The following is a 217,996-nucleotide window of genomic DNA, read 5'->3' as shown; positions in this document are numbered from 1 at the left end:
GACCCCGGCCGGCTGTTCCTGCCCACCATCATGGACCCCGTCTACGGCTACCAGGTCACCAACGTCGAAGCCTCCATGGCCTCGCCGTCCTCGCTCCTGCACTGGACCCGCCGCATGATCGAGATCCGCAAACAGAACCACGCCTTCGGCCTCGGCTCCTACACCGAACTCTCCTCCTCCAACCCCGCCGTCCTCGCCTTCCTCCGCGAATACGAAGACGACCTGGTGCTGTGCGTGCACAACTTCTCCCGCTTCGCCCAGCCCACCGAACTGGACCTCAGCCGCTTCAAGGGCCGCCACCCGGTCGAACTGTTCGGCGGCGTCCGCTTCCCCGCCATCGGCGAGCTGCCCTACCTGCTCACCCTCGCGGGCCACGGCTTCTACTGGTTCCGGCTCGCCCGAGCCGCATCCCGCGTCGGCCGGCGCCTGTGAGCGTGCGCCGAGGAAAGGACGCGTCACCATGCCGAAGACCGCATCTCTGAGCTCGGGCAGTGCCGCCGGCGTCCGCTCCGTGGGGACGCTCGGCGGACTGCTGCGCGAGTGGCTGCCGTCGCAGCGCTGGTTCGCGGGCAAGGACCGGCCGCTCAACGATCTGCGACTGCTGTCCATGACGGAGCTGTATCCGGGCTGTCTGCATCTGCTGGTGCAGACCGGCCAGTCGGGCGTGCCCTCGCCCGGCGGCACTCCCCCGCCCGGTGACTGCTACCAACTGCTCCTCGGCATCCAGCGGCACCAGTCCCCGCGGCTGGGCCGGGCCCTGATCGGCAGGGTGGAGGAAGGCGCGCTGGCCGGTCTGACGGTCCATGACGCCTTGCAGGACCCCCGGTCGGCGCAGCTGCTGCTGGAGCGGATGCGGCATCCGGGCTCGCTCGGGCCGCTGTGCTTCGAGTCCGATCCGTCGGCGGCGGTACCGGCGGGGCTGGCGCCGCGGCTGCTGGCGGCGGAGCAGTCGAACACGTCCGTGGTGTACGGGGACGCCTTCATCCTGAAGGTGTTCCGGCGGGTCCAGCCCGGGGTCAATCCCGATCTGGAGGTGCCGGTGGCGCTGGCCGGGCAGGGGTGCGGGCGGGTGCCGGCGCCGGTGGCCTGGTTCCGGACGACGCATCCCCTGGAGGCGACGCTCGGTGTGCTCCAGCCGTTCCTGCCCGAAGCCTCGGACGGCTGGACGCTGGCGTTGGACGCCCTCGCCCACGGCGACGACTTCACGGTCGAGGCCGAGGCGCTGGGCCGGGCCACGGCGGAGGTGCACCTGTCCCTCGCCGCGGCCTTCCCGGCCGGTCCGCACGGCGACAACGCGCGGACGGCGGCGGCGATGACGGAGCGGCTGGAGGCCGCCGCGCACCATGTGGCGGCGCTGCGGCCGTTCGTCCCGGGACTCACCACCGCGTTCGGGGCGCTCGCGGCGTGCGACGCGGGCCCGCCCGCCCAGCGCATCCACGGCGACCTGCATCTCGGTCAGGTGCTGCGCGCGGGGCGGGAGTGGTTCGTCATCGACTTCGAGGGCGAGCCGTCCCGCCCGCTGGCCGAGCGGTGCAGCCCGCACTCGCCGGTCCGGGACATCGCCGGCATGCTGCGGTCCTTCGACTACGCCGCCCGTCAGCGCCGGCCCTGGCGTCCGGAGTGGGCGCGCCGCTGCCGGGAGGCGTTCTGCGCCGGCTACGCGGCGCGGGCCGGCTGGGACCCCCGCAAGAAGCACGCGCTGCTGCGTGCGTACGAAACCGACCGGGCCGTCTACGAGGTGCTGTACGAGGCGCGGCACCGTCCGGACTGGCTACCCGTACCCATGGCGGCGATCGAACGACTCGCCGTCCGAGGAGGCTGACCCATGGCTCTGCGCGACACCTCTCTGCCGGAGTCGGGCGGCCCCCGCCCGGGTGCGGCGCCCCCGCTCGACGCGGCCGACCGCGGACGTCTGTTGGCGGGCGAGCACCACGACCCGCACTCCCTGCTCGGCGCGCATCCGGCGCCGGCCGGGATCGTCTTCCGCGCGCTGCGGCCGTTCGCCCGGTCGGTGGCCGTGGTGGTGGACGGGGAGCGCGTGCCGCTCGTGTCGGAGGGCGACGGCCTGTTCTCGGCGCTGCTGCCGCTCGACGCGATCCCCGCGTACACGCTGTGCGTCGCCTACGAGCAGGACGGGACGGACGCGGCGACCTCGGACCGGGCGGGCTCGGCGGACGGGTCGGGCTCGGCGGGTGCGGGTGCGAGTGGGGGTGCGGGTGCGGGTGCGGGTGAGGTGCACGATCCGTACCGTTTCCTGCCCGCGCTGGGCGAACTCGATCTCCACCTCATCCGGGAGGGCCGGCACGAGGAGCTGTGGAAGGCGCTGGGCGCGGAGCCGATGATCCACGAGGGCGTGGCGGGCACCCGCTTCACCGTGTGGGCGCCGAACGCCCGGGGCGTGCGCGTCGCCGCCGACTTCACGTACTGGGACGGGACGGCGTTCCCGATGCGCTCGCTCGGCGCGTCCGGGGTGTGGGAGCTGTTCATTCCCGGGGTCGGCGAGGGCACCCGGTACAAGTTCGAGATCACCTCCCGCTACGGTCACCGCTTCCTGAAGGCCGACCCGATGGCCCGCCGCGCCGAGGTCCCGCCCGACACGGCGTCGATCGTGCACGCCTCGCACTACACGTGGGAGGACGAGGAGTGGATGGCGCACCGGGGCGATCTGCCCGTGCACGAAGCGCCGTTCTCCGTGTACGAGGTGCATCTGCCGTCCTGGCGGCCTGGCTTGACGTACCGTCAGATCGCGGACGAGCTGCCCGCCTATGTGAAGGACCTGGGCTTCACGCACGTGGAGTTCATGCCGGTGGCCCAGCACCCGTTCTCGGGCTCCTGGGGCTACCAGATCACCGGCTTCTACGCGCCGACCTCGCGGCTCGGCGGCCCGGACGACTTCAAGTTCCTCGTCGACACGCTGCACCGGGCGGGCATCGGCGTGATCGTGGACTGGGTGCCGGCGCACTTCCCCAAGGACGACTGGGCGTTGGCCCGCTTCGACGGGGACGCGCTGTACGAGCCCGGGGACTCGCGGCGGGCCGAGCATCCCGACTGGGGCACCTTCGAGTTCGACTTCGGGCGTACCGAGGTGCGCAACTTCCTGGTGGCCAACGCGGTGTACTGGTGCGAGGAGTTCCATGTCGACGGGCTGCGGGTGGACGCCGTCGCCTCGATGCTCTACCTCGACTACTCGCGGGACTCCGGGCAGTGGACGCCGAACGTGCACGGCGGCCGGGAGGACCTGGACGCGATGGCGTTCCTCCAGGAGATGAACGCGACCGTCTACCGCCGCGCCCCCGGCGTGGTGACGATCGCGGAGGAGTCCACGGCCTGGGGCGGGGTGACCCGGCCGACCGAGAGCGGCGGTCTGGGCTTCGGGCTGAAGTGGAACATGGGCTGGATGCACGACTCGCTGGAGTACATGAGCAAGGAGCCGGTGCACCGCAAGTACCACCACCACGAGATGACGTTCTCGATGATCTACGCCTACAGCGAGAACTACGTCCTGCCGATCTCCCATGACGAAGTGGTGCACGGCAAGCAGGCGTTGGTGTCGAAGATGCCGGGCGACTGGTGGCAGCGGCGGGCGAACCACCGTGCCTACCTGGGCTTCATGTGGGCCCACCCGGGCAAGCAACTCCTGTTCATGGGGCAGGAGTTCGCGCAGGGCGCGGAGTGGTCCGAGGCGCACGGCCCCGACTGGCACCTCCTCGACCCCGGTTACGGGGCCGAGCCCGACCACCGGGGTGTGCGCGATCTCGTCCGCGACCTCAACACCCTCTACCGCGCGACGCCCGCGCTGTGGCAGCGGGACACCGACCCGGCCGGCTTCCGCTGGCTGCTGTGCGACGCGGCCGACGACAACGTCTTCGCGTTCCTGCGCCACGACGCCGACGGCGCGCCCCTGCTCGCCGTCAGCAACTTCTCGCCGGTGGTCCGGCACGACTACCGGATCGGCGTCCCCGACGAGGTCCCGCTCTGGTACGAGGCCCTCAACACCGACGACGCGCGCTACGGCGGGAGCGATGTCCGCCTCGTCGGTCCGGTGAAGCCGGAGAACGGGGAGATCCGGCTGACGCTGCCGCCGCTCGCCACGGTCTGGCTCACGCCGACCGCCGTGTGAAGGAGGCCGTAGAGGGCATTCGGGTGCGTACGACCGGCAGAGAGGCTGAATCACGTGCGCACCGTCGGAGTGGAGGAGGAACTCCTCCTGGTCGACCCGGAGACCGGAGAACCACAGGCGCTGTCCGCCGCTGTTCTCGCCCGCGCCACCCGGGACGAGGGCGAGCACGAGGTCTTCGAGAAGGAACTGCACAACCAGATGCTGGAGTTCGCCACCCATCCGCAGTCGGGCATGGACGAGCTCGCCGAGGAGATCGTCCGCATCCGCGCGGAGGCCGCCCGGCACGCGGGGGAGATCGGCTGCACGGTGGCGGCGCTGGCGACGTCGCCGCTGCCGGTGCAGCCCTCCGTCGGGATGAACCGCCGCTATCAGTGGATGGCGGAGCAGTACGGCATCGCGACGCGTGAGCAGTTGGTGTGCGGATGCCACGTCCATGTGTCGGTGGAGTCCGACGACGAGGGTGTCGCGGTGCTCGACCGGATCCGGCCGTGGCTGTCGGTGCTGCTGGCGCTGAGCGCCAACTCGCCTTTCTGGCAGGGGAAGGAGTCCGGATACAGCAGCTACCGCAGCCGGGTGTGGGGCCGCTGGCCCTCGGCCGGTCCGACCGAGCCGTTCGGTTCGGCGGAGCGCTATCACCGGCAGGTGGCGGACATGGTGGCCACGGGCACGATCCTCGACGACGGGATGATCTACTTCGACGCCCGGCTGTCCGCGCGCTATCCGACGGTGGAGATCCGGGTCGCGGACGTCTGTCTGCACGCGGAGACCGCCGTCCTCGTCGCCACCCTCGCGCGGGGACTGGTCGAGACGGCCGCCCGTGCGTGGAAGGCCGGCGAGGAGCCGGTCGACCCGGGTGTGAGCCTGTTGCGGCTGGCCTCCTGGCAGGCTTCCCACTCCGGGCTGAGCGGGGAGCTGCTGCATCCGGCGACCATGCGGCGGGCGCCCGCCGGGACGGTGGTGGAGGCACTGCTGAACCATGTCTCGGACGCGCTCGCGGACACCGGGGACCTGGAGCGGGCCCGCGAGGGCTGCGCCGCGCTGCTGCGCGACGGCAACGGCGCGCGGATCCAGCGCGAGGTGTGGGAGCGCACGGGCAGTCTGCGCGAGGTGGTCACCGCCTGCGTCCGGCACACCCAGGCCGAGAAAGCGATGTAGGGGTTGTGGCTGGGTCCTCCCGCTCAGAGCAGGAGGACCAGGGCGTATGCCAGGAAGAAGGCCGCGACGAGGACGGTCAGGACGATGATCAGGGTGAGCGGGGCCTTGGCCCAGCCCTTGGAAGCGTGCTGCGGCTGACGCGGCCCGGCCTCGGGCAGGCTGCTCTCCGCGGGCGGCGTCTCGCCGGGCGGAACACCGCCTCCCGGTTCCAGGCCGGTGCTGCGTTCGGGTTCGGGATCGGGGCTGATGTGGGTCATGTCCCCCGAGTCCCCCTCCCACCGAGATCATCAACGCGGATTACTTATACGTTCCCGGCCACAACCGGTCCCGCCTGGGCTACATTCGACCACCGTCGATAACAGTCCTCGTCGGCGGAGTCACACCCCGTACATGTCAGGAGCAGCGCATGCGCCCCGTCGCCCTCGCTCCCCCAGCCGCCCCGCCCCTGACCGGAGGGCTCGCCGACAGCGTCTTCGAGACGGCGGCCCGTACCCCCGCGCTCCCCGTGCTCGCCCGCCGTCCCCGCTCCGGCGGCTCCGAGTGGGAGGAGGTGACGGCGCTCGAACTCCGCGAGGAGGTGGTCGATCTGGCCAAGGGACTCGTCGCGTCCGGGATCTCTCCGGGCCACCGCGTGGCGATCATGGCGCGCACCCGCTACGAGTGGTCGGTGCTCTGCCACGCCCTGTGGGCGCTGGGCGCCGAGGTCGTCCCCATCTACCCCACGTCCTCCCGCGACCAGGTCGAGTGGATCCTGCGGGACGCCGGCTGCGTCGGCGTGGTCGTCGAGGACGAGCAGAGCGTGATGACGGTGGGCTCGGTGTGCGCGACGCTGCCGACCCTGCGCCATGTGTGGCAGCTGGACGCGGGCGCGTTGGACGAGCTGACGCGCCTCGGCGCGACGACGGCGCTCACCACGGTCGACTCGCTGCGCCGTATCGTGCTGCCCGACTCCACGGCGGTGATCGCCTACACCTCCGGCACCTCCGGCCGCCCCCTGGGCTGCGCCCTCAGCCATCGAAGCCTGGCCTCGCCCTGCGACACGCTGCTGGCCGGCTGGGCGCGCACGGCGGCCCCCGCGGGAGAGCAGCCTTCCGTGCTCGCCTTCCTGCCGTTCTCCCACGTCTACGGTCTGATGATCCAGGGGCTGTGTCTGCGCGGCGGCATCCTCATGGGCCATGAGCCCGACCTGAGCGCCACCGCGCTCGCCGAGGCCCTGCGCACCTTCCGGCCGACGTATCTGTACGCCGTCCCCTCGGTGTTCGAGAAGATCTACAAGAACTTCCTGCGTACCGCCCAACAGGCGGGCCGTGGCGCGCTGTTCGAGCGGGCGGCGGAGACCGCCCGGGACTTCGCGGCCGCCGTCGAGCGGCACCGGCTCGGCCGGGGTTCGGGTCCCGGCTTCGATCTGCGGCTCCAGCACGCCCTGTTCGAGCGCACGGTGTACCGCAGACTCCGCGCCTCCCTGGGCGGGCGCGTGCACCGTGCCACGTCGGGCGGCTCGCCCCTGCACCGCGATCTGTCCCTCTTCTACGAGGGCATCGGCATCTACGTGCACGACGGGTACGGGCTCACCGAGACCAGCGGCGGGGTCACCATGCAGCCGCTGGGCCGGGAGAAGTCGGGCACCGTCGGACAGGCCCTGCCGGGCACGGAGATCCAGGTGGCGGACGACGGGGAGATCCTTGTGCGCGGCCCCTCGGTGTTCCAGGGCTACGTCAACGACGACGCCGCGACCCGGGCGGCGATGCGGGGCGGCTGGCTGGCCACGGGCGACCTCGGGGCGCTGGACTCCGACGGCTATCTCACCATCACGGGCCGCAAGAAGGACGTCATCATCACCAGCAGCGGCAAGAGCGTGGCGCCGGCCGCGCTGGAGCAGCGGCTGCGGATGCATCCGCTCGTGCACCAGGCGGTCGTCGTGGGCGACAACCGGCCCTGTGTGGGCGCGTTGATCACGCTGGACCCCGACTTCCTGGCGCACTGGCGCGGCACGCTGTCGCTGCACGGCGACACGCCCAGCCGGGAGGACCGGGAGGAGAACGCCCTGCGGGACGAGATCGGCCGGGCGGTGGCCGCCGCCAACAGCTCGGTGTCCCGCTCGGAGTCCATCCGCTGCTTCCGCATCCTCACGCAGCCGTTCGACCAGTCCAACGGTCTGCTGACGCCGTCGATGAAGCTGCGCCGGGACTCGATAGTGCGGCACTACGCGGCCGAGATCGAGGCGATGTACCAGGCCCGCGCCCGGCCGCCGCGGCGGAGCGCGCCGGAGGAGGTGCTCGGCTGGGACGACGCCGACGACGTGTTCCGCTGACCGGGCACGCCGCGTGGCCGCTCGATCGCCCCGCGTGTCCCCCTGTTCGCCGTCGTGCGCCGGACGCGTAGCCTGCGCCGCCTCGGGAACCCTGATAGGTGCGACGAGCAAGCTGCGGAAGAAAGGACGACGGCCCCGGGTACAGCGGGCCGCACCGACGACATGGCAACCGAGCCCCGTGGAAACGAATCACTGGCCTCCTGGACGCTCCAGAGCCGCACCGCCCGCTTCGCGGGCGAGCCGCGGGACGTGACAGGCGCCCGGCTGGCGGCGGAGGAGTTCCTCCGCGATCTGTCCCGGGCGTCACCGCCCACGGCGCCCGAGTTCTGGCACGACATCGTGCTGATCGTCACGGAGTTGTCCTCGAACGCGGTGCAGTACGCGCCGGGTCCGTTCGAACTCCGGATGCGTCCGACCTTCGACGGGGTGCACGTCACGCTGCACGACACCAATCCCACCCCGCCCGCGCCCCGGCCGTTCCACCCCGACAGCGGGGGCGGCGGCATCGGCTGGCATCTGATCCACACACTGTGCAGCCAGGTGAGCGTGGTGACGGACGGCACGGGGAAGGACGTGCACGTCTTCCTGCCCTGGTGATCCGCTGATCCTCATCCGGCGCGGACCCGGATGATCGACTGCCGGCCGTAGCCGTTCCCGTGAGGCCCCACCGGGAAGGCTCCCGATCCTTACACCGCCGGCGGGACGACGTCGCTGCGGTCGTGCACGGCCGGCCGGACGCCGTCGGGCTCGGGCGTCGCCTCGTACCCGGCGAGGCCGCCGCCGTGGCGGACGGCGTTGGTGGACCAACTCCGAGACCACCGAGACCACCAGCAGCAGATCGATGACGTCCTCTTCACGCGGCGCGGGCCGTGCGGAACCGTTCCAGCGGGCGTCCACGACGGCGCGCGCGTAGGCGATGAGTACGTGAGCATACGAGGGCCGCCCGCGAGAGCGCGGGCGGCCCGCCAAGCCCGCCAGGCCGCCAGGCCGTTCAGGCCGTGGTCGTCCCGGGCGCGGTCAGCCGGTGGTAGTAGTCGGCGACGGCGGTCAGGTATCCGGGGTCCATCGTCTCGCTGTCGGTCCGGAAGCGGGGGGCCTCCTTGACCTGGTCCCCCGTGCACGCCAGTGTGATCGAGCGGCCCTCCGGGTCGACGGACTTGACGACGCCCACCGGCACGACGGCACTGCGGCCGAACAGCCAGACGCCCGTGTCGACGACCAGATGCCACATCCCGTGATGGCCGTCCTCCCGCTCGACGTGACCCACGGTCCCGTCGCTCGCCACCACGCCGTACCCCGTCAGGTCCTCCCCCTCCAGATGCCCGCTTCCCACCGGGTAGGACCAGATTCCGTCCATGGTCACGCTGCTCCCTTCTCGCGTTCCACACCCCGCCTACCCTTCGCCCGCTGGGCCATTCGAAGGACCCCCGTGACCTGTGCGTCCGGGGCGGTGTGGGGTGGGTGCGCCCGGGCACACGGAGTCCGTCATCGACCCGAACGAACGGAGTGAGCGGCATGGATGCCGTGACGGCACAGGCACGAACAGCCACGGCAGGGCAGGACGTCACCGACGACCTGTGGGGAGGGGTCCCGGTCATCGACTCGCCGACCCAGGTGAGCCCCAGAGACGCGCGGCAGCTCTCGCGCCGGTTCTTCGACCGGCTGGCCGTGCTGGAGGAGGGCACGCGCGAGTACCAGTACGTGCGCAACACCTTGATCGAGATGAATCTGTCGCTGGTGCGGTACGCGGCCTCCCGGTTCCGCGGCCGGGGCGACTCGATGGAGGACATCGTCCAGGTCGGCACGATCGGTCTGATCAAGGCGATCGACCGGTTCGAGCTGTCCCGCGAGGTCGAGTTCACGTCGTTCGCCGTGCCCTACATCGTCGGCGAGATCAAGCGCTTCTTCCGCGACACGAGCTGGGCGGTGCACGTGCCGCGCCGGCTCCAGGAGGCGCGGGTCGAACTGGCCAGGGCGACGGACGAGTTGCAGACCCGGCTGGGCCGGATGCCCACCACGCGTGAGCTGTCCGAGCTGATGTCGCTGTCCGAGGAGGAGGTCATCGAGGCGCGCAAGGCCTCCAACTGCTACACCTCCGCCTCGCTCGACGCCGCGCTCACCGCGGACGGCGGCGGGGAGGGCGAGTCGGTGCTGGCCGACTTCATCGGCGTGGAGGAGCCGGCGCTGGGACTCGTGGAGGACTTCCACTCCCTGGCGCCCCTGATCGCCGAACTCGCTCCCCGGGAGCGGCGGATCCTGCATCTGCGCTTCGTCGAGGAGCGCACGCAGGCCGAGATCGGCCAGGAACTGGGCATATCCCAGATGCACGTCTCCCGGCTGATCAGCCGGGTGGTGCGCCGGCTGCGCGCGGGGCTGCTCGGGCCCGATCTGGCCTGACCGGCCGCCTGACCGACCGCCTGACCCACTGCCTGACCGGCCGCCTGAGCAGCCGCGAACCCCACCGGGTACCCCGAACCTCACGGTGCACGCCCGGTGGGGCCCCAGTGGAAATCCTGTGAGCGCAAATCACGCGACGCTTTGTTCCGCCCCGGGCTGGTGGGTTAGCCTGCGGCGTATTTCTCTCATCAGCGCACATCCGTGAACTGCGGAAATGCACGCACGACATGCGGTGCCGTCCACCCGGGCGGCCCGCGTTCCGAGTCCCCGCCCGGGGGCTCCTGGGGAGCGGAACGAGGGTACGCATGACCAGCAACGCGACCGAGGTCGTCGACACGGTCCCGGGTGAGGAGCTCAGGCGGCTCCTCGCCGGGCTGACCGCCGTACGCGACGGCGACTTCGGCACCCGGCTGCCCGCCGACGGCGACGGCCTCATGGGCGACATCGCGACCGTGTTCAACGGCATGGTCGACCAGCTGTCCGTGTTCACCTCCGAGGTCACGCGCGTGGCCCGCGAGGTGGGCACGGAGGGCACCCTGGGCGGTCAGGCCGAGGTGCCGGGGGTCTCGGGAACCTGGGCCGACCTGACGGACTCCGTCAACGCGATGGCGGGCAACCTGACCACGCAGGTGCGTGACATCGCGCAGGTGGCGACGGCGGTGGCCAAGGGCGACCTGTCGCAGAAGATCGACGTGCCCGCGCGCGGCGAGATCCTTCAGCTGAAGGAGACCGTCAACACGATGGTCGACCAGCTCTCCGCGTTCGCGGGCGAGGTGACCCGAGTGGCCCGCGAGGTCGGCACCGAGGGCCGCCTCGGCGGCCAGGCACAGGTGCCGGGCGTGGCCGGCGTGTGGCGGGACCTCACGGATTCGGTCAACTTCATGGCCGGAAACCTCACCGCCCAGGTCCGCAACGTCGCCCAGGTGACGACGGCGGTGGCCAAGGGCGACCTCTCCCAGAAGATCACCGTGGACGCCCGCGGCGAGATCCTCGAACTGAAGAACACCATCAACACGATGGTCGACCAGCTCTCCGCCTTCGCCGACGAGGTCACCCGCGTCGCCCGCGAGGTCGGCACCGAGGGCCGCCTCGGCGGCCAGGCCGACGTCAAGGGCGTCAAGGGCACCTGGCGGGACCTCACCGACTCGGTGAACTTCATGGCGGGCAACCTGACCGCGCAGGTCCGCAACGTCGCCCAGGTGGCCACGGCGGTCGCCCAGGGCGATCTCTCCCAGAAGATCACCGTGGACGCCCGCGGCGAGATCCTGGAGCTCAAGAACACGCTGAACACGATGGTGGACCAGCTCTCCGCGTTCGCCGACGAGGTGACCCGCGTCGCCCGCGAGGTCGGCACCGCCGGCAACCTGGGCGGTCAGGCCACGGTGCGCGGGGTGTCGGGCACCTGGAAGGACCTCACCGACAACGTCAACGTGATGGCGTCGAACCTGACGGGCCAGGTGCGGTCGATCGCCCAGGTCGCCACCGCCGTGGCCCGCGGCGACCTGTCGCAGAAGATCACCGTCGAGGCCAAGGGCGAGGTCGCCGCGCTCGCGGACGTCATCAACACGATGGTGGACACGCTGTCGGCGTTCGCCGACGAGGTGACCCGCGTCGCCCGCGAGGTGGGCACCGAGGGCCGCCTCGGCGGCCAGGCGCACGTGCCGAACGTGGCCGGCACCTGGAAGGACCTCACCGACAACGTCAACTCGATGGCCAACAACCTCACCGGCCAGGTCCGCAACATCGCGCTGGTGACGACGGCGGTGGCCCGCGGCGACCTGTCGAAGAAGATCGACGTCGACGCCCGCGGCGAGATCCTCGAACTGAAGACGACCATCAACACGATGGTCGACCAGCTCTCCGCCTTCGCCGACGAGGTCACCCGCGTCGCCCGCGAGGTCGGCACCGAGGGCCGCCTCGGCGGCCAGGCCGAGGTCGAGGGCGTCTCCGGCACCTGGAAGCGGCTCACCGAGAACGTCAACGAGCTGGCCGGCAACCTGACCCGGCAGGTCCGCGCGATCGCCGAGGTGACCAGCGCCGTCGCCGAGGGCGACCTGACGCGCTCGATCACCGTGGAGGCGTCCGGCGAGGTCGCCGAGCTGAAGGACAACATCAACTCGATGGTGGGGTCCCTGCGCGAGACCACGCTGGCCAACCAGGAGCAGGACTGGCTCAAGACCAACCTGGCGCGGATCTCCGGCCTGATGCAGGGCCACCGGGACCTGCCCGTGGTGGCCGAGCTGATCATGGACGAGCTGGTGCCGCTGGTCTCCGCCCAGTACGGCGCGTTCTATCTCGCCGAGGACGGCAGGAAGGGCCCGGAGCTGCGGCTCGTGGGCGCCTACGGTTACCCCGACGACGACGCCCGTCCGACCCGTATCCCGTTCGGGCGTTCCCTGGTCGGCCAGGCCGCGCGCAGCCGCCGTACGATCACGGTGGACGAGCTGCCCGCCGGGTACGTGGCCATCTCCTCCGGGCTCGGGCAGGTGGAGCCCAGCGCGCTGGTGCTGCTGCCGATCCTGTTCGAGGGCCAGGTGCTCGGTGTGATCGAGCTGGCGTCGGTCACCGCGTTCAAGGAGATCCACCGGGACTTCCTGGAGCAGCTCAGGGAGACCATCGGCGTCAACGTCAACACCATCGTGGCGAACGCCCGCACCGATGAGCTGCTCGACGAGTCGCAGCGGCTGACCGCCGAACTCCAGGCCCGCTCGGCCGAGTTGCAGTCGCAACAGGAGGAGCTTCAGCGTTCCAACGCCGAACTGGAGGAGAAGGCCTCGCTGTTGGTGGCGCAGAACCGCGACATCGAGGCGAAGAACCTCCAGATCGAGCAGGCGCGGCAGGAACTGGAGGCGCGGGCGCAGCAGTTGTCGCTGGCGTCGAAGTACAAGTCGGAGTTCCTGGCGAACATGAGCCATGAGCTGCGCACCCCGCTCAACAGCCTGCTGATCCTGGCCCAGTTGCTGGCCCAGAACCCCTCGCGCAACCTCACCCCGAAGCAGGTGGAGTACGCGGGGATCATCCACTCCGCCGGCTCGGACCTGCTCCAGCTGATCAACGACATCCTGGACCTGTCGAAGGTCGAGGCGGGCAAGATGGACGTCTCGCCGGAGCGGGTGCCGCTGCGGCAGCTCCTGGAGTACGTCGAGGCTACGTTCCGCCCCATGACGACGCAGAAGAGCCTGGACTTCACCATCAGCACGGCGGCCGGGGCTCCGGCGGACCTGCTGACGGACGACTCCCGGCTGCGTCAGGTGCTGCGCAACCTGCTGTCCAACGCGGTCAAGTTCACCGAGCAGGGCAGCGTGGAGCTGCGCATCGAGCCGGTGGCCCCGGAGGAGGTGCCCAAGGGCGTCATCCGGGGCGGCACGGTGGTGGCGTTCCGGGTGAAGGACACCGGTATCGGCATCCCGGAGCAGCAGCTGGAGACCATCTTCGGCGCCTTCCAGCAGGCGGACGGCACCACCAGCCGCAAGTACGGCGGCACGGGCCTCGGGCTGTCCATCACGCGGGAGATCGCCCATCTGCTGGGCGGCGCGGTGACGGTGGACAGCACGCCCGGCAAGGGCAGCACGTTCACGCTGTACCTGCCGGTGGCGCGGGTGGACTTCGAGGAACTCCTCGCCGGCGGACGGCCGGTGGAGCGCAGCTCCGAAGACCGTCCGGTGCCCCTCATGGCGCCCGCCCCCGGGCTGCCCCTGTCGCCGGGCGGGGCCGGCCGGCGTCCGCGCCGGCTGCTGGTGGTGGAGGAGCGGCCGCGCGGTCTGCTGACCCTGGTCGCGGAGAGCGTCGTGGCGGACATGGCGCGCAGCCGGGAGGAGGCCGCCCCGCCGCCGCCGGTGGACGTGGTGACCGCCGTCGGCGCGCAGGAGGCGGCGGGGGCGCTGGCCGCCGAGCCGTGCCACTGCGTGGTGCTGGAGCTGGGCATGCCGGACGCCGAGGCCTCCCGCTTCCTGGAGGCGCTCCAGGCCGACTCGGCGCTGACGGGCGTCCCGGTGCTGGTGCACAACGGGCACCGGGCGGACCTGGCCCAGGAGGAGACGCTCCAGTCCCGTTCGGCGGGCCGTCCGCTGGAGTTCCTGTCCAGCCTGGACGAGTTGCGCGAGCGCATCACCCTGCATCTGTCGGCGGAGCAGCCCGGGGACGTGCTCGCCCTGGTCCGGCCGGACGAGCCGCAGCCGGTGGGGCCGCCGCCCGTGGACGACGCCGTCGTGGGCCGTACGGTGCTCGTCGTGGACGACGACGCGCGCAACCTGTTCGCGCTGAGCGGGATCCTGGAGCTGCACGGCATCCGGGTGCTGCACGCGGAGAACGGCCGCGAGGGCATCGACACGCTGCGCAACAACCCGGACGTGGCGCTCGTGCTGATGGACGTGATGATGCCGGAGATGGACGGGTACACGGCCACCGCGGAGATCCGCACGATGCCGCAGTACGCCGAGCTGCCGATCGTCGCGGTGACCGCGAAGGCGATGCCCGGGGACCGGGAGAAGAGCCTCGCCTCGGGTGCCAGCGACTATGTCACCAAGCCCGTCGACACCCACGACCTGATGTCCTGCGTCCGCCGCTGGCTGACCGTCTGAGGGCGCCCGCCCGCCCCTGCCCCCAGGCGTCCCAGCCGAGGAGTCTTCGCACGTGAGCATTCCCGAACAGCCGCACGAGACGAACGACGGCGAGGCCGGCCGTGAGACGGCCGCTGTCCCGGCCGGCCCGCCGCACTCCGCGGAGGGCGCCGTCGCGGTGCCGTCCGCGGCGCAGGACGCCGCCGTCGCGCCCGACGCGGCCCGCCCGACCGCCGTCCGGGCCGCCCCGGAGGACGACGACGAGGCTCCCTCTCCCGTGGGCCGCCTCGCGGCCACCGTGGAGCGGCTGCGGCAGGAGGTGCGGGCGGCGCAGGCCGAGGCCGAGGGCCGGGCCCTCGTCGAGCTCGCCAAGGGCATCCTGGTGGAGCGGCTGGGGTGCGGGCCGGCCGAGGCGGCCCGGCAGCTCACCGAGCTGGCCCGGCAGGCCGCGGTGACGCCGCTGGAGTTCGCGGTGGACGTCATCAACCAGTCCGCCAGGGACAAGGTGTCGGAGGTGACCGACGCCTTCCTGGCCATCGTCACCGGCTCCGACGACGACCCCGGCGAGGACTCCGCGGCGGTGCGGCTGCGGGCCGCCGAGAGCGGGGCGCTCGCCGCGCACGACACGCAGGCCGTCGCCGACTCGCTGCTCCAGCACGCCCTGGGTCCCCTGGGCGCGGTGGCGGTGGCGATCTGGGCGGCCGGCCCGGACGGCTCCCTCACGCTGGCCGGCAGCGCCGGCTTCGCCGCGCTGGAGGCCGCGCGCTGGCGTTACGTCCCGCCGGACGTGGCCACGGTGGCCCGCCGGGGCCTGACCGAGCGCTCGGGCCAGTGGATCGAGTCGCTCGCGCAGACGGGGCTGCCCACCATCGGCCGTCAGCTGCATCCGGACGGCGGCCGGGTCGCCCTGCCCGCCGGGACCGGGGGCCGGGTGCACGGCGTCCTGGAGATCGCCTGGCCGGGCCGGCTGGAGCGGCAGCCGCCGCAGGTCGTGCGTCAGGTGGAGGCCCTGGCGGAGCTGTGCGCGCACACGTTGCAGACGTACACGCACACGCCGGGCGCCGACCTGGAGCCGCGGGTGCTGCCCGACGCCGCGGAGCTGATGGACCTGGCGGACGGGCTGCACGACCCGGCGCTGGTCCTGGTGCCGCACATCGACCCGACGGGGCAGCTGGTCGACTTCCGCATCCAGCACGTCAACGACCGCTTCCTGGACCCGGCGGGCCGCCCCCGCGCGGTGGTCAACGGCGCGCTGATGCTGGAGGCCTATCCGATGGCCGCCGGCGGCAGCGACCTGTTCCAGCGCATCGAGCGCGTCTACGCCACCGGTGAGCCGTTCCGGGCCCGCCGGATGAGTCTGACCGCGCTCGTCGACGAGGTGCCGCTGTCGGCGGTCGCCGACATGAGCATCAGCCGGCACGGCACCTGTGTGCTGCTGATCTGGCGCATCGAGGACGAGACGGCGCGGCTGGCGAGCCTGTTGCAGCACGCGCAGCGCCTCGGCCGCATCGGCGGCTTCGAGGAGAACGTGCTGACCGGCGAGACCACCTGGAACGGCCAGATGTTCGCCCTGTACGGGCGGGATCCGTCGGTTCCGCCGGTGCCGCTGGAGGAGTTGGGTGCGCACGCGCATCCCGACGACGCGGTCCCCGTCGGACGCTTCCTGCGCACGCTGCTGCACCAGCGGCGGCCGTCCTCCGCCGCGTTCCGGCTCCAGCGGCCGGACGGGGTGACCCGGCACATGCGGATCGTGGCCGAGCCGGTCCTCGACACCGACGCCCAGCTGGTCGCCGTACGCGGCGCCTACCAGGACATCTCGGCACAGCACTGGACGGAGGTGGCGCTCGCCGCGACCCGTGACCAGCTGGCGCAGACCGAGCAGCAGGCGAGCGAGCGCAACCGGCTGACGCTCCAGCTCCAGCACGCGATCATGCCGCCGACGCACGCGCCGCTGGAGGTGCCCGGCCTCCAGGTGGCGGTGCGCTACCGGCCGGCCGAGGAGGAGCAGCTGGTCGGCGGCGACTGGTACGACGCGGTGATGCTGCCGTCGCGGATGGTGATGCTGTGCGTGGGCGACGTCGCCGGGCACGGCATCGAGGCGGCGACCAGCATGGTGGTGCTGCGCAACGCGCTGCGCGGGCTGGCGGTGACCGGGGCGGGTCCGGGTCAGCTGCTGTCGTGGCTGAACATCGTCGCGCACCATCTGACGGGCGCGGTCACGGCGACGGCGGCGTGCGGGCTGTACGACCCGGTGCGGCGCACGCTGCGGTGGGCGCGGGCGGGGCATCTGCCGCCGGTGCTGGTGCGCGACTCGGGCGCGGTGCCGCTGCCCCTGCTGAAGGGGATGCTGCTGGGCGCGGTGCCGGAGGCGACGTACGAGGAGGAAGAGATCCAGCTCGCGGCGGGCGACACGCTGCTGATGTACACGGACGGGCTGATCGAGCGGCGGGACCGGTCGGTGGAGGAGTCGCTGACGCATCTGCTGGTGCAGGCCCGCACGGTGCCGCCGACGCTGGACCAGCAGCTGGACCGGCTGCTGACCTACAGCAGGTCCGACACGGACGACGACACCTGCATCGTGGGCATCAGGCTGGGCTGACGTGTCCGCACGGGATTCTCGCAGGATCTTCGCGGGATCTCCGGTGCATGGGTGGTGGGTTCGCGGGTATCCGCTCGTGCGCGGTGCGAGGCCGGGAGCGGAGGCGAGGGGGGAGACGAGGCAGGGCCGGGGGCCGGCCCGCGGATCCGTCCCGTCCGCGCTCGCTTCGTACCGCAGTCACCCCCGGGCAAGCGCCCGGCCCGTCAGTTTTCGGAGGTACTCGTGTCCATCGCCCAGAACCCGTTGTCCGTCGAGGTCACCCTGCCCCGCGAGGACGTGGCCCTGGTCACGGTCGAGGGCCATCTCGACCTCGACACGGCGACCGAGTTCCAGGCCCATCTGGCGAACCAGCTCCATCACGGCAGGCGGCACTTCCTGCTGGATCTCTCGGCGGTCCCGTTCATGGACTCGTCCGGGATGAACATCATCCTGCGGGTGTACCAGGAGGCCCGGAAGCTGCCCGGCAGCGTGCACGTGATCGATCCCACGCCCGCGGTGCGCCGGGTCCTGGATTTGACCGGGGTCAGCCTCACGGTGCCGGTGTCCGACAAGGTGGAGGACGCGCTGGCCCTGATCGACGGTCCGCAGAGCGATGGTCCCGAGACTCCGTGACGGGGCGTCAGTTGTCGTTTGACAACAATACGGGCAGGCCAAGAGAGTGACCAGGTTGGTGACCTGGTTAGGGTTGTCGTCCGGCAAGGTCACCACGCGTCACCGTCGCCCGCGGCGGGGCCGCGGCAGCAGGACGCAGATGAGGAGTGAAGAGTGCCGGAGCACGAAGCGGCCGCACAGCACGGAACGCCGACCGAGGAGGTCGCGGCCTTCCTGAGCCGCCGCCGGGAGCAGATCGCCCAGCGGTGGGCCGACGAATCCCTCTTCCGCACCGTGTTCACGGTGTCGCGGGACGAGGCGGTGGAGGCCGGCCGCAGCGTGGTCGACGCCCTGGCGCAGGTCGCCGGGTCCGGCCGGGTGGAGGACTCCGACAGCGCCGGGTTCACCGTGGTCCGCGAGCAGCTGGCCCGGATGACCGCCGCCCGCTCCCGCTCCGGGATGAGCACCGCCCAGGTGTCCAACGAGGTGGACGCCCTGCGCAACCCCGTCGTCAACCTCCTGGTCGCCGACCTTCCGGATGTGCCGCAGGACCACCTCCGGGAGTGCACCACGACCCTGACCGTCCTGATGGGGACGCTGCGGCTGGTGGTCATGGAGACCGCGCTGACCGAGGTGCAGTCGCTCATCGACCGGCAGCAGATGCAGCTTCTGGAGGTGGCCACGCCCGTCATCCGGCTCTGGGACGGCATCGTCGCCGTGCCGCTCATCGGCACCCTCGACAGCGCCCGCAGCCAGGTCGTCATGGAGACGCTTCTGAACGCGGTCGTCGACCAGCAGGCGCAGTACGCGATCCTGGACATCACCGGTGTGCCGACGGTGGACTCGCTCGTCGCGCAGCACCTGATGAAGACGGTGGCCGCGGTGCGGCTGATGGGCGCGGAGTGCGTCGTCTCCGGCATCCGGCCCGCGATCGCGCAGACCATCGTCCATCTCGGTCTGGACCTGGGCACCGTGATCACGCGTGCCGGGCTCGCCGACGCGCTCTCCTACGCCCTGCACGGGCTGGGCGCGGACATCGTGCAGTCGGCTCCCGGCGGTGCGGGTCAGCGGTGAACGGCCACTTCTCCCCCACCGGCGGGGCACCGGTGCCGGTGCTCAGGCTGGGCGACGTCCTACTGATCACCCTCCAGGGCGACCTGCACGACGGCACGGCGGAACAGCTCCAGCACGACATCGTGGAGGCGATCGCCCACAGTCAGGTGACCGGCGTGGTCATCGACATCTCCGGTGTGGAGATCGTCGACTCGTTCCTCGGCCGTGTCCTGGCCGAGATCGCGGCGAGCGCCCGGCTGCTGGCCGCGCAGACCGTCGTGGCCGGCATGCGGCCCGCGGTGGCGATCACGCTGGTCGAGCTGGGGCTGACGCTGCCGGGGCTGCGGACCGCGCTGAGCACCGAGTCGGCGCTGGCGCTCCTCGCCTCGTCGGGCTCCCCGGCCGCGCGCGGCCCGCGCCGGGAGCCGCGGTGAGCGGGACGGCCGCGGGCATCGAGGCCCGCCTGCCGATCCGCTCCGACATGGACCTGGTGTGGGTACGGCAGCATGTGCGGCAGGCCGCCGCCGCGCTCGGCTTCAGTCTGGTCGAGCAGACCAAGCTGGTCACGGCGGCCAGCGAACTCGCCCGCAACACGCTGGTGTACGGCGGGGGCGGCGAGGTGGAGACGGTGCGCGTCACGGAAGGGCGCACGCAGGGCCTGCGGCTGGTCTTCTCCGACGACGGGCCCGGCATCCCCGACGTGGAGCAGGCGCTGAGCGACGGCTACACCTCCGGCGGGGGCCTCGGCATGGGGCTCGGCGGGGCGAAGCGACTGGTGCACGACTTCGTCATCGACAGCACGCCCGGCGCGGGCACCAGGATCACGGTGACCTCGTGGGCGGCCCGGCCGCCGCGCCAGCGCGAGGAGTTCTGATGCCGCGGGTGTGGGACATCCCCGTGCACGACTCGACGCGGGTGCGCGACGCGCGGGTGGCCGCCGAGGAGGCGGCCGCCCTCGCGGAGCTCGACGAGTCGCGTACGGCGGTCACGGCGCTGGTGGCGACGGAACTGGCCACCAACCTGCTCAAGCACGGAGGCGGCGGCAGGCTCCTCGTCGATGTCGTCGCGCCGCCGAGCGGCCGGGCCGGCGTCGTCGTGCAGATAGCGGCCGTGGACCACGGGCCGGGCATCGACGACGTCCGCGCCGCCCTCGGCGACGGCTTCTCCACGACCGGCTCCCTGGGCGCGGGCCTGGGCACCTGCCGTCGGGTGGCCGACGACTTCGACCTGCACAGCGTGCCGGGCCGCGGCACGGTCGCGCTGGCCCGCGTCGGCGCGATCCTCCCCAGGAGCTACACGCGTGATCCGCTGCCCGCGCGGGCCGGCGGGGTGAACGTGCCGTTCGGCGGGGACGCGTTCTCCGGCGACGCCTGGACGTTCGTACGCGCCGAGGACCGGCTGACGCTGATGCTGGCCGACGGTCTCGGCCACGGACCGGAGGCGGCCCGCGCCTCGACCGCGGCGGTCGAGGAGGTGCACCGCTCGGCCGGTCTGCGGCCGGCCGAGGTGCTGCGCCGGCTGGACGGCGCGCTGCGCGGCACCCGCGGCGCGGCGGTCGCGCTGGCCCAGCTCGACGTACGGACCGGGCGGCTGCGGTTCGCCGGCATCGGCAACGTGGGGGCGCGGCTGCGCGAGGGCGACACCTGGCGGCATCTGCTGTCCCGGCCGGGCATAGTCGGCGTGCACCGCCCCTCGTCGTTGCCCGAGACCGAGGCGGCCTGGGGCCCGGACCGGCTGCTGGTGCTGCACAGCGACGGCCTGCCCAGCCGCTGGGCCCCGCCGTCCGATCCGCGGCTCCCGGCCGCCGATCCGGCGGTCACCGCCGCGGTGACCGTGCGCGACGCGAGCAGCTCCGCGCGCCCGGTGCGTGACGACACCGCCGTGGCCGTCCTGTCCCCGACCCCGCCGGACCGCCCATGATGCGCACCTGGCAGATCACCACCGTCACCGACGCGGCCCGCGCGCGGATCGCCACCGCGCGTCTGGCCGCGGCGTTCGGCGTCGCCCCGCTGGAGCGCACCCGGCTGGCGACCGCGCTCAGCGGGCGGCTGCGGCAGTGTCTGACGAAGGGCGGCGCCTGGCGGCTCACCCTGGAGACGTCCGGGGGGTCGCTGCGCGCCGAGATCGTCTCCTCCCCCGCCGCGGCGGAGCCGCCGTGGCATGTCGCCGTGCCCTGCCCGGAGCCGACCGACGCCTCGCTCTTCCACGGCGTGGCCGACGATCCGGCCGTGCTCGCGGAGGCGCTGCTCGGCGCCGACGAGGACGCCGCCGTCGTGCTGGACAGACTCTCCGAGCAGGAGGAGCTGGTGCTCTTCCACCGGGAGGAGCTGCACCAGACCAACCAGGGCGTCCTGGCGCTGCACGCCGAGCTGGACGCGGCGGGGCGGGCGCAGCGGGAGGCCTTCGCGGCGGAGCGCGCGGCGCGCCAGGAGGCGGAGAACGCCCGGCGCCGGCTGACGTTCCTCGCGGACGCGAGCGCGGCGCTGACCGCGTCCCTGAACCATGAGGAGATCGTGCGCCGGCTGCCCGAGCTGCTGGTGCCCGAGTACGCGGGCACGGTCGACGTGTGGCTGTTCGACACCGAGGACGACCGGCATCCGCCCGTCCCGCAGCCGGCCTCCGCGGCGACGAGCGCGGCGACGAGCGCGGCGGCGGCCGTGGTCGCGGCCCGCACCGGGCGGCCCCAGTACGCGGCCGACCACCCCGGCGGGCTGCCCGGCGTGGACGATCTGCCGCCGTCGGCGACGCATCCCGGCCGGCCCGTGCTGTGCATCCCGCTGCCCACCCGGCGCACTCCCCTGGGCGTGCTCACGCTGACCCCGCCGGGCGAGCGCTGGGACCCGGACGACGCCGTGATGCTGATCGAGCTGACCCGGCGGGCCAGCACCGCCCTGGACAACGCGCGGCGCTTCGAGCACAACCGCGACATCGCCGAGACGCTCCAGCACGCGCTGCTGACCCAGCTGCCGGTGATCGAGGGCCTGAACATGTCCGCGCACTACCTGCCGGCGACGTACGGGCTGAACATCGGCGGCGACTGGTACGACGCGTTCCGGCAGCCCGACGGCAGTCTGATCACCGTCATCGGCGACGTGACCGGGCACGGGCTGCACGCGGCGGTGATGATGAGCCAGCTGCGCACCGCGCTGCGCGCCTACGCCGTCGACGGCGGCAGCCCCGGCGTGCTGCTGACCCGGCTGCACACCTTCCTGCACCACCTCCAGCCCGATCTGTACGCGACGGCCGTGATCGCCCGTTTCCAGCCCGGCGAGCCGGTGTTGACGTGGGCGGCCGCCGGGCATCCGCCGCCGGTACTGCGGGAGCCGGACGGCCGGGTGCGCACCCTGGACGCCAAGCCGGGGGCGATGCTGGGCATCCCGCTGAAGCAGGAGATCGCCGACCACACCGAGCCCCTCGCGCCGGGCACGACGCTGGCGCTGTACACGGACGGCCTGGTCGAGCGGCGCGCCCAGGGGATAGACCCGGGCATCGAGCGGCTCGCGGCGGCGCTCGGCTCGTTCCGCACGGAGGAGCTGGACGCCGATCTGGGCGGCTCGGCGGAACGCATCCTGGAGCCGCTGCTGAGCGACTCCGAGCGCGACGACGACGTGTGTCTGCTGCTGTCCCACATCGACAGCCGGACGGGGAGGGTGTCGGTGGGCGACCGGGCCTGAAAGGGGGATGCTGGGATCGATGAGGTGCGAAGCGCCGCCGGGTGGGCACGCGCATCACGTCGAGGCAGACCGCCTGGAGCCGCAGAAAGGGATGGACATCGTGACACGACCCAGGATCCTGGTGGTGGGCGCGGGCTTCGCGGGAGTGGGGTGCGTTCGGCGTCTGGAACGCAAGCTCTCCCCCGGCGAGGCCGAGATCACCCTGGTGACGCCGTTCAGCTACCAGCTCTATCTGCCGCTGCTGCCGCAGGTCGCCTCCGGGGTGCTGACGCCCCAGTCGATCGCCGTTTCGCTGCGCCGCAGCAAGAAGTACCGCACCCGGATCATCCCGGGCGGGGCCATCGGCGTGGACCTGAAGTCGAAGGTCTGCGTCATCCGCACCATCACCGACGAGATCGTCAACGAGCCGTACGACTACATCGTGCTCGCTCCCGGCAGCGTCACCCGCACGTTCGACATCCCGGGCCTGACCGATCACGCCTTCGGGATGAAGACCCTCGCGGAGGCCGCCTACATCCGCGACCACGTCATCTCACAGCTGGACCTGGCCGACGCCAGCCACGACCCCGCCGAGCGGGCCTCCCGGCTCCAGTTCGTGGTCGTGGGCGGCGGCTACGCCGGCACCGAGACCGCCGCCTGCCTCCAACTGCTGACCCACAACGCGGTGAAGCGCTATCCGAGGCTGGACCCGAGCCTGATCAAGTGGCACCTCATCGACATCGCGCCGAAGCTGATGCCGGAGCTGGGCGACAAGCTCGGCCGCAGCGCGCAGGAGGTGCTGCGCAGGCGCGGCATCGAGGTCTCGCTGGGCGTGTCCATCGCGAAGGCGGGCCCGGAGGAGGTCACCTTCACCGACGGGCGGGTGGTGCCGACCCGGACGCTGATCTGGACGGCCGGAGTCGTGGCGAGCCCGCTCATCGCCACCCTCGGCGCGGAGACCGTCCGCGGGCGGCTCGCGGTCACCTCGCAGATGTGCCTGCCGGGCCACGACGGGGTGTTCGCGCTCGGCGACGCCGCCGCGGTGCCCGATGAGGCCAAGGGCGAGGAGGGCGCGGTGTGCCCGCCGACGGCGCAGCACGCGATGCGGCAGGCCACCGTCGTCGCCGACAACGTCATGGCGACGCTGCGGGGCGGGGCGATGAAGCCGTACGCGCACAAGGACCTCGGTCTCGTCGTCGACCTCGGCGGCACCGACGCCGTGTCCAAGCCGCTCGGCATCGAGCTGCGGGGGCTGCCCGCGCAGGCCGTGGCCCGCGGGTACCACTGGGGCGCACTGCGCACGGGCGTGGCCAAGGCGCGGGTGCTGACGAACTGGACGCTCAACGCGATCGCGGGCGACGATTTCGTCCGTACGGGGTTCCAGGCCCGTCGCGCGGCCAAGCTGAAGGACTTCGAGTACACGGACAGCTATCTGACGCCGGAGCAGGTGCGGACGCACGTGGAAGGCGCCGCGGGGCCGGGTGCCGTGGGTCCGGGGCCGGGCGCCGTAGGTCCCGGAACGGGTGCCGAGGCCGGGTGAGACGCGGCGAGCACCTCTGAACGGCGGGCACGGCGAGCGGGGCGGGAGAGAGTACGGCGGCGTGAGGGCAGCGGCAGCACGATCGTTCGGAGCACGATGGCGGGACCGGGTCGTGGCGTCCGACCCGGGACTGCTGCGGCTGGCCGCGGGGCTGCGCACGGTCGGTGCGATCGCCCTCACGCTGGCCGTGCTCTCCCTGTTCGGCGCGAGCGTCTCGCACCTGGTCGCCGGGGCCATCTCGGCGATGGTCGCGACCTTCGCGATCCGCGAGAAGCAGCGCGGCCCGCAGGCCGTCACCCTGGCGCTGGGGCTGCCCGTCGCGCTGGTCTCCGTGACGCTGGCGGCGCTGCTCAGCACCCGCACCATCGCCGGCGACCTCTTCTTCGTCGCGCTGATCTTCAGCGCGGTCTACGGCCGGCGGTTCGGCGACCGGGGCACGGCGCTCGGGCTGGTCGGCTTCCAGGTCTACTTCATGTCGCTGTTCGTGGGCGTGACGCGGGAGAGCCTGCCCGGGTACTGGGGGGCGATCGCCGTCGCGTTCGCGTGCAGCGCGACGGCACGGTTCGCGCTGGTGCCGCAGACCCCTGCGGGCATCCTCGCGCGGCTGCGGCACGCCTTCCGGGCGCGGCTCGCACAGCTGATCGACGCTCAGGTGGAGCTGCTGGACGCCGGTCCGGACGAGGTGGAGAAGGCGCTCGCGCAGGTGCGCGACGGCACCGCGCGGCTGCACGAGACGGCGATGATGATCCAGGGCCAGCTGGAGGAGGGCACCCGCGACGAGGCGACGGCGCGGCTGGTGCAGCGCCGTATCGCCGACGCCGAGATCGCCGCCGAGCGGCTGGGTCTGCTGCTGCTGACGGCGCGCAGCGCCGAACGGGCGGACACCCTGACCCTGCATCTGCCGGGCGCGCCGGTGCCCGAGGGCGGGCATCTGCCGGTGCGGGAGGAGGCGACGGACGTCCTGCGCCGTGACCTGCGGGCGCTCGGTCTGCTCGTACGGCAGCCCGTCGCGGACGGGACGGGGCTGGCGCAGGTGCGCAACCGGCTGCTCGGGTATCGCGACGAGGAGAACCTGCCGAGCGCGTCGCCGCCCGTGCAGGACGTGTTCCGGGGCGTCGGTGAGGCGGCCCGCGCGGTGCTGGGGCTGCGGATCGCGCTGGACGGGCCGCAGGACGAGTCGGACGACAGTCCGGAGACGGCGCGTTCGCGGGAGGAGCTCGACGCGGAGGACGCGGCGATCGGCGGGGCCGAGGAGGAGGGGGAGGCCGCGGAGGAGCCCAAGGGGCTGCGCCGGCCGACGACGCGGGCCGCGGTGCAGGTGGCCCTCGGGTCGTCGCTGGCCATCCTCGCCGGGGAGCTGCTGTCCACGCAGCGGTGGTACTGGGCGGTGCTGACCTGCTGGATCGTGTTCATCAACACGGCGTCCACCGGGGAGATCCTGGTCAAGGGGTACCGGCGGCTGCTGGGGACGGTGTTCGGGGTGGTCGCGGGGATCGGGCTCGCGGCGCTCGTCGGGCACCACACGTGGACGGCGTTCGCGGTGGTGCTGCTGTGCGTGTTCGCCATGTTCTACACGGCGCCGCTGTCGTACACGCTGATGTCGTTCTTCGTGACGGCCGCGCTGGGCGTGCTGTACACGCTGCTGCACACCTACAGCCTGTCGGTGCTGCTGCTGCGGGTGGAGGAGACGGCTCTGGGGGTGGTCTGCGGGGTGGTGGCGGCGGCGCTGGTGCTGCCGGTGCGGACGGACCGCCGTACGAACGAGCTGCTGACGACGGTGCTGGACCGGCTCACCGACGTCACCTCGGCCGCCGTCGAGCAGCTCAGCGGCGGCGCGCCGGCGGATCTGCTGGACCGGGCGCGGGACCTGGACCAGGCGCTGGCGGACCTGCGGGCGGCCACGCAGCCGCTCACTCACCCGGTCACCCCGCTGCGGGCCCGGCGCGACACCGCCCAGTACGTGGTCGCGCTCCTGGAGACCTGCGCCTACCACGCCCGCTCGCTGGCCGCCACGGCCGAACTGCTCCCCTCCCATCCGTCCATCGCGGCGGATCCGCGGCTGCGGGGGGCCGGGCAGCGCATCCTGCACAACGTCGGCGCGATCGCGGACCGGGTGGAGGACGAACACAGCACCGCCGAGGTCCAGACGGGCCCGAGCATCGCGTCCCTCCTGAAGCCGACCACCCGCACACCCCCCGGCTACGCCCGCGTGACGGACCGGGTCCTACGCCACCTCCAACGCCTGGACGAAGCGGTAACGGGCCTGGCCCGCCCCTTGAGCGTCCCCGTCGCCCAGGACCCCGGGTAGACCCAGCCGAACCAATCCCACCCGACCTGGCCCGGCACCCCGGCTCCGGGCTACCACCCGGCCGGGTAAGCCCAACCGGGCGATCCGGTGAGCCGAGCCGCCGTTCATCGCCTTAGCAGCGTCGACGGGCCGTCGTTGCCGGCGGACCGGTGTCGACGGGGCCGTATCAGCGAGCCGATGCTGCCGGACCGGTTCGGCAGGCCGGAGTCACCGGGGCTGCGGCGCCCGGTCGGCGGGCCGAGATCGCCCGGCGGCCGGGCCGACGTCGGAGGGCCGATCGCACCGTGCGGCGCCGGCGGCCGGCGTTGCCGGCAGACCGGTCCTCGGCAGGGCCGTATCAGCGAGCCGATGCTGCCGGACCGGTTCGGCAGGCCGGAGTCACCGAGGTTGCGTCACCCGGTCGGCGGGCCGAGGCCACCCGGCGGCCGGGCCGACGTCGGAGGGCCGATCGCACCGTGCGGCACCGGCGGCCGGCGTTGCCCAGCGGACCGGTTCTCCGGCAGGACCGTATCGGCGAGCCGTCGGCGGCCGGCGTTGCCGGCGGACCGGTCCTCGGCAGGGCCGTATCAGCGAGCCGGTAATTGCCGGCATGGCATGGCAGGGCTGCGTCGCCCGGCCTGCGGCGGCGAGCCGATGTCGCCGGGCCAACATGGCGGGCCTGCGTCACCCAGCCTGCGGCGGGCCCGATCTCGCCGGGCCGGCATGGCAGGCCTGCGTCGCTCAGCCGCCGGCGGCGGGCTGTGTTGCCGGGGGCGGCCTAGCGCCCGTCGCCCAGGTGGGGGGCGGCGGGCGGGGGGGTCAGAAGTCTGTCGGGAGGCCGCTTGCTGCGGCTATGCCCCGGAGTTCTTCTGTGTCGCTCTGGCGGCGGCGGATGCAGCCGGCGATCTCGGCCAGGCGGGCCGGGTCGGAGGCCGTGGCCGCGTCGGTGACCACCCGGACCGGGCCCGTCCCGTCGACCTGGATCTCCACCAGCTGGTTGTCGAGACGGCCCGTGACGGCCGTGGCGATGACCAGGGCCGCCTCGTCACGGATCTCCTGGGGCAGATCCTCCGTGTCCTGCGGATCCAGCGCGAAATCCAGGGTCTCGGGGGACTGCTCGTCAAGGGCGCGCAGGGCGGGCGCGACGACCTTGAGCAGCATCTCGTAGTCCTCGTCGTCCATGCGGACGCGCAGGAGGTCGAGGTACATGTCCACGGGCCGTCCGTCCGGCGGGAACTCGGATTCGTTCATTCCCCCCGGGTTCCCCGACACCCCCACCTTCAGACCTTTTCAGACCTTGCGCCAGCGAGCCATCGCGAACGAGAACAGTCCGAAGAGCACCAGACCGGCCGCGACGCAGGCCAGGAGCCCCGGCCCGACCGGGGTCTCGGCGAAGGAGCGCAGCGTGTCGTCGAGGCCCTTGGCCTGGTCGGGCTGGTAGTCGACGGCGGCTCGTACGGCGAAGGATCCCACCGCGGCGAAGACCAGTCCGCGGGCCGCGCCCCCGCCGACGCCGGTGATGTCCACCGCGCGCCGCACGGTCGGCGACATCTCGCCCATCCGCATCTTGTCGTGGTACTTGCGCATCACGGCCCGCCCGCCGATCCACAGGCCCGCCACGACGATCCCGGCGCCGCCCGCGCCGACGATCCACTGCCCGCCGGGCAGCTCCAGCATCCGGGCCGTGACGTCCCGTGACTGCTGGTCGCTGGACCCTCCCCCGCTGCCCGATCCCGCGGCGAAGGCGAGGACGGAGTACGCGACGAAGGAGTAGAAGACGCACCGGGCCGCCGCCAGCAGCCGCTTCTTGGTCTTGCGGCCGTCCGGGCCGGCCGACCCGAAGACCACCTCGGACAGCCGCCACAGCGCCATGCCGACCAGGCCTATGCCGAGGGCCCACAGCACCACGGAGCCGAAGGGCCGCTCGGAGATCTCCGCGAGCGCGCCCTGCCGGTCGGCCTCCTGGCTCTTGTCCTCGCCGAAGGCGATCTGCAACGCCAGCAGCCCGACCAGCAGATAGATCACACCGCGCGCCGTCAGTCCGGCCCTGGCGGCCCCCTTGGTGACCGACCCCCGCGCCGCGCGCTCGGCCCCCGTACGGCCGTTCCGCGCCAAGGCACCCGCGTTCATCCATACCTCCCCTGAAGACTCCGCATCCGGATGCCCCGCCGACGGCTCCACACACCCGGACGCCCCGCCGCGAGCAACCGCTGCGGCGGGGCGTACGTAAAGCCGTGCATGTGTCCTGAGGCCCTCTCACGCGTACGCGTGGGGCCCTTCCTCCGCGGTCCGGCGGGGCAGCGCGTCGGCCTCCGCCGCCGCCGCGAGCCAGCCGCGAGCCGCCTCCAGGGCGAGGGTTATGTCACGTGTCCCGGTGGAGACGCACAGCGTGTACGCGAGGTCCTGGGCCCGTGTGTTCCCCTCGGCCGGCCCGGTCGCCGTCACCGCCTCGTACTCGTCGACGAGCTTGCGCAGCACGGCGGGATGGGGCATCAACATGCGGGGACTCCTTGTCCGGGACATCCGTACGGTCCGTAAGTGGATGGGTGAGGAAGGCGTGTTCGCGGCGCGGTGCGCCGACGCGGGGTCAGCCACGCTCGCTCCGGTCGCTCCTGTCGTTGCGCCGGCCGAGTGCCTCCGCGCGCACCTGCGCGCAACTGCGGCTGATGAGGCGGGAGACGTGCATCTGGGAGATGCCCAGGCGGTCGGCGATGCGGCTCTGGGTCATGTCCTCGAAGAAGCGCATGTAGAGGATGGCCCGCTCGCGCTCCGGCAGCCGCCGCAGGCTCTCCTTGGCGGACTCGCGGTCCACGACGACGTCGTAGGAGGCGTCGGGGCCGCCGAGGGTGTCGACGAGGCTGTACCCGTCGTCGCCGGCGGGGAGTTCGGCGTCCAGCGAGAGGGTGCTGAAGCTCTCCAGCGCCTCCAGTCCGGCCCCGACCTCCTCCTCGGTGAGTCCGGTGTGGGCGGCGATGTCGGCGACCGAGGGCTCGGGGGCGCCCGGGTTCTGGTTGAGCTCCCGGCGGGCCATGCGCACCTTGTTGCGCAGCTCCTGCACCCGGCGGGGCACGCGCAGCGCCCACATCCGGTCCCGGAAGTGCCGCTTGATCTCGCCGGTGATGGTGGGAACGGCGTAGCTCTCGAAGGCTCCGCGTTCCGGGTCGAAGCGGTCGACGGCCTTCACCAGGCCGAGCGCCGCGACCTGCCGAAGGTCCTCGATCGCCTCGCCCCGGTCGCGGAAGCGCCCCGCGATCCGGTGGGCCATGGGCAGCCAGGCCTCGACGATCTCGTCGCGGACGGCGTCCCGCTCGGGCCCTTCCTCCAGGGCGACCAGTCGGGAGAAGCGGGTTGCGGTGTCGGGAGCGTCGTCATGGTTCCGGCGCGACGGTGCGGTGGTCGGGGCGGATGTGACGGGACGGCTTGTCGACATGTCGATGAGCATGCGGAATCGCTCCTGAACGAGGATTTCAGGGAATGACCACGGGAGGGCCGCTGTCGACCGGGGCGTCTGGAGCGCCCTGGAGCAGTCGTACCACTCCCGTCGGCGCGCCTCCGGTCCGAAGCACGAACCTCCGTCTGCCCGACCCCCGGAGGTGCAAACTCCTCATGTCTGAAAGGTGTTCAGACGGCCGGGGGAAGGCGGTCGGGGCCGCGCGGGGCGGGGCGAGCCGAGGGGCTTTCAGAACACGGGGACGACAGCGGTGATGCGCTTGCCCCCGGAGGGCGTTTCGGACACCCGGACGTCCCGGGCCAGTCGGCAGACGATGGGCCAGCCGCGTCCGCCGGCCCGCCGTCGTCCGCGCTCGTCGAGCGGGTCGACGGCCACCGGGAGCCGGTCGCTGCGGTCGCTCACGGAGACCCGCACGGCCGGCCCGTCGACGTCGACGTCGTAGTCCGTGACGCCGCCGCCGTGGAGTATGGCGTTGGTGGTGAGCTCCGAGGCGACGAGCAGCGCGTCGGAGAGGGCTTCCTCGTCGTACGGACGGCCGGTGGTCCCGCGCTGCCCGGTGACCGCTCGTCGTACGGCGCCGCGGACGTCGGACGGCCGGTACGGGCCGGGTCCGTCGTGCCGGGCGAGGCCGTCCGGCGTGTCCGTGCGGTCGGTCGAGTGGTTCGCAGACATCCTTTCGCTCCCTGGGTCTTTCCGACTGGTGAGTCCTGGTCAAGTGAGGGGCCCGGAGCCGGTCACCGTCCGCGCGGCGCTCCGCCGGTCGCGGTGTGCGCCACGGTCGGTGGCGGACCCGGTCCTTCCCACGGCCGCGCCCCGGCCTCTCCCCGCCGGACCGCACGACCCTCATCAGTTCGGCTGGCCGCCCACGGGCCTGCCCAAACCTGCTGTTTCCGACGACATCACGAGGTCATCGACGCGCCGCGGCTGGGTAGGCGGAGGGCATGACGGATGTCGTGGACTCGGGTGAACTGTTGCGTCGCATTCAGCGGGCGAGGGCCTGCGCTCGGGAGGAGTTGAAGGGCTTGCGGACCCGGAGCGAGGATCTCGGACGGACCGACCCGGACGCGGCGCGGGACGCGTACGTACGCGGTCTGGCCTACGAGGCGGTGGTGGACGTGCTGGACGAGATACTGACCCCGGGCCACCACCCCGGCACCCTCTGACCTGGCCGTATCGGGTCGGGACGGGTGCGACGGCCGGACCCGCCCCGACCCGCCCGGACCGCCGGACCCGCCCGGACCGCTGACCCCGCCCGGACCGCCCGCCGGCGCGGACGCGCCGATTGGCGGACGACCTCGCGGGAACACGGCCGGCATGGCAGCCGATCACACCAGCGCACCCGTCCTGGAAGCCCTCGCCGACTACCACCGCCAGGGGCGGTTGTCGTTCTCGCCGCCCGGTCACAAGCAGGCGCGCGGCGCCGATCCGCAGGTGCGGGCGCTGCTGGGGGACGCGGCTTTCCTGGGCGACGTGCTGGCGTCGGGCGGGCTCGACGACCGGCTCACCCGGGGCCGGGTCCTGGAGCGCGCCGAGGAGTTGATGGCGGACGCGGTCCACGCGGACCACACGTTCTTCTCGACCTGCGGCAGCTCCCTGTCGGTCAAGGCGGCGATGCTGTCGGTCGCCGGTCCGCACGAGAAGCTGCTGATCGGGCGGGACGCGCACAAGTCGGTGGTGTCGGGGCTGATCCTGTCGGGGATCGAGCCCGTCTGGGTCGAGCCGCGCTGGGATCCCGAACGGCATCTGGCGCATCCGCCGTCCGCGGAGATGTTCGAGAAGGCCTTCGAGATCCATCCCGACGCCAAGGGCGCCCTGGTCACCAGCCCGACGCCGTACGGGGCCTGCGCCGATCTGCGGGCGATCGCCGACGTGTGCCACCGCCGCTCGCGTCCGCTCGTCGTGGACGAGGCGTGGGGCGCGCATCTGCCCTTCCATCCGGACCTGCCGTCCTGGGCGATGGACGCGGGCGCAGACATCTGCGTCACCAGCATCCACAAGATGGGCAGCGGTCTGGAGCAGGGCTCCGTCTTCCATGTGCGGGGCGATCTGGTGCCGGCGGAGCTGCTGAAGATGCGCGCGGACCTGCTGGGCACCACCAGCCCGTCGGTGCTGCTGTACGCCGGGCTGGACGGCTGGCGGCGGCAGATGGCCCTGCGCGGCGAGGAGCTGATGGGCGGGGCGCTGGAGCTGGCGGCGGAGGTGCGGGCCGCGGTCGATCAGATCGACGGGATGCACGTCAACGACCGTGAGGACTTCTGCGGGCCCGGGCGGGCCGACGACTTCGACCCGCTGCCGGGCGTGATCGACGTCAGCGGGCTGGGGATCTCGGGTTTCCAGGCGGCCGACTGGCTGCACGAGAACCGCGCCGTCGACATGCATCTCACCGACCACCGGCGCATCGGCGCCCAGATCACCCACGGGGACGACCGCGCGACGACCGGCGAGCTGCTCGCCGCGCTCAAGGACCTCGCGCGCGCCGCGTCGGGGATGCGGCCCGCGCCGCCGATGGAGGTGCCGCAACCGGCGGAGCTGCGCCTGGCGCAGGCGCTGCTGCCCCGGGACGCGTTCTTCGGCCCGGCGGAGCACGTCCCGTTGAAGGCGGCGGCCGGACGGGTCGCCGCCGAGATGGTCACGCCGTATCCGCCCGGCAACCCCGCCGTCCTGCCCGGCGAACGGCTGACCGAGCCCGTGCTGCGATATCTGAGCAGCGGGCGGGAGGCGGGCATGAACCTGCCCGACCCGACCGACCCCGACTTCAAGACCATCCGGGTCGTGAGGCGCGAGGCGGAGTGAGCGACGCCGTCGGCGGGTAGGAGTGAAAAGCCTCCGGGAAGTGAAACGGGTCACGCGACCGGGTTAGGGTTGCGCGGTACGCCCCCCGATGGTTTACGGTTCATACATACGTGGTTACGGAGTCGAGACCACTCCCCCGTACACCACCCCCAGAACGGCCCTGGCTGGCTTCCCCCGTCCAGCCAGGGCTTTTCCTTGCCCGGAACCGGAAAATCCCGCTCCCCGAGGTGCCCGCACCCCTGACAGGCGCTGAAATGGGCATTAGGGAAAATCCGAGACCAGAAACCCGGAAGGCCCGGAGGAGCCGGGCCCATCGCCGGCGAGGAGCCCTGCGCCATGACCAGAGCGACGAAACTGCTGACCGCCCTCCCCCCGCCCCAGCGCCGGCGTCTGACGTCCCTCGCCCGGGAGGTGTCCTTCGCGGAGGACGCCCGGATCTTCGAGGCGGGGGGCACCGCCGACCGCTTCTGGGTCATCCGCTCCGGCGCGGTCTCGCTGGACCAGCAGGTGACGACCGCGCAGCGGGTCGTCGTCGCCAGCCTCGGCGCGGGCGACCTGCTCGGCTGGTCCTGGCTCTTCCCGCCGTACCACTGGGACTTCGGCGCGGAGGCCTTCAGCCCCGTGCGCGCCTACGAGTTCGAGGCGCAGCCGGTGCTGAAGCTGTGCGAGGAGGACCCGGCGCTCGGCATGTCGCTGGTGCGCATCGTGGCCGAGATCCTCGCCCACCGCCTGGAGATGACCCGGGGCAAGCTGATGGAGCAGTACGGGATGCAGCGCCGCCGGGCCATCTGATCCGCCGGGCCCGACGGCCGCTCGCCGCCGCCGGCGGCGCGGGGCTCAGACGCGGTAGCGGCGCAGGGCCGGCGTCGTCGCCGCCAGGACCAGCATCGTGACGACGACCAGGAGGCCGCCGCCGGCGACGGCCGCCCGCGGGCCGAAGGCGGCGCCGGCGGTGCCGTGCAGGACGTCGGCGAGGCGCGGGCCGCCCGCGACGACCACGGTGAAGACGCCCTGCATCCGGCCGCGCATCTCGTCGGTGGCCGCGGAGAGCAGGATCGCGCCGCGGAACACCATCGAGACCATGTCGGCGATCCCGGCGGCGGCCAGGAACACCACCGCGAGCCACAGGCTGCCGCTCAGCCCGAACCCGGCGATCGCCGCGCCCCAGGCGACGACCGCGCCGATGACCATCCAGCCGTGCCGCCGGGCCCGGGAGAACGTGCCGGAGAACAGCCCGCCGAGCACCGCGCCGATGGGGATCGCCGCGAACAGCAGCCCCAGCGCGAGGCCTTCGCCGTAGGGCGCGTAGGTCTCGGCGGCGAGCTGCGGGAAGAGCGCGCGGGGCATGCCGAAGACCATGGCGATGACGTCGGCGAGGAAGGAAAGGAGCAGCACCTTGTGCCGGGCGATGTAGCGGAAGCCCGCCGCGATCTCGCGCAGCCCGGCGCGCCGGGCGGTGGATCCCGCGAGGGGCGGCAGGGCGGGCAGCCGGACGACGGCCCACAGCGTCACGCACAGGGCCACGGCGTCCAGGAGGTACAGCTCGGGCAGGCCGATGACGGGGATGAGCGCGCCCGCGAGGAGGGGTCCCGCGACGAGGCCGGTCTGCATGACGGTGGAGCCGAGCGCGTTGGCGGCGGCCAGCTCCTCGGCGGGGACCAGCCGGGCTATGGAGGCGTTGCGGGCGGGCGCGTTGAGGCCGAAGAAGGCCTGCTGCGCGGCGAGCAGCACCATCAGGACGGCGACGGAGTCCAGTCCGGCGAGTGCCTGGAGCCAGAACAGCACGGAGGTGACGGCGATGCCGGTGTTGGTGATCAGCAGCAGCCTGCGGCGGTCCATGGTGTCGGCGACCGCGCCGCCCCACAGCGCGAACACGACCATGGGCAGCAGACCGGCGAGGCCGGCGTAGCCGACCCAGGCCGAGGAGCCGGTGATGTCGTAGATCTGCTTGGGCACGGCGACGGCGGTGAGCTGGCTGCCGACGGCCGTGACGATGGTCGAGGACCACAGCCTGCGGTAGGCGGGGCGGCGGAGGGGGCGGGTGTCCATCGCCCAGCGCCGCCAGCCGCGCCGGGGGTGTTCACGGGCGCCTGGAGGACCCTCGGTCTCGGGTGGGGTGCTGCTCTCGCTCGTGTCCACGGGGTCCCTGGGTGCTCGATACATCTTTCGCGTCGGGGGTCACTATCGCAGCACCGGCTGTGGTTTCGCGCCGTCCATGAACAAGCGGTCTCACTCCTTGGAACACTCCTTGCTCCTTGGAACACTCCTCGGAACGCTCCTTGGACCGGCCGCTGACTCAGGCGCCCGCGATGAGCATCCCGCCGAGGCCGAGCATCGTGGCGGCGACCAGTCCGTCCAGGACGCGCCAGGCGGCGGGCCGGGCCAGGAAGCGGCCGAGGAGCCGGGCGCCGAACCCCAGCGCGGCGAACCAGCACAGACTGGCCAGCGCGGCCCCGAGGCCGAACGTCCAGCGCAGCTCGCCGCGGTCGGCGGCGACGGTGCCGAGCAGGAAGACCGTGTCGAGGTAGACGTGCGGGTTGAGCCAGGTCATCGCCAGGCAGGTGAGCACCGCCTTGCGCCGTGAGCCGGCGGTGTCCCCTTCCGTGCGCAGCGCTTCGCCGCCCGGCTTCAGCACCCGGCGGGCGGCGAGGACCCCGTAGCCGAGCAGGAACGCGCCGCCCGCCCAGGCGACGACCGTCAGAGCGCTCGGCCAGGCCACCACCAGCGCGCCCACCCCCGCCACCCCAAGGACGATGAGCAGGGCGTCGGACAGGGCGCAGATGCCGACGACGGCCAGGACGGCGTCACGGCGGACGCCCTGGCGCAGGACGAAGGCGTTCTGGGCGCCGATCGCGACGATGAGGGACAGTCCGGTGCCGAAACCGGCGGCCGCGGCGGTGAGAGCGGGGGTCATGGCGTCCACGCTAGGCAGCCGTCGCACTGTAGGTACAGCTAAAGATCCTTACGTATCATTAGCGCTCGTGATGACCGACCTGCCCCTGGACCAGGTGCGGACGCTGCTCGCGGTGGTCGACGAGGGCACGTTCGACGCCGCCGCCGCCGCGCTGCACGTGACGCCGTCGGCGGTCAGTCAGCGGGTGAAGGCGCTGGAGCAGCGCACGGGCCGGGTCCTGCTGCTGCGCAGCAAGCCGGTGCGGGCGACGGAGTCGGGCGAGATCGTGGTGCGGTTCGCCCGCCAACTGGCCCGGCTGGAGCGCGACACGCGGTCCGAGCTGGGCCTGAGCGGGGACGGCGAGCCGATGCGGGTGACGGTCGCGGTCAACGCGGACTCCCTCGCCACCTGGTTCCTGCCGGCGCTGGCCCGTGTCCCGCAGGAGCCGCCGCTCGCCTTCGAACTCCACCGCGAGGACGAGACGCGGACGGCGGAGCTGCTGCGCGAGGGGCTGGTGATGGCGGCGGTGACCTCCTCCCCCGAGCCGGTGGCCGGGTGTTCGGCGCACGCGCTGGGCAGGATGCGGTACGTCCCCGCGGCGCACCCCGATTTCGTCGCCCGTCACCTGGACGGCGTACCGCTGGCGGAGGGACTCTCCCGGGCGCCCGTGGTCACCTTCGACCGCAGCGACGACCTCCAGGACGCGTTCGTACGACGCCTGCGGCGCGGGCGGGGCGGCGCGGGCCCCGTACGGCACGCCGTGCCGACCTCGGAGGGCTTCGTGGACGCCGTCGCGGCGGGGCTCGGCTGGGGCATGGTCCCGGAGACGCAGGCGGGGAGCCTCCTGAAGTCGGGCGCGCTGACTCCCCTCGCACCGGGACGCTTCCTGGACGTCCCGCTGTACTGGCAACAGTGGAAGCTGGACTCCCCGGCCCTGGCAGCGGTCGCGTCCACCGTGACCGCGGCGGCGGCGGAGACCCTGCGGGGCTGAGCGGCCCTGCGGGGCTGAGCGGCCCGACGGGGCTGACGGGCCCGGTGGGGCTGATGGGTGTGTGGGGAAGTTCGGTGTGTGGGCCGCGTCAGGTGGTGGGGGGTGGGGGGAGGAGGGTTGCGGCGCTGTCCAGGAGCATGTCCAGGGCCGTCGGGTAGGCGCTGGTCGGCATGCGGGTGGACAGGAGCGGGGCCGCCTCGGCGATGCGGGGGTGGGTGGCGGCGGGCAGCCGGGCGTACGTGGAGTGCCAGACGGCGTCGTCGGCGCGCTGCGCGGCGCGTGGGAGAGCCAGGGAGGCCGCGTCGAGGGCGGCGAAGGCCAGCGTCTGGTCGATGAACGCGTGGTAGACGCGCACCGTCTCGGGCAGCGGGAAGCCGGCCCGGCGCAGCACGTCCAGGACGGCCTCGTCGGCGGCCAGCTCGTTGGCCCGGCCGGTGACCCGGCTCGCGGTGAGCTGCGCCGCCTGCGGGTGGGCGACATAGGCCGCGTGGATGCGCAGCCCGATCGCGCGCAGGTCCGCCCGCCACTCCCCCGTCGGCCCCCAGCCGCGCAGCGCCTGCCCGATGAGCGCGTCGCCGATGGCGAGCGTCAGGTCGTCCATGCCCCGGAAGTACCGGTACAGGGTGCTCGGGTCGCAGTCGAGGGCCAGACCGAGCCGGCGGGCGGTGAGCCCGGTGCTGCCGTGCTCGCGCAGCAGCCGCAGCGCGGCCTCGACGATCAGCCGCTCGGACAGGACGGTGCCGCTCCTCGTCGGCCGGCGCCGACGGCGCTTCTCCTCCGGTACGACCTGTTTCGCCACGGTGTCTCCCGCCCTTATGCCAACGCCATTGACCTTACGCGGGCCGGGAGCGTTGGATCCAGAGCACGGCGCGCCCCACCCGAACGGCAGATCGGCTCCTCGACTACCCGAGTTGTGGATCTGTCGACTTGTCGATAGGAGTGCTTGTCATGCGTGTACTGCTCGTGGGTGCCGGCGGCGTGGGCACGGCGATCACCCGGATCGCGGCCCGACGCCCGTTCTTCGAGGCGATGGTGGTCGCCGACTACGACCGCGACCGCGCCACCGCCGCGGTGGCCGCGCTCGCCGGCGACGCCCGCTTCCGGGCGGAACGCGTCGACGCCGGCGACGAGGCCGCGGTGACCGCGCTGCTCGCCGAGCACCGCTGCGACGTGCTGCTCAACGCCACCGACCCGCGGTTCGTGATGCCCCTGTTCCAGGCGGCGCGCACGGCGGGCGCCACCTATGTCGACATGGCCATGTCCCTGTCGCATCCGCACCCCGAGCGCCCGTACGAGGAGTGCGGGGTCAAGCTCGGCGACGACCAGTTCGAGCAGGCCGCCGACTGGGAGCGGGCCGGCGCGCTGGCCCTGGTGGGCATGGGCGTGGAGCCCGGCCTGTCGGACGTGTTCGCCCGGTACGCCGCCGACGAGCTCTTCGACGAGATCGAGGAGATCGGCATCCGCGACGGTGCGAACCTCACCGTCGAGGGCCTCGACTTCGCGCCCTCCTTCAGCATCTGGACGACGATCGAGGAGTGCCTGAACCCCCCGGTGGTCTACGAGGCCGACCGCGGCTGGTTCACCACCGAACCGTTCAGCGAGCCCGAGGTGTTCGACTTCCCGGAGGGCATCGGCCCCGTCGAGTGCGTGAACGTGGAGCACGAGGAGGTCCTGCTCGTGCCGCGCTGGGTCGACGCACGCCGGGTCACCTTCAAGTACGGCCTGGGGCAGGAGTTCATCGACACGCTGAAGACGCTGCACCGGCTGGAGCTGGACCGCACCGCCCCGGTGACCGTGCCGAGCGTGCTCGGTCCGGTGCCGGTCTCGCCCCGGGACGTCGTCGCCGCCTGTCTGCCGGACCCGGCGACGCTGGGCGAGCGGATGCGCGGCAAGACCTGCGCGGGCACCTGGGTGCGGGGCGTGAAGGACGGCTCGCCGCGCGAGGTGTACCTGTACCACGTGGTCGACAACCAGTGGTCGATGGCCGAGTACGGCAGCCAGGCCGTGGTGTGGCAGACCGCCGTGAACCCGGTCGTCGCCCTCGAACTGCTCGCCATGGGCGCGTGGTCCGGCGCGGGCGTCCTGGGCCCCGAGGCGTTCCCGGCCCGCCCCTTCCTCGACCTGCTGACGGCGTACGGCTCGCCGTGGGGCATGCGGGAGCACTGACGTTCTTCCGGGCCGATGTTGTTTCACCGTCGTCGCTGCGGTGACCCGAACGGGAGCAACTCATCCGGAAACGCACTCGACTTCGATCGCAGGTGACTTTCGATGGACGACTGGCGACAGCATGCGGTGTGCCGCCACGAGGACCCCGACCTCTTCTTCCCGATCGGCACCACCGGCCCGGCACTGCTCCAGACGGAACAGGCGAAGGCCGTCTGCCGACGGTGCCCGGTGCGGGAGCCGTGCCTGGAGTGGGCGATGGAGACGGACCAGACGCTGGGCGTCTGGGGCGGCACGAGCGAGACCGAACGACGGTCCCTGAAGCGCCGCCTCCGCGCCCGCCAACGCAGCGGCTCCTGAACCGCGTTCACCCGTCCGGCGGGGCCGCGGCCGCCGGCAGCCGCAGGGTGAACACGCTGCCGGCGCCCGGTGTGCTCGCGGCCTCGACCGCACCTCCGTGCGCGACGGTCAGCTGACGCACGATGGGCAGTCCGAGCCCGCTCCCGCCGGTGCGCCGGCTGCGTGACTTCTCGGCCCGCCAGAACCGCTCGAAGACGTGCGGCAGATCCTCGGGAGCGATGCCGCTGCCGGTGTCGGCGACGGCCAGGAGGACCTGTTCGCCGTCGCGCCGGCCGGTGAGGGTGACCGTGCCGTCGGGCGGCGTGTGGCGTACGGCGTTGGTGACGAGGTTGCCGAGCGCCTGCCGCAGCCGCACCGGATCGGCGTCCAGCCACACGGCCCCGCCGGCCGCGTCGGCCTCAACTCCCGCCCCTGCCCCCGCTCCCGTGCCCGGCTCCGCCCGTGTCTCCGTCCGCAGCGTCACGCCCGCCGCCTCCGCGGCGACCCGGTGCGCGGCGGCCACCTGGGCGAGCAGTTCGTCGACGGCGACGGGCTCGCGGTGCACGCGCAGCGTGCCGGCGTCGGCGGCGGCGAGGTCGCGCAGGTCGTCGATGACGCGCTGGAGGACGAGGGCCTCGTCGTGCAGCGCGGCGAGCAACTCGGCGTCGGGCTCGACCAGTCCGTCGCGGGTGACCTCCAGCCAGCCCCGGATGTTGGTGAGCGGGCTGCGCAGTTCGTGCGCGACATCGCTGACCAGGGCCTTGCGCTGGGCCTCCAGGCGTTCGCGGCGCTCGGCGAGGTCGTTGAAGGCCTCGGCCAGGATGCCGGTCTCGTCCCGTGTGGTGACCGGCACCCGCGCGTGCCGGTCGGGCGGCTGCTGGGCGGCCTCGGTGAGGGCGCGCAGGGGCCGTACCAGCCGGGTGGCGACGACGGCGGTGACGGCGACGGTGACGGCGAGCACCAGCCCGGCCGCGCCGACGACCTTCGCCTTGTTGGCCGGGGACAGGTTCCAGCGGGGCGGCGTCCCGTTGTCGCCGCCGCCCAGGAAGAGTTCGGCGACCGGGGCGACGTACGGGTCGAGCTGGGCGCGGCGGCCTGCGTCAGACAGCTCTGCGCGGCGCGCATCGCCCCGGTCTCGCCCTTCATGACGAGACCGGGCACCGGGGCGGCGGCCCGGGGTTCCCCGCCGACGAGGGCGGGGGCGAGGAACAGGTCCCGGGCTCGGTCCGGCCCGTACTCCCGGCCCAGACAGTCGTCCACCAGCTCCTGAAGCGCGGTCAGCGCCTTCTCCTCCGTCCGCGTCAGCGCGTCGGGCAGCTCCTCGGCGCACCCGTCGCGCAGATAGCCGGAGTCGGCCGCGCCGTCGGTGACGGTGAGGCCCGTGCGGCCGGACGGGGCGCGGGTGAGGGAGGTCTCGATGCCGTACTCGGCGAGGCACTCCTGCCGTTTGCGGGCCAGGGCGTCCAGCCGGTCGCTCTCCCCGGCGGTGAGCCGGTAGGGGCCCACCACGCGCGGGTCGGTGCCGCTGAGCTGCGCGCCGGGCTCGCTGAAGGTGTCGGTGCGCAGCGGGTCCACGGTGGCGGCGGCGCGCGGCGGCAGGGAGGCGCCGCGGGGCGCGGAGTCGGCGATCGGGGTGCGGTCGGCGGTGGTCAGGGCGATCCGGCGGCCGGTGCGCGCGGAGAGGTCGCGCACGGTGGCCTGGACGCCCTTCCAGTCGGGGTGGGCCGCCGCGTAGCCGCTGAGCCGGGCGAGGATGTCCATGTCGTCGGCGATGGCCTGGCCCTGCTCCTCGCGCAGCGCGCGGGTGGTGGTGGTGACCGCCAGCCAGGCCGTCGCCGCGACCGAGCAGACGGCGATGAGGACGGAGGCGATCAGCAGCCGGACCGACAGCCGCTTGCGCAGCGGTATGCGGGCGCTCCGGGTGCCGCGCGCGCCGCGCGCACGTCTCACGCCCGGCCGCCGCTGAGTTTGTAGCCGACGCCGAAGACGGTGAGCAGCCGGACGGGTCTGCGCGGGTCGGCTTCTATCTTGCGGCGCAGGTTCATGATGTGGACATCGACGGCCCGTTCGGTGGAGGCGCGGTCGTAGCCGCGGGTGCACTGGAGCAACTGCCGCCGGGAGAAGACCCGTTCGGGTTCGCCGGCGAGGGCGAGGAGGATCTGGAACTCGGCGGGCGTGCACTCCACGGGTTCGCCGTCGCAGCGCACCTCGTGCCGCTCGGGGTCGACGGAGAGGCCGGCCGCCCGGACGACGGGGTCCTCCCGCCGGCTGTCGGCGGCGGACCGTCCGCTGCGGCGCAGGACCGTGCGGATGCGGGCCATCAGCTCACGCGGGCTGTAAGGCTTGGTCATGTAGTCGTCGGCGCCGAGTTCGAGGCCGAGCAGGACGTCCTCCTCGGCGGCGCGGGCGGTCAGCATCAGCACGGGGATGTCGTCGCCCTGGCGCAGCACCCGGCACACCCCGAAGCCGTCGATGACCGGCAGCATCAGGTCCAGCACGACGAGGTCCGGGCGGTCCCGCCGGACCGCGTCCAGCGCGGCGGAGCCGTCGTGCACGACGGTGGCGGTGTGGCCCTCGGCGAGCAGCGAGCGGCGGATGAGCTCGGCCTGCATGGCGTCGTCCTCGGCGACCAGTACATGTGCGCACACGCGGCGGATCCCCCCTCGGGTCGGCGGTCTCGGTTCAGCGGGCCAGCCAGTCCCGGTCGCCCATGACGACGACCGGGCGCAGGGCGGGGTCGAGGGTGCGGAGCAGGTCCCTCATGTGCGGTTCGGCGATGCTCACGCAGCCGTGGGTGGGGCCGCCGTGGTCGACGTGGATCCAGATGCCGCCGCCGCGCTCCGCGCCGAGCGGCCGGGTCCAGTCCAGCGGTGAAGTCCCCGGCTCGCGGTTGTAGTTGATGGCGACGACGTAGTCGAAGGCCCCGGCGAGGGGCTCGCCCTCGAAGCCGGTGCCGGGGGCGACGAACCCGCGGGCGGACCGGTCGTAGGGCAGCTTCGCGCCGGGGTCGGGCAGCCGGCCGCCGGCGTCGGTGAGGCCGTACACGCCGGTCGGTGAGCGCAGGTCGCCGACCAGGTGGCGGTCGGTCCAGCCGCGCAGCGCGTTGTGGGCGGGCCAGGCGGTGCCGGCCTGCCAGCCGTCGGCGGTGCGGTGGTAGAGGACGACCGTGGAGAGCGGGGAGTCGCGGCCCCGGCCGGCGGCGACGACGACCTGGCGGGCCGTGGCCGGCACGGCGGCGCGGGTCTTCGGGCCGAGGCCCGGGATCTCCCGTGTCCCCGCCCCCGCGGTGCCCCCGGGCGCGGGGGCTCCCGGCGTGGCCGTCGGCGCGCCGTCGGACGCCGTCCCGCCGGGCCGGGAGTCGGGCGAGGCCGCCAGACCGCCGCCGCATCCCGTCAGCAGGAGGGACGCGGCGAGCAGCGCGACGCGGGTTCGGTACGTTCTCATGAGGTGAGGTTCGCCGACGGGTGTGAGGAACTGGTCAGGAACTAACGGGTTTTCTGCGAGACGTTCGGCTTCCCCCGAGCGTACAGCCAGGTGCGGAACAGCCCGCCGAGCTCCTTGCCGGACAGCCGCTCCGCCAGGCGTTCGAGCTGGGCGGTGGTGCCGTTGCCGTGACGGTGTTCGGCCGCCCAGGCGCGCAGGACGCGGAAGAACGCGCGGTCGCCGACGGCGGTGCGCAGGGCGTGCAGGGCCATCGCGCCGCGGGCGTAGACGGGGGTGCCGAAGATGTTCTCGCCGCCGGGGTTCCCGGGCGGGAACGCCCACAGCTCGTCGCCCGCCGGGGTGGCGTACAGGGCGTCGAAGGTCTTCTGGGCGCTGTCGCCGCCGTGCTGTTCGGCGTAGAGCCACTCGGTGTAGGTGGCGAAGCCCTCGTTGAGCCAGATGTCCTTCCAGGAGGTGAGGGAGACGGAGTCGCCGAACCACTGGTGGGCGCTCTCGTGGACGAGGGTGCCGAGGTCGGGCGCCCGGTCGTACACGGGCCGGGTCTGGGTCTCCAGCGCGTATCCGGCCTGGGGGGCGCGGTCGACGACGGCTCCGGCGGCGCGGAACGGGTAGCGGCCGAACAGCCGGCTCTCCCACTCCAGGACGGACGGCAGCTTCTTGAGGACGGGTGCGGCGGCGCCGGCCTCGCGCGGGTCGACGGCGTTGTAGACCTTGACGCCGTCGCGGGTGGTGAACCGCTCGACCCGGAACTTCCCGATGGTGGCGGTGGCGAGGTAGGCGGCCATGGGTTCCGTCTGCCGCCAGCGGAAGGTGGTCTTCCCGTGCGCGGTGCGCTGGCCGAGGAGGACGCCGTTGGCGACCGCGGTGCGGCCCTCGGGGACGGTGAGGGTGATGTCGTAGGAGGACTTGTCCGTGGGGTGGTTGTTCGCCGGGAACCAGGTCATCGCGCCCTGCGGTTCGGAGGCGACGAACGCGCCGTCGTCGGTGGGGATCCAGCCGTCGAGGGAGCCGTCGGGGTCGGTGACCGGGCCGGGGACGCCGGAGTAGGCGACGGTGACGCGGAAACGTTCGCCCTTGCGGAGGGCGCGGCGCGGGGTGACGACGAGTTCCTGGCCGTGGCGCCGGTGCCGGGCCTCGGCGCGGTCGACGGTCAGGCCGGTGACCTTCAGTCCGTGCAGGTCGAGGTCGAAGCGGGTGAGCCGCTGGGTGGCGCGGGCGGTGAGGACGGCCTTGCCTTCCAGGCGTCGGCTGACCGGGTCGTAACGGACGGTCAGGTCGTAGTGGTCGACGTGGTAGCCGCCGTTGCCGGCCAGCGGGAAACAGGGGTCGCCGACGCCGGGGGCGCCCACGCCGCCTGCCGCGAGCGCGGGGTCGGCCGCGGCGAGCAGCGCCGTCACGGCGAGGGGCACGGCCGCCAGGAGGGCGGGACGTCTGCGGAGGTGGGTCACGTGCGCTCCTTGGGGGGTGGCGTGTGAGCAACCTGGCCAGACTAGGCAGCCGTCCGATCCGATTCCCCGTCGAACAGGTCAAGTTCCGTCGCGTCGCCCACCGGACGCAGTCGTCCCCGGCAGTACGCTCACGGCGCCGGCCGCCGGTCCGAGGAAAGGCCCCGCCCATGAGTGTCCGCGTGCGTCGCGTCTACGACCCGCCCGAGCCGGACGACGGTGTCCGCGTCCTGGTCGACCGGCTGTGGCCGCGCGGCCTGTCCAAGGAGGCGGCGCTGGTCGACGAGTGGCCCAAGGGCCTGACCCCGTCGACGGAGCTGCGGCGCTGGTATCACGCGGGCGAGGGCTCCTACGAGGAGTTCGCCCGCCGGTACGAGGCGGAGCTGACCGCCTCGGAGGCGGCCGAACTCCTCTCCCACGTACGTGACTTGGCGAGCGCGGGGCCGGTGACCCTGCTGACGGCGGCGAAGGAGCCGGAGCACAGCCACACCGCCGTCCTGACCCGCCTCCTGAGCCGCCGGGACTGAGGTCCCGGCCCGGGAGGCTGGGCCGTGCCCCCGGCCCGGGAGGCGGGTCGTGTTGCCGTCAGCCCGTCTGGTCCGCCGCCGCCCGTCCCGCCGCGCGGCCGGAGAAGAGGCAGCCGCCGAGGAAGGTGCCCTCCAGGGCGTTGTAGCCGTGGACGCCGCCGCCGCCGAAGCCGGCGACCTCGCCCGCCGCGTAGAGCCCCTCGATCGGCTGTCCGTCGGCGTCCAGGGCGCGCGAGTCCAGGTCGGTCTGGATGCCGCCGAGCGTCTTGCGGGTGAGGACGTGCAGCTTGACGCCGATGAGCGGCCCGGCCTCGGGGTCGAGGAGGCGGTGCGGGGTGGCGACGCGGCCGAGGCGGTCGCCGATGTAGCGGCGGGCGTTGCGGATGCCCTGCACCTGGGCGTCCTTGGTGTAGGGGTTGGCGATCTGGAGGTCGCGGGCGCGGATCTGCCGGCGCAGGTGGTCGGCGTCCAGCAGCGCCTTCTCGGTGAGCCCGTTCATCTTCTCGACGAGCCGTTCGAGGGTGTCGGCGACGACGAAGTCCGCGCCGTGGTCGACGAAGGCCTGCACGGGCCCCGGAGCGCCCTTGCCGAGGATGCGGTCGCGCAGGAACGCCTTGCGGTCCTTGGCGGTGATGTCGGGGTTCTGCTCGGAGCCGGAGAGCGCGAACTCCTTCTCGACGATCCGGCGGGTCAGCACGAACCAGGAGTGGTCGTGTCCGGCGAGGTCCTCGGCGGTGCGCAGATGGCGGAGCGTGCCGAGGGTGTCGTAGCCGGGCAGGCAGGGGTCGGGCAGGCGGCGGCCGAGGGCGTCGAACCACATGGAGGACGGGCCGGGCAGGATGCGGATGCCGTGGCCGGCCCAGATGGGGTTCCAGTTCTGGACGCCCTCGGTGTAGTGCCACATGCGGTCGCGGTTGACCAGGCGGACGCCGGCCTCGGCGCTGATGTCGAGCATGCGGCCGTCGACGTAGGCGGGGACGCCGGTGACCATCTCGGCGGGCGGGGCGCCCAGGCGCTCGGGCCAGTGGCGGCGGACCATCTCGTGGTTGGCGCCGATGCCGCCGCTGGTGACGACGACGGCCTGGGCGGTCAGTTCGAAGTCGCCGACGCGCTCACGGCTGGAGGCGGCGCCGCGCGGGGCGTCGTCGGGCGCGAGGACGGTGCCGCGCACCCCGCGGGCGGCCCCGTTCTCCAGGACCAGTTCGTCGACGCGGTGACGGTGGTGGAAGGTCAGCAGCCCGTCCTTGGCGGCCTGCTTGGCGTGGCGGACGAACGGTTCGACGACGCCGGTGCCGGTGCCCCAGGCGATGTGGAAGCGGGGCACGGAGTTGCCGTGGCCGTCGGCGCGCAGATCGCCGCGCTCGGCCCAGCCGACGGTGGGCAGGAAGCTGATGCCGTGCCCGGCGAGCCAGGACCGCTTCTCCCCGGCCGCGAACTCGACGTAGGCGCGCGCCCAGCGCACCGCCCAGGAGTCCTCGTCCTCGGTGCGGTCGAACTGCGCGCTGCCCTGCCAGTCGTTCCAGGCCAGGTCGAGGGAGTCCTTGATGCCGAGCCGCCGCTGTTCGGGCGAGTCGACGAGGAACAGGCCGCCGAAGGACCAGAAGGCCTGGCCGCCGAGGTTGGCGGCGTTCTCCTGGTCGACCAGGGCGACCCGTCGGCCCTTGCTGGTGAGTTCGTGCGCCGCGACGAGGCCTGCGAGGCCCGCTCCGACGACGATGACGTCCGCGTCCATGGCGACCGTTGCCCTTCCTGTTCTGTTCGAAGCTGTCCGTCCCCGTTCGTCACGGGGTGGTGCTGCCGTCGGTCAGCAGCGCGGTGAGCAGTTGCTTGAGCCAGGCGCGGGCGCCGTCCACGTCCTTGTCCAGCAACAGTTGGGTGGTGACCCCGTCGTAGGCGGCGACCACCGCGTGGGCGGCGGCGTCGGCGTCGCCGAGCACGGCGGGCAGCTCGGTGTGGCCGCGGGCCCGGGCGAGCCGGTCGGCGATGGCGCCGCGCAGCCGGGCCCGGTGTTCCAGCAGGGTCTTCGCCACGGCGGGGTCCCGGGCGGCGTGGACCAGGAAGTCGGTCTTCACCAGGAGCCAGTCGAGGTCGAGGAGGAGGACCTCGGTGACGCGGTCCACGGACGCGGGCACGTCGAGGTCGGGTCCGTCGCCGGCGAGGGCGTCGGCGACCTGCCGGGCGATCAGGTCGGCGCGCTGCCGGTACAGCGCGAAGAACAGCTCGTCCAGGTTGGCGAAGTTGGAGTAGAAGGCGCCCCGGCTGTAGCCGGCGGCCTCGCAGACCTCCTCGATGGAGACCCGCCCGAAGCCCTTGGCGGCGAACACCCGGAAGGCGGCGTCGAGCAGGTTGGCCCGCGTGCGCACACGGCGCTTGGTGACGCGCCCGGCCGTCCGCTCCGTCGCCATGGTGTCGCACCTCCGTTCGATGCGTGAATGTATCGGATACACCGGTGTATCGAAAGAGTTACTCCATATGGAACACATTTTCGATTCAGGAGTACGCTGGACCCATGACCAGGCACCTCCAGGGCTCCCTCTTCGACCAGACCGACGAGCTGCGCCTCGGCCCCCTGGACGGGATCCGCCGCACGGCGCTGGACGCGGGCGCGTGGATCGACGTGCTGCCGGGCTGGCTCGGCGGCTCGGACGCCCTGTTCGAGCGGCTGGCCGCCGACGTGCCGTGGCGGGCCGAGCGCCGGCAGATGTACGACCACCTGGTGGCCGTCCCCCGGCTGCTCGCCTACTACGGACCGGACGACCCGCTCCCCCACCCGGTCCTCGACGAGGCCCGCGACGCCCTCACCGCCCACTACGCCGAGGAGCTCGGCGAGCCCTTCGTCACCGCGGGCCTGTGCCACTACCGCGACGGCCGCGACAGCGTCGCCTGGCACGGCGACCGGACCGGCCGGGGCGCGCGTGAGGACACGATGGTCGCGATCCTCTCGGTCGGCTCGCCCCGCGATCTGCTGCTGCGTCCCCTGCGCGGCGGCGAGACGGTTCGCCGTCCGCTCGGGCACGGCGATCTGATCGTGATGGGCGGCTCCTGCCAGCGGACCTGGGAGCACTGCGTCCCCAAGTCGACGCGCGCCGCGGGCCCGCGCATCAGCGTCCAGTTCCGTCCGCACGGCGTGCGCTAGGTGTTCTGTCTCGGGAGGTTGTGGACGGGTCCCGGGCGCCTGACGGGTCCCGGGGCGGCACCGGCGCGGAATGCGCGCCTCCGCCCCGCCGTTCCGGCTTCCGGCGGGGTCTGCTTTGCTGTCCCCCGTCGAGCACGGACCTCACCCCACGGGACGATCATGCGGGCAGACGTACGGCAAGTCGCGGACGGCACCTACCTGGTGCACGGCAGCAACACCAACTGGGTGATCCTCACCGAGGGGGACGCCGTCACCCTCATCGACACCGGCTACCCGGCCGACCGCCCGCAGCTCCTCGACTCCCTCGCGCAGGTGGGCAGTTCACCGGGGGCGGTCGCGGCCGTGCTGATCACCCACGCCCACAACGACCACCTGGGCTCCGCCGAGCACCTGCGCACCGAGCACGGCGTCCCCGTCTATCTCCACCCGGCCGAAGTCCCGCACGCGCGGCGGGAGTTCCTCCAGCAGGTCAGCGTCGGCAAGGTGCTCGCCAACGCCTGGCGCCCCGGTGTGCTGCCGTGGATGGTGCACGCGCTGCGCTCCGGCGGCACCGAGCAGCACCCGGTCTCCGCGCCCGAGCCCTTCCCGGCGGCGTCCGGGCCGCTGGACCTGCCCGGACGGCCGGTGCCCGTGCACACCCCCGGCCACACCGACGGCCACGCCGTGTTCCACCTCCCCGAGGCCGGCGCGGTCGTCTCGGGCGACGCCCTCGTCAGCGGGCACGCGACCTCCCGCCTGAAGGGGCCGCAGCTGCTGCCCGCGATGTTCCACCACGAACGGGCCCGCGCCGTCGCCTCCCTGGACGTGATCGAGGAACTGGCGGCCGACTCGCTGCTGCCCGGCCACGGTCCGCTGCACCAGGGCTCCGTACGGGAGGCGGCCCGCCGCGCCCGGGAACTCGCACTCGCACTCTAAGGTCAGGCCATGGCTTTGCAGATCAGTGCCACCAATCCGGAGCATCCGGCCCTCCTGCTGGAGCTGCCCTGGCAGCTGCCGCTGGAGGAGTGGCCCGAAGAGGTCCTCGTGCCGCTGCCGCGCGGCATCTCCCGGCACGTGGTGCGCTACGCCCGCGCCGGCGACGAGGTGATCGCCGTCAAGGAGCTGGCGGAGCGCCCGGCGCTGCGCGAGTACGAGCTGCTGCGCGACCTCGACCGGATCGGCATCCCGGCCGTCGACCCGCTCGCCGTGGTCACCGGCCGCACCGACGGCTCCGGCGAGGCGCTGGAGTCGGTGCTCGTGACCCGGCATCTGGGCGGCTCGATGCCGTACCGGTCGATGTTCGAGACGACCATGCGGCCGGCGACCATGCACCGGCTGATGGACGCGCTCGCCGTGCTGCTGGTGCGGCTGCACCTCGCGGGCTTCGCGTGGGGCGACTGCTCGCTGTCCAACACCCTGTTCCGGCGGGACGCGGGCGCCTACGCCGCCTACCTCGTCGACGCCGAGACCGGCGATCTGCACCCGCAGCTGAGCACCGGGCAGCGCGACTACGACCTCGACCTGGCGCGGGTGAACATCAGCGGCGAGCTGCTCGACCTGGAGGCGTCGGGCGCGCTGCACCCGTCGGTGGACCCGATCGAGTTCGGCATGGAGATCTGCGCCCGCTACCACGGCCTGTGGGAGGAGCTGACCCGCACCTCCGTCTATCCGGCCGGGAAGTACCACTACATCGAGCGCCGCATCCGCCGGCTCAACGAGCTCGGCTTCGACGTCGCCGAGATGCAGATCGAGCACTCCTCCAACGGCGACACGGTCACCTTCGTGCCGAAGGTCGTCGACGCCGGGCACCACCAGCGGCAGCTGCTGCGGCTGACCGGCCTGGACACCGAGGAGAACCAGGCCCGGCGTCTGCTGAACGACCTGGAGAGCTGGATGGCGACCCAGGACGACTACGCGCCCGGCGACCCGCTCGCCGCCCGACCCGAGGTGCTGGCGCACCGCTGGGTGCGGGACGTGTTCCGGCCGACCGTGCGGGCCGTGCCGGTCAAGCTGCGCGGCTCCATGGACCCGGCGGAGATCTACCACGAACTCCTGGAGCACCGCTGGTACTTGTCGGAGCGCGCGCAGCACGACATCGGGCTCGACACGGTCGTCGAGGACTACATCGTCAGGATTCTGCCCCGGGCACGCGAGACGCTGGAGCCGACCGTGCCGGAGTGAGGGGTCACCGGTGCGGGACGACGGCGACCGGGCAGTCGGCGTGGTGCAGGACGCCGTGCGCGACCGAGCCGATGCGGGCGCCGACGGCGGTGCGGCGGGCGCGGCGGCCGACGACCATCAGCTGGGCCCGCCCGGACACCGACAGCAGCACCTGTCCCGCGCTGCCGATCTCCACGTGCTCCACCACGGGCACGTCGGGGAACCGCTCCCGCCACGGGGCGAGGGCGTCGGTGAGCGCCTTGCGCTCGTAGGGCTCCAGACCGCCGGCGTCGTCGAGGAGCTTGAGCGAGGCGGGGCTGTAGGAGAACACCGGCGGCAGCGTCCAGGCGCGGACCGCGCGCACCGAGGCGCCGCGGGCGGCGGCCGTCTCGAACGCGAACCGCAGCGCGGGCGCGCTGTCCTCGGGGGCGCCCTGCTGGCCGACGACGATCTCGTGCCCGGCCACCTCGTCGCTGGGCTTGTCCCCGGCGCGGACCAGGACGACCGGCCGCGCGGCCTCGGCGATCACCTGCTGGCCGACCGAGCCGAGCAGGAACCCGACGACCGGGCCGTGCCCGCGCGAGCCCAGCACCAGCAGCTCCGCCTCCGTCACGGCGTCGGCGAGCGCGTCGACCGGGTCGCCCTCCAGCACGTCGGTGGTCACCGGCAGGTGCGGGTGCCGTGCGGCGACCTCCTCGACGGCCTGCTCGACGGAGGCCCGCACCCACTGCTCCTGCGCGTCCCGGTCCGCGACCTCGGCCGCCGCGTCCGGCTGGAACCGCCAGGCGTGCACGACCCGCAGCGCCAGATCGCGCCGGACGGCCTCCCGCGCCGCCCAGGCGAGCGCCGCCAGACTCTCGTCGGTCCCGTCGACCCCTGCCGTGATCGGGCGCGTCATCCCGGTGCCTCCCTGGTTCGTGTGTGATCGGTTCTTGTGCGATCGGTTCATAGGTGATCGGTTCGTGTGATCCGTCAGGTCCAGTCTTCACCACCGCGTTTCACGTCATGACGGCGGAGCGGGCGCCTTGCTCACGCGTGCCCCGTCCTGAACCGGGGACGCACGGTCCCCCCCGCCCCGCAGCGGTCGCGGCCGATCGAACATACGATGGCGGGAGCCGGCGCGGGGCCCGCCGTGCCGCTGGGGCCTGGGGCCCTGATCCTGACCGCTCTCGGGGTGGAGACGTATGGCACAGGCCGCCGAAACAGCGCGGACCGTCATCCTGACCGTGGACGACGACCCGGGGGTATCCCGTGCCGTCGCCCGTGACCTGCGGCGTCGCTACGGCGCCGCGTACCGGATCGTGCGCGCGGAGTCCGGCGAGTCCGCGCTGGAGGCGCTGCGCGAGCTGAAGCTGCGCGGGGACCCGGTCGCCGTGATCCTCGCCGACTACCGGATGCCGCAGATGAACGGCATCGAGTTCCTCGAACAGGCGCTGGACGTGTACCCGGGCGCGCGGCGCGTGCTGCTGACCGCGTACGCCGACACCAACGCGGCGATCGACGCGATCAACGTCGTCGACCTCGACCACTACCTGCTCAAGCCGTGGGACCCGCCGGAGGAGAAGCTCTACCCGGTCCTGGACGACCTGCTGGCGGCGTGGCGGACGAGCGACCACCGGCCGGTGCCCAGCACGAAGGTGGTCGGGCACCGCTGGTCGGCGCGCTCCTCCGAGGTGCGGGAGTTCCTGGCCCGCAACCAGGTGCCCTACCGCTGGTACTCCTCCGACGAGCCGGAGGGGCGGCGGCTGCTGGCCGCGGCCGGGCAGGACGGGCAGCGGTTGCCGCTGGTGGTCACCCCGGAGGGCGCGCCGCTGGTGGAGCCGGACGCGCCGGAACTGGCCGCGCGGGTCGGCCTGGCGACGACGCCGACGGCCGAGTTCTACGACCTGGTGGTGATCGGCGGCGGACCGGCCGGGCTCGGCGCGGCGGTGTACGGGGCCTCGGAGGGGCTGCGGACGGTGCTGGTGGAGCGGTCGGCTACCGGCGGGCAGGCCGGGCAGAGCTCGCGGATCGAGAACTACCTCGGCTTCCCCGACGGCGTGTCCGGCGCCCAGCTCACCGACCGGGCCCGCCGTCAGGCCGGCAAGTTCGGCGCCGAGATCCTCACCGCGCGCGAGGTCACGGGTCTGGAGGTGAACGGGGCCGCGCGGGTGGTGCGGTTCTCCGACGGCTCGGCGATCGCCGCGCACAGCGTGATCCTGGCGACCGGCGTGTCCTACCGGCAGCTGCGGGCGCCCGGCACGGACGGCCTGACGGGCTGCGGGGTGTTCTACGGTTCGGCGCTCACCGAGGCGGCGTCCTGCCAGGGGCACGACGTGTACATCGTGGGCGGCGCCAACTCGGCGGGCCAGGCGGCGATGTACCTCTCGCGGGGCGCCAAGTCGGTGACGCTGCTGGTGCGCGGGCCGGACCTGTCGGCGTCGATGTCGCACTACCTGATCCAGCAGATCGGCGAGGCGCCGAACATCTCGGTGCGCTGCGGCACGGTGGTGGACGCCGCGCACGGCGACGGTCATCTGGAGCAGCTGACGCTGCGGGACGTGGAGAGCGGGGCGACCGAACTCGTCGACGCGCAGTGGGTGTTCGTGTTCATCGGCGCGGCCCCGCTGACGGACTGGCTGGACGGCACGGTGCTGCGCGACCGGCGCGGGTTCATCCTGGCCGGGCCGGACCTCACGCCGGACGGGCGGCCGCCGGCGGGCTGGGAGCTGGACCGGCCGCCGTACCACCTGGAGACCAGCGTTCCGGGCGTGTTCGTGGCGGGCGACGCGCGTGCGGAGTCCGCGAAGCGGGTCGCGTCCGCCGTCGGAGAGGGAGCCATGGCCGTGATGCTCGTCCACCGGTATCTGGAGCAGTCGTGAGCGGGCGGCTGATGCCCTGCAGCCCCGGGGAGATCAGCTCGCTGTTCCTGTTCGAGAAGCTCTCCGCCGAGCAGCTCGGGCGGCTGTGCGGCGAGGGCCGCGTGGAGCGGTTCGAGGCCGGGCCGGTGTACGCCGAGGGCGATCCGGCGACCTGCTTCTACGTGATGATCGAGGGCACGGTGGTGTTGTCCCGCCGGGTCGGCGGGGACGACGTCGAGGTCATCCGCTCCTCGCAGCGCGGGGTGTACTCCGGGGCCATGCAGGCCTACCTCGGGGACCGGGTGCCGCAGGTCTACAACAACTCGATGCGGGTGACCGAGCCGACGCGGTTCTTCGTGCTGCCCGCGCAGTCGTTCTCGGACGTCATGCGGGAGTGGTTCCCGATGGCCGCGCACCTGCTGGAGGGGCTCTTCTTCGGCACGAAGAACACGCAGCGGGCCGTCGGGCAGCGTGAACGGCTGCTCGCCCTGGGCTCGTTGTCGGCGGGGCTGACGCACGAGCTGAACAATCCGGCCGCGGCGGCGGTCCGGGCCACGGCGACGCTGCGGGAGCGGGTGGCGAAGATGCGGCACAAGCTCGCCGTGATCGCCCAGGGCGCCTACTCCCGCGAGACGATCGCCGAGCTGATCGAGATCCAGGAGCGCACCGCCGAACGCGTCGCGAAGTCGACGGCGTTGAGCCCGCTGGAGGCGTCCGACCGGGAGGACGAGCTCACCGACTGGCTCGACGACCACGGCATCCCGGAGGGCTGGCGGATCGCGCCGACGTTCGTGCAGGCGGGGCTCGACGTGGACTGGCTGGAGCAGGTCGCGGGGGCGGTGGACGCCGAGATCCTGCCGGGCGCGATCGGATGGCTCAACTACACCGTCGAGACCGAGCTGTTGATGGACGAGATCGACGACTCCACCACCCGTATCTCCCATCTGGTGGACGCCGCCAAGCAGTACTCGCAGCTCGACCGGGCCCCGTACCGGGTCGTCGACGTCCATGAACTCCTCGACAGCACGCTGCTGATGCTGTCCGGGAAGATCGGCCGGCGCATCGAGGTCGTCAAGGACTACGACCGTACGGCGCCGAAGGTGCCGGCGTATCCGGCGGAGCTCAACCAGGTGTGGACGAACCTCGTCGACAACGCCGTCTTCGCCATCAACAGCACGGGCGGGGAAGGCACGTTGACCGTGCGGACGGCGCGGGACGGGGAACGGCTGCTGGTGGAGTTCCGCGACACGGGGCCCGGCATCCCCGCGGACGTCCGGGACCGTATCTTCGACCCCTTCTTCACCACCAAGCCGGTGGGCGAGGGCACGGGGCTCGGGCTGGACATCTCCTGGCGGATCGTCGTCAACAAGCACCACGGCGGCATCCATGTCGAGTCGGCGCCGGGCGACACCCGCTTCCAGGTCCTGCTGCCGCTGACGGCGCCGGACCCCGAGGAGGCCGGGACCACTGAGGAGAGCGCACCCGCGGAGGAACCCGTATGAGCGACACCAACGCCATCGACCCGAACGTCCCGCCGAGCGGCGCCGGCTGCGTCGAGTGCGACGCGGCGGGCGGCTGGTGGTTCCATCTGCGGCGGTGCGCGCAGTGCGGCCACGTCGGCTGCTGCGACTCCTCCCCCGCCCAGCACGCCACCGCCCACTGGAAGGCCACCGGGCACCCCCTGGTGCGCAGCTTCGAGCCGGGCGAGAAGTGGTTCTGGGACTACTCCGCCGACGAGCTGTTCGACTCCGGCCCCGAGCTGACCCCGCCGGTCAGCCGCCCGGAGGACCAGCCGGCGCCGGGCCCGGCGGACCGGGTGCCGTCGGACTGGGCGCGGTCGCTGCACCGCTGACCTGGCGGTCGCCGCACCGCTGAATCCACGGTCGCCGCGTCGCCGACCCCCGCACGGGGCCGGCGGTGCGGCGACTTTCGCGTCTCCGGGTACCGGGCGCGTACATGGTGCGCGCCCAAATGATCGCTTTCGGCCTTCCCCGCGCACATACTGAGCCGACCACGCGCGGTGACGTCACCGTCACCAACTGCGCTTCGACTGCGGAGATGTGACGGGACGGAAGCATGACGCTCGGGGTGTTCGGAAAGTGGAGAAGGACGGCGCTGGGCGCGACACTGGGGGCCACCCTGGTCCCCCTCCTGGCGTTCCCCGCACAGGCCGCGCCGCCGAGGCCCGACCTCACCGGGCTGCGGGGCGTCCTGCGCACGGCGGTGAGCCAGGGCGCGCCCGGGGCGACGGCGCTGCTCGACGACCACGGGACGGTGCACCGGCTCGCCGTGGGCGTCTCCGACCGGAAGACGGGCCGCGCTCTCGCCCCCGGCGACCGGTTCCGCATCGGCAGTGTCACCAAGGTGTTCTCGGCCGTGGTGCTGTTGCAACTCGTCGACGAGCGCAAGCTCGTCCTCGACGCGCCGGTCAACCGCTATCTGCCGAAGCTCCTTCCCGACGACCGGATCACGGTCCGGCACGTGCTGAGCCACCGCAGCGGTCTGTACGACTACTCCACCGACCTGTTCGCCCGCAGCGTGGCCGGCTTCGAGGCCGTCCGCACCAAGGTGTTCACCTACCGTCAGCTCCTGGACCGCTCGCTGCGCCGCCCCCGCACGACCGCGCCCGGCGGCCCCTACTCCTACTCGAACACCAACTTCGTGGTCGCCGGGCTGCTCATCGAGAAGCTCACCGGGCGTCCCGTGGGCACGGCGTACCAGAACCGGATCATCAAGCCGCTGAAGCTGCGCGACACCTTCTACGTGCACCCCGGCACCGGCATCCCGGGCGTGCACACGCGCGGGTATCTCACCCCCGACGCGCCCGCCACCGCCCTGGTCGACGCGACCCGGCAGACGGCGTCCTGGGCGCAGAGCGCGGGCGCGCTCATCTCCAGCAGCCGGGACCTGACGACGTTCCTGTCGGCGCTGCAACGCGGCCGGCTGACCTCGGCGGCGGCGCTGACGCAGATGCGGCGGTGGTCGCCGGCGGGCGCGAAGCAGGCCTACGGCCTGGGGCTGCGGCGGCGCGACCTGTCGTGCGGGGTGTCGGTGTACGGGCACACGGGCGCCGTGCAGGGCTACTACACGTACGCGTTCACCACCCTGGACGGCCGCCGCAGCCTGGCCGCGCTGGCCAACGCCTCCAACAGCTCGCGCGTCCACAACACGATGCTGCGCACGCTGGAGTCCGCGTTCTGCGGCAAGTCCGCGGGGACGAGCGCGGGCAAGAGCGGCGTCCGCAGGGGCTCCGCGGTGCCCAACGAGCGGGCCGAGGACAGGCCGGAGCCGCACGGCGTCTGACGGCCCGTCGACTCCGGTGGGTGATCTACGCCTCGCAGGCAACCCTGTTCCCCGGGCGTGCGTCTTGACCGACGACAGCGGATCACCACGCCCCCCGCCCCCTCCGCTCGCGGACCGGGGCCGGGGTCCGGCGTGCTATACACACCATGTATACACAGAGCGTATACATGGTGTCCGAAAGGACCTGATGTACGGCAAAGCCTTCGCCCCGGAGTACCAGGGCGCGCTGACCACTCTGTCCGTGAACTCCTCCCTGGTGGACGTACTGGCCGCCGGCGCCGAGCAGTTGGAGGCGGCCCGGCGGGCCGGGAAGCACGCCGAGGCGGCCCGCTCCGGGCTCGCGGTGGCCGAGGCGCACCGCAGGCTCGGCCAGGTGGGAGAGGCGGACCGGGCCTGGAAGGCGAGCTACCGCGCCGCCCGGTACGCCGAGGACGTCGCGGCGATGGCCTGGGCGCTGTGGAGCGGCGGCACCCTGGCCCGCCAGCGCGGCTCGTTCGCACTGGCCCGGCGGCTGCTGGCGCTCGCGGCGGAACTCGGCGAGCGCGGCGGGGACGTCGTCGTACGGGGCTACTCGCTGGCCGGGCTCGCGGAGACCGGCCGGATCCAGGGCGACTACGAGGCGGTCGGCAGGCTGCACGAGCAGTTGCTCGCCGAGGCCCGCAGGCGGGGCGAGGCACGGCACACGGTGTGGGCGCTGGAGGGCATCGCGCAGATGCACCGCAACTCCGGCGCGTACGACACCGCGTACGCCCTGTTCGAGGAGGCCGCCGAGATCGCGGGGCGCGCGGACGACCGGCGCGGGCACGCGTGGGCGCTGCGCGGGCTGGCCGACATCGTCTCCGAGCGCGACGGCGACGTCGAGCGGGCCCTCGCCCTGCTGTCGGAGGCGGAGACGACGTGCCGGGCGATGAACCTGTCCAGCGCGCTGGCCTACAACCACAAGATGCGGGGCAACGTCCTGTACCGGGCGGGCCGTTACGCGCAGGCGCGGAACCTGTACGAGCTGGCGCTCGAGGAGTTCGGCGCGATGAGCGAGCCGCGCGGGGAGGCGCTCGCCCGCCTCGGCCTCGCCAAGTCCCTGGCTCGCCTGGGCCGCGACCGGACCGAGACGGCGACGGAACTGGCCGACCTGGCGGACAGGCTGGAGCGGATAGGCCTGCGGCACGCCCGCCGGATGGTGGCCCAGGCACACGAGGAACTGGGCCTCGGGACGGACACCGGCTCGCCGACCGCCGGCAGCTCCCCTGCCGGTGCCGCCGCTCTGGAGGGGGCGCGGTGACGGCGTCGTCCTCCGCCGTCATCGACCCGGGCGCGTCCGCCGCGTGCGCTTCGCCGCCGCTGGTGCTCGACCGGTGCCGGGTGCTGGTGCGTCCCGCGCTGGCCGAGGCCGTCGGGCGGCTGCATCCGTGGGTGGGCGAGATGGCGGCGTACTCCCTGGGCTGGTGCGAGGTCGGCGGGGCGCCCGCCGCCGGGTCCGGCGGGAAGGGGCTGCGGCAGGCGCTGGCGGTGCTCGGCGCGGAGGCGGCGGGCGCGCCCGCGCGGGCCGGGGTCGCGGCGGCGGTCGCGGTGGAGCTCGTGCACACCTTCTCGCTGCTCCACGACGACATCATGGACGGCGACCCGACCCGGCGCCGCCGCCCCACCGTCTGGAAGGCCTACGGCACGGGCCCGGCGGTGCTCGCGGGCGACGGCCTGTTCGCCCTGGCCGTCGAGACGCTGGCCGAGGCTCCGGGCGGCGCGCCCGGCGTGCGGCTGCTGTCGGGGGCGCTCACCGAGCTGGTGCGCGGGCAGGCCGACGACCTGCTGTTCGCCGCGCGCCCCTGGTCGGGTCCGGAGCGGGTGCGGCCGGCCGCGTACCGGGCGATGGCGGAGGGCAAGACGGGCGCGCTGCTGGGCTGCGCGGCGGCGCTGGGCGCGGTGCTCGGCGGCGCGCCGCAGTCTGCGGTGACGGCGCTGGAGAGGGCCGGACGGCATCTCGGCGTCGCCTTCCAGGTCGTCGACGACATGCTCGGCATCTGGGGCGACCCGGCCGTCACCGGCAAGCCCGTCCACGGCGATCTGCGGGAGGGCAAGAAGACGTTCCCGGTGCTGGCCGCGCTGGCGTCGCCGGGGCCCGCGGCGCGCCGGCTGGCCGTGCTGCTGGAGTCGGACGGCGATCCCGCCGAGGCGGCGGCGCTGGTGGAGGAGGCGGGCGGCCGTGCGGCGGCGCTCGCCGAGGCGCGACGGCAGACGGCCGCCGTGCGGGCCGCGCTCGCCGGCGCGCCGCTGCGGGCACCGGCGGTGGACGAACTGCGGTCGCTGCTGGACTTCCTGGTGCGGCGGGACCTGTGACCGCCCCCGGGGCCGGATCCCGCGGTGCCCCGGCGCGCGCCCGGCGGCCCCGACCCCGTCCCCGGCCCCGGTCCCGGCTCGCTGCCGACCGCTGTTGACCTGGTCCGTCACCGCGCGAAAGGCTGCGTGGCGGGCGCACGGAACCGTGCGCATCAGGAAGGTGATCGTCTTGATCGGCATCCTCGGTGTCTCGGACATCGAAGCCACGGCGGAGCGCATCGCGGGGCACGTGGTGCGCACCCCGACCCTTGCGAGCCCCGGGCTGACCGCGCTGCTCGGCGTCCCCGTGACCGTGAAACTGGAGTCGTTGCAGCGCACCGGGTCCTTCAAGGCGCGCGGGGCGACGGCGAAGCTGCTGTCGCTGGGCCGGGCCGAGCGGGCGGCCGGGGTGGTGGCCGTCAGCGGCGGCAACCACGGGATCGCGGTGGCGGTCATGTCCGCCGCGCTGGATGTGAAGGCCACGGTGGTGATGCCGCGCTCGGCGCCGGCGCGTTCCGTCGCGATCGTCGAGGAGGCGGGCGCGTCGGTGCGGCTGACGGACGGGATGGCGGAGGCGTTCGCGCTGGTGGACCGGCTGCGGGAGGACGGTCTCACGCTCGTCCACCCGTTCGACGATCCGGCGGTCGTCGCCGGTCAGGGCACGGTCGGGCTGGAGCTCGACGAGGACGCGGACGAGCTGACCGACGTCGTGGTGAGCGTCGGGGGCGGCGGGCTGATCTCCGGGGTCGCGGCGGCTCTGCGGGCCCGTCGGCCGGGGGTGCGGGTCTGGGGCGTGGAGACCGAGGGCGCGGAGGCGATGTCCCGGGCGCTGGCGGCGGGCGGTCCGGTGCCGGTGGAGCTGTCGTCCGTGGTGTCCACGCTGAGCGCGCCGGCCGTCTCGCAGCTGACGTACGACCATGTCGCGGCGCTGGTGGACGAGGTGCTGGTGGTGCCGGACCGGGAGGCGGTGCGGGGCTCGGTGGAGTTCGCCGAGCACGCCAAGGCGTGGACCGAGCCGGCCGCCGGGTGCCTGCTGCCGGCGGCCCGGCGGGTGGTGGAGCGGGTGGGGGACGGCGCGCGGATCGGATTGGTGGTGTGCGGGGGCAATGCGTCGACCGGGGACATCTCGTCCTGGGTCGAGCGGTTCGGGCTGCGCTGAGAAAGAAAAGCCTTCGAGGGGCCTCCGTCGTGCAATGCGCCGGGCACGGCGGAGGACGTTTCCGGAGACGCCGGACGAGACGCGCACGAGACGCCCCCTGAGACGCCGCACAACTGTTTACCGCTGGTTACACCCCTGGACGGCCCGAAGTAATTTCATTTCGTCGCACATATGCTCGGCGTTTTTGAATGAAAGACAGGAATCGCACCGGAGTTGCGGCCGTCTTGAACACATCACCTCTCGGCCGCCGTACCACTGGGAAAGGGAACTCCGGCGGCTCAGCGAAGGATGACCATGGTCAAGGCGCACGTCTCCAGGAACGAGTTGATCGCCGGGCGGTACCGGCTCCTCGACGTCGTCCACCGCGAGACGAACCGCGTCGGCTGGTACGGGGAGTTCGTCGAGGACCCGGCAGGCCCCCGGCCGTGCCTGGTCACGCGCATCGGACTGCCCGAGGGCCTCGGCCCGGAGGACTCGCTCCAGATCGCCGACCGCGTGCTGCGCATGTCGGAGACGATGGCCGGGCTGTGTCCCGGCCGGGTCGCCACGGTCCTCGACGCCGTCGTGGAGGACGGCGCCCTGTGGACCGTCACCGAGTGGATCGACGGACTGCCGCTCGGCCAGCTCCTCGAACAGAAGGGCGCCTTCCGCACGACCAGGGCCGCCGCGATCGGGCTGGAGCTGCTCGACGTGCTGGAGGCCGCGCACGGCGAGGGCATCACCCACGGCGAGCTCAGCCCCGGCCAGATCTACGTGCGGGCGCGCGGACCGGTCGTCGTCACCGGGTTCGGCCTCGCCGGCGCCACGCTCGTCCCCCGGGTGGCCGCGCCTGCGTACGCCTCCCCGGAGCAGGCGCGGGACGAGCGCATCGGCCCGGCGGCCGACCTGTGGGCGCTGGGCGCGATCCTCTACACGATGGTCGAGGGACGGCCGCCGTACCGGGACCGGGACCGGCCGGAGACCACGCTGAAGGGCGTGGACCGGCTGCCGCTGCGCACCCCGCTGCGGGCCGGGCCGCTGGGGCCGACCGTGCAGGGGCTGCTGCGCAAGGACTCCCGGGAACGCCTGACCCGGCCGGTGGTGCGCCAGACCCTGGCCCGCGTCCTCGACGAGGACCCGCACGCGCCGATGCTCGAGGAGCCCACGCCGCGCGCACCCGGGTTCGCCCGGCTCGCCGGCCCGCGCTGGAGCGGGCGCACGGTGGCGGCGGGGACGGCGCTGGCCGTCGTCGCCGTGGCGGTGGCCGCGCTCGCCGCGACCGGACGGCTGCCCGGCACCGACGACACGGCGGCCACCGGCGCGCAGACCCAGCCCAGCGCGTCCCCGCCGCCGCCCGGCGACGACCTGGGCGGCAGAGGCTCCGGCGCCCCGTCGGCGCCGCCGGCCGAGACCGTCGCCCCGACGACGTCCGCCCCCGCGTCGCCGCCGGCGACCTCGCCGAAGCCGTCGCCGTCGCCGAGCGCCTCCGCCGGCGCCCTGCCGGCCGGGTTCGCCGTCTACCGCGCCCCCGAGGGCTTCTCGGTCGCGCTCCCGAAGAACTTCAAGCGGGTGGACACCTCGCGCTCCTCCGACCTCGCCTACCGCGTCACCTTCGGCGCGGCGGGCGATCCGCGCACCCTCGCGGTGACCTACAGCGAGGTGCTGGGCCCGGACCCGGTGGCCGTGTGGCGCGAAACCGTCGAGCCCGACCTGCGCAAGAAGGCCGGCTTCCGGCGCCTCGGCGCCATCGAGGCGACGACGTACCAGGGCTACAAGGCGGCCGACATGGAGTGGGTCGTGGACGTCGACGGCGAGCAGGTGCGCACGTTCGGGCGAGGCTTCCTCATCGGCGACCACAGCGGCTTCTCGCTGCGCTGGACGACGCCCGCCGCGGACTGGCGGAAGAGCGGGAACCAGCAGGCCCTCGCCGCGTTCCTGAAGACCTTCCGGGGCACGCCGGCCTGAGCCCGCCCGCGTCCGCGGCGTGATCCGAACGGCCCGTTTCCTCCCCCGTCCCCCGGGGACTCGGGGCGCATGGTGCGAATCGGATACACGATGATGACCGAACAGGCCGGCCCGCGTGAGCTGGTCGACCACGTGGTGCGCGCCGAGGAGGTCGGGTTCGACTTCTCGGTGACGTCGGACCACTACTTCCCGTGGCTGCGGTCCCAGGGCCACGCGCCGTACGCGTGGAGCGTGCTGGGCGCCGCCGCGCAGGCGACGTCGCGCATTCCGCTGATGACGTACGTGACGTGTCCCACCGTCCGCTACCACCCGGCGGTCGTGGCGCAGAAGGCGGCGACCCTCCAACTGCTGGCCGAGGGCCGCTTCCGGCTGGGCCTGGGCTCCGGGGAGAACCTCAACGAGCATGTGGTGGGCGGCGGTTGGCCCTCCGTGGACGTGCGGCACGAGATGCTCGAGGAGGCCGTGGACATCATCCGCGCGCTGTTCGAGGGCGGGCACGTCACCCGGCACGGCACGCATTTCGACGTGGAGTCGGCGCGGCTGTGGGACCTCCCCGAGAAGCCGCCGGAGATCGGCATCGCGGTCTCCGGTGAGCAGTCGTGCCGGCTCGCCGGCCGGCTCGGCGACCTGGTGATCGCGACGGAGCCCAAGGCCGGTCTGCTGGAGGCGTTCGACCGGCACGGCGGCACGGGCAAGGCGCGCGTGGGCCAGCTGCCGGTCTGCTACGACCCCGACCGGGACACGGCGGTGAAGCGGGCGCACTCGCAGTTCCGCTGGTTCGGCAGCGGCTGGAAGGTCAACTCCGAGCTGCCGCACCCGGATTCCTTCGAGTCGGCGACCCAGTTCGTACGGCCCGACGACGTCGCCGCCGCGATCCCCTGCGGCGACGACCCGGAGGCCTTCGTCGAGGCCGTACGCCCGTACGCGGAGGCCGGGTTCACCGAGGTCGCCCTGGTGCAGATCGGCGGTGACTCACAGCCGGCGTACCTGGACTGGTCGGAGAAGACGCTGCTGCCGGCGCTGCGGAACGCCTTCGGCTGACGTCACTGACACCGGCCGGGGCGTCGCCGGCGATGGCCGGCGCGTCGGCAGCTTCCGGCCGGGGCGTTGGCAGCTTCCGCCGGGGCGTCTTCGGCTTCCGCCGAGGCGTCGGCAGCTTCCGCCGGGGTGTCGTCGGCGTCGCCGGAGCGTCGGTGGCGTCCGCCGGGATGTCATCGGCGTCGCCGGAGCGTCGGTGGCGTCCGCCGGGATGTCGTCGGCGTCGCCGGAGCGTCGGTGGCGTCCGCCGGGATGTCGTCGGCGTCGCCGGGGTGGCGTCGGCGTCCGCCGGGGCCGGGTCCGGATCCCGGTAGGCTGCCGGTCCGCGCGTTCGTGTTCCGCGTCGTGCGTTCCGGCAGCCTGCGAGGAGATGCGCCCGTGACCCTGGCGATCGAGAGCCCGAGCGACGCGCCCGCGTCCGAGCTGGTGGCGCGTGACGCGCGGGAGTTCGGCGCGTACGCGCGGACCGGCGGCTGGGCCTTCGGGCTGAAGGTGGCGCGCAGTGTCCGGCCCGGCGGGCAGATCGCGGGCGAGACGCCCAAGGTGTCGGCGAAGGAGTTCGCCGAGCTGGCCGACTGCTCCCCCGAGCGCGTGATGCGCTACTACAAGGCCTGGGACCGCGCCGCCGACGACGGTCTCGTCCCGCACTTCGAGGAGCTGGCCCCCGGCCAGGAGGTCGAACTCCCGGACGCCGACGTGTGGTCGGCGTACTACGTGGCCCGCTCCAGCGCCGGCTCCGAGCGCGGCACGGCGATCGCCGAGGCCGCCGAGGCCGAGGGGATCCGCCCCACCAAGGCGCTGGAGGTCGCGGAGAACCCCACCGCCCTGCGCGCCGCGATCCTCGCCGACCCCTGCACCGCCCGAGCGGCCCGCGCCGCCCTCCTGGACCGGCTCCGGGAGGACCCGGAGCTCCAGACCGAGCTGGCCCGCGACGTCGTGCGCACCGACGACCTGAAGAAGGCCGTCGCCAGCGAGAGCCGCTCCGCCGACCGCATCGGCTACGTCCGCCAGATCGCCGAGTCGGGCCTGATCAAGACCCCGGCCGGGCAGACCGTCGACGCCCCCGTCGAGCTGCGCGAGGAGGCCGAACGGCATCTGTCGCTGATCGACGAGCTGGACGAGGGCGAGGACGCCGCCGAGTGGGCCACCGAGGCCTACGGCACGCTCAAGGGCCTGGTCGTGGAAGCCGTGGAGGCCGACCCGGAACTACGGGTGCGGGAGCGCCGCACGAAGTTCTACAGCAGCCTCCAGAAGGCGACGAAGGCGTTCGAGGAGCTGACCTTCGACGACGCGCAGGACTTCTACGAGGACGACATGGTCCAGCAGTTGGAGGAGCTCCAGCAGGCGATCGGCAGCTGCCTCACGGCCCTGCGCGGGACCCGTGGCCCTCGGGAGTGAGAGCGCCGGTGCGGGGCGTCACCGCGAGGTGTAGCGGCGACGCGTCCACAGCGGCACCCCGAACCAGAACAGCAGGTACCAGAGGACCACGGCGGTGACGAGGTAGGGCACGAAGTCGTCGTGGGTCGCCACCCGCAGGACCAGCAGCAGGGCCGAGGTCATGGTGGCGAGCAGGAGGATCAGACCGATGAAGGTCATCCTGGAGGCCCAGGTGACGGCCTGCGGCTTCACCCGGCGCCCGGAGACGAGCCGGTGCAGCGACACCGGGCCTATCAGGGCGCCGGTGGCACAGGCCCCCAGGACGACCGTCACGATGTAGATGGCCTTGTCGACGTCCGCCAGGTCCGCGTAGCGCGGTGTGAACACGACGGTGAGCAGGAAACCGAAGAGGATCTGCACGCCCGTCTGGGCGACCCGGACCTCCTGGATCAGCTCCCCCCACATCCGGTCCGCTCTCTCCTCCTCGGTCTCGTCGCGCCCTCTGCGCCGCTCGACCCCGGCTGCGGTGTCCGTCACCTGATCCTCCCCAGTTCGTATGACCGTTCGGTCTCCTCCCCGGCGAGTACCCACTGATCGGCGTTTCCTGCCGACCGGCTTTTGCGCGGTCCGGCTACCAGCGCCCTTCGACCTGCTGCTTGATGCGCCGTTCGTACAGTTCCCTGACCGCCGCGAGGGTCTCCCCAGGGAGGTCGGGCAGCTTGGCGGCGGCCGCGTTGGCGCGGGCCTGCTCGGGCGAGCGGGCGCCCGGGATCACGGTGGTCACGCCGGGCTGCTGAATGATCCAGCGCAGGGCCAGCTGGGCCGGGGTGCACCCGTCGGGGGCGAGGGCGGCGAACTCGGCGGCGGCCCGCACGCCGGTCGCGTAGTCCACGCCGGAGAAGGTCTCGCCCTGGTCGAAAGCCTCGCCGTGCCGGTTGTAGGTGCGGTGGTCGTTCTCCGGGAAGACGGTGGCCTCGGTGTACTTGCCGGACAGCAGCCCGGAGGCGAGCGGGACGCGCGCGATGACGCCGACGCCGGCCTCCCGGGCCGCGGGAAGCACCTCGTACAGAGGCTTCATCCGGAACGGGTTCAGGATGATCTGCACGCTGGCCACGCCGGGGCGGGCGATCGCGGTGAGAGCCTCGGCGCAGGTCTCCACGCTGACGCCGTAGCGGGCGATGCGCTCCTCCGCGACCAGGGTGTCGAGCGCGTCGAAGACCTCGTCGGAGGAGTAGACGGGGCTGGGCGGGCAGTGCAGCTGCACCAGGTCGATACGGTCGACGCCGAGGTTGCGGCGGGAGCGGTCGTTCCAGGCGCGGAAGTTGTCCAGGACGTAGTTCTGGGGGATCTGTTCGACGCGGCGGCCCATCTTGGTGGCGACCAGCACGTGCAGATCGGGCCGGCCGCTCAGGAAGGCGGCGATGGTCTGCTCGCTGCGCCCGTCGCCGTAGACGTCGGCGGTGTCGAAGAAGGTGACCCCCGATTCGGCCGCCGCCTCCAGGACCGTGAGGGCCTCCTTGTCGTCGACGTCTCCCCAGTCGGCGCCGAGCTGCCAGGTGCCGAGACCTACGACGGATGCGTGCTGACCAGACCTACCGAATTCGCGCTCGTCCATGGCGTCAGTCTGTCACCCGCCGCACCCCCTCGCGGACCCGCCGGGGGCTACTTGCGGGAGGTCAGCTCCCGGGCGTGCGCCGTCCGGGCGAGCTTCGGGCCGAGCCAGCGCTTGAACCGGCGCAGCGCCTCCATCTGCCCCGCGGCCCGGTCGAGCCGGTAGTACAGCTGGGGCGGGACGTAGGGCAGCAGGGGTGAGTGACGCTGGCCGAGCAGGGCGAACATCCGCTCCGGGGGGAGGTGGATGTAGCGGGTGAGGTTCTCGTACCACTGGGCGCTGTAGCGGGCCGCGCTCTGGAGGGAGAGCAGCTCCGACTGGCGTCCCCGCTCGTAGCGCAGGAGGGCCTGCGGGAGGTCGGGGCCCTCGCGCAGGGCGTCGGCCAGCGCGAAGGCGTCCTCCAGGGCGAGGGTGGTGCCGGCGCCGATGGAGTAGTGGGTGGTGTGGGCGGCGTCGCCGAGCAGGACCAGGTTGCCGCGGTGCCAGGTGCGGTTGGTGAGGGTGCGGAAGGTCAGCCAGGAGGTGCTGCCGTCGGCGGCGGCGCGGCCCACCAGCCGGTGGCCGTCGAGGATGTGCGCGAAGAGCTGCTCCAGCCGGGCGAGCCCGTCGGCCTCGGCGGCGCTGCCGGTCACGCCGGCCCCTTCGGGACCGGTGGCCCGGTCCAGGCCGAGTCCGGCCAGGGTCTCGGGGCCGCACTCGATGACGACGGTGCTCTGCTCGGCGCTGAACGGGTAGCCGTAGCACCAGATCCAGCCGTGGTCGGTCTCGACGAAGGCGAAGGTGAAGGAGTCGAAGACCTTGGTGGTGCCGAGCCAGACGTAGGGATTGCGGCCGGGCTTGAGCTCGGTGCCGAAATGCCCGGCGTGCGGGGAGCGCAGCGCGCTGTGGACGCCGTCGGCCGCCACGACCAGGTCGGCGTCCGGGATGTCCTCCGCCGTGATCTCGTGCTCGAACTCCAGCCGTACGCCCAGCGTTCGGGCGCGGTCGGCGAGGATCTCCAGCAGCCGGTGCCGGCCGATGCCGTGGCCCGCGTCGCCGGGCTGACGGGTCGACAACTCCCGTACATGAGCGATGCCTTGGTCCCAGCGGACGGAGCTCTCCTCGACGGCGCGCGCCGACTCCGGGTCGTGCGCGTGCAGTTGGTCCAGGAGCGCTCGCCAGTAGGTGACGCCCCAGCCGTAGGTGGAGCCCTCCGGGTTGCGTTCGTAGACGGTGATGTCGTGGGACGGGTCCTGCCGCTTGAGCAGGATCGAGAGATACAGGCCGGCGGGCCCGCCGCCGACACAGGCGACCTTCACGCACACCCCTAGGTATTACCGGACGCGGTCAGTTGACGACGCAGGGTAGCAACGGTCGGGGAGTGCCTCGGACGGCCCGGGTGCCGGATTCCGTCACTTTTCCCACGTGAGCCACACCACCGCCGGTGCAGCCGTGCGCCAAAAGTCCCCCGAAAGGGTGGCTCGTACGGAAAGGAATTGCCTCTTCCACCCCTGCCGTGCCATCTCGGCGGCAAGATCATCTTCATTCAACATTGCACGACATGTGATTGATTGTCCTGATCACAGCCAACCCCTCCGAAGCGATTTCTCCGGCTCTCGGACCGGCCGATAGGCATGCGGGGTCGTCCACCGAACCCACCCCAGGAGGTCCCGCATGCCGGAAATCAACCGTCGTCGCGCGCTCACCGCCGTGGCCGCCCTCGCCGCGACCGCCGGCGTCCAGACCGTGGCCACCGCCGCCGCCAGGACGGGCGACCACCACACCGCCGACCCGGCGCACTCCGCCCACTCGGCCCACTCCGCCCACGCCGGCGGCCGGCCCCGTGCCGCCGGTTCCGCCGCCGCCACCCCCGCCCCCTTCGACGAGGTCTACAAGGGCCGCCGGATACAGGGCCGTTCGACGACCGGAGGCGGCCACCACGACGGCGGGAACCACGACGGCGGGAACCACGGCGGCGGCGATCACGGCGGAGGCCACCACGGCGCCGGATACGCCGTGTTCGTCGACGGCGTCGAGTTGCACCTGATGCGCAACGCCGACGGCACCTGGATCAGCGTCGTCAGCCATTACGACCCGGTGGCCACCCCCCGCGCCGCCGCCCGTGCCGCCGTGGACGAACTGCGCGGCGCCACGCTCCTGCCGTTCCCCGCCAACTGACCGTCCCTCCCGCACACCTGGAGCATCCGCACATGACCGTCCGCAAGAACCAGGCGTCCCTCACCGCCGACGAGAAGCGCCGTTTCGTCGCCGCCGTCATCGAGCTCAAGCGCAGCGGCCGCTACGACGCGTTCGTCACCACGCACAACGCCTTCATCCTCGGCGACACCGACAACGGCGAACGCACCGGCCACCGTTCGCCGTCGTTCCTGCCGTGGCACCGCAGATTCCTGCTGGAGTTCGAGCGGGCGCTCCAGGCGGTCGACTCCTCGGTGAACCTGCCCTACTGGGACTGGTCCGTCGACCGCACGGTGCGCGCCTCGCTGTGGGCGCCGGACTTCCTCGGCGGCACCGGCCGCAGCGCCGACGGCCGGGTGATGGACGGGCCGTTCGCCGCGTCCACCGGCAACTGGCCCATCACGGTGCGCGTGGACGGCCGCACGTTCCTGCGGCGCGCGCTGGGGGCGACCGGACGCGGGCTGCCCACCCGGGCCGAGGTGGACTCGGTGCTCGCGATGTCGACGTACGACATGGCGCCGTGGAACAGCGCCTCGGACGGCTTCCGCAACCACCTGGAGGGGTGGCGGGGCGTGAACCTGCACAACCGGGTCCATGTCTGGGTGGGCGGGCAGATGGCGACCGGGGTCTCCCCCAACGACCCGGTGTTCTGGCTGCACCACGCCTACATCGACAAGCTGTGGGCCGAGTGGCAGCGCCGGCACCCGGGCTCCGCGTACGTCCCGGCCGCGGGCACGCCGAACGTCGTCGACCTCGACGAGACGATGAAGCCGTGGAACGACACCACCCCGGCGGACCTCCTCGACCACACCCGGCACTACACGTTCGACACCGACTGACCGGGCGAGCCGACCGTCCAGGCCGTCGAATGATCAAAAGGGTGGTTCGCCCGGGAGGCCCCGGGTACCCGGGCGACACGTACCCGAAGAGAGCCAAGGAGGAGACGACCGTGACGCAGGTCGAGGAATCCATCGAGGTCGGCGTGCCCGTGCACACGGCCTACAACCAGTGGACGCAGTTCGAGTCGTTCCCCGAGTTCATGAGCGGGGTGGAGCGCGTCGAACAGCGCACCGACACGCTCACGCACTGGGTCACGGAGGTGAACGGTGTGCATCGCGAGTTCGACGCCGAGATCACCGAACAGATCCCGGACGAGCGGGTCGCCTGGACGACGGTCTCCGGGGAGACCCGGCAGGCCGGCGTGGTGACCTTCCACCGCCTCGACGACGAGCACACCAAGGTGATGCTCCAGCTGGACTTCGAGCCGCATGGTCTCGCCGAGACCGTCGGCGACAAGCTCGGCTTCGTCAAGCGGCAGACGAAGGGCGACCTGTCGCGCTTCAAGGAGTACATCGAGGAGCGCGGCCGCGAGTCGGGCGGCTGGCGCGGCGTGGTCACCTGACCGACGCCGCGGCGCCCACCCGGCGTGCTCAGTCCGCGGCAGCGGTACGGCACTCCGGGTGGCCCCAGCCCTGATCGTTCTTGGCGATCGGCTCCCCCGCCGCATAGGAACGCCCGCACACGCAACGGCCGGGGAACTTGGCCTTGATGGTGCGGGCGGACGAACCGCCGGGCCGCCGGGGCGACTTGCCCCCGGCGGCCTTGCGGCGTGCGCCGCCGCCGGACGGCGGGGTGTCGGGCGAGGGCGGCGGCTCGGGCGAGCCGAGGTCGCTGCCCGCGGGCTGCTGGACGCTCGCCGCCTGGCTGGCGGCCCGGTCGGCGAAGTCGTTGAGCGGGTCGCCGTCCACCTGGTGGGCGGGCACATAGCGGAAGTCGACCGAGCGGCCGTCGAGCAGTTCGTCGATGCGGACGACGAGTTCCTGGTTGGCGACCGGCTTGCCGGCGGAGGTCTTCCAGCCGTTGCGCTTCCAGCCGGGCAGCCAGGTGGTGACGGCCTTCATGGCGTACTGCGAGTCCATCCGGACCTCGAGCGGCACGCCTGGGTCGGTCGACGCCAACAGCTTTTCCAGCGCGGTGAGTTCGGCGACGTTGTTGGTGGCCCGGCCGAGCGGGCCGGCCTCCCAGCGGGCCGGGGTCCCGGCGTCGTCGGAGACCACCCATGCCCAGGCCGCGGGTCCCGGGTTTCCCTTCGAAGCCCCGTCGCACGCGGCCACCACTCGTTCACGCATGCGCACGATCATGCCATGGTCGGCCGACTGCCCGGTCCTGGACTACACCTCGGTGGTCGTCGGCATCTCGCCCTCGGTGGTGTCGACGTCGATCACCGAGAGGTCGGCGCCCTGCGGGTCGGTGAGGGCGGCGAACCGGCCGAACGGGGTGGTCATCGGGCTGGACCGCAGGACCGCGCCGAGCTTGGTCGCCTTGGCGACGGCGTCGTCGCAGTCGGGGACGGTGAAGTAGACGTTGACGTAGGACGGGACCTCGGGCGGGAAGTCGTCCGTCATCCGCAGCCGGCCGAGGAGGGGGCGGTCGCCGAGGTCGTACAGGCGGAAGTCCATCTCCTCGCCCTCCAGCCGGTGCTGCCGGTAGCCGAAGACGGCGGAGAAGAAGGCGTCGGCCTTCTCCGGCTCGCGGGTGAAGACCTCGCACCAGGCGTAGGCGCCGGGTGTGCCCATCGTTTCGAAGCCCTCGTGCGTGCCCGCCTGCCAGACGCCGAAGACCGCGCCGCTGGGCTCGCGGGCCAGGCACATGCTGCCGAACTCGCCGACCTGCATGGGCTCCATCAGCAGTTCCCCGCCGTGCTCACGGATCTTCGCGGCGGTGGCGGACGCGTCCGCGGAGGCGAGGTAGAGGCACCACTGGGACTGGCCCTCCTGACCGGGCATCGGCGGGACGACGGCGGCGACCGCCTTGCCGTCGGCGTAGGCCTGCGTGTAGTTGCCGTACTCCGACGACGACTCGCCGAAGGTCCAGCCGAGGACGTCGCCGTAGAAGCTCTTGGCCCCCTCGACGTCGCTGAACATCGCGTCGGCCCAGCAGGGGGCTCCCTCGGGTTGCACGGCCATGGCGGCGGCCCTTCCGCAGAGGTGGACGTCCGTTCCCTCACGCTATCCACCCGTCTGGCCCCCCGCGCGCCGAACGGCGGTTCTGTCCCGTCCGCGTGGGCCGGGGCGCGGGGAGGCAGCGGCCCGTTGCGACCGGCCGGGCCCCAAATCCGTTGGACGGCCGGGGTGTCGGGCACGTGGAATGTGGCGCATGTGTGCTGTGAGGATGCGGCCGGACGAGGTCGACGTGGACGCGGAGCTGGTGAGCCGGCTGGTGGCCGCGCAGTTCCCGCGGTGGGCGGGGCTGCCGGTGCGGCGGTTGCCGTCCGCCGGGACCGAGAACGCGATGTTCCGGCTGGGGACCGACAAGGTGGTCAGGCTGCCCCGGCATCCCGGCGCGGTGGCGGACGTGGCGCACGAGCAGCGCTGGCTGGCCCGGCTGGGGCCGCGGCTGACGGTTCCCGCGCCCGTGCCGCTGGAGCGGGGCGGGCCGGGCGAGGGGTTCCCCTGGCCGTGGTCGGTCTACCGGTGGCTGGAGGGCCGCAATCCGGTCGCGGGCGCCGTCGAACGGCCGGAGGCGCTGGCGGCGGAGCTGGGGGCGTTCGTCGCCGGGCTGCGCGGGGTCGACACTCGGGACGGGCCGCCCAACCACCGGGGTGTGCCGCTCGCGGAGCGGGACGCGGCCACCCGGGCCGCCGTCGCGCAACTGGACGGGCGGATCGACACCCGCGCGGTCACCGCCCTGTGGGAGGAGTCCCTGCGCGTGCCGGCCCGCACCGCGCCGCCCGTGTGGGCGCACGGCGATCTGTCGCCGATGAACGTGCTGGTCGAGGACGGCCGGCTGACCGCGGTGATCGACTTCGGCACCGTGGGGGTGGGCGATCCGGCGGTCGACCTGATCGTGGCCTGGAACCTGCTGCCGGCGTCGGCCCGCGCCCGCTTCCGGGAGGCGGTGGGCGCGGACGACGCCGAGTGGGCGCGCGGCCGGGGGTGGGCGCTGTCGATCGCGCTGATCGCGCTGCCGTTCTACTGGGAGACCAATCCGCCGCTGGCGGAGAACTCCCGGCATGTGATCAAGGAGATCCTGGCCGAGGCGGACGACCGCTGACGGTCACTCCCCGTCGTAGGCCTTCTGGAGGGCGGCGAGGTCGAGCTTGCCCATGGAGAACATGGCCTTCATGGCGCGGGCGGCCTTCTCCCCCGGGCCGGCGACCATCTCCAGGAACTGCCGGGGGACGATCTGCCAGGACACGCCGTACTTGTCCTTGAGCCAGCCGCAGGGGCCGGGTTCGCCGCCGCCTTCGAGCAGCTTGTTCCAGTAGTGGTCGACCTCCTCCTGGTCCTCGCAGTCGATCTGGAAGGAGATCGCCTCGTTGAACTTGAACTCGGGGCCGCCGTTCAGGCCGACGAACTTCTGGCCGTTCGCGGTGAACTCCACGGTGAGCACGGTTCCGGGGACGCCCGGCCCGGCCTCGCTGTAGCGGATGACGTCTCCGACGCTGGAGTTCTTGAAGATCGACGTGTAGTGGTGGGCTGCTTCCTCGGCCTGGCCGTCGAACCAGAGACACGTGGTGAATCCGTCGGTGTTCATGCGGTCCTCCTCGGAGGGGGAACGGGGCGCGGAGCGCGGTCAACAGTGTCGACCGGTCCGCGCCCCGGAACTCATCGGTCGGGCGTCAGGCGGCCAGAGCGAGTCCCCGGTACGGACGGGCGGCGGCGGAGGGCAGGACGGCGCTCGACGGCGTGTGCGCCGGGCGTCCGGCGCGGTGGCGGCGGCTGTCGAGCCGGACGAGTTCGCCCTGTGCCCGGGTCAGCAGGTCGCCGAGGCCGAGGCCCAGGGCGCGGGCGGCGGCGGCGAGGACCTCCGAGGAGGCCTCCTTGCGGCCTCGCTCCACCTCCGACAGGTACGGCATGGAGATGCGCGCCGCGTCGGCGACGTCCTTCAGCGTGCGCCGCTGGGCCTGGCGTTCGCGGCGCAGGACGTCACCGACGAGGTCACGCCAGAGGGGTTCGGCGGGGCGGGCGGGGTTCGGCGCTTCGTTGCTCACCCTGACAGCCTAGGAACGAAGATCTCCTGGGGAAGGGTCCGGCGTTCCGCCCAGAGGGGAAGCGGAGCGACGGCTACCGCACCGGGCGGGTGTTGGGGCGCGCCGGGCAGGGGGAAGCGGGTGTTCCGGCCGTTCCGCGAACGGGTGCGCATGGGTCGGCGAAGTCGGGGTATTCGCCCGGTGAGCGGGCCTGCCATGCCCCGGGCCGCTCACGCACCGAGTACAGCGGACACCGAACCGTGACGTCGTGACTTCCGCAGGGAGAGGCTGGGAGAGGCAATGCACACCGCCGTGATCGGGTCGAAGGCACAGGTCGTCGAGAACCCCAGGAGTGTGGCCCCCCGCGACGCACGGGAGCTGTCCCGTCAGTTCTTCCAGCGGCTGACGGAGCTGGAGGAGGGCACGCACGACTACCAGTACGCGCGCAACACGCTCATCGAGATGAACATGTCGCTGGTGCGGTTCGCGGCCGGGCGCTTCCGGGGCCGGGGCGACGACATGGACGACATCGTCCAGACCGGCATGATCGGCCTGATCAAGGCCATCGACCGGTTCGAGATCTCCCGCGAGGTGGAGTTCACGTCGTTCGCGCTGCCGTACATCGTCGGCGAGATCAAGCGGTTCTTCCGGGACACGACCTGGGCGGTGCACGTGCCGCGGCGGCTCCAGGAGCTGCGCGTGGAGCTGGCGAAGGCGCGCGACGAGCTGGCCGGCCGGCTGGACCGCGAGCCGACGGTCGCCGAGCTGGCCACGCTGATGAACCTCGCGGAGAGCGAGGTCGTCGAGGCGCAGATCGCCTCCAACGGCTACAACTCCTCCTCGCTCGACGCGGCGCTCACCGGCGACGGCCCGGAGGGCGGCGAGGCGGTCCTCGCCGACTTCATCGGGGTGGAGGAGGACGGGCTGCGGCTCGTCGAGGACTTCCAGTCACTCGCCCCGCTGATGGCCGAGCTCGGTGAGCGCGACCGGCGGATCCTCCACATGCGGTTCGTGGAGGAGGCCACCCAGGCGGAGATCGGCGAGCGGCTCGGCTGCTCCCAGATGCACGTCTCCCGCCTGATCAAGCGGATCATCGCGCGACTGCGTCAGGGCATGCTGGGCGAACTGGGCTGCGCCTGAGCGGACAGCGGACGGGGCCCGTGCGGACGGGGTCCGAGCGGGCGGGGACGGCGTACGGGGGTCATCCGCCGAGCTTGAGCCGGGCGCGTACCCGCTTGCCGACCGGCACCCGCTCGGCGGTCACCTCCGCCGCCACCGCGTGCACGATCTCCAGCCCGTGCCGGCCGATCCGCGTGGGGTCCTTGGGGAAGCGCAGGGGCAGCGCGTCGCTGCTGTCGTAGACGGCCACCGACACGACGGAGTCCGTTCCCTCCAACTCCAGGATGTACGGGCCGTTGCTGTGCCGTTCGGCGTTGGTGACGAGTTCGCTGACGACCAGCATCAGCTCGCCGTTCACCCGCTCGTCGACGGCGGCGCACCATTCCGTTCTGAGCTGGTCGACGAAGTGGGCCGCGAACTCGCGTGCCTCGGCGATGCAACCGGGCTCGCCGGTGTAGTGCGCCGCTCGCCGGAGCGGTTCCACGGGTACGTCGAAACCAGTCGGTATCACTGCCCCGTCCAGGTGCTCGATCATGCGATTCTCTCTAGGAGGCCGGACTGGCCGGACGCTGCTGCACCAGTGCTCGTACCCCGTGCGGCGCGTCGCAGTCCACCCGCTTCTGCGGCCCGGACATGGAGTGGCTCACAGCGTGGGTTCGCTGGTCAGGGGCTCGGGAGAGGCAGGTTTCTCGGCCGAGGGCGACGCCGGGCGGCTCGGCGCGTCGCTCGGCGGCGGGGCGGGCGTGGGCGGCGCGTCCTCGGTCTCGGGTTCGTGTTCCGGCTCGCTCTGCGGCTCGGTCGACGCGCCGGGCGGTGAGGCCGGGCCGGTCGGCGCGGTCCCGGAGGGCGGGGGCGCGTCGGACCGCGGGCTCGGCGCCGAGGGGCCGGTGGACGGTCTGCCGGGGTCGCGGGTCGTCGTGCCGTTCGGGAGGGAGGGGCTCGCGGACGGCGCGGTCGGGGTCGTCCGGGGTTCGGTGGGGCGGTCCTTGTCGCCGGTGTCGCCGCGGTCGCGGGTGAACCAGGTGTCGGTGTCGGCGTCGTAGAGCACGAAGGCCTCGACGACGGTGGCCGAGGGGGTGATCACGACGACGTTCGCGGCCCGGTAGCCGGGCCAGGGCTCGCCGGTGGTGCGGGGAGTGGTGCGCTGGGCGACGGGCGGGGTCAGCGGGTTGCCGCAGGCGCAGCGCACCCGGGGCACTCCGTGCGCGTCCACGAGGACGGCGGTGCCGCTCTGGAGGACGGCCTGGTAGGGGGTGGCGGCGCCGTCGCGGTAGCCGTGGTTGGTGACGCGGGTGTCCATGCGCAGTTTCACGGGGGTGAGGGAGCGCAGGTAGGCGGGGACCGCGCCGGGGCCGACGCCGGCGACGGAGGCGAAGGCGCTGTTCTTGGCGGGCTGCGCCTGGAGGGCGGTGATCTGCTTCTCCACGTCGCAGGCGGCGACGCTGCGGGTGCCGCCGTACAGGCCGGGGGTCGCGCCGTCGACGCCGCGCAGGGCGTTGGCGGACGGGGTGGCGGTGTCGAAGGCGGTGACGGACGCGGTGGTGGTGGGCGGGACGGAGCTGTCGGTGGCGGTGGACTCGGTGAAGGGGTCGGGGCCGGTCCCGCCGGCCGCCTGGAGGAAGACCTCGCCCTCCCCGGCGGGCGCGGCGCCGCCGTCACCGCCGCCGCCCCGGCCGAGGGTCACGACGAGGACGACGGCGACCGCGACGACCAGGGCGGTGGCGAGCAGGGCGGTCCGGGGGACGGACTTCCACCACGGGCGGCGCGGCTCGGGGCCGCCGCCGGACGGCGGCCCGCCCGGCGTTCCACCCGAGGCCCCGCCCGAGGACCCGCCCGAGGATCCGCCGGGCGGGCCGCCCCAGGAGCCGTCGGGCGGCGGGACGGGCGGGGGCTGGGAGGGGCCCGACAGGGGGCCGGAGGGCGGACCCGTGGGGCGGCCCGAGGACGGGGGTTCGACGCTCACCGGCACTCCCCACCTGCGCGTCTGCCATGCGCGTAGTCTGCGGCGGCTCAGGCGGAATACGCCGCTTTGATCCAGATCATCCCCATTGTGTGCATCGGTCGCGTCCCGCCCGCAAGCGGACACGGGGGCCGCGGGGCAGGCGGCGGACGGCGGAACGCCCGTGGCACGCGGACGGCCCCTCCCGGCGGGCGGGCGGTCCGGGCGCTGCCTAGCGTGGGCCGGGTGAGCCGGACCGCGCCCTCCCCTCAGGCAGTCGCCCGGCACGGCTGGGTGCAGGCGCTCGCCGTGGCGCTCACCGGGCTGGTCGTCATGGGCGTCGTGGCCGCGCTCGGGCTGTGGGCGGCGGGGGCGGCGGATCTGCCCGACGGCGCGTTTCCCCGGGTGGTCGCGGCGACCGTCGTCACGGCCGTGGGCGGCACGGTCGAGCTCTCCGGGGACGCCGGGGGCATCGCCGACACGCAGGCGGGGCTGACGGTGGTCCCGCTGTCCGTGAGTCTCGCCGGGGCCCTGGTGACGGCCGCCGGGTTCCTGTGGCCGCTGCGCCATCGCGCGGTCGCGGGCGCGCCGGAGCTGGCCGGCTGGGCGGCCCGGATCGCCGTGGTGTGGCTGCTCGGCGTGCTGGCCCTGGCCCTCGCCGCCCGGCAGACCTTCGCGGTGTCGCTGGGCGACGACACGCTGACCGACCTGGGCGAGGTCTTCGGCGTGAGTCCGCGCGTGGGCTTCACGACGAACGTGCCGCTGACGCTCGTCGTGGGACTGCTGTGGCTGGCCGGTGTGCTGGTGCTGGCCCTGCTCGTGTCGCGCGGGGCGCCGCTGCCGGCGCGTCTGCTGCGTTTCCAGGAGTCGGTGCGGCCGGCGGCGTACGCGATGGTGGCGCTGCTCCTCGCGTGCGTGGCGCTGGGCGTCGTGGTCGCCCTCGTCGTCGCGGCGACCCGGGGCCGTCCGGCGCAGACGCTGGCGGTGGTGCTCCTGGGGCTGCCCAACCTGGTCTGGTTCGCGTTCACCATCGGGCTGGGCGCGAGCTGGGAGGGGCGGGTGCAGGGGCCGTTCGGGCTGCCGATGCCGAGGGTGCTGGACGAGGCGATGCGCGGCTCGGACACCGCCACGCTGAACCTGAGCACCCTCGCCGAGCGCGACGGCCGCGTGTGGTGGCTGGTCGTCGTGGACGCGGTGCTGCTGCTGGGCGCGGCGTTCGTGATGGCGGCCCGTTCACCGGCCCGGATCCCGCTGTGGCGGCATGCCGTGCGCATGGCGGTCGCCCTGCTGCTGACGGTGCTGACGATCTGCCTGCTCGGCCGGGTCTCGGCGCACTACGGCCTCTCCCTGTTCGGGATCAGCGACCTGGGCGGCGCCGGCCTGTCCGGCGACCTGTTCCTGCGCCCGCGACTGTGGACGGCCCTGGGTTTCGCCGTGCTGTGGGGGCTGGTCGCCGGGTTCCTGGGCGGGCTGCCGGCCCGCCGGGTGCGGCACCGGGGCGAGCCGCCGGGCGGGACCGGCCGGTTCAGGGGGCCCGGCCCCTGACGACCGGGGCCGCCCAGCGCGGCGGACGGGGCGCGGTCGCGGGCCGAGGCGTCGGCTGGGGTGTCGACCGGCGCATCGGCTGGGGTGTCGACCGAGGTGTCGGCTGGGGCGTCGGCTGGGGTGTCGACCGGCGCATCGGCTGGGGTATCGCTTGCGTCGGCGGGTGGCCCGCGGGCCCGGGGCCACTGCCCGCGCCGGCCGCTCGCAGCGCGGCGACGAAGGTGAGGCAGGTGGGGTGGCGTTCGTCGGGGCTCTTGGCGAGGGCCCGCGCGAACACCTCGTCGACGGGCGGCGGCAGATCGGGGCGGGTCCCGGTCAGCGGGGGCGGTTCGTCGTACTGGTGGGCCCAGAGCAGGGCCATGTCGTCGTCGCGGCGGAAGGGCGGGCGGCCCGCGAGGCTCTCGTAGACGACGCAGGCGAAGCCGTAGACGTCGCAGCGGCCGTCGACCGGGCGGCCGGAGATCTGCTCGGGGGCGACGTAGTCGAGGGTGCCGACGAACTGGCCGACGCTGGTGAAACCGGTGAGGGACAGCGACTTCTTCGTCAGGCCGAAGTCGGTGAGATAGACGTGCTCGGGGTGGTCGCTGTCGGTGCCGCGCGCGACCAGGATGTTGCCCGGTTTGACGTCCCGGTGCACCAGACCGTGTTCGTGGGCCGCGTCCAGCGCGGAGGCGACCTGCGCGGCGATGCGCACGGCGGTCGGCAGCGGCAGGGGGCCCCGGCTGTCGATGAGGTGGCGCAGGTCGCTGCCGGCGACGTAGCGCATGGCGATGTACAGCACGCCGTCGGTCTCGCCGGCCTCGAACACGGGCACGATGTGCGGGTGGTCGATCGCCGCGGCGACCCGGGACTCGTGGGTGAACCGCTTGCGGAAGGTGTCGTTGCGGGCCAGCTCCGGAGCGAGCAGTTTGAGCGCGACCGTCCGGTCCAGGCGCAGATCGCGGGCGCGGTAGACGACGGCCATGCCGCCGCGGCCGATCTCCTCCTCGATGCGGTAGCTCGCCACCTGCCGTCCGATCGGTTCGAAGGGCCGGCCGGAGAACAGGCTCGACTCGCGGGCCATCAGGGTTCTCCCTTCGGGGTGACGACCCGGGTGGGGGCGTGCCCGAGGTCCTCGGCGGCCCGCGCGTGGCCGCTGTCCTCGGCGGCCCGCGTCCGCTCGGCGTCCTCGGGCGCGGCGGGCGGTTCGTCGGCCGCGTAGGTGCTCAGCGCCGTGCCGTCGCCGTACGCCCAGCGCTCCTCGGCCGGGTCGTACACCCACATCGACTCGCCGTCGACGACCACGCCGACGCGCAGGCCGTCGGTGCGGCGGCGGAAGGTCTCGCCGTCGAGGCCGCCGCCGGCGAGTTCCTCGACCGCGGCCCGGTAGCGCGCGAGGGCCGCTTCGGCGCGGCCGAGGAGGGGGCGCGGGTCGGCGACGGCCGTGAGGGGGTCGTCCGCGCCGGGCGGCTCCTGGGGCACGGCGACCAGCCGGCGGCCGTCCACCCAGGCCGACCAGCCGTTGGCGCACAGCACGTGCCCCCAGTCGCCGCGCCGCTCCATGAGCCGGACGGGCAGCAGCGGGTCCAGGGGGACGGTCGGCCGGGCGGGGTCGGGCGCCTCCCAGGCGGGCATGCCCTGCGGGGAGACGACGTGCGTGGGCCGGAAGGCGGGGGTCGCCATCGCATCGCCTACTTCCGCATCACGGCGGGTTCGTGCCGGCGCAGCAGACGGGAGACGACGTACCCGAAGGCGGCCGAGAGGACGACGAGCATGCCGATGTCGAGCAGCCACACGTGCGCGGAGTGCGCGAAGAGCGGGTCGCCGGTCAGGTTGCCGGGGACGATGCGGGCCAGGCCGAGGGTGCCGGCCATCGCGCCGAACGCCCAGCGCGAGGGCACCAGCCACGCCAGCTGCTCCAGCCCCGGCACGCCGTTCAGTTTCAGCAGCGCGCCGCAGAAGACGACCTGGACGATGGCGAGCAGCACCAGCAGCGGCATCGTCACCTCCTCCTTGCGCACGAGCGCGGAGACCACCAGGCCGAGCATCATCGCGGTGAACGCCAGCAGGGCTACGGCGAGGGTGATCTCGATCAGCGGAGGCATCAACACGCCTTTGCCTCCGGGTGCGTTGAGGTCGACGCCGAGCAGCGCGACCAGCGTCAGGACGACCGCCTGGACGATGGTGACGACGCCCAGGACGACGACCTTCGACATCAGGTACGCGGATCTGGACAGGCCGACGGCCCGCTCCCGCCGGTAGATCACCCGTTCCTTGACGAGTTCGCGCACGGCGTTGGCCGCGCCGGTGAGGACGCCGCCGACGCACAGGATCAGCAGCGCGTTCATCGCGGTGTCCCGGGTGAGCTGACCGCCGGCGAGGGCGCGGGCCATGGCTCCCATGACGAACGGCAGCGCGATCATGATGATCAGGAAGGTGCGGTCGGCGATCAGCGCGGCCGAGTAGCGGCGCACCAGCGTGCCGAGCTGGGCGACGCGGCTGCGGGGCCGGGGCGGCGGCGGCATGATCACCGGGCCCGAGCGGTCCAGGTGCGGCTGGGCGCTTGAGTTGACGACGTAGTGCCGCCGGTACGACGAGTCGTGGTACTCCCCCGCCCAGTCCCGTTCCCGGTCGCGTTCGAAGGCCTCGAAGGCCTCGGGCCACTGCGCGAAGCCGAAGAAGGCGAGGGCGTCCTCGGGCGGCCCGTAGTAGGCGACCTTGCCGCCCGGGGCGAGGACCAGGAGCCGGTCGCAGACGTCGAGGCTGAGGACGCTGTGGGTGACGACGATGACGGTCCGGCCGTCGTCGGCGAGCCCGCGCAGCATGTGCATCACCGAGCGGTCCATGCCGGGGTCGAGTCCGGAGGTCGGCTCGTCGAGGAAGAGCAGCGAGGGCTTGGTCAGCAGTTCCAGGGCCACGCTGACGCGTTTGCGCTGGCCGCCGGAGAGGCTGTGCACGGGCTGGTCGGCGCGCTGCTCCAGGCCCAGTTCGCGGATGACCTCCAAGACCCGCTCCCGGCGTTCGGTGGGCGCGGTGTCCTGCGGGAAGCGCAGTTCGGCGGCGTAGGTGAGGGCGCTGCGCACGGTGAGCTGGGCGTGCAGGATGTCGTCCTGCGGGACCAGGCCGATGCGCTGACGCAGTTCGGCGTAGTCGCGGTAGAGGTCGCGGCCGTCGTAGACGACGGTGCCGTGGTCGGCGGGGCGCTGGCCGGTGAGGGCGTTGAGGAGGGTGGACTTGCCGGCGCCGCTGGGGCCGACGACGGCGAGCAGGCACTTCTCCCCCACCGGGAACGACACGTGGTCGAGCAGGACCTTGCGGCCGCGGTCGACGGCGACGGTGAGGTCCTGCACGTCGAGGGAGACCTCGCCGGTGTCGACGTACTCCTGGAGTTCGTCGCCGACCAGGCAGAACGCGGAGTGGCCGATGCCGACGATGTCGCCGTGGCCGATCGGGGCCGTGGTGACGGGCAGGCCGTTGAGATAGGTGCCGTTGTGGCTGTCGAGGTCGGTGATCTCGTAGCCGCCGTCGGGCAGGGCGCGCAGTTCGGCGTGCCGGCGGGAGACGACCAGGTCGTCGATGACGAGGTCGTTGTCGGGGGCGCGGCCGATGCGGACGGTGCGGGCGGTGCGGGCGGGCAGCGGGCGGACGCTGGTGGGATGGCGGAAGGTGCCGGTGAGCGCGGGCTCGGACACCGCGGAGGGGCCGGGCGGCTCGGGGGCGGCCGGGGCGGGGTGGCCGGTCAGCAGGACGCTCGGGCCGTCGTCGGGGCTGCCGAAGCGCAGGACGCTGCCGGGGCCGATGTCCGAGGCGCGGACGCGGCGGCCGTCGGCGTAGGTGCCGTTGGTGCTGTCCGCGTCCTCCACGGTCCAGTGGTCGCCCTCGGGGCGCAGCACCGCGTGGTGCCAGGAGACGCGGACGTCGTCGAGGACGATGTCGCTGAGGGGGTCGCGGCCGACGCGGTAGTCGCGGCCGGGAAACATCACTGTGGAACCCGTCGCGGTGTTCAGGACGAGTTCGGGAGCCGTCGAGGCGAACGGGCGCTCCACCATGACCGAATTCTATCGATTTGGCACCGGGTGCGCCCATTCGGGTATCGGCGCCGGTCCCGGGAGTGCGGTCAGCCGACCGGGAGCACCAGCGCCGGGATGGTGCGCTGCATGCGCAGGGCGTCGACCGACTCGGCGAGCAGTTCGTACTCGGTGGTCTCGTCGCAGACGGCGATCCGCACCAGGCGTCCGCCGGCCAACTCGTCGGCGACCAGTTCCTGCTGGTCCATGTCGGCGCACCAGGCGCGCAGCAGCCGGGGCACGTCCGCGACGGTGTCGGAGACGGGGACGAGGGCGCCGGGCGGGTAGGGCGCGTCGTCGGGGTGCGGGTCGAGCCGCTCGGCGATCCAGGAGGCCCGGTCGCGCAGCCACCACAGGGCGAGCGCCAGGGTCGGAGCCCGGTAGGTGCCGAGCGGGACGCCTATGCGCCGGCCGTCGCAGACGCCGTATGCGGTGACATGGCACAGGAATTCGTCGTGCACGACCTTCTCCCCCGTCGCTCGCTCGCCGGTGCGGCCTCGCTTTCCGTGCGGCTCCTCTGGGGTGAACTGCCCCTGACCTTCGAGTATGTTCACAACTGAAACACTGTCACCATGACATTCCGGCCAGTCTCCTGGCATATTCACCGGCGTTCATGGCCGAAACCGTGTGCCGGTCGGGGACGGGGGAGGTCATGGACACGGGGTGCTCGAGGCGGGGTTCGCCATGGGCCTGCGCGTCAGCGGGGGCTGGTCCGGATTGCGGGGGGCGGGGTCCGGATCGCGGGGGCGGAAGTCCGTCGGCTTCTTCCGGACCCGTGGACTTGTCAGGATCCGCGGGTGAGGTAGAAGCCGCCGGACGTCCGACGCCCCAATCGCCGTTCCGGGGCTAGCCGTTGATCACGGCGTCGATGCGGGCCAGCTCCCCGGCGGCGAAGTCCAGGTTGTCCAGCGCGCCGACGCTGTCCTCGATCTGCCGGGCGCTGCTCGCGCCGACCAGGGCGGACGTCACCCGGCCGCCGCGCAGCACCCAGGCCAGCGCCATCTGGGCCAGGGACTGGCCGCGGGACTTGGCGATCTCGTCCAGCGCGCGGAGCTTGCCGACCAGTTCCCCGGTGAGCTTGTCCGAGTTCAGGAAGGGGCTGTCGCTCGCGGCCCGCGAGTCCTCCGGGATGCCGTCGAGGTAGCGGGCGGTGAGCACGCCCTGCTCCAGCGGGGAGAAGACGATGGAGCCGACCTGGAGCTCGTCCAGGGCGTCGAGCAGGCCCCCGGACTCGGGACGGCGGTCGAGCATCGAGTAGCGCGGCTGGTGGATGAGGAGCGGGGTGCCCAGCTCGCCGAGGATGCGCGCGGCCTCGCGGGTCTGCTCCGCCGAGTAGTTGGAGACGCCGACGTAGAGCGCCTTGCCCTGCTGGACGGCGGAGTGCAGCGCGCCCATCGTCTCCTCCAGCGGAGTCTCCGGGTCGGGGCGGTGCGAGTAGAACACGTCGACGTAGTCCAGACCCATCCGCTTCAGGCTCTGGTCCAGCGACGACAGCACGTACTTGCGCGAACCCCACTCGCCGTACGGGCCCGGCCACATCAGATAGCCGGCCTTCGTGGAGATCACCAGCTCGTCGCGGTAGGCCGCGAAGTCGGTCTTCAGGAAGCCGCCGAGCGCGGATTCCGCCGCGCCGGGCGGCGGGCCGTAGTTGTTGGCGAGGTCGAAGTGGGTGATGCCGAGGTCGAAGGCGCGCCGCAGGATCGCCCGCTGGGTCTCCACCGGCCGGTCCGGGCCGAAGTTGTGCCACAGGCCGAGCGACAGTGCGGGGAGCTTCAGGCCGCTGCGTCCGGTGCGCCGGTAGGGCATGTCCGCGTAGCGGTCGGGGTGTGCGGTGTACAACGCGACTCCAGGAGGGGTTGGCTCGGACGGTCGGTCCGCGGGAACGGCTACCCACTCTGGCGCGACCTGCGGGTAGTGGTCCAACAGAAGAATCCGATGGAATTCAGCGGATAGGCTTCTCAATCATGGAACTGCGCCACCTCCAGCACTTCGTCGCGGTAGCCGAGGACCAGCACTTCACCCGGGCCGCCGAACGCCTGCTGGTGTCCCAGTCGGGCCTGTCGGCGTCGATCCGGGCCCTGGAGCGGGAGCTGCGCGCGCCGCTGTTCGTGCGCACGACCCGCCGGGTGACGTTGACGGAGGCGGGGCGGGCGCTGCTGGCGGAGGCGGAACGGATCCTGGCGCAGGTGCGGGCGGCCCACGAGGCGGTGGCGGCCGTGCAGGGCGTGGTGCGCGGCACGCTCGCGGTGGGCACCGAGCAGTGCATCGCGGGTGTGCGGGTGGCGGGGCTGCTGGCCGCGTTCCGGCGGCGGCACCCGGACGTGGAGATCCGGCTCAGGCAGTCCGGCTCGGGCGCGCTGGCCGAGGAGGTCGCGGCCGGGCGGCTGGACCTGGCGTTCGCCTACCGCACCCAGGCCGACAGCGATCAGCTGCGCTCCGCGCCGCTGGCCGGCGAGCCGATGTACGTGCTCTGCCATCCCGACCACCGGCTCGCCGACGGCGCGGCGGCGCTCGCCCCGGCCGACGTCGCCGGCGAGGTGTTCGTCGACTTCCACCCGGACTGGGGGCCGCGCCGCGCCACCGACGCCGCCTTCGCCGCCGCGGGCGTCCGCCGCACGGTCGCCCTGGAGGTCAACGACGTGCACAGCCTGCTGGACCTGGTGGACGAGAACCTCGGCGTCGCCGTCGTGCCGCGCCACTTCCGGCACAAGCGGGAGGCGCTCACCGCGCTGCCGCTGAAGGGCACGGGCGAGGTGGTGTACGAGACCGTCGCCCTGCTGCCGCCCCCGGAGGCGACCAGCCCGGCGGCCCGAGCGCTGATGACGCTGCTGGAGACGGGGGGCGAGTGAGGCCGAGCCAGGCCGGGAGAGGCCGAGTGAGGCCGAGGGGACGTGAGCAGGCGCGGGCGGACGGGCGGACGGGCGGACGGGCGGGACCAAAGCGGGGGCGGGGGGCCGCGCGGTGCGCGATGGTGGACGTATGCATGCGAAGGACGTCCTCATCGACGCGTACGACCGCATCCGGGAAGAAGTCCACGCCGCCGTCGAGGGCCTGGACCCCGACGACCTCAACGCCCGCCCCACCGCCGAGACCAACTCGGTGGCCTGGCTGGTCTGGCACCTCACCCGCGTCCAGGACGACCACGTCTCGGACGCCTTCGGGCTCGACCAGGTGTGGCTGGCCCAGGACTGGGAGAAACGGTTCGGCCTGGACCTGCCGCGCCATGACACCGGGTACGGCCACGGCGCGGCGCAGGTCGCCCGGGTGCGGGTCGACTCACCCGAGCTGCTGACCGGGTACTACGACGCCGTCCACACGCAGACCCTCCAGGCGCTGCGCGCGCTGACCGCGGCAGAGCTGGAGCGGGTCGTGGACGAGGACTGGGACCCGCCGGTCACGCTCGGCGTGCGGCTGGTCAGCGTCCTGTCCGACGACCTCCAGCACGTCGGACAGGCCGCCTACGCGCGCGGGCTGCTTCAGAGCGCGGCGGCGTAACCCGGCAGGACGACGTCCTCGATGAGGGCGTTGCGCTCGTCGAACGGGATGAACGCGCTCTTGAGGGCGTTGACCGTGACGGTGCGCAGGTCCTCGACCGTCCAGCCGGCCTCCTCGACGAGGAGGGACATCTCGCGGGTCATCGTCGTGCCGGAGACCAGACGGTTGTCGGTGTTGAGGGTGACGCGGAAGCCGAGGTCCTTCAGCGCGGTGATCGGGTGCTCGGCGATGGAGGAGGCGGCGCCGGTCTGGAGGTTGGAGGTGGGGCACATCTCCAGCGCGATCCGGCGGTCGCGCACCCAGCCGGCCAGCCGGCCGAGCTTGCCGGCCGCGAGGTCGGGGATGTCGTCGGTGATGCGCACGCCGTGGCCGATGCGCTGCGCGCCGCACACCTGGAGCGCCTGGTGGATGCTGGGCAGGCCGTGGGCCTCGCCGGCGTGGATGGTGAACGGCACGTTCTCGCCGCGCAGGTACGCGAAGGCGTCCAGGTGGTCGGCGGGCGGGAAGCCGTCCTCGGCGCCGGCGATGTCGAAGCCGACGACGCCGGCGTCCCGGAAGGCGACCGCGAGGTCGGCGGTGGCGCGGGTGCGGTCGAACATGCGCATCCCGCACAGCAGGGTGCCGACCCGGACGGGGGTGCCCGCGGCGGCGGCCTTCGCCATGCCGGCGGCGAGGCCCTCCTGCACGGTCTCGACGACCTCGGCGAGGGTCAGACCGCCCTTGAGCATCAGCTCGGGGGCGTAGCGCACCTCGCCGTAGACCACGCCGTCGGCGGCCAGGTCGAGCACGTACTCCTCGGCGGTGCGCAGCAGGCCCTCCCGGGTCTGCATCACGGCGAGGGTGTGCTCGAAGGTGGCTATGTAGCGGACCAGGTCACCGGAGTTGGCGGCCTCGAAGTACCAGGCGGCCAACTCGTCCGGGTCGGTGGTGGGCAGGGCGTGCCCGACGGTCTCGGCCAGCTCGACGACGGTGGCGGGGCGCAGACCGCCGTCGAGGTGGTCGTGCAGGACGGCCTTGGGGAGCCGGCGGATCAGGTCTGCGTCTACGCGCGTAGCGGTCATGGTGTGTCTTTCCTCGGACGTGCGGGAGGGCGGGGCGGGCGGAAGGGTGAGCGGGCGTGCGGGGCATGCGTGCGGTGCGGGAGGGGCGGGGCGTACGGAGTGCGGCGGGGTCGGCGGGCGGGAGCCGGGGGCGGCGGGCCCGGACCGTGCGGGCCGGAGCCGGGCCCGGGGGTGCTCGGAGGTCTGGCTCGGACGTCAGACTGGAGGTCTGGCTCGGAGGTCAGGCTCGGGAGGTCAGGCTCGGAGGTCAGTCGCCCGTGGCCGGCTGGAGCAGGTCCCAGCGGTTGCCGTACAGGTCCTGGAAGACGGCGACCGAGCCGTACGGCTCGTGGCGGGGCTCCTCCAGGAAGGTCACCCCGGCGGCGCGCATCCGGGCGTGGTCGCCGGCGAAGTCGTCGGTGTGCAGGAAGAAGCCGACACGGCCGCCGGTCTGGTCGCCGACCCGGGCGCGCTGGGCGTCGTCCTTGGCGCGGGCGAGGAGCAGCCCGGTGCCGTCCTGGTGCTCGCCCGGCCGCACGACGACCCACCGGGAGCCGTCGGGCCGCGGCTCGTCCTCGACGAGCCGGAAGCCGAGGGCGTCGGTGTAGAAGCGGAGCGCGTCGTCGTAGTCGTCGACGACGAGGGTGACCAGGGCGATACGAGCCATCGGGACCTCTCGGAGGGGCGATTGACGGGAGAGGTTATACGTAAAACCTGCGGGACGCCAGTCGCGCCGCGCGCTCGCGGGAACGCCGGGGTCGCGCCGGTCAGTAGGCCATCCAGCGATCGATGTCCCGCGCCCGCGCATCGAGCGCGGCGGCGACGGAGCCCGGCGTGGCCCGGGGGTCGCCGGGGACCTGCACATCGCGCCGCCCGCCGCCGCGCACGTCATCGGACTCGGTCGAGGGTTCAGGGATCGGCACCTCGATCCCCGCCCGCCGGGCGAGCGCGACCGCCGTCGCGACGAAGCCCTCGGAGAGCGTGAGGATCACGGCGTGTCCGGTCCGGCAGTGCCGGGCGACCAGGCCGTGCACGAACTCCGCGTACACGGCCGGGGCGACCGCCAGCGTGCTCGGGTCTCCGGGGAAACGACCCGGGCCGATCCCCGAGGGCAGCCCGAGGTCCGCCTCGAAGAGCTCGACCTGCCGCAGGAAGAGGCGGCCGGCTCCGTCGGACGGGTTCCACAGCGTCTCGTCGCCGACCTCGAAGTAGATGCTCATCGCCGTTCCCCCCACAGTTCAGCCGCCCTGATGCCTGCCCATCGTAGGGCAGTTGATCAACTGGGACCCGAACGGCGAACGAGTGATGGACAGTTCGCCAACTGGTCGCTTCACAGGCCCAGTTCGCGCAGCTTTCTCGCCGCGAGCCATTCCCCGCCCTCGGCGAGGGCGCGGAGTTCGGCGATCGCGGCGTCATCGCCCCATCTGGCCAGCAGGTTGACCAGCTGCTCCCTCTCCATGAACGCCCAGTCCTCGGGATCGTCCTCCTCCAGGCGGTCTTCGGGGTCCAGCGTCGCCATGTACTCCGTGTGGAAGCCGGCCGGGTTCTGCCATACGTCGTCCGAGAACCTCCACACCTGCACGGCGGCTGCCAACTCACCGCGCTGTGCCAGCACTTCGGCCAGCCGTCTGGTCGTGGACGCGGTGTCGCCGTAGGTGTGGGCCCACTGCCGCAGCGCGCCTTCGCGATCGCCGTTGCGGGCCAGCAACTCCCCCAGCCGGCCTCCCGCGTTGCGGTCCCCGGCCTCCGCGCGAGCCCGCAGCTCCGCGATCTCTTCGTGGTCCTGCCCCTTGCTGTCTGATCGTTCTTCCACTACCCGTCACCCCGTTCACGAGCCCGAGAAGCACCGGCACAGCCGCTTCTTCGGAGCGTAGACACCGGACGGGGCCGTGACGAGCGTTCGTGCGGGCCCTCGGTCGGGTCCCGGACGGGGTCTCCGGGCCGCCCCCGACATGCGCGTCAGTGAGGCGCGCCGAGTCGCCGCACGTCCTCCTCCGTGAGGCGCAGCCCGCCCGCCGCCACATTCTCCTTGAGGTGAACGGGGTCGCCCGTGCCGGGGATGGCGAGGATGTGCGGGCCCTGGGAGAGGGTCCAGGCCAGTCGGATCTGGGCGGGGCTCGCGTCGTGGACCCGGGCCGTTTCGAGCACGGCGTCGGTGTGGGCGCTGGTCGCGCCCTGGGGGCCCGCGTCGCCGGCGATGGCGTAGAACGGGACGAAGGCGATGCCCTGTCGCCCGCAGACGTGCAGGAGTTCCTCGGTCGCGGGCGGTCGGTCGCCGAGTCCGTAGCGGTTCTGGACGCTGACGATGGGGGCGATGGCCTGCGCCTCGGCGAGGTGGCGGGGTTCGACGTCGGAGAGGCCGAGGTGGCGGATCAGGCCCGCGTCGCGGAGTTCGGCGAGCGCGCCGAAGTGCTCGGCGATCGAGTCCTGCCGCATCCGGCGCAGATAGACGAGGTCGAGGTGGTCGCGGCCGAGTTGGCGCAGGTTCTCCTCGACGTGGCCGCGCAGGTCCTGCGGGCGGGCCGAGGTGCCCCACTCCCCCGTCCAGTCGCGGAACGGGCCGACCTTCGTGGCGATGAGCAGGTCGTCCGGGTACGGGGCCAACGCGCTGTTGATGAGTTCGTTGGCCGAGCGCAGCGACGAGAAGTAGAACGCCGCGGTGTCGATGTGGTTCACGCCGAGTTCGATCGCCTCGCGCAGGACGGTGATCGCCCGGTCGCGGTCGCTCGGCGTGCCGAGGTGGAAGGCGGCGCTGCCCGTCAGCCGCATCGCGCCGAGGCCGATGCGGTTGACGGTCAGGTCGCCGAGTCGCCAGGTGCCTGCGGCGTCCGCGGTGATCGTTTCGGTGGTCATCGGCGGAGTGTGGCACACCCGTGCGAGGCTCAGCAGTAGAGATTTCCTCCGGGCGTCACGCCGAGGAGCTGGGTGAAGCGCTGGTAGTTGGTGACGCGGCTCTGGACCTGCGCGGGGTTCTTGCCGTCGCACTCCAGGGAGCCGTTGATGGAGCGGATGGTCTGGCCGAAGCCCGCGCCGTTGACCATGGCGTTGTGCGGGGTCATGGTGCCGGGGCCGGACTGGGTGTTCCAGTACCACAGGGCGGTCTTCCAGGCGACGGCGGCTTCGTTCTGCACCCGCCAGGGGTTGTTGAGCAGGTCGATGCCAAGGGCGTCGCCCGCCGCCTTGTAGTTGAAGTTCCAGCTCAGCTGGATGGGGCCGCGTCCGTAGTAGGCCGCCTGGCCGGCCGGGCAGCCGTAGGGGCGGCTCCAGTCGCAGTAGTGGGGGTAGTTGGCGGTGTTCTGCTCGACGACGTGGACCAGTCCGCCGGTCTCGTGGCCGACGTTGGCGAGGAAGGCGGCGGCTTCCTGCTTCCTGGTGGTGTCGCTGCCGGTGGCGGCGAAGGCCGGGTAGGCGCTGAGCGCGGCCTTGAGCCCGCTGTACGTGTAGAAGGAGTTCCGGTTCGGGAACATCTGGTTGAACTTCGCCTCGCTGACGACGAAGCCGGACGGGGTGCCCGAGCCGTCACAGGCGTACGGCTCCCAGTACCAGGTGCTGATGGTGGGGTCGTAGCCCGGGTTGGCGTGTTCGGCGATGTACGCCTTGCCGTCGGTGTAGCGGACGACGTCCCCGGCGTTGTACGAGCGCCCGGCCACCCAGGCGGGGTAGCTCGAGCAGGGCGCGGCGGAGGCGCTCTGCGCGGGGAGCAGTACGGGGGCGGCGGTCGCGAGGACGAGAGCGGTGAGGACTGCGGAGAGACGACGCCTCGGCATGGGGTCAACTCCTTCGCGGTGGTGGGGGGTTGACGTTCACCCAACCGCTTTGGCTTGGACCGGTCAAGGGTCTGGACCAATTTGGTACAGACCAATCGGCGATGGCCATGGCAGGCGGGGCGGCGATCCCGGCGGCCGTGGCGGCACCGGGACGCGGGCATGAGGAAGAATCCGTTCATGACCGCGCCCCACCCGCTCGTCCTCCGCGCCCGCCACCTCGCCGACACCCTCCTCGCCCCGCACGCCGAACGCGTCGACCAGGAGAGCGTCCCGGCGAGCCACCTCACGGAGATCAGACGCTCAGGCCTGCTCGGGCTCAACGCGCCCACGGAGTACGGGGGTTCGGCGGCTCCGGCGGCTGTTGTGCGGGAGACGGCGGAGATCCTCGCCGGGGCGTGCTGCTCGACCTGGTTCGTGCAGACGCAGCACCACACGCCGGTGCTGACGCTGACGCGGAGCGAGGGTCCGGTGCGCGACCGCCTGCTGGGCCCGCTCGCCCGCGGGGAGTTGCTCTCCGGGGTCGCCTACGCCCATCTGCGGGCCCATCCGCGGACGCCCGTCCGGGCCAGCCGGGAGCGCGGCGGCTGGCGCTTCGACGGAACGGTGCCCTGGTTCACGGGCTGGGGCTTGAACGACGTGATGCTGCTGGCCGGTGTGACCGACGCGGACGAGGCGCTGTTCGTCTTCACCGAGGCCCGGGAGCAGCCGGGTCTGCACGCCTCGGAGCCGATGCGCCTCGCGGCGCTGACGGCCGCCCGCACCGTCTCCCTGGAGCTGGACGGCCTGCGGGCGCCGGAGGAGGCGGTCGTCCTGCGGACGCCGTACGAGCGGTGGGCGGCGGCGGACCGCCCGAAGACGGTGAGCGCGAATCCGGCCGTGTTCGGCCTGACGGAGGCGGCCCTCGCCCTGCTCGACGAGGACACCGCGACTCCCCTGCGCGCCCGCCTGACCGAGACCCGCCACCACGCCTACGCCCTGGCCGACCACCCCGACCCGCACGAGCACCTGGCGGAGAAACTGGCCCTCAGGACACAGGCGTACGAGATCCTCCAGGCAGCCACGGTCGCCGCGGTGGTGACGGGCGGCGGACGCTCGATGCTGCTGACCCACAGGGCCCAACGCCTGGCGCGGGAGGCCCTGTTCCTCCTCGTCCAGGGACAGACACAGGAGTCACGGGCGGCGCATCTGCGGGCGCTGGCGGGCTGACTCCTCCCCGCGGGCGCGGCGTCAGCCGGCGAACGGTACCTGTGTCGACGGGGCGGTGTCTGTGCGGGAGGGGTGGTGCCACGCGCCCTGCTGGGCCAGGAGCGGCAGTACGCCCTCGCCGAACCAGTACGCCTCCTCCAGGTGCGGGTAGCCGGACAGCACGAACTCCTCGATGCCCAGCGCCGCGTACTCCCGGATCCGCTCGGCGACCTCGGCGTGGCTGCCCACCAGCGCGGTTCCCGCGCCGCCGCGCACCAGGCCGATCCCGGCCCACAGGTTGGGGTGGATCTCCAGCCCGTCACGGCCGCCGCCGTGCAGGGCCAGCATCCGCCGCTGCCCCTCGGACTCGCTGCGGGCCAGCCCGGCCTGGACGGACCGCACGGTCTCGGGGTCGAACCCGTCGAGCAGCCGCCCGGCCTCCGCCCACGCCGCCTCGGAGGTGTCCCGGGTGATGACGTGCAGCCGGATGCCGAACCGCAGGGTGCGCCCCTCCTTCGCCGCGAGCCCACGGATCCAGGCGATCTTCTCGGCGACCTGGGCGGGCGGTTCGCCCCAGGTGAGGTAGACGTCGACGTGCCGGGCGGCGATCTCGCCGGCGATCGGCGAGGAGCCGCCGAAGTACACCTCGGGCACCGGATCCGGCACCCGGGCCAGCCGGGCGTCCTCGACCTGGAGGTGCTCGCCCTGGAGATCGACGGTCTTGCCGTCCCACAACTGCCGGACGATGTCGAGGAATTCGCCGGTACGGCGGTAGCGGCCGTCCTTGTCGAGGAAGTCGCCGTAGGCCCGCTGCTCATGGCTCTCGCCGCCGGTGACGACGTTCAGCAGGAGCCGTCCGCCGGACTGCCGCTGGAAGGTGGAGGCCATCTGCGCGGCCAGCGTCGGGGAGACCGATCCGGGGCGGAAGGCGACGAGGAACTTCAGCCGCTCGGTGTGCTGGCTGACCATCGCCGTGGTCAGCCAGGCGTCCTCGCACCAGGCGCCGGTCGGGGTGAGCGCGCCCACGAAGCCGAGGTCCTCCGCCGCGCGGGCGATCTGGCTCAGGTAGGCGACCGTCGGCGGCCGGTCCCGTCCGGAGGCGGTGGCCGGGGTGCCGTGGCCGCCGCCGACGACATGGCGGCTGTCGCCGTTGGTGGGGAGGAACCAGTGGAAGGTGAGGGACATGTGGGGGTCTCCGTTCGGGGGTGTCGCTAGGGCCTGTCCGGCGGATCAAGTCGCAGGAAACCGACGGTGGCTCATCAGCAGAGGTGAGCGGGGCTTGGTGCGTTCAGCTGCAAGGCGGAGGAGGGAGTCGACGCGATGGGGGCCCCTCCCGCTCGAGCGAAGCCGAGAGTGGGGGAGTCGGCGACCGACGACAACGCCGCTGGGGGTACCCCCACGCCCTTCAGGCAGTGGGGGAGGGCGTGCCAAGCCCCGCGTCTGCGGCATGATCCGCCGGACAGGCCCTAGAGGAGGCCGTGGCGGGGCGGTCGGGTGCCGTTCAGGGTGTGGCGGCCGAGGTGCTGGATCTTCCAGCGGGTCGGGTCGTGCAGGGTGTGGGTGCGGGCGTCACGCCAATGCCGGTGCAGGTTGGCGGAGGCGAGGGCGGACCGGGTGCCGGAGACTTCGAACAGGGCGCTCGACACGTCCACGGCCGCCCTCGCCGCCTGCACCTTCGCGGCGGCGACCGCGAGGGACGCCTCGGCGGCCGTGTCGTCGGTGAGTCGGGCCGTCGCCGCGTCCACGGCGTCGGCGGCCGTGCGCAGCAGCGCCTCCGACGCCCGCACCTGGAGGGAGAGTTCGCCGAACCGCTGGATCAGCAGGGGATCCTCGGCGGCCGTCTCGACGCCGCTCTCGAACCACGGCCTGCTCTTGGTCCGCACGAACTCGACGGCCTCGGCGAGCGCGCCCGCGGCGATGCCGGCGTCGATCGCGGCGTGCAGCAACTGGGCCACCGCTCCGTGGAGTTGCGGCCCCTCGAAGGTGAGGTGGTGCGGCAGGACGCGGTCGGCGGGCACCGGCACGCCGTCCAGCCGGACGGTGCCGCTGGCCGTCGTCCGCTGGCCGAGGCCGTCCCAGTCGTCGATCACCGTCAGCCCGGGGGCGTCGGCGGGGACGTAGGCGACGTGCAGCTTGTCGTCCTCGGCGCGGGCCAGGACGGGGATCCAGTCGGCGAACAGGGCGCCGGTGGAGTAGTGCTTGACCCCGTCGAGGCGGTACGAGCCGTCGGGCTGGGGCTCCAGGCGGGTCCTGATGTCCTGGACGTGCTTGGTGCCCGCCTCGGACTGGGCGTTGCCGAAGCGGCGGCCCGCGAGGAGTTCGGCGAAGAAGAACTTCCGCTGTTCCTCGCCGCCCTGACGGCGTATCACATTGACGTAGGCGAAGTGGCTCTGCGGGATCTGGGCGATGCTGGCGTCCGCGGCGGCGAGCAGCCGGAACACCTCCGCGAGGGTCCGCGCGCCGACGTCCGCCCCGCCGTGCTCGGCGGGGACGGTGACGGCGAGCAGTCCGGACGCGGCAAGGCGGTCCAACTCGGCCCGGGGCAGGCGGCGTTCGGCGTCCCGCGCCGAGGCTCCCGGGCGGAACTCGTCGGCCAGGGCCGCCGCGACCGCGAGGGCCTCCGCGTCGTCGGCGATGACGTGTGCGGCGGCGGTGATGCCGTTGTCGGCGGCGGTGACGTGTGCGGTGGTCACGGTCAGCTCGCCGCGGCCAGGTACGGCGTCCGTCCGAGGGCGCCGGAGAACTGGTCGAGGACCTGGCCGAGGGCCTCGGCGGCGGCCGGGGCGACCGTGATCGAGCCGTCCTCGTGGGCGGTGATGTCCTTGTCCAGGGTGAACCAGCCCTGCACGATGTGGGCCGCGCCCATGGAGTTCAGGACGGGCCGCAGCGCGTAGTCGATGGCCAGGACGTGGGCGACGGAGCCGCCGGTGGCGAGCGGCAGCACGGTCTTGCCGGTGAGCGCGTACTGCGGCAGCAGGTCCAGGAGCGCCTTGAGGACTCCGGAGTAGGACGCCTTGTAGACGGGGGTGCCGACGACGATCCCGTCGGCGCGGGCGAACAGTTCGGTGGCCTCGACGATCGCGGGGTGCCGGAAGTCGGCGCCGAGCAGGGCCTCGGCCGGGATCGTGCGCACGTCGAGGGGGATCACCTCGTGGCCCTGGGCGGCCAGCCGCTGGTCGAGGTGGCGCAGCAGACGGCCGGTGCGGGAGGAGGCGGAGGGACTGCCGGAGACGGACAGGACGGTGGCCATGGGTCCTCTTTCGGGGGTGTGGTCAGGCGTGGGCGTGGGCGGGGACGGACCGCGGATCCCGCGTCTCTTCGTCCGGGAGCGCGGCCTCCAGCTCGCGGACGAGGGGCAGGACGCGCCTGCCGAAGTACTCGACCTCCTCGTGGTAGTGGAGGAAGCCGAGGAGGAAGAGGTCGACGCCGAGCTGCTTGTAGGCGACGATGCGTTCGGCGATCTGCTCGGGGGTGCCGATCAGGCCGGTGCGGAAGCCGTCGTTGTACTGGACGAGGTCCTCGACGCTGGAGTCCTGCCACATGCCCTTGCCGTCGGCGGTGGACTGGCCCGCCTGCTTCACGGCCGCGCCGAAGCCCGCGACGGCCTCGCTGTCGGCGTTGGCGACGATCTCCCGGAGGGTCTCGCGGGCCTCGGCCTCGGTGTCGCGGGCGATGAGGAAGCCGTTGAGGCCGAACTTCGGCGCCGTACGGCCCGCTTGGGCGGCGGAGGCGCGGACGTCGGCGATCTGCTCGGTCACGCCGTCGTAGTCCTTGCCGTTGGAGAAGTACCAGTCGGAGACCCGGCCGGCCATGGCGCGGGCGGCCGTGGAGTTGCCGCCCTGGAAGATCTCGGGGTGGGGCCGCTCGGGCGTGTTGAGGGGCTTGGGCTTGAGGGAGAAGTCGCGCAACCGGTAGAAGTCACCGGCGAGTTCGGTGTGGTCCTCGGTCCAGATCTGGCGCAGGGCGCGGATGAACTCCTCGGAGCGGCGGTAGCGTTCGTCGTGCTCCAGCCAGGGCTCGCCGAGCGCGGTGAACTCCCCCTTGAACCAGCCGGACACGACGTTGACGGCGAAACGGCCGTTCGAGAGGTGGTCGGCGGTCGCGCCGAACTTGGCGAGGACGCCGGGGTGCCACAGGCCGGGGTGGACGGCGGCGATGACCTTCAGCCGCTCGGTGGCGAGGAGCAGCGCGAGGCTGAAGCCGGTCGACTCGTGCTGGTACTCGGCGCCGTAACTGGCCATGTAGCGGACCTGGCTGAGGGCGTAGTCGAAGCCGTTGTTCTCGGCGAGGACGGCGAGTTCGCGGTTGTACTCGTATCCCCAGTCGGTGCGCTGCTCGATCTTGCTGGTGACGAGTCCGCCGCTGACGTTGGGGACCCAGTAGGCGAATTGCAGGGGCTGAACGGGCTGTACGGACTCCACCGTCTGAGGGGTCTTGGCGGTCTGATCGGTCGGCACGGGCTCGGCGGGCATGCGGAACTCCTGTTGCGGAAAGTTTTCGGGCACGCCGAATTCACACGCCGCACAGGCGCGGAGGTGTCGGGGAACGCGCGCGGGCGCTCGGCACGCTGAATTCAGGCGGGGGAAAGGGAAAAGCGCGGCGGATCGCGGAAAGGGGGAGGGATCAGGCCGCGGCGCGACAGGAGGCGCTGGAGACGCGCGCGAGGTCGACGTGGCGTCGCCGCGTGAGGTCCAGTCGCATCTTCATGTCGTCGATCGTGGCAGCCGCCCGTCCGGGCCGTCAAGGAAGACCCGACCGGTCTCGTATCGCGGACCATTGAATTTCACGAAGGTGTGACAGGGAAACCCTTGAACCGGCGCGATATGCGCGCGCATTCTTGCGGCGTGCGAACAGAGCAGCTGGAATACATGGCGGCGGTCACCCGGTTGGGTTCGCTGCGCCGGGCCGCCGAGGAACTGCGCCTTTCCCAGCCCGCGTTGAGCGAGACGGTGCGCAATCTGGAGCGTGAGCTCGGCGTGGACCTGCTGGAGCGCAAACGGTCCGGCGCGACGATGAGCGCTTCCGGCCGTGAGCTGCTGCCCCACATCATCGGCGTGCTCGACGCGGTGGACCGGCTGCGCGCTGCGGCGGGCGAACAGCACCGCATCAGCCGCATGGTGCGCGTCGGCACGGTGAACGCGGCGACGGTGCCGCTGCTCATCCCGGCCGTGCGGGACTTCCGGGCCGCGCATCCCCTGACGCAGGTGGAGGTGGTGGGCGCCCAGCAGACGGACATCCACCGGGCGCTGCTGGAGGGCGGGTTCGACCTCGGGCTGGTGAACCATCTGGACGGCGACGACATGCCGGCCGAGTTCGAGTCCACCGAACTGCTGCGCGGGCGGCCGGTGGTGTGCGTACGCCCCGACAGCCCGCTCGCCTCGCAGCCGACGGTGTCGGCCGACGACCTGGTCGACGTGCCCCTGATCGGGATGCGGTCCGGCTATGTGATGCACCGTTATGTGCACCGGCTGCTGGGCGGCCGGGGCCCGGCCTTCGCCTACTCCACCGACGGGGCGGAGATGGGCAAGCTCATGGTCGCCGAGGGGCTCGGGGCGACGGTGCTGCCCGACTTCAGCGTGGTCGGGGATCCGCTGGAGCGGCGGGGCGCGATCACCTGCCGGCCGATCGCCGGGGAGAGCACCCGGGTGCTGCTGATGCTGCGCCGCCGCCGCGCGGAGTCCGTACCGCAGGCCGCCCGGGATCTGCACGAGGTGTTCGTGCGCACGGCGCGGGAGCTGGGCGCGGCGCGGGGGCTGGGCACGGCCGACCGCTGAGCGGCCGGGCGGCCCGGCGGGCTCATTCCTCGTCGCCCGCCGGCACCACGACGAGGAAGGCGTCCGACTTCAGATCCATGACCACGGTCGCGGGCTCGCCTTCGGCGCGCCGCCGCGCCGCGAACTCCTCCGCCGGCCACGATCCGCGCGGAGCTCCCGCAGGAAAACGCTCCAACACCTTCGCGCCCATAGCGGCAGCCACCTCCAGTATCGACGCCGATGACTTCCTGTCCTCCGGCTTCCTGTCTCCGCGTCTGCCCGGGATCGGCGCGACCATGTTCACGTCCGTACGACGGCGTCTTCCCCTGCTTCCCCTGCTTCTCCCGCGGTGTCGTCGGCGCGGCTGAGCCGTCCCGGCCACCAGGCCCGTCGGCCGATGTCCCGCACCAGGGCGGGCACCAGCAGCGAGCGCACGACGAGGGTGTCGAGCAGGACGCCGAAAGCGACGATGAAGGCGATCTGGGCGAGGAAGGCCAGCGGGATCACGCCGAGCGCGGCGAACGTCGCGGCGAGCACCACGCCCGCCGAGGTGATGACGCCGCCCGTGGTGACGAGCCCGCGCAGGACGCCCTCGCGCACCCCGTGCCGCAGCGACTCCTCGCGGACCCGGGACATCAGGAAGATGTTGTAGTCGACGCCCAGCGCCACCAGGAAGACGAACCCGTACAGCGGCACGGACGGATCCGTGCCGGTGAAGCCGAAGACGTGCCGGAAGACGAGGCTCGACACCCCCAGCGTGGCGAGGAAGTTGAGGGCCACCGTGGCGACGAGCAGGGCGGGCATCAGCAGCGAGCGCAGCAGCGCGGTCAGGATGAGGAAGATGATCACGAGGACGGCGGGGACGATGAGGGCGCGGTCCCGTTCCGCCGTGCGCAGGGTGTCGTACTGCTGGGCGGTGTAGCCGCCGACCAGGGCGTCCGCGCCGGGCACCGCGTGCAGGGCGGTGCGCAGCGCCGCGACGGTGTCCTTGGCGGCGTCGCTGTCGGCCGCCGCGTCCAGGGTGACGTCGACGCGGACGCGGCCGTCGACGACGAGGGGTGCGCCGCCGGGCCGGCCGGACGCGGCGACCGGGGCCGCCGAGGCGACGCCGCCGGTGTCCTCGGCCGTCGCGACCACGCGGTCCACGCGCGCGGCGTCGGCGACGACCACCGTGGGGTTGCCCGCGCCGCCGGGGAAGTGCCGGGCGAGCGTGGTCTGCGCGGCGACGGACGGGGCGTCGTTGACGAAGGTCTCGTCGAGCGGCACGCCCCGGGAGGTGAGGGTCGGGGAGAACGCGGCGCAGGCGAGCAGACCGGCCAGCGACACCGCCCACACCTTGCGCGGCGCCCGGTCGACCAACTCCGCGACCCGGCGCCAGACCCCGGCGCCGGCGCCCGGCCGGGCGTCCGGGCGGGGCGTCGCGGGCCAGTAGGCGGCGCGGCCGAGGAGGACCAGGACGGCGGGCAGGAAGGTCAGGGTGCTGACGACGGCGGCGACGATGCCGATCGCCCCGACCGGTCCGAGGGCCCGGTTGTTGGTGAGGTCGCTGATCAGCAGGGCGAGCAGGCCGAGGGCGACGGTCGCCGCGCTGGCCACGATGGCCCCCCAGGACCGCCGCAGCGCGGCCCGCGCCGCCTCGAACCGGTCGGCGCGCGCGGTGAGTTCCTCGCGGAAGCGGGCGGTGAGCAGCAGGGCGTAGTCGGTGGCCGCGCCGATCACGAGGATGGACAGGATGCCCTGGACCTGCCCGTCGACGCGCACCACGTCGTGGTCGGCCAGCGCGTAGACGACCGCGCAGGCGAGGCCCAGGGAGAAGACCGCGCCAAGGATGATCACCAGCGGGAGCAGCAGGCTGCGGTAGACGAGCAGCAGGATGACGAGGACGGTGACCAGCGCGACGGCGAGGAGCAGGCCGTCGATGCCGGCGAAGGCGTCGGACAGGTCGGCCTGGGTCGCGGCGGGTCCGGCGAGGTGGACGGTGGTGCCCGGGACGCGTTCGGCGGCGGCGCGGATGCCGTCGAGGGCGGCGGCGATCCCGTCGCCGAGGTCGGGGCGCAGGGGCACGACGCCCTGAATGGCCTTCCCGTCCTCGGAGAGCAGGGCGGGCGACGCCCGGCCGGTGACGCCGGGGGCGTCGGCGAGGGAGGCGAGCGCCCGGTCGGCGTCCGCGCGCCGGTCCCCCACCTCGGCGCCCCCGTCGCCGGTCCAGACGACGATCGCGGGGAGCGTCTCGTCCTGCCGGAAGGCCCGTTGCGCGGCGATGACCTCGGTGGACTCGGCGCTGCGCGGCAGGAACGCGGCCTGGTCGTTGGTGGCGACCTCGCCCAGACGCCCGGCGTAGGGGCCGAGGACGCCGCCGACGCCGATCCAGACGACAACGAGGAGGAGGGGGACGAACCAGCGGGCGCGTCGGGGTGTGACGGACATCGTTCTCCCAGCGAACGGCGGGCAGAGGACGGCGACAGGGGACGGCAGACGACTGACGACTGACGACTGACGACTGACACGAACAGGTATCTCAATGGCAAACAATCTCAATCATCGAGTCAGTTTGCCTGGGGATCCTAACCGGCATCTGTTCTTCCGCCGACGGCCGGCCCCCGGATGCGGGAATCGACTCCGGTCTAGCGGGCGGGAGGCGTGACCTCCGCCAGTTCCTCGCCCATCGCCGTGAGGAAGCGCAGCACCACCGACAGCTCGTCCTCGGTGAAGCGGGTGCGGGCGGCCTCGGTCGCCTCGGCCAGCGGCCGGAAGTAGGTGCGGGCGGCCGACCGCGCGTCGGCCGCGTAGTGCAGATGGACCACCCTGCGGTCGGTGCTCTCCCGCACCCGTCGGATGTGCCCGGCGCGCTCCAACCGGTCGACGCACGCGGTGACGGCCCCCGAGGTCAGCCCGAGGTGCTCGCGCAGACGCTTGGGGGTCATCGGCTCCTCGGAGTCGAGGATCGCGGCCAGCGCCTGGACGTCCGTGGCGTGCAGCCCGTGGACGCCGGCGAACCCGTGGACCAGCCGGTTGATCTCGCCGTTCATCCGCCGCAGCCGGACGGCGAAGGCGTGCAGGTCGCTCGGCGCCGCGGGCGCGTTGTCGTTCGCTGTGGCCACGCGGTCAGGGTAGTCGCTGGCCGCGGATCACCCGATCGTGCGCACGGAACCTCATCGCCGCATCCACGACCGGTCTCCGGGTGGAAACGATAGGAAGGGATATCCGGGGGGACCGTCGACACGGAGGACCGAGAACCCATGACCGCAGACGGCCGCGGCGCCGAAGCGCCGCTCTGCCTGGTGACCGGAGCCACGGGCTACATCGGCGGCCGACTCGTCCCCGAGCTGCTCGCGGCGGGCCTGCGGGTGCGCTGCCTGGCCCGTTCGCCGCATCGGCTGCGCGACCACGAGTGGGCCGGCCGGGCCGAGGTGGTGCGCGGGGACGTGACCGACGCCGCCTCGGTCGGGGAGGCGATGCGCGGCGTGGACGTCGCGTACTACCTGGTGCACGCGCTGGGCACCGGCGAGGACTTCGAGGAGACCGACCGGCGGGCCGCGCGGATCTTCGGGGAGCGGGCCCGCGCCGCCGGCGTGCGCCGGATCGTCTACCTCGGCGGCCTCACCCCGTCGGGCGTGCCGGAGCGGGAGCTGTCGCCGCATCTGCGCTCGCGTGCCGAGGTCGGCCGCATCCTGCTGGACTGCGGTGTGCCGGCCACCGTGCTGCGGGCGGCGGTCGTCATCGGCTCCGGCTCGGCCTCCTTCGAGATGCTGCGCTACCTCACCGAGCGCCTCCCCGTCATGGTCACCCCGAGCTGGGTGAGCACCCGGATCCAGCCGGTCGCGGTGCGGGACGTGCTCCGGGCCCTCGTCGGCAGCGCGGGGATGCCGGCGGACGTCAACAGGACGTTCGACATCGGCGGGCCGGACGTCCTGACCTACCGCGAGATGATGGCCCGTTACGCCGCCGTGGCGGACCTGCCCCGGCGGATCATCGTCCCCGTGCCGGTGCTGACGCCCCGCCTGTCCAGCCACTGGGTGGGGCTGGTGACGCCGGTGCCCGCCTCGATCGCCCGGCCGCTGACCGAGTCGCTGCGGCACGAGGTCGTCTGCCGCGAGCACGACATCGCACGCTACGTGCCGGATCCGCCGGGGCATCCGGTCGGCTTCGACGAAGCGGTGCGGCTGGCCCTGAAGAAGGTGCGGGACGCCCAGGTCACCACCCGCTGGTCCTCCGCCTCCCTCCCCGGCGCGCCCAGCGACCCGCTGCCCACCGACCCCGACTGGGCCGGCGGCAGCCTGTACACCGACGAGCGCGAACTGCCCGTCGACGCCTCCCGCGAGGCGCTGTGGCGGGTGATCGAGAGCATCGGCGGCGACAACGGCTGGTACTCCTTCCCGCTCGCCTGGGCGGTACGGGGCCGGCTGGACCGGTTGGTCGGCGGGGTCGGGCTGCGCCGGGGGCGGCGGGACGCGGCGCGGCTGCGGGTCGGGGACTCGCTCGACTTCTGGCGCGTCGAGGAGATCGAGCCCGGCCGGCTGCTGCGGCTGCGTGCCGAGATGCGGCTGCCGGGTCTGGCCTGGCTGGAGATGCACGCGGAGACGGACGACGCCGGCGGCACCCGGTACCGGCAGCGCGCGCTGTTCCATCCGCACGGGCTGCTCGGCCAGGCGTACTGGTGGGGCGTCTCGCCGTTCCACGCGGTGGTGTTCGGCGGCATGGCCCGCAACATCGCCCGGACGGCGGCGACGGAGTCACCGGAGCGGGAGGCGGTGCGGTGAGCGGGGTGCGGGCGGTGCGTGCGGTGAGGGCGGTGAGGGCGGTGAGGGCGGTGAGGGCGGTGTGGGCGGTGTGAGGCCTTGAGGGTCTCCCGTACGGACCCCGTCACCCACACGGGTGGTGTCCCGTCGGCGTGCATCCGCCGGACGCGCCGCGGCGGAAGCACCAGATGGCCCGATCACCTCACCCGGAGTCAGCGTCATGAACGTCTCGGTCGTCCTGTTCACCTCGGACCTGCGTCTGCACGACCATCCGCCGCTGCACGCGGCGCTCGACGGAGCGCGCGAGGTGGTGCCGTTGTTCGTGCGCGACCGGGCCGTGGACGCCGCCGGGTTCGCCGTCCCGAACCGGCTGGCGTTCCTCGCCGACTGTCTGCGGGACCTGGACGCGGGGCTGCGCGAGCGGGGCGGGCGGCTGGTCGTCCGCTCCGGGGAGCTGGTCCGGGAGGTGTGCCGGGCAGCCGCCGAGGCGGGCGCGGACGAGGTGCACATGTCGGCCGACGTGAGCGCGTACGCCAAGCGCCGGGAGGAGCGGCTCCGGCGGGCCCTGGAGGCGGAGGGCGTACGGCTGCACGTGCACGACGCGGTGACGACCGCCGTCACGCCCGGCGTGCTCACCCCGTCGGGCTCGGACCACTTCGCCGTGTTCACGCCGTACTACCGGCACTGGTCGCAGAAGCGGCTGCGGGACGCGCTCGGCGCGCCGCGGACCGTGCGCGTCCCGGACGGCGTCGGCTCGGAGGAACCGCCCTCGTACAAGGGGATCTCGGCGGGTCTGGCGCCGGGCGGCGAGACGGAGGGCCGCCGGCGGCTGACGGCCTGGCTGCGGCACGGGATCGCCGCGTACGAGGACCGGCACGACGACCTGGCAGGCGACGCGACCTCACGGCTCTCGCCGCATCTGCACTTCGGCACCGTCTCCGCGGTGGAGGTCGTGCACCGGGCGCGCGCGGCGGGCGGCCCCGGTGCCGGGGCGTTCGTACGGCAGGTCGCCTGGCGCGACTTCCACCGTCAGCTGCTGGCGGCCCGCCCGGACGCGTCCACCGCCGACTACCGCACGCGGCACGACCGTTGGCGTACGGAGCGCACCGCGCGGGAGGACATCGAGGCGTGGCGCGAGGGCCGTACCGGCTATCCGGTGGTGGACGCGGCGATGCGGCAGCTGCGGCACGAGGGCTGGATGCACAACCGGGGCCGGCTGCTGACCGCGAGCTTCCTGGTCAAGACGCTGTACGTGGACTGGCGCATCGGCGCGCGGCACTTCCTTCAACTGCTGGTCGACGGGGACGTGGCCAACAACCAGCTCAACTGGCAGTGGGTGGCGGGCACCGGCACCGACACCCGCCCCAACCGGGTCCTCAACCCGGTCATCCAGGCGAAGCGGTACGACCCGCACGGCACGTACGTGCGCCGCTGGGTGCCCGAACTGGCCCGGATCGAGGGCGCGGCGGTCCACGAGCCCTGGAAACTACCGGAGTTGGAGCGGGCGACGCTCGACTACCCCGATCCACTGATCGAACTGGCGGAGGGGCTGGCCCGCTTCAGGCGCGCACGCGAACGGGACTGACATGGGCCAACATTACTGATATGCAACGGAGTTGACGGACCGAGTTGACGGGTCGTCATCATCCGTTTCCCGGGCGGAGGTCCGACAAGAGGGCCAGGGCCTCGTTCAGTCCCGTGGGGCGGGGCATGCCCGGGGTGGTGCGGCCCGCCCAGCCGGGGCCGCCGAGCACCACCATGGGGCTGCGCCGGGCGCCGCTCACGCCCCAGCGGGCGTCCGCGAGGTGGCGGGCGAGGGCCGTGCTCGCCGTGGAGCGGGACTGGGCCCACAGGACCACCGCGGCCGGGCCCAGCCGCCGTACCGCCGCCGTCAGCGCCTCCGCGGGCACGGCGGCGCCGAACATCCGGGCGGGGACGCCGAGTCGGGCGAGCCCGGCGTTGAGCGCCTCCAGCGGCAGCGTGTGCTGTTCGCCGGGCACGCAGGCCAGCATCACCGCCCCCGGCGCGACGGTCCGCTCCCCCCGTCCGAGCGGCCGGGTGGCGCGGCGCAGGGTGGTGGAGACGTGCCAGGACAGCAGGTGCTCGACCTCGACGTAACGGTCCCCGGACGACGCCCACTTGCGGCCCACGGCGTGCAGGGTCGGCACCATCACCTCCTGCCAGGCGACGATCAGCCCGTGCCGTTCGACGGCCTCGCCCAACTGGTCCTCCACGGCCGGCGCGTCGAGCCGTACGGCGGCGCGGGCGAGCCCCCGGCACTCCTGGCGCGCGTCCCCGCCGAGCGGGAGTGCGCCGGCCGCGCGCGATCGGCCGACGGGCTTGAGGGGCGGACCGGCGGACGTGGTGCCGGCCGGCGGACTCCCGGTCGCCGGAATCCCGGTCGCCGGAATCCCGCTCGGCAGGCTGCCGGTCTCCGGAGTCCCGGTCGGCAGGCTGCCGGTCGCCGGACTCCCGGTCGCCGGGCTGCCGGTCTCCGGACTCCCGGTCGCCGGACTCCCGGTCGGCGGACTCGTCGGCGGAGTCCCGGTCGGCGGGCTGCCGGTCGCCGGGCCCCCGTCCTTCGCCGCCCGCGCCGCCTCCGCGGGCGGCACCCCCGCGGACGTGAGCCGGCACATCGCCTCCAGCACGGCCACGTCGTCCGCTCGCCAGCGGCGGTGCCGGCCGTCGGCGCGGACGGCGGGACCGATGCCGTAGCGGCGGTCCCAGGAGCGCAGCGTGGTGGGCGCGACGCCCAGTCGGCGGGCCAGCGCTCCCGTCGTCAGACCGGTGTCGTCGGAGGTCGTCGGGGCGGTGCTCATGCTCCCGACGATACGACGCACGAACGACGCATGTTGAGTCGTTCCCGCATCGGTTCGCACGATGGCGGCATCGGGGCCCGTCCCCGGTTGACGTTCGCACCGGCCTCGCGTCAGGCCGCCCGACATGTGAGGAGCCGTCGCCATGACCCTGCAGCCGAGCGCCCCGGCCGCACCGGGGCCCCTCGCCGAACAGGCGCCCGCCGGGGAACCGCTGCCGGACGAGGAGGTGGCCCGGCGTCTCGTCGCCGGCGACGAGAGCTGTCTGACGGTGGCGTACCGCCGCTGGTCCACCCTGGTGCACACGCTGGCCTGGCGCTCGCTGGGGGACGCGAAGGAGGCCGAGGACGTCACCCAGCAGGTGTTCCTGGGCGTCTGGCGCGGCCGGGCCGGCTACCGGCCCGAGCGCGGCACGTTCGCCGGCTGGATCGTCGGCATCACCCGCCGCAAGATCGCCGACGCGCTCGCAGCCCGGACCCGCCGCCGTGATCTCGTCGTCTCGGCGGGCGCGATCCTCGCCCTCGTCGACCCCGCCCGCGGCCGTCCCGAGACCTCGCTCGACCGTGTGCTGCTCCGCAGCGAACTCGCCCGGCTCCCCGCGCCCCAACGGCACGTGCTGCGGCTGACGTTCTACGAGGATCTCACCCAGACGCAGATCGCGGCGCGCACCGGCTGGCCGCTGGGGACGGTCAAGAGCCACGCCCGGCGGGGCATGCACCAACTGCGCCGGCGACTGGACCCGGAGACGTGGGACCGAAGCTACACATAAAGGCCGAATAAGCGCAGAATGGGCATGCGCGGCGCTTACCGCACCCCGCACCAGACGCGGTCAGGCCTGCAAGTCAAAGGAGACGAGTCATGGCCAACGTCTCGCCCACGAGAGGCGACATGTCGACTCACCCGGACGTCTCCGAGATGCGGACGCGCTACGACCGCATGCTCGGTGGCCGTGATGTGGCGCTCGTCGACGGACCGGTGTTCCTGCTCGGTCTGTACTGCGCGGCGTCCCCGTGGATAGTCCACTACAGCGCAGGTCAGCCCGCGCTCGCGACGCACAACCTGATCATCGGCGTGGCGATCGGCCTGCTGGCGCTCGGGTTCACGGCGGCTCCCGCCCGGATGTACGGGCTGAGCTGGGCCATGTGCGCGCTGGGCGTCTGGATGATCATCGCCCCGTGGGTCGTGGGCTCCAGCCCGGACGCCGGTGTGGTGGTGAACAACATCGTCATCGGCGCCCTGGCCCTGATCCTCGGGCTGATGTGCGCCGGGACGGCGGCGAAGAGCGTCCCCAGGTCGTAGCCCCCCCAGGAAGGAAGGCGGCTCGGCCGGTCCGCGAGGCCGCGGACCGGCCGAGCCGCGTCACCGGCCCGAGGCTCGCGGACGGACGACCTGAGGCTTACGGGCGTGACGTGAGGCTTACGGGCGTACGACCTAAGGCTTGTAGACGTACGGCGTCGTCGTGGTGAGCGCGGCGAAGCCGAGGCGTTCCAGGATGGGGCGGCTCTGGTCGGTGGCGTCGACCTGGAGGTAGCGGTAGCCGCGCTCGGCGGCGATACGGGCGCGGTGGGCGATGAGGGCGCGGTATACGCCCTTGCCGCGCCAGGCCGGGGCGGTGCCGCCGCCCCACAGGCCGGCGAACCGTGTCCCCGGGATCAGTTCCATCCGGGCCGAGCTCACCGGCTCGTCACCGGCGAGGGCGACGACGGCGACGATGTCGTCCGGGGCGGAGGCGAGCCGGCCGAGCACCAGGTCCCGCAGCCATCCGCCGTCCCTGCCGAACGCCTTCTCGTTGGCCTCGACCATGAGGTCCACGCCGGCCCGGTCGGTGACGGGGACGATGCGCACCCCCTCGGGCGGCTCGACGTCGACGAGCTGCGCGGCGGTCTCGCCGATCATCAGGGTCTCCTCCGGCTCGGCCGTGAACCCGGCCGCCGCGAGCCGTGGTCCGAGGTCGGCCGGGCGGTCGTGAGCGTACTGCTTCCACTCGAACTCCCGGCCGAGAGCAGTGAAGCAGGCGATCTGCTCGGCGATCACCGCGTCGGCGCCCGCCGGGTCCGCGGGGTCCAGGTCGGACCACAGGACGCCGTTCCAACCGCCGACGGAGGCGATCTGCCGGACCACCCTCCCGGCGCGCTCGACCCGGGCGTCGGGGCTGTCGGGGCGGGCGCCTTCGCGCATGTCCCGGTCGTACAGGGCGAGTACCGCGGCATGATCCATACGCCCACTTCAGCAGCTCGGTCCCGTCCCCTCAACGCAATTACCGTCAGTCGGGGATGCGGACCTTGCCCAGGCGGCCGACCATGACCGGGTCGCGGTGGTCGAAGAACTGGGACCGGCCGGTGTCGAGCGCGGCGATCGACGCCATCTCGTCGTCGGTGAGGGCGAAGTCGAAGACGTCGATGTTCTCCCGCATCCGGTCGGCGCGGACCGACTTGGGGATGACGACGACCTCCCGCTGGACGAGCCAGCGGAGCACGACCTGCGCCACCGACCTGCCGTGCTGCCCGGCGATCCCGCTGAGGACGGGATGTGTGAAGAGGTCGTTCCGGCCCTCGGCGAAGGGCCCCCAGGACTCGATGCGCACGCCCAGTTCGCGCATGAGTTCCTGGTCGGCGGTGCGCTGGAAGAACGGGTGGGTCTCGATCTGGTTGACGGCGGGCGGGACCTCGTTGTTGTCGATCAGGTCGACGAGCCGGTCGGAGTAGAAGTTGGAGACCCCGACGGCCCTGGCGCGGCCCTCCCGGTGCAGGTCCTCCAGGGCGCGCCACTCGCTGTACACGTCGCCGTAGGGCTGGTGGATCAGATAGAGGTCGACGTGGTCCAGGCCGAGCTTGTCCAGCGAGACGCCGAAGGCGCGCTTGGCGTTCTCCCCGGCGGGCGCGTCCTGGATCCACAGTTTGGTGGTGACGAACAGTTCCTCGCGCGGGATGCCGCTGCGCCGGATCGCCCGGCCGACGGCTTCCTCGTTCTGGTAGGCGGCGGCGGTGTCGAGCGAGCGGTAGCCGGCGGCGAGGGCGTCGGTGACGGCCTGCTCGGTCCGCTCCGGGGGGATCTGGTAGACGCCGAAGCCGAGGATCGGCATCTCGACGCCGTCGGTGAGGGTGACGGTCTGCATGGTGCTGCCCTTCCGTGCGGGGCCCCTCGCCCTTCTGGCGCCGACGCGGTGCCGGGTCGCGCTCCGGTCGAGCGGTGGAGCCCCACCCGGGTTCCACGACGTTCGCGGTTCAGACGCGCGAGACGTTCCCCGGCGGGGCAGCGGTGGGCAGCGCCTGTCAGCGGCGGGTCACCGGCGGATCAGCGGTCAGCGGCGGCGCAGGGACGGGTCGAGGAGGGCGGGCGGGGTGTCGAACTTCTCGTGCGGGGCGAGGTCGGCGCCCGGGGCGACGACGGCGTCGATCGCGTCGAGGACGTCGGCGGGCAGGACGGTGTCGGCGGCGGCGAGCTGTGCCTCGAGGTGGTCGAGGGTGCGGGGGCCGATGAGGGCGCTGGTGACGCCGGGGTGCGCGGTCACGAAGCCGAGCGCCAGCTGGATCATGGTCAGGCCGGCCTGGTCGGCGACCTCGGCCAGCTTCTCCACGGCGTCGAGGCGGGCCTTGTTGTGGGGCAGGGCGGTGTCGAAGCGTTCCGGCATGAACGCGGAGCGGCTGGTGGTGACCTCCTGGCCGGCGCGGATCGCGCCGGAGAGCCAGCCCGAGGCGAGCGGGCTCCACACCAGCACGCCGAGCCCGTACTCCTGTGTCACGGGCAACACGGCCGTCTCGACGCCGCGTTGGAGGATCGAGTAGCTGGGCTGTTCGGTGACGTAACGGCTCAGCCGGTGTTCGCGGGCGGCCCACTGGGCCTGGACGATGCGGTGGGCCGGGAAGGTGGAGGAGCCGAAGTAGCGGATCTTTCCCGCGCGTTGCAGGTCGGTCAGCGCGGAGAGGGTCTCCTCGTCGGCGGTGGTGGGGTCCCACCGGTGGATCTGGTAGAGGTCGACGTGGTCGACGCCGAGCCGGCGCAGGCTGTCGTCCAGCGCGGTGACCAGCCAACGGCGGGAGCCGCCGCGGTGGTTGCGTTCGTCGCCCATGGGCATCGCCGCCTTCGTGGCGAGCACGATGTCGTCGCGGCGGCCGGCGATGGCCTTGCCGACCATCTCCTCCGACTCGCCGGCGCTGTACATGTCGGCGGTGTCGATGAGGTTGACGCCCGCTTCCAGGGCGGCGTCGACGAGGGCGGCGGCCTCGTCCTGGGTGGTGCGTCCGATCCGGCCGAAGTTCATCGCGCCGAGTGCGAGCGAGCTGACCTGCACACCGGTGCGGCCCAAGGTGCGGTACTGCATGACCGTGTTCCTCCGTCGAAGGGGGTCGGCTGGGACATTGGCTGGGAGCCGCCCGCTCTGACATCATGAGCGGCGGCAGAAACGGAACCCCGTTCCGGAAATGACGATACGGAACACTGTTCCGCTTAGCAAGCCTGATCGACGGAAGGTGCTGCACGATGAACGACGGCGACGGCGGCGACGGCTGCGACGAAGCCGAGGGCGCGGGCGCGGGACGTACGGCGACGCACGGGACGCGCGCGGCCGAGCCCAAGCGCAAGGACGCCCGCCGCAACAAGCAGACGCTGCTCGACGCGGCGGCCGCGGTGTTCGTCAGGTCGGGCGTGGAGGCGCCGGTGCGGGACATCGCGGCCGAGGCCGGTGTCGGCGTGGGCACCATCTACCGGCACTTCCCCACGCGCGCGGACCTCATCATCGCCGTCTACCGGCACCAGGTGGACGCCTGCGCCGAGGCCGGTCCGGCCCTCCTGACGACGGAGGCGACCCCGCACGCCGCGCTGGGCCGGTGGATCGGCCTCTTCGTCGACTTCCTGGTCACCAAGCACGGCCTCGCCGGCGTGCTGCACTCCGACGACCCCGGCTTCGAGGCGCTCCACGCCTACTTCCTGAACCGCCTCGTCCCCACCTGCGCCCACCTCCTCGACGCCGCGACGACGGCCGGCGAGATCCGCTCCGACATCGACGCGTACGCCCTGATGCGCGGCGTCGGCAACCTGTGCATCGGCGCGGACAACGACCCCCACTACGACGCCCGCCACTTGGTGGAACTCCTGATCGCGGGACTGCGCCTAGGGGATTGAACGGGCTGGGCGGACTGAACGGGCTCGCGGTCACTCCGGGTGTGCCGATGCCTCCTTCTGGAGTCGGGCTGCTGCCAGGAGGGTCAGGGTGGGTTCTGCCTTGCGGAGGGCCTTTACTGCTGCGATCGAGCCGATGTCTCCGGTGAAGCCGACGGCGGCCAGGCGGGTGTGGACCCAGTGGGCGCGCAGGCGGGCTTCGCTGGTGGCCGCGGTGGACTCGACCAGGGCGGCGGCGCGTTCCAGGCCCGGCCGGTCCTCGGGGGAGGCGTCGGCCAGCGCCCGGCGCAGGGCCTCGGCGACGAGGTCCGTGTCCCGGATGACCATGACCACGTCGTGCTTCCGGTTTCGTGTCATGTCGATCATCGTGGCCTCCATGTGACGCCTCCGCCCAGCGACTTGAGGGTTTCCAGAGGCGGCTCCGGACGGTCGTGCGGCAGCGTCGCCGCGCCGTGGGGACTCCGGCGCGGCCGTCTCACGGGTCACGGGACTACCGTGAAACGCATGTCCGACTCGGCACACGGAAGTCACGCGAAGTCGCCGACGCCCGCGGAGCGACGGGCCCGGTTCAAGGAGTCGCCGCTGCTGCCGGCGTCCGTGCTCGTGCTGATCCTCACGGCCGCGGCGGCCCTCTTCGCGGGCTCGTACACCTACTCCATGGCCAAGCCGACTCCCCACTCCATCCCCGTCGCGGTGACCGGCGCCTCCGACGAGCCCCTCGGCCGGACGTTCGTCGACGGCATGGAGAAGGCGCTGAACGCCGGTGTGCGGGTCCATGTCTACGACACGCCGGCCGAGGCCCGTACCGCGGTGGAGGAGCAGCGCGACTTCGCGATCCTCGACGTGCGCGACGAGGGGCGTTCCGTCGTGCTGGACCTCTCCTCGGCCTCCGGGGCCTCGGTGGCCGAGGTGCTGGCGAAGACGGCCCCCGCCGTGGGGAAGGAGACGGGCGTCGCGGTCGCCGTCCGGGACGTCAACCCGCTCCAGGAGGGCGACCCCCGCGGGCTGGCGATCTTCTACGTCTCCCTCGCCGCCGTGATCATCGGCTTCGTCGGCGCGATCCAGCTCAGCGTGCACGCCCGCGCCCTCACCCCGCTCGAACGCATCGCCTTCACCGTCGGTTATTCCCTGCTCGGCGGCTTCGCCATCGCCGCGACCGTGGACTGGCTGCTGGGCGCGCTGGACCTGCCGTTCGTCGAGTCGTGGCTGATCCTGGCGTTCACGATGTTCACCAGCGGCATGGTCTTCACCATGTTCAACACGCTCGTGGGCCGCTGGGCGATGCTGCCGACCTGGGGGCTGATGGTCCTCCTGGGCAATCCCTCGTCGGGCGGCGCGGTGTCGTGGCCGCTGCTGCCGTCCCCGCTGGGCCTCGTCGGCCAGTGGCTGCCGCCGGGCGCCTCGGTGAACGCCCAGCACACGGCCGTGTACTTCGCCGGACACCAGCACGCGTTCCCGTTTCTGGTGCTCGCCGGCTGGGCGCTGGTGTCGTGCGCGGTGTTCTGGATCTGGCGGCACCGCCACCCCGGCGGCCGGGAGAAGAGCCCCGCGCACGCCGCTTCCTGAGCCCGCCGGACAGTTCAGTTCCTCGAACGCCGAGTGACGTGCGCTTCGGCGGGGAACCCGGTCGCCACCCTGTTGTGCCGGTCAAGCTGTCTGGAGAGGACCATGAGTCTGCTGCGTCTGGTCGGTCGGCCCCTGCTCGCCTCGATGTTCGTCTCGGGCGGTCTGGGCTCCCTTCGAGCACCCGAGCAGGTCGCCCCGACCGCCGAGTCCGTCGTCCGGCCCATCACGGACCGGGTGACGGTCCTGCCCGACCGGACCGAGGAGGTCGTGCGGCTCAGCGGGGCCGTGCAGGTCGCGGCCGGTCTGATGCTGGCCACCGGGCGTGTCCCGAGGGTGGCCGCGCTCGCCGTCGCCGCCACCCTGGTGCCGACGACGCTGGCGGCCCACCGGTTCTGGGAGGCGGAGGACCCGGACGAGCGCGCCCAGCAGCGCATCCACTTCCTGAAGAACATGTCCATGCTGGGCGGGCTGATGATCGCCGCCGCGGACACCGGGGGCAGTCCGTCCCTCGCGTGGCGCGGGCGGCACGCCGCGCGGGAGGTCCGGCGGGAGGCCCGGCACGTCCGGCGGGAGGCCCGGCTGGTCCAGCGGTCGGTACGGGCCACCGCCCGCCCCGCGGCCAAAGCCGGCGCGGCCCGCGCGCGGCTCCCCCACTGACCGAACGGCGGTCCGCGCGCGGCTCCCCCACTGACCGAACGGCGGTCCGCGCACGGCTCCCCCACTGACCGAAGGGCTCCCCGCTGACCGTACGACCGATGAGAACGGCCGGGGGGGGGGGGGGCGGGGGGGGGGGGGGGGGGGGGGCCGGCGGGGGGGGGGGGGGGGGGGGGGGGGGGGGGGGGGGGGGGGGGGGGGGGGGGGGGGGGGGGGGGCGGGGGGGGGCGGGCGCCGCCCCCCCCCCCCCCCCCTGCCCGTGCCTGATCCGGCCGGGAGGGGAGACCCGTGCGTGATCCGGCCCGGAGGGGAGAGAGGGAGAGGGGCGAGGGGGATGCGGGTCTGGGCGGTGTCCCCGGCGAAACGCCGCTCCCGTCCCCCTGCGCCGCGCGCACCCTCCCCGCCTCGGCGCACTCCTCAGACGGTCGCCTCGGCAGCCGAGCCGCTAGGGACCACCGCCTCCCGCGCAGCGACCACGCGGCGGCGGCGCGTCGGCAGGCCCATGGTCGGGTTGGCGACGCCCCAGGCCGCGCCCTTGCAGACCACTTCCTTGTAGAGCGCGGCGAGCCGGCCGGTCAGAGCCGCGTTGACGGCTCGGTCGTCGGCGGTGACGTACTGGATCAGGCCTTCCCCGCGGCCCAGCGAGATGCACTGGTTGAAGTAGCGGATCGAGGTGCTCGGCACCTTCCTGCCGACCAGACGGGCCGCGATGGCGTCGGCGGCCTGCCAGGCGGCGGGGACGCCCGAGGCGCACGCCATCCGCAGCGGCTTGTCGCCGGGGCCCATCGCCATGGCCGCGTCACCGATGGCGTAGACGTCCGGGTGCGAGACCGAGCGCATGGTCCGGTCGACCACGATCTGGCCCGTGCCGGTGACGTCCAGGGTGGTGGCCTGCGCGATCGGGTGGACGGCGAAGCCGGCGGTCCACACGGTGACCGCCGCCGGGACGGTCTCGCCGTCGGCGAAGGTGACACGGTCGGCCTCGACGCCGGTGACCGCGGCGTGCTCGTGCACGGTGATGCCGAGCTTGTCGGTGACCTTCCGCAGATGCGCGCGGCCCTTGTCGGAGAGCCAGTCGCCGAGGCCGCCGCGGGCGACGAGGGCGACGGCGAGGTCCGGGCGGGCCTCGGCGATCTCGGTCGCGGCCTCCACACCGGTGAGTCCGCCGCCGACGACGACCACGGGCTGTCCGGCGCTCAGCGCGGCCAAGCGTTCGCGCAGCCGGAGCGCTCCGGGCCGGCCGGCGATCTCGTAGGCGTGCTCGGCGACTCCGGGGACGCCCAGGTCGTTCCAGCCGCTGCCGAGGGCGTACACGAGGGTGTCGTACTCCAGTTCCTCGGCGTCACCGTTCGAGTCACCGTTCGCGCCGCCGTTCGCGTCGACGACGGAGACGGTCCTGCGGTCGACGTCGACGCTGTTCACCCGCGCGAGCCTCAGCTCGACGCCGGTGCCCGCGAACATCTCGCTGAAGGGCCGCGGCTTCAGGTTCTGGCCGACCGCGACCTGGTGCATCCGGACGCGCTCGACGAAGTCGGGCTCGGCGTTGACGAGGGTGATGTCGACGTCGTCACGGTGCAGCCGCTTGGCGATCCGGCCGGCCGCGACGGCTCCGGTGTATCCGGCGCCGAGGACGATGATGCGGTGCTTCATGAGTCTGCTCCTGTCTGCGCGGGTCCGCCCTTGGGTCTTGCGCGGTTTCGCCTCCTGAACCGGGCAGCCCCCGGTTTCCTGACAGGAACACGATGTGAAGCAGGTCACATCAACGGCAGTGTCGAACCTTCCCCGAAAAATCAGGCCGTCGCAACGGGCGGAACTCAGAACATGCTGAGCAAGGGCTCGCCGTGATCGACGGCCGCCCATGCCTCGGTCGCGCGTTCGAGCTTGTCGGGGTTGACCTGGTTGCGGAAGGCGACGATGCCCTCGGCGCCGATCTCCAGGCACATGACGCCGATGACCCTGCCGTCGAGGACCGCCACGACGGCGGGTCCGCCGTTGGCGGTCGTGACGTACACGCCGGGCGAGCCGCCGACGAGGGTGCGCTTGGACTCCGTGGGCTTGAACAGGCCGCGCATGAACTTGGCGACCGCGACGGCACCCTCGAACGCCCTGGCCCGGGCCGGAACCTTCCCGCCGCCGTCGCCGACCGCGATGGCGTCGGCGGTGAGCAGCCGCACGAGCGGCTCGGTCCGCCCGCTGGTGGCGGCCGTCAGGAACTCCTCGACGATCCGCCGGGCGGTGGCCTGGTCGACCTCGGCGCGGGCCCTTCCCTCCGCGATATGCTTCTTGGCCCGGTGGAAGATCTGCTGGCTGGCGGCCTCGCTGAGGTCGAGGATCTCGGCGATCTCCCGGTGCGCGTAGTCGAAGGCCTCCCGCAGCACGTACACCGCGCGCTCGTTCGGAGTCAGCCGTTCCATGAGGGTGAGGACCGCGTACGAGACGGACTCGCGCTGCTCGGCGGTGGCGGCCGGGCCGAGCATCCGGTCCCCGTCGAGCAGCGGCTCGGGGAGCCACTGGCCCACGTAGGTCTCGCGGCGCGCGCGGGCCGAGCCGAGCTGGTTGAGGCACAGGTTGGTGAGCACCTTCGTCAGCCAGGCCTCGGGGACGTCGATGCGCTCGACGTCGGCGGCCTGCCAGCGCAGGAACGTCTCCTGCGCGGCGTCCTCGGCCTCGCTCGCGGAGCCGAGGAGGCGGTAGGCGATGGCCTCCAGGCGGGGCCTCGCGGCCTCGAACCGGTCCACGTCGGTCATGGTCAGCGGCATGGTCCGGATCCTAGCCGCCCGGGGCGACGGCACGCGCGGCACGTGGCCGGTCCGGGCCTGTGCGGGGGCGGGCCGTGCGAGGCCGGGCATGTGGGAGACGGTGCCATGCGAGGCCGGGCATGTGGGAGGCCGTGCTGTGCGAGGTCGTGCTGTGCGGGACCGTGCTGTGCGAGGTCGTGCTGTGCGGGACCGTGCTGTGCGAGGTCGTGCTGCGCGAGGCCGCACAAGTCGTGGATCCCCGCGCCCCGTTGTCAGTGGCGTCCGTCATCATCTGGGGCATGAACGAGATCGACACAGCCGCGCCCCCAGCCTCCCGCAGCTGGAGCAGAACCGACGTGACCGGCGCGCTTCAGGGGCTCGTCGGCGCGTGGGGCAGCTGGAACGAGGGCTCCTTCGCCGAGATCGCCCTCTTCGGCCGCTATATCGAGGGCAGTTGGACGCCCGAGCCCGGCGAGCGGGAGGCACGGCCGCCCGCGGCGGGCAGTTGGACGGAGCTCATAGGGCGCATGGGCGCGCTCGCGTTGCGTGCGGCCGCTCCCGCGACCAGGCCGGTGCGCCGCGAAGCGTTGCTCGACTTCCTGGAGATGTGGGCGCGGACGCCGTTCGCGGACCCGGCCTACCGCTTCCGGGTGGGCCGGCTCTCCGGGACGACCTCGTTCACCGTCCGCGACGACCGTGGCGTGTCGAGCGGCCTGCACCTGCCGGCCGGGCACATGACCAGGTATTTCGAGGCCGTGCGGCCCGGCTGCGAGACCGTCTCCCGTCCTGAGGAACCGCTCTACGTCGTTGACTGTCACCGCGGTTGGGGCGACGCGTGGCAGTTGCTGCGCCTGGTAGAGCTGGTCCGGGAACGCGGCCCCGTCGCCTGGGACGCGGAGGCAGCCCTCGCCCTGAGCGAGGCGACCGGTCTGAGCCGGCCCGCCGCGGCGCTCGTCCTGGCGGGAAATCCCGGTGCGGGCGGCTACTACATGCCGTTTCTCGACGAGCACGAGCGCGCCGTGCTCGGTTTCAAGGTCGGTGAACTCGAAGCGGCACGGGAGGAGTTGTCCATGCTCCACGACGACGACCGGCTCGCCCTGCTCGCCGACGTGATGCCGACGGACCCCGCAGACCTGTGGGAGCCGGGCGGGCTCGGCCGGGTCGCGGAGCGCATCGCCGAGGCGTGGGCCGAGCAGCACGGGGCGCGTCCGCACCCGCCGTGGAGCACCTGGCAGGCCGCGGTCGCTCTTCAGACGCGGATGCCGGCGACCCATCTGTGCCACCTGTTCCTCGACCCGGCGCGGGCCACGCTCCCGCCGGGCTTCTACCTGCGGGTCTGGCCCTGCCCGCCCGAGCATCGCCAGCTGCGCACCGCGTGGGACGTCATGAGCGGGTACGACGCCGAGACCGTCATAGCCGCGCTCTTCGCCGGCCTGTCGTGGGCGTACGCCGACCTCCCCGCCGGCGACCCGGTACGCGCCGGCGCGCCGGAGGCCGTCCGCCATCTCCGCAAGGTGTTCGGCTACCGCGAGTCGCGGGCCCACCTGCTGCGCGGGGCCGTGATGCGCGGCAACCGCGGCAGCATCCGCTGGGACTGGCTCATGGACGGCGCCTGCGACCGCGTCATGGCCCGCATCACCGCCGACGACCTTCCCCCGGGCCGCTACGAGTCCGATCCGCGCGCCTGCGTCCCCGACCTGGTCGCCGACGTCGTCGCCACCCTCGACCTGACCGAGGACGCCGCCGCCCTCTATCTCCAACTCCTGCTGCTGCCCAAGCCGTCGGACCGGGACGTGCGACGCTGGAACGCCTGGACGCCTGCCCGCCACAAGGCGGCTGCGGCGGAACTGGTGTCACGCGGTCTGGCGGTGGAGGACCGCCGGCCCCGCGCGGGACGCACCCTCTTCCTGCCCGGCCCGTGGGCACACGCCAAGAAGCCGTTGCCGCCCATGGAGTCGTGGAAGGCGCCGCTGATCGGCGCGGAGTTGAGCGCCGACGGCAGCGAGGTGAAAGCCTTCGACCTCCTTCCCGACACACTCCCCGAACTGTTCGCGCAGGCTTGGGAGTTGACACGCCGCGGGAAGGGGCCGACCGCCTGACGGGCGGCCGGATGAGGGCCCCCTGTCTTCCTCGCCGGTGGATCAGGATGCGCCCTGCGGAGACCCCGAATCCGGCTCCAGCACCGGGTCCGACCCAGGACCCGGCTCCGACTCCGCCACCGCCTCCGACGCCGCCAAGTCCCCCTCAGGCTCAGGAACTTGGTACTGGTCCACCGTGCGGTACACCACCAGGCTCTTCACCTCGTACGACATCTCGGTGGCGCCAGGGGCTGGTGCCGGGTGGTAACGGCCCGCGCACACCGAGAGATTGACGATGAGGTAGGCGCGCCATTCGCGTCCGACGCCCTGCCCGTCGGCGAAGACCCGCCTGCCGTTCAGCGACCACACCACGCTGCGCCTGCCGAACGAAACGCTCAGATCGACCAGGGCGCCGGGGCGGACGGCCGCGTCGCGCACGTAACGGTTCGTGCCCCGTACGTGGTTGGTGAACTCCAGCAGGTCGGGGTTGTCGGGGTGGTACTCGAACACGTCCACCTCGTTGCCGCCGTCCCGCCAGGTCCAGATCGCCGGCCAGGCGCCCACTTCGGTGGGCAGGCGCACCCTGGCCTCCAGACGGTCCCCGGTGCGGACCATGAAGCCCCCGGCGCTGCCCTCGGTGGTCAGCAGACCCGCTGTCCACAGGCCGTCGGCTCTGCGCGTGGCTCTGAACCGGCCGGTGCGGGAGTACGACGGATCCGCGGTCAGGTAGTCGAGTTTGTTGTCGTTGCGGTTGGTGGGGCCGCCGTTCGGATAGGCCCAGGAGCGCCCCGCGACCCACTGACGGTCGGAGGCGAAATCAGCGGTGAAGACGACTGCGCTCATCCGCGGGCTCCCTATGTCATGAAGTGCCGTATATCACACCGAAGTTCTCCCCCGGCACACCTCGGCCATGCGGCGCACGACAACAGTCGACCCATGTTTCACCCGCGCGGGTGAAGGGCCTGCAACGGCAGGCTCACCTGGGAAAACAGCGCGGGGAGTTGACGGTGTGATCGACGGGGAGCGGGGCCGGGCGGCAGCCGGACCGAGGTCGACCGCCGTCGACCGTCCCGCATCCCACCGCTACTCCTCCCCGGACGCGCCTCCCGTCGCCGACAGGGCCCGTACGGACCGGGCGACGTCCGCGCGGAGGTCGTCGAGGCTGTAATCGGGACCGAGGACCATGCGCCGCAGCTGCGGCATGGCGATGCTCCAGCCGGCGAGCGCGAGGGTGAAGAACACGCGGGTCCGCGCGTCGCCGCCCTGCCCGCCGAACTCGCCGGACTCATCGGATCCGCCGGAATCACCGGAATCACCGGATGCCGCTGCACGGATCTTGTCCTGGTAGTGACGGGTCCGGGCCTCCTCCGCCGGGACGGGCCGGTCTCCGACCTCAAGGGCCTCCCACATCACCAGCCGCAGGGCCTCGGGGTGGGCGCGGTGGTAGTCGAAGAGGTTCTCGGCGTAGCCGGGCAGGTCGCCGCTGGGCGGGACGGCGTCGGCGAGCTCGGCCAGCGCCCGCTCGAGGACGACGGCGAAGAGCTTGCTCTTGTCCCCGAAGTAGTCATAGATCGCCCGCTTGTTGGCCTTGGCCTGGGCGGCGATACGGTCCACCCGGGCCCCGGCGACGCCGTGCGCGGCGAACTCCGCGGTAGCCGCCGCGAGGATGCGTTCTTTGGTCGCCGTGGAGTCGTATGCCATGCATCCCAGGGTAACGAACTGGTTCGTTTGACGAATCGAAGGGCACCGTGTCAGCCTCGAAAGCGAACCATCCAGTTCGTTCGGTTGGAGACGAGTGATGCCCCGGAACGACCGGCCCACGTCGGCGACGCCCACTGCCGTGGGACGCAAACTGCCCCTGCTGATGGCACTGGCCTGCGGAGTCGGTGTCGCCAACGTCTACTTCCCGCAGGCCGTCACCCCGCTCATCGCCGACGGCCTCGGCGTCTCCTCGGGCACGGCGGCGACCACGGCCACGGTGACCCAGCTCGGCTACGCCGCCGGAATCTTCCTGCTGGTGCCGCTCGGCGACCGCCTCCCCCGCCGCCCGCTGATCACCGGGCTGCTCGCGACGACCGGCCTCGCCCTCCTCGCCGCCGGTCTCGCCCCGGCCACCGGCCTGCTGCTCGCGGCCGGCGCCGTGGTGGGCGTGGCGACCGTGGTTCCGCAGCTTCTGCTGCCCATGGCGGCGGGTCTCGTCGACGCCGACCGGCGCGGCAATGTGATCGGCACCCTTCAGGCGGGTCTGATCGGGGGCATCCTGCTGGCCCGCACCTTCGGCGGCGTGCTGGGCGAGCACCTGGGCTGGCGCGCCCCGTACCTCGTGGCCGCCGTGCTCACCGGACTGCTCGCCGTCGTCCTCGGCCTCGCCCTTCCGGGCAACTCCCCTGCGGTGCACGACCGTTATCCGACGCTGATCGTCGACACACTGCGGATGCTGCGTGACGAGCGGGAGTTGCGGCGTTCCGTGCTCTTCCAGGTCACCGTCTTCTGCGGATTCAGCGCGGTCTGGACGGCGTTGGCTCTCCTGATGACCGGACCCCGCTACGGCATGGGCGCACAGGCCGTGGGGCTGCTCGCCCTGATCGGGGCAGCCAGCATGTTCTGCGCGCCGGCGGCAGGACGCTGGGTGGACCGGCTCGGCGCCGACCGGGTGAACCTGTGGTGCGTGCTGACGGCACTCGCCGCGGCGGCGGTGCTCACCGCCGGCTCGGTGGGTGGAGCGGTGGGGCTGTCGGCTCTGGCGGCGGGACTGCTTCTGCTGGACGTGGCGGTGCAGTGCGGCCAAGTCGCCAACCAGGCCCGTATCTTCGCACTGCGCCCGGAAGCCCGCAGCCGCCTGAACACCGGCTACATGACCTGTGCGTTCCTCGGCGGCAGCGCGGGCTCGTGGCTCGGCACCCGCGCCTACGTCCAGTGGGGCTGGGGCGCCGTCTGCGCTCTCGTCGCACTGGCCGCGCTACTCGCCCTCGCCGCGTGCCCGTTCGGCCGCCGCAGGGAGCACGGCGGTCGGGAGACCCGGCCGGCACCGGAGCGCGTCTCACGGTGAGGCGTCGGAAGTGCGCCTCGTACTTCGCCAAGCTGCGGGCCATGGCCAGGCTGGTGGCCTCGGGCTACGTCCCCTGCGCGACCTGACCGCGTGACCGGGTCACAACGGGCGGCGACGCGGGCGTCGGCGGTCGCCCGCGCGATCTGGAGATCGTGAACCCAGGTCGGCCGCCCAAGTGAGCAGTTCCGGGGCGGCCAGGCTCGTGCCTCGCCAGTCGTGGTCGAGGTCGCCGTCCGGCAGGGACGGGACGACCGCGACGTGGAGACCGGCTGCCCGAGCAGCCGAGACGCCCGTGGCCGAGTCCTCGAAGGCGACGGAACGCTTCGGGGACACGCCGAGCGCCTCGCACGCCGTGAGGTAGAGATCGGCAGCCGGCTTGGGTCGGCGCACCTCGTCGGCGGCGAACGAGTGGGTGACGTACTCCGCGAGACCCGCCGATTCCAGCGCCCGGTCCAGGAGGTCCCGGGGACTGTTGCTCGCCACGGCGATGGGCACGGCCGCCCGGCAGGCACGCACCAGTTCCACCGCCCCGGGCAGCGCGGCCGCACCCCGAGCCAGTTCGCCGCGGACCCGCTCGATGAGGTCGGCCGCAAGCTCGGGACCGGCCCCGGGCCGTCCGAAGCAGTCGGCCATGGCCTGCGCCGCGTCCTCCACGGTACGGCCGAGGACCAGCGCCTTCTGTTCAGGGCCGAAGGAGTGGCCGTGCTCGGCGAAGACGGCGGCTTCGGCCACGGACCAGCAGGCCTCGGTGTCGACCAGCAGACCGTCGCAGTCGAAGACGACCGCCTCCGCGTCGGTGGGGAGCGATCCCTGCGATCCCTGCGATCCCTGCGATCCCTGCGATTCCGCCTGTCCCATGCTTGTGTCCCTTCGCTTCCGGTGACCGCTGCTTCCCAGGTGTGGGCTGCTGCTTCCCAGGTGTCGGCTGCTTCTTCGGGTGACGGCTGCTCAGTCGCCGAGTGCGAGACGTACGCCGAGGGCGGCGATGACCGTGCCGGTGACGCGGTCCAGGCGGCGGCGTACCGAGGGCCGTTGCAGACGGTCCCGGAACACGCCCGCGACGGTGAGCAGCGCGCACGACCAGATGACGGCCAGAAGGATGTGCACGCCGGACAGGAGCACGCCGGCGGCGAGGTGCGAGGCGTCGGCCGGGACGAACTGGGGGAGCATCGCGACGTAGAAGGCGCCCATCTTCGGGTTGAGGAGATTGGTCGTGAAGCCCTGTCGCCAGCCTCCGAGCAGCGGGGTGCCGGACAGCGGTGCGCGCTTGCTGCCCGCGCCGCTGTCGGTCGTGCCGTCGGTGGCGTCGGTGGCGTCGGTGGCGTCGGTGCCGTCGGTGCCGTCGGTGGCGTCGGTGGCGTCGGTGGCGTCGGTGGCGTCGGTGGGGTGGAACGCCTCGCGGGCATGGTCCGTCTCCGGGTGCTCGTCCGCGGAGCGGCGCCAGGTGGCCAGCAGCATCCTGCCGCCCATCCACACCAGGTACGCGGCGCCGGCCCAGCGGAGCGTCTCGTAGGCGAGGTGAGAAGCGGTCAGGAGCGCGGTCACGCCGAGCGAGGTCAGCACGCCCCAGGCCAGTGTGCCGCTCTGGATCCCGATGACCACGCCCCAGGCGCGACTGCGGGGTCCGAGGGCGGCGGAGCGGAGGACGAGCGCGGTGTCCAGGCCGGGTGTGACGGTCAGGAGACCGACCATCAGGGAGAAGGTCCACAAGGCGTCTGCGGTGATCATGGATGCCCACGGTAGAGGGAACTGCCGCGTGACATCCATTTTTCTGCCCGATTTCGGGCAGGAGTCGAGGCATCCCCTATTCCCCCCGGCCTACAGCAGTCGCCATCCCGGATACCCGGACCGTCCTCCGCAGCGCCCGCCGCCACGCCGCTCGACTCCCCCGAACGACCCTGGACGATCACCGACAAGAGTGGCGCGGACGGACGACGGCAGCCGGGACGGGAGTGTGGCGCCGGCACGACGTGGCGACGCGGGGCAGGTGCCCCGGGGCCAGGGCAGACGGGCCCTGCGCCTCGATTCCGAAGGACCGTCAGGTGATGTCCGCACCGGACGCGTTGCGCCTTCCGGGGGAAACCGTCCCGGGATGCGGCGCGCCTCACCCCGGCGAAGACTTTGGCCATGCTCTTCCCCTCCGGTTCCAGCCCCCTCATGCGATCGAGGTCTTCGATGAATCCGCATCACGCTGCCCGTCCGCCTCACGGAACGGGGAACGAATCCGTCCCGCCCGGGGCGAGCGGACACGGCGGCGCCCGCGTGCGTCGCGAGCGGATACGTCTGGCGCTGGCGTTCTCGGCAGCGGGAGTGATGCTCACGGGCTGCGTCGCCGGCGGTCACGACTCGGCCGGCGACCGGGGCGCACGCCTTGCGGCACAGAAGCAGAAACAGACGCTTTCGCCCTCTGCGTCGGTGTCGCCGTCGGCGAGGAACGAGCAGGCCGCCGCGCCGACGCGGCTCGGCAGACCCGGCCCGCGCAAGCCTGAACTGCCGAAGCCCGGCGGCCCCCGGAAGCCCGGCCCCAAGGATGTGAACCGCGCGCTCGCCCGCTCGCTCGAAGCGGTACGGGCGCGGGGCGGCACCGAGGTCTCGGTCGCCGTGTACGAGCCCAGGACCGGCCGACGGGCGGTCTACGGCGCGCACACGCACATCACCGCGAGCGTGGCGAAGGTGGACATTCTGGCGGCCCTGCTGCTGCGGGCCCAGCGCGAGGAGCGCTCACTCACCGAGTGGGAGACCTCCACCGCCGCTTCGATGATCCAGAGCAGCGACAACGACTCCGCCGGCGCGTTGTGGCGGCGCATCGGCGGCGGCGAGGGACTCACCGAGGCGAACAAGGCCCTGGGGCTGACCTCCACGGAGGCAGGGCCAGGTGCCCACTGGGGCCTCACCCGGACCACGGCCACCGACCAACTCACCCTGCTGACCGCCGTGTTCAGCGACCACTCGCCGCTCAGCAAGAGCTCGCGCCGACTGATCCAGACCTTCATGGGGCGGATCGACCCCGAACAGGCCTGGGGAGTGTCCGCCGAAGGCGACCGGTCGCAACTCAAGAACGGCTGGCTCCAGCGCTCTCAGTCCCAACGCTGGGCCATCAACAGCATGGGGCGAGTCGAAGCGCACGGCAGCACCTTCTACGTCGCCGTCCTCTCCCACGGCAGCCCGAGCATGTCCCACGGCATCTCCGCCGTGGAACGGGCGACACGGTCGGCCGTGCATACGCTGTGCAGCACTCCCCCGCCCGTGTCGCCGATCATCGCCTGATCGTCCGGCATACCCCTGAGCACGACCATCACCTCGCCGCCCCTCACGACGGCCACCCGGAAGGTGCCCCGAAGGGGGCGGCCTCGTGGGGGACGGCGGGGAAGGCAACCCTGCACTGTCTCAGCGGGTGTTCTGGTACGCCCTCCTCGGCGGTTTCGCGGTCGCCTTCCTGCTCACCACCCCCGTCGACAAGTGGATGATCGGCCGAGGCAAGGGCCATGCCGTCGTCCACGCCTATCACTGACTCGGCCGGATGACGGAATGCCGGCATGCGGTAACCGAGTCGTATTCCGCCTGGTCAGCGCACCAGCAGATCCACCACCCCCGTCAGATCCTCCTCCCCGCTGCCCTCGGCCAGGCGGCGGTGCATCAACTCGAAGTAGGGGGCGAGCAGTTCGGGGCTGACGCCTTGCTCCTCGGCGGTGTTCAGGAAGGTCGGCGTGCCGGCCGTCTGCATGGCGAGGTTGGAGACGACGCCCTTGGTGTAGTCGCCACTGCGCAGCTGCTCGGCGGTCTGGTGAACCGACGGGGCCATCGCGACGAGCCAGTCGGCCAGCAGCGGGGCGAGCGACGCCGGGTCGATGTTCTCCTTGCGGATCAGAGCGAAGGCGTGCGCTGCTCCCGCGAACATTCCGTACATGGCGCTGAGCAGGGCCACGTCGTGCAGGGCCGCGAATCCCGCGTCGTCGCCGACGTGAACGGTGCCCGCCGGGACGCCGAGGGTCTCGTGGTGCTCCTCGAACAACTCCCGGGAGCCGCTGTAGAAGACGTAGCCGCCGGCTTCCGGGACGCCGATCATCGGCGGGACGGCCATGATCCCGCCGTCCAGGTAACGGGCGCCGCGCTCCCGGGCCCATTCGGCGCGGGCGCGGGCCTGCGCGGGGGTCGTGGTGGTCAGGTTGACCAGGTCCCGGCCGGTCAGGTCGGCACCGGCCAGCGCCTCGTCCACCGAGGCGTCGTCCAGCAGACAGACGACGATCAGGGTGTTCGCCGCGACGGCCGTGGCGGCGCTGTCCGCGACCCTCGCCCCCTCGGCTGCGACCGCCTCGGCGCGGGCCGGGGTGCGGTTCCAGACGGTGAGCGGGTGGCCGGCGGCGAGCCAGGCGCGGGCCAGTGCGGTACCCATCGCGCCGAGGCCGAGCAGGGTGACGGAGGTCTTGTTCACTGGCTCAACTTGGTTCTGCGTCATGCCGATTAGGCTGGCCGCAGGCCCGGGAGTGATCAAGTACGCACTTGCGAGTGGGTGGTTACCCCGGGGTGAGCGAGCACGTCGGAAGGGTGGGGCATGACGACGTCGAACCGGCCGGGCACCCCGGAGGGTCACGTGTGCGGCATCGATGCCGCGATGGAAGTGATCGGCGGCAAATGGAAGGTGCTGGTCCTCTGGGCCCTGCATGAGCAACCCTGCCGCCGTTTCGGCGAGTTGCGCCGGCTGATTCCCGGTGTCACCGAGAAGGTACTCGCCTCACACCTGCGGGAGATGGAGGCGGACGGCGTCGTGCGCCGCGTCTCCTACGACGAGGTGCCGCCCCGAGTCGAGTACTCGCTGACCGAGGACGGCGCCCGTCTCAATGAGGCGCTCCAGCCGCTGGCCGCCTGGGGCCGCCAGCGGCACGACGGCGGCGCGCCGACCGCCCCGGGTGGCGTCAACGCACCACGGGCTCACCCACGTTGACGGCACGCAGTGCGCGCTCGACGGTCTCCTCGTTCTCTCCGACCGGAGCCACATAGTCGATGACGTCGCGCGCGACGCCCTCACCCAGCGTTCGGGTGATCACCCAGGCGGCGAGGTACTGGGACGCCAGGCAACCGCCCGCCGTGGCGATGTCGCCCTCGGCGTGGAACGGCGTGTCCAGCACGGTGACGCCGCACGCCTCGACGAAGGGCCGGCTCTTGCGGTCCGTGCACGCCGGCATGCCGTCCAGCAGCCCGAGCCGGGCGAGCACCAGCGCGCCGGAGCACTGCGCGCCGATCAGTTGCCGGGACGGGTCGAGCGGCAGCCTGGAGATCAGCCGGTCGTCGGCGACCACCTCCCGTGCCTTGACCCCGCTGCCGATCAGCACGACGTCGGCCTCGGTCACGAACTCCAGCGGGCGCTGCCCGGTCACCTCGACGCCGTTCATCGACGTCACCACCGGCGTCGGCGTCGTGATGAAGGCCTCCAGGCCGTCCTTGCGGCATCGGTTGATCAGCGCGGAGGCGATGAAGCTGTCGAGCTCGTTGAACCCGTCGAAGGTGACCACGGCTGCCTGCATGACGACTCCTCCTCGTAGGGCATCGAACCGTCAGCCTGCCCGGGCCGCCGTCACGGGTCGAGAGCCAATCGGCGACCGGTGGCTCCCTGCCGCCCCCTCACCCGCTCGCCCCTCTCACCCGTTCCCCCCTCACCGCCGTCCGCCGAACTCCCACGCGTGGACCTCTACGGCGGCATACCGGTCCTGGGTCAGGACGGCGCGCGCCGAGTCCGGGTCCGGGGCCCGGAGCAGCACCGCCGTGCCCAGCCAGGTGAGGCCGTCGTCGGACAGCAGCGGGCCGTAGGCGATCAGCTCGTCCCGGTCGGACGGCACGTCGAGGTCGACGGCCCGGCCCGAGCCGAGGCCGAGCACGAGGTAGCGGTCGCCGCCGCTGCGGCCACCGGGGAACTCCCACATGGTGCGCCCCAGCAGGTTGCGCCACCGGCGCAGCAGCACGTCCCGGTAGGCGCCCGCCTGGTAGTTGGGCTCGTCGAAGGCGAACGCGCGGGCTGCGGCCGGGTCCGGCAGGTCGACGATGTGCACGCTGCCGGTGGGCGTCTCACCGTCGTCTGCGAAGGTCGGGCCGCGGGCGATCAGCTCCTTCGCGTACCGGTCCATGTACGACCAGTGGTCCTCCACCAGTTCCTCGCGCAAGGTGAGGGAGCCGGGCCGATCGCGGTGGTAGCAGAAGAACTCCATGACCGCAGCCCCTTCCCGACCCACGGTGATCTTTCAAGTCACTCGCCGCGACAGCCCCAGCGGTACAGCGTCCCGCTGCCGTCGTCATAGGTGAGCCAGGTCCCGTCGCCGAGCGGGCGCACGTAGCTGTGGGCGGCGCCCGTGCCCTCGGGGTACGCGACCGGCCCGCGTATCTCCAGGGTGCGGGCGTCGAGCAGCCAGTGGCCGCCGTCCTCCGGGGTCTCGCAGGAGTCGAGCGTCGAGGCGATCACGGTGTCGGCGTCGACGAAGCCGCAGCCGTAGTCCCAGCAGGGCGGCTCCTCGTCGGCCGGCTCGGGCTCCGCCGTGGCGAGCACGGCGCCGTCCAGGGAGTGCAGCCGCAGGTCCTCACCGTAGTGCTCGGTCGTCAGGAAGCCCGGGTGCCCGGGGTGGACGTCCGTCAGGATGCGGCCCGCCGTCTCGTCGAGATCCCAGGCGGTCAGCTTCTCGCCGTCCCACCGTGCCCAGTAGAGCAGAACGCCGTCCTGGCCCATGCCGATGCTGAGGCCCATGTGCACGCCGTCCGGGTGGGAGAGGTGGTGCGAGCCGGCGGCCGCACTGGCCAGCGGCAGCCGGGCCAGCTCCCGCCCGTCCCGGGCGTCCAGGACGACCCAGCGCTCCTCCCACGCGCCCGCGCCGCCGTCCACCTCCCACGCGCCCGCGTCCTCCTCCCCCGGGTGCTCTCCGGTGCCCGTCTCCGGGCCCTCCCCGGCACCCGTCGGCCCGGCATCCGCCGTCGTCGCGACGACATGCGCCCAGACGAACCGGCCGTCGTCCGAGATCCGGCAGGACCCGGATTCGAGGCCTCGGCACACCTCCTGCTCGTCCCCCGAGTGCGGGTGGCCCACCTCGGGACCCCAGCAGCCGTGCCGGTACTCCCACAGGGTCTCTCCGCCGCGACCGACGGCCCGCACCGCGCGCTGCCCCGAGAACGCCGCGAACGAGCCGTCGGGGCTCACGGAGTGGACGCCGTGGTCCCAGCCGGGCCATGGGAGCGGGAAGACGGCGGTCGGCGCGCGCTCCCCGGCGAGGACCTCATGGACGTCGTGGACCTCCAGGTCGTGCCCGTTCAGGAGCAGGGCGCGGCACTGCCCGTCCCCACGGCTCTCGTAGGCGTAGCCGTTGACCAGCGCGCCCCCGCCGGGCAGGTTCACGGAATCGCGCAGTTGTGCGGTGATCGACATGGCCCGAAGGTAACGGACGGCACTGACAACGCCGACGGCCCCGCAAGGGGGCGGGCCGGGGCAGTGTCTGCGAGCTGGGAAGATGGCGGGTATGGACATTCGGCGCAGGAACAACGTCACGGTCACCGGCAACCCCGAGGGCCCGGTGGTGGTGCTGGCGCACGGCTTCGGCTGCGACCAGAACATGTGGCGGCTGACGGTTCCGGCGCTCGCCGAGGACTACCGGGTGGTGCTGTTCGACTACGTCGGCTCGGGCCGCTCCGACCTGTCCGCGTTCAGCGAGGACCGCTACGCCTCCCTCAGCGGCTACGCCCGGGACGTGGTGGAGGTGTGCGAGGCGTTCGATCTGCGCGGTGCGACGTTCGTGGGGCACTCGGTCAGCGCGATGATCGGGGTGCTGGCCGCCGACATCGCGCCGGAGCGCATCGGCGCGCTGGTCATGGTCGCCCCCTCGCCGCGGTACATCGATGACGAGGGTTACCGGGGCGGGTTCGGAGCCGACGACATCGACGAGCTGCTCGTGTCGCTGGAGTCGAACTATCTGGGCTGGTCGGCGGCGATGGCCCCGGTGATCATGGGGAACGCCGACCGTCCCGAGCTGGGCGAGGAGCTCACGAACAGCTTCTGCGCCACGGACCCCGACATGGCGCGGGTGTTCGCCCGGACGACGTTCCTGTCGGACTCGCGGGACGACCTCAAGTCGGTGCGGGTGCCCACGCTGGTCCTGGAGTGCGCCCAGGACGTCATCGCGCCCCGTGAGGTCGGAGCCTACGTGCACGGGGCGATAGCCGGCTCGACGCTCGTCACCCTCGACGCGACCGGTCACTGTCCGCACCTGTCCGCGCCCGAGGCCACCAACGCGGCGATCACCGGTTTCCTGGCGGGACTGCGGTGATGTGCCGCACCGGGCAGGAGCCCGAACCGCACGGGGCCGACGACGAGAGGACGCAGAAGGCGGCCTTCGCGTCGCTGCTGGAGGACAGCGCCGAGGAACTCTACGAGAGCGCGCCGTGCGGATATCTGTCCACGCTGATGGACGGCACCGTCGCGAAGATCAACGCCACGCTGCTGAACTGGCTCGGGCTGGACCACGACGCCGTGGTGGGCCGGAGGCGGTTCACCGACCTGCTGACCGTGGGCGGCAAGCTGTACCACGAGACGCACTTAGCGCCGCTGCTGCGCATGCAGGGCGAGATCAACGGCATCGCCTTGGAGATCAAGCGGGCCGACGGCAGCCGGATGCCCGTTCTGATCTCGTCGGTGGTCAAGCACGGCAGCACCGGGGAGCCGCTGCTCATCCGCACGACCGTCTTCGACGCCCGGGACCGCCGCGCCTACGAGGAGGAGCTCCTGCGCGGCCGGAAGGCGGCCGAGGCGGCGCGCAAGGAGGCCGAGGAGGCGCGCAGGCGGGCCGAGGACGCACACCGGCACGCCGAGGGGGCGCGCGAGCAGGCCGAGGCCGACCGGGCCCGGCTCCAGGACGCTCTCGCCGTGCTCCAGCAGTCCCTGCTGCCCGCCGCCCTGCCCGAAGTGCCCGGCGTGGAGACGGCCGCGTACTACCACACCGCCTCGCCGGACCGCCTCGGCGGCGACTTCTACGACGTCTTCCCCGTCGACGGGAAACGCTTCGCGTTCTTCCTCGGTGACGTGTGCGGCAAGGGTCCCCAGGCCGCGGCGGTCACCTCGCTGACCCGCTACACACTGCGCGCCGCCGCGCTGCACGACCCCGACCCCGTCTCGGCGCTGTCGACCCTGAACACCGTGCTCCACGAGCGCTACACCGGCGGCGATCCGCGCTACTGCACGGCCATCTTCGGCATCCTCGAACCCGACCCGGTCACCGGCGGCGTCGCCGTCCATCTCGCTTCCGGCGGCCACCCGCCGGCCCTCGTCCTGCGCGCCGACGGCACGGCGCACTTCCTGCCCACGCCCGGCGGCATCCTCGTCGGCGTCCTGCCCCACCCGCGCTTCGCGACGGCCACCACCACGCTCGCCGTCGGCGACACGCTCCTCCTCTACACCGACGGCCTCACCGAGGCCCGCAACAGCCACGACGGAAGCCTCTACGGCGACGAGGCCCTGCGCGGCTTCGCCGCCGAGCACGCCGGACGGCCGCCCGGAGCCGTCATCCAGGCGCTGACCGGCCTGCTGAACGACTTCGGCGACGGCCTGGACGACGACACCGCGCTCCTCGCCCTGGGAGCCCCGACCTCCGCGTCCCCCGATTCCTCCTCCCCCAACTCCGCCTCCCTCTCCGACCGGATGACGAAGAACACGCCATGAGCCCGCTGAAGATCACCACTCGAGACGCCGCGACCGGTCCCGTCATGGAGATCAGCGGCGAACTCGACTACGCCAACGCCGCCGAACTGCGCGACCTGCTCCCCACCCTCGCCCTGCGCCCGGGCCAACGCCTCGTCGTGGACCTGGCCGGCATGGAGTTCTGCGACTCCAGCGGCATCACCGCCCTGATCGCGGCCCGCAACCACGCCCACGCCGCCCGGGCCGACATCGCCCTGGCCGCCGTCCCCGCCAACACGCTGCGCGTACTGCGCATCGTCGGCCTCGACCAGGTGTTCTCCCTCCACCCCGACAGCGAGACCGCCACCCGTAAATCCGTTTGATCGGACGCCGGGGGCCCGTGGCAGGCTTGCGCGGTGATCGTCGAGACGACCCCTGCCTTTCTGAGCTGGGACGAGGTGGATCCCGCCCGTCATCCCTTCGACAGCGCGTCGGCGTCGCGGGTGGTGCACTCGCTCGGACCGGCCCGGTGTGTGCCGAGCCGCCCCGACATCCCGCTCAGCGACCCGGCGATGCACGACTGGAGCTGGAACGAGGCCGGGCTGTGGGCCGACGCCATGTCCTGTGCCCTCGAACGACGCTATGGCCGGTGGGCCGTGGGCTGGCGCTGGGCGCACGACGAAGGGGACTTCGACGGGGGCCCGGTCGGAAGCTGGTGCTGCCCGCGGGACTCGGTCACCACCCCGGAGGAGACGCTCGCCCGTGTCGTCGCGGCGCTGTGCGAGTGGCGGGAGTGGCTGGAGAGTCTCTCCAGGTGGTTCGAGGCGTACCCGCTGGACCTGGCCGACCTCGAGGACCAGAGGATCCTGTGGGAGCGCGCCGCCCGCAGTCTGATTCTGCATGTCACCGACCGCACGGGGTGCGGCAGCGGCTGGTACGGACACTGCCATCAAGTGCTCACCTGGTTTCTCAGCCGCTGGTCGGTGCCGCCGGACACCGCGCAGACGCTGGTCGAGCGAGCGATCGGCGGGCGGTTCCGCAGCTGGAGCGGCCCCGACATCGTGCTCGTGGACGACGTCGCGGAACGCCTCGCCCTCTCCCTGCGGCCGACCGCCGCGCCCCGTCCTACGGCCGACTACGCACCACCGGACCACCTGGAGCGCTGGCTCACTGTGCGCGAGAACGTGCGCTGGCGGGACGCACCGGACGGGGGTGCGCAGGAGCGGGCCGCGGCAGAGGGCGGGATGGACGAACGGCGGGCCTCTCCGAAGGTCGGCCCGGAGGGATCGCGGGCCCCCGCGCGGGACGGCGCGGCAGAGGACATACGAGCCTTCGACGGCGCGTTGGATCCCGCCCGTGCCGAAGGGCTGCTCGCCGCACTGGAGTTGCTGCGGGCCGATGCGGCGCGCGGTGCCCCACTCGACTTCGCGCTCATCCGCGGCTGGCAGCGGCACGTCCTCAACTCGCCCCAGCCGCCGCCCTTCCGCACGCTGCCGGCCTTCGCCAAGGGCGGCCGGGAACGCTACGGCATCGCCCCGGACACCCGCGCCCGCCTCGACGCCTGCCTGGCCGAGAGCGAGGCTGACGGCGACCGCCCCCTCCCCCTCACCGCCCGCGCCGCACGCGCCTACCTCGACGTCTGCTTCTTCCACCCCTTCGACGACGGCAACGCCCGAGCCGCGTTCCTCACCCTCGTGTTCGTCCTGGCCCGCGAGGGCATCACCCTGAACCGGGTCTTCCTCCTCCGCCGCATCACCTTCCAGGCCGACAACAGCGAGGACGGGCTGATTCTCGCCCGCTACATCGACGCCCATCTCGCCTCGCCCTGAAGCCGGTTCACCGACTGAGGGGTCATCGGTCGCTGGAAAGTAGGCCCTGCGCCCCAGGCGCGCTTCGCGCCTGCTTGGCTAGGGTCGGCCCCCATGGAGACCACGGGAATCGTCCGCCGCGAGACCGCGGAACGTGTGCAGGACACACTGGAGCGGCTCGTTGCCGAGCGGGATGTATGGGTGTCGACGGCTCACCCTGATCACGGGCCGCACCAAGTGCCGTTGTGGTTCTTGTGGGACGGGCGAGCCGTGTGGATGTGCACCAGCGCCACTTCGGTGACCGCGCGGAACGTCCGTGCGGAGCCGCGTGTGCGCCTGGCGCTACCGGACACCTTCGACGTGGTGCTCCTCCAGGGCGAGGCGGAGTGCTTCGCGGACGAGGAGGTCCCCGAAGGCGCGGCGGAGGCGTTCACCGACAAGTTCGGGTGGGATCCGCGCCGGGAAGAGGGGTCCTTTCTGTATGTACGCGTGGTCCCGAGGACCGTGCGCGCTTGGCGCGGCGAGCCGGAACTGCGCGGGCGAGTCATCATGCGCGGGGGGACGTGGCTGGACGCTGCGGAAACTGCGTAGCCGACGAGGTCACGGGGTCGGTATCGTCCGGTCTTCCGACCACCCAACCGCCCTATCGGCGGCTGATGTTCAGAGAGCGACGTACATGAACCGCCGGCAAGCGACGACGACCCTGTGGCGTCCCACCGGACCCAAGGAGCTGGAGCTGGTTCGGGAGCTGAACTGGCGGGCGTGGCCGCCCCGGCTGCCCGAGCAGCCGATCTTCTATCCGGTCCTCAACGAGGACTACGCGATCAGGATCGCGCGGGACTGGAACGTGAAGCACGACGGGGCCGGCTTCGTCACGCGTTTCGAGGTCGAGTCGGAGTTCGTGAGCCGGTATCCCGCCCAGCAGGCGGGCGGGCGGACGATTCTCGAGCTCTGGGTTCCGGCCGAGGAGCTGGACGACTTCAACGCCCACATCGTCGGCGAGATCCGGGTGGTCCATGAGTTCCGCTGAGCGCCGGCTCAGCTTGCTGCCCCGGGAGGGGGGAGGGAGTCGTCCTCAGCGGTCCGTCAAGAAAACCGTGTGAGGAACTCCCCCCTCTGGGCTATGTTTCTGCTGTTCGAAGGGGGGACGCAGTGGCGAAGCTCAATCAGATCATCGCTGTCGAAAAAGGCGTCAAGAGCAAGTCGTTCCAGGACATCACGGCGGCTCATCACAAGGTGCAGAAGCCCGCGCTGCTGTCCGGGATCTCGCGTACGTATCAGCCGAAGGACGAGGAGGGCGAGCAGCTGCCGCCCGAGTCCACCCGGGTGCAGCTGAAGGCGGAGGAGGTGCTCCGTGAGATGTCCGCCTCGCTCACCCGGCTGTTCGACGTCACCGCGACCAAGGACTGGGCCAACTGCACCGCCCGCGCGGACGTCACCGTCGAGGGACGGACGATCCTCTCGCAAGTGCCGGTCAGCTACCTGCTGTTCCTCGAGAAGCAGCTCACCGACCTGCACACGTTCGTGAAGAAGCTGCCGGTGCTCGACGCCGCCGAGTCCTGGACCCTCGACCCGTCGACGGACTGGTGGAAGACGGACCCCGTCCGCACGATCCGGACGAAGAAGGTCCCGCGCAACCACGTCAAGGCCGAGGCGACCGAGAAGCACCCGGCGCAGGTCGAGGTGTACTACGAGGACGTCCCCATCGGCTACTGGACCACGGTCAAGTTCTCCGGCGCGCTTCCCGCGCGGCGGGTGAACGAGCTCGTGGACCGCGTCGAGAAGCTCCAGCAGGCGGTGAAGTTCGCCCGTGAGGAGGCCAACGGCGTCGAGATCACCGACCAGCGCGTCGGCGACGCGGTGTTCGGCTACCTGTTCGGCTGACACCGGGCGCAGGTAGCATCCCTGATCGCCCCCGCGTGCGAGCGCGGGGGTGCGCGAAAGGCGCGGCCGGATTGAGGACCGGTACGCGCGATGAGCGCAAGCTGAAACTGAAGTTCAGCCTGAAGAAGCGGTCCAGTGAAGGTTCGACTCCTTCCCCCGGCACCACCTGCCGGGGTAGCCCAAGTAGGCAGAGGCAGCCGCGGTCAATCTCAGACTCTCGCTCCAGCTTCAGCATCGCCGCCGATCGCCGGATCGACCGAGGCCGGACGAACGCCGTCGGATGCGAGTTCGACTCTCGCCTGCACCTCTACGTGGTGCGGTAGTTCAAAGGAAGAACACGACGGCCTGATGACTGATCCGTCCTCTTAAACGCCACCGGCGTGCGCAATTGGGTGGCATCCCCAGGGGCCCGGGAGCTGGATACGACTCCCGGGCTCCGCCGCGTCCACCGCGTCCACCACGGTCATGGAGTGGCGCGGTCGGTCGAGCAGGCGCGCCCCGATGTCAGTGGCCGGTGGCAGGATGCGCCGCATGACCTCAGTCACCGCGGCCGACTACGGCTGGATACGATCCTCGTCCTCGTTCTTCGACTTCGCGTTGCAGAACGGCTACACGATGACGCTGGTGCGCGGAGTCACACCGGCCGAGCTGTTCACCGTGGCGGAGGCCGAGCCGCGAGGCACGTGCGCGGGGCTCACCGAACTCATCGAACGGCACAAGGAGAGTCTGTCCGACTGGGACGACTGGCCCGAGTCCTTCCTCGCGGGCGCGTTCACCGTCCCCGGCGCGGGAGGGGACTGGACGCTCGCCCTGGACCTCGGCGGCGATCTGGGAACCCGTCCGAGCATCATGGAGGCCCTCTCCGCCGGAACGCGCGCCGTCTCGCACTCGTCCAACGGGGGCAAGCCCATGCACTTCTTCCACTGGTACGAGGACGGAGAGCTGCGCACCACCTTCGAGTCCCCGGCCCACAGAACCGGCAGCACGCCCGACGCGCTGAACGCCGTGATGAGGGAGCTCGGACTCAACCCCTCGGGGGACGAGGACGCCGACGTCGACACGAAGGCGGCGGTGCTCGCGCTGACGGAGCGTCTCACCGGCGTACGGGTGACCGAGGAACTGCTGGCGGGAGCCGAGTACCGGACCGGCGAGGTGCCGGAAGAGCCGGCCGAGGAGTGGAAGGGCGTCGTCATCGACATCACGGACGCACACGGCGGGCGGACGTCCGTGGAGGTGCGGCGGGATCAGCTCTGAGGGTGCGGCCCGGAGCGGAACGTACGGCGGTAGGCGTCCGGCGGTACTCCGACCGTGCGGTTGAAGTGCCGGCGGAGGGTGGTGGCGGTGCCCATGCCGGTGGACTGGGCGATGGAGTCGACGGTGTCGTCGGTGGTCTCCAGCAACTCCTGTGCATGGCGTATCCGTTGGACGAGGAGCCATTGCAGCGGGGTGGTGCCGGTGACCGCTCTGAAGTGGCGGCCCAGGTTGCGTGAGCTCATCCGCGCCTGGCGGGCGAGGTCCTCCACAGTGAGCGGGCGGTCCAGCCGTCGGAGCGCCCAGGGGAAGAGTTCGGCGAGCGGGTGGTTGGCCGGGGCGGGGACGGGGGTGGTCACGAACTGGGCCTGGCCGCCGTCCCGGTGGGGCGGCACGACCAGGCGGCGGGCGATCGTGTTGGCGATCGACGCGCCGTGGTCGAGGCGGACGAGGTGCAGGCACAGGTCCATGGCGGCGGCCTTGCCGGCGGAGGTGAGCACGCTGCCGTCGTCGACGTAGAGGACGTCGGGGTCGACCGTCACCCGGGGGTGGCGCTCGGCCAGTTCCTGGGCGTGCGCCCAGTGCGTGGTGGCGCGTCTGCCGTCCAACAGGCCTGCGGCGGCCAGCACGAAGGCTCCCGTGCAGAGGGAGGCCACGCGGGCTCCCGCGTCGGCGGCGGCGCGCACCGCCTCGACCAGTTCGGCGGGCGGCTCCCGGTCGACGTCGGCCCAGCCCGGGACGATCACGGTGTCGGCGTGCGGGAGGCGGTCCAGTCCGTGGTCGGGTTCCATCCGGAAGCGGTCGATGCGCACGGGACCCGGTCCGCAGAGCGAGAAGCGGTACCAGCGGTCCGTCACAGCGCTCATGTCGGTTCCGAACACCTCGCAGGCCAGGGCCAGTTCGAAGTGCAGCATGCCATCGGTGACGGCCAGCGCGACGGTGGTCATGTCCGGAATTGTATGGGGCATGGCGTTCCGGACAGTCGCGGCGGGGCGCCTGCCTCCGCGAGCATGTCTGTGACAGATCGCAGCGGGTGATTTCGAGTACGGGGAGAGACCATGGAATCGGGCCAGACGGTGACGGTGTTCGGCGCGTACGGGCACACGGGCCGCTTCGTGGTGGCGGAGTTGGGGCAGCGCGGGTTCGTCCCGGTCCTCGCGGGCCGCGACGCCGACAAGGTGAAGGCGCTCGCGTACGAGACCGGGCTCGAGGCCCGCACGGCGTCGGTCGACGACGAGGCCTCGCTCGACCGCGCGGTGGCGGGCGCGGCAGCCGTGATCAACTGCGCCGGCCCCTTCGCCACGACGGCCGCTCCCCTCATCGAGGCGGCTCTGCGGGCCGGGATCCCCTATCTGGACGTGGCCGCCGAGATCGAGGCCAACGTCGACACCTTCGCGCACTTCGCCGAGCGGGCGCGGGACGCGCGGGCGGTGATCGTCCCGGCGATGGCCTTCTTCGGCGGCTTCGGCGACCTGCTGGTCACCGCCGCGATGGGCGACTGGACGGCGGCCGACGAGGCGCACATCGCGTACGGGCTGAGCGGTTGGCACCCCACCGCCGGGACGCGCACGGCGGGCGCGGTCTCCCGGCAGCGGCGGGACGGCCGCCGCGTCCGCTTCTCCAACGGGCGGTTGGAGTATCGTCACGACGCCCCGCCGACCCTTCAGTGGACGTTCCCCGAGCCGATGGGGCCCCGGTCCGTCATCGGGGAGTTCACGATGGCCGACGTGGTGACCGTGCCCAGCCATCTGCGCATCCCCGAGGTGCGCACGTACATGACCGTGGAGGCGGCGCGGGACATCGCGGCACCGGAGACGCCGACGCCGGCCGCGGTCGACGGGAGCGGGCGGTCCGATCAGACCTTCCTCGTGGACGTCGTCGTGCGCTCGGGTGACGCCGAACGGCGTGCCGTGGCCCGCGGCCGGGACATCTACGCCGTCACCGCGCCGCTGGTGGTGGAGGCGGTCGACCGCGTCCTCACGGGGCGGACCGCGGTGGTCGGCGTGGCCTCCGCCGGGGAGATCTTCGACGCGCCCGACTTCCTCCGCGCGCTGGCCCCGCACATCACCGTGGAGCTGTGAGGGCTGCAAGGAGCTGCAAAAAGGAAAAGGAAAGGAGGTCGCCCACTCCTTTCCACTCCTAACGTATAGCGCACTGGGGGGCTTGCGGCAAGGCCCCCGTCGTGCCGCAGAATCTCCGGCCTGGGCCGGAGACCGCGGAAACGGGAGTCGCGAAGTGCGTGTGTTGCTGTCGACGTATGGATCACGGGGGGACGTCGAACCTCTGGGCGGACTCGTGGTGCGGTTGCGGGAGTCGGGCGCGGAAGTGCTGGTGTCCGCGCCGCCCGACGAGGAGTTCGCGGAACTGCTGACCGGCGTCGGGGCACGGGTGGTTCCGTTCGGCCGGTCGGCGCGCGCGTTGACGACGGCGACGCCGCCGCCGTCGTCCGTAGACCTGCCGCGGCGGGCGGCCGAGTTGGTGGCCGCCCAGTTCGAGACGGTGATCGAGGCCGCGGCGAGATGCGACGCGGTGGTGGCCACCGGGGTACTGTCGGTCGCGGCCGGTGCTCGGTCGATCGCCGAGAAGCTGGGAATCCCCTCCGTGTCCGTGACGTTCCAGCAGCTCACGCTGCCGTCGCCGCTGCGCAGGCCGTTGGCGTACCCGGGGCGGCCGCTCCCGCCCGAGGCGAGCGACAACAGGGTGCTGTGGGACCTGGACGCCCAGAACATCGATGCGCTGTTCGGTGAGGCGCTCAACACCAACCGGGCGGCGATCGGGCTGCCCCCGGTGGCCGGCGTCCGCGACTACGTCATCGGTGACCGGCCCTGGCTGGCGACGGACCCGGTCCTGGACCCCTGGCAGGGGGCGCCCGACCTCGACGTCGTCCAGACCGGTGCGTGGATCCTTCCGGACCAACGCCCGTTGTCCGATGAGCTGTTGGCGTTCCTGGAGGCCGGGGAGCCGCCGGTGTACGTGGGTTTCGGCAGCATGCCCATGAACGGGGCGGCGGATGTCGCCCAGTTGGCCGTCGACGCGGTGCGCGCGCAGGGCCGCCGTGTCGTCGTGGCCCGAGGCTGGGCCGGCCTGAACCTGACCGACCGTCCGGACGACGGCCGCTCGAACGACGGCCCCGGCGACCGTTTCCGAGACTGCCTCTTCGTCGGCGAGGTCAACCAGCAGGCGTTGTTCGGCCGGGTCGCCGCCGTCGTCCATCACGGCGGCGCCGGCACCACGACGACCGCGGCCCGCGCCGGTGCGCCGCAGGTGGTGGTGCCTCAGGCGGCGGACCAGCCGTACTGGGCCGCGCGAGTGGCCGACCTGGGCATCGGTGCGGCCCACGCCGGCCCCACCCCGACCTTCGAGTCCCTGTCGGCCGCGCTGCGGACGGCCTTGGCCCCCGAGACCCGGGTACGGGCGAAGGCCGTCGCCGGCGCGGTACTCACCGATGGGGCGAGGGTGGCGGCGGAGTTGCTGCTGGAGTCGATCGGCCGGGAGATGCACGCACAAGTTCAGCCGTAGACGGGCAAGTTGATCGACCGCCTCTAGGCCGTCCTCCCCCGCACTTCCCTCCCGCCCCCCTGTCCCGCTCCCCCTGCTTCTCCCTCCCCAGTTTCTCCCGCCCCCTTGAACGCGCCCCATGACTCGGAGCGAATGACGTGAAGCCTTTGACCACCACCAGCGCCTTCGACCTTCCCGACCATCTCTCCCCCAAGGCCGACCCGGCGCTGATCGCCGACGACGAGCGGCACTTCGCGGCCATCGCGCGGAGCCTCGAAGAGACGATCGCGGAGCTGACCGAACGCCTCGACGCCGAGCGGCGGGCTCCCGGCGGCCTGGGCCGCCATGCGATGGACCGGGACACGGAGATCCACCGACTGACCAGCCGTCTGCGCACACTGCGCCGCTTCGGCCTGGACCTGTGCCTCGGGCACATGGTCGGCGCGGACGACGGCGACCCCGAGCCGGTGTACATCGGACGGCTCGGCCTCACCGACAGCACCGGGCGTCGGCTGCTGCTCGACTGGCGCTCCCCCGCGGCCGAGCCGTTCTTCGGGGCCACCCACGCGAACCCGATGGGCCTGGCGAGCCGCCGCAGGTACCGCTGGACCGACGGCCGGATCAGCGACTACTGGGACGAGGTGTTCACCGCGGAGGGACTCGTCGGGCATGCCGCGCTCGACGACCAGTCCGCCTTCATCGCCAGCCTCGGCGGCAACCGGTCGGCGCGGATGCGGGACGTGCTCGGCACCATCCAGGCCGACCAGGACGCCATCATCCGCGCGCAGTCCCGCGGGGCGCTCGTCGTCGACGGCGGTCCGGGCACGGGCAAGACGGTCGTCGCCCTGCACCGCTCGGCCTACCTGCTGCACTCCGACCCGCGTCTCGGTCACCGTCGGGGCGGTGTGCTGTTCGTCGGTCCGCACCGGCCCTACCTGGCCTACGTCGCCGACGTCCTCCCGAGCCTCGGGGAGGAGGGGGTGCAGACGTGCACGCTGCGGGACCTGGTCGACGAGGGGGCGTCGGCGGCCGTCGAGGCCGATCCGGAGGTGGCCCGGCTGAAGTCGTCCGCGGAGCTGGTGAAAGGGATCGAGCGGGCGGTCGGCTTCTACGAGGAGCCGCCGACCGAGGGCATGACGGTCACGACCCCCTGGTCCGATGTCCGGCTGAGCGCCCGCGACTGGGCCGTGGCGTTCGCGGCGGCGGAGCCCGGCACTCCGCACAACGAGGCGCGCGACCAGGTCTGGGAGGAGTTGCTCACCATCCTCGTGGACAAGCACGACGACGAGGCGTCCGCGCAGGACGGCGAGGTCGCGCCCGAGCTGCTCCGGAGGTCGCTGCGGCAGAACAGGGAGCTGCTGACGGCGTTCAGCCGCGCGTGGCCGCTGCTCGAAGCGGCCGATCTGGTGGGGGACTTGTGGTCGGTGCCCGCCTATCTGCGTTTGTGCGCGCCCTGGCTCGACGCCGACGAGGTGCGCAAGTTGCAGCGCTCGGATCCGCAGGCCTGGACGGTGTCCGACCTTCCGTTGCTGGACGCGGCACGGCAGCGGCTCGGTGATCCGGAGGAGGCGCGGCGCAAGCGCCGGCACAAGGCCGCGCTCGCGGCGCAGCGTACGCAGATGACGCGGGTCGTCGACAACCTGATCGATGCGGTGGCGGACTCGGGTGCCGACGGTGACGACGGCGAGGGCCTGGTGCGGATGCTGCGCGGCGAGGACGCCCGGGTGAGTCTGGTCGACGAGTCCGAACTGTCCGCCGTCGCGGTGGATTTGCTGGCGGGGCCGTTCGCGCATGTCGTCGTGGACGAGGCGCAGGAACTCTCCGACGCGGAATGGCAGATGCTGCTGTCGCGCTGCCCGTCCCGGAGCTTCACCATCGTGGGGGACCGTGCTCAGGCGCGGCACGGGTTCACGGAGTCGTGGCAGGAGCGGCTCGGGCGAGTCGGGCTGGATCGTGTCGAGCTGGCCTCGCTGAGCGTCAACTACCGTACGCCGGAAGAGGTGATGAGGGAGGCCGAGCCGGTCATCCGGGCGGTGCTCCCGGACGCCAACGTGCCGACGTCGATCCGCAGCGGGGGCGTCCCCGTCGTCCACGGGTCCGTCTCCGAGCTGACGTCGGTCCTCGACACCTGGCTCGCCGCCCACGGGGAGGGAATCGCCTGCGTCATCGGCGACCCCACGTTCCGGGCGACCCCCCGCGTCCGCTCGCTGACTCCCGCCCTGTCGAAGGGACTTGAATTCGACCTGGTCGTCCTGATCGATCCGGAGAAGTTCGGCGAGGGCATCGAGGGAGCGGTCGACCGCTATGTGTCGATGACACGGGCGACTCAGCGCTTGGTGATCCTCAGAAGCTCATGAGCTGCCCGTAACTCGGGCGAAGCCGACCAGGGTTCGGAAGTCGTCCTCGCGCAGGCCGATCCGTGGATCGACGTGGTGCAGGAGTCCGTGAGTTCGGTGGTGGGCGGTCACGTACGCCTCGTCCAGATCGCTCTGTTCATCGTCCACCCAGGCGAAGGGACGGCCGTCGGCGTGTTCCAGGAGCGCGGGAGTCTTCCAGTGGACCCCGTCGGGGCGGTCTCGGAGCAAGGCGTCACCGAAGTCGACGAAGGGAAGTTCGGGCAGCCCGAGAACCGGGGCGATCCAACGGTTGGCCTCGCTCATCCACGTGGTCGCCCAGCACAGCTCGTAGTCGAGACGTAGGAGGGCCGGCCCGTGCTCCGGATTGAGCCACACCCGCAGGGGCCGTCGACGGCGCGACAGTCCTCTCTCCTCGTCCGGGGTTCCGCTGTCCCGGGGCACTCTGATGGTGGTGTACCCGGCGGGACGCCTTTCCGGCTGTGCCGCATAGGGGTTGAGGGGACCGTCCACATCGAGGAACAGCAGCGGTCGGCTCATCGTCTCCCCTGGTTCCCCTTGTGCGGCACGCCTGTTGAATCGTAGCTGCGACTCGCTTCTCGACCTGCCGAGCCGACACCGGCGTTCGAACGGCTGGATCGCCGCCCACGCAGAAGGCGGCTCGCGTTGGGCGCTGAACCGTTCGGTAATGTGTTCGTCAAGGGGAGTCCGTAGCGCCGGCGTCAGCGTCACGCCAGGGGACGATCCACGGAACGGACGGGGGACACCGATGACGACCGCTCACGCCTCTGAAGGCGTCGAGAGCAGCCGGCCGCCGGACAGCGGCGCGGTCATCGACGTGCGGGAGCTGCGTATGCGTTATCGCAGCCAGGACGTGTTGAAGGGGGTCGACTTCACGGCCCGGCGGGGGCAGGTCGTCGTGCTGCTCGGGCCGAACGGCGCGGGCAAGACGACCACGATCGAGGTCCTGGAGGGCTTCCGGATGCGCTCGGCCGGCGAGGTGAGCGTTCTCGGCGTCGATCCGGCTCACGGGGACGAGCAGTGGCGGGCCCGGCTGGGCATCGTGTTGCAGTCCTGGCGTGATCACGGCAAGTGGCGGGTGCGGGAGCTGCTGGAACACCTCGGCTCGTACTACGCGCCGTACTCCACCGCCCTCGTACGGCGGCCGTGGGACGCCGACGAGCTGATCGCCGCCGTGGGGCTGACCGAGCACGCGGACAAACGCGTCGGCACCCTGTCCGGCGGGCAGCGCCGGCGTCTCGACGTGGCCGTCGGCATCGTGGGCCGGCCCGAACTGCTGTTCCTCGACGAGCCGACGGCAGGTCTCGACCCGGAGGCCAGGAACGAGTTCCACGGCCTCGTGCGCGGCCTCGCGGACGAGAACACCACGGTCCTGCTGACCACTCACGACCTCACCGAGGCGGAGAAGCTCGCCGACCGCATCCTCATCCTGGCCGGCGGCCGGATCGTGGCCGACGGCTCGGCGGAGGAACTGTCCCGGCAGGCGTCGGCCGAGGCCACGGTGCGCTGGACACGGGACGGACGGCACTTCGAGGAGTCGACGCCCGAGCCCACCGGTTTCGTCCGCCGGCTGTTCGAGGAGCACGGCGAGGCGATCGGCGGGCTGGAGGTGCGCCGGGCGAGCCTGGAGGACACCTACCTGACGATGGTGCGGGAGTTGGAGACGGGGACCGTCCCCGACGAGCGGGTGGGACACGTCTTCGGGGAGGAAGCGCGATGAATCCGGTGTGGCACGCGGCGAGAACGGGCGTGCGGCGCGGTCGCACGGAACTCCGGCAAAGCTTCACCACCGGCCAGGACCTGTTCGGGTACGCGCTGTGGACGGTCCTGCTCGTCGTGCCGCTGATCCTGGGCAGGAACGATCCGCTGAAGGGCGCCGGCATCTCGACCGGCGCGTTCCTGCTGCCGAGCCTGCTGGGGATGACGCTCGCGTTCACCGGGATGATGACCACGGCGCAGCTGCTGGCGGCGGAGCGCGAGGACGGCACCCTGCTGCGGGCGAAGGCCGTGCCCAACGGCATGGTCGGTCACCTCGTCGGCAAGATCGTCATGGTGTCGGGGACGGCTCTCGCCTCGATGGCGCTCCCCTTCGCCATCGGCGTGTTCGTGGTGGACGGGGTCGCCCCGCGGGGCGGCGGCGCGCTGCTGACGCTGGTATGGGTGGTGCCGATGGGGCTGCTGGCGACGTTGCCGATGGGCGCCGTCATCGGCTCGCTGGTCGACAGCCCGCGCACCGTCGGTCTGTTGATGCTGCCGGTGATGGGACTCATCGCGATCTCCGGGATCTACTTCCCCCTGTCGAAACTCCCCGAGTGGCTCCAGATCGTCGGACAAATCTTCCCCGTCTACTGGCTCGGCCTCGGCCTGCGGGCCGCGTTGCTGCCGGCCGAAGCGGTCGCCGCCGAGATCGGCGAGTCCTGGCGGCTGTGGGAGACGGCGGGCGTGCTGGCCGCCTGGACGATCGCCGGGCTGCTGATCGCACCGTCCGTCCTGCGCAGGATGGCCCGCCGCGAGTCGGGAGCCACGATGGCGGAACGCCATCGGAAGGCGATGCAACGGGTCGGCTAGCGGGGCGGCGACGGCGTCGCCGACGAGGTCCGGCAGGGCCACGGTCGGCAGCCCCGCGGTGCTCATCGGAGAGGTGAAGGGCCGTCCGGGGCCGTCAGCAGGGCGAGGTGGGCAAGGTCTCCGGGCGGTGCGGTGGTCACCGACCACAGGGGTGCGGGTGATCCGTCGGCGACGGCCGCCGGGGCGTCGGTCAGGTTCATGCGCTCGCGCAGCCGCCCGTAGAAGTCCATCCGCTCCAGCCGCACGGCCCGCAGGCGACGCGGTGCCGCGTACACGCCGATCCAGTCCCCCGGACCGAGCACGCCCCGCACCTGGCCGTCGACGCTGACCGCGGCCTGCCCCGACCGTTCGAGCACCCGCAGGCCGACGGGCTCGTCGGGGGCCGTGACCACCGACCGGTCGAACGTCATGTGCGGAGCGACCGGCGTGAAGACGAGGGCCTCCGCGCGCGGCGAGACGACGGGCCCGCCGGCGGCGAAGCTGTACGCCGTCGAGCCCGTCGGCGTGGCGACCAGCAGCGCGTCGGCGGAGTAGGACGCCAGCAGCCTGCCGGAGACGTAGACCCCGACCGACACCTGGCGGTCCCTGACCAGCTTCTCCAGGACGACGTCGTTGAGCGCGGTCACGTCCAGGGGGACGCCCCACTCGTCGTCGACCCGGCAGTCCGGGCGGACCTGCGGAGGCGGCAGCAGCGGGCCGCGGCCGTACTCCATGAGAGCCTCCATGCCCGGCGGCATCTCCAGGCGGCGCGAGGCGCGCAGGGCGAGGAGCATACGGCGGTCGACGCCGAACCGGTCCTCGCGCACCGCGTCCAGCGCGGACCGCACCCCGGCCGCCGACACCTCCGTCAGGAATCCCACGCGCCCCAGGTCGACGCCCAGGACGAGGGCGTCGTTCTCCACGGCCAGCCGGGCGCCCCGCAGAAACGTGCCGTCGCCGCCGAGAGTGACGACGAGGTCGGGGTCCCCCGCGGCCTCGACCTCGTCACGCGCGCTGCGCCGTCCGCCGTCGTGCCACACGTCGATGTCCGTGCAGCGCACGCCGTGCTCCTCGCACCACGCCCGGACCACGCCGGCCGCCTGCACCGCCTCCGCGCGCCCGCCGTGCACCACCAGGCCGAGCCGGTTCACTGTCATGTCCGCCGCCTCCAGCTCGCCGCCCCTGGTCGTCCGGTTCCCTCTGCCCCACTTCGGCCGAGTGCCCAGATGACGTCGAGGTCATCGCGGGCCGGCCGATCTCGTTCCGCCGGTTCCCTTCGCTCCGCAGGTCCCCTCGCCGAGTTTCCGGGCGGCTGCCCCGGTGAGAGGCTGGTGTCGTCTCCGGCTCGTCAAGTTTCGAGTTCACCTTCGGATCGAGGAGTACGCGACATGAAGATCGTGGTCATCGGAGGCACCGGCCTCATCGGCGGCAAAGTGGTCGGCAAGCTCCGTGAACGCGGAGAGGATGTGGTGCCAGCCTCGCCCGATACGGGCGTCGACACCCTCACCGGCGAGGGCCTCGCCGACGCGCTGGCCGGCGCCCAGGTCGTGGTGGACGTCACCAACTCCCGCTCCTTCGAGCCGCAGGCGGTGATGGACTTCTTCACCACCTCCACCCGCAACCTGCTGGCCGCCGAAACCGCCGCAGGCGTCACGCACCACGTCGCGCTGTCGATCGTGGGCATCGAAGGCCTGCCCGACAACGGCTATTTCCAGGCCAAGGTGGCCCAGGAGAAGCTGATCAAGCAGGGGACGGTCCCCTACTCGCTGGTCCGGGCGACGCAGTTCTTCGAGTTCGTCAAGGGCATCGCCGACACCGCCGCCGACGGCGACACCGTGCGCGTGCCACCGGTGCTCTTCCAGCCGATCGCGGCCGACGACGTCGCCGAGGCGGTCGCCAGGGCCGCCGTGGAGACTCCGCTGAAGGGCACCACCGAGGTGGCCGGGCCCGAGCTGTTTCGCTTCGACGAGCTCATCGCGGACGCGCTGCGTGCGTGGGACGATCCGCGCACCGTCGTCGCCGACCCGCACGGCCGCTACTTCGGCTCCGAACTGGCCGAGCGCAGTCTCGTACCCGACGAGGGCCAGGCCCGTCTGGCCGGGACCCGCTTCGAGGACTGGCTGCGCCGCTCCTCCTGACCAGGCCCGTCGGGAAGTCAAGAGGCGTGAAGAGGCAGGGGGGAGGCGGGAAGGGTATCGGGGCGGGCTGAAGATCCGCATTCGAGTGACGTGCCGTCGGTCCTTTCCACTACGGTGGAACCGGCCGCAGCGCGACGGCCTGACTCCGAGCCGACTCCCGCCCACGCCGGGTCCGGCGACCGAGGACAAGGGGTGACTCACGCGCGACTTCTGCCTGTCCGTGGTCGTGTTCGCGGTGGGGAGGCGTGGGATCTCCGCCGAAGGGGACTTCCATGACCGTCGACAAAAGGTTCAAGCAGGCTGCCCGCGAACTCGCCGAGCGTGAGGGCATCTCTTATACCGCCGCGCGCCGTCGCTTGATGACCGGGGCGTCGGCACCCGCGTCCGTGTCCGTGTCAGCGCCGGTGCCGGTGCCGGTGCCGGTGCCGGCGCATCACACCCACCAGGGATGGGACGAAGCAGTGGTGGCGTCGCTGTCCGAGCTCGTGGCCGTACGAGGCGACACCGTACCGGTGAGGTTGATTCGCCCGGCCGACTCCACCGACTCCACCGACGCGACTGCCTCGGCCGACCCGACCGTCCCGATCGATACGTCGGCCACGGCGCTGTACGACGCCGGCAGCTGGGCCCTGGCCGAGCCCGCCGCCGACGGATGGGTGATCCGTGAGCTGACCCGGCTGCCCGCCGCCGCGCCGGCCGTCGAGAAGGGGACCCGCGTTCCGGTGCCCTACCGCACGGACGACGGACGGGTGGCCGTGGCCGCGCTGTGGCCGCTGGTGTGGCGGTCCGCCGAACAGCCGTACTGGCGTTGGGTGCACAACGGCTGGTCGGTGGAACGGCCCGGCGACCTCCCCGAAGGACTCGCCCCCGCGTGCCCCAGCGCCGAACTGCGCTACGAGGTACGCGTCTACGACGTCCCGGACGGCATCGTGGGCGAGGACCACCAGGGCCGGGCGCCGCTGTGGTCGACCTGGGCGTGGTGCGAAGACCTCGACCGCGCGAAGGAGGTCGCGGACGCGGTGGTCGCTCACCGCCTCGAACTACCGGCCCGCACGAGCCGGTTCACACGCGAGGACGACTGCGGATACGTACGCGCCCAAGTCTGGCGACATGCCGAGGAAACCGGCGTCGACGCCGGGCCGGAACCGGGCCTGGCGTACTCCGTCGACGCCGACCCCGCACGCAGGCTCGCGCCCCAACTGCCGCCGGGTACCTGGGTCGACGGCCGCCCGGAGTCGGAGCGGGCCACACCCGAGCCGATATGGCGCTCGGGCGAGAAGTACCCGCCCGCCTACGAGTTGAAGGTGTTCGGCGCGGAGGGTGAAGGGGGCCGTGGCGGCTGGAGGTCGCTCGCCTGGTTCACCGGAGGGCGCAGGGCCGCGGGCCGCGCCGCGGTGCAACTGCGCGTGGGCACCGGCGGGCGCTACGCGTTCGCCGAGACATGGGGTCCGCGCTTCACGGACGCGTGGGCGCAGAACTGGACGCCGGAGGGGCGTACCGTCGCCGACCACCATCCGCACATGGCGTACACGGAGGCCTCCGCCCGCTACCGGGCGAAGCAGCAGGCGACGCCCGGTCTGCTCGCCACGGCGCTCGCGGCCCGCAGCGACGGCGCGCTCACCGAACAGCAGGCGGCCGATCGCCTCCTGCGCGGCGGACAGGCCTACCGGGACTTCCTCACCACGGGCGCGGCGTGCATCGCCGACGCCCTGCACCACGCGCGGCGCGACGCCCAGGGGACGGAACGGCTGCGGATCCGCGAAGCGCTCGACGCGCTGGAGCGCCACGAAGTCACCGAGTGGGTGGTCGACCTGACGCTCGATCACCTTTCGACCGACCCCGACACCCACCTCACCGAGGAGGCCAGAGCCCTCCGACGCTGGGCCCTGGAGGAGTACCTCGCCCCGGACGGGGACACCGAGGACGTCCCAGGCCTGTCGGACACCTCGGAGAACGGCCGACACATACAGGCGTAATGATCTTGCCGACATCACCGGCTGGGCGAGGAGACATGGTGGACGACCGAGCGGCACACGACCGTTCCGAGTGGGAGGAGGTCGTGCACACGGCCCGCGAACGTGCCCGCGCACGCCAGAGCCTCATGGTCGAGCGTTTCGGGCTGTCGGGCGACGTGCAGTACCAATGGTCCCTGGACGACGCGCAGTTCACGTGGTCGCGCGACGGAAAGGTGTTTCTCACCGGACGGCTCACACTGATCGGCAGCGTGAGCGTTTCCCAGCAGTCCTGGCTGTGGTCGTGGGCGAACGACTCGCTGCCGCGCGCCGCGGTGGGCGACATGGAGCAGGTGCGGCGGTTCGGCGAGTCGAGCGACTTCCCCGTTCTTCCGTGGCCGGGCTTCGAGTACGACCCCGCGCTGGTCGCCGAGGCGCGGGTGGTCGCGGCGTCGGTGCTCGACGCCGACGGTCTGTGGACGGACACGGTCGGCGACGTACAACTCCACTTCCTGCTGCATGACTTGAGGCCGGCCGACGAGGAGTCGTGAGTGGCGTGGGTCGCGCGGCAGTGCGGTGACCGCACCCGTCCGTCGACGGATCGCAGCGCGATTGTGACTTTGTACGGATTCGATCTCGGTGACCACGTGGAGCGCCGAAAGATCATCTACATCTGCGCAATGTCACTTCGGACGGACCGCTGACGCCGGACGTCAGCGGCCCGTCCTCTGGGGAATCGGTGTCTTTCTTGAACGTTCGAGACATGCTCACCCGTCAGTCCTTGGTCGCCTGCGTGGCTCTCATGGGAGTCGGCGGCGCCGTGCTGGTCGGCCACGGCGGTCTGGGCACGGTGGTCGGTTGCGGTATCGCCGAGGACGCCCGTCCGTCCGGGACGGCGAAGGACTGGGTGACACAGGCGGACCACGTCGTCGTGGCCACGCCGGAACGGGAACAGGAGACCAACCGGCGCGACTTCACGACGGGGGCGGTCCACTACGTCACCGACCGCACGGTGACGTTCCGCACGGACAGGGTCCTGTGGTCCGCGTCCGGGCAGAAGCGCACGGTGAGCAAGGGTTTCGACATGGTGGCGGCGGGCTGGAGCGTGTACCGGGAGAGCGGCAGACGCGTGAAGAGAACCACCGCGGAGGCGCCCCGCCTGGAGCCCGGTCACACCTACCTCCTCGCCGTCCGCTGGGAGGAGGCGACAGCCGGGGGCAGGGGCGGGTGGACCGTGCTCGGCGAAGGCGCGGCCGTGCCCTTCGACGACCACACCGTCGGCCAGGGCGAGTGGTGCGGGCGCACGCTCACCAAGGAGGACGTCGCCGAGGCCGAACGCTTCGCCCGTTCGGGCGACCACAGCCTGGAGAAGACGGTGCTGGGCCGCGACGAGCAGGCGGTGACCAGTGAGCTCCAGCGTGCCCGTGCCCGGGACAAGTGAGGCTGCCGGCGGGATGACAACTCAGTTCGTGGGCAGAGGCGTTGCTGCCTCCCAAGGGAAGCCGTCCGGGTCGGTGAACGCTGCGGCACCGGTGTCGCCGGTGAGCGTGAGGCGGTGGGACCCGCTTCCCTCGGGTGAGACGCCGACGTCCTTGGCGAGGGCTCGCCGCCGGTAGAGGGCCAGCTTGACGGGACTGTCCCCGGCGGCGAACTCGACGTACACGCGCCCGAAGCTCTTGCCCACGGTGAAGCCCTGGTCGACGTAGAAGCGCTTGCTCGCGACCACGTCCGTGACGCCCAGCAGGAGCACCATCTCGTCGATGTCGCGGGTGGCGGGTCCGGTGTTCTTCTTCGCGGAGGTGGCGACCTTCCAGATCGTCCCGTCCGGGGCCTGCACCACACCGCCGTAGCCCCAGAGGGACTTCGCGGCCGGCTTCAGGACCGTGGCCCCGGCGGCGAGGGCGGAGGCGACGAGGCTGTCGACGGTGGCCGGCTGGGACACCGTGAGCGCCAGGACGAAGCCGCGGAAGCCGGTGGGCTCCGCCGGCGCGGACGCCCGCAGGCGGATCCGGGTGTCCAGGCCGAAGGCGTCGGTGTGGAAGCGGTCGGCGGCGGTCGGGTCGGCGACGTCGAGGGTGATGGCTGCGATGGAGGTCATGGCCATCACGCTAGGTGCGGCGCCGCGACCGACGCTTCTCGATTCCTGACCGGTCGCGACGCCGGCCGGGCAGGCGCTGGTCGGCAGGCGCCCGGCGGCATGCCGACCAGCTCGGTGAAACGGGCGCTGAAGATGCCGGGCGACGGGCAGCCGACGGCGAGACGTATGTCGGCGACGCTGAGGCCGCCGTGCCGCAGAAGCGCCGCCGCGCGTTCGATGCGGCGTCTCGTCAGGTACGCGTACGGCGACTCGCCGTACGCCAGTCGGAACTGGCGACCGAGGTGTCCCGCGGCCATGTGCGCGCCGCGCGCGAGCGCCTCCACGTTCAGCGGCTGTGCGTGCTCCCGGTCGATGCGGTCGCGGACGCGGCGCAGTCGCGCGAGGTCGTGCAGGCGTTGCGCGGCGGCGCGTGCGGGGCCCCAGGAGGGGTGGCACATGGGAGGCTCCTTGTCGGGGTGCCGGGCCGGTGTTCGGGGTGCCGGGCCGGCTCGATGACCGGAGGACGTCAGCGAAGCTCCTGGATGCGGACCAGGTTGCCCGCCGGGTCGCGGAAGGCGCAGTCGCGGATGCCGTACGGCTGCTCGGTCGGCTCCTGGACGACCTCGACGTCGCCGGACTGCACCTGCTCGAAGGTGCCGTCGAGGTCGGGGGTGGCCAGGAGGATCCAGCCGTAGGTGCCCTTGGCCATCATCTCGGTGATGGTGCGGCGCTCGTCGTCGGTGATCCCGGGGTCGGCGGCGGGCGGCGCCAGGAGGATGGACGTGCTGGGCTGGCCGACGGGGCCGACCGTGATCCAGCGCATCTTGCCCTGCCCGACGTCGCTGCGGACCTCGAAGCCGAGGGCGTCGCGGTAGAAGGCGACGGACGCGTCCGGGTCGTCATGGGGCAGAACGCTCGTGTGAATGGTGATGTCCATGCCCGTCAGGCTAGGCGCGGCCGACTGAACCCGCTTCTCGATTCCTGATCGATCCGGACGCTTCCGGGAGGTCCGACCGGGCGCAGGTCACGGCCCGTGACCGCCGTCGCGGTCCCGGCCGCCGTCGCCGTCGCCGTCGTCGTCGTCGTCGTCGTCGGGGCAGCCCGCCCTACTGAATGCTCCAACGGTGCTCGTGCTCAGGGTCGGTGGTGCAGACGAAGACATTGAGTTCACCGGTACGGCCCACGGTGACCTTGGTGGGTGTGGCGAACGGGTGTGGAGCGAGGTGCCGTTCCTCGATCGGTTTCCAACTGCCGCTGCCACCGTCCCACTCGGAGCTGTCGATGGTCAGCAGGAGTTCCATCGGCGTCGCGCAGGTCCGGCAGTTCATCGGGTAGGGGTCGGTGGCATGCCATGAGGCGAAGCCGCCGACGCGCCAGCCGGGCGGGATCGACAAGTCGTACTGGTAGAGGGGCGGTTCGGTCTGCTTCGGCTCACCACACCACTCGCACTCGTCGGAGCCCTCCTCCTCTTCCTCCACTTCTTCCATGTCCTCCTCCCAGGCGTCGATCCGGGCGCACAGGTCTTCGGGGAGGACGCCCGCGAAGGGATAGGTGGCCACCTGCTCAGGGTGCAGGACACAAGGCTCGGGCACATAGCCTTCCTGTCCTACGAGCAGCGGCAGCGGGGGCGGGTCGAGCAGTTCGCCCACCTCCGCCGACCTGCGCCACCGCAGGTGCAGCAACGGCTCGTACCTTCCCGGCCCATGTGCCTGGAAGGGGCACCAGAACACCTGGAGCAGGTCGCAGCCGTCCGGTCCCGCCGGCAGGTCGGGGATGTCTCGCCGGTACAGCTGCGCGAGGCCGATGAGCGGCAGCGGGTCCGTCTCCGACGCCCCCGGTGTGCGATGTGTGCGGCCCAACTCGTCCACGAGTCGCCGTTCCTCGTCCGTGAGCCCGGTGAACGGTTCACGGGCCCATGCCGAGTCCAGGACTTGGCGTTCCCGGTGGATGTCGGCGGGACGCCGACCTCGGCCCCTGCCATGGGCCTCCGGGCACAGGGGCCATGGTTCGTCCGCCGGCCACAGCATGGGGCCGCCCACGGAACTCGCCGACACGTCCGGGGCCCCCGGTCGTGGGTGGAGCCGGGTCGTCGTGCCGCGGTGCGCGGCGAGTTCCGGGAAGAGCGCCTCGACGTCGAGCGGGCGCGACGGTGTCGTCCTCGTCATGGGAACGACCCTAGCGACCGGCTGATCGCGGCGATCGGTCGCCACTGCCGTCAGGATGCCATGGCCAGGGTGATCCTGGCGGTGACCGGCAGATGGTCGCTGGCCGTGGAGGGCAGGGTGCTGATGTGGTCGACCGTCGCCGAGCGGGCCATGACCTGGTCGATGCGGGCCACGGGGAAGGCGGCGGGGAAGCTGAAGGCGAATCCCCGCTCCGCCGTGTTCAGGCGGGAGGTGAGCGGTGCCAGTCCACGGTCGTCGACGGTGCCGTTGAGGTCGCCCATGAGGATCACGGGGTCGAGCTTCTCCGCGGCGAGGGCCTTGCCCAGCAGGACGGCGCTCTCGTCGCGCCAGGACGACGCGAGCCCGGTCGCCCGGAACCGGACCGACGGCAGGTGTGCGACGTACGCCGCGATCTCGCCGTCCGGCGTGTGGACGACGGTTCGCAGTCCGCGGTTCCAACTCTCCGTGATCCCGGTGGGCTTGATGTCCAACGGTCGGGTGTCGGTGAGGGGATGCCTGGACCAGAGGCCGACGGTGCCCCGGACGACGTGGTGCGGGTAGTCCGACGCGAGCGTCTCCTCGAAGGCCGGCAATGTCGCCGGCACCAGCTCCTCCAGCGCGATGAGGTCGGGCCCCGCGGCGGCGAGGGCGCGGGCCGTGCCGGCCGGATCGGTGTTCTCGTCACTGGCGTTGTGCTGCACCACGACCAGTGTGTGCCGGCCGGGCTTCGGCTCGGGCAACAACAGGCCGCCGAACGCGTACGCCCAGGCCGCTGTCGGCAGGAGCAGGGCGATCAGCGCGAGGGCCGACCGGCGCAGAAGTGCCAGGACGAGCAGGACCAGGACGGCAAGGCCCGACCAGGGGAGGAAGGGCTCCAGCGAACTTCCCAGTCTCAGCGGGGTGTTGGGAACCGCGTGAGGGAACGCCAGCAACCCGGCCGTCAGCATCGCCGTCGCGGCGAGCACCCGCCCCCGTGTCCAGGTCGACGCCCCGCCCCTCGCTCCCCCGGCCTCGGAACCCCACCCGGCCCACCATTGAAGCGCCGCACCCTTCATCTTCCACGCCAAGCCGCTCTCCCCGTCCGCCCACTTCACCGATGGCTCTCCCGTCCCGTTGTCGCTCACCTCCTAGACGCGATCTGCGGTGTGATCGATCCTGAGCGATCCGTGTGAATTCCGCGGCACTGTACGAGCAACCCAACTCGGCTCCACCGGCTCTTCACTTGGTGAACCGCTTTCCAAGCGAACCGAACTGGGGGGGAACCACTCGGTGAACAGCTCACACAGACCCAAGGTTTCTGTGATCATTCCGGTCCACAACGCGATGCCCTACCTGGAGCGCACGCTCGCCTCCATCGCCCAGCAGTCCATCGGCCCGGAGGCACTTGAAATCATCGCCGTCGACGACGGCAGCACGGACGACAGCGGCGCCTTCCTCGACGCCTGGGCCGAGGGCAAGCAGATGACGGTCATCCACCAAGAGGCGTCGGGCGGTCCGAGCCGGCCGCGCAACGTCGGCCTGGACCACGCGACCGGCACCTACGTCTTCTTCGTCGACGCGGACGACGCTCTGGGGCCCGAGGCGCTGGAACGGCTGGTGGCGCTGGCCGAGAAGAACGGCTCGGACACCGTCCTGGCGAAGCTGATCGGCGTCGGCAGACGTGTACCCAAGCAGGTGTTCGCCAAGACGGTCGACAAGGCCGACCTGTCCAAGGGCGACGTGTACTACACCCTCATGCCCTTCAAGCTGTTCCGGCGCGACATGCTGGAGAAACACGGGCTGCGCTTCCCGGAGCACATGCGCATCAGCGAGGACCAGCACTTCGTCGCCCGTGCCTACCTGCACAGCGAGGTCATATCGATCGTCGGCGACTACGACTGTTACTACGTCGTCAGGCGGGGAGACGACGGGAACATCACCGCGAACGGTCTGGACTTCCGCACCACGCTCGAACAGGCCGCCGAAATGGTGGAGTTGGTGACCGGGCTGACAGAGCCCGGGCCGTTGCGCGACCATCTGATCGGGCGTCATGTCAGAGTCGAGATGTTACGCCGCTTCGACAGAGGCTTCCTCGACGCGGATCCCGCCACCCGAAAAGAGTTGGCGGAGCTGGCCCGCCCCTACGCCGAGCAATGGATCACCCCCGCCATCATGGCCGGGATGTCGGCCCACGAGAAGCTGATCAGCCACTGTCTGCGCGAAGGACTCACCGACGAACTCACGTCGGTCGTGGAGTGGGATCTCGCCGGCCGCCCCGGCAAGGCGGTCGCCAGAAACGGCAGGCTGTACGCGTCGCCGCCTTTTCCGTCCGCCGACTCACCACTGTACGAGCAGCTCTGCGACATCACCTCCGCCGCGCTCTCCGTCAGCCCGCGCCGCCGGGTCGACCATGTCGCCTGGCACGGCACCGTCCTCGAACTCGTCGGCTACGCCTACGTCGATCAGGTCGACACGGACGACCTCAGGACCGAAGTCGTCCTGCGCCACGCACGCAGCGGGAAGGAGATCGTCGTCCCCGCCGAGCAGGTGCCCTCCCCCCATATGACGGTCGCCCGCGGCAAGGAGACCTACGACTACGGGCGGGCCTGCTTCCGGGCCCGGATCGACCTCGCCACCGTCGACGGCGGCCCCCTGCCCAAAGGTGACTGGCACCTCTCGCTGCGCTGCACCGCCCACGGGCTGACGGCACGCGGCAACCTCGGAACGGCCCTCGGCGGCAAGGTCAGCCGCCGCGCCGACGAACACGCCCTCTCCCTCTCCGGCGTCGAGAAGCGACTGCACACGGCTCGTCTCGGGCCGCGCGACGGGGAACTTCTTCTTCGGCTGAAGCCTGCGCCGTCGGCGGTCTCCGCCTATGCGTTCAGCTTCGGCTGGAAAGCGGCACGGGCGGTTCGCGCACGCATCAACTGGTAGCGGGCGCAGGGCACTTGGGGGTGCCGCAACGTGTGATCTCCTCCTTCAGGCGAGTTCCGGACGCGACGGCCGCGTCCGGGATTGCGTTCGGATGTGTCGACAGGGGCCGAACAGGGGCGCGACCGGGGCGAACCATTCACTCCGGTTGTCCGTACTATCTCTACGGCAAGGTTCCGTGCGTCGACCATCACTGCCGCCGGCGTCAGCCGGGAGGACACACATGTGCGGCAGTCTCCTTTCGTCCAGCCCCGAACCGGAAAGGGTTGTGTGCCTCATGTCCGAGAACACGTCCATCACCGAACTGTCCTCGCAGTACACCGCTCAGGTGACCGCCGACCTCGAACGCAACGCGAAGGAGCAGGAGCGTATCGCCGACGAAGTCGCCGCCCTCAACGAGCAGTTGGCGGCACTCCAGCGCGACCACGCGGTGCTCCTCAGCATCAAGCAGGCCATCCACGCGGCGCCCGCTCCCGCGGACAGGACGGAGACGTCCGACGAGTCCGCCACGGTTCCCGCTCCTCGCAAGAGGGCTGCCGCCGCCAAGACGTCCAAGAGCGCCGCGAGTGCCACGAGCACCACAAGTGCCACGAGCGCCAAGGACGCCAAGGACGCCAAGGACGCCGAGTCCGCCACAACTGGCAAGGCCACCAAGGCCGACAAGGCGACCAAGTCCGCCGTCGGCAAGCGCCCCGCGGCTGACAAGTCCGCGACCAAGTCCGTGTCCAAGTCCCGTGCCGCCACGGCCAAGAAGACGGTTTCCGGCGAGAAGCCCGCTGACAAGGCCGCAGTCTCCAAGACCGAAGCCCCCAAGGCCGCGCAGCCCACACTGGTCGACCTGGTCCGCCGGCACCTCGGCGAGCAGAGCGAGCCGCGCTCGGCGGCGGAGGTCACCACCGCCCTCGGCCAGGCGCACCCGGAGCGCAACGTCAAGACGACGGTGATCCGTACGACCCTCGAAGGGCTCGTCGCCAAGAACCAGGCACAGCGCTCCAAGCAGGGCACGTCCGTGTTCTACACCGTCGCCGACGCGCCCGGGACCTCCGCGTCGTCGAAGAGCGAGGGGGCTCAGCCCGTCGCCGTCGACGCGTGAGCGAGGCGCGACTCAGCCGACGCGTGCGGGAGCCGCGACTCATCGCCCAGTGCTCGGCGTCGTCGTAGGCGGTCGTCCTGCGGTCGTCCGGCGGTCGCCTCGGTCGTGGTGGGGTCGGTCAGCCGGTGGTGCCTCGTGAGCGGGTCCGGGCGATGAGCCACATGAGGTACGGTGCGCCGATCGCCGCCGTCAGCACCCCGACGGGCAGTTCCAGCGGGGAGAACAGACGGCGGGCCGCCAAGTCCGCGATCACCACGATCAGGGCGCCCGACAGGGCGGAGCACACGAGCGGGATCTGCGGCGTGCGCGTGAGACGGCGGGCGATCTGCGGTGCCAGGAGGGCGACGAAGTCGACCGGGCCCGCGGCTCCCGTCGCCACGGACGCCAGCACCACGCCGATCGCGGTGAGCCCCAGCCGGACCGGGCCCAGTCGCACGCCCAGCGCGGTCGCCCTGTCGTCGTCCAGGGCGACGATCCGCTGGGCGTGGGCCGCCCACAGCAGTGCGGGCAGCAGGACGAGCAGGGTCAGCGCGAGCGGGGCGGAGGCGTCGTGCCCGCGCCCGTTGAGCGAGCCGGTGAGCCACACCTTGGCCTGCTGGGCCACCAGATAGTCGCCCTTGGTCAGGAACAGCCGGGTCACCGAACCGAGCGCGATGGACACGCCGATGCCGATGAGGACGAACCGCGTGGCCTGGAGGCCGTGCCGCCAGGCGAAGACGTAGACGAGCGCCGCGGCGCCGAGCCCGCCGGCGACCGAGACGTACGGCAGCACCGCGTACGACGTGACGCCGAACGTCATCGCCGTCACGGTGGCCGCGCCCGCGCCGTGGGTGACGCCGATGACGTCGGGACTGGCCAGGGAATTGCGCGCGACGGTCTGGATCAGCGCGCCGGACACGCCGAACGCCGCGCCGACGAGCAGACCGGTGACCAGTCGCGGCAGCCGCAGGGTGCCGACGACCAGTTCGTCGGGGCTGGGCTGCCCCAGGAGGACCCGTACCACCTCGGTCGGGGAGACGAAGGTTTCGCCGACGCAGAGGGACACGACCACGGCCGCCGCCAGGGCGGTGGCCAGGAGGACGGCCACCGCGGACGCCCGGCGGTGCAGCAGGAAGCTGCCGCCTCCTACGCGGACGACTGCGTAGCCGGAGGGGCGGGTCATGCCGTCACCGTCGCCCTTCGGCGCACCAGCGCCACCAGGAACGGCACACCCAGCAGGGCCGTCATCACGGCCACCGGCACCTCCGAGGGCGGGAAGACGACGCGGCCGAGCACGTCCGAGACGAGGATGACGGTGGGCCCCAGCAGGGCGGACAGGGGCAATACCCAGCGGTGCGCGGCACCCACCAGAGCCCGCGCCATGTGCGGGACGGCGAGCCCGACGAAGGCGATGGGGCCGGCGGCGGCGACCGCGGCGCCGGTGAGAACGGTCGCGGCCAGCGCGCCCAGCATCCGCAGCCGTACGACGTGATGGCCGAGGCTCCTCGCCGCGTCGTCGCCGAGCGCCAGCGCGTCCAGGCCGCGGGCCAGCGTCGCCGCCAACAGCAGCCCGGCGGCGACGAACGGCCAGGTCTGTGCCACGACCTCCGTGTCACGGCCGCCGATCGAGCCGACGTCCCAGAAGCGGAACTCGTCGAGCGCCTCGGCGTCGGTCGTGACGATGCCGGCGACGAGGGAAGCGAGGAACGCGTTCATCGCGGCCCCGGCGAGGGCGAGTTTGACCGGCGACGCGCCGCCGCGCCCGCCGCTGGCCACGGCGTAGGCGGCCACGGCGGCGAGTCCGGCCCCGACGAAAGCGAACCAGACGTAGCCGCTGAGGGTGTGCACTCCCAGGAACGCGATCGCGCAGACGACACCGAGCGAGGCCCCCTGGCTCACGCCCAGGACCCCGGGGTCGGCGATCGGGTTGCGGGTGACGCCCTGCATCACCGCCCCGGCGACCGCGAGGGCCACGCCGACGAGCAGGCCGACGACGGTACGGGGCACCCGTAGGACCCGTACGACCTGGGCGTTGTCGCCGGAGCCGCCGTGCAGCAGGGCGTCGACGACCTCTGTCGGAGCGATCTGGCGGCTGCCGAGGGCGAGGCTGAGGAGCACGGACAGGAGCAGGAGGAGGGTGCCCGTGACCAGCCAGACGATGCGGCGTCGGGTGGGGCGGGGCATGGCGGTCCTCTGTGCGTGCGTGGGGGCGTTCGGTGTGTGGGAGGCGCTCGGTATGTGTGAGGCGCTCGGTATGTGTGAGGCGCTCGGCGTGTGTGAAGCGCTCGGTCGCCTCGTTGCTCGTTACTTCGTCAGACGCTGTTCGAGGTCCGCGAGGACCTGGTCGGCGGCGGTGACCCCGAGTCCGAGGTACCAGGTCTCGTCCGGGACGTCGTAGGCGTGCCCGGCCTTGACCGCCTTCAGGTTCTTCCACAGGGGGTTGCCCTGGGCGCGGGACTTGTCGGTGGCCTTCGGGTCGCCGTAGACGCCGGTGAAGATGTAGTCGGCGTCGGCCTGGTCGATGTTCTCGGCGCTGACCTCGGTGGCGAGGTCGGCGACGTCCTGGTTCGCGGGCCGGGGGATGCCGGCGTCCTTCAGGACGGTGCCGATGAACGACGCGTTGGCGTACAGGCGGATGACGCCGTCGGGGAGGTAACGGACCATGGACACGGTGGGCTTGGTCGCGCCCAGCTTGGCGTCGAGGGCCTTGACCTTGGTGTCGTACGCGGCGAGCTTCGCCTTGGCCTCGGCGGTCTTGTCGAGGGCCGCGGCGTTGAGGAGGTAGTTCTCCTTCCAGGTGAAGCCCGGCCGGATCGAGAAGACGGTGGGCGCGATCTGGGACAGCTCGTCGTACTTGTCCGCGGCACGCAGCTGGCTGCCGAGGATGAGGTCCGGCTTCAGACCGGCGATGGCCTCGAGGTTGAGGTTGTTGATGGTGCCGATGTTCTGCGGCGTGCCGGCGTCCTTCTTCAGGTACGACGGCAGCTCGGGGGATCCCTCGGTGGGCGCGAGTCCGACGGGCTTGATCCCCAGGGAAACAACGTTGTCAAGCTCGCCGACATCGAGGACGACGACGCGCTTGGGCTGGGACTCGATGACGGTCTTGCCCATCGCGTGGTCGACCGTGCGCGGCCACTGCCCCGGCTTGGCGTCGGTCCCCATGGCGGCGGTCTTCTGCGCGGCGGAGGCGAATTCGCCGCCGCCCTGCGCCACGGCCTTCTTGTCACCCGCCGCGGCCGAGGACCCCTTGTCCGCACCGTCGGAGGAACCGCCGCAGGCCGCGAGCGACAGGGCGGCGGCGAGAGCGAGAACGACGGCGGCCGGGCCGCGACGCCGGTGGAACATGGTGGAGCTCCTTAGTGCAAGCAGATCATCGGCCCGTAAGGCCAGGCTCACCTTATCCGTCCGGCTTCGGCGCTGCGGAGCGAGGGTGTGTGCCGCCTGTCACCCGGCTGTGAGCGCCGCGCGGGAGCCGGTTCTGCGTGCGGGCGAAGGCCGGATCTGCGCGCTGCCGAAGGGCGGATCGGGGGCAGTCGGTGGGGGCAGTCGGATTGCGTCGTCGTGCGGCGCAAGCGTCGTAGCGGCGGTGTCCGGGCGTCGTGTCCGGGCGTCCGATCTGTAGCATTTCGTATGAAAAGGTGTCAGCCCCGTCGTCAGTGTGCCGGGGTGCGCGTGGAGCGAGTCAACCGAGGGGACGGACCAGCGATGGCGGACGAGAGCGTGCAGCACCCGAGCCTGATCGTCCCGGTCGGCCATGTCGAGCCGGTGCCGCGGCGCGTCCGGGGGCTGATCGGTGGCCGCGTCGTCTTCGACACCAGGCGTGCGCTGTATGTGTGGGAGTGGCCTCCCTATCCCCAGTTCAGCATCCCGGTCGAGGACGTCGTCGAGGGTGAGCTGACCGACGACGACCACGTCGACCACCTGGGCCCCGGGCCCGCGCGACGCCACTCGCTGCGTCTGGGGGACGAGGTCTGCGAGGGCGCGGCCTGGCTCTGGGACGACGGCGCACCGGAGGCCTTGCGCGGCACCGCCCGCTTCCGGTGGAACGCGCTGGACGCCTGGTTCGAGGAGGACGAGCAGGTGTTCGTGCACCCTCGCAGCCCTTACTCCCGCGTGGACGCGCTGCGCTCCTCCAGCACCGTCCGCGTGGAGCTGGACGGGGTCGTCCTGGCGGACGCGCCGCACTGCGTGAAGCTGTTCGAGACCGGTCTGCCGACCCGCTACTACCTCGACCGCACGCACATCGACTGGGCCCGCCTGCGGGCTTCGGACACGGTGACCCGGTGCCCCTACAAGGGGACGACGAGCGGTTACTGGTCGTTCGAGAGCGATGTCCTCACCCATGAGGACATCGCCTGGGCGTACGACTTCCCGACGCCGGCGGTCGGCTCGGTCGCCGGCCTGATCGCGTTCTACAACGAGCGCGTCGACCTGCGCGTCGACGGCACGCTCCTGCCCCGGCCCGCCGAGCCGGTCCCGACGGCACCGACCGGCCGTCACAGCACGCGCTCCTGAGCGACGGCGACTGCGACGCGACTGCGCACGTGGTGACGGCAGCCCCCTGGCCCCCGACCCTGACCCTGACCTGAGCGCATTCGCCGGTGACGCGCTCACCCACCCCGCTGTCCCTTCCCGCCCGACGGCAGCACCGCCCGGACCTCCCAGCCGCCGTCGAGTCTTGGCCCCGCGTGGAGGGTGCCGCCGAGGGCGGTGACGCGTTCGGTCAGGCCGACGAGGCCGAAGCCGCCGCCGTGCGCGGCGTCGGGGAGCGGGCTGCCGCCGCGGCCGTCGTCAGAGACGGACACCGCCAGCCGGTCGCCGGGCTCGCGCTCCCCGGGCTGGTCGGCTCTCCGAAAGTCGTCGCTCTCGCGCCGCACGGCGACGGTGACATGCGTGGCGTCGCCCGCGTGCCGTCTGACGTTGGTGAGGGCTTCCTGTACGACGCGGAAGGCCGCGGCCTGCGTCTCGTGCGGCACCTCGTCGGAGAGGCCGGCATCGCGGTGGAGGGCGACCTTCTGTGCGGCTGAGGCGGTGAAGGTCTCGACGAGGTCGGTGAGTGCGGCCAGGTCTCCGACGGGGCGGCGGTCGCCGGCGTCGGGGCCGGTGTCGCGCAGCACGCCGACCGTGCGGCGCATCGACGCCAGCGCCTCCGTGGCCGCGCGTTCGATGCCGGCCAGGACGGGGTCGAGGTCCTCGGGGCGTGTGGCCGCCATCATGCGGGCGACCTGCGTCTGCACGAGGATCCCGGTGACGTGGTGGGCGACGAAGTCGTGCAGGTCGGCGGCGATCGCCAGCCGCTCGCTGCGGCGGGTCTCGCCGACGGCGACGGTCCGGCGGTAGTCGAGGGAGCGCAGGTAGCCCGCGAGCCCCGCGATGAGGCCGGTCAGGAGGAGGCCCAGGGCCATGAAGGACAGGGTGTCGGCCTGAGACGGCCCGAAGTAGCGCACGGGCAAGCCGAGCAGGGCGGCCGTGTCCAGCGCTCCGCACGCCAGGGCCCAGCGCTGCGGGCAGTGCCGTACGGCGACGAACAGCAGGCACAGCAGGATCGTCGCCTCGCCCGGCCCGAAGGTGGTCGTCGCCCCGGACATCAGGGCGCCGGCCGTGAGGGCGAGGGAGGCCAGGGCCGGCACCGCGGTGCGCGACTGCGGGGTGAGCCACGGCGGCCGGTGTCCGGCGGGCCACAGGACGGCGGTCAGACCGAGGAGCAGGACCGCTGCCGTGGGCCAGACGAGGCCGTCGCTGCCCGCGTACAACACGTCGAGCACGCAGGCCGCGAGCAGGAGTCCGACGGCGAAGCCCCGTGCACAGCCGCGACCGCGGGCCGAAACAGAAGTCATGCCGATCACGGTAGGCGAGGGCCTCGCGGCACCGGATCGGCCGAACGGCCGACCCCTGGCTCTCACATCCTGGCCGGACGGCCGAGGCGGGCGCAGCCGTCCGCGGGCGAGTCTGGAGACGCTTCCCCCGATCCCCCCAGGAGTACACGATGCAGCGTAAGTTCCTCGTCGGCGTCGTCGGCGGTGTGGCGGCCATCGTCGCCGTCGGCGCCCTCGGCACCCACCTTCTGTCCGGCACCGAGTCGACCACCGAGCTGGACGGCCTCAGCACGGTGACGGTCGGCGGTCACAAGGCCCTGGCGGCGAACATCGCCGCGGGCCGTATCCAGAGCAAGTTCCACCCGCTGCCCTGGATCGGCGACAAGCTCACCGACGTCACCTGCCCCACCGGCCTGAAGGCCGTCGCCGGGGCCACTCTCACCTGCGTGGGCAAGACGGGCGACGGCGCGCGCGTCGACATACCCGTCACCGTGGTCAAGGCCACGGGCGACTCCGTCACCTGGAAGTTCGAGCGCTGAGAAGGCAGGGGCAACACGTCATGCACACCGTTCTGGCCGGTCGCGGCCTGGTGAAGAAGTACGGGTCCACCACCGCTCTGGCCGGCGTGGACATCGAGGTCGGCGAGCGCGACTCGCTGGCCGTCATGGGCCCGTCCGGGTCCGGCAAGTCCACCCTTCTGCACGTCCTCGCCGGGATCGTCCGGCCGGACGACGGCCAGGTGCTGCTGCGCGGCGAGCGCGTCGACAGACTCGGCGAGAACCGGCTCAGCGCGCTGCGCCGCAAACGCTTCGGGTTCGTCTTCCAGTTCGGCCAGCTGCTGCCGGAGCTGCCCGCCGAGGAGAACATCGCCCTGCCCCTCATGCTGGAGGGCGTCCCCCGGCGAGAGGCCGTCGCGCACGCCCGCCGCTGGTTCGCGCCGTTGGGTCTGGAAGGCCTGGAGTTGCGTCGGCCCGGTCAGCTGTCAGGCGGCCAGGCGCAGCGAGTCGCCATCGCCCGCGCCCTGGTCGTCGAGCCCGACGTGGTCTTCGCCGACGAGCCCACCGGAGCCCTCGACCAGACCACCAGCACGGAGGTCATACGCCTGCTGACGTCCGTCACCCGGGACCAGGGGGCCGCCCTGGTGATGGTCACGCACGACGCGGACGTGGCCGCGCACTGCGGACGCGTCGTCCAGGTCCGCGACGGCCGGATCAGCGGCCACCACCAGTACACGGTCGCCTGAGCCGAACCACGGCCGCTGCCGCCGACGACGACATCGACGCACACGTCCCTGCGCCCGCCCGCGCAGACGGCAACGCTCGCGCGGACGCCGACGCCCCCACCGAAGTCGCCGCCGGTATCCACACCGCCCACGCATCCGCGGCCATCCGCGCACCCGCCGCATCCGCACCCGCACCCGCACCCGCACCCGCCCATGCCCACACCCACGCCCCGCTACGGAGAACCCCATGCGCTCCCCCGTCCTCCCCCTCACCTGGCATCTGGCTCGCTCGTCCGGTCGGCGCGGGCTTCAGAGTCAGCTGCTCGCGGCCGGTGCCGCCGCGGTCGGCGCGTTCGTGCTGCTGGTGATGATCGCCGGCTGTCTCGGCTCCGGCGCACGATCCGACCGCACCGCCTGGCGTACGCCCTACCCCGACCGGCACGGCACCGCCGTCCAGGCACTCGCCACGACGTACATCCGCCATGAACCCATCACCGTCGTCTCGTTGGCCCAGTTGCCCGGCCGCCCGCCGACCCCCGCCCCGCCGGGTCTGGACGCCTTCCCGAAGAAGGGCGAGGTGTATGTGTCGCCCGCGCTGGCGGCGATGCTCGACGAGTTGCCCGCGGGTCAGCTCGCCGACCGCCTTCCGAAACCGAGGTCCTACGGCACGATCGGCACCGCCGGTCTCGCCTCGCCCGACGAACTGGTCGCCGTGGTGGGCCGGGCGCCGGCCGATCCCGCGCTGGCGCAGTCCGCCGCGGAGGGCGCGAGCTGGTTCGACGAGGGGCAGGCGTCGCGGGGCATGGTCTCCGGGTTCTCGGGCCGGAAGGCGAGTCTGTTCACGGGTTCGGACATGGGTACGGCGCTGCTGGGCGTGGTCCTGCTGGCGATGCCCGTGGTGGTGCTGTCGGCGGCGGCCGGGCGGCTCGGCGCGGCCCGGCGCGAGCAGCGGCTCGCCGCGTTGCGGCTGGCCGGCGCGACGCCCCGGCAGATCCTCGCGATGACCGCCGTCGAGGCCGCGGCCGTCGGCGCGGCCGGGGCGCTGGCGGGCGCGCTCGGGTACGCGGTCCTGCTTCCCGCGCTGGCCGAGATCCCGTACGGCGTCGGCGGCTGGTACACCGCGGATCTGTGGGTGGGGCCGGTGTGGTGGACGGCGGTCGTGGCGGCGGTCACCGCTCTCATCGCCGTCAGCGCGGTGTCGATGCTGCGGCAGGTGGCGACCGCGCCGCTGGGCGTCGCCCAGCAGGCCGAGCCGCGGCGCACCCGTCTGATCCGGCTCGTGGTGTTCGTGGGGGCTCTCGGGTACATCTGGCAGTCCACCGGCAGCGGCGGCCGGCTCACCAGCCGCACCTTGGTCGTGCTGCTGCTTGTCTTCTACGGCGCGTTCTGGTTGTTCGGCCCGTTCGTCGTGGACCGGCTGGGGCGTCTCGTGGGCCGCTTCGCCCGCCGCCCGGCCACGCTGCTGGCCGCGCGCCGCCTCAGTGACGATCCGCGCGGCGCCTGGCGCACGGTCAGCGGGCTGGTGCTGGCGGGGTTCGCCGCCGGGTTCTTCTCCGTCAGCATGCTGGGCGCGGACGACGCGCAGTACCGCGGCCAGGTCGCCGTGATCACCGCGAGCGCCGCCGACGCCCGGCACGCCGGCGCCGAGGCCCGCGCCCTGCTGCACCGTGCGGGCGTCACCGCGACGGTCACTGTCGACGCCGGCGGGGAGGACTACGGCAATCTGCTGGGCGGCAGCCCCGGCGTGATCGCCCGTGTCACCGGCGGCCCGGAGCGCGTCGACACCGCCGTCACCGCTCTCGCCCCGCTCGGTTCCGGCCGTCTGCCGTACTCCGCCGACTACGCGGCCGCCGACGACCGTACGATCACCGGGCGTATCGCCGAGGTCAGCACCGCCACCCTGGTCCTGAGCTTCGTCGTCGCGGCAGCATCCGCCGGTCTCACCGCCGCCGCGAACGTCCTCGACCGACGCCGGGTGCACGGTCTGCTGCGGCTGGCGGGCACACCGCTGAAGGTGCTCGACCGGGCCAGGACCCGCGAGGCGTTCCTGCCGCTGACCGTCCTGGCCGGCGGCACCACCGCCACGGGTGTGTACGGCTCCTACCAGCTCAACAAGGCGGCCGGCGCCACGATCAACGCCTCCGGAGCCATCGAGCTGGCGGTGTGCGTGGTCGTCGGGGCGCTGGCGATGTTCGCCGCCATAGGGGCCAGCCGGCCACTGCTGCGGAGGGTGACGGCCGATCCCGCACAGAGCGCGGACTGATGACGGGGCATGATCGGACCATGGCCGCTCCCACTCCCGCTCCCGCCCCCGGTTCCCCGCCCATCCGCGTGCTGATCGCCGACGATCAGGAGATGGTCCGCACCGGATTCCGTTTCTTCCTGGACGCCCAGCCGGACATCACGGTCGTCGCGGAGGCCGCCTACGGCGAGCAAGCCGTAGCGCTGGCCCGGCGGGAGCGGCCCGACGTGTGTCTGCTGGACATCCGGATGCCCAAGCTGGACGGCCTGGAGGCCACCCGGCTGCTCGCCGGCCCCGACGTCGCCGATCCCCTGCGGGTCGTCGTGGTCACCACGTTCGATGTGGACGAGTACGTGTACGGGGCGCTGCGCGGCGGGGCCTGCGGGTTCCTGCTCAAGGACTCCGGGCCGACGCTCCTCGCGGAGGCGGTGCGGGCCGCGGCGGTCGGCGACTCGCTCGTCTCGCCCTCGGTCACCGTCCGACTGCTCAGGCATCTCACCGACCGGCCGGACGCGGTGGCGGAGGAGACCCTTCCGTCGGCGCGGCAGGAGCCTCTCCTGGAGCCGCTCACCCAGCGTGAGTCGGACGTGGCCCGCCTGGTCGCCCTGGGCCGCACCAATGCCGAGATCGCCGCCGAGCTGTACGTCTCCCTCTCCACCGTCAAGACGCATCTGTCCGGGATCCAGCTCAAGCTCGCCGCCCGCAACCGTGTCGAGATCGCGGCCTGGGCCTGGCAGCACGGGCACGCCCGACCCCGGCCGTGATCCGGTGCTCCCGTTCCCTCCGCTGCTGCTCAGCAGTCGGGGACGTCGGGGAGGCGGTTGTGGGGGTAGTCGATGTAGTAGCTGGCGAGCCAGCCGGTGTTGGAGTCGGTGTAGTCGTTGACGAGGAGCCAGTAGGGGTTGCCGCCGATGGTCTGGCCCTGCTTCTGGCAGTAGACGTAGAGCTGGTGGTGGGGCTGGACCCGCTGGCGGACGTTCGGGCAGTTGCTGACGGACGGATAGCGGCTGCATGTCGCCTGGTCGGCTTCGTTGGCGCGGAGGTTCACGTCGGTCGCCCACGTGTGGTACATGCGGTCGGCTGCCGGGGCCGCCTGGGCGACCGTGCGGGTCTGGGGCGGCGGCGGGGAGGTGTCGGCGGTCGCCTGTGCGGCGGCGGAGCCGGTGAGCAGGGTGGCGGCGGTCAGCACCGCGGCGGCGGTGCGGCGGGTGAGGCGCATGGGTTCTCCCGGGTCGTGAGTGGGACGGGGTGAACGGACGACGCCGCGATGACCGGCGTCTGCCGTCTGCCTGAGAGACGGGCGGGGCGGCAGCGCCGTATGACGGCGGCCCAGTCGGACTTCGGCGTCGTGCGGAGTCATACGGGGGCGGTGGGCGGTGCGTCCCCTGAGGGAAGAGACGGCCGCCGTCCGGCCTACGTCCGACCCCCGAGGAGCCCTCGTGACCACGCAACTGCCCACCCGCCGGCCCGCGTCCGAGGGACCGGCTTCCCGGCGCGGGCTCCGTGCCCGGCTCGCCGTCCTCGGCACGGTGGCCGCCGCGGCCCTGTCCGTCCTCGCCTCGGCGGGCATGGCCCACGCCGGTTTCTACGTCTCGCTCCAGACCCACAGCAACGTCCGCACCGCTCCGAGCACCGGCAGCGGCGTCGTCGTCAACACCGGTTCCACGCCGAACCGTTACTACATGGACGGCGTCTGCTACGTGCACGGCCAGAGGGTGACCGCAGGCGGCTACACGACCGACGTCTGGTACCGCGGCACCGTGCACGACAGCGTCATCCCCTCCCCGGGCCCGTACAACCACGTCTGGGTATGGGGCGGCAACGTGAACGTGGGCCAGGACCCGGCCGATTCCGTGGACCTCTGCTGAACAGGAAGAACACCGGGGCGGAGAGTGATCCGCGAGCGCCGACAGACGCCCGATCCCATCACGGGCTTTATCGGGTGATTCAGGGATGTAGCGGGAACCCGCGGTGCGGGGGTGGCGTCGGAGCGTGCAGGATAGGGGTATGACGATCAAGGTTTACTTCGACATCACCATCAACGACGAGCCCGCCGGGCGCATCAACTTCAATCTGTTCGACGACGTCACGCCCAAGACGGCGGAGAACTTCCGCGCGCTGGCCACGGGTGAGAAGGGCTTCGGCTACGCCGGCTCGTCCTTCCACCGGGTCATCCCCGCCTTCATGCTCCAGGGCGGCGACTTCACCCGTGGCGACGGCACGGGCGGCAAGAGCATCTACGGGGAGAAGTTCGCCGACGAGAACTTCACCCTCAAGCACGACCGGCCGGGCCTGCTGTCCATGGCCAACGCCGGCCGGAACACCAACGGCTCGCAGTTCTTCATCACCACGGTCGTGACCGACTGGCTGGACGGCAAGCACGTCGTCTTCGGCGAGGTCGCCGACGAGGAGAGCCTGGCCGTCGTCCGGAAGATCGAGTCGCTCGGCTCGCGCAGCGGCTCGACCTCGGCGAAGATCACCATCGCCTCCTCCGGCCAGCTCTGATCGTGGCGTAGGAGTCGTCGGCAGCGGCGAAGAAGGCCCGGCCCCACACGGACGCCCTCGTGGCGATGGCGTCCGCCCGGGGCCCGGGCCTTCGCGGCTTCCGGCGGCGCGCCGGGCACGTCGAGCCGGGGCCGGGGCCGCGCCGGGTTTACCGTCGGCGGCATGGACGGTGATCGCCGAGGGTGGACGCGGTGTGTGCTCAGTGGTGTCGTGTTCGCCGTGTGCATGGCCGGCACCACACTGCCGACCCCGCTCTACAGCCTGTACCAGGACAAGTTCCACTTCTCCGAGCTGACGGTGACCGTCGTGTACGCGGTGTACGCCTTCGGAGTCATCGGCATGCTGCTGCTGGCGGGCAACGCCTCGGACGCCGTGGGCAGACGCCCGGTGCTGCTGTGGGGGCTCGGGTTCGCGGCGCTGAGCGCCGTCTGCTTCCTGTGCACCACCGGACTGGGCTGGCTGTACGCCGGGCGGCTGCTGTCGGGCCTGTCCGCGGGGCTGTTCACCGGGGCCGCCACCGCGTATGTGATGGACCTGGGCCCGTCGGGCGGCGCGGCACGGGCCACGTTCGTGGCGACGGCCGCCAACCTGGGCGGCCTGGGCTGCGGTCCGCTGGTCGCCGGCGTGCTCGCGCAGTACGCGCCCTGGCCGCTGTACCTGCCGTTCGTCGTCCATCTCGGCCTGATCGCCTGCTCGGTCGCCGTCCTGCTGTGGCTGCCGGAGACCGTGCGGGAGCGGCGGCCGCTCAGCACTCTGCGGCCGCAGCGGCCCGGTCTGCCGCCGCAGGTGCGCGCGGTGTTCGGGCCGGCGGCGACGGCGTCGTTCGTGGGGTTCGCGTTGTTCGGGGTGTTCACCTCGGTCAGCCCCGCGTTCCTCGCGCAGTCCTTGGACGTGCACAACCACGCCGTGAGCGGTCTGGTCGTCGCGCTGGCGTTCTTCGCCTCGACCGCTGGACAGCTGGCGGTCGGCCCGATCGGGGTCGGGCGCTCGCTGCCGCTGGGCTGCGCCGTGCTCCTCGCCGGGCTGGCGCTGCTCGCGGGCGCGCTCCGGTGGGATCTGCTGATCCTGGTGGTGCTGAGCGCGGTCGTCGGCGGGATCGGGCAGGGGCTGTCGTTCCGCGGGGCGCTGACGGCGGTGGCGGCGGCGTCGCCGGCGGACCGGCGTGCGGCGGTGATCTCGACGCTGTTCCTGGTCGCCTACACCGGCATCTCGCTGCCGGTGATCGGCGTGGGGCTGCTGTCCGGCCCGATGGGCCTGGAGGGCGCGGGTCTGGTGTTCATCGCGGTCATGGCCGTCCTCGTCTCGACGGCGGCGGTGTATCTGCTCCGCCGGCCGGTCCTGACGACGACGGGCACCTGACAACCCTCTCCCCCGGACCCGGACCCGGACCCAGACACGGCGTGGCCTGCACGGTGGCGCGCGCCGTCCCATAGTCCGAGGTATGGACGCGCGCGAGGCGGCGCTCCGCCAGGCCTACGGCCATGCCGTCCGCTGGCTGACGAGTCTGTCCGACCGCCCGGTTCCCGCCCGCGCCTCGGTCGAGGAGATCGTGCGCGCGCTCGGCGTCGACCTGCCCGACGGCCCCGGCGCGCCCGCCGACGTCGTCGATCTGCTCGCCACGGCCTGTGAACCGGGGCTCACCGCGTTTCCCAGCGGGCGCTTCTACGGCTTCGTCGTCGGCGGTGCCGAACCGGCGGCGCTCGCCGCGGACTGGCTGGTCAGCGCCTGGGACCAGAACAGCGTGATGCGCGCCGTCACCCCCGCCTACGCGGCGGTGGAGGACATCGCTGGCGCGTGGCTGCTCGATCTGCTGGCCCTGCCGGACGGCAGCGCCGTCGGTTTCACGACCGGGGCCACGATGGCGAACTTCACCTGTCTCGCTGCCGCGCGTGACGCGGTGCTGGGGCGGGCCGGCCGCAACGTCGCCGACGACGGGCTCGTGGGCGGTCCCGCGGTCCGGGTCGTCGTCGGCGAGGCCCGTCATATGGCCGTCGACCTGGCGCTGCGCTATTTGGGCCTCGGGCGGCCGGAGGTGGTGTGGGCGGACGATCAGGGGCGGGTGGACCCGGAGGGCCTGCGGCAGGCGTTGGCGGCGGAGGGGCGATACGGCGAGCGACGCGACGAGCCTCGCGGCAGCGGCGGCAGCAGCAACAGCGGCGGCAGCGGCAGCGGCAGCCCCACGGTCGTGGTTCTTCAGGCCGGGGACATCCACTCCGGCGCGTTCGACCCCTTCACGGACACGGTCCGCGTCGCTCACGAGGCGGGCGCGTGGGTGCACGTCGACGGCGCGTTCGGCCTGTGGGCGGCGGCCTCGCCGCGATACGCGCATCTGACGGCGGGTTGCGCGGACGCCGACTCCTGGGCCACGGACGCCCACAAGACGCTCAACGTCCCGTACGACTGCGGCCTCGCCGTCGTGCGCGACCCGGCGGCGCTTCGGGCGGCGATGGGCCTGCGCGGCGCGTACCTCATCCAGGACGAGCAGGGCGATCCCATCGACAAGGTGCCCGAGCTCTCCCGGCGCGGCCGGGCCTTCACCGTGTGGGCCGCGCTCCGGTCCCTCGGCCGGTCAGGGGTGGCCGAACTCGTCGACCGGCTGTGCCGGCACGCGTCCGCGTTCGCCGCCGGCATCGCCTCGATCGACGGCGCGACGGTCCTCAACGACGTGGTGTTCACCCAGGTCTGCGCCGCGTTCGGCGACGACGGGCGCACGGACCGCGTCCTGGAGCGGCTGCTCGCCGACGGCACGACGTGGATCAGCGGCTCCCGTTGGCACGGCCGTCGCGTGATGCGGATATCGGTGAGCAACTGGTCGACGACCGACGAGGACGTGACGCGCGCGCTGGACGCCATCAGACGCGCCGCGGCCGAATCCGCGCCCGGCGGCGGGACTTGACGATCGGGGGCACTCAGTCCACGGGGTGTCCGGGGTCGATGCCGAGTGCGTGGGAGAGCCGCAGCAGGGGCTGCTTCCCGTCGCCGTCCTCCTGCTCACCGGTCTGAACCGGTTCCAGGACGAACCCGACATGGTCGCCCGCGTCGACACGCTGCTCGACGCCGCCGACGAACCACGCACACGCGTCCTGAAGCACGACGGCCCCGCCGTGCGCCTCGGCCCAGCGGACGCCGGCGAACTTGTCCACCTCGTCGCCGGTCTCCCCGCCGAACAGTTCGGCCAGCTCGCGCTGCCGCGTCGTCAGCAGATGGACGGCGAGGAAGTCGGCGCGGCGGGCCACCTCATAGGTCCGGTTCACCTTCGACAGCCACACCACGAACCGCACCGGCCGCATGGAGCACTGCGCGGCGAACCCGACGAGACACCCCGCCCGCTCCCCGCCCGCCGCGGCGGTCACTACGCACATGTCGGGATCGAGCCGATCGATGAAGACGTCCATGTCCACAGAGCTCATGCCCTCAGTCTGTCCCCTCCGTCTCACGTGACACAGGCGGCGGACCCAGGTTCGTCGACGATGTGCGATGAGTTCCGGAGAGCCGCGCGGTCATCACCTACGACGGACCGGAACCACAGACCCGGGAGGCGGTCATGTTCGGTGCGACGAAGGCGTACGGCGGGTTCTCCGTGGACGACGTCGACGCGGCTCGGAAGTTCTACGGAGAGACGCTCGGCCTCAGGGTGTCGGAGCAGAACGGGATACTGACACTGCACATCGCGGGCGACAACGACGTCCTGGTGTACCCCAAGCCGGACCACACGCCGGCCACGTTCACGATCCTCAACTTCCCCGTGGACGACATCGAGGCGGCCGTCGAGGAGCTGGGGCGGCGGGGTGTGGAGTTCCAGCGGTACGAGCAGCTTCCGGCCGACGAGAAGGGCATCTTCCGGGGTGGGGGCCCGCTCATCGCCTGGTTCACGGATCCTGCCGGGAACGTGCTCTCGGTGCTGCAAGAACCCTCATGAGGGGTGGCGAGAGCGTCGCCGACCTGCTGTGACTTCTCCCACGCGCTCTTGCCTCTCCCAGGAAGGTCTACCTAAGTTCGCGGGCATGTGCTCCGAATCCCCCGCTCCGGTCGACTTCTCCGTCGACCTGACCGCGCACGAGATGCAACGGCGCGCCCACGTCCTGGACGCGCTCGGCCCCGAATGGGATCCCGTCGCCGTCCTGCGCGACGAGGAAGCCGCGCAGGAGCTGCTGTACTCCGGTCTCAGCGAGGAGCAGCGGCGGGTGTACGACGAGCTGGTCCGGGCCGGCGTGCTCCCCGCGGGGAGGGGCGGCCGTGCTGCCTCTTGACCCGCAGGCCGACAGAGGACGGCGGGCCTGGGTGGCCTGCCCCGCGTGCGACGACAGCCAGGGGTGCGAGGCGTGCGAGGAGCGGCGCACCTGCTCCTCGCACTGGCGGTACCTGCTGTCCAACACCGGCAGCCTGCTCCACCTCCAGTGCCCGTCCTGCACGCACATCTGGACCCACGAGACCGGTTTCGGAGCCACGCGTTCCCCTTGGCAGCGCATCACCAGCGGGTTCCGGCGGCGGTAAGTCTCTGATATGACCGTTATGTCCCACAGTGGGAGACTTTTCCTATCGCGGTGACGCCCTACCGGCGTCCCCCCACTGAACAGGCAGGTCGCCCCATGCCGAAGAATCCACGCTCGTCCGAGCCCCCGCACGGGGAAGGTCCGAGCCGTCACCAGGGCACCGGGCAGCACGGCTGGGCTCCCGATGTGGACGAGACCCACCAGCAGGAGAACCCGAGCGCCCACCGTTCGTTCCATACCGAGCACGCCGGCGAGAAGGGCCGCGGCCGGAAGAAGTCCGCACAGGAGTCGAAGTCCGTTCCGGGCGACACGGTCGAGAGCGACAGTGCGCGCGGCGAGGAGTACGGCGGCGAGAGCGAAGCGGGGATGCGGGACACCGGAGCCAAGGGGCGTTCCCGGCGTCCCAGCGGTACCCGCGACGCCTCCGCGACGACCGGCGTGGACCCGCAGGACCCGCCGTCCAAGCGCAGGCCCGGTTAGCCACGTCGACAATCGCACATATCGGCAACCGCGCACGTCGGCGCACACCGGCGTGCGCCCCTCCCGGCAGCGCGCCCCTCCCGGCAGCGCGCCCCTCAGCAGATCCGTGGCAACTGCTCCCCCAGCGGCAGGTCGACCACGCGCGTGCCGCCCAGCCCGGTGCGCGCCACCACCATGCCCGGGTGGGCGGCGACCGCCTCACCGATGATCACGGCGTCCGCGCCCAGCGGATGGGCCCGCATCGCGTCGAGGACGGCGTCGGCGTGCTCGCGGGGGACGAAGGCGACCAGCTTGCCCTCGTTGGCGACGTACAGGGGGTCCAGGCCGAGGATGGCGCAGGCGTTGGCCACGGCCGGCGGGACCGGGACGTCGCGCTCCCGGATGACGACGCCCGTGCCGGAGGCCGCCGCGATCTCGTTGAGCGCGGCGGCGAGGCCGCCCCGCGTGGGGTCGCGCAGCACGTGTAGCTCGGGGGTGACGGCGAGCATGGCGTCGACGAGTCCGCCGAGCGCGGCGCAGTCGCTCTCGATGTCCACGCCGAACTCCAGCCCCTCCCGGACGCTCATGATCGCCACGCCGTGGACGCCGACCGCGCCGCTGACGATCACGACGTCCCCGGGGACGACCCGCTGCGGGCGCAGGTCGACGCCGGCCGGGACGAGGCCGATGCCCGCGGTGTTGATGTAGACGCCGTCGCCGTGGCCGGCCTCCACCACCTTGGTGTCGCCGGTCGCCACCTCGACGCCCGCCGCGCGCGCCGCCGCGCCCAGCGCCTCGGCGACCCGGCCGACCGTCTCCATCTCGACGCCCTCCTCCAGGATGAAGCCGCAGGAGAGGTAGGCGGCGCGGGCGCCGCTCATGGCGAGGTCGTTCACGGTGCCGTTGACGGCGAGGTCGCCGATGCTGCCGCCGGGGAAGAACAGCGGCCGAACCACGAAGGAGTCGGTGGAGAACGCGAGCCGCGCGCCGCCCAGGGAGACGGTGGCGGCGTCGCCGAACTGCGCCAGCGTCTGACCGCCGTAGGCGGGCGCGAAGATCTGCTGCACCAGCTCGGCGGAGAGCGCCCCGCCCCCGCCGTGCCCCATGACGACGCGCGGCCGGTCGCGCAGCGGGGCCGGGCAGGTCCAGGACTCGATGTCGCCGCGGGACTCGGTGGTGTCAGACAACGGGGGTCGCCTCCCGGGCCGTCGTGGGGGTCAGGTCCAGCCGCCGGTACAGGTAGTACGCGGCGCAGGCGCCCTCGCTGGAGACCATGGTGGCGCCGAGGGGGGTGCGGGGCGTGCACAGGGTGCCGAAGGCCTCGCACTCGTGCGGTTTGAGCAGTCCCTGGAGGACCTCGCCGCTGCGGCACTCGGCCGGTTCGCGGGTCTGGATGCCGTCGACGGAGAAGCGGTGCTCGGCGTCGAAGTCCCGGTACTTCGGGGCGAGTCGCCAGCCGCTGCCGGGGATCACGCCGATGCCGCGCCAGGCGCGGTCGGTGACCTCGAAGACGTCCTCCAGCATGGCCCTGGCCGCCGGGTTGCCCTCGGGGCGGACGGCGCGGGCGTAGGCGTTGTCGACGGTGTGCTCGCCGCGTTCCAGCTGGCGGACGGTCCGGCGGACGCCTTCGAGGATGTCCAGCGGCTCGAACCCGGTCACGACGATCGGCACCCGGTGGCGCTCGGCCAGTTCGGGGTACTCCCCCACGCCCATCACGCTGCACACGTGCCCGGCCGCGAGGAAGCCCTGCACGCGGCAGCTCGGCGACGCCATGATCGCCTCGATGGCGGGCGGCACGCGGACGTGCGACACCAGCATGCTGAAGTTCCCGACGCCCAGCTTGCGGGCCTGGTGGACCGTCATGGCGTTCGGCGGGGCCGTCGTCTCGAAGCCGATGCCGAAGAACACCACCTCCCGGTCGGGGTTGCTCTGCGCGATCCGCAGGGCGTCGAGCGGCGAGTAGACGACGCGTACGTCCCCGCCCTCGCCGCGCACCTGGAACAGGTCCCGGCCGGTGCCCGGCACCCGGAGCATGTCGCCGAAGGAGCAGAAGACCACGCCCGGACGGGAGGCGATCTCCAGGGCCTTGTCGATGACCTCCAGCGGTGTCACGCACACGGGACAGCCCGGTCCGTGGATCAACTCGACCTCGTCGGGCAGGAGTTGGTCGATGCCGTGCCGGATGATGCTGTGCGTCTGTCCCCCGCAGACCTCCATCAGCGCCCAGGGCCGGGTCACCGTGGCGTGGATGTCGTCGAGGAGCCTGCGGGCCAGGTCCGGGTCCTGGAACTCGTCGATGTACTTCACTGGTTGCGCACCTCTTTCACGGAGTCGACGCCCGCCTCGGCCGCCGCCGTCTCCCATGCGTCGCCGAACTCCTCCTGGAGCATGCCGAGTTCGGCGAAGAGCTCCAGCGTCCGCTGTGCCGACTCCTCGTCCAGGCGTTGCAGGGCGAAGCCGACGTGGACGATGGCGTACTCGCCGACCCGGAGGTCGGGCAGGTACTCCAGGCACACCTCCTTGACCACTCCGCCGAAGTCGACGGTGGCCATCCGGGTGCCGTCGCGTTCCTCGATGTCCAGCACTCTGCCGGGTACCGCCAGACACATGGGCCTCTCCTCGCTGTCGCTCAGTCGGTGGTCGCGGTCCGGTTCGTGGCACGGGCCGCCACCATGAGCTGGCCGAGCGCCAGGCCGCCGTCGTTGGGTGGCACCAGGCGGTGCCGCAGGACCGTGAAGCCGTCACGGCGCAGTGCCTCGGCGCAGGCCGAGGAAAGGAGGGTGTTGGCGAGCACCCCTCCGGTCAGGGCGACCGTGTCCAGCCCGTGCCGTTCGCGCGCCCGGACGCACATCCGGTGCACCAGGCCGGTGACGGCCCGATGGAAGCGGGCGGCGACCACGGCGGGCGGCTCACCGACCCTCAGGTCATCGACGATCGCGGCGAGGACGGGTGCGGGATCGGCCCGCACCGCGCCACCGCCACCGTTCCCGACTCCCACGTCCGAATCCGGCGCGCGAAGTGCGAACTCATAGGCAGTGGTGTCCCCGGACGGCGCGTGCAGCGCCGCGGCCTCCAGTTCGACGGCCGCCTGGGCCTCGTAGCCGGAGTGGTGGCAGATGCCCGTGAGCGACGACACCGCGTCGAAGAGCCGGCCCATGCTGGAGGTGGGGACGCAGTTCAGTCCGCGCTCCAACTGCCGTGACAGCACACGAAGTTCATCGGCCGGGCAGGCGGACGTACAGGCGAGGTCGTCCGTCCAGTCGATGCCGGCCGCCCGCAGGTGGGCCAGCGCCATGCGGTACGGCCGGCGCACCGCCGCGTCGCCGCCGGGCAGCGGCGCGTACGCCAGGTGCCCGAACCGGGTGAAGCCGTCATAGTCCGCGAGCAGGATCTCCCCGCCCCACACCGCGCCGTCGTCACCGTGGCCCGTCCCGTCGAAGGCGACGCCGATGACCGGCCGGGCTCCGTCCAGCCCGTGTTCCGCCATCGCGGCGGCGATGTGCGCGTGATGGTGCTGGACGCGCACGACGGGACGCCCTGCCGCGCTCCGGTCGGCCCACCGGGTGGAGCGGTAGCCGGGATGGCGGTCGGCGGCCAGCGTCGCCGGGCGCACCCCGGTGAGGGACGTCAGATGCGCGACGGCGTGCTCGAACACGCGCTGGGTGGCGAGGTCGTCCATGTCGCCGATGTGCGCGGACAGCCAGGCCCGGCGGCCCTCGCCGAGGCAGAACGCGTTCTTGAGGTCGCCGCCGACGGCGAGGGCCGGCCCGACCGGCAGCGGGAGCGGCACGGGCAGCGGGGCGTAGCCGCGGGACCGGCGGACGATCAGCGGCTCCCCGTCGCTGACGCGGACCACGGAGTCGTCGCACGGCACCCGGATCGGTCGGTCGTGCGTGAGCCAGGCGTCGGCCAGGTGCGCCAGCCGTTCCAGCGCCTCGGCGTCGTCGGTGACGATGGGCTCGCCGGCCGCGTTGCCGCTGGTCATGACGAGCAGCCGGGGGCCCTCGGGGTCGCCGGGCAGCCCGAGCAGCAGATGGTGCAGGGGCGTGTACGGGAGCATCACGCCGAGGTCGGGGCTGCCGGGGGCGACGGCCTCGGCCGGCCGCGGGGCGCCCGCCGGGTACGCCGGGTCCGTCCGCCGGCGCAGCAGGACGACGGGCCGGGCGGCGCTCTCCAGCAGGCTCCGTTCCTCGGGGCCGAGCCGGACGAGGTGCTCGACGTCCGCCGTGTCGCGGGCCATGACGGCGAACGGCTTGTCCCCCCGGTTCTTGCGGTGGCGCAGCAGGGTGACGGCGGTGCGGTCGGTGGCGTCGCAGGCGAGGTGGTAGCCGCCGAGGCCCTTCACGGCGAGGATCGCGCCCCGGGCGAGCAGCGCGCGGGCCTCGGTGACGGGGTCGGCGTCGGCGGCCTCCGGCGCGCCGCCGTCGGCCCGGGGTACGAGCAGTCGCAGGCGCGGGCCGCAGGCGGGGCAGGCGACCGGCTGCGCGTGGAAGCGCCGGTCGCCGGGATCGGCGTACTCGCGGGCGCAGTCGGGGCACAGGGCGAAGCCGGCCATGGTGGTGTGGGCCCGGTCGTAGGGGACGCCGGTGACGATGGTGAAACGCGGGCCGCAGTGGGTGCAGTTGACGAAGGGATGGCGGTGACGCCGGTCGGCGGGGTCGGCGAGCTCGTCCAGACAGGCGGCGCAGGTGGCGGTGTCCGGGGAGACCAGGGTGCGTACGGGGCCGTCGGCGCGGGAGGCGAGGATGGTGAACGGGCCGCCGCCCCTGCCGCCCGTCACGGGCAGCTCCTGGTGGTGGACGGACTCCACCCGGGCCAGCGGGGGCGCGTGTCGGGCGATTCGGTCGCAGAACCGGGCCACGGCCGAGGCGGTGCCCTCGACCTCGGCCACCACGCCCTCCGGGGTGTTGGTCACATGTCCGGCGAGGGCGAGTTCGGTGGCCAGGCCGTACAGGTACGGCCGGAAGCCCACGCCCTGCACCACGCCCCGTACGGTGACGCGCCGACGGCGTGGCGTGTCGTCGGGGCCGGCGTCGGTGACGGCGGCGGGGGGCAGCGGTCCGCTCACGAGTGGGTGTGGGCGAGGGCGCCGGTGCCGTCGTCGTGGCTGTGCGCGTGATCGTGACCGTGCCCGTCGTCGTGCCCGTGGTTATGGACGTGATCGTGACCGTGGTCATGGGTGTGTCCGTGTCCGAGCGCGGACGTGCAGCGGGCCATGACCGGTTCGTGAACGGGCGCGCCGTCCGCCGCCGCCGTCGCCCGGTCGAGCAGCGCGCCGACCGCGCTGCCCCGGCGCGCCGAGGTCATGAGCACCTCGACGCCCGGGTTGACCTGCTCGACGTTGGCGCGGAACGCGGCCTCGTCGAAGTCGACGGCCTCGGCGATGTCGGTCTTGGTGACCACGACGAGATGGGCGAGGCCGAAGGCGGTGGGGTACTTCAGCGGCTTGTCCTCGCCCTCGGTGACGGAGGCGAGGACGACCCTGAGCGTCTCCCCCAGGTCGTAGGAGGCCGGGCACACCAGGTTGCCGACGTTCTCGACGAACAGCAGCCGGGTGTCGTCGGGCAGCCAGCCGTCGAGGTGGCGGCCGAGCATCGCCGCCTCCAGGTGGCACAGCCCGTCGGTGAGGACCTGCTTGACGGGGACGCCGGAACGGGCCAGGCGGGTCGCGTCGTTCTCCGTGGCGAGGTCGGCGGTCAGCGCGGCGACGGGGACGGAGCGCTCGCGGGCGAGCAGCAGCTCGCGTTCCAGCAGGGCGGTCTTCCCGCTGCCGGGGCTGGACAGCAGGTTGACGACCGCGACGCCGCGCGCCGCCAGCTCGGTGCGCAGGCTCTGCGCGTACGCGTCGTTCTTGGCGAGCACGGCCTGTTGCAGGTCGGCCACACGGCACATGGTTCAGCACTCCTCGGAGATCGGTTCGCGGGTCTGCGCGTGCGTCCGGTCGTCCTCCCAGTGCACGCTGACGATCTGGAGTTCCCGGCCCGAGAGCAGGTCGGCGGTGGTCCCGCCGCAGCGGGGGCAGGTCAGGCTCGGCGGCATGCCGACGGCCCACTCGTGGGCGCAGGGCGCGCAGCGGGCGCGTGCGGGCACCGCCTCGGTGACGAGTTCGGCGCCTTCCAGGACGGTGCCGGCGCAGGCCAGTTCGAAGCAGAAGGAGAGGGAGTCGGGCACGACGCCGGCGAGTTCGCCGACCTGGAGCCGGACGGATCGCACCGCCGTGACGTTCCCGTCCCGTGCGGCGGCCTGTTCGACCTGGTCGATCACCGCCAGTGCGACGGACATCTCGTGCATGGGTCTCGGTCCTCCCGGGGCCGGGCCGGCCTGCGCCGGCCTCGGCGATGTCCCATTAGAGGCGAGGAGCCCGCGGGCGGTGGCCCGGCACGCCGTCGCCCGTGGCCGGGTACGCCGTTCGACGCAGCCGCGCGGCACATGGGCGGTCTTCGTGCCGCACGGCTGCCCGCTCATCCGGACCGCCGCGTCCGGAGCGCGGTTCACATGCGGCGGATCCGCAGGTAGCGGCGGATGTCGGGGAGGACCTCCCGGACCAGGACGCCCACGGCGACGAGCGCCGCGCCGCCGATGATGTTCTTCTTCATTGCGTCTCTCCTCACTTGGATGCTTCCCCGGCCGTGGCCCGCGTCGCGGACCGTTCCGGTCGGTCGTCCCGCAGCAGTTCCTCGATCAGCCGAACGGCCTGCGGTACGGCGTCGGCCACCGGCGTGCTGAGTCCCATGCGCTCCTGCACCGAGGCCGGTTCGCAGCCGACGACCAGGATCCGGCGCGGCGGCTCCCCGCCGGCGCTCGCGCAGAGGGTGTCCAGCAGCGCCAGGACCGAGTCGGGGGTCATGCGGTGGCCGTCGAGCGCCGGGGCGTCCCCGCTCTCGTCCGCGCCGGAGCCGTCGTGCTCGATGACGTAGAGCGTGCCGGGGACCCCGCCGCGCGCCGTGGCGTCCACGAGGACGAGGGTGTCGTAGCCGTCGAGGAGCTGGTAGGCGAGGTGCACGCCGCGTACGCCGATGTCGGCGACCTCGGTGTGCGGGGGCAGGGGACGCTCGGCGAGCATACGGGCGGTCTCGACGCCGAAGCCGTCGTCCCCGAGGAAGATGTTGCCGATTCCGGCGACGAGGGTCCTCGCGCCGGGCGGCCCGGGAAGGCTCATGCGTCGTCCTCCAGGGGGGTGATCTCGTCGGGCTGGAAGTACAGGAATCGGCCCTGCTCGCGGCGGATGTCGGCGCCCGGGTCGCCCTCGACGGTGACGGCCAGGTGCACCGCGCCGTCCACGTCGTGCAGGACCGCCTCGACGCGCGCGGTGCGGCCCTGGAGGAACAGGTCCTGCGCGTCGGTGCGGCGCAGGCCGGGGCGCAGCGTCACGCGGCTGCCCGCGCCCAGGGACCGGCCGTCGACGAGGACGCGGTCGTGCGCGGGGTCGAAGCCGGCGTCGCTCGCCGGGTCCCACCAGGGGGTGTCCGGGCGGGGCACTCCGTGCTCGTCGGGGAAGCCGTCGGAAAAGCCGCCCACGGAGGGCGCCGCGTGCGCCGTGGTGCCGGGGCGGGTCGTCTCGCGCAGGCTGCGCACCGCCCCGTGCAGGCGTTCCAGCACCTCGGGCGGCATCGAGTCGGCGAGGTCGATCACGGCGGCGGCCCGTTCGTCGGTGCCGCGGGCCTCGCGTTTCTCGTCGTCGGTGAGGGCGGCGGTGCGCAGCGCGAGGATCTCGTCGATCTCGGTGGCGTCGTAGAGCGCGCCGGGGCTTTCCGGGGCGATCGCCGGGTGGTCCTCCAGGATGATCGGCGAGGACAGGACGAGGTCGGCGCGGCCGGGTTCCCCGGCGAGGACGGGCCAGGTGTGCAGGTTGCGGCAGCCGGCGATCGCGCCCTTGGCCCACTCGGGGGGATCGGTCATGGAGACGAACGATCCGGCGCTCAGGGCCATGAGGAGGTGGGAGGCCACCAGGGAGTGCGGCAGGGCCGCGTCCCGGTCGCCGCCGCCGTCGGGGGGCGTCCAGGCGGTGGTGTTCTCGACGACGGCGGTGAGCCGCATGACCCGGTAGGGGCCGTCGAGTTCGACGGCGGACAGCCGCAGCTCACCGCTGACCTCCTCGCACCGCCGGAGCAGTCGGCCGACGGTCCGGCCGGCCTCGTCCAGGACCGGTTCGGCGTCCTCGCGCACGGGTCGGCGGAACGGGACCGTGACGCCGTCACCGAGCAACTCCTCGACGCGCGCGACCACTTCGACGCGTTCCTCGCCGCCCTCGTCCCAGGGCATCAACACCCGGTCTTCGAGCGGGAGTTCAGGGACATTCTCGAAATCGCCGTCGGGGCGGAGCCGTTGCACGGTGCGCCGGCGGGCGTGCAGGAAGCGCAGTTCGACCGAGAGGGTCGCGCCGGCCTTGGGTTCCATCAGGCACTCGGTGTGCTGGAAGTCGTGTTCCTCGCGGTCGGCTCCCCAGCCGGGCGGGACGAGCACCCCGAACTGCCAGCGGAGCCGGTTCTTGGCGGCGGACGCCCGGTACGGGTAGAGGACGTAGCCCTCGAAGAGGACGGCGTCGGCGACCTGGCGGGCGAGCGCGAACCGTTCCTCGGTCTGCGGGGCGAACGCGGTCGCGGTCACGGGTTCGTCCTTCCGGTGGTGCCGGTGAGTGCGCGGAACGGGTCCGTCCGCGGTGGGGCGGCGCCGCCGCCTCCGCGGCCCTCGCCGCCGTCGCTCCCGCCTCCGTCACTGCCGCCGTCGTCGGCGGTGTCGAGCAGGGCGCGCACGGTCGCTTCCCAGGAGGGCAGGGCGTGCCGTGAGCGGTAGGCGAGAAGGGCGTCCATGGCGTCGCGGGGCAGCCGGATCCAGCCGCAGCCGGGGAAGTGCTGGTCGATCATCTCCCGCCAGACGGCGACGGGCATCCGGTACGCCGTCTCGCGGTCCCAGGGGACGGGCTCGACCTGGAAGCCGCCCGCGCCGGTGAACGCCGTGCCGGAGAAGAGCATGAGCAGGGGGATCTCGCCGTCGGCGAGCGCGGACAGATAGCGGGAGGCCGCGATGTCCATGTCGTAGGTGCAGGGCACGACGAGGTCGGCCTCGGTCTCGCCGGTGAAGCCGGGGACCATCAGCGGCACTTCGGCGAACTGCACCGGCTGGAGCGTGCTGCCCCAGCGGGAGCGTTCACCGAAGAGGTCCGTCAACGCCTCGGCCTCGTCGGGTCCGTAGCCGCGGCGGGCGGGTTCGACACGGAGCTGGCACCGCAGGGCGAGGGCGTGCACCCGGGCGCCGTCGGCCGCCGTGACGCGCAGCCGGAAGACGAGGGTGGGTCCGGCGGCGTACCGGTCGGCGCGAACGCCGGTGCAGGCGAAGGCGAGTTCCGTCACGTGGCCCCCGTCCCGCCGACGGGCCGGGCGCGCCGTTCGACGTCCGCGAAGAACGCGTCGAGGGCGGCGCGGGCCTCGGCTCCGCCGTCGAAGCCCTGCCAGAGCAGGCGCATGCGTCCGACGAGTTCGTAGCAGACGTCGATGGGCACGAGGTGGCAGTCGCAGCGGCCGTCGGCGCGGCGCAGCAGCAGCGCCTCGACGTCGGGTTCGAGGAGTTCGGCGAGCCGGCTGCCGCCGAGGACGTCCGTCCAGGTGGCCGGTTCGAGTTCGCTCTCGGTGGCCCCGGCGGGGCTCGGGTAGAGGGCGACCAGGCGGTCCAGCGCCGCGTTGCGGAAGAAGAAGGCGACGCCGACGGGGATCCGCAGCGCCTCCCAGGCGCGGTCGTCGAGTCGGTGACCGGGGTCGGTGAGGTAGCGGGAGGGCACCGTGCGGAAGCGGCCCGCCGCCGCGCCGGGCCGTTCCATCAGCAGCGCGCAGGGGGTGCAGGCGCAGACGAGAGCGCGCCGTTCGGTGTCGACGAGGTGGCGGTGGTCGGCGTCACCGACGGCCACCGCGCACAACTCGCACCGCTCGGGCTGTGGTTGACGCTCCGTCAGGAACCTGCGCAGGCCGGCCGACCGGGGCATGGATGCCGGGGAGGTGTTCATCGTGGCCCGGTGCCGATCTGGAGCAGGGCGGGCTCCGCGGGGGCGGTCCGCACCTCGACGGACCTGACCTCGGGCACGAAGCAGGCGAGCGCCTGCTCGGCCGCCTGCTGGACGCCGGTGCCGCAGCCGCAGCCCCCGCCTCCACCCCCGCCGGTCCGGGAGCGCAGGGTCAGAGCGCCGCTGTCCTCGTCGAAGTGGACGACTTCCAGGGCGTGTTCGGGGACGTTGTCCAGGGCGCGGGCGATACGGGTGGCGCGGTCCTCGGGGTGGAGGTCGTGCAGGACGAGCAGGCTCGCGACGAGTTCGTCGCCGAGGAGCGTCCCGAGGGGCTCGCCGCTGGCGGACAGCAGCCGCAGGACGCGGGCGAGTCCGGCGCCGTAGAAGTCCATGAGGGAGCGCACGAGTTCCTCGGCCGCCGCGGCGGCCGCCGGGTCGCCGGACGTGGCCAGCCGGTCGAGGACCTCCTCGATCCGGCGCCCGGTCTCCTCCGCGTTCACGGGCCGCGCCCCGGCGTCGGAGCGCTCCGGTCGTGCTTCGGCGCCGGCGTGCTCGGGCTGTGCTCCGGTGCCGGCGTGCTGGGGCCGGGATGTCGTGGCGCTCATCCGCCCAGTCCGCTCAGGCCGGTGGGGACGTGCATCTTCTGCACGGTCTTGCCGCCGCCGACGTACATGTGGACGCCGCAGGGCAGACAGGGGTCGAAGCTGCGCACCGCGCGCATGATGTCGATGCCCTTGAAGTTCTCCGGGGTGTTCTCCTCGAAGATCGGGGTGTTCTGCACGGCGTCCTCGTAGGGGCCGGGCGTGCCGAAGGTGTCCCTGGTGCTGGCGTTCCAGGGGGTCGGCGGATAGGGGTGGTAGTTGGCGATCTTGCCGTCGCGGATGACCATGTGGTGCGAGAGCACGCCGCGCACCGCCTCGGTGAACCCGACACCGATGCCCTCGTCCGGGACCTCGAACTTCTCCCAGGTCTGGGTGCGTCCGGCGCGGACCTCCTCGAGACCCTTCTCCGCGAAGTGCAGGGCGACCGCGGCGGTGTAGGCCTGGAAGTAGGTGCGGGCGCGGTTGCGCTCCAGGGCGTTGCTCCAGCGCGGGATCTTCCACTCGAAGGTGGCCTCGGGCCGGGTCATGGTGCGGGGCAGGTTGATCACCACGCTGTGGCCGGTGGCCTTGACGTACCCGGTGTCGACGAGTCCGGACAGGGCGGTCGACCACAGGCGGGCGATGGGGCCGCCGCCGGTGTCGAGCGCGAGGTGGTCCTTGCCGTCGAACCAGCGGGGCGACATGACCCAGCTGTACTTGCCGTCGAAGTCCCGTTTCTGCGGGGCGGGGATGGTGTGCTGGTTCCACGGGTGGCGTGGGTCGACCGGGTTGCCGAGCGGGTCGTGGGTGACGAACTGCTCCTGCCCCTGCCAGTCCTCGTAGTAGGAGCTGCCCAGCAGGATGCGGATGCCGAGGTTGATCTCGGTGAGGTCGTTGGTGACGAGCTTGCCGTCGACGATCACGCCGGGGGTGACGAACATGCGCCGGCCCCAGTCGGTCATGTTGGCGTAGGTGAAGTCGCAGTACTCGGGGTCGTTGAGGGCGCCCCAGCAGCCGAGCAGGACGCGGCGGCGGCCGACCTCCTCGTAGCCGGGCAGGGCCTCGTAGAAGAAGTCGAACAGGTCGTCGTGCAGGGGGACGACCCGCTTCATGAACTCGACGTACCGCATGAGGCGGCTGAGGTAGTCCGTGAAGAGCTGCACGGAGCCGATGGTTCCGACGCCGCCCGGGTAGAGCGTGGAGGGGTGCACATGGCGGCCCTCCATGAGGCAGAACATCTCCCGTGTGTAGCGGCTGACCTGGAGCGCCTCGCGGTAGAACTCGCCCTCGAGGGGGTTGAGCGAGCGCATGATGTCGGCGATGGTGCGGTAGCCGTGCTCCCCGGCGTGCGGCGCCTCGGTGCGCTCGGCCAGTTCGAGGACGCCGGGGTTGGTCTCCTTGACCATTTTCTCGCAGTAGTCGACCCCCACCAGGTTCTCCTGGAAGATGTTGTGGTCGAACATGTACTCTGCGGACTCGCCGAGGTTGATGATCCACTCGCCGAGGTGCGGGGGCTTCACGCCGTACGCCATGTTCTGCGCGTACACCGAGCAGGTGGCGTGGTTGTCGCCGCAGATGCCGCAGATGCGGCTGGTGATGAAGTGGGCGTCGCGGGGGTCCTTGCCGCGCATGAAGACGCTGTAGCCGCGGAAGACCGACGACGTGCTGTAGCACTCGGCGACCCGCTTCTGCTTGAAATCGATCTTGGTGTGGATGCCCAGGCTGCCCACGATCCGGGTGATCGGGTCCCAGGCCATCTCCACCAGGCCGCTGCCGTCGCCGGCCGTCTTCGTCGTCGGTGCCATCGTGTGTGCCGTGCCCTTCGTCGCGCGGGAGCTGGGGGTGTTCGGGGTGGGTGGTCGGGGTGGGGCGGCGGCTCACCAGGGGGGCCGGTAGCCGGTGGTGATCCGGTCGCCGGTGTGCCGCCACTTGGGCTCCTTGTCCACGGTCCTGGCCGTGAGGGACCGCAGCTTGCGCACGACCGCGCCGTAGGCGCCGCTGGCGTTGCTGGACACCTTCGCCCCGGGGGGTTCGTCCATGAACGGCATGAACTTGTCGGGGAAGCCGGGCATGGTGCAGGCGATGCAGATGCCGCCGACGTTCGGGCAGCCGCCGATGCCGTTCATCCAGCCGCGCTTGGGCACGTTGCACTTGACGACGGGACCCCAGCAGCCGATCTTCACCAGGCACTTCGGCGAGTCGTACGACAGGGCGAACTGGCCCTGCTCGTAGTAGCCGGCGCGGTCGCAGCCCTCGTGCACGGTGGCCCCGAAGAGCCAGCTCGGGCGGAGCTTGTCGTCGAGGGGGATCATCGGCGCGGAGCCGGCCGCCTGGTAGAGCAGGTAGGTGAGCGTCTCGGAGAAGTTGTCGGGCTGGATCGGACAGCCGGGCACGCACACGATGGGGATGCCGGCCTTGGACTTCCAGTCCCAGCCGAGGTAGTCCGGGACGCCCATGGCGCCGGTCGGGTTGCCGGCCATGGCGTGGATGCCGCCGTAGGTGGCGCAGGTGCCGATGGCGACGACCGCGAGGGCCTTGGGCGCGAGCCGGTCGATCCACTCGCTGGTGGTGATCGGCTGGCCGGTCTCCGGGTTGTCGCCGAAGCCGCACCAGTAGCCCTCGGGCTTGATGTCCTCGTTGGGGATGGAGCCCTCGATGACCAGCACGAACGGGTCGATCTCGCCCCGCTCCCCCTTGAAGTACCACTCGATGAACGTGTCCGCGCCGCCGACCGGGCCGCACTCGAAGTCGATGAGCGGCCAGTGGACGGCGATCTTCGGCAGGCCCGGCAGGACCCCGAGCACGATCTGCTCGACGCTCGGCTGCATGGCCGCGGTGAACGCGACCGAGTCGCCGTCGCAGCTCAGCCCGGCGTTGATCCAGAGGATGTGGATGGGGGGCGCCTCGTCGGCGGGCGCGCCTGCGGCGTCCGCAGCGCCGACCGTGTCCGGCGTCGCCTCAGTCATGGGACCGCCTCCTGGGGAGGAATGGGATGAAGGTCTGCATTTCGACCGTCAGCGTTCTTCGTATCAGCCGTCCGCTCGTGAGGTGACGTCTGCCTGGGCCGTTGCGGTGATGTGCGTTCCGGGGCGTCGGAGACGTTTGAAATCGGCGGGTGGGCGGCGGGTGCGCGCCGGGCGCGTTCAGGGAGCCGCGTTCAGGGAGCGGTGGCAGCGAGATGCGGCGGGGTGTGCGGGGGGCGTTCCTTGCGGACGAAGGCGCGGCGCAGGGCGTGGTAGGGGGCGTCGGGGTCGAGGAAGGTCGCGCGCATGCGGGTCAGCTCGCGCTCCCGGTGGCCGGAGAGCGGGGTCGTGCTCTCCAGCCGGTCCAGCGCCGACTTCTTCGCGGCGATGCGGGCCGCGCTCGCCGGCAGCGCGGCCAGCCGGGCGGCGAGGCGGGCGGTCTCGGCGGCGAAGTCCCCCGGGCCGTGGTCGAGCACGCGGTCGACGAGGCCGAGCCGCTCCGCGCTCGCCGCGCTCACCGGCAGGGCCTCGCTCATGAGGCGTTCGGCCGCGGCGGGGCCGACCCGGCGGGGCAGGGTGTACGTCCAGTACTCCGATCCGTACAGGCCCATCAGGCGGTAGTGGGGGTTCAGCACGGCTCCGGAGCGGCACCACACCTCGTCCGCCGCCAGGGCGAGCATCACCCCGCCCGCGGCGGCGTTGCCCGCGACGGCCGAGATCACCAGGCGGTCGGTCGTGGTGAGGACCGCTTCGACGAGGTCGTCGATGGCCTCGATGTTCGCGCAGGACTCGGCGGCGGGGTCGGCTGCGGCCTCGATGACGTTGAGGTGGATGCCGTTGGAGAAGAAGTCCCGGGCGCCGCCCAGCACCAGCACGGAGGTGGGGCGCGCGCAGGCCTCCCGGTAGGCGGCCAGCAGGCGCCTGCACTGCGTGGTGCTCATCGCGCCGCCGGGGAAGGAGAACGACAGGAAGCCCGCGTTGCCCTCCTCCCGGTAGCGGATCTCCGCCCAGGTGGGGCGGCGTGCGTCGAACAGCGGGGGCAGGGCGGCCTCCGGCAGGGCGGGCAGCAGGTCGCCGAGGGCCTGGACGGCGGGGAGTTTGAAGGTGGGCGGCGCTCCGGGGACGCGCCGGGGCCGCAGCTCGGGGATCCACACCGCGCCGTCCCTGGTCGCCCGGCAGACCGCCCCCGTCCGGGTGGCCAGCAACTCCCCGGGCCGGCCCCGCAGCTCGCCCTCCGGGTGCCCGCCATGGAGATACCACTCACCACCGAGCAACGCGTCCAGCACACCGGGCTGCGAATCCGCGGCCCGCAACTTCCGCAGAACGGTCGTCGTGGAGTCCCCGGCCCAGTCGATCCGCCGGACGCTTTGGTCGAGGTAGGGGCGGGTGCGGGGACCGGTGTGGTTTGTGGGGGCTGGGCTCTGGGGGTGCGGGGTGGGGGCCGGGGCTTGGGGGTGCGGGGCCTGGGCCGGGTCTTGGGGATGCGGGGCCTGCGCCGGATCCTGGGAGTGCGGCTCATGAGCCGGTCCCTGGCGACGCGGCGCGTCAGCTGGGTCTTCGGAGCGCGGCGCGTGAGCCGGACCTTGGGGATGCGGCTCATGAGCCGGTCCCTGGCAGCGCGGCGCGTCAGCCGGCCCCAGCGAGTGCCCCGCGTAAGCGGGACCTTGGGAGTGCGGCTCATGAGCCGGTTCCTGGCGGCGCGGCGCGTCAGACGGGCCCTGGGCATGCGGCGCGTCAGGCGGGCCCTGGGGGCGCGCCGCGTCAGACGGGCCCTGGGCATGCGGCGCGTCGGACGGGCCCTGGGGGTGCGGCGCGTCGGACGGGCCCTGGGGGTGCGGCGCGTCGGACGGGCGCTGGGGGTGCGGCGCGTCGGACGGGTTCTGGGGGCGTGGCGTGTAAGTGCCGGAGGTGACGCGGGCGACTGCGAGCAGGACCGCCTTGAGGGCCGCGTCGGCGATTTCGTTGCGGTACAGGTCACTCTTGCCTGTCGGGGGCAGGGGGCAGGGGGCCGTGGCCCATACGTCGCCGGCGTCCATCTCCTCGTCGGCCTGGAGGACGGTGACGCCCCACTGGTCGACGCCCTCGTGGAGGGCCCAGTCGAGGGAGGACGGGCCACGGTCGCCCACGGGGCCGGGGTGGACGACGAGGCAGGTGTGCGCGGACCACACCTCCCGGGGGATCGCCGTCCTCAGCATCGGCGCCAGGACGAGCCGCGGCGCGTGCCGTCGTACGGCTTCGGTCAACGAGCTGCCGGGCAGGGCCAGTTCGACCGCCACGGTGTGGCCGTGGTCGCGCAGTTCGGCGTGGACGCGCTGGGTGAGACTGTTGAACGCGCTGGCCACGAGCAGGATGTGCACTGCTGCCTCCGGACGGACGGGCGGGGGCCGTGGGCGGGGAGGACCCGGCCGACAGCGATCGTGCGGGATGCCGGGCCGATGGCTTCGGCGACAGACGGGCGAGTCATCCGAAAGCAGGCATCACCACCATCGGAAGGGGGTCGGACGGCGGTGTCGTGTGGCAGGATCCGCTGCCATGTCTCCGTTACCCGTGTGGTCCTCACCCGTGTGGTCCTCAACTGCCCTTCGCCGTCTGCTCATCGCGCTGCTCGCCTCGCTCGTGGCGACGGCCGCCACGGTGGCCGACGCCGTCGCCGCTCCGCCGGCCCGGCCGGACAGCGTCACGGCCGCGACGCCCGACCGCCTCAGCTACGACGTGACGCTGCGGGCCGACGCCGACGGCTCCCGCTGGACGGGCCGGCAGCGGGTGTCGTTCCGCAACGCCTCCGCCCGGCCCCTGCACGAGGTGTACGTACGCCTGTGGGGCAACGGCGTCGACGGGTGCGGCTCGCCCGGCGCGCCCTCCCCCGTCACGGTGTCCGGGGTGCGCGGGGGCACTCCCGGGCCGCTCACGGTGGACTGCACCGCGCTGCGCATCGCGCTGCCGAAGCCGCTGACGCGGGGCGAGCGCACCAGCCTCGCCTTCGACGTGTCCGTCACGGTGCCCGAGCGCAACGCCCGCTTCGGGCGGGAGGGCGCGTTCCGGTTCCTGGGCAACGCGCTGCCGGTGCTCGCCGTGCACGACGAGAAGGGCTGGCACCTGGATCCGTATGTGGCGACGGGCGAGAGCTTCTACGCCCTGGTCGGCGACTTCCGGGTCCGCCTCGACCATCCGTCGGCCCTGGAGGTCCCGGCGACCGGCCGCACCCGGACCCTGCCCGGCGGTCCCGGCCGCACGGTCACGCTCAGCGTCGCACACCGGGTGCGGGACTTCGCGTGGGCGGCCGGCCCGTTCCGCACGGCGACGGAGACCTCTCCCGGTGGCGTGCTCGTGCGCTCGTACTGGGCGCCGGACGCGCCCGCCGAGGGCGTGCGCCTGAACCGCGAGGACGGCGTCGCCGCCGTCGACCGGTTCGGCGAGGAGTTCGGCCGCTATCCGTACGGCGAGATCGACCTGGTGATGACCGCCGGGTTCGGCGGCGGGATGGAGTATCCCGGGCTGGTCCTGCTCGGCACCACGGAGGAGGGCGGCGCAGCCGTCCACGAGATCGCCCACCAGTGGTGGTACGGCATCGTGGGCAACGACCAGTACGACGCGCCCTGGCTGGACGAGAGCTTCGCCCAGTACGCCACCGCGCGCTTCTACGGCTGGGACACCGGCGAGTGCTGGTCGGAGGCGGACTGGCCGAGCGAGGAGACCGCCCTCACCCGCTCGATGGCCTACTGGTCCGCGCATCGCGGCGAGTACTACGTCGTGTACACGGCGGGCCCGTGCGCCCTCGCACGTCTGGAGACCGTCCTCGGCGCGGACGCCATGGCCAGGATGCTCAAGCGGTACGCCCGCGACCACTGGTACGGGGTCTCCAGCACCGCGGACTTCAAGCGGGCCGCCCAGTCGGCGACGGACGAGGACCTGGGCCCGTTCTGGGCGGAGTACCGCATCCTGTGAGCAGGGCGAGGCAGTCGGCGAGGGCGGTCGCGGCGTCGGCGAGGGGGAAGCGGGCGCCGAGCTGCCCGTCGGGGCGCACGACGAAGCCGGTCGGGCCGTCGGGACGGTAGAGCCGGGCGAACTCGCCGGCCGTGTCGCGGTACGCGGGGACGGCGAGGGTGTCGGGGGCGGTCGGCGGGATGTCGCGGGCGAGGACGGCGATCGTCACCACGGCGTCGCTTCCGGCGGCGTCGGTTCCGGCGGCGTCGGTTCCGGCGGCGTCGCTTCCGGCGGCGTCGGTCCCGGCGGCGGTCGCGGTGCTCGCCGCGGCCTCCGTCAGGTCGTTCAGGTCGGTCGCGTACAGGAGGACCGCGTGTCCGGGGCGGCCTCGCAGGACGTCCAGCAGCCGCAGCGGGTAGGCGGCGACGGGCGTGGTCAGTCCGGCGCAGTCCGGGGCGCGGTCGCCGGGCTGGGGCGCGTCGGCGGGGCCGTGCGGGCGGGCGGCGAGTGGGCCCTCGCGGTAGCCGACGAGCAGTTGGGCCTCGCGCAGCATGAGCGTCGCGGGGGCTTCGGGTTCGGACTCGAAGCCCCGGGTGGCGTGCCGTACGGTCCGGCCGACGACCTCCTCGCCGACGGGGCGGCGCTCGGCGTCGTAGGTGGCGAGCAGGGCGGGCCCCGCCTCTCCACGGACGACGAGGGCGAGTTTCCAGGCCAGGTTGCAGGCGTCCTGGATGCCGGTGTTCATGCCCTGGGCGCCTCCCTGTGCCTGGGTGCCTGGACTGCGGACCGGCCCCGTGTTCCCCCGTCCCGTCGCCGCCCGGCGGGGCAGAGGCGGCCACCGGGAGCCGGCGGGAGCCAGCGGTGGGGAGCGGAACGGGCGTCACAGGCGCTCCGCCCTGCTCTGTCGGCATTGCCCAATTACTCGTACACTGACAAATCACAGACAGGCGTGCGGAGTTGACCGGGGGAGGACGCCATGTCCGACGGCGGGTACGGCAGATACGACAACGGTTTCTTCGTCCCACCGATGCCGGCGGCCCCGCCGCCGCCCCCCGCCGACGGGGCGCGAGCGGTCGCGGTCGCGGTGCTCAACCTCAGTGGTCTGGGCCTCGGTTACGCACTGACGCGCCGCTGGGCCCTGATGGCGCTGTGCTGGATCGTCACCGGCGTTCTGCTGTTCACGGCGCTGCCGGCCGACCCGGACGGGGTCCCCGGGGCGGCGATCGTGCTGTACGCGGTGTTCCTCGTGCTCGCGGCGGCGCACGGGGCGCGCGTCGGTCTGCGCACCCGGCTGGTGTGGCCGGGACGCGCGCCGCTCGCGCTGGCGCTGGGGCTGCTCCTGCTCGCCGTGCCGGCGGGGGGCGTCGTGTGGTACGACGCGGAGCGGGACGAGGCGGTGCAGCAGATGCTGCTGGACCGGCTGGAGGAGGCCGACCGGCTGGTGGCGGCGTCCGAGGGCAAGGAGTTCACCGCGGCGGAGGCCGACTACCGCAAGGCGCTGAAGGCCTACGAGGATCTGGTGGCCGACCATCCCGGCTCCCGGGCGGCCGACCGGGTGCCGAGCCGCATGGAGGACTACTACACCACGATCGGCGCCGCGTACGAGCAGGGCGAGTACTGCACGGCGATCGCGCCGCTGACGTATCTGCGCACGGTCCCGGACCGGGTGTCGAAGACGGACCTCGGCAAGTGGGAGAAGTGGCCCGACGACCGTCTGGCGACCTCGCTGTACGAGTGCGCGTCACGGGGGCTCGCGGCCGACCAGTCGACCTGGGGTGCGCAGTTCGGCGAACTGCTCACCACCTTCCCGAAGTCGGCGCCGGCGGCGAAGGTCCAGCCGGCGGTGAACGCCGCGGTCGTCCGGGAGGAGAAGGGGCTGCGCGGGGCGGAGCCGTGCACGGCGGTCCAGCGGCTGCGCTCTCTCGCCTCGCGGATCACCGATCTGCCCGGTGAGGAGGCCGGGGTGGACGCGGCTCTGGCCAAGGACGCCCAGCGGGCCACGGCGAGCGCCGCCGCGGGCACCTACACCTGCGGTGTGGACCAGTACCGGGACGGCGACTTCGACGACGCGCGGACCACGATGAACGAGTACGTCACGGCCAACAAGACCGCGAAGAACGTCCCGTTGGCGAAGAAGATCGCGATCGCGGCGGAGGTCGCCCAGACCGTGCCGGCGGCCGGGAAGAGCCTGCCCACGATGCGCAGCGGCGGCAGCATCTCGGTGACGGTGAAGAACGACAGCCCGGACGCGGTGACCGTGCTGTTCACGGGGCCGGTCACCGGCAGCCTGTCCCTGAAGGCGTGCGGAAGCTGCCGCGCGTACTCGCTGGCCAGCACCATCGGCCCGTACTTCGAGCCGTGCAGCGACAGCGGCAAGAACTACCCGCAGCGCACCATCAGCCTGCCGCCGGGCACCACGTACTTCGTGCACAAGTCGAGCGGCGGCACCTCCTCCACCTCGCCCGCGTCGGACACGGCGAAGCTGGAGTCCGGCTACATCTACACGGAGTGCGCGTACACGACGCAGACGCTCGGCTCGGGCTTCTGAGCCGGCTCGTGCCGCTCAGGCCGCCCTGAGGCGGCCCCGTTCGGCCCTCGGCCTCGGGCGGGCCCCCTCCCGCACCGCGCGGGCGGGGGCCGCCGCGGCGCGGGTGGGCCGGACCCGGTAGATGGTCCTGGTCGGGTCGGTGAGGGGCTCGCCGAGGGCGATACGGCCGGCGGCGTGCAGCTGGTCGCACTCGGCGGTGGGGAGGGCCGTGTAGCACCCTCCCCGGCCGGTGCGCGGGTCCAGCGGCTGCCAATAGCTGTACCTACGGCGGCCGTTGGCGTGGACGGTCACGAAGACGGGCGTGCCGGAGTCGTTGACGATGCGCAGGACGTCGGCCGCCGAGGGGCTGAGCGGAGCGCCGGAACGGAGGTTGGGCGATATCAACGGGGGCCTTTCCGGTGGCAGGGACACGAGACCGCCTACCCGGCCCGGCCGGAGTTGATCTCACTTCCTTCGCATCCTTCACCACGGCACTGACATTCGGCCCCGCGCAACACGCACACTTCGTCACAACTCCGTACCAGCGCCCCGCAGTTGCGCCGGTTACAAGGCTTGTTCCATGCGGTCGGCGAGGAGTTGGACGAACCGGGCCGGCTCCTTCGGCCGCCCGCCCTCTGCCAACGCGGCGAGACCGTAGAGGAGTTCGGCGGTCTCGGCGAGCGGCGTGCGGTCCTCGCGGTCCTTGAAGGCGCGGTTGAGGCCCTTCACGAGCGTGTGGTCCGGGTTGAGTTCGAGGATGCGCTGGGTGCGGGGCACCTCCTGGCCCATCGCCCGGTACAGGTTCTCCAGGGCCGGGGTCAGGTCGTGCGCGTCCGAGACCAGGCAGGCCGGGGAGACGGTGAGCCGGGAGGACAGCCGTACGTCCTTGATGTCCTCGCCGAGCTGCTCCTTCATCCAGGCGAGCAGGCCGGCGTACTCCTCGTCCCGCTTCTCCCTGCTCTCCGCGGGCTCGTCCGTGTCGTTCGCGTCGAGGTCGATCTCGCCCTTCGCGACGGACCGCAGCCGCTTGCCCTGGTACTCCCCCACCGAGTCGGTCCACACCTCGTCGACCGGGTCGGTCAGCAGCAGAACCTCGATGCCCTTGGCCCGGAAGGCCTCCATGTGCGGCGAGTTCTCGATGGCCTCGCGGGACTCGCCGGTCATGAAGTAGACGTCGTCCTGCCCGTCCTTCATCCGCTCCACGTACTGCGCGAGCGTGGTCGGCTCGGCGGCGTCGTGGGTGGTCGCGAACGACGAGACGGCGAGGAGGGCGTCGCGGTTGTCGGAGTCGGTGACCAGTCCCTCCTTCACGACGGCCCCGAACTCCCGCCAGAACGTGGCGTACCGCTCGGGCGCCGCGCCCATCATGTCCTTGACGGAGGAGAGGACCTTCTTCGCGAGCCGGCGGTGCATCAGCTGGATGTGGCGGTCCTGCTGGAGGATCTCGCGGGACACGTTGAGCGAGAGGTCCTGGGCGTCGACGACGCCCTTGACGAAGCGCAGGTACGACGGGAGCAGCGCCTCGCAGTCGTCCATGATGAAGACGCGCTTCACGTACAGCTGGACGCCGCGCTTGTAGCCCTGGGTGAACAGGTCGTGCGGGGCGTGGGCGGGGACGAACAGCAGCGCCTGGTACTCGAAGGTGCCCTCGGCCTGGAGGCGGATGGTCTCCAGGGGGTCGTTCCAGTCGTGGCTGATGTGCTTGTACAGCTCGTGGTACTCCTCGTCCTTCACCTCCTCGCGCGAGCGGGCCCAGAGGGCCTTCATCGAGTTCAGCGTCTCGGGCGCGACAGGCTCGGCGGACTCGGCGGGCGCGCCGGCCTCACCGGACTCGGCAGGATCCGCGGGCGCGACGGGCGCGGCGGCCATGCGGATCGGCCAGGTGATGAAGTCCGAGTACCGCTTGACGATCTCCCTGATCTTCCACGGGGAGGTGTAGTCGTGGAGCTGGTTTTCGGGGTCGGCCGGCTTGAGGTGGAGGGTGATCGCGGTGCCCTGCGGGACGTCCTCGACCGATTCGAGCGTGTAGGTGCCCTCGCCGCGGGACGACCAGCGGGTGCCCTGCGTCTCGCCGGCCCGCCGCGTCACGAGGGTGACCTCGTCGGCCGCCATGAAGCTGGAGTAGAAGCCGACGCCGAACTGCCCGATGAGGTTCTGGGCGCCGGCCGGGTCGTCGGCCTGCTTCAGCTGTTCGAGGAACTTGGCGGTGCCGGAGTTGGCGATGGTGCCGATGAGGTCCGCCACCTCGTCGCGGGACATGCCGATGCCGTTGTCCCGCACGGTGAGCGTGCGGGCCTCGGCGTCGGCCTCGATCCCGATGTGCAGATCGGACACGTCGGCGTCCGGCGCCTCGTCCCGCAGCGCCGCCAGACGCAGCTTGTCCAGCGCGTCGGAGGCGTTGGAGACGAGTTCCCGCAGGAAGACATCCTTGTTCGAGTAGATCGAGTGGATCATCAGCTGTAGAAGCTGACGGGCCTCTACTTGGAACTCAAACGTTTCCGTCGGCATGGTGGGCGACTACCTCCCGGTCACAGGGATTTCTCCGGAGCTGACTGACGGCAGTCACTCTAGAACAGGCAGTCACCCCTGCCGAGCGGCCGGTGTCAGCGGCGGGAGCGCAGGCGGGAGAGGAGCCGGCGGGCCTGGGAGCGCCGGCGGGGGTCGGAGGCCTGGCGGCGGACCTGCTCGATCGTGCGGCGGCCCTGGGGGCTGCGCGCGAAGTCCTTGATGCGCTGGATGACGCTGCTCATGTCTCGTTCCTCCCGTTCGGACGTTCTCTCTCCGTCCGCCTACCCGCCGAGGGGGCTCTCAAGTCGGCCGATCGCCCTCGGCGTCCCGGTCCGGCGGGAGCCGGTAGACGGACACATGGGAGGGCGAGTCGGCGGTGAACTCGGAGCCGCTCCAGTCCGCGTGCCGGCTCTCCCGCTCGAACCCGGCCAGCCGGGCCATGAGGTCGAGTTCGGCGGGCCAGATGTAACGGTGCGGGGTGCGGTCCAGCCGGGCCTGCCGGCTCTCGTCGATCGTGAAGTGGTGCGAGACGACGTGCTGACGGAGCACGTCGTAGGTGTCCAGGCCGACGTAGCCGGAATCGGCGCGCCAGACCGTCGCCGGCCGGTCCGGGGGCAGCCTGCGCAGTTCGGGCACCCAGAGTTCGATCACGAACCGGCCGCCGGGGGTGAGATGGCGGGCGGCGTTGCGGAAGCAGTCGATCTGCTCTTCCTGGGTGAGCAGGTTGGCGATCGTGTTGTAGACGAGGTAGACGAGCGCGTACTCGCCCGGGGCGCGGGCGGTCGCCATGTCGCCGACGATCACCGGGATCGTGGTCTCGTCCGCCTTGGTGCGCAGCTGCTCGATCATCGGTAGGGACAGGTCGATCCCGGTCACGGGCACGCCGCGCCCGGCGAGCGGGACGGCGACGCGTCCGGTGCCGACGGCGAACTCCAGTGCCCTGCCGCCGCCCGCGAGTTCGGCCAGCCGGTCCACGGTCGGTTCCAGCGCCTCGGGGGCGAACATGCCGGCGCCCGGGGTGTCGTAGCGCCGCGCCGCGTCGGCGTCCCAGATGTCCTCCTGTCGCATGCCGCCCACCCTGGTCGGGGCGGCGGGAGTTGTCCAACGGATTTCGAACGTTTCCGGGGCGTCCGACGTCACAGCGGTAACCGACTCCGACTCAGGGGAGCCACCATGACCGCTGCCGTGCACTCACGGCCTCGTGCCCTGTCCGCCGCCGTGCTGTCGGGCGTGCTGCTGTGCCTGACCGCCGCCTGCGACTGGTCCGCCTCTCCAGAACCCAGTGGGACGAGCGAGCCTCCGCGGGCGGCGACCTGGAGTGAACCGGCCGCCTACCTCTACACGTTGACGTCGAGCACCCAAGTGCTGGCGGGGACCTTCCGGGTGGTCGTCCGCGACGGGGTGGTGACGTCGGCGGTAGGCCTCGACGCGGACAGCCGCGACCAGTTGCAGCGGCTGCCCGCCGAAGTTCCCACCATCGGGGCGTTGTTGAAAATGCTGACGCAGGCCCGGAGCGAGGGGGCGCACATCGCGGAGGCGGAGTACGCGGCCGGCGGACGTCCCGTGCGGATCACCCTGGACCCCGAGGAGAACGCGATCGACGACGAAGCCACGTTCGTCATCGACTCCTACGAGCCGGGGCCGCCCACTCTCGAGTGAGGACGGTCAAGGGCGGCCGGCCGGCTGTCGGGGCGGTCACGGGGTGGCGACGACCACGTTGAACCAGGGGGTGCTGAGCGACCGCAGGGGCGAGTCGAGCTTCTGCATGTTCAGCCGGTAGGTCCCGGCCGGGAGCACCCCGCCGCCGGGCAGGGGGGCCAGCGGCAGGTACCGCCCGTTGGCGACGCCGCCGCGGTCGTACGTCCACAGGCCCGCGCCGGTGCGCATGATGGTGTAAGGGCCGCGCGCGAGCGAGGGGTTGACCGCGGACTTCTGCGTCCGGTTGAGGACGAAGGAAGCGCCCGCGTACGACGGGACGCGGGCCGTCCGGGTGAGGGTGAAGCTGAAGTAGCGGTGGGCGTAGCCCGCGCCGGACGTCAGGGGCGGGCAGTCGACGGCCACCACCGTCCGGCCCGTCACATTGCCCAGCGCGAGGGGGTTGCTGTACGTGCCCGCGCCCGCGAGACGGCGGCAGTCGTACCGGTAGGTGGCCGCGGCGGCGGGCGGGGCGAGCGCCAGCGTCATGGCGACGGCCGCGGTGGTGGCCGTGACGACGGCGGCGAGCTTGCGCAGCGGACGGGACAGGACGGTGTGGCGGCGCTTCAAGAGTGGTTCAACCCCCTTTGTACGGCCCGCAGTTCGGGCCGGTCAGGAACCTAGCGCGGCCGGGGGACGAGGGGCGGCGGGTGATCGGCAAGGGGGAGAAAGAGATCACGCGTGACGCCGGGCGGTCGCACCATGGTCAACGGCTGCCCTGTCCGACGCCAAGAGAGAGCCAACGCCCGGTCGCGAATTCCCTATCTCTCACCATGATTCGGCAATGCGGACGGTCCGCTTCCCGCTCGGTCATACGTTCCAGTGCGTGAACTCTCAAGACACCCCTCACAGATCCGTCCACCACGCCCCCGACCGCCGTGCGCTGCTGCGCGGTTCCCTGGCCGGGGCCGTGGCCCTGGGCGGCGTGGCCCTCGGATCGGCGCCCGCGTCGGCGACCCCCCTCACCCCCAAGAACTCCGGCGCCTCCGGCACCCCCCACCTCCCCCACCGGCCCACCACCGCCGCGGAGGCCCTCCGTGAGCTCGCGGCGGGCAACCAGCGCTGGCGCACCTTCCGCGAGCGGCACCCGGACGAGACGCCCGCCGTCCGCGCGAGCCTGACGTCGGGTCAGCACCCCTTCGCCCTGATCCTCGGCTGCGTCGACTCCCGTGTCCCGCCCGAGCTGGTCTTCGACCAAGGGCTCGGCGATCTGCTCACCGTGCGCACGGCGGGCGAGGTCCTGGACGAGGCCGTGCTCGGCAGCGTCGCCTACGGGGTGCTGGAGCTGGGGATACCGCTGGTCGTGGTGCTCGGGCACCAGTCCTGCGGCGCCGTGCGCGCGGCAGTGGAGGCGGATCTGTCGGGCGACCGGCTGCCGGCCCACATCCAGTACCTCGCCGACCAGATCAGCCCGGCCATCGACCGCACCAAGGAGGGCGACGCCCGCGTCGACGCGACGATCGACGCCAACATACGAGCCGTCCGCACCCGTCTCACGGCCGAGCCCGACCTGGCCGCGCGCATAGCGTCGGGCGCGCTGACGGTCGTGGGGGCCCGCTACGAACTGACCACCCAGCTCGTCCACCGCGTGGCCTGACCCGCCACCCGCCACCATGACGCGCGGCCCGGCCACGGTCCGCGCGTCGTGGCTCGCGGGGCGAAGGAGCGACGAGAGGATGCGTCCACGTCGGTGTTCAGGGTAGGCGGGGCGGTATGTCTGATGCGGTGCTAGCGGGGCTGTGGGGGTTGGTGGCGGGTTCGGCGCTGCTGCTCGGCGCCCTGGTGGGATATGGGGTGCGGGTGCCCCAGAAGGTGATCGCCCTGGTCATGGCCTTCGGGGCGGGGGTGTTGCTGTCGGCGGTCTCGTTCGAGCTGGTCGGCGAGGCGTACGAGGAGGGCGGGATGGGCCCTGCCGCCGTGGGGACGCTCGGCGGCGCGCTGGCGTACACCCTCGGCAATGTGTGGCTGGCCCGCCGGGGCGCACGGCATCGCAAGCGTTCCGGGTCCGCGCAAGGCGAGGCGCAGCCGTCAGAGGACGAACAGGGCGGTTCCGGCACGGCGTTGGCGCTCGGGGCGCTGCTGGACGGTGTGCCCGAGTCGGCGGTGATCGGGGTGAGTCTGCTCGACGGCGGCGCGGTGAGCCTGGTGACCGTGGCGGCGGTGTTCATCAGCAACGTGCCCGAGGGGCTGTCCAGTTCGGCGGGGATGCGGAAGGCCGGCCGGAGCAAGGGGTACGTGTTCGGGGTCTGGGGCGCGATCGCCGCCGCGAGCACCGTGTCGGCCGTCCTCGGCTACACCGTGGTGGGCGCCTTCTCCCCCGCCGTGATCGCCGCGGTGACGGCGGTGGCGGCCGGGGCGATCCTCGCCATGATCGCCGACACGATGATCCCCGAGGCGTTCGAGGACGCCCATCTGGCGATCGGCCTGGTCACGGTCTGCGGTTTCCTCGTCTCCTTCGCCCTCTCGCACGCCTGAGCTTCCTCGGGGTCCGGCCCGACGCCTCCCTCGAAGTCGGGGCCTGACGCCTCCCCCGGGGACCAGCCCGACGCCTCCCTCCGGTTCAGCTCACGACCTCCGACAGATTCGGCACCACGCGGGTCAGCCGGAACACGCCCCACAGGAGCAGGAGCGCGCCGAGCACCTCGGGGAGCAGCCACCAGCCGGTGCGGACCAGTTCGTCGAACAGGGTGACGCCCAGGACGAGGCTGACCGTCGCGTCGCCGATGGTCAGCGCCGGCTGGGACGCGGTCAGCGGGCCGGCCTGGAGGGCGTTCTCCAGGAGCAGGAGCGCGCAGACGCCGGCGAGGGCGAAGGCGTAGGTCTGCCAGGTGGTGAGGAAGGCGGCGAGTCCGTCGTCCGCGAGGGTCTCGGTGGCGGACTTCATCAGCGCGGCGGTCAGGGCGTTGCCGACCGCGGCGGCGGAGGCGAGGGCGGCGGCGCGAAAGAGGGGCGAGCGGCCGGGGCGGGCGAGGAGCACGGCGGCGGCCATCGCCGACAGGCACACCGTCAGCACCGGGATCCAGTGCGACATGGGCGCCTGTTCCTTGACCTCCTCGGGCGCCGCCGAGAACAGGAGCACGGCCAGACCGCCCACCACGGCCCCGACCGCCCACCAGCCCGCGGCGGACAGCCGCAGGCCGAGCAGGGGGATGGCGATCAGCAGAGCGAACGGCAGTTCGAGGATGAAGAGGGGCTGTACGAGGGCGATGGGTCCGTTGACCAGGGCCAGCGCCTGGAAGACCGCGGCGCCCACGACGCCGGCGATGCCGATCGCCCAGGCGGGCCGTCGGGCGAGCGCGAGCAGCAGCCGTAGTCCGCCGCCCTGCGGCACGGTGGCGGCGGCCTTGCGCTGGAACGCCGTCCCCATGGCGTTGCTGGCGGCGCCCAGGACGGCGAAGAGCACGGCGAGCACGGTCACCTCTCCACTCCACCACGCCGGGCCGCCGCCGGCCCGGCGCGGCACGGCGTCGCGGCGGCGTCGCTCCGGCGTCCCCCGGTCGGCGGGCGCCCGGGGCGGGGTCGGGCGGATATTTGAGGGGAGGGCGTTTTCGGGGGACGCCGAGGACCGCGGGGAGCGGGAGGTCCGGTGGGCACGTCACGGGATGCGGACGCCCCGTCCGCGGCCGACGGCTGGGGCGGTCCGGCGCCGCCCCTGCGCTGGTCGGTGGTACTGAGCTGGCTGGTGGGCACGACGGTGCTGCTGGCCGTCATCGGCGTCTTCCTGGACCGGGAGACCCGGCTGGTCCCGTTCCTCGTGGTGCTGCCCGCGCTGATCTCCGGGCGGGGCACGGTACGGCAGACCGTCGTGGCCTCCGCGTGGGTGACGCTCACGATCGTCGCCGCCCTGTTCGACCGGGCGGAGGACACGGTCGCGGCCGCGGTGGCCACGGTCGTCTTCGCGCTCGTCTTCAACGGGCTCAGCGTCGCGCGGGCGGCGCAGCGGGTGCACCGCGAGCGCGAGATCGCCCGGCTGCGGTCCGCCGCGGCGGCGCTGCAACGGCAGTTGTTGCGGCCCTTTCCGCTGATGACGGACCAGCTCCTGGTGCACGGGCTGTACCAGCCGGTGGAGGAGGACAGCCGGGTGGGCGGCGACGTCTACGAGGTGGTGGCCTCCCCCTACGGCAGCCGGGTCTTCATCGGCGACGTCCAGGGCAAGGGGCTGCCCGCGATCAGCGCGGCGTTCGCGGTGCTGAGCGCGTTCCGGGAGGCGGCCGTGGCCGAGCCCACGCTCACCGCCGTCGTGGACGCGCTGGAGGAGGCGGTGCTGCGGCACAACTCCTTCGCCGCGCAGGTCGGCGAGAGCGAGCGCTTCGTGACGGCGCTGGTCCTCGGCGTGGACTCCGGGGACGAGGTGCAGGCGATCAACTGCGGCCATGTCGCGCCCCTGCTGCTCGACGGGGGCAAGACCGGTCCCGTCCTGCACGGCGAGCCGTGCGTCCCGCTGGGCCTCGACGCGCTCGCTCCCACGCCGCGCACGGTCGACTGGTTCGCGTTCCCGCACGGCGGCACGCTGCTGCTGTGCACGGACGGCGTCACCGAGGCCCGTGATCCGTCCGGCGCCTTCTATCCGCTGGAGGAGCGCGCGGCGGTCTGGTCCGGGGTGCGGCCCGGCGAGGTGCCGGCCGCCGTCTACCGCGATCTGCGGCGGCACGCGGACGGCGCGCCCGGCGACGACACGGCGCTGATGGTGGTGCGCAGGAGGTCGGACGTCGACGGGGCGGACGTCGACGGAACGGACGCAGGCGGGGCGGACGCCGGCGCGCTGTGAGGCCTCGCGTCCAGGGGTCGTATGCGCGTGTCAGCCCATCAGATGGCGCTGCATCCAGTCGGCGGCCGTCCGGCGGAAGAGCCTGCGGTTGTCCGCGCGGCGGAAGTCGTGGCCCTCCTCGTGCAGCAGGAGCAGCCGCGCCTCCAGGCCGCGGTCGCGGGCCGCGCGCACGAACTGCTCGGACTCGCCCGGGGGCACGTTGGTGTCGTGTTCGCCGTGCACGGCGAGCACCGGGGCCTGGAGCGCGTCGATCCGGCTCATCGGGGACAGGGAGTACAGCAGGTCGTGGTCGTGCTCCGGGTGTCCGTACTTGTGGGCGGCCGACTGGGCGATCCACGGCTCGGTGCCGGCGAAGAACGTCGTCAGGTCGGACATGCCGCACACGGCGACGCCGGTGCGGAACAGATGCGGGTGCCACACCAGGGACGCCATCACCAGGTAGCCGCCGTAGGAGCGGCCCATCACGGCGAGCCGCCGCGGGTCGGCCGGGCCCCGCGCGATGGCGTGGGCCGCGCAGTCGGCGACGTCGTCGATGGCGGCGAACCGGCCCTTCCCCAGGTCGGCGTCGACGAAGGAGCGGCCGTGGCCGGACGAGCCGCGCACGTCGGGGGCGAAGACGTCCAGGCCGCGGCTGATCAGCTCGTGGTAGAGGGGGTGCAGGATCGGGCGTTCCTGCTCCTCGGGTCCGCCGTGCAGATGGAGGACGCAGGGCGCGGGCTCGCCCGGGGAGCGGCCGGGGGCGCGGTAGTACCAGCCGCCGAGGGTCAGTCCGTCCCGTGCGACGGGGTGCATCGGCACGGGCCGGGTGGGCGGCCGGCCCGGCGGGACGGCGTCCTCGTCACGGGAGGACCAGCGGGTGCGTACGGGCGCGCCGGACGGGACGTGCCAGATGCCGGGGCGGCGGCGGGAGCCGGAGAGGGCGACGACCGGACCGCCGGGGCCGGTGAGGGGCACGACGCGGGTGACGACCTCGTGCGGGAGGGGCACGGGCCGCAGCGGGAGCGCCGTGCCGTCCGGGGGCGGGGCCGGGGGCAGGGCGGTGAGCTCCAGTTCGCCGGCGCCCTTCACGTTCCAGGAGAGTGCGGCGTTGCGGCTCTCGCGGTCGAGGAACAACAACTCCAGGTCGCAGTCGGCGCGTTCGGCGACGACGGTGGTGCCGAGCGGCTGTCCTCGGGGGCCGAGGCGGATCGCCGTGAGGGCTGCGTACTCGCGGTCGTCGTCGCTGCGCAGCCACAGGGTGCCGCCGTCGGGCGAGAAGGCGCCGATCCAGGGATCGCCGTCGGCGACCCGCTTCACGCAGGTCACGGCCAGGTCGTGGGTGCGTACGACGAGGGCTTCGCGGCGTCCGCGCGGTCCCCGGCGCAGCAGGGCGAGCCGGCCGTCCTGGCTGAGGTCGCACACCCTGAGGGTGGGGGCGGCGCGTTCGGCGGCGAGGAGGACGGGCGCGGACAGGCCGTCGGGGTCGACGAGGTACGCGGACAGCGTCCTGGACTCCAGGTGGTGGCCGGGCGGGCCCTGGTGGACGAGGTGCGGGCGGTCCGGCGGGGCGGGTTCCGTGACGGTGACGGCGACGGCCGTGCCGTCGTGCTGCCAGCAGCCGAGGTGCGCGGAGGTGCCGGGTTCGCCGCCGGCCAGCAGGTGCCGGTCGGCCCCGTCGGGGCGTACGCACAGCACCTGGGTCAGTTCTCCGCCGCCGGGCGCGACCGTGTACGCGATCCACCGTCCGTCCGGCGACCAGGACACCTCGGTGACCGGCTGCGGATCGGCGTCCAGCAGGCGAACGTCCTCGCCGCCGACCGGTCCCGCCCAGAGCTGCGGCACGCCGGCGCGGTCGCAGATGAAGGCGGTCTCTCGGCCGTCGGGGTCGGCCGAGGGGTACCAGCAGCCGTGGGACAGCAGGGGCTGCGGCGCGCCGTGCGCGGTGGAGGTGTCGGGGAGCGGGAGCGGCGCGGGGGCGGCGCGCACGGCGTCCGTGGTGGACGGGCGGGAGCCGAGGGCGTCGTCCGGGGGGCTCGTGCCGTCCACCGGGGGCCGCCCCGTGTCGCCCGCCGGGGGCCGGGCGGGAGCGGACGTCGGGGCCGGCGAAGGACCGGTCAGCGGATCGCGTGCGTCTGAAGCCATGTTTCCAGCAGTGCTATCTGCCACAGCGTGTTGGCTCCTCGCCTGGTGCGGTGCGCGTCGGGGGCGGCGAGCAGTTCGGCGACGTACTCCTGCCGGAAGAGGCCGCGGGCCTTGGCCTCGGGGGCGTACAGGGCCTCGCGGACGCGCTGGAGCACCGGTCCGGCCATGTGCTTGATCGCGGGGACGGGGAAGTAGCCCTTGGGCCGGTCGACGACCTCGCGCGGGAGGACCTTGCGGCCGACCGCCTTGAGGATGCCCTTGCCGCCGCCGGAGAGCTTCAGCTCCGGCGGGCAGGCGGCGGCCAGTTCGACCAGTTCGTGGTCGAGGAACGGGACGCGCGCCTCCAGTCCCCAGTCCATGGTCATGTTGTCGACCCGTTTGACCGGGTCGTCGACCATCATCACGTGCGTGTCCAGCCGGAGGTCGGCGTCGAGCGCCGTCTGCGCGCCGTCGGCCGCCATGTGGGCGCGGACGAACTCCGAGGAGACGTCACGGTCCGGCAGGACGCCGGGTTCGAGGATGCGGGCCAGGTCGTCGTGCGGGCGGTCGAAGTAGGCGTCGATGTACGCGTCGGCGGCCCGCTCGCGCGGCACCGCGGACATCCGCGGGTACCAGTGGTAGCCGGCGAAGACCTCGTCGGCGCCCTGTCCGCTCTGGACGACCTTCACCTCCTTGGCGACCTGCTCGGACAGCAGGTGGAAGGCGACCGCGTCATGGCTCATCATCGGTTCGCTCATGGCCTGCACCGCCGCGTCCAGGGCGCCGGAGACCCGGTCGGAGGGCACCATCAGCTGGTGGTGCCGGGTCTGGAAGCGCGCGGCCACGAGATCGGAGTAGGCGAACTCGTCGCCGTCCTCGCCGCCCTCCGACTCGAAGCCGACGCTGAAGGTCGCCAGGTCGGTCTGCCCCTCGTCGGCGAGGAGCGCCACGATGAGGCTGGAGTCGAGCCCGCCGGACAGCAGCACGCCGACCGGGACGTCGGCGACCATGCGGCGGCGCACGGCGGTGCGCAGCGTCGCCAGCACCGCGTCCGTCCAGTCCTCGGCGCTCAGGCCGGCGTGCTCGGGACGCCGGGTGTAGTCGGGCTGCCAGTAGCGGTGGTCGTGGTGGGCGCCGTCGGGCTCGATCGTGCGGACGGTGGCGGGCGGGAGCTTGCGCACGCCGTTGAGGACGGTCCGGGGGGCGGCGACGGTGGCGTGCCAGCTGAGGTACTGGTGCAGGGCGACCGGGTCCAGCGTGGTGTCCACGCCGCCCGCGGCCAGCAGGGCGGGCAGCGAGGAGGCGAACCGCAGGCGCTCCGAGGTGTGGTCGAGGTAGAGGGGTTTCACGCCGAGCCGGTCGCGGGCCAGCACCACGCGTCCGGTGTCCTGTTCGACGACGGCGAAGGCGAACATGCCGTAGAAGCGCCGTACGCAGTCGACGCCCCACTCCAGGTACGCCCTGAGCACGACCTCGGTGTCGGAGTCGGAGAAGAAGCGGTGGCCGAGGCCGCGCAGTTCGTCGCGCAGCTCACGGTAGTTGTAGACGCAGCCGTTGAAGACGCCGCTGATGCGGGCGCCGGGGTCGGCCATGGGCTGGGCGCCGCTCTCCGACAGGTCGATGATCTTCAGCCGGCGGTGTCCGAGGGCCGCCGGGCCCTGGGACCACAGTCCGCGGCCGTCGGGGCCGCGGGGTGCGAGCCGGTCCGTCATGCGTTCCACCGCCGCGATGTCGGGCCGGGCGCCGTCGAAGCGGATCTCGCCGCTCAGCCCGCACATCGCGCGGCCCTCCGTCCCTCGAAGCCCCCGGCGGGGGCGACGCGTCCCGGTGGGCGGCACCGGCCGCCGGGCGCGCCGCCCCTCGGGGCCGGCTCGGGGCTCGGTTCGTCCGGGGCTTCCGGTGTCGGGGCGGGATGCGTGCTGCACATGACGGGGTGACTCTCCTTGTCGTGGGGGACGGGGTCGGGCAAGGGGCGCGGGCCTACGGCTCGGGCGGTCCTGCCGGGGCCGCCGTGGGGACGTACGGGTGCACGTGTCGCGCGGCGACGGCTCGGGTGGGGCGGGACGGGCGGGCCGTCGCCCGGGTCCCGCGGGTCTCGGCGACCATCAGGTCGATGCTGGCGAGGAGGTCCTCGGTCTGGGCGGTGCGCCGCAGCCGGTCGGCCGCGCTGCCCGCGGCGAGGGCCTCCTCCAGCAGGGCTTCCACGATCTGCCGGTCGCCGGAGGCCTCCAGGGCGGGGCGCAGCCGAGCCGCCATCGCGCGCAGCACCACCCGGGCGGGCTCGGCGCGGTGCGTCTCGGGGTGGACCAGGCAGCCTTCGAGGCCCGAGCGGGCCGCCCGCCAGGCGGCGGCGCGCAGCCGGTCGTGGCGGTCGTGGCGGTTGTCGCAGCCGGTCCCGGAGCTGCGGGCGAGGCGGTCGCAGGCGTCGCGCACCAGCGCGCGGAAGAGTCCGGCGATCAGCACCACGGTCTCCACGCGCGGGCAGGCGTCGCAGATGCGCAGCTCCAGGGTGCGCTGGTGCGCGGAGGGCCGTACGTCGTGGTAGACCATGCCGGCGTCGCTGATGACGCCGGAGGCGATGAGTTCCTCCAGGGCGGCGTCGTAGTCGGCGGCGTCGGAGTGGCAGCCGGCCGGTCCCGCGGTGGGCCACCGCTGCCACACCATGGTCCGCCAGCTGGCGTAGCCGGTGTCGGCCCCGAGCCAGAACGGCGAGCTGGCCGAAAGGGCGAGCAGCGGCGCCAGCCACGGCGAGACCAGGCACATGGCGCGTACGGCGGTGTCGCGGTCGGGCACGTCGACGTGGACCTGCGCGCTACAGATGAGCTGTTCGTCGGCGACGCGACGGTAGTCCTCGACCATGCGCCGGTAGCGGGGGTCGGCGGTGACGTCGTGGGAGGTGACGCGGGCCAGCGGGACGGTGCCGGCGGCGACCACGGCGAGTCCCAGCGAGGAGGCGGCCGCGTCGAGCCGCCGCCTGGTCTCGGTCAGGTCCTTGAAGAGGTCGTCCAGGGTGTCGTGGACGCCGCTGTTGCTCTCGACGACGGTCTGCTGGAGTTCGCGGGTGAACTCGTCCGTGTCCGTGCGGCCCAGCAGCGCGTCGGCGCGTGGCACGAGACGGCCGCTCTCCACGTCCAGCACATGGAACTCTTCTTCTACGCCTATGCGCACCGTCACGTTCGTCTCCCTCGCCCTGCTTCCGCGCCGCCTCCGCACCCCTCGGTGCGGTTTCGGAGGTGATCGGCGCTCTCCCGAGTGCCCCGGTCGGAACGCGTGCAAGCGTCGGCTCGACCCTTTGCGTCCTGACCTGCTCAGATGAGCGGAGTGTTCAGCTGTGTCGGCCGCCCGGACGGGCGGCTTCGGTGTCGGCTCGCCCTCCGGCGCCGAGCGGCCCGGTCTGGCCGAAGGCCTCGGCGGCCTCCAGCCGGGGCAGCGCGCGCCGGCAGCGGCGCAGCACGAGCGGCGGCAGGGCCGCCCGCGTGATCTGCGCGAGGCGCAGCCAGCCCGGCACGTAGACGGCGGTGCGGCGCTGTTCCACGGCCCGCGCCAGTCGCTCGGCGACCTCGCGCGCAGGGTAGACGTGCCGGGCGGGCGGGGGCATGTTCGCGCGCAGTTCACGCAGGACGGCGTACCGGTCGGCATCCCGGATCATGTCGGTGTCGGTCCAGTTGATGTAGGCGATGCCGACGGCGACGCCCCGGTGGGCCACCTCGGCCCGCAGCGAGTGGGCGAAGGCCTCCACGCCGGCCTTGGAGGCGCAGTAGGCGCTCATCATCGGCGCGGCCCCGATCGACGCCAGGGAGGCGATCTGGAGGTAGTAGCCCGCCGTCTCCTCCAGGTCGGGCAGGAACGTCCTGGCGGTCAGGGCGCTGCCGGTGAGGTTGACGTCGACGACGCGACGCCAGACGGCCATGTCCTCCGTCTCGAACGGGCCGCCCTCGGCGATGCCCGCGTTGGCGACGACGGCGGACGGCGGGCCTAGGCGGGCGCGGACGGTCTCGGCGGCGCGGGCGAGCGCGTCCGCGTCGGTGATGTCGACCTCGACGGCCACGGCTGGGGTGGGCAGCGCGGCGGCCACCGCCTCCAGCGCCGGGCCCTCGTGCCCGAGCAGCGCCAGCCGCGCGCCGCGCCGGGCGAGGGCGTGCGCCTGGGCCGCGCCCAGTCCGCGGGCGGCGCCGGTGACGACGACGGTGCGGTGGGCCAGGGGGGTGTCTGGCATGGGACGCTCCGACTCGTTGCCGATGGGTGCGGGGGCCGATGGGTGCGGGGGCCGATGGTGCGGGGGCCGATGGTTGCGGGTTGTGCCGATGCTTGCGGTGTGCCGATGCTCGCGGTGCCGATGCCTCTCGTCCGGTGCCGGGTGCGCGTCCGGGTCAGCGGGTCGGGTCGCCCGTGCGGTCGCGGTGGGCGAGGGCGCGTTGGAGGCGGGGCAGGCCGGGGGGCAGGTTGCGGCGCAGCGCCGCGCGGGCGGCGTTGGCGCCCGGGGCGCCGTGGACGCCGCCGCCCGGATGCGCGCTCGCGGAGGCGAGGAACAGCCCGCGCACCGGGGTCTCGGGACGCCCGGTACCGGGCGTCGGCCGGAAGACGAGCTGCTGGTGGAGGGCGGTGGTGCCGCCGTTGATGGCGCCGCCGAGGAGGTTGGCGTCGAGTTCCTCGAGGGTGGGCGGGGCGAGGACGCGGCGGGCCCGGATCAGTGAGCGGAACCCCGGGGCGAACCGTTCGACCTGGCGCTCCACCCGGTCGGCCATCAGCTCCTGCTCCTTCTCGTCCCAGGCGCCGGTGAGGCCCTCGTCCCCGGCGTCCGAGGTGACCTCGTGGGGCACGTGCGTGTAGGCCCAGGCGGACTCGGTGCCGCGCGGGGAGCGGGTGGCGTCGGCCGTGGTCATCTGGCCGAACAGGGCGAAGGGGCGGTCGGGTATCCGCCGCATGGCGATCTGCGCGGCGAAGCGGGTCAGCTCGTCGAGGCCGTCGGCGAGGTGGACCGTGCCGGCTTGCGCGGCCCGGTCGGACGTCCAGGGCACGGGGCCGTCGAGCGCCCAGTCGACCTTGAAGGTGGCGAAGTCCCACTGGAACCGCTGGAGATCGGCGAGCAGTTGGGGCGGGAGGTGCTCGGGCTCGACCAGGCCGCCGTAGAGCGCGGGGACGGACACGTCGGCCAGGACGGCGCGGCGCGCGGGGACCGTGTCGCCGTCGGCGGTGCGCACGGCGACGGCCCGGCCGCCCCGGACGAGGATCCGCTCGGCGCGCACACCGCAGCGCAGGGCGCCGCCGCGCGTCCGCAGCCGGTGGACGAGGGCGGCGGTGAGCGCGCCCGCGCCGCCGACCGGGACGGGGAAGCCGTAGGTCTGGCCGAGCATGGACATCAGCCAGCCGAAGCCTCCGCTGCCGGCCGCCTCGGGGGCGAGGTCGGCGTGCAGCGCGTTGCCGGCCAGCAGCAGCCTGCCGCCCTCTCCCCCGAACTCCTCGTCGCCCATGCGCCGCACCGGCAGCAGCAGGGTGCGCGCGAGGCGCAGTCCGCCCGCGCCGCGCAGCCGCAGGGCGAGCCGGGCGCCCGCCTTGACCGGCGGGAAGGGGGTGAAGAGGGCGTCGAGGATGTCGGGGCGCAGTCGTTCCCAGACGTCGTGCAGTCGCCCCCAGGCGTCGCCGTCCCCGGCGTGGAAGACGTCGAGGGAGGCGGCGGTGGTGTCGACGGCTCGGTCCAGTACGGCGCACCGGCCGTCGCTCAGGGGGTGCGCCAGCACGCGTGGGGCGTGGCTCCACCGCAGGCCGTGGTCTTCCAGGCGGAGCCTCGACAGCACCGGGGACGCGGCGGCCAGCGGGTAGAAGGAGCTGAAGAGATCGCTGACGAACGCGGGGTCCACGCCCCGGTCGTGGCGTACGGCGCCGCCGGGTTCGGGCTGCTCCTCCAGGACCTCCACGCCCCAGCCGGCGTCGACGAGCAGATTGGCCGCGACGAGACCGTTCGGACCGGCACCGATCACGACGGCATCAGGCATCTGCGCCTCCGAACGCGGCTCGACCGCCGGCGGCCGGGGAGGAGGCTCCACCGCCGGGGGCGGGGCGGGCGTCGGGGGCGGGGCCGGTACCGGTCGCCGGGCTGCTACCGCTGGCGGGGCTGGCCCCAGTCGCGGGGCTGGCACCGGAAGCGGGGCTGGCCCCAGTCGCGGGGCTGGCACCGGAAGCGGGGCTGGCCCCAGTCGCGGGGCTGGCACCGGAAGCGGGGCTGGCACCAGTCTCGGGGCTGGCACCGGAAGCGGGGCTGGCACCAGTCTCGGGGCTGGCACCGGTCGCCGTCGCCGAGCTGGCCCCGGCCGCCTGGCTGGCCCCGGTCGCGGGGCTGGCCCCCGAAGCCGGGCCGGCCCCTGTCGCCGAACCGGAACCGGGCTCGGGACGGGTGTCTGGCGTCGGGGTGGTCCTGTTCTCGGTGCCGCGCCGTTGCTCCGCTTCGCAGACCTTGGCCAGGCGGGCGAGCATGGCGCGGTGTCGTATCTGGATCAGCACCTCCACGCCGGCGTTGTGCAGCGCGCCGCTCGCTCCTTGCAGCGGGTGCTCGTCCACGATCACCAGGCAGTGCTCGCCCCAGGGGCGCAGTTCGATGGCGATCCTGGCGGTGCCCAGCGCGCCGGCGCGGGCCTCCAGCTCCAGTTCGCGGCCCTCCACACAGCGCCGGACGACGGTCTCGTTGGAGAGACGGACGGGGCCGAGACGGATCTCGTAGCCGATCTCCGCGCCGACCTGCGGCCACCGGCCGCGCACCGGGTGTGACTCCGTCGTCCCGACCACCCAGTCCGCATAGCGCGTCCCGTCGGCCAGGACGGCCCATACCGTCGCCGGGTCCGTCTTGATCAAGTTATGCCGCACCGCCACAACAGCCTCCCGTGCTCGCCGACAGCTCACCGCCAAGTGCCCACTTCACGGCGGGCGAACCGGGATCAACACGGATATTCGGTCAGCGCTCGACGGTGTACGGCTCCCACGGACGCGGCCCGTCCCCGGATTCCCACGCCCACAGCCCCTCCGCGTCCACGCACACGATCCCGCACTGCTCGGCGTACTCGACGGCGGGCGCGGTGAAGTCGCTGGTGGTGACGATGACGGCGACGTCGGCCTCGTGGACGGTGAAGCAGGTGCCGCCGAAACGCTGGAGGTCCTGCGAGCCGACCTTGTTGCCGTCGCCGTAGCGCTTGCACTGGATGACGAGCCGGTGTCCGCTCGGCGCGACGGCGATCACGTCCGCGCCGAGGTCGCCCGCGCCGCCCACCACCTCCACGTCCGTGCAGCCGTCGCGGGCGCACAGGTCGGCTATCGCCTGCTCGAACTCGTAGGGATCCAGAACGTCGTGGGGATCGATCGCCGTCGCGGGCGGATCGAGCGGCTCCGTCACGGTCCCGCAGGGCGGCGCTGTCGCCGGCTCGGGAATCAGGACCACGGTCGTCTCGTCCACGGCCGTGCGGTGGGCGACGCCGTGGGCGGCGGGGGCCGCCGGCGCGGTGTGGTCCAGTTCGTCGGCGGCCGTCTCGGCAGCCTGCTCCAGCGCCTCGGCGGCGCGCCGCACCATCCCGCGCGCGGACCGGCGACGTCGGCCGCGACGGCAGGCCACGGTGCCCCCGGCCGCCAGGAGCAGCAGCGCCACCGCCCAGCCGGGGTGCCGCTCGGCGGCGGTCGCCGCGGTGCGGGCGGTCAGGACGGCGAGGCTCAGCAGGACGGCGAGGAAGACGAAGAAGAGGGCCGTCGACCGGAGGTCGAAACGACGGCGCTGTACAGGGCGCAGCGGGCGCGTGGGCGCGGTCACGGTGGCGATTCCTCCCGGAGCCTCGATGAAGATCACTTCCGCTTGTGCCCAGCGGAACCGGTTTCACCGCGCGGACCCGAGTACGGGCATGCGTCGTCCGAGTCGCCGCCCGAGTCGCGTCCCGAGTCGCCCAAGTCGGCTCTGAGGGGGAGGAGTTGAGGGGCGGAGCAGATCAGCCCCGGCATGCGAACGGACCCCGCCCGGGGTGGGCGGGGTCCGTTCTCGCGGAGGTCAGATCCGGCCGCCGGTGAGGCGGGTGATCGGACCATGGGTGTGGCGGCCGGAGCGACGGCCGACCGCGTAGGAGGCCGCGGACAGCGCGGTCAGGCCGGCGCCCACGCCGGCGGCGACCAGCTTCCGGTGGGCGATCACGGTCCACGCCGTCTTCGCCCCCGCCGCGACCTGCCCCGAGGTCGCGATGATCGCCTGACGGCCGACCTCGACGGTCCGGGCCGCGCTCTGGGCGGCGCCGGTCGTCACCTCGGCCGCGCGCTCCGCGCCCCGCTTGGCGGCCGAAGCGGCCTCGCCGGTCTTCGCGGCGGCCCCGTCGGCCGCACGCGTGGCCGGCGCGGTCGCCTTCGTCGCGCTCTGCCGGGCCTTGGCCGCGGTGGCCCGCTTCTTCGTCTCTCGCTCTTCGCTCGTCTCGGCGTTCGATTCACTCATGGACTTCGCGTTGCCGTTCCCCGGTGCGGCAAACACGTTCCGTCGCGGTGACATCCCGGGGCGGCCCAGCGGCAGTTCACGGCCCGGGTAGGGTCTCGCGCATGCGCCTCGCCCTGTTCGACCTGGACGGCACCCTGGTGGACCGTACGGCCGCGTTCGCGGACGCCGTGGCCGACCTCTGCCACGACCACGGCTACGGTCCCGAGATCGAGCGGTGGCTGCGGACGGAACTGGCCGATCACGCCGAGCGCGCCGACTTCGCCCGGCTGCGCGAGACCTTCGGGCTGCGCGAGTCGGCCGGGCACCTGTGGCGGGTGTACGTAGACCGCATGGCGGCGGCCGTCACCTGCCGTCCCGCCGTGCTGCACAGCCTCGCCCGGCTGAAGGAGCGCGGCTGGAGCGTCGGCGTCGCCACGAACGGGTCGTCCGACATCCAGCGCGCCAAGGTCCGCGCCGCGGGTCTCGCGGACCTCGTCGACGGCATCGCCGCCTCGGGGGACATCGACGTCCGCAAACCCGACTCCCGGCTGTTCGAACTGGCCGCGGCCCGCTGCGGCACCCAGCTCACCTCCAGGGACTGGATGACGGGCGACAACCCCGAGACGGACATCGACGGCGGCCATCGGGCGGGCCTGCGGACGATATGGGTGGCGGGACGCCCCTGGCCGGACGGTCTGACCGTCCCCCACCACACGGTCGCCGACGTCCCCGCCGCGGTCGACCACCTGCTGGCGCACTCGGTGGCATAGACGAGGCAGCGGCTCAACTCCCTTGTGCCATCCTGCTGTTGCCCTACCCGCTGTTGTCCCCTCCCGCTGTTGTCCCCTCCCGCTGTTGTTCCACCCGCGGGCACCTGCCCGTCACCCCGCCGCCCCCTCCCGGTTCCACCGCGCCACCAAGATCGCCGTGTTTGTCATGCCCGCTACCGAAGGAAGGTCGACGTGGCCAGACCTCTTCCGCGATCGTTCGCCGTGTCCGCGCTGACGGCGTCCCTCGTCCTCACCGCCGCGCTCCCCGCCTCCGCGAAGGGCGACGGCGCGCTGCCGACCGTCCTGCCCCGCGTCGAGACCGCCCCGCTGTACGACGACGAGGCGGGCGGCAACGCCGACGCCGACGACCCCGCGATCTGGCGGAACGCCGCCCGCCCCGACGCCAGCCTCGTCGTCGCCACCGCGAAGGAGGGCGGACTGCGGGTGTACGACCTCGACGCCCGCCTCGTGCAGTCGATCGCCGCGCCCGCCGGGCCGGGGCCCGACGACGCCCCGGGCCGCTTCAACAACGTGGACCTATTGCACGGGCTGAAGCTGTCCACCGGCCGGGCCGACCTGGCGGTCACCACGGACCGGGGCAACGACCGCCTCCGCTTCTACCGCGTCGACCCGCGCACGCCCTCGCGCCCCCTCACCGACGTGACCGACCCGGCCGCCGCGCCGGTGTTCTCCGCGGACCAGGCCGAGATCAACGAGCAGCGCACGGCGTACGGCCTCGCCACCTGGACCGACCGGGCCACCGGCCGCAGCTACGCGCTGGTGAGCCGGCGGGAGCGCACCACGGTCGCCCTGCTCGAACTGACCGCCACCACCGACGGCAAGGTCGGCTACCGCAAGGTCCGCACGCTGACCCTGCCCTCGACCTTCAGGCTGCCGAACGGCGCGTCCTGGTCGCCCTGCGGGGAGCCGGGCGAGCTGCCGCAGGTCGAGGGCATGGTCGTCGACCCGGCGAACGGCACGCTCTACGCAGGTCAGGAGGACGTCGGCATCTGGCGCGTGCCGGCCGCGCTCACCGGCGCGCCCCGGCTCGTCGACACCGTGCGGGAGTACGGCGTGCCGGGCACGTACGACGAGGCCACCGAGGAGTGCGTGCCCGGCGAGGACCCGGGTTACGGAGGCGACCGGCTCTCCTCGGACGTCGAAGGCCTGACGCTGGTCACCGAGAAGGACGGCGACGGGTATCTGCTGGCGTCCAGCCAGGGCGACGACACCTTCGCCGCCTACGACCGCGAGCTCGCCGAGCACAACGAGTACGAGGCCGGTTTCCGCGTCGGGGCAACGGCGGGGGGCCCGGACGGCTCCGAGGAGTGCGACGGCGCGGCGGCGCTCAGCGAACCGCTGGGGCGCAGGTATCCGCACGGTCTGCTCGTCGTGCAGGACGGGCACGACGACGCCGGCGAGGCCGAGGGACGCACGGCGACGAACTTCAAGTTCGTGGACCTCGGGAAGGTGCTGGGCGCGCTGGACGACTGACGGCTGACGATGACGACCGACTGACGCTGGCGACCGACTGACGATGACGACCGAGGGGCGCGGGCGGACCGGTCCTCCGACCCGAGTCGAGGAGCCCATGGCGTCCCGGCGGCGCGGCGGCGCCGCCGTCACGCTCCCGGGATCGCGCCCGGCCCGTCGCCCTTCAGCCGTTCCAGGTCGGACGGGCGCACCTGGATCACCAGGGTGGCGATGAGCGCCGCGATCAGGGTGAAGACGGCCGCCATCACGAAGGCCGCCGAGATGCCCGCGGTGAGGACCTCGTCGGACCAGGGCGGCGGGAGTTCGCCGGTGCGCTGGAAGCGCAGTTGTTCGAGCGGGGTCGCCTGGGCCAGGAAGTCGGGGATCTGCCGTCTCGCCTCGTTGGCGCTGGCGGTGCCGAACATCGTGACCAGGATGGACAGGCCGAGCGAACCGCCCACCTGCTGCATGGCGTTGAGCAGGCCGGAGGCCGCGCCGGTCTCCTCGGTGGTCACGTCGGACAGCGCCATCAGGGTCAGCGAGACGAACTCCATGCCCATGCCGAGGCTGAACACGAGCATCGGGCCGAGGACGCTGCCCGCGTAGGTGGAGTGGACATCGGTCAGGGTGAGCCAGGCCAGGCCCGCGGCGGCCAGGACGGCGCCCACCACCATGAAGGGCTTGGGGCCGTACACCGGCAGGAACCGGGAGGCGAGTCCCGCGCCGACCGCGATGACCGCGCTGACCGGCAGGAAGGCCAGGCCGGCCTGCAAGGGGCTGAAGTCCAGCACGTTCTGCACGAAGAGCGTGAGGAAGAAGAACATGCCGAAGATGGCGGCGGCGAGGCACAGCATGATGCCGTAGGTGCCGGCGCGGTTGCGGTCGGCGAACATGTGCAGCGGGGTGATCGGCTGCCTGGACCGCCGCTCGACCAGGACGAACAGGGCGAGCAGGACGACCGCTCCGGCGAACGAGGCCAGGGTGAGCGGGTCGCTCCAGCCGTCCTGGGCGGCCCGGATGAAGCCGTACACCAGCAGGACCATCCCGGCGGTGGAGGTCAGCGCGCCGGTGATGTCGAAGCGGCCTGGGTGGCGTTCCGACTCCCTGATGAAGCGGGGTGTGGCCAGCGCGATGAGCAGGCCGATCGGGACGTTGACGAAGAGAACCCAGCGCCAGTTCAGCCACTCGACGAGCATGCCGCCGGCGAGCAGCCCGATCGCGCCGCCGCCCGCGGAGACGGCCGCGAACACCCCGAACGCCCGGTTGCGTTCGGGGCCTTCGCGGAACGTGGTGCTGATCAGGGCGAGCGAGGTCGGGGAAGCGATGGCGCCGCCGACGCCCTGGAGGGCGCGTGCGCCGAGGAGTTGGGCCTCGTTCTGGGCGAACCCGCCGAGCAGGGAGGCGAGTACGAAGAGCAGCACGCCGAAGACGAACACCCGTCGTCGGCCGAGGATGTCGCCGGCCCGGCCGCCGAGGAGGAGCAGTCCGCCGAAGGTGAGGGTGTAGGCGTTGACGACCCACGACAGGCTGGTGGTGGAGAAGTCCAGGGACCGCTGGATGTCCGGGAGGGCGATGTTCACGATGGTGATGTCGAGGACCACCATCAGCTGACACGAGGCGATGACCAGCAGCGCCATCACGCTTCCGCCGCCGCCCTGTTGACGGGCGGCGGTGTCGGTCGCGGAGGTGTGCTGCGGAGCTCTGCTCATGACGTGTCGCCCGCTCGGGGGCGGGCCCCTGGTGAGAATCGGCGGACGACCCCGTCCACCGTCAGGTTCACCGTTCGACCGTACGCCCCCGCCGGGGCCGTCACCACTCGATCAGCGCAGGCAGGCCGGCTCGCTCAGCGCAGGCAGATCGACGCGGAGTCATCGGCGCGCTGCCCGCAGCGATATTACTGAACCGTAACCTACCGGCCAGTACCCCGGGTAACACCTCTGCCGCTACGGTCCTGACAGTTCGTCCAACAACCGTGACCGTTCCCGGATCGAACGTGCGCCGGACGGCCCACCCCCACCCGGGCCGTCGTCCCACCCGAGCCGCAGAGGAAGGCTCGGCCTCCCCTCTCCCCCCGGAGGTCCGCCATGTCCGCCCCCACCCGCATGCTCGCCGCGGCCGTCACGGCCGCCGCCTGTCTCGGCACGACGGCCGTCCCGGCCGCCGCCGCGTCGCCGTCGGACGACGCCGTCGTCTCGCGCGGCGTCACCATCCCCGCCTTCTACAATCCGCCCGCCTCGCTGCCGGCGGCCGACGGAGCCCTGGTCCGCAGCGAACGGCTGCCGCTCGCCCTGAGCCTGCCGGGCATCGACGGCCCGCTGCCCGGCCGGGCGACCCGCCTGATGTACAAGTCCACCGACTCCGGCGGCCGGCCCGTCGCCGTCACCGGCGCCTACCTCGAACCGACCGCCGCCTGGCGGGGCTCCGGACCGCGCCCCCTCGTCGCCGTCGCGCCCGGCACCATGGGCCAGGGCGACCAGTGCGCCGCCTCCCTCGGCCTCGAACGCCCGCTGCTCCTCAACGGCCAGACGCTGTCGGTCGGTTACGAGCTCCTCGCGATCTACCGCCTCCTGGCCCGGGGCGTCGCCGTCGTGGTCACCGACTACGCCGGACTGGGCGCGACGGACCGACTGCACACCTACGTCAACCGGGTCGACGAGGCCCACGCCGTGCTGGACGCCGTGCGCGCTGCACGGTCACTGCCCGGGACCTCGCTCACGGACGACTCCCGGGTGGCGCTGTACGGGTACAGCCAGGGCGGCGGCGCCACCGCTGCCGCCGCCGAACTCCAGCCCGTCTACGCGCCCGACGTCCCGCTCGCCGGCACCTACGCCGGGGCCCCGCCCGCGGACCTGGTCGCCGTCACCAAGGCCATCGACGGCAGCGGCCTCGCCGGGGCGCTTGGCTGGTCGGTCAGCGGGTTCGTGCAGTCGGACCCGGAGCTGAAGCCCATCGCCGACGCCCATCTCAACGCGGCCGGGAAGGCGGCCCTGAAGGACCTGTCGACCATGTGCGTGGGCGACGCCCTCTTCTCCTACCACGGGGTGCGAAGCAACACCTGGACCACCGACGGGCGTTCCCTCGGCGACATCATCGAGTCGGTGCCGGCGCTCAGGGCGTTCCTGGCCGACCAGCGCATCGGCACGCACCGGCCGGCGTCCCCGGTGCGGATCGCGACCGGGACCGCCGACGACCTCGTGCCGCACGGGCAGGCGCGCGGACTCGCCGTCGACTGGTGCGCGAAGGGCGCCGCCGTGACCTACAAGCCCGTCGTGCTGCTGCCGTTGGGCGACGGTCTCGTCAACCACGTCACGCCGCTGCTCGCCGACCAGGGCGAGGCGCTCTCCTGGCTGACCGACCGGCTCGACGGCAAGCCGGCCCGCTCCGACTGCTCCACCCTGCCCTGGCGTCCCTGAACCCGCTGCGCCTGCTCGACGGCCGTCAGGTCAGAGCCCGTCGAGCAGGCCGAGGCGCGCCACGATCCGCTTGCCGACGGGTTCCCGTACGACGTCGAAGTCCTGGGCCACGGCCATCACGATCTCCAGTCCGTGCTGGCCCACCCGGGTCGGGTCCGCGCCGCGCGGCGCGGGCATGCCCGGATCGCTGTCCCAGACGGTGATCTCCACCGCGGCGCCGATGACGCGCAGATGCAGCAGGACCGGTCCGGGCGCGTGGCGCAGCGCGTTGGTCACCAGTTCGCTCACCACCAACTGGGACAGATCCATGGTCCGCGCCGACACCGGCACCCCGTGCTCGCGTTGGACGCGCGCGAGGAAATCCCCCGTCAGATGCCGCGCCCCCGCGATGCATCCGTCCTCACCGTCCAGCGCCGCCGTCGTCTCGACCGGGCCCTCGTCAGGCCCGAAGAACCCTTCGTCGGGCGGGACAGGTTCCATCCGCACCGCCTTCATCACCCCGTTCATGTCCGCGCGCTTACCCCCGAATCCTCTTCCTACGCCTCAGGCGCATCACCGGCGTGTTCGCGCTGCTCGTCGGCGGTCAGGGAGCGCCGGGCGCGTCGCCCCGCCAGTCGAAACGGCGGCCGTCCGCGGGGCGGCGTGCGTACAGGGCTCGGCCACCGGGTCCGTACCGGCCTATCTCCGTCGTCAGCGCCACCTCGTGCGGCTCACCGTCGGCGCGGTCGGTCACGTCGAGCAGCAGCCCGTCGAGCGGGCCGCCGACCAGCTCGGCGTAGGCCCGGTCGGGGCGGGGGCCCGCGTCGTCGTGGTCGGCGCCGTAGACCCGCCCCCTCATGAAGTCAGCCTCGTCCATGACCAGCAGCTTGGCATCCGCCACTGACAACGGCCCCCTTCCGGCCCTCACCGGAGGGGCGGTCTTCGGCCAAGGCCGTGGCGGAAAAGCCTCGATCGGGGACATGCGGTCACCCTGCGGGTATCACTCCTTCACGGATCGTGTCGGGGGCGGGGGTGCCGACCCTGGGGGAACACAAGGCGGAGCGTGCGCCGGCGGGCGAATCGTCGCGCGCCCGGCGCCGGCGGGCGGTGCGCGAGCTGCGCGCGGCGGGCCGTTACGGGCCCCGGCTGCGCGAGGCGCTGCCGGGTCTCGCCGCGCTGGTCGCGTGCGTGTGCGGCACGGTCGCGGCGCTGGCGCTGGCCGGCCGGACGGTGGGGGTGTGGGTTCCCGTGCTGGCCGTCGTGGCGCTGGCCGCCGTCGTCGTGGTGGCGGTACGGCGGTCCCGGCGGCCCACCCGGCGGCGCGGTGGTCGCTACACGGCCGAGGAGCTGGCGGAGCTGGACATGCCGGCGCTGGCGCTCGCCGTGGCGCGGATGCTGCGGCGGGACGGCTGGCGGGTGCTGCCGCCCCCGGCGCACGACGTCCCGCACCTCGCCGCGCGGGACGGTCGGGGGCGGCTGATCGACGTGGTGTTCCGGCCGGTGGCCGAGCCGTTGCCCGGAGAGGAGACCGCCTGCTCGTGCCGATTACCCGGGCGTCCCGCGCCTCGGGTGCGTCTGGTCGTGCATCGTGGCACGTTCACGCACCGGGACGAGGTGTGGGCCGCTCGCCAGGGGAACACCTATCTGATCGACGGCGCCCGACTCCAACTGTGGGCGCGCGGCACGCCGTTGGCGGAGATCGCCGGCATCGGCGGCCCGCCGCCGCGCCGCCGCGCCTGACCCGCCGCGGTACGGGGAACGGGAAACGCGTCGGGGGGGGGGGGGGGGGGGGGGCGGGCGGGGCCGCGCGGGATAAAAAAAAAAAGAAATGTTGGGGAAAAAAAAAAAAT

The 217,996-nt window shown here is 72.7% G+C and carries 205 protein-coding genes and 3 pseudogenes; 102 read left to right on the top strand and 106 right to left on the bottom strand.

The window, feature by feature from the left end; genetic code table 11:
• The 4 genes from ACFYX4_RS29085 to ACFYX4_RS29070 form a co-directional block, all read left to right on the top strand.
• On the top strand, window positions 1-432 hold a 432-nt coding region (locus ACFYX4_RS29085), incomplete at its 5' end, for an alpha-glucosidase C-terminal domain-containing protein (protein WP_389339489.1).
• 28 nt (window positions 433-460) lie between these two features.
• Complete coding sequence (locus ACFYX4_RS29080; protein WP_389339487.1) at window positions 461-1,822, top strand: maltokinase; 1,362 nt, start codon at window positions 461-463, stop codon at window positions 1,820-1,822.
• Between the two features lie 3 nt (window positions 1,823-1,825).
• Complete coding sequence (glgB, locus tag ACFYX4_RS29075; protein WP_389339485.1) at window positions 1,826-4,120, top strand: 1,4-alpha-glucan branching enzyme; 2,295 nt, start codon at window positions 1,826-1,828, stop codon at window positions 4,118-4,120.
• Window positions 4,121-4,174: 54 nt separating this feature from the next.
• Window positions 4,175-5,275, top strand: coding sequence for a glutamate--cysteine ligase (locus tag ACFYX4_RS29070; RefSeq protein WP_389339483.1), 1,101 nt, complete (start codon window positions 4,175-4,177; stop codon window positions 5,273-5,275).
• A 23-nt stretch (window positions 5,276-5,298) separates the two neighbouring features.
• Here ACFYX4_RS29070 and ACFYX4_RS29065 read toward each other — a convergent pair whose 3' ends face one another.
• Entirely contained in the window at window positions 5,299-5,532 is a 234-nt protein-coding gene (locus ACFYX4_RS29065; RefSeq protein ID WP_389339481.1) for a DUF6480 family protein, read from the bottom strand.
• A gap of 149 nt (window positions 5,533-5,681) precedes the next feature.
• On the opposite strand from ACFYX4_RS29065, the gene ACFYX4_RS29060 reads away from it, so the two are divergent.
• Window positions 5,682-7,586 (top strand): AMP-dependent synthetase/ligase, encoded by a 1,905-nt coding sequence (locus ACFYX4_RS29060; protein ID WP_389339479.1) that lies wholly within the window; start codon window positions 5,682-5,684, stop codon window positions 7,584-7,586.
• Window positions 7,587-7,748: 162 nt separating this feature from the next.
• The gene (locus tag ACFYX4_RS29055; protein WP_389339477.1) at window positions 7,749-8,183 is read left to right on the top strand and encodes an ATP-binding protein; all 435 of its coding nucleotides are present in this window, start codon (window positions 7,749-7,751) and stop codon (window positions 8,181-8,183) included.
• A gap of 394 nt (window positions 8,184-8,577) precedes the next feature.
• On the opposite strand, the gene ACFYX4_RS29050 is transcribed toward ACFYX4_RS29055, so the two are convergent.
• A complete protein-coding gene (locus tag ACFYX4_RS29050) occupies window positions 8,578-8,943 on the bottom strand; it encodes a PRC-barrel domain containing protein (RefSeq protein WP_389339475.1) in 366 nt (121 codons plus the stop codon).
• A 158-nt stretch (window positions 8,944-9,101) separates the two neighbouring features.
• Here ACFYX4_RS29050 and ACFYX4_RS29045 point away from each other — a divergent pair, with 158 nt between their 5' ends.
• The 11 genes from ACFYX4_RS29045 (at window position 9,102) to ACFYX4_RS28995 (ending at window position 26,286) form a co-directional block, all read left to right on the top strand.
• Window positions 9,102-9,983 carry an RNA polymerase sigma factor SigF gene (locus tag ACFYX4_RS29045; RefSeq protein ID WP_389339473.1) on the top strand — a complete coding sequence of 294 codons (882 nt, stop codon included), beginning with the start codon at window positions 9,102-9,104 and terminating at the stop codon, window positions 9,981-9,983.
• 305 nt (window positions 9,984-10,288) lie between these two features.
• The gene (locus ACFYX4_RS29040) at window positions 10,289-14,563 is read left to right on the top strand and encodes a HAMP domain-containing protein (RefSeq protein WP_389339471.1); all 4,275 of its coding nucleotides are present in this window, start codon (window positions 10,289-10,291) and stop codon (window positions 14,561-14,563) included.
• Window positions 14,564-14,615: 52 nt separating this feature from the next.
• Window positions 14,616-17,141, top strand: coding sequence for a SpoIIE family protein phosphatase (locus tag ACFYX4_RS29035; protein ID WP_389339469.1), 2,526 nt, complete (start codon window positions 14,616-14,618; stop codon window positions 17,139-17,141).
• Between the two features lie 222 nt (window positions 17,142-17,363).
• A complete protein-coding gene (locus ACFYX4_RS29030) occupies window positions 17,364-17,753 on the top strand; it encodes an STAS domain-containing protein (protein WP_389339467.1) in 390 nt (129 codons plus the stop codon).
• A 153-nt stretch (window positions 17,754-17,906) separates the two neighbouring features.
• A complete protein-coding gene (locus tag ACFYX4_RS29025) occupies window positions 17,907-18,806 on the top strand; it encodes an STAS domain-containing protein (protein WP_389339465.1) in 900 nt (299 codons plus the stop codon).
• Window positions 18,803-19,219, top strand: a complete 417-nt coding sequence (locus ACFYX4_RS29020; RefSeq protein ID WP_389339463.1) for an STAS domain-containing protein — start codon at window positions 18,803-18,805, stop codon at window positions 19,217-19,219. Before ACFYX4_RS29025 ends, ACFYX4_RS29020 begins: the two co-directional genes overlap by 4 nt.
• Window positions 19,220-19,266: 47 nt before the next feature.
• Entirely contained in the window at window positions 19,267-19,659 is a 393-nt protein-coding gene (locus ACFYX4_RS29015; RefSeq protein WP_389339505.1) for an anti-sigma regulatory factor, read from the top strand.
• Window positions 19,659-20,705: a SpoIIE family protein phosphatase gene (locus tag ACFYX4_RS29010; protein ID WP_389339461.1), complete on the top strand. Its 1,047-nt coding sequence runs from the start codon at window positions 19,659-19,661 to the stop codon at window positions 20,703-20,705. The genes ACFYX4_RS29015 and ACFYX4_RS29010 overlap by 1 nt, the downstream gene beginning before the upstream one ends.
• Complete coding sequence (locus ACFYX4_RS29005) at window positions 20,702-22,459, top strand: PP2C family protein-serine/threonine phosphatase (RefSeq protein ID WP_389339459.1); 1,758 nt, start codon at window positions 20,702-20,704, stop codon at window positions 22,457-22,459. Before ACFYX4_RS29010 ends, ACFYX4_RS29005 begins: the two co-directional genes overlap by 4 nt.
• Window positions 22,460-22,550: 91 nt before the next feature.
• Window positions 22,551-23,978, top strand: a complete 1,428-nt coding sequence (locus tag ACFYX4_RS29000; RefSeq protein WP_389339457.1) for an NAD(P)/FAD-dependent oxidoreductase — start codon at window positions 22,551-22,553, stop codon at window positions 23,976-23,978.
• A 112-nt stretch (window positions 23,979-24,090) separates the two neighbouring features.
• A complete protein-coding gene (locus ACFYX4_RS28995) occupies window positions 24,091-26,286 on the top strand; it encodes an FUSC family protein (RefSeq protein WP_389339455.1) in 2,196 nt (731 codons plus the stop codon).
• Between the two features lie 798 nt (window positions 26,287-27,084).
• Here the strand turns inward: ACFYX4_RS28995 and ACFYX4_RS28990 are convergent.
• From ACFYX4_RS28990 to ACFYX4_RS28970, 5 genes are all read right to left on the bottom strand, one after another.
• Window positions 27,085-27,516, bottom strand: a complete 432-nt coding sequence (locus ACFYX4_RS28990) for a hypothetical protein (protein ID WP_389339453.1) — start codon at window positions 27,514-27,516, stop codon at window positions 27,085-27,087.
• 39 nt (window positions 27,517-27,555) lie between these two features.
• Window positions 27,556-28,395 carry a DUF1206 domain-containing protein gene (locus tag ACFYX4_RS28985; RefSeq protein WP_389339451.1) on the bottom strand — a complete coding sequence of 280 codons (840 nt, stop codon included), beginning with the start codon at window positions 28,393-28,395 and terminating at the stop codon, window positions 27,556-27,558.
• Between the two features lie 126 nt (window positions 28,396-28,521).
• Window positions 28,522-28,764, bottom strand: a complete 243-nt coding sequence (locus ACFYX4_RS28980) for a DUF5133 domain-containing protein (protein ID WP_389339449.1) — start codon at window positions 28,762-28,764, stop codon at window positions 28,522-28,524.
• A gap of 88 nt (window positions 28,765-28,852) precedes the next feature.
• Window positions 28,853-29,707 carry a SigB/SigF/SigG family RNA polymerase sigma factor gene (locus tag ACFYX4_RS28975; RefSeq protein WP_389339447.1) on the bottom strand — a complete coding sequence of 285 codons (855 nt, stop codon included), beginning with the start codon at window positions 29,705-29,707 and terminating at the stop codon, window positions 28,853-28,855.
• Between the two features lie 237 nt (window positions 29,708-29,944).
• The gene (locus ACFYX4_RS28970; RefSeq protein ID WP_389339445.1) at window positions 29,945-30,388 is read right to left on the bottom strand and encodes an ATP-binding protein; all 444 of its coding nucleotides are present in this window, start codon (window positions 30,386-30,388) and stop codon (window positions 29,945-29,947) included.
• Window positions 30,389-30,657: 269 nt separating this feature from the next.
• Between ACFYX4_RS28970 and ACFYX4_RS28965 the strand changes: the two genes are divergently transcribed.
• The 3 genes from ACFYX4_RS28965 (at window position 30,658) to ACFYX4_RS28955 (ending at window position 33,301) form a co-directional block, all read left to right on the top strand.
• On the top strand, window positions 30,658-30,879 hold the full coding sequence (locus tag ACFYX4_RS28965; RefSeq protein ID WP_389339443.1) for a hypothetical protein: 222 nt from the start codon (window positions 30,658-30,660) through the stop codon (window positions 30,877-30,879).
• Window positions 30,880-31,030: 151 nt separating this feature from the next.
• Window positions 31,031-32,509 carry an aminotransferase class I/II-fold pyridoxal phosphate-dependent enzyme gene (locus tag ACFYX4_RS28960; RefSeq protein ID WP_389339441.1) on the top strand — a complete coding sequence of 493 codons (1,479 nt, stop codon included), beginning with the start codon at window positions 31,031-31,033 and terminating at the stop codon, window positions 32,507-32,509.
• A gap of 336 nt (window positions 32,510-32,845) precedes the next feature.
• Window positions 32,846-33,301 (top strand): cyclic nucleotide-binding domain-containing protein, encoded by a 456-nt coding sequence (locus ACFYX4_RS28955; protein WP_389339439.1) that lies wholly within the window; start codon window positions 32,846-32,848, stop codon window positions 33,299-33,301.
• A 45-nt stretch (window positions 33,302-33,346) separates the two neighbouring features.
• On the opposite strand, the gene ACFYX4_RS28950 is transcribed toward ACFYX4_RS28955, so the two are convergent.
• On the bottom strand, window positions 33,347-34,672 hold the full coding sequence (locus ACFYX4_RS28950) for an MFS transporter (protein WP_389339437.1): 1,326 nt from the start codon (window positions 34,670-34,672) through the stop codon (window positions 33,347-33,349).
• A gap of 133 nt (window positions 34,673-34,805) precedes the next feature.
• The gene (locus ACFYX4_RS28945; protein ID WP_389339435.1) at window positions 34,806-35,423 is read right to left on the bottom strand and encodes a LysE/ArgO family amino acid transporter; all 618 of its coding nucleotides are present in this window, start codon (window positions 35,421-35,423) and stop codon (window positions 34,806-34,808) included.
• A gap of 70 nt (window positions 35,424-35,493) precedes the next feature.
• On the opposite strand from ACFYX4_RS28945, the gene ACFYX4_RS28940 reads away from it, so the two are divergent.
• On the top strand, window positions 35,494-36,393 hold the full coding sequence (locus ACFYX4_RS28940) for a LysR family transcriptional regulator ArgP (protein ID WP_389339434.1): 900 nt from the start codon (window positions 35,494-35,496) through the stop codon (window positions 36,391-36,393).
• 88 nt (window positions 36,394-36,481) lie between these two features.
• Here ACFYX4_RS28940 and ACFYX4_RS28935 read toward each other — a convergent pair whose 3' ends face one another.
• Window positions 36,482-37,192: a TetR/AcrR family transcriptional regulator gene (locus tag ACFYX4_RS28935; RefSeq protein ID WP_389339432.1), complete on the bottom strand. Its 711-nt coding sequence runs from the start codon at window positions 37,190-37,192 to the stop codon at window positions 36,482-36,484.
• A 149-nt stretch (window positions 37,193-37,341) separates the two neighbouring features.
• On the opposite strand from ACFYX4_RS28935, the gene ACFYX4_RS28930 reads away from it, so the two are divergent.
• Together ACFYX4_RS28930 and ACFYX4_RS28925 are read left to right on the top strand one after the other, a co-directional pair.
• Window positions 37,342-38,559, top strand: a complete 1,218-nt coding sequence (locus ACFYX4_RS28930) for a saccharopine dehydrogenase family protein (protein WP_389339430.1) — start codon at window positions 37,342-37,344, stop codon at window positions 38,557-38,559.
• Window positions 38,560-38,661: 102 nt separating this feature from the next.
• A complete protein-coding gene (locus tag ACFYX4_RS28925; RefSeq protein ID WP_389339428.1) occupies window positions 38,662-38,916 on the top strand; it encodes a WhiB family transcriptional regulator in 255 nt (84 codons plus the stop codon).
• Between the two features lie 7 nt (window positions 38,917-38,923).
• Here ACFYX4_RS28925 and ACFYX4_RS28920 read toward each other — a convergent pair.
• Window positions 38,924-40,752, bottom strand: a pseudogene (locus ACFYX4_RS28920) (sensor histidine kinase).
• Here ACFYX4_RS28920 and ACFYX4_RS28915 point away from each other — a divergent pair.
• Window positions 40,655-40,861, top strand: a complete 207-nt coding sequence (locus ACFYX4_RS28915; protein WP_389339509.1) for a hypothetical protein — start codon at window positions 40,655-40,657, stop codon at window positions 40,859-40,861. The pseudogene ACFYX4_RS28920 and the gene ACFYX4_RS28915 overlap by 98 nt on opposite strands.
• Here ACFYX4_RS28915 and ACFYX4_RS28910 read toward each other — a convergent pair.
• The 3 genes from ACFYX4_RS28910 to ACFYX4_RS28900 are packed head-to-tail and all read right to left on the bottom strand — an operon-like array spanning window position 40,842 to window position 43,787.
• Window positions 40,842-41,543 (bottom strand): response regulator, encoded by a 702-nt coding sequence (locus ACFYX4_RS28910; protein WP_389339426.1) that lies wholly within the window; start codon window positions 41,541-41,543, stop codon window positions 40,842-40,844. The two genes, ACFYX4_RS28915 and ACFYX4_RS28910, sit on opposite strands and share 20 nt — an antisense overlap.
• Before the next feature lie 34 nt (window positions 41,544-41,577).
• Window positions 41,578-42,339, bottom strand: a complete 762-nt coding sequence (locus ACFYX4_RS28905; protein ID WP_389339424.1) for a L,D-transpeptidase family protein — start codon at window positions 42,337-42,339, stop codon at window positions 41,578-41,580.
• 41 nt (window positions 42,340-42,380) lie between these two features.
• The gene (locus tag ACFYX4_RS28900; RefSeq protein WP_389339421.1) at window positions 42,381-43,787 is read right to left on the bottom strand and encodes a M1 family metallopeptidase; all 1,407 of its coding nucleotides are present in this window, start codon (window positions 43,785-43,787) and stop codon (window positions 42,381-42,383) included.
• 167 nt (window positions 43,788-43,954) lie between these two features.
• Between ACFYX4_RS28900 and ACFYX4_RS28895 the strand changes: the two genes are divergently transcribed.
• A complete protein-coding gene (locus tag ACFYX4_RS28895; protein ID WP_389339419.1) occupies window positions 43,955-44,311 on the top strand; it encodes a DUF488 domain-containing protein in 357 nt (118 codons plus the stop codon).
• A gap of 58 nt (window positions 44,312-44,369) precedes the next feature.
• On the opposite strand, the gene ACFYX4_RS28890 is transcribed toward ACFYX4_RS28895, so the two are convergent.
• Both ACFYX4_RS28890 and ACFYX4_RS28885 read right to left on the bottom strand, forming a co-directional pair.
• Window positions 44,370-46,043, bottom strand: a complete 1,674-nt coding sequence (locus ACFYX4_RS28890) for an FAD-binding dehydrogenase (protein ID WP_389339417.1) — start codon at window positions 46,041-46,043, stop codon at window positions 44,370-44,372.
• Between the two features lie 49 nt (window positions 46,044-46,092).
• Window positions 46,093-46,716, bottom strand: coding sequence for a TetR/AcrR family transcriptional regulator (locus ACFYX4_RS28885; protein WP_389339415.1), 624 nt, complete (start codon window positions 46,714-46,716; stop codon window positions 46,093-46,095).
• Window positions 46,717-46,820: 104 nt separating this feature from the next.
• Here ACFYX4_RS28885 and ACFYX4_RS28880 point away from each other — a divergent pair, with 104 nt between their 5' ends.
• The 3 genes from ACFYX4_RS28880 to ACFYX4_RS28870 all read left to right on the top strand — a co-directional run bounded on the left by ACFYX4_RS28880 (window position 46,821) and on the right by ACFYX4_RS28870 (window position 49,607).
• Window positions 46,821-47,447 (top strand): alpha-ketoglutarate-dependent dioxygenase AlkB, encoded by a 627-nt coding sequence (locus tag ACFYX4_RS28880; protein ID WP_389339413.1) that lies wholly within the window; start codon window positions 46,821-46,823, stop codon window positions 47,445-47,447.
• A gap of 159 nt (window positions 47,448-47,606) precedes the next feature.
• Window positions 47,607-48,362 carry an MBL fold metallo-hydrolase gene (locus ACFYX4_RS28875; RefSeq protein WP_389339411.1) on the top strand — a complete coding sequence of 252 codons (756 nt, stop codon included), beginning with the start codon at window positions 47,607-47,609 and terminating at the stop codon, window positions 48,360-48,362.
• A gap of 9 nt (window positions 48,363-48,371) precedes the next feature.
• Window positions 48,372-49,607 (top strand): DUF4032 domain-containing protein, encoded by a 1,236-nt coding sequence (locus ACFYX4_RS28870; RefSeq protein WP_389339409.1) that lies wholly within the window; start codon window positions 48,372-48,374, stop codon window positions 49,605-49,607.
• Between the two features lie 4 nt (window positions 49,608-49,611).
• Here ACFYX4_RS28870 and ACFYX4_RS28865 read toward each other — a convergent pair whose 3' ends face one another.
• A complete protein-coding gene (locus tag ACFYX4_RS28865; protein WP_389339407.1) occupies window positions 49,612-50,484 on the bottom strand; it encodes a universal stress protein in 873 nt (290 codons plus the stop codon).
• A gap of 286 nt (window positions 50,485-50,770) precedes the next feature.
• Here ACFYX4_RS28865 and ACFYX4_RS28860 point away from each other — a divergent pair, with 286 nt between their 5' ends.
• The 10 genes from ACFYX4_RS28860 to ACFYX4_RS28815 all read left to right on the top strand — a co-directional run bounded on the left by ACFYX4_RS28860 (window position 50,771) and on the right by ACFYX4_RS28815 (window position 63,578).
• Window positions 50,771-52,447, top strand: a complete 1,677-nt coding sequence (locus ACFYX4_RS28860) for an FAD-dependent oxidoreductase (RefSeq protein WP_389339405.1) — start codon at window positions 50,771-50,773, stop codon at window positions 52,445-52,447.
• 11 nt (window positions 52,448-52,458) lie between these two features.
• Window positions 52,459-53,928, top strand: coding sequence for an ATP-binding protein (locus ACFYX4_RS28855; RefSeq protein WP_389339403.1), 1,470 nt, complete (start codon window positions 52,459-52,461; stop codon window positions 53,926-53,928).
• A complete protein-coding gene (locus ACFYX4_RS28850; RefSeq protein WP_389339401.1) occupies window positions 53,925-54,278 on the top strand; it encodes a UBP-type zinc finger domain-containing protein in 354 nt (117 codons plus the stop codon). Before ACFYX4_RS28855 ends, ACFYX4_RS28850 begins: the two co-directional genes overlap by 4 nt.
• 224 nt (window positions 54,279-54,502) lie before the next feature.
• Entirely contained in the window at window positions 54,503-55,729 is a 1,227-nt protein-coding gene (locus ACFYX4_RS28845) for a serine hydrolase domain-containing protein (RefSeq protein WP_389339399.1), read from the top strand.
• 187 nt (window positions 55,730-55,916) lie between these two features.
• The gene (locus tag ACFYX4_RS28840) at window positions 55,917-57,008 is read left to right on the top strand and encodes a tetratricopeptide repeat protein (protein ID WP_389339397.1); all 1,092 of its coding nucleotides are present in this window, start codon (window positions 55,917-55,919) and stop codon (window positions 57,006-57,008) included.
• Window positions 57,005-58,060 (top strand): polyprenyl synthetase family protein, encoded by a 1,056-nt coding sequence (locus ACFYX4_RS28835; protein ID WP_389339395.1) that lies wholly within the window; start codon window positions 57,005-57,007, stop codon window positions 58,058-58,060. Before ACFYX4_RS28840 ends, ACFYX4_RS28835 begins: the two co-directional genes overlap by 4 nt.
• A gap of 178 nt (window positions 58,061-58,238) precedes the next feature.
• Window positions 58,239-59,198: a threonine/serine dehydratase gene (locus ACFYX4_RS28830; RefSeq protein ID WP_389339503.1), complete on the top strand. Its 960-nt coding sequence runs from the start codon at window positions 58,239-58,241 to the stop codon at window positions 59,196-59,198.
• Window positions 59,199-59,486: 288 nt separating this feature from the next.
• Entirely contained in the window at window positions 59,487-61,142 is a 1,656-nt protein-coding gene (locus ACFYX4_RS28825; RefSeq protein WP_389339393.1) for a serine/threonine protein kinase, read from the top strand.
• A gap of 69 nt (window positions 61,143-61,211) precedes the next feature.
• Window positions 61,212-62,183, top strand: a complete 972-nt coding sequence (locus ACFYX4_RS28820) for an LLM class F420-dependent oxidoreductase (RefSeq protein WP_389339391.1) — start codon at window positions 61,212-61,214, stop codon at window positions 62,181-62,183.
• 375 nt (window positions 62,184-62,558) lie between these two features.
• A complete protein-coding gene (locus tag ACFYX4_RS28815) occupies window positions 62,559-63,578 on the top strand; it encodes a hypothetical protein (RefSeq protein ID WP_389339389.1) in 1,020 nt (339 codons plus the stop codon).
• A gap of 18 nt (window positions 63,579-63,596) precedes the next feature.
• Here the strand turns inward: ACFYX4_RS28815 and ACFYX4_RS28810 are convergent, their stop codons facing one another.
• From ACFYX4_RS28810 to ACFYX4_RS28800, 3 genes are all read right to left on the bottom strand, one after another.
• Window positions 63,597-64,094 carry a DUF6328 family protein gene (locus ACFYX4_RS28810; RefSeq protein WP_389339387.1) on the bottom strand — a complete coding sequence of 166 codons (498 nt, stop codon included), beginning with the start codon at window positions 64,092-64,094 and terminating at the stop codon, window positions 63,597-63,599.
• Window positions 64,095-64,188: 94 nt separating this feature from the next.
• On the bottom strand, window positions 64,189-65,172 hold the full coding sequence (locus ACFYX4_RS28805; protein ID WP_389339385.1) for an aldo/keto reductase: 984 nt from the start codon (window positions 65,170-65,172) through the stop codon (window positions 64,189-64,191).
• Window positions 65,173-65,219: 47 nt separating this feature from the next.
• Window positions 65,220-66,473, bottom strand: coding sequence for an FAD-dependent monooxygenase (locus tag ACFYX4_RS28800; protein ID WP_389339383.1), 1,254 nt, complete (start codon window positions 66,471-66,473; stop codon window positions 65,220-65,222).
• Between the two features lie 349 nt (window positions 66,474-66,822).
• Between ACFYX4_RS28800 and ACFYX4_RS28795 the strand changes: the two genes are divergently transcribed.
• The 3 genes from ACFYX4_RS28795 (at window position 66,823) to ACFYX4_RS28785 (ending at window position 68,746) form a co-directional block, all read left to right on the top strand.
• Window positions 66,823-67,326, top strand: coding sequence for a tyrosinase family oxidase copper chaperone (locus tag ACFYX4_RS28795; RefSeq protein WP_389339381.1), 504 nt, complete (start codon window positions 66,823-66,825; stop codon window positions 67,324-67,326).
• Window positions 67,327-67,358: 32 nt separating this feature from the next.
• Entirely contained in the window at window positions 67,359-68,183 is an 825-nt protein-coding gene (locus tag ACFYX4_RS28790; protein ID WP_389339379.1) for a tyrosinase family protein, read from the top strand.
• 110 nt (window positions 68,184-68,293) lie between these two features.
• Entirely contained in the window at window positions 68,294-68,746 is a 453-nt protein-coding gene (locus tag ACFYX4_RS28785; protein ID WP_389339377.1) for an SRPBCC family protein, read from the top strand.
• A 28-nt stretch (window positions 68,747-68,774) separates the two neighbouring features.
• On the opposite strand, the gene ACFYX4_RS28780 is transcribed toward ACFYX4_RS28785, so the two are convergent.
• Together ACFYX4_RS28780 and ACFYX4_RS28775 are read right to left on the bottom strand one after the other, a co-directional pair.
• On the bottom strand, window positions 68,775-69,485 hold the full coding sequence (locus ACFYX4_RS28780; RefSeq protein ID WP_389339375.1) for a ribonuclease H: 711 nt from the start codon (window positions 69,483-69,485) through the stop codon (window positions 68,775-68,777).
• Window positions 69,486-69,515: 30 nt separating this feature from the next.
• Complete coding sequence (locus ACFYX4_RS28775) at window positions 69,516-70,310, bottom strand: VOC family protein (protein WP_389339373.1); 795 nt, start codon at window positions 70,308-70,310, stop codon at window positions 69,516-69,518.
• Window positions 70,311-70,500: 190 nt separating this feature from the next.
• On the opposite strand from ACFYX4_RS28775, the gene ACFYX4_RS28770 reads away from it, so the two are divergent.
• Complete coding sequence (locus ACFYX4_RS28770) at window positions 70,501-71,397, top strand: aminoglycoside phosphotransferase family protein (RefSeq protein ID WP_389339371.1); 897 nt, start codon at window positions 70,501-70,503, stop codon at window positions 71,395-71,397.
• Between the two features lie 3 nt (window positions 71,398-71,400).
• Here ACFYX4_RS28770 and ACFYX4_RS28765 read toward each other — a convergent pair whose 3' ends face one another.
• Both ACFYX4_RS28765 and ACFYX4_RS28760 read right to left on the bottom strand, forming a co-directional pair.
• Complete coding sequence (locus ACFYX4_RS28765) at window positions 71,401-71,880, bottom strand: VOC family protein (protein ID WP_389339368.1); 480 nt, start codon at window positions 71,878-71,880, stop codon at window positions 71,401-71,403.
• Between the two features lie 85 nt (window positions 71,881-71,965).
• Entirely contained in the window at window positions 71,966-72,337 is a 372-nt protein-coding gene (locus ACFYX4_RS28760; RefSeq protein ID WP_389339366.1) for a helix-turn-helix domain-containing protein, read from the bottom strand.
• Between the two features lie 279 nt (window positions 72,338-72,616).
• On the opposite strand from ACFYX4_RS28760, the gene ACFYX4_RS28755 reads away from it, so the two are divergent.
• Window positions 72,617-73,456, top strand: a complete 840-nt coding sequence (locus tag ACFYX4_RS28755) for an RNA polymerase sigma factor SigF (RefSeq protein WP_389339364.1) — start codon at window positions 72,617-72,619, stop codon at window positions 73,454-73,456.
• Window positions 73,457-73,517: 61 nt separating this feature from the next.
• Here the strand turns inward: ACFYX4_RS28755 and ACFYX4_RS28750 are convergent, their stop codons facing one another.
• Window positions 73,518-73,970: an ATP-binding protein gene (locus ACFYX4_RS28750; protein ID WP_389339362.1), complete on the bottom strand. Its 453-nt coding sequence runs from the start codon at window positions 73,968-73,970 to the stop codon at window positions 73,518-73,520.
• A gap of 108 nt (window positions 73,971-74,078) precedes the next feature.
• A complete protein-coding gene (locus ACFYX4_RS28745; protein WP_389339360.1) occupies window positions 74,079-75,398 on the bottom strand; it encodes a DUF6777 domain-containing protein in 1,320 nt (439 codons plus the stop codon).
• A 222-nt stretch (window positions 75,399-75,620) separates the two neighbouring features.
• On the opposite strand from ACFYX4_RS28745, the gene ACFYX4_RS28740 reads away from it, so the two are divergent.
• Window positions 75,621-76,919: a streptophobe family protein gene (locus tag ACFYX4_RS28740; RefSeq protein ID WP_389339358.1), complete on the top strand. Its 1,299-nt coding sequence runs from the start codon at window positions 75,621-75,623 to the stop codon at window positions 76,917-76,919.
• Here the strand turns inward: ACFYX4_RS28740 and ACFYX4_RS28735 are convergent.
• The 5 genes from ACFYX4_RS28735 to mgrA all read right to left on the bottom strand — a co-directional run bounded on the left by ACFYX4_RS28735 (window position 76,900) and on the right by mgrA (window position 82,804).
• Entirely contained in the window at window positions 76,900-77,982 is a 1,083-nt protein-coding gene (locus tag ACFYX4_RS28735) for a serine/threonine-protein kinase (protein ID WP_389339356.1), read from the bottom strand. The two genes, ACFYX4_RS28740 and ACFYX4_RS28735, sit on opposite strands and share 20 nt — an antisense overlap.
• Window positions 77,982-78,581: a hypothetical protein gene (locus ACFYX4_RS28730; RefSeq protein ID WP_389339354.1), complete on the bottom strand. Its 600-nt coding sequence runs from the start codon at window positions 78,579-78,581 to the stop codon at window positions 77,982-77,984. Before ACFYX4_RS28730 ends, ACFYX4_RS28735 begins: the two co-directional genes overlap by 1 nt.
• Window positions 78,582-78,589: 8 nt before the next feature.
• Window positions 78,590-80,947, bottom strand: coding sequence for an FHA domain-containing protein (locus ACFYX4_RS28725; protein WP_389339352.1), 2,358 nt, complete (start codon window positions 80,945-80,947; stop codon window positions 78,590-78,592).
• Between the two features lie 68 nt (window positions 80,948-81,015).
• Window positions 81,016-81,426: a hypothetical protein gene (locus ACFYX4_RS28720; protein WP_389339350.1), complete on the bottom strand. Its 411-nt coding sequence runs from the start codon at window positions 81,424-81,426 to the stop codon at window positions 81,016-81,018.
• 385 nt (window positions 81,427-81,811) lie between these two features.
• Window positions 81,812-82,804, bottom strand: a complete 993-nt coding sequence (gene mgrA, locus ACFYX4_RS28715; protein WP_389339348.1) for an L-glyceraldehyde 3-phosphate reductase — start codon at window positions 82,802-82,804, stop codon at window positions 81,812-81,814.
• Window positions 82,805-82,929: 125 nt separating this feature from the next.
• Here mgrA and ACFYX4_RS28710 point away from each other — a divergent pair, with 125 nt between their 5' ends.
• Both ACFYX4_RS28710 and ACFYX4_RS28705 read left to right on the top strand, forming a co-directional pair.
• Window positions 82,930-83,814: a LysR family transcriptional regulator gene (locus ACFYX4_RS28710; protein ID WP_389339346.1), complete on the top strand. Its 885-nt coding sequence runs from the start codon at window positions 82,930-82,932 to the stop codon at window positions 83,812-83,814.
• Between the two features lie 130 nt (window positions 83,815-83,944).
• On the top strand, window positions 83,945-84,460 hold the full coding sequence (locus ACFYX4_RS28705) for a DUF664 domain-containing protein (protein ID WP_389339344.1): 516 nt from the start codon (window positions 83,945-83,947) through the stop codon (window positions 84,458-84,460).
• Here the strand turns inward: ACFYX4_RS28705 and ACFYX4_RS28700 are convergent.
• The 6 genes from ACFYX4_RS28700 to ACFYX4_RS28675 form a co-directional block, all read right to left on the bottom strand.
• Window positions 84,442-85,521, bottom strand: a complete 1,080-nt coding sequence (locus ACFYX4_RS28700; protein ID WP_389339342.1) for an adenosine deaminase — start codon at window positions 85,519-85,521, stop codon at window positions 84,442-84,444. The two genes, ACFYX4_RS28705 and ACFYX4_RS28700, sit on opposite strands and share 19 nt — an antisense overlap.
• 247 nt (window positions 85,522-85,768) lie before the next feature.
• Window positions 85,769-86,167, bottom strand: a complete 399-nt coding sequence (locus ACFYX4_RS28695; protein WP_389339340.1) for a VOC family protein — start codon at window positions 86,165-86,167, stop codon at window positions 85,769-85,771.
• 100 nt (window positions 86,168-86,267) lie between these two features.
• On the bottom strand, window positions 86,268-86,720 hold the full coding sequence (locus ACFYX4_RS28690; RefSeq protein WP_389339338.1) for a DUF6086 family protein: 453 nt from the start codon (window positions 86,718-86,720) through the stop codon (window positions 86,268-86,270).
• 110 nt (window positions 86,721-86,830) lie between these two features.
• Window positions 86,831-87,313 (bottom strand): hypothetical protein, encoded by a 483-nt coding sequence (locus ACFYX4_RS28685; protein ID WP_389339336.1) that lies wholly within the window; start codon window positions 87,311-87,313, stop codon window positions 86,831-86,833.
• Window positions 87,314-87,459: 146 nt separating this feature from the next.
• Window positions 87,460-88,353 carry an aldo/keto reductase gene (locus ACFYX4_RS28680; protein WP_389339334.1) on the bottom strand — a complete coding sequence of 298 codons (894 nt, stop codon included), beginning with the start codon at window positions 88,351-88,353 and terminating at the stop codon, window positions 87,460-87,462.
• A gap of 29 nt (window positions 88,354-88,382) precedes the next feature.
• Window positions 88,383-89,267, bottom strand: a complete 885-nt coding sequence (locus ACFYX4_RS28675) for a glycoside hydrolase family 19 protein (protein WP_389339332.1) — start codon at window positions 89,265-89,267, stop codon at window positions 88,383-88,385.
• A 177-nt stretch (window positions 89,268-89,444) separates the two neighbouring features.
• Between ACFYX4_RS28675 and ACFYX4_RS28670 the strand changes: the two genes are divergently transcribed.
• A complete protein-coding gene (locus tag ACFYX4_RS28670; RefSeq protein WP_389339330.1) occupies window positions 89,445-90,473 on the top strand; it encodes an acyl-CoA dehydrogenase family protein in 1,029 nt (342 codons plus the stop codon).
• A gap of 21 nt (window positions 90,474-90,494) precedes the next feature.
• Here the strand turns inward: ACFYX4_RS28670 and ACFYX4_RS28665 are convergent, their stop codons facing one another.
• From ACFYX4_RS28665 to ACFYX4_RS28645, 5 genes are all read right to left on the bottom strand, one after another.
• Window positions 90,495-91,637, bottom strand: coding sequence for an LLM class flavin-dependent oxidoreductase (locus ACFYX4_RS28665; protein WP_389339328.1), 1,143 nt, complete (start codon window positions 91,635-91,637; stop codon window positions 90,495-90,497).
• Window positions 91,638-91,918: 281 nt separating this feature from the next.
• A complete protein-coding gene (locus ACFYX4_RS28660; protein ID WP_389339501.1) occupies window positions 91,919-93,151 on the bottom strand; it encodes an SfnB family sulfur acquisition oxidoreductase in 1,233 nt (410 codons plus the stop codon).
• Complete coding sequence (gene ssuE / locus ACFYX4_RS28655) at window positions 93,148-93,702, bottom strand: NADPH-dependent FMN reductase (protein ID WP_389339326.1); 555 nt, start codon at window positions 93,700-93,702, stop codon at window positions 93,148-93,150. Before ssuE ends, ACFYX4_RS28660 begins: the two co-directional genes overlap by 4 nt.
• Before the next feature lie 22 nt (window positions 93,703-93,724).
• Window positions 93,725-94,924, bottom strand: a complete 1,200-nt coding sequence (gene sfnG, locus ACFYX4_RS28650; protein WP_389339324.1) for a dimethylsulfone monooxygenase SfnG — start codon at window positions 94,922-94,924, stop codon at window positions 93,725-93,727.
• A 151-nt stretch (window positions 94,925-95,075) separates the two neighbouring features.
• Window positions 95,076-95,153, bottom strand: a complete 78-nt coding sequence (locus ACFYX4_RS28645; RefSeq protein WP_351405193.1) for a putative leader peptide — start codon at window positions 95,151-95,153, stop codon at window positions 95,076-95,078.
• Window positions 95,154-95,296: 143 nt separating this feature from the next.
• Between ACFYX4_RS28645 and ACFYX4_RS28640 the strand changes: the two genes are divergently transcribed.
• A complete protein-coding gene (locus ACFYX4_RS28640) occupies window positions 95,297-96,226 on the top strand; it encodes a LysR family transcriptional regulator (protein ID WP_389339322.1) in 930 nt (309 codons plus the stop codon).
• 22 nt (window positions 96,227-96,248) lie between these two features.
• On the opposite strand, the gene ACFYX4_RS28635 is transcribed toward ACFYX4_RS28640, so the two are convergent.
• The 3 genes from ACFYX4_RS28635 to ACFYX4_RS28625 all read right to left on the bottom strand — a co-directional run bounded on the left by ACFYX4_RS28635 (window position 96,249) and on the right by ACFYX4_RS28625 (window position 99,306).
• Window positions 96,249-96,437, bottom strand: coding sequence for a hypothetical protein (locus ACFYX4_RS28635; RefSeq protein ID WP_389339499.1), 189 nt, complete (start codon window positions 96,435-96,437; stop codon window positions 96,249-96,251).
• 68 nt (window positions 96,438-96,505) lie between these two features.
• Entirely contained in the window at window positions 96,506-98,632 is a 2,127-nt protein-coding gene (locus ACFYX4_RS28630) for an MMPL family transporter (RefSeq protein ID WP_389339320.1), read from the bottom strand.
• A 197-nt stretch (window positions 98,633-98,829) separates the two neighbouring features.
• On the bottom strand, window positions 98,830-99,306 hold the full coding sequence (locus ACFYX4_RS28625; protein ID WP_389339318.1) for a MarR family winged helix-turn-helix transcriptional regulator: 477 nt from the start codon (window positions 99,304-99,306) through the stop codon (window positions 98,830-98,832).
• 138 nt (window positions 99,307-99,444) lie between these two features.
• Here ACFYX4_RS28625 and ACFYX4_RS28620 point away from each other — a divergent pair, with 138 nt between their 5' ends.
• Window positions 99,445-100,965 (top strand): SDR family oxidoreductase, encoded by a 1,521-nt coding sequence (locus tag ACFYX4_RS28620; protein WP_389339316.1) that lies wholly within the window; start codon window positions 99,445-99,447, stop codon window positions 100,963-100,965.
• 199 nt (window positions 100,966-101,164) lie between these two features.
• A complete protein-coding gene (locus tag ACFYX4_RS28615; RefSeq protein ID WP_389339314.1) occupies window positions 101,165-102,529 on the top strand; it encodes a cryptochrome/photolyase family protein in 1,365 nt (454 codons plus the stop codon).
• Between the two features lie 58 nt (window positions 102,530-102,587).
• Here ACFYX4_RS28615 and ACFYX4_RS28610 read toward each other — a convergent pair whose 3' ends face one another.
• Window positions 102,588-103,763 (bottom strand): MerR family transcriptional regulator, encoded by a 1,176-nt coding sequence (locus tag ACFYX4_RS28610; RefSeq protein WP_389339312.1) that lies wholly within the window; start codon window positions 103,761-103,763, stop codon window positions 102,588-102,590.
• Window positions 103,764-103,905: 142 nt separating this feature from the next.
• Between ACFYX4_RS28610 and ACFYX4_RS28605 the strand changes: the two genes are divergently transcribed.
• Together ACFYX4_RS28605 and ACFYX4_RS28600 are read left to right on the top strand one after the other, a co-directional pair.
• Window positions 103,906-104,529 (top strand): sigma-70 family RNA polymerase sigma factor, encoded by a 624-nt coding sequence (locus ACFYX4_RS28605; protein WP_389339310.1) that lies wholly within the window; start codon window positions 103,906-103,908, stop codon window positions 104,527-104,529.
• An 89-nt stretch (window positions 104,530-104,618) separates the two neighbouring features.
• On the top strand, window positions 104,619-105,059 hold the full coding sequence (locus ACFYX4_RS28600) for an SPW repeat protein (protein ID WP_389339308.1): 441 nt from the start codon (window positions 104,619-104,621) through the stop codon (window positions 105,057-105,059).
• A gap of 132 nt (window positions 105,060-105,191) precedes the next feature.
• Here the strand turns inward: ACFYX4_RS28600 and ACFYX4_RS28595 are convergent, their stop codons facing one another.
• The 3 genes from ACFYX4_RS28595 to ACFYX4_RS28585 form a co-directional block, all read right to left on the bottom strand.
• The gene (locus ACFYX4_RS28595; protein WP_389339306.1) at window positions 105,192-105,977 is read right to left on the bottom strand and encodes a GNAT family N-acetyltransferase; all 786 of its coding nucleotides are present in this window, start codon (window positions 105,975-105,977) and stop codon (window positions 105,192-105,194) included.
• Between the two features lie 46 nt (window positions 105,978-106,023).
• On the bottom strand, window positions 106,024-106,875 hold the full coding sequence (locus ACFYX4_RS28590; protein ID WP_389339304.1) for an aldo/keto reductase: 852 nt from the start codon (window positions 106,873-106,875) through the stop codon (window positions 106,024-106,026).
• Between the two features lie 186 nt (window positions 106,876-107,061).
• Window positions 107,062-108,081: an aldo/keto reductase gene (locus ACFYX4_RS28585; RefSeq protein ID WP_389339302.1), complete on the bottom strand. Its 1,020-nt coding sequence runs from the start codon at window positions 108,079-108,081 to the stop codon at window positions 107,062-107,064.
• Window positions 108,082-108,239: 158 nt separating this feature from the next.
• On the opposite strand from ACFYX4_RS28585, the gene ACFYX4_RS28580 reads away from it, so the two are divergent.
• Window positions 108,240-108,881, top strand: a complete 642-nt coding sequence (locus ACFYX4_RS28580) for a TetR/AcrR family transcriptional regulator (RefSeq protein WP_389339300.1) — start codon at window positions 108,240-108,242, stop codon at window positions 108,879-108,881.
• Window positions 108,882-108,911: 30 nt separating this feature from the next.
• Here the strand turns inward: ACFYX4_RS28580 and ACFYX4_RS28575 are convergent, their stop codons facing one another.
• Window positions 108,912-109,235, bottom strand: a complete 324-nt coding sequence (locus ACFYX4_RS28575) for a hypothetical protein (protein ID WP_389339298.1) — start codon at window positions 109,233-109,235, stop codon at window positions 108,912-108,914.
• Between the two features lie 147 nt (window positions 109,236-109,382).
• Between ACFYX4_RS28575 and ACFYX4_RS28570 the strand changes: the two genes are divergently transcribed.
• Complete coding sequence (locus ACFYX4_RS28570) at window positions 109,383-110,444, top strand: ABC transporter permease (RefSeq protein WP_389339296.1); 1,062 nt, start codon at window positions 109,383-109,385, stop codon at window positions 110,442-110,444.
• Between the two features lie 102 nt (window positions 110,445-110,546).
• Window positions 110,547-111,101: a DoxX family protein gene (locus tag ACFYX4_RS28565; RefSeq protein WP_389339294.1), complete on the top strand. Its 555-nt coding sequence runs from the start codon at window positions 110,547-110,549 to the stop codon at window positions 111,099-111,101.
• 414 nt (window positions 111,102-111,515) lie between these two features.
• On the opposite strand, the gene ACFYX4_RS28560 is transcribed toward ACFYX4_RS28565, so the two are convergent.
• Window positions 111,516-112,748, bottom strand: coding sequence for an NAD(P)/FAD-dependent oxidoreductase (locus ACFYX4_RS28560; protein ID WP_389339292.1), 1,233 nt, complete (start codon window positions 112,746-112,748; stop codon window positions 111,516-111,518).
• A 164-nt stretch (window positions 112,749-112,912) separates the two neighbouring features.
• Window positions 112,913-113,857, bottom strand: a complete 945-nt coding sequence (locus tag ACFYX4_RS28555; RefSeq protein ID WP_389339290.1) for an RNA polymerase sigma-70 factor — start codon at window positions 113,855-113,857, stop codon at window positions 112,913-112,915.
• A 119-nt stretch (window positions 113,858-113,976) separates the two neighbouring features.
• Here ACFYX4_RS28555 and ACFYX4_RS28550 point away from each other — a divergent pair, with 119 nt between their 5' ends.
• Entirely contained in the window at window positions 113,977-115,935 is a 1,959-nt protein-coding gene (locus tag ACFYX4_RS28550; RefSeq protein ID WP_389339288.1) for a hypothetical protein, read from the top strand.
• 42 nt (window positions 115,936-115,977) lie between these two features.
• Here the strand turns inward: ACFYX4_RS28550 and ACFYX4_RS28545 are convergent, their stop codons facing one another.
• Window positions 115,978-116,757, bottom strand: coding sequence for a beta-glucanase (locus ACFYX4_RS28545; RefSeq protein WP_389339286.1), 780 nt, complete (start codon window positions 116,755-116,757; stop codon window positions 115,978-115,980).
• Window positions 116,758-116,997: 240 nt separating this feature from the next.
• Window positions 116,998-117,615, bottom strand: a complete 618-nt coding sequence (locus ACFYX4_RS28540) for a TetR family transcriptional regulator (RefSeq protein WP_389339284.1) — start codon at window positions 117,613-117,615, stop codon at window positions 116,998-117,000.
• A 97-nt stretch (window positions 117,616-117,712) separates the two neighbouring features.
• On the opposite strand from ACFYX4_RS28540, the gene ACFYX4_RS28535 reads away from it, so the two are divergent.
• A complete protein-coding gene (locus tag ACFYX4_RS28535; RefSeq protein ID WP_389339282.1) occupies window positions 117,713-118,963 on the top strand; it encodes an MFS transporter in 1,251 nt (416 codons plus the stop codon).
• A gap of 99 nt (window positions 118,964-119,062) precedes the next feature.
• Here the strand turns inward: ACFYX4_RS28535 and ACFYX4_RS28530 are convergent, their stop codons facing one another.
• On the bottom strand, window positions 119,063-119,821 hold the full coding sequence (locus ACFYX4_RS28530; protein WP_389339280.1) for an HAD family hydrolase: 759 nt from the start codon (window positions 119,819-119,821) through the stop codon (window positions 119,063-119,065).
• Window positions 119,822-119,911: 90 nt separating this feature from the next.
• A complete protein-coding gene (locus ACFYX4_RS28525) occupies window positions 119,912-120,691 on the bottom strand; it encodes a LysE family translocator (RefSeq protein WP_389339278.1) in 780 nt (259 codons plus the stop codon).
• Between the two features lie 804 nt (window positions 120,692-121,495).
• On the opposite strand from ACFYX4_RS28525, the gene ACFYX4_RS28520 reads away from it, so the two are divergent.
• Complete coding sequence (locus ACFYX4_RS28520; RefSeq protein ID WP_389339276.1) at window positions 121,496-122,230, top strand: serine hydrolase; 735 nt, start codon at window positions 121,496-121,498, stop codon at window positions 122,228-122,230.
• 85 nt (window positions 122,231-122,315) lie between these two features.
• Window positions 122,316-122,474 (top strand): hypothetical protein, encoded by a 159-nt coding sequence (locus ACFYX4_RS28515; protein ID WP_389339507.1) that lies wholly within the window; start codon window positions 122,316-122,318, stop codon window positions 122,472-122,474.
• 54 nt (window positions 122,475-122,528) lie between these two features.
• Here the strand turns inward: ACFYX4_RS28515 and ACFYX4_RS28510 are convergent, their stop codons facing one another.
• Entirely contained in the window at window positions 122,529-123,419 is an 891-nt protein-coding gene (locus ACFYX4_RS28510; RefSeq protein ID WP_389339274.1) for an NAD(P)-dependent oxidoreductase, read from the bottom strand.
• Between the two features lie 96 nt (window positions 123,420-123,515).
• On the opposite strand from ACFYX4_RS28510, the gene ACFYX4_RS28505 reads away from it, so the two are divergent.
• Complete coding sequence (locus tag ACFYX4_RS28505; protein ID WP_389339272.1) at window positions 123,516-123,905, top strand: winged helix-turn-helix transcriptional regulator; 390 nt, start codon at window positions 123,516-123,518, stop codon at window positions 123,903-123,905.
• Here ACFYX4_RS28505 and ACFYX4_RS28500 read toward each other — a convergent pair.
• The 3 genes from ACFYX4_RS28500 to ACFYX4_RS28490 all read right to left on the bottom strand — a co-directional run bounded on the left by ACFYX4_RS28500 (window position 123,877) and on the right by ACFYX4_RS28490 (window position 126,365).
• Window positions 123,877-124,485 (bottom strand): DJ-1/PfpI family protein, encoded by a 609-nt coding sequence (locus ACFYX4_RS28500; RefSeq protein ID WP_389339270.1) that lies wholly within the window; start codon window positions 124,483-124,485, stop codon window positions 123,877-123,879. The genes ACFYX4_RS28505 and ACFYX4_RS28500 overlap by 29 nt on opposite strands.
• Before the next feature lie 129 nt (window positions 124,486-124,614).
• Window positions 124,615-125,163, bottom strand: coding sequence for a YciI family protein (locus ACFYX4_RS28495; protein ID WP_389339268.1), 549 nt, complete (start codon window positions 125,161-125,163; stop codon window positions 124,615-124,617).
• Window positions 125,164-125,201: 38 nt separating this feature from the next.
• Complete coding sequence (locus ACFYX4_RS28490; protein WP_389339266.1) at window positions 125,202-126,365, bottom strand: hypothetical protein; 1,164 nt, start codon at window positions 126,363-126,365, stop codon at window positions 125,202-125,204.
• 91 nt (window positions 126,366-126,456) lie between these two features.
• Between ACFYX4_RS28490 and ACFYX4_RS28485 the strand changes: the two genes are divergently transcribed.
• The 8 genes from ACFYX4_RS28485 (at window position 126,457) to ACFYX4_RS28450 (ending at window position 133,552) form a co-directional block, all read left to right on the top strand.
• Window positions 126,457-127,260: an alpha/beta fold hydrolase gene (locus ACFYX4_RS28485; protein ID WP_389339264.1), complete on the top strand. Its 804-nt coding sequence runs from the start codon at window positions 126,457-126,459 to the stop codon at window positions 127,258-127,260.
• Window positions 127,260-128,648, top strand: coding sequence for a PP2C family protein-serine/threonine phosphatase (locus tag ACFYX4_RS28480; RefSeq protein WP_389339262.1), 1,389 nt, complete (start codon window positions 127,260-127,262; stop codon window positions 128,646-128,648). Before ACFYX4_RS28485 ends, ACFYX4_RS28480 begins: the two co-directional genes overlap by 1 nt.
• Window positions 128,645-128,989 (top strand): STAS domain-containing protein, encoded by a 345-nt coding sequence (locus ACFYX4_RS28475; protein ID WP_389339260.1) that lies wholly within the window; start codon window positions 128,645-128,647, stop codon window positions 128,987-128,989. The genes ACFYX4_RS28480 and ACFYX4_RS28475 overlap by 4 nt, the downstream gene beginning before the upstream one ends.
• Window positions 128,990-129,022: 33 nt before the next feature.
• The gene (locus tag ACFYX4_RS28470) at window positions 129,023-130,435 is read left to right on the top strand and encodes a Fic family protein (protein ID WP_389339257.1); all 1,413 of its coding nucleotides are present in this window, start codon (window positions 129,023-129,025) and stop codon (window positions 130,433-130,435) included.
• Window positions 130,436-130,528: 93 nt separating this feature from the next.
• A complete protein-coding gene (locus ACFYX4_RS28465) occupies window positions 130,529-131,005 on the top strand; it encodes a pyridoxamine 5'-phosphate oxidase family protein (protein ID WP_389339255.1) in 477 nt (158 codons plus the stop codon).
• Between the two features lie 85 nt (window positions 131,006-131,090).
• Entirely contained in the window at window positions 131,091-131,444 is a 354-nt protein-coding gene (locus ACFYX4_RS28460; protein WP_389339253.1) for a hypothetical protein, read from the top strand.
• A 122-nt stretch (window positions 131,445-131,566) separates the two neighbouring features.
• Complete coding sequence (locus tag ACFYX4_RS28455; protein ID WP_389339251.1) at window positions 131,567-132,298, top strand: hypothetical protein; 732 nt, start codon at window positions 131,567-131,569, stop codon at window positions 132,296-132,298.
• A 531-nt stretch (window positions 132,299-132,829) separates the two neighbouring features.
• A complete protein-coding gene (locus tag ACFYX4_RS28450; RefSeq protein ID WP_389339249.1) occupies window positions 132,830-133,552 on the top strand; it encodes a DUF6461 domain-containing protein in 723 nt (240 codons plus the stop codon).
• Here ACFYX4_RS28450 and ACFYX4_RS28445 read toward each other — a convergent pair.
• The gene (locus ACFYX4_RS28445; RefSeq protein ID WP_389339247.1) at window positions 133,543-134,496 is read right to left on the bottom strand and encodes a helix-turn-helix domain-containing protein; all 954 of its coding nucleotides are present in this window, start codon (window positions 134,494-134,496) and stop codon (window positions 133,543-133,545) included. The genes ACFYX4_RS28450 and ACFYX4_RS28445 overlap by 10 nt on opposite strands.
• 111 nt (window positions 134,497-134,607) lie before the next feature.
• Between ACFYX4_RS28445 and ACFYX4_RS28440 the strand changes: the two genes are divergently transcribed.
• The 3 genes from ACFYX4_RS28440 to helR all read left to right on the top strand — a co-directional run bounded on the left by ACFYX4_RS28440 (window position 134,608) and on the right by helR (window position 139,404).
• Entirely contained in the window at window positions 134,608-135,630 is a 1,023-nt protein-coding gene (locus ACFYX4_RS28440) for a saccharopine dehydrogenase family protein (RefSeq protein ID WP_389339245.1), read from the top strand.
• A gap of 154 nt (window positions 135,631-135,784) precedes the next feature.
• The gene (locus ACFYX4_RS28435; RefSeq protein WP_389339243.1) at window positions 135,785-137,068 is read left to right on the top strand and encodes a glycosyltransferase; all 1,284 of its coding nucleotides are present in this window, start codon (window positions 135,785-135,787) and stop codon (window positions 137,066-137,068) included.
• 137 nt (window positions 137,069-137,205) lie between these two features.
• Complete coding sequence (gene helR / locus ACFYX4_RS28430) at window positions 137,206-139,404, top strand: RNA polymerase recycling motor ATPase HelR (protein WP_389339241.1); 2,199 nt, start codon at window positions 137,206-137,208, stop codon at window positions 139,402-139,404.
• On the opposite strand, the gene ACFYX4_RS28425 is transcribed toward helR, so the two are convergent.
• Entirely contained in the window at window positions 139,399-139,941 is a 543-nt protein-coding gene (locus tag ACFYX4_RS28425; RefSeq protein WP_389339239.1) for a hypothetical protein, read from the bottom strand. The two genes, helR and ACFYX4_RS28425, sit on opposite strands and share 6 nt — an antisense overlap.
• A 229-nt stretch (window positions 139,942-140,170) precedes the next feature.
• Here ACFYX4_RS28425 and ACFYX4_RS28420 point away from each other — a divergent pair, with 229 nt between their 5' ends.
• Window positions 140,171-141,142 (top strand): ABC transporter ATP-binding protein, encoded by a 972-nt coding sequence (locus tag ACFYX4_RS28420; RefSeq protein WP_389339237.1) that lies wholly within the window; start codon window positions 140,171-140,173, stop codon window positions 141,140-141,142.
• Entirely contained in the window at window positions 141,139-141,990 is an 852-nt protein-coding gene (locus ACFYX4_RS28415; RefSeq protein WP_389339235.1) for an ABC transporter permease, read from the top strand. The genes ACFYX4_RS28420 and ACFYX4_RS28415 overlap by 4 nt, the downstream gene beginning before the upstream one ends.
• 62 nt (window positions 141,991-142,052) lie before the next feature.
• On the opposite strand, the gene ACFYX4_RS28410 is transcribed toward ACFYX4_RS28415, so the two are convergent.
• Complete coding sequence (locus ACFYX4_RS28410; RefSeq protein ID WP_389339233.1) at window positions 142,053-143,126, bottom strand: NAD(+)/NADH kinase; 1,074 nt, start codon at window positions 143,124-143,126, stop codon at window positions 142,053-142,055.
• Window positions 143,127-143,357: 231 nt separating this feature from the next.
• Here ACFYX4_RS28410 and ACFYX4_RS28405 point away from each other — a divergent pair, with 231 nt between their 5' ends.
• From ACFYX4_RS28405 to ACFYX4_RS28390, 4 genes are all read left to right on the top strand, one after another.
• Window positions 143,358-144,107, top strand: a complete 750-nt coding sequence (locus ACFYX4_RS28405; protein ID WP_389339231.1) for an SDR family oxidoreductase — start codon at window positions 143,358-143,360, stop codon at window positions 144,105-144,107.
• A 272-nt stretch (window positions 144,108-144,379) separates the two neighbouring features.
• The gene (locus tag ACFYX4_RS28400) at window positions 144,380-146,083 is read left to right on the top strand and encodes a hypothetical protein (RefSeq protein ID WP_389339229.1); all 1,704 of its coding nucleotides are present in this window, start codon (window positions 144,380-144,382) and stop codon (window positions 146,081-146,083) included.
• Window positions 146,084-146,118: 35 nt separating this feature from the next.
• Window positions 146,119-146,610 (top strand): DUF6882 domain-containing protein, encoded by a 492-nt coding sequence (locus ACFYX4_RS28395; RefSeq protein WP_389339227.1) that lies wholly within the window; start codon window positions 146,119-146,121, stop codon window positions 146,608-146,610.
• A 212-nt stretch (window positions 146,611-146,822) separates the two neighbouring features.
• The gene (locus ACFYX4_RS28390; RefSeq protein WP_389339225.1) at window positions 146,823-147,500 is read left to right on the top strand and encodes a hypothetical protein; all 678 of its coding nucleotides are present in this window, start codon (window positions 146,823-146,825) and stop codon (window positions 147,498-147,500) included.
• Window positions 147,501-147,521: 21 nt separating this feature from the next.
• Here ACFYX4_RS28390 and ACFYX4_RS28385 read toward each other — a convergent pair whose 3' ends face one another.
• From ACFYX4_RS28385 to ACFYX4_RS28365, 5 genes are all read right to left on the bottom strand, one after another.
• Window positions 147,522-148,157 (bottom strand): glyoxalase, encoded by a 636-nt coding sequence (locus ACFYX4_RS28385; RefSeq protein ID WP_389339223.1) that lies wholly within the window; start codon window positions 148,155-148,157, stop codon window positions 147,522-147,524.
• 5 nt (window positions 148,158-148,162) lie between these two features.
• Window positions 148,163-148,594: a helix-turn-helix transcriptional regulator gene (locus tag ACFYX4_RS28380; protein ID WP_389339221.1), complete on the bottom strand. Its 432-nt coding sequence runs from the start codon at window positions 148,592-148,594 to the stop codon at window positions 148,163-148,165.
• A gap of 68 nt (window positions 148,595-148,662) precedes the next feature.
• Window positions 148,663-149,073: a VOC family protein gene (locus tag ACFYX4_RS28375; RefSeq protein ID WP_389339219.1), complete on the bottom strand. Its 411-nt coding sequence runs from the start codon at window positions 149,071-149,073 to the stop codon at window positions 148,663-148,665.
• A 169-nt stretch (window positions 149,074-149,242) separates the two neighbouring features.
• A complete protein-coding gene (locus ACFYX4_RS28370; RefSeq protein WP_389339217.1) occupies window positions 149,243-150,301 on the bottom strand; it encodes a hypothetical protein in 1,059 nt (352 codons plus the stop codon).
• Window positions 150,302-150,351: 50 nt separating this feature from the next.
• Window positions 150,352-151,248 carry an endonuclease/exonuclease/phosphatase family protein gene (locus tag ACFYX4_RS28365; RefSeq protein WP_389339497.1) on the bottom strand — a complete coding sequence of 299 codons (897 nt, stop codon included), beginning with the start codon at window positions 151,246-151,248 and terminating at the stop codon, window positions 150,352-150,354.
• Window positions 151,249-151,600: 352 nt separating this feature from the next.
• On the opposite strand from ACFYX4_RS28365, the gene ACFYX4_RS28360 reads away from it, so the two are divergent.
• Both ACFYX4_RS28360 and ACFYX4_RS28355 read left to right on the top strand, forming a co-directional pair.
• On the top strand, window positions 151,601-153,214 hold the full coding sequence (locus ACFYX4_RS28360; protein ID WP_389339215.1) for a glycosyltransferase family 2 protein: 1,614 nt from the start codon (window positions 151,601-151,603) through the stop codon (window positions 153,212-153,214).
• Between the two features lie 274 nt (window positions 153,215-153,488).
• Window positions 153,489-154,304, top strand: coding sequence for a hypothetical protein (locus ACFYX4_RS28355; protein ID WP_389339213.1), 816 nt, complete (start codon window positions 153,489-153,491; stop codon window positions 154,302-154,304).
• 118 nt (window positions 154,305-154,422) lie between these two features.
• Here the strand turns inward: ACFYX4_RS28355 and ACFYX4_RS28350 are convergent, their stop codons facing one another.
• From ACFYX4_RS28350 to ACFYX4_RS28340, 3 genes are all read right to left on the bottom strand, one after another.
• Window positions 154,423-155,466: a FecCD family ABC transporter permease gene (locus tag ACFYX4_RS28350; protein WP_389339211.1), complete on the bottom strand. Its 1,044-nt coding sequence runs from the start codon at window positions 155,464-155,466 to the stop codon at window positions 154,423-154,425.
• Entirely contained in the window at window positions 155,463-156,467 is a 1,005-nt protein-coding gene (locus tag ACFYX4_RS28345; protein WP_389339209.1) for a FecCD family ABC transporter permease, read from the bottom strand. Before ACFYX4_RS28345 ends, ACFYX4_RS28350 begins: the two co-directional genes overlap by 4 nt.
• A 120-nt stretch (window positions 156,468-156,587) precedes the next feature.
• Window positions 156,588-157,628: an ABC transporter substrate-binding protein gene (locus tag ACFYX4_RS28340; RefSeq protein ID WP_389339207.1), complete on the bottom strand. Its 1,041-nt coding sequence runs from the start codon at window positions 157,626-157,628 to the stop codon at window positions 156,588-156,590.
• A 360-nt stretch (window positions 157,629-157,988) separates the two neighbouring features.
• Here ACFYX4_RS28340 and ACFYX4_RS28335 point away from each other — a divergent pair, with 360 nt between their 5' ends.
• Window positions 157,989-158,798, top strand: coding sequence for a DUF427 domain-containing protein (locus ACFYX4_RS28335; protein WP_389339205.1), 810 nt, complete (start codon window positions 157,989-157,991; stop codon window positions 158,796-158,798).
• A 95-nt stretch (window positions 158,799-158,893) separates the two neighbouring features.
• On the opposite strand, the gene ACFYX4_RS28330 is transcribed toward ACFYX4_RS28335, so the two are convergent.
• Window positions 158,894-160,120 (bottom strand): sensor histidine kinase, encoded by a 1,227-nt coding sequence (locus ACFYX4_RS28330; protein ID WP_389339203.1) that lies wholly within the window; start codon window positions 160,118-160,120, stop codon window positions 158,894-158,896.
• A gap of 149 nt (window positions 160,121-160,269) precedes the next feature.
• Between ACFYX4_RS28330 and ACFYX4_RS28325 the strand changes: the two genes are divergently transcribed.
• From ACFYX4_RS28325 to ACFYX4_RS28310, 4 genes are all read left to right on the top strand, one after another.
• Window positions 160,270-160,638, top strand: a complete 369-nt coding sequence (locus tag ACFYX4_RS28325) for a DUF4333 domain-containing protein (protein WP_389339201.1) — start codon at window positions 160,270-160,272, stop codon at window positions 160,636-160,638.
• Window positions 160,639-160,658: 20 nt separating this feature from the next.
• Window positions 160,659-161,342, top strand: a complete 684-nt coding sequence (locus tag ACFYX4_RS28320; RefSeq protein ID WP_389339199.1) for an ABC transporter ATP-binding protein — start codon at window positions 160,659-160,661, stop codon at window positions 161,340-161,342.
• Between the two features lie 226 nt (window positions 161,343-161,568).
• On the top strand, window positions 161,569-163,584 hold the full coding sequence (locus tag ACFYX4_RS28315) for an FtsX-like permease family protein (protein ID WP_389339197.1): 2,016 nt from the start codon (window positions 161,569-161,571) through the stop codon (window positions 163,582-163,584).
• 20 nt (window positions 163,585-163,604) lie between these two features.
• Complete coding sequence (locus tag ACFYX4_RS28310) at window positions 163,605-164,327, top strand: response regulator (protein ID WP_389339195.1); 723 nt, start codon at window positions 163,605-163,607, stop codon at window positions 164,325-164,327.
• 29 nt (window positions 164,328-164,356) lie between these two features.
• Here the strand turns inward: ACFYX4_RS28310 and ACFYX4_RS28305 are convergent, their stop codons facing one another.
• Window positions 164,357-164,782 carry a hypothetical protein gene (locus ACFYX4_RS28305; RefSeq protein WP_389339193.1) on the bottom strand — a complete coding sequence of 142 codons (426 nt, stop codon included), beginning with the start codon at window positions 164,780-164,782 and terminating at the stop codon, window positions 164,357-164,359.
• A gap of 220 nt (window positions 164,783-165,002) precedes the next feature.
• Here ACFYX4_RS28305 and ACFYX4_RS28300 point away from each other — a divergent pair, with 220 nt between their 5' ends.
• From ACFYX4_RS28300 to ACFYX4_RS28285, 4 genes are all read left to right on the top strand, one after another.
• Window positions 165,003-165,431 (top strand): hypothetical protein, encoded by a 429-nt coding sequence (locus ACFYX4_RS28300; protein WP_389339191.1) that lies wholly within the window; start codon window positions 165,003-165,005, stop codon window positions 165,429-165,431.
• Between the two features lie 139 nt (window positions 165,432-165,570).
• Complete coding sequence (locus ACFYX4_RS28295; RefSeq protein ID WP_389339190.1) at window positions 165,571-166,068, top strand: peptidylprolyl isomerase; 498 nt, start codon at window positions 165,571-165,573, stop codon at window positions 166,066-166,068.
• 162 nt (window positions 166,069-166,230) lie between these two features.
• Complete coding sequence (locus ACFYX4_RS28290; RefSeq protein ID WP_389339188.1) at window positions 166,231-167,427, top strand: MFS transporter; 1,197 nt, start codon at window positions 166,231-166,233, stop codon at window positions 167,425-167,427.
• Window positions 167,428-167,509: 82 nt separating this feature from the next.
• Window positions 167,510-168,964 carry a pyridoxal phosphate-dependent decarboxylase family protein gene (locus ACFYX4_RS28285; protein ID WP_389339186.1) on the top strand — a complete coding sequence of 485 codons (1,455 nt, stop codon included), beginning with the start codon at window positions 167,510-167,512 and terminating at the stop codon, window positions 168,962-168,964.
• A 13-nt stretch (window positions 168,965-168,977) separates the two neighbouring features.
• On the opposite strand, the gene ACFYX4_RS28280 is transcribed toward ACFYX4_RS28285, so the two are convergent.
• A complete protein-coding gene (locus ACFYX4_RS28280) occupies window positions 168,978-169,478 on the bottom strand; it encodes a flavin reductase family protein (protein ID WP_389339184.1) in 501 nt (166 codons plus the stop codon).
• A 134-nt stretch (window positions 169,479-169,612) separates the two neighbouring features.
• On the opposite strand from ACFYX4_RS28280, the gene ACFYX4_RS28275 reads away from it, so the two are divergent.
• The 4 genes from ACFYX4_RS28275 (at window position 169,613) to ACFYX4_RS28260 (ending at window position 171,041) form a co-directional block, all read left to right on the top strand.
• Window positions 169,613-169,987: a VOC family protein gene (locus tag ACFYX4_RS28275; protein ID WP_389339182.1), complete on the top strand. Its 375-nt coding sequence runs from the start codon at window positions 169,613-169,615 to the stop codon at window positions 169,985-169,987.
• A gap of 85 nt (window positions 169,988-170,072) precedes the next feature.
• On the top strand, window positions 170,073-170,318 hold the full coding sequence (locus ACFYX4_RS28270; protein WP_389339180.1) for a DUF6400 family protein: 246 nt from the start codon (window positions 170,073-170,075) through the stop codon (window positions 170,316-170,318).
• Window positions 170,305-170,562: a hypothetical protein gene (locus tag ACFYX4_RS28265; RefSeq protein WP_389339178.1), complete on the top strand. Its 258-nt coding sequence runs from the start codon at window positions 170,305-170,307 to the stop codon at window positions 170,560-170,562. The genes ACFYX4_RS28270 and ACFYX4_RS28265 overlap by 14 nt, the downstream gene beginning before the upstream one ends.
• 95 nt (window positions 170,563-170,657) lie before the next feature.
• Window positions 170,658-171,041: a hypothetical protein gene (locus tag ACFYX4_RS28260; protein ID WP_389339176.1), complete on the top strand. Its 384-nt coding sequence runs from the start codon at window positions 170,658-170,660 to the stop codon at window positions 171,039-171,041.
• 95 nt (window positions 171,042-171,136) lie between these two features.
• On the opposite strand, the gene hypE is transcribed toward ACFYX4_RS28260, so the two are convergent.
• From hypE to ACFYX4_RS28185, 15 genes are all read right to left on the bottom strand, one after another.
• Window positions 171,137-172,207, bottom strand: a complete 1,071-nt coding sequence (hypE, locus tag ACFYX4_RS28255; protein ID WP_389339174.1) for a hydrogenase expression/formation protein HypE — start codon at window positions 172,205-172,207, stop codon at window positions 171,137-171,139.
• Entirely contained in the window at window positions 172,200-173,327 is a 1,128-nt protein-coding gene (gene hypD, locus ACFYX4_RS28250; protein ID WP_389339172.1) for a hydrogenase formation protein HypD, read from the bottom strand. The genes hypE and hypD overlap by 8 nt, the downstream gene beginning before the upstream one ends.
• A complete protein-coding gene (locus ACFYX4_RS28245) occupies window positions 173,324-173,629 on the bottom strand; it encodes a HypC/HybG/HupF family hydrogenase formation chaperone (RefSeq protein WP_389339170.1) in 306 nt (101 codons plus the stop codon). Before ACFYX4_RS28245 ends, hypD begins: the two co-directional genes overlap by 4 nt.
• A 20-nt stretch (window positions 173,630-173,649) precedes the next feature.
• On the bottom strand, window positions 173,650-176,088 hold the full coding sequence (gene hypF / locus ACFYX4_RS28240) for a carbamoyltransferase HypF (protein WP_389339168.1): 2,439 nt from the start codon (window positions 176,086-176,088) through the stop codon (window positions 173,650-173,652).
• Window positions 176,085-176,912: a hydrogenase nickel incorporation protein HypB gene (gene hypB / locus ACFYX4_RS28235; protein WP_389339166.1), complete on the bottom strand. Its 828-nt coding sequence runs from the start codon at window positions 176,910-176,912 to the stop codon at window positions 176,085-176,087. Before hypB ends, hypF begins: the two co-directional genes overlap by 4 nt.
• 3 nt (window positions 176,913-176,915) lie before the next feature.
• The gene (gene hypA / locus ACFYX4_RS28230) at window positions 176,916-177,311 is read right to left on the bottom strand and encodes a hydrogenase maturation nickel metallochaperone HypA (RefSeq protein ID WP_389339164.1); all 396 of its coding nucleotides are present in this window, start codon (window positions 177,309-177,311) and stop codon (window positions 176,916-176,918) included.
• Window positions 177,312-177,511: 200 nt separating this feature from the next.
• On the bottom strand, window positions 177,512-177,616 hold the full coding sequence (locus tag ACFYX4_RS28225; protein WP_389339162.1) for a DUF6893 family small protein: 105 nt from the start codon (window positions 177,614-177,616) through the stop codon (window positions 177,512-177,514).
• A gap of 11 nt (window positions 177,617-177,627) precedes the next feature.
• A complete protein-coding gene (locus ACFYX4_RS28220) occupies window positions 177,628-178,179 on the bottom strand; it encodes a hydrogenase maturation protease (RefSeq protein WP_389339160.1) in 552 nt (183 codons plus the stop codon).
• A complete protein-coding gene (locus ACFYX4_RS28215; protein WP_389339158.1) occupies window positions 178,176-179,627 on the bottom strand; it encodes a hypothetical protein in 1,452 nt (483 codons plus the stop codon). Before ACFYX4_RS28215 ends, ACFYX4_RS28220 begins: the two co-directional genes overlap by 4 nt.
• Window positions 179,624-180,370 (bottom strand): DUF6084 family protein, encoded by a 747-nt coding sequence (locus ACFYX4_RS28210; protein ID WP_389339156.1) that lies wholly within the window; start codon window positions 180,368-180,370, stop codon window positions 179,624-179,626. The genes ACFYX4_RS28215 and ACFYX4_RS28210 overlap by 4 nt, the downstream gene beginning before the upstream one ends.
• Window positions 180,367-181,017: a DUF5947 family protein gene (locus tag ACFYX4_RS28205; protein WP_389339154.1), complete on the bottom strand. Its 651-nt coding sequence runs from the start codon at window positions 181,015-181,017 to the stop codon at window positions 180,367-180,369. The genes ACFYX4_RS28210 and ACFYX4_RS28205 overlap by 4 nt, the downstream gene beginning before the upstream one ends.
• Window positions 181,014-181,619, bottom strand: a complete 606-nt coding sequence (locus ACFYX4_RS28200; RefSeq protein ID WP_389339152.1) for a hypothetical protein — start codon at window positions 181,617-181,619, stop codon at window positions 181,014-181,016. The genes ACFYX4_RS28205 and ACFYX4_RS28200 overlap by 4 nt, the downstream gene beginning before the upstream one ends.
• Window positions 181,616-183,400 (bottom strand): nickel-dependent hydrogenase large subunit, encoded by a 1,785-nt coding sequence (locus ACFYX4_RS28195; protein ID WP_389339150.1) that lies wholly within the window; start codon window positions 183,398-183,400, stop codon window positions 181,616-181,618. Before ACFYX4_RS28195 ends, ACFYX4_RS28200 begins: the two co-directional genes overlap by 4 nt.
• A gap of 72 nt (window positions 183,401-183,472) precedes the next feature.
• Complete coding sequence (locus tag ACFYX4_RS28190; RefSeq protein ID WP_389339148.1) at window positions 183,473-184,561, bottom strand: hydrogenase expression protein HypE; 1,089 nt, start codon at window positions 184,559-184,561, stop codon at window positions 183,473-183,475.
• A gap of 191 nt (window positions 184,562-184,752) precedes the next feature.
• Window positions 184,753-186,915 carry an enoyl-CoA hydratase-related protein gene (locus ACFYX4_RS28185; RefSeq protein WP_389339146.1) on the bottom strand — a complete coding sequence of 721 codons (2,163 nt, stop codon included), beginning with the start codon at window positions 186,913-186,915 and terminating at the stop codon, window positions 184,753-184,755.
• 175 nt (window positions 186,916-187,090) lie between these two features.
• Here ACFYX4_RS28185 and ACFYX4_RS28180 point away from each other — a divergent pair, with 175 nt between their 5' ends.
• Window positions 187,091-188,503, top strand: coding sequence for a M1 family metallopeptidase (locus tag ACFYX4_RS28180; protein WP_389339144.1), 1,413 nt, complete (start codon window positions 187,091-187,093; stop codon window positions 188,501-188,503).
• Here the strand turns inward: ACFYX4_RS28180 and ACFYX4_RS28175 are convergent.
• A pseudogene (locus tag ACFYX4_RS28175) lies at window positions 188,433-189,239 on the bottom strand (FAD-dependent monooxygenase); the annotation flags it as partial. The gene ACFYX4_RS28180 and the pseudogene ACFYX4_RS28175 sit on opposite strands and share 71 nt — an antisense overlap.
• A 219-nt stretch (window positions 189,240-189,458) precedes the next feature.
• Between ACFYX4_RS28175 and ACFYX4_RS28170 the strand changes: the two are divergent.
• Window positions 189,459-191,030, top strand: a complete 1,572-nt coding sequence (locus ACFYX4_RS28170; RefSeq protein WP_389339142.1) for a hypothetical protein — start codon at window positions 189,459-189,461, stop codon at window positions 191,028-191,030.
• A 543-nt stretch (window positions 191,031-191,573) separates the two neighbouring features.
• On the opposite strand, the gene htpG is transcribed toward ACFYX4_RS28170, so the two are convergent.
• The 3 genes from htpG to ACFYX4_RS28155 all read right to left on the bottom strand — a co-directional run bounded on the left by htpG (window position 191,574) and on the right by ACFYX4_RS28155 (window position 194,585).
• Entirely contained in the window at window positions 191,574-193,517 is a 1,944-nt protein-coding gene (gene htpG / locus ACFYX4_RS28165) for a molecular chaperone HtpG (protein WP_389339140.1), read from the bottom strand.
• A gap of 95 nt (window positions 193,518-193,612) precedes the next feature.
• On the bottom strand, window positions 193,613-193,759 hold the full coding sequence (locus ACFYX4_RS28160) for a hypothetical protein (protein WP_389339138.1): 147 nt from the start codon (window positions 193,757-193,759) through the stop codon (window positions 193,613-193,615).
• A gap of 58 nt (window positions 193,760-193,817) precedes the next feature.
• Window positions 193,818-194,585 carry a class I SAM-dependent methyltransferase gene (locus tag ACFYX4_RS28155; RefSeq protein WP_389339136.1) on the bottom strand — a complete coding sequence of 256 codons (768 nt, stop codon included), beginning with the start codon at window positions 194,583-194,585 and terminating at the stop codon, window positions 193,818-193,820.
• 105 nt (window positions 194,586-194,690) lie between these two features.
• Here ACFYX4_RS28155 and ACFYX4_RS28150 point away from each other — a divergent pair, with 105 nt between their 5' ends.
• Window positions 194,691-195,176 (top strand): DUF6174 domain-containing protein, encoded by a 486-nt coding sequence (locus tag ACFYX4_RS28150; protein ID WP_389339134.1) that lies wholly within the window; start codon window positions 194,691-194,693, stop codon window positions 195,174-195,176.
• A 36-nt stretch (window positions 195,177-195,212) separates the two neighbouring features.
• On the opposite strand, the gene ACFYX4_RS28145 is transcribed toward ACFYX4_RS28150, so the two are convergent.
• The gene (locus ACFYX4_RS28145; RefSeq protein WP_389339132.1) at window positions 195,213-195,782 is read right to left on the bottom strand and encodes a hypothetical protein; all 570 of its coding nucleotides are present in this window, start codon (window positions 195,780-195,782) and stop codon (window positions 195,213-195,215) included.
• Between the two features lie 256 nt (window positions 195,783-196,038).
• Here ACFYX4_RS28145 and ACFYX4_RS28140 point away from each other — a divergent pair, with 256 nt between their 5' ends.
• Both ACFYX4_RS28140 and ACFYX4_RS28135 read left to right on the top strand, forming a co-directional pair.
• On the top strand, window positions 196,039-196,809 hold the full coding sequence (locus tag ACFYX4_RS28140; protein WP_389339130.1) for a carbonic anhydrase: 771 nt from the start codon (window positions 196,039-196,041) through the stop codon (window positions 196,807-196,809).
• Window positions 196,810-196,925: 116 nt separating this feature from the next.
• On the top strand, window positions 196,926-197,687 hold the full coding sequence (locus ACFYX4_RS28135; protein ID WP_389339128.1) for a ZIP family metal transporter: 762 nt from the start codon (window positions 196,926-196,928) through the stop codon (window positions 197,685-197,687).
• 85 nt (window positions 197,688-197,772) lie between these two features.
• On the opposite strand, the gene ACFYX4_RS28130 is transcribed toward ACFYX4_RS28135, so the two are convergent.
• The gene (locus ACFYX4_RS28130; protein WP_389339126.1) at window positions 197,773-198,630 is read right to left on the bottom strand and encodes a DMT family transporter; all 858 of its coding nucleotides are present in this window, start codon (window positions 198,628-198,630) and stop codon (window positions 197,773-197,775) included.
• Window positions 198,631-198,798: 168 nt separating this feature from the next.
• Here ACFYX4_RS28130 and ACFYX4_RS28125 point away from each other — a divergent pair, with 168 nt between their 5' ends.
• Entirely contained in the window at window positions 198,799-199,980 is a 1,182-nt protein-coding gene (locus ACFYX4_RS28125) for a PP2C family protein-serine/threonine phosphatase (RefSeq protein ID WP_389339124.1), read from the top strand.
• A 30-nt stretch (window positions 199,981-200,010) separates the two neighbouring features.
• Here the strand turns inward: ACFYX4_RS28125 and ACFYX4_RS28120 are convergent, their stop codons facing one another.
• From ACFYX4_RS28120 to ACFYX4_RS28085, 8 genes and pseudogenes are all read right to left on the bottom strand, one after another.
• Entirely contained in the window at window positions 200,011-202,101 is a 2,091-nt protein-coding gene (locus ACFYX4_RS28120; RefSeq protein WP_389339121.1) for a prolyl oligopeptidase family serine peptidase, read from the bottom strand.
• Entirely contained in the window at window positions 202,074-203,858 is a 1,785-nt protein-coding gene (locus tag ACFYX4_RS28115) for an N-acetylglutaminylglutamine amidotransferase (RefSeq protein ID WP_389339119.1), read from the bottom strand. The genes ACFYX4_RS28120 and ACFYX4_RS28115 overlap by 28 nt, the downstream gene beginning before the upstream one ends.
• Before the next feature lie 202 nt (window positions 203,859-204,060).
• The gene (locus tag ACFYX4_RS28110) at window positions 204,061-205,254 is read right to left on the bottom strand and encodes a glutamate--cysteine ligase (RefSeq protein WP_389339117.1); all 1,194 of its coding nucleotides are present in this window, start codon (window positions 205,252-205,254) and stop codon (window positions 204,061-204,063) included.
• A 151-nt stretch (window positions 205,255-205,405) separates the two neighbouring features.
• Window positions 205,406-206,296: an SDR family oxidoreductase gene (locus tag ACFYX4_RS28105; RefSeq protein WP_389339115.1), complete on the bottom strand. Its 891-nt coding sequence runs from the start codon at window positions 206,294-206,296 to the stop codon at window positions 205,406-205,408.
• 154 nt (window positions 206,297-206,450) lie between these two features.
• Window positions 206,451-208,073 (bottom strand): phytoene desaturase family protein, encoded by a 1,623-nt coding sequence (locus ACFYX4_RS28100; RefSeq protein ID WP_389339113.1) that lies wholly within the window; start codon window positions 208,071-208,073, stop codon window positions 206,451-206,453.
• A gap of 430 nt (window positions 208,074-208,503) precedes the next feature.
• A pseudogene (locus ACFYX4_RS28095) lies at window positions 208,504-208,944 on the bottom strand (SRPBCC family protein); the annotation flags it as partial.
• 82 nt (window positions 208,945-209,026) lie between these two features.
• A complete protein-coding gene (locus ACFYX4_RS28090) occupies window positions 209,027-209,869 on the bottom strand; it encodes a restriction endonuclease (RefSeq protein WP_389339111.1) in 843 nt (280 codons plus the stop codon).
• Between the two features lie 231 nt (window positions 209,870-210,100).
• A complete protein-coding gene (locus tag ACFYX4_RS28085; protein WP_389339109.1) occupies window positions 210,101-210,532 on the bottom strand; it encodes a hypothetical protein in 432 nt (143 codons plus the stop codon).
• 101 nt (window positions 210,533-210,633) lie between these two features.
• Here ACFYX4_RS28085 and ACFYX4_RS28080 point away from each other — a divergent pair, with 101 nt between their 5' ends.
• Window positions 210,634-211,281: an HAD family hydrolase gene (locus ACFYX4_RS28080; RefSeq protein WP_389339107.1), complete on the top strand. Its 648-nt coding sequence runs from the start codon at window positions 210,634-210,636 to the stop codon at window positions 211,279-211,281.
• A 192-nt stretch (window positions 211,282-211,473) separates the two neighbouring features.
• Window positions 211,474-212,775: a phytase gene (locus tag ACFYX4_RS28075; RefSeq protein ID WP_389339105.1), complete on the top strand. Its 1,302-nt coding sequence runs from the start codon at window positions 211,474-211,476 to the stop codon at window positions 212,773-212,775.
• A 128-nt stretch (window positions 212,776-212,903) separates the two neighbouring features.
• Here ACFYX4_RS28075 and ACFYX4_RS28070 read toward each other — a convergent pair whose 3' ends face one another.
• Window positions 212,904-214,391: an MFS transporter gene (locus ACFYX4_RS28070; RefSeq protein ID WP_389339495.1), complete on the bottom strand. Its 1,488-nt coding sequence runs from the start codon at window positions 214,389-214,391 to the stop codon at window positions 212,904-212,906.
• Between the two features lie 447 nt (window positions 214,392-214,838).
• On the opposite strand from ACFYX4_RS28070, the gene ACFYX4_RS28065 reads away from it, so the two are divergent.
• Window positions 214,839-216,167, top strand: coding sequence for a lipase family protein (locus ACFYX4_RS28065; protein WP_389339103.1), 1,329 nt, complete (start codon window positions 214,839-214,841; stop codon window positions 216,165-216,167).
• A 30-nt stretch (window positions 216,168-216,197) separates the two neighbouring features.
• Here ACFYX4_RS28065 and ACFYX4_RS28060 read toward each other — a convergent pair whose 3' ends face one another.
• Entirely contained in the window at window positions 216,198-216,674 is a 477-nt protein-coding gene (locus ACFYX4_RS28060; protein WP_389339101.1) for an ATP-binding protein, read from the bottom strand.
• Window positions 216,675-216,750: 76 nt separating this feature from the next.
• A complete protein-coding gene (locus ACFYX4_RS28055; protein WP_389339493.1) occupies window positions 216,751-217,023 on the bottom strand; it encodes a hypothetical protein in 273 nt (90 codons plus the stop codon).
• A 155-nt stretch (window positions 217,024-217,178) separates the two neighbouring features.
• On the opposite strand from ACFYX4_RS28055, the gene ACFYX4_RS28050 reads away from it, so the two are divergent.
• Complete coding sequence (locus ACFYX4_RS28050; RefSeq protein ID WP_389339099.1) at window positions 217,179-217,886, top strand: hypothetical protein; 708 nt, start codon at window positions 217,179-217,181, stop codon at window positions 217,884-217,886.
• Window positions 217,887-217,996: the final 110 nt, after the last annotated feature.

This window comes from Streptomyces sp. NPDC002328 (assembly GCF_042890065.1).
In the GTDB taxonomy this organism is placed as follows: domain Bacteria; phylum Actinomycetota; class Actinomycetes; order Streptomycetales; family Streptomycetaceae; genus Streptomyces.
The sequence above is the reverse complement of the archived record's forward strand: the minus strand, read 5'-3'. Positions and strand labels throughout refer to the sequence as shown.

What these genes read in the sequence shown, in the direction of transcription:
- ACFYX4_RS29060 (WP_389339479.1), top strand. Translation starts at nt 5,682, where the DNA reads ATGCGCCCCGTCGCCCTCGCTCCCCCAGCCGCCCCGCCCCTGACCGGA.
- ACFYX4_RS28355 (WP_389339213.1), top strand. Translation starts at nt 153,489, where the DNA reads ATGTCCGAGAACACGTCCATCACCGAACTGTCCTCGCAGTACACCGCT.
- ACFYX4_RS28190 (WP_389339148.1), bottom strand. Translation starts at nt 184,561, where the DNA reads ATGACTGAGGCGACGCCGGACACGGTCGGCGCTGCGGACGCCGCAGGC.
- ACFYX4_RS28535 (WP_389339282.1), top strand. Translation starts at nt 117,713, where the DNA reads ATGCCCCGGAACGACCGGCCCACGTCGGCGACGCCCACTGCCGTGGGA.
- ACFYX4_RS28725 (WP_389339352.1), bottom strand. Translation starts at nt 80,947, where the DNA reads ATGGTGGAGCGCCCGTTCGCCTCGACGGCTCCCGAACTCGTCCTGAAC.
- ACFYX4_RS28220 (WP_389339160.1), bottom strand. Translation starts at nt 178,179, where the DNA reads ATGAGCCTTCCCGGGCCGCCCGGCGCGAGGACCCTCGTCGCCGGAATC.
- ACFYX4_RS28860 (WP_389339405.1), top strand. Translation starts at nt 50,771, where the DNA reads ATGGCACAGGCCGCCGAAACAGCGCGGACCGTCATCCTGACCGTGGAC.
- ACFYX4_RS28670 (WP_389339330.1), top strand. Translation starts at nt 89,445, where the DNA reads ATGACCGCGCCCCACCCGCTCGTCCTCCGCGCCCGCCACCTCGCCGAC.
- ACFYX4_RS28895 (WP_389339419.1), top strand. Translation starts at nt 43,955, where the DNA reads ATGAGTGTCCGCGTGCGTCGCGTCTACGACCCGCCCGAGCCGGACGAC.
- ACFYX4_RS28875 (WP_389339411.1), top strand. Translation starts at nt 47,607, where the DNA reads ATGCGGGCAGACGTACGGCAAGTCGCGGACGGCACCTACCTGGTGCAC.
- ACFYX4_RS29045 (WP_389339473.1), top strand. Translation starts at nt 9,102, where the DNA reads ATGGATGCCGTGACGGCACAGGCACGAACAGCCACGGCAGGGCAGGAC.
- ACFYX4_RS29080 (WP_389339487.1), top strand. Translation starts at nt 461, where the DNA reads ATGCCGAAGACCGCATCTCTGAGCTCGGGCAGTGCCGCCGGCGTCCGC.
- htpG (WP_389339140.1), bottom strand. Translation starts at nt 193,517, where the DNA reads ATGCCGACGGAAACGTTTGAGTTCCAAGTAGAGGCCCGTCAGCTTCTA.
- ACFYX4_RS28395 (WP_389339227.1), top strand. Translation starts at nt 146,119, where the DNA reads ATGGTGGACGACCGAGCGGCACACGACCGTTCCGAGTGGGAGGAGGTC.
- ACFYX4_RS28465 (WP_389339255.1), top strand. Translation starts at nt 130,529, where the DNA reads ATGGAGACCACGGGAATCGTCCGCCGCGAGACCGCGGAACGTGTGCAG.
- ACFYX4_RS28150 (WP_389339134.1), top strand. Translation starts at nt 194,691, where the DNA reads ATGACCGCTGCCGTGCACTCACGGCCTCGTGCCCTGTCCGCCGCCGTG.
- ACFYX4_RS28400 (WP_389339229.1), top strand. Translation starts at nt 144,380, where the DNA reads ATGACCGTCGACAAAAGGTTCAAGCAGGCTGCCCGCGAACTCGCCGAG.
- ACFYX4_RS28375 (WP_389339219.1), bottom strand. Translation starts at nt 149,073, where the DNA reads ATGGACATCACCATTCACACGAGCGTTCTGCCCCATGACGACCCGGAC.
- ACFYX4_RS28480 (WP_389339262.1), top strand. Translation starts at nt 127,260, where the DNA reads ATGTGCCGCACCGGGCAGGAGCCCGAACCGCACGGGGCCGACGACGAG.
- ACFYX4_RS28285 (WP_389339186.1), top strand. Translation starts at nt 167,510, where the DNA reads ATGGACGCGCGCGAGGCGGCGCTCCGCCAGGCCTACGGCCATGCCGTC.
- ACFYX4_RS28305 (WP_389339193.1), bottom strand. Translation starts at nt 164,782, where the DNA reads ATGCGCCTCACCCGCCGCACCGCCGCCGCGGTGCTGACCGCCGCCACC.
- ACFYX4_RS28610 (WP_389339312.1), bottom strand. Translation starts at nt 103,763, where the DNA reads ATGAGCACCGCCCCGACGACCTCCGACGACACCGGTCTGACGACGGGA.
- ACFYX4_RS28160 (WP_389339138.1), bottom strand. Translation starts at nt 193,759, where the DNA reads ATGAGCAGCGTCATCCAGCGCATCAAGGACTTCGCGCGCAGCCCCCAG.
- ACFYX4_RS28885 (WP_389339415.1), bottom strand. Translation starts at nt 46,716, where the DNA reads ATGGCGACGGAGCGGACGGCCGGGCGCGTCACCAAGCGCCGTGTGCGC.
- ACFYX4_RS28225 (WP_389339162.1), bottom strand. Translation starts at nt 177,616, where the DNA reads ATGAAGAAGAACATCATCGGCGGCGCGGCGCTCGTCGCCGTGGGCGTC.
- ACFYX4_RS28525 (WP_389339278.1), bottom strand. Translation starts at nt 120,691, where the DNA reads ATGATCACCGCAGACGCCTTGTGGACCTTCTCCCTGATGGTCGGTCTC.
- ACFYX4_RS28295 (WP_389339190.1), top strand. Translation starts at nt 165,571, where the DNA reads ATGACGATCAAGGTTTACTTCGACATCACCATCAACGACGAGCCCGCC.
- ACFYX4_RS28490 (WP_389339266.1), bottom strand. Translation starts at nt 126,365, where the DNA reads ATGTCGATCACCGCACAACTGCGCGATTCCGTGAACCTGCCCGGCGGG.
- ACFYX4_RS28385 (WP_389339223.1), bottom strand. Translation starts at nt 148,157, where the DNA reads ATGACCTCCATCGCAGCCATCACCCTCGACGTCGCCGACCCGACCGCC.
- ACFYX4_RS28700 (WP_389339342.1), bottom strand. Translation starts at nt 85,521, where the DNA reads ATGACCGCTACGCGCGTAGACGCAGACCTGATCCGCCGGCTCCCCAAG.
- ACFYX4_RS29040 (WP_389339471.1), top strand. Translation starts at nt 10,289, where the DNA reads ATGACCAGCAACGCGACCGAGGTCGTCGACACGGTCCCGGGTGAGGAG.
- ACFYX4_RS28990 (WP_389339453.1), bottom strand. Translation starts at nt 27,516, where the DNA reads ATGAACGAATCCGAGTTCCCGCCGGACGGACGGCCCGTGGACATGTAC.
- ACFYX4_RS28325 (WP_389339201.1), top strand. Translation starts at nt 160,270, where the DNA reads ATGCAGCGTAAGTTCCTCGTCGGCGTCGTCGGCGGTGTGGCGGCCATC.
- ACFYX4_RS28100 (WP_389339113.1), bottom strand. Translation starts at nt 208,073, where the DNA reads ATGCCTGATGCCGTCGTGATCGGTGCCGGTCCGAACGGTCTCGTCGCG.
- ACFYX4_RS28975 (WP_389339447.1), bottom strand. Translation starts at nt 29,707, where the DNA reads ATGCTCATCGACATGTCGACAAGCCGTCCCGTCACATCCGCCCCGACC.
- ACFYX4_RS28970 (WP_389339445.1), bottom strand. Translation starts at nt 30,388, where the DNA reads ATGTCTGCGAACCACTCGACCGACCGCACGGACACGCCGGACGGCCTC.
- ACFYX4_RS28530 (WP_389339280.1), bottom strand. Translation starts at nt 119,821, where the DNA reads ATGGGACAGGCGGAATCGCAGGGATCGCAGGGATCGCAGGGATCGCAG.
- ACFYX4_RS28345 (WP_389339209.1), bottom strand. Translation starts at nt 156,467, where the DNA reads ATGCCCCGCCCCACCCGACGCCGCATCGTCTGGCTGGTCACGGGCACC.
- ACFYX4_RS28460 (WP_389339253.1), top strand. Translation starts at nt 131,091, where the DNA reads ATGAACCGCCGGCAAGCGACGACGACCCTGTGGCGTCCCACCGGACCC.
- ACFYX4_RS28365 (WP_389339497.1), bottom strand. Translation starts at nt 151,248, where the DNA reads ATGCTGACGGCCGGGTTGCTGGCGTTCCCTCACGCGGTTCCCAACACC.
- ACFYX4_RS28680 (WP_389339334.1), bottom strand. Translation starts at nt 88,353, where the DNA reads ATGACCACCGAAACGATCACCGCGGACGCCGCAGGCACCTGGCGACTC.
- ACFYX4_RS28475 (WP_389339260.1), top strand. Translation starts at nt 128,645, where the DNA reads ATGAGCCCGCTGAAGATCACCACTCGAGACGCCGCGACCGGTCCCGTC.
- ACFYX4_RS28750 (WP_389339362.1), bottom strand. Translation starts at nt 73,970, where the DNA reads ATGATCGAGCACCTGGACGGGGCAGTGATACCGACTGGTTTCGACGTA.
- ACFYX4_RS28565 (WP_389339294.1), top strand. Translation starts at nt 110,547, where the DNA reads ATGAGTCTGCTGCGTCTGGTCGGTCGGCCCCTGCTCGCCTCGATGTTC.
- ACFYX4_RS28420 (WP_389339237.1), top strand. Translation starts at nt 140,171, where the DNA reads ATGACGACCGCTCACGCCTCTGAAGGCGTCGAGAGCAGCCGGCCGCCG.
- ACFYX4_RS28600 (WP_389339308.1), top strand. Translation starts at nt 104,619, where the DNA reads ATGGCCAACGTCTCGCCCACGAGAGGCGACATGTCGACTCACCCGGAC.
- ACFYX4_RS28620 (WP_389339316.1), top strand. Translation starts at nt 99,445, where the DNA reads ATGACCGCAGACGGCCGCGGCGCCGAAGCGCCGCTCTGCCTGGTGACC.
- ACFYX4_RS28545 (WP_389339286.1), bottom strand. Translation starts at nt 116,757, where the DNA reads ATGAGCGCAGTCGTCTTCACCGCTGATTTCGCCTCCGACCGTCAGTGG.
- ACFYX4_RS28965 (WP_389339443.1), top strand. Translation starts at nt 30,658, where the DNA reads ATGACGGATGTCGTGGACTCGGGTGAACTGTTGCGTCGCATTCAGCGG.
- ACFYX4_RS28945 (WP_389339435.1), bottom strand. Translation starts at nt 35,423, where the DNA reads ATGACCCCCGCTCTCACCGCCGCGGCCGCCGGTTTCGGCACCGGACTG.
- ACFYX4_RS28915 (WP_389339509.1), top strand. Translation starts at nt 40,655, where the DNA reads ATGTCGTCGGCGATGGCCTGGCCCTGCTCCTCGCGCAGCGCGCGGGTG.
- ACFYX4_RS28275 (WP_389339182.1), top strand. Translation starts at nt 169,613, where the DNA reads ATGTTCGGTGCGACGAAGGCGTACGGCGGGTTCTCCGTGGACGACGTC.
- ACFYX4_RS28055 (WP_389339493.1), bottom strand. Translation starts at nt 217,023, where the DNA reads ATGGACGAGGCTGACTTCATGAGGGGGCGGGTCTACGGCGCCGACCAC.
- ACFYX4_RS28780 (WP_389339375.1), bottom strand. Translation starts at nt 69,485, where the DNA reads ATGATCGTGCGCATGCGTGAACGAGTGGTGGCCGCGTGCGACGGGGCT.
- ACFYX4_RS28310 (WP_389339195.1), top strand. Translation starts at nt 163,605, where the DNA reads ATGGCCGCTCCCACTCCCGCTCCCGCCCCCGGTTCCCCGCCCATCCGC.
- ACFYX4_RS28500 (WP_389339270.1), bottom strand. Translation starts at nt 124,485, where the DNA reads ATGCAGGCAGCCGTGGTCACCTTCGACGGGTTCAACGAGCTCGACAGC.
- ACFYX4_RS28630 (WP_389339320.1), bottom strand. Translation starts at nt 98,632, where the DNA reads ATGTCCGTCACACCCCGACGCGCCCGCTGGTTCGTCCCCCTCCTCCTC.
- ACFYX4_RS28070 (WP_389339495.1), bottom strand. Translation starts at nt 214,391, where the DNA reads ATGGCGCTGCTGGTCATCGCCTCGTGTCAGCTGATGGTGGTCCTCGAC.
- ACFYX4_RS29010 (WP_389339461.1), top strand. Translation starts at nt 19,659, where the DNA reads ATGCCGCGGGTGTGGGACATCCCCGTGCACGACTCGACGCGGGTGCGC.
- ACFYX4_RS28820 (WP_389339391.1), top strand. Translation starts at nt 61,212, where the DNA reads ATGGTGCGAATCGGATACACGATGATGACCGAACAGGCCGGCCCGCGT.
- ACFYX4_RS28905 (WP_389339424.1), bottom strand. Translation starts at nt 42,339, where the DNA reads ATGAGAACGTACCGAACCCGCGTCGCGCTGCTCGCCGCGTCCCTCCTG.
- ACFYX4_RS28410 (WP_389339233.1), bottom strand. Translation starts at nt 143,126, where the DNA reads ATGACAGTGAACCGGCTCGGCCTGGTGGTGCACGGCGGGCGCGCGGAG.
- glgB (WP_389339485.1), top strand. Translation starts at nt 1,826, where the DNA reads ATGGCTCTGCGCGACACCTCTCTGCCGGAGTCGGGCGGCCCCCGCCCG.
- ACFYX4_RS28960 (WP_389339441.1), top strand. Translation starts at nt 31,031, where the DNA reads ATGGCAGCCGATCACACCAGCGCACCCGTCCTGGAAGCCCTCGCCGAC.
- ACFYX4_RS28390 (WP_389339225.1), top strand. Translation starts at nt 146,823, where the DNA reads ATGCTCACCCGTCAGTCCTTGGTCGCCTGCGTGGCTCTCATGGGAGTC.
- ACFYX4_RS29015 (WP_389339505.1), top strand. Translation starts at nt 19,267, where the DNA reads ATGGACCTGGTGTGGGTACGGCAGCATGTGCGGCAGGCCGCCGCCGCG.
- ACFYX4_RS28840 (WP_389339397.1), top strand. Translation starts at nt 55,917, where the DNA reads ATGTACGGCAAAGCCTTCGCCCCGGAGTACCAGGGCGCGCTGACCACT.
- ACFYX4_RS28505 (WP_389339272.1), top strand. Translation starts at nt 123,516, where the DNA reads ATGACGACGTCGAACCGGCCGGGCACCCCGGAGGGTCACGTGTGCGGC.
- ACFYX4_RS28735 (WP_389339356.1), bottom strand. Translation starts at nt 77,982, where the DNA reads ATGGCCCGCGAGTCGAGCCTGTTCTCCGGCCGGCCCTTCGAACCGATC.
- ACFYX4_RS29005 (WP_389339459.1), top strand. Translation starts at nt 20,702, where the DNA reads ATGATGCGCACCTGGCAGATCACCACCGTCACCGACGCGGCCCGCGCG.
- ACFYX4_RS28085 (WP_389339109.1), bottom strand. Translation starts at nt 210,532, where the DNA reads ATGAGTGAATCGAACGCCGAGACGAGCGAAGAGCGAGAGACGAAGAAG.
- ACFYX4_RS28580 (WP_389339300.1), top strand. Translation starts at nt 108,240, where the DNA reads ATGAACGACGGCGACGGCGGCGACGGCTGCGACGAAGCCGAGGGCGCG.
- ACFYX4_RS28980 (WP_389339449.1), bottom strand. Translation starts at nt 28,764, where the DNA reads ATGTTGATGCCCCATCCCGCCGTGCTGCGCAAGCTCGTCGACGAGTAC.
- ACFYX4_RS28985 (WP_389339451.1), bottom strand. Translation starts at nt 28,395, where the DNA reads ATGAACGCGGGTGCCTTGGCGCGGAACGGCCGTACGGGGGCCGAGCGC.
- ACFYX4_RS28350 (WP_389339211.1), bottom strand. Translation starts at nt 155,466, where the DNA reads ATGACCCGCCCCTCCGGCTACGCAGTCGTCCGCGTAGGAGGCGGCAGC.
- ACFYX4_RS28485 (WP_389339264.1), top strand. Translation starts at nt 126,457, where the DNA reads ATGGACATTCGGCGCAGGAACAACGTCACGGTCACCGGCAACCCCGAG.
- ACFYX4_RS28555 (WP_389339290.1), bottom strand. Translation starts at nt 113,857, where the DNA reads ATGCCGCTGACCATGACCGACGTGGACCGGTTCGAGGCCGCGAGGCCC.
- ACFYX4_RS28450 (WP_389339249.1), top strand. Translation starts at nt 132,830, where the DNA reads ATGACCTCAGTCACCGCGGCCGACTACGGCTGGATACGATCCTCGTCC.
- ACFYX4_RS28755 (WP_389339364.1), top strand. Translation starts at nt 72,617, where the DNA reads ATGCACACCGCCGTGATCGGGTCGAAGGCACAGGTCGTCGAGAACCCC.
- ACFYX4_RS28510 (WP_389339274.1), bottom strand. Translation starts at nt 123,419, where the DNA reads ATGACGCAGAACCAAGTTGAGCCAGTGAACAAGACCTCCGTCACCCTG.
- ACFYX4_RS28575 (WP_389339298.1), bottom strand. Translation starts at nt 109,235, where the DNA reads ATGACACGAAACCGGAAGCACGACGTGGTCATGGTCATCCGGGACACG.
- ACFYX4_RS28890 (WP_389339417.1), bottom strand. Translation starts at nt 46,043, where the DNA reads ATGGACGCGGACGTCATCGTCGTCGGAGCGGGCCTCGCAGGCCTCGTC.
- ACFYX4_RS28180 (WP_389339144.1), top strand. Translation starts at nt 187,091, where the DNA reads ATGTCTCCGTTACCCGTGTGGTCCTCACCCGTGTGGTCCTCAACTGCC.
- ACFYX4_RS28425 (WP_389339239.1), bottom strand. Translation starts at nt 139,941, where the DNA reads ATGAGCCGACCGCTGCTGTTCCTCGATGTGGACGGTCCCCTCAACCCC.
- ACFYX4_RS28445 (WP_389339247.1), bottom strand. Translation starts at nt 134,496, where the DNA reads ATGACCACCGTCGCGCTGGCCGTCACCGATGGCATGCTGCACTTCGAA.
- ACFYX4_RS28940 (WP_389339434.1), top strand. Translation starts at nt 35,494, where the DNA reads ATGACCGACCTGCCCCTGGACCAGGTGCGGACGCTGCTCGCGGTGGTC.
- ACFYX4_RS28690 (WP_389339338.1), bottom strand. Translation starts at nt 86,720, where the DNA reads ATGAGCATCTACTTCGAGGTCGGCGACGAGACGCTGTGGAACCCGTCC.
- ACFYX4_RS29055 (WP_389339477.1), top strand. Translation starts at nt 7,749, where the DNA reads ATGGCAACCGAGCCCCGTGGAAACGAATCACTGGCCTCCTGGACGCTC.
- ACFYX4_RS28195 (WP_389339150.1), bottom strand. Translation starts at nt 183,400, where the DNA reads ATGGCACCGACGACGAAGACGGCCGGCGACGGCAGCGGCCTGGTGGAG.
- ACFYX4_RS28330 (WP_389339203.1), bottom strand. Translation starts at nt 160,120, where the DNA reads ATGACTTCTGTTTCGGCCCGCGGTCGCGGCTGTGCACGGGGCTTCGCC.
- ACFYX4_RS28105 (WP_389339115.1), bottom strand. Translation starts at nt 206,296, where the DNA reads ATGCCAGACACCCCCCTGGCCCACCGCACCGTCGTCGTCACCGGCGCC.
- ACFYX4_RS29050 (WP_389339475.1), bottom strand. Translation starts at nt 8,943, where the DNA reads ATGGACGGAATCTGGTCCTACCCGGTGGGAAGCGGGCATCTGGAGGGG.
- ACFYX4_RS28340 (WP_389339207.1), bottom strand. Translation starts at nt 157,628, where the DNA reads ATGTTCCACCGGCGTCGCGGCCCGGCCGCCGTCGTTCTCGCTCTCGCC.
- ACFYX4_RS28705 (WP_389339344.1), top strand. Translation starts at nt 83,945, where the DNA reads ATGCATGCGAAGGACGTCCTCATCGACGCGTACGACCGCATCCGGGAA.
- ACFYX4_RS28270 (WP_389339180.1), top strand. Translation starts at nt 170,073, where the DNA reads ATGTGCTCCGAATCCCCCGCTCCGGTCGACTTCTCCGTCGACCTGACC.
- ACFYX4_RS28805 (WP_389339385.1), bottom strand. Translation starts at nt 65,172, where the DNA reads ATGGACGAGCGCGAATTCGGTAGGTCTGGTCAGCACGCATCCGTCGTA.
- ACFYX4_RS28795 (WP_389339381.1), top strand. Translation starts at nt 66,823, where the DNA reads ATGCCGGAAATCAACCGTCGTCGCGCGCTCACCGCCGTGGCCGCCCTC.
- ACFYX4_RS28065 (WP_389339103.1), top strand. Translation starts at nt 214,839, where the DNA reads ATGTCCGCCCCCACCCGCATGCTCGCCGCGGCCGTCACGGCCGCCGCC.
- ACFYX4_RS28550 (WP_389339288.1), top strand. Translation starts at nt 113,977, where the DNA reads ATGTGGGAGGCCGTGCTGTGCGAGGTCGTGCTGTGCGGGACCGTGCTG.
- ACFYX4_RS28590 (WP_389339304.1), bottom strand. Translation starts at nt 106,875, where the DNA reads ATGCAGACCGTCACCCTCACCGACGGCGTCGAGATGCCGATCCTCGGC.
- ACFYX4_RS28415 (WP_389339235.1), top strand. Translation starts at nt 141,139, where the DNA reads ATGAATCCGGTGTGGCACGCGGCGAGAACGGGCGTGCGGCGCGGTCGC.
- ACFYX4_RS28335 (WP_389339205.1), top strand. Translation starts at nt 157,989, where the DNA reads ATGGCGGACGAGAGCGTGCAGCACCCGAGCCTGATCGTCCCGGTCGGC.
- ACFYX4_RS28320 (WP_389339199.1), top strand. Translation starts at nt 160,659, where the DNA reads ATGCACACCGTTCTGGCCGGTCGCGGCCTGGTGAAGAAGTACGGGTCC.
- ACFYX4_RS28245 (WP_389339170.1), bottom strand. Translation starts at nt 173,629, where the DNA reads ATGTGTCTGGCGGTACCCGGCAGAGTGCTGGACATCGAGGAACGCGAC.
- ACFYX4_RS28135 (WP_389339128.1), top strand. Translation starts at nt 196,926, where the DNA reads ATGTCTGATGCGGTGCTAGCGGGGCTGTGGGGGTTGGTGGCGGGTTCG.
- ACFYX4_RS29000 (WP_389339457.1), top strand. Translation starts at nt 22,551, where the DNA reads ATGGACATCGTGACACGACCCAGGATCCTGGTGGTGGGCGCGGGCTTC.
- ACFYX4_RS28645 (WP_351405193.1), bottom strand. Translation starts at nt 95,153, where the DNA reads ATGCGACTGGACCTCACGCGGCGACGCCACGTCGACCTCGCGCGCGTC.
- ACFYX4_RS28280 (WP_389339184.1), bottom strand. Translation starts at nt 169,478, where the DNA reads ATGAGCTCTGTGGACATGGACGTCTTCATCGATCGGCTCGATCCCGAC.
- ACFYX4_RS29065 (WP_389339481.1), bottom strand. Translation starts at nt 5,532, where the DNA reads ATGACCCACATCAGCCCCGATCCCGAACCCGAACGCAGCACCGGCCTG.
- ACFYX4_RS28595 (WP_389339306.1), bottom strand. Translation starts at nt 105,977, where the DNA reads ATGGATCATGCCGCGGTACTCGCCCTGTACGACCGGGACATGCGCGAA.
- ACFYX4_RS28775 (WP_389339373.1), bottom strand. Translation starts at nt 70,310, where the DNA reads ATGGCCGTGCAACCCGAGGGAGCCCCCTGCTGGGCCGACGCGATGTTC.
- hypB (WP_389339166.1), bottom strand. Translation starts at nt 176,912, where the DNA reads ATGTGCCGTGTGGCCGACCTGCAACAGGCCGTGCTCGCCAAGAACGAC.
- ACFYX4_RS28115 (WP_389339119.1), bottom strand. Translation starts at nt 203,858, where the DNA reads ATGTGCGGGCTGAGCGGCGAGATCCGCTTCGACGGCGCCCGGCCCGAC.
- ACFYX4_RS28120 (WP_389339121.1), bottom strand. Translation starts at nt 202,101, where the DNA reads ATGGCTTCAGACGCACGCGATCCGCTGACCGGTCCTTCGCCGGCCCCG.
- ACFYX4_RS28615 (WP_389339314.1), top strand. Translation starts at nt 101,165, where the DNA reads ATGAACGTCTCGGTCGTCCTGTTCACCTCGGACCTGCGTCTGCACGAC.
- ACFYX4_RS28955 (WP_389339439.1), top strand. Translation starts at nt 32,846, where the DNA reads ATGACCAGAGCGACGAAACTGCTGACCGCCCTCCCCCCGCCCCAGCGC.
- ACFYX4_RS28865 (WP_389339407.1), bottom strand. Translation starts at nt 50,484, where the DNA reads ATGACGCGCCCGATCACGGCAGGGGTCGACGGGACCGACGAGAGTCTG.
- ACFYX4_RS28205 (WP_389339154.1), bottom strand. Translation starts at nt 181,017, where the DNA reads ATGAACACCTCCCCGGCATCCATGCCCCGGTCGGCCGGCCTGCGCAGG.
- ACFYX4_RS28585 (WP_389339302.1), bottom strand. Translation starts at nt 108,081, where the DNA reads ATGCAGTACCGCACCTTGGGCCGCACCGGTGTGCAGGTCAGCTCGCTC.
- ACFYX4_RS28405 (WP_389339231.1), top strand. Translation starts at nt 143,358, where the DNA reads ATGAAGATCGTGGTCATCGGAGGCACCGGCCTCATCGGCGGCAAAGTG.
- ACFYX4_RS28440 (WP_389339245.1), top strand. Translation starts at nt 134,608, where the DNA reads ATGGAATCGGGCCAGACGGTGACGGTGTTCGGCGCGTACGGGCACACG.
- ACFYX4_RS28850 (WP_389339401.1), top strand. Translation starts at nt 53,925, where the DNA reads ATGAGCGACACCAACGCCATCGACCCGAACGTCCCGCCGAGCGGCGCC.
- ACFYX4_RS28710 (WP_389339346.1), top strand. Translation starts at nt 82,930, where the DNA reads ATGGAACTGCGCCACCTCCAGCACTTCGTCGCGGTAGCCGAGGACCAG.
- ACFYX4_RS28845 (WP_389339399.1), top strand. Translation starts at nt 54,503, where the DNA reads ATGACGCTCGGGGTGTTCGGAAAGTGGAGAAGGACGGCGCTGGGCGCG.
- ACFYX4_RS28790 (WP_389339379.1), top strand. Translation starts at nt 67,359, where the DNA reads ATGACCGTCCGCAAGAACCAGGCGTCCCTCACCGCCGACGAGAAGCGC.
- ACFYX4_RS28950 (WP_389339437.1), bottom strand. Translation starts at nt 34,672, where the DNA reads ATGTATCGAGCACCCAGGGACCCCGTGGACACGAGCGAGAGCAGCACC.
- ACFYX4_RS28315 (WP_389339197.1), top strand. Translation starts at nt 161,569, where the DNA reads ATGCGCTCCCCCGTCCTCCCCCTCACCTGGCATCTGGCTCGCTCGTCC.
- ACFYX4_RS28870 (WP_389339409.1), top strand. Translation starts at nt 48,372, where the DNA reads ATGGCTTTGCAGATCAGTGCCACCAATCCGGAGCATCCGGCCCTCCTG.
- ACFYX4_RS28080 (WP_389339107.1), top strand. Translation starts at nt 210,634, where the DNA reads ATGCGCCTCGCCCTGTTCGACCTGGACGGCACCCTGGTGGACCGTACG.
- ACFYX4_RS28560 (WP_389339292.1), bottom strand. Translation starts at nt 112,748, where the DNA reads ATGAAGCACCGCATCATCGTCCTCGGCGCCGGATACACCGGAGCCGTC.
- ACFYX4_RS28495 (WP_389339268.1), bottom strand. Translation starts at nt 125,163, where the DNA reads ATGGAGTTCTTCTGCTACCACCGCGATCGGCCCGGCTCCCTCACCTTG.
- ACFYX4_RS28060 (WP_389339101.1), bottom strand. Translation starts at nt 216,674, where the DNA reads ATGAACGGGGTGATGAAGGCGGTGCGGATGGAACCTGTCCCGCCCGAC.
- ACFYX4_RS28540 (WP_389339284.1), bottom strand. Translation starts at nt 117,615, where the DNA reads ATGGCATACGACTCCACGGCGACCAAAGAACGCATCCTCGCGGCGGCT.
- ACFYX4_RS28675 (WP_389339332.1), bottom strand. Translation starts at nt 89,267, where the DNA reads ATGCCGAGGCGTCGTCTCTCCGCAGTCCTCACCGCTCTCGTCCTCGCG.
- ACFYX4_RS28770 (WP_389339371.1), top strand. Translation starts at nt 70,501, where the DNA reads ATGTGTGCTGTGAGGATGCGGCCGGACGAGGTCGACGTGGACGCGGAG.
- ACFYX4_RS28665 (WP_389339328.1), bottom strand. Translation starts at nt 91,637, where the DNA reads ATGTCCCTCACCTTCCACTGGTTCCTCCCCACCAACGGCGACAGCCGC.
- ACFYX4_RS28925 (WP_389339428.1), top strand. Translation starts at nt 38,662, where the DNA reads ATGGACGACTGGCGACAGCATGCGGTGTGCCGCCACGAGGACCCCGAC.
- ACFYX4_RS28880 (WP_389339413.1), top strand. Translation starts at nt 46,821, where the DNA reads ATGACCAGGCACCTCCAGGGCTCCCTCTTCGACCAGACCGACGAGCTG.
- ACFYX4_RS28605 (WP_389339310.1), top strand. Translation starts at nt 103,906, where the DNA reads ATGACCCTGCAGCCGAGCGCCCCGGCCGCACCGGGGCCCCTCGCCGAA.
- ACFYX4_RS28155 (WP_389339136.1), bottom strand. Translation starts at nt 194,585, where the DNA reads ATGCGACAGGAGGACATCTGGGACGCCGACGCGGCGCGGCGCTACGAC.
- ACFYX4_RS28370 (WP_389339217.1), bottom strand. Translation starts at nt 150,301, where the DNA reads ATGACGAGGACGACACCGTCGCGCCCGCTCGACGTCGAGGCGCTCTTC.
- ACFYX4_RS28765 (WP_389339368.1), bottom strand. Translation starts at nt 71,880, where the DNA reads ATGAACACCGACGGATTCACCACGTGTCTCTGGTTCGACGGCCAGGCC.
- ACFYX4_RS28730 (WP_389339354.1), bottom strand. Translation starts at nt 78,581, where the DNA reads ATGGCGACCCCCGCCTTCCGGCCCACGCACGTCGTCTCCCCGCAGGGC.
- ACFYX4_RS28930 (WP_389339430.1), top strand. Translation starts at nt 37,342, where the DNA reads ATGCGTGTACTGCTCGTGGGTGCCGGCGGCGTGGGCACGGCGATCACC.
- sfnG (WP_389339324.1), bottom strand. Translation starts at nt 94,924, where the DNA reads ATGCCCGCCGAGCCCGTGCCGACCGATCAGACCGCCAAGACCCCTCAG.
- ACFYX4_RS28170 (WP_389339142.1), top strand. Translation starts at nt 189,459, where the DNA reads ATGTCCGACGGCGGGTACGGCAGATACGACAACGGTTTCTTCGTCCCA.
- hypA (WP_389339164.1), bottom strand. Translation starts at nt 177,311, where the DNA reads ATGCACGAGATGTCCGTCGCACTGGCGGTGATCGACCAGGTCGAACAG.
- ACFYX4_RS28200 (WP_389339152.1), bottom strand. Translation starts at nt 181,619, where the DNA reads ATGAGCGCCACGACATCCCGGCCCCAGCACGCCGGCACCGGAGCACAG.
- ACFYX4_RS28570 (WP_389339296.1), top strand. Translation starts at nt 109,383, where the DNA reads ATGTCCGACTCGGCACACGGAAGTCACGCGAAGTCGCCGACGCCCGCG.
- ssuE (WP_389339326.1), bottom strand. Translation starts at nt 93,702, where the DNA reads ATGGCCACCGTCCTGTCCGTCTCCGGCAGTCCCTCCGCCTCCTCCCGC.
- ACFYX4_RS28260 (WP_389339176.1), top strand. Translation starts at nt 170,658, where the DNA reads ATGCCGAAGAATCCACGCTCGTCCGAGCCCCCGCACGGGGAAGGTCCG.
- ACFYX4_RS28825 (WP_389339393.1), top strand. Translation starts at nt 59,487, where the DNA reads ATGACCATGGTCAAGGCGCACGTCTCCAGGAACGAGTTGATCGCCGGG.
- ACFYX4_RS28290 (WP_389339188.1), top strand. Translation starts at nt 166,231, where the DNA reads ATGGACGGTGATCGCCGAGGGTGGACGCGGTGTGTGCTCAGTGGTGTC.
- ACFYX4_RS28855 (WP_389339403.1), top strand. Translation starts at nt 52,459, where the DNA reads ATGCCCTGCAGCCCCGGGGAGATCAGCTCGCTGTTCCTGTTCGAGAAG.
- ACFYX4_RS28380 (WP_389339221.1), bottom strand. Translation starts at nt 148,594, where the DNA reads ATGTGCCACCCCTCCTGGGGCCCCGCACGCGCCGCCGCGCAACGCCTG.
- ACFYX4_RS28695 (WP_389339340.1), bottom strand. Translation starts at nt 86,167, where the DNA reads ATGGCTCGTATCGCCCTGGTCACCCTCGTCGTCGACGACTACGACGAC.